Origin of the sequence: Phaeovulum sp. W22_SRMD_FR3 (assembly GCF_052113705.1) — a bacterium.
GTDB lineage: Bacteria > Pseudomonadota > Alphaproteobacteria > Rhodobacterales > Rhodobacteraceae > JBGQOG01.
On sequence record NZ_JBGQOG010000008.1, the window covers coordinates 1 to 197,606 of the forward strand.

Annotated in this window: 180 protein-coding genes and 8 pseudogenes; 87 read left to right on the forward strand and 101 right to left on the reverse strand. The window is 64.5% G+C overall.

The genetic code is table 11. The features are described from left to right. Nucleotides 1–656, reverse strand: a 656-nt coding sequence (locus ACEN2S_RS11930; protein ID WP_441866381.1) for an IS110 family transposase, incomplete at its 3' end; no start/stop codon positions are given. A gap of 346 nt (nucleotides 657–1,002) precedes the next feature. Between ACEN2S_RS11930 and ACEN2S_RS11935 the strand changes: the two are divergent. Further along, nucleotides 1,003–1,920: pseudogene (locus ACEN2S_RS11935) on the forward strand (IS3 family transposase); the annotation flags it as partial. A 58-nt stretch (nucleotides 1,921–1,978) separates the two neighbouring features. On the opposite strand, the pseudogene ACEN2S_RS11940 reads toward ACEN2S_RS11935, so the two are convergent. The 5 genes and pseudogenes from ACEN2S_RS11940 to ACEN2S_RS11960 all read right to left on the reverse strand — a co-directional run. Then, nucleotides 1,979–2,095: pseudogene (locus ACEN2S_RS11940) on the reverse strand (IS3 family transposase); the annotation flags it as partial. A gap of 235 nt (nucleotides 2,096–2,330) precedes the next feature. Then, a complete protein-coding gene (locus ACEN2S_RS11945; RefSeq protein ID WP_441866382.1) occupies nucleotides 2,331–2,906 on the reverse strand; it encodes a nucleotidyltransferase family protein in 576 nt (191 codons plus the stop codon). Further along, nucleotides 2,903–3,742, reverse strand: a complete 840-nt coding sequence (locus ACEN2S_RS11950; protein WP_441866383.1) for an XdhC family protein — start codon at nucleotides 3,740–3,742, stop codon at nucleotides 2,903–2,905. The genes ACEN2S_RS11945 and ACEN2S_RS11950 overlap by 4 nt, the downstream gene beginning before the upstream one ends. A gap of 57 nt (nucleotides 3,743–3,799) precedes the next feature. After that, a complete protein-coding gene (locus ACEN2S_RS11955) occupies nucleotides 3,800–5,977 on the reverse strand; it encodes a molybdopterin cofactor-binding domain-containing protein (RefSeq protein WP_441866384.1) in 2,178 nt (725 codons plus the stop codon). Between the two features lie 3 nt (nucleotides 5,978–5,980). Next, on the reverse strand, nucleotides 5,981–6,451 hold the full coding sequence (locus tag ACEN2S_RS11960) for a (2Fe-2S)-binding protein (protein WP_441866385.1): 471 nt from the start codon (nucleotides 6,449–6,451) through the stop codon (nucleotides 5,981–5,983). A 219-nt stretch (nucleotides 6,452–6,670) separates the two neighbouring features. Between ACEN2S_RS11960 and ACEN2S_RS11965 the strand changes: the two genes are divergently transcribed. Beyond that, a complete protein-coding gene (locus ACEN2S_RS11965; protein ID WP_441866386.1) occupies nucleotides 6,671–7,669 on the forward strand; it encodes a helix-turn-helix domain-containing protein in 999 nt (332 codons plus the stop codon). Nucleotides 7,670–8,356: 687 nt separating this feature from the next. Here the strand turns inward: ACEN2S_RS11965 and ACEN2S_RS11970 are convergent. From ACEN2S_RS11970 to ACEN2S_RS11995, 6 genes are all read right to left on the reverse strand, one after another. Then, a complete protein-coding gene (locus tag ACEN2S_RS11970) occupies nucleotides 8,357–8,986 on the reverse strand; it encodes an isochorismatase family protein (protein ID WP_441866387.1) in 630 nt (209 codons plus the stop codon). A 47-nt stretch (nucleotides 8,987–9,033) separates the two neighbouring features. Then, on the reverse strand, nucleotides 9,034–10,065 hold the full coding sequence (locus ACEN2S_RS11975; RefSeq protein ID WP_441866388.1) for a leucyl aminopeptidase: 1,032 nt from the start codon (nucleotides 10,063–10,065) through the stop codon (nucleotides 9,034–9,036). Nucleotides 10,066–10,117: 52 nt separating this feature from the next. Beyond that, on the reverse strand, nucleotides 10,118–10,900 hold the full coding sequence (locus ACEN2S_RS11980; RefSeq protein ID WP_441866389.1) for an alpha/beta fold hydrolase: 783 nt from the start codon (nucleotides 10,898–10,900) through the stop codon (nucleotides 10,118–10,120). An 11-nt stretch (nucleotides 10,901–10,911) separates the two neighbouring features. Beyond that, on the reverse strand, nucleotides 10,912–11,613 hold the full coding sequence (locus ACEN2S_RS11985) for a maleate cis-trans isomerase family protein (RefSeq protein ID WP_441866559.1): 702 nt from the start codon (nucleotides 11,611–11,613) through the stop codon (nucleotides 10,912–10,914). Nucleotides 11,614–11,789: 176 nt separating this feature from the next. Continuing rightward, the gene (locus ACEN2S_RS11990; protein ID WP_441866390.1) at nucleotides 11,790–12,488 is read right to left on the reverse strand and encodes a TetR/AcrR family transcriptional regulator; all 699 of its coding nucleotides are present in this window, start codon (nucleotides 12,486–12,488) and stop codon (nucleotides 11,790–11,792) included. A gap of 102 nt (nucleotides 12,489–12,590) precedes the next feature. Next, the gene (locus tag ACEN2S_RS11995; RefSeq protein WP_441866391.1) at nucleotides 12,591–13,025 is read right to left on the reverse strand and encodes a MarR family winged helix-turn-helix transcriptional regulator; all 435 of its coding nucleotides are present in this window, start codon (nucleotides 13,023–13,025) and stop codon (nucleotides 12,591–12,593) included. A 292-nt stretch (nucleotides 13,026–13,317) separates the two neighbouring features. Between ACEN2S_RS11995 and ACEN2S_RS12000 the strand changes: the two genes are divergently transcribed. The 5 genes from ACEN2S_RS12000 to ACEN2S_RS12020 all read left to right on the forward strand — a co-directional run bounded on the left by ACEN2S_RS12000 (nucleotide 13,318) and on the right by ACEN2S_RS12020 (nucleotide 20,391). Next, nucleotides 13,318–13,818 carry a (2Fe-2S)-binding protein gene (locus ACEN2S_RS12000; protein WP_441866392.1) on the forward strand — a complete coding sequence of 167 codons (501 nt, stop codon included), beginning with the start codon at nucleotides 13,318–13,320 and terminating at the stop codon, nucleotides 13,816–13,818. Then, nucleotides 13,815–17,282, forward strand: a complete 3,468-nt coding sequence (locus ACEN2S_RS12005; protein WP_441866393.1) for a molybdopterin cofactor-binding domain-containing protein — start codon at nucleotides 13,815–13,817, stop codon at nucleotides 17,280–17,282. Before ACEN2S_RS12000 ends, ACEN2S_RS12005 begins: the two co-directional genes overlap by 4 nt. Before the next feature lie 174 nt (nucleotides 17,283–17,456). Then, a complete protein-coding gene (locus tag ACEN2S_RS12010) occupies nucleotides 17,457–18,599 on the forward strand; it encodes an FAD-dependent monooxygenase (protein ID WP_441866394.1) in 1,143 nt (380 codons plus the stop codon). 125 nt (nucleotides 18,600–18,724) lie between these two features. Next, nucleotides 18,725–18,910 (forward strand): hypothetical protein, encoded by a 186-nt coding sequence (locus tag ACEN2S_RS12015; RefSeq protein WP_441866395.1) that lies wholly within the window; start codon nucleotides 18,725–18,727, stop codon nucleotides 18,908–18,910. Beyond that, nucleotides 18,907–20,391 carry a sodium:solute symporter family protein gene (locus ACEN2S_RS12020; protein ID WP_441866396.1) on the forward strand — a complete coding sequence of 495 codons (1,485 nt, stop codon included), beginning with the start codon at nucleotides 18,907–18,909 and terminating at the stop codon, nucleotides 20,389–20,391. The genes ACEN2S_RS12015 and ACEN2S_RS12020 overlap by 4 nt, the downstream gene beginning before the upstream one ends. Nucleotides 20,392–20,458: 67 nt before the next feature. Here ACEN2S_RS12020 and ACEN2S_RS12025 read toward each other — a convergent pair whose 3' ends face one another. Genes ACEN2S_RS12025 through ACEN2S_RS12045 form a run of 5 tightly spaced genes read right to left on the reverse strand, consistent with a single transcriptional unit; the run spans nucleotide 20,459 to nucleotide 25,222 of the window. Then, complete coding sequence (locus ACEN2S_RS12025) at nucleotides 20,459–21,373, reverse strand: phosphorylase family protein (protein WP_441866397.1); 915 nt, start codon at nucleotides 21,371–21,373, stop codon at nucleotides 20,459–20,461. Nucleotides 21,374–21,389: 16 nt separating this feature from the next. Next, on the reverse strand, nucleotides 21,390–22,178 hold the full coding sequence (locus tag ACEN2S_RS12030) for an ABC transporter permease (protein WP_441866398.1): 789 nt from the start codon (nucleotides 22,176–22,178) through the stop codon (nucleotides 21,390–21,392). A 1-nt stretch (nucleotide 22,179) separates the two neighbouring features. Beyond that, nucleotides 22,180–23,091 (reverse strand): ABC transporter permease, encoded by a 912-nt coding sequence (locus tag ACEN2S_RS12035; RefSeq protein WP_441866399.1) that lies wholly within the window; start codon nucleotides 23,089–23,091, stop codon nucleotides 22,180–22,182. After that, the gene (locus tag ACEN2S_RS12040; RefSeq protein WP_441866400.1) at nucleotides 23,088–24,140 is read right to left on the reverse strand and encodes an ABC transporter ATP-binding protein; all 1,053 of its coding nucleotides are present in this window, start codon (nucleotides 24,138–24,140) and stop codon (nucleotides 23,088–23,090) included. Before ACEN2S_RS12040 ends, ACEN2S_RS12035 begins: the two co-directional genes overlap by 4 nt. A gap of 32 nt (nucleotides 24,141–24,172) precedes the next feature. After that, nucleotides 24,173–25,222, reverse strand: a complete 1,050-nt coding sequence (locus ACEN2S_RS12045; RefSeq protein ID WP_441866401.1) for an ABC transporter substrate-binding protein — start codon at nucleotides 25,220–25,222, stop codon at nucleotides 24,173–24,175. A 250-nt stretch (nucleotides 25,223–25,472) separates the two neighbouring features. Between ACEN2S_RS12045 and ACEN2S_RS12050 the strand changes: the two genes are divergently transcribed. Further along, nucleotides 25,473–26,483, forward strand: coding sequence for a LacI family DNA-binding transcriptional regulator (locus ACEN2S_RS12050; RefSeq protein ID WP_441866402.1), 1,011 nt, complete (start codon nucleotides 25,473–25,475; stop codon nucleotides 26,481–26,483). Between the two features lie 61 nt (nucleotides 26,484–26,544). Here the strand turns inward: ACEN2S_RS12050 and ACEN2S_RS12055 are convergent. After that, nucleotides 26,545–26,760, reverse strand: a pseudogene (locus ACEN2S_RS12055) (ATP-binding protein); the annotation flags it as partial. A 63-nt stretch (nucleotides 26,761–26,823) separates the two neighbouring features. On the opposite strand from ACEN2S_RS12055, the pseudogene ACEN2S_RS12060 reads away from it, so the two are divergent. The 3 genes and pseudogenes from ACEN2S_RS12060 to ACEN2S_RS12070 form a co-directional block, all read left to right on the forward strand. Next, nucleotides 26,824–27,196, forward strand: a pseudogene (locus ACEN2S_RS12060) (transposase); the annotation flags it as partial. Between the two features lie 85 nt (nucleotides 27,197–27,281). Then, nucleotides 27,282–27,441, forward strand: a pseudogene (locus ACEN2S_RS12065) (aldehyde dehydrogenase family protein); the annotation flags it as partial. 225 nt (nucleotides 27,442–27,666) lie between these two features. Next, nucleotides 27,667–28,353, forward strand: coding sequence for a GntR family transcriptional regulator (locus tag ACEN2S_RS12070; protein ID WP_441866403.1), 687 nt, complete (start codon nucleotides 27,667–27,669; stop codon nucleotides 28,351–28,353). 15 nt (nucleotides 28,354–28,368) lie between these two features. Here the strand turns inward: ACEN2S_RS12070 and ACEN2S_RS12075 are convergent, their stop codons facing one another. The 5 genes from ACEN2S_RS12075 to ACEN2S_RS12095 form a co-directional block, all read right to left on the reverse strand. Further along, nucleotides 28,369–28,815: a type II 3-dehydroquinate dehydratase gene (locus ACEN2S_RS12075; protein ID WP_441866404.1), complete on the reverse strand. Its 447-nt coding sequence runs from the start codon at nucleotides 28,813–28,815 to the stop codon at nucleotides 28,369–28,371. Nucleotides 28,816–28,821: 6 nt separating this feature from the next. Then, nucleotides 28,822–30,117 carry a TRAP transporter large permease gene (locus ACEN2S_RS12080; RefSeq protein ID WP_441866405.1) on the reverse strand — a complete coding sequence of 432 codons (1,296 nt, stop codon included), beginning with the start codon at nucleotides 30,115–30,117 and terminating at the stop codon, nucleotides 28,822–28,824. Next, complete coding sequence (locus ACEN2S_RS12085; protein ID WP_441866406.1) at nucleotides 30,114–30,638, reverse strand: TRAP transporter small permease; 525 nt, start codon at nucleotides 30,636–30,638, stop codon at nucleotides 30,114–30,116. The genes ACEN2S_RS12080 and ACEN2S_RS12085 overlap by 4 nt, the downstream gene beginning before the upstream one ends. Before the next feature lie 50 nt (nucleotides 30,639–30,688). After that, the gene (gene dctP / locus ACEN2S_RS12090; protein ID WP_441866407.1) at nucleotides 30,689–31,672 is read right to left on the reverse strand and encodes a TRAP transporter substrate-binding protein DctP; all 984 of its coding nucleotides are present in this window, start codon (nucleotides 31,670–31,672) and stop codon (nucleotides 30,689–30,691) included. A 277-nt stretch (nucleotides 31,673–31,949) separates the two neighbouring features. Further along, nucleotides 31,950–32,570 (reverse strand): hypothetical protein, encoded by a 621-nt coding sequence (locus ACEN2S_RS12095; protein ID WP_441866408.1) that lies wholly within the window; start codon nucleotides 32,568–32,570, stop codon nucleotides 31,950–31,952. Nucleotides 32,571–32,938: 368 nt separating this feature from the next. Here ACEN2S_RS12095 and ACEN2S_RS12100 point away from each other — a divergent pair, with 368 nt between their 5' ends. The 16 genes from ACEN2S_RS12100 (at nucleotide 32,939) to ACEN2S_RS12175 (ending at nucleotide 50,531) form a co-directional block, all read left to right on the forward strand. Beyond that, nucleotides 32,939–33,859 carry an isocitrate lyase/PEP mutase family protein gene (locus tag ACEN2S_RS12100; protein ID WP_441866409.1) on the forward strand — a complete coding sequence of 307 codons (921 nt, stop codon included), beginning with the start codon at nucleotides 32,939–32,941 and terminating at the stop codon, nucleotides 33,857–33,859. After that, complete coding sequence (locus ACEN2S_RS12105) at nucleotides 33,856–34,578, forward strand: SDR family NAD(P)-dependent oxidoreductase (protein WP_441866410.1); 723 nt, start codon at nucleotides 33,856–33,858, stop codon at nucleotides 34,576–34,578. The genes ACEN2S_RS12100 and ACEN2S_RS12105 overlap by 4 nt, the downstream gene beginning before the upstream one ends. Next, a complete protein-coding gene (locus ACEN2S_RS12110) occupies nucleotides 34,575–35,078 on the forward strand; it encodes a TRAP transporter small permease (protein WP_441866411.1) in 504 nt (167 codons plus the stop codon). The genes ACEN2S_RS12105 and ACEN2S_RS12110 overlap by 4 nt, the downstream gene beginning before the upstream one ends. After that, nucleotides 35,075–36,352: a TRAP transporter large permease gene (locus ACEN2S_RS12115; RefSeq protein WP_441866412.1), complete on the forward strand. Its 1,278-nt coding sequence runs from the start codon at nucleotides 35,075–35,077 to the stop codon at nucleotides 36,350–36,352. The genes ACEN2S_RS12110 and ACEN2S_RS12115 overlap by 4 nt, the downstream gene beginning before the upstream one ends. Nucleotides 36,353–36,395: 43 nt before the next feature. After that, nucleotides 36,396–37,409 carry a TRAP transporter substrate-binding protein DctP gene (gene dctP, locus ACEN2S_RS12120; protein ID WP_441866413.1) on the forward strand — a complete coding sequence of 338 codons (1,014 nt, stop codon included), beginning with the start codon at nucleotides 36,396–36,398 and terminating at the stop codon, nucleotides 37,407–37,409. A 69-nt stretch (nucleotides 37,410–37,478) separates the two neighbouring features. Then, complete coding sequence (locus tag ACEN2S_RS12125) at nucleotides 37,479–38,930, forward strand: FAD-binding oxidoreductase (protein WP_441866414.1); 1,452 nt, start codon at nucleotides 37,479–37,481, stop codon at nucleotides 38,928–38,930. Beyond that, complete coding sequence (locus ACEN2S_RS12130) at nucleotides 38,927–39,715, forward strand: HpcH/HpaI aldolase family protein (protein ID WP_441866415.1); 789 nt, start codon at nucleotides 38,927–38,929, stop codon at nucleotides 39,713–39,715. Before ACEN2S_RS12125 ends, ACEN2S_RS12130 begins: the two co-directional genes overlap by 4 nt. A 204-nt stretch (nucleotides 39,716–39,919) precedes the next feature. Next, the gene (locus ACEN2S_RS12135; RefSeq protein ID WP_441866416.1) at nucleotides 39,920–40,606 is read left to right on the forward strand and encodes a GntR family transcriptional regulator; all 687 of its coding nucleotides are present in this window, start codon (nucleotides 39,920–39,922) and stop codon (nucleotides 40,604–40,606) included. Nucleotides 40,607–41,247: 641 nt separating this feature from the next. Continuing rightward, nucleotides 41,248–42,897, forward strand: a complete 1,650-nt coding sequence (locus tag ACEN2S_RS12140; protein WP_441866417.1) for a glycerol-3-phosphate dehydrogenase/oxidase — start codon at nucleotides 41,248–41,250, stop codon at nucleotides 42,895–42,897. Continuing rightward, complete coding sequence (locus ACEN2S_RS12145; protein WP_441866418.1) at nucleotides 42,890–44,371, forward strand: FGGY-family carbohydrate kinase; 1,482 nt, start codon at nucleotides 42,890–42,892, stop codon at nucleotides 44,369–44,371. Before ACEN2S_RS12140 ends, ACEN2S_RS12145 begins: the two co-directional genes overlap by 8 nt. Nucleotides 44,372–44,430: 59 nt before the next feature. Continuing rightward, nucleotides 44,431–45,723: an ABC transporter substrate-binding protein gene (locus ACEN2S_RS12150; protein WP_441866419.1), complete on the forward strand. Its 1,293-nt coding sequence runs from the start codon at nucleotides 44,431–44,433 to the stop codon at nucleotides 45,721–45,723. Nucleotides 45,724–45,778: 55 nt separating this feature from the next. Beyond that, nucleotides 45,779–46,651 carry a carbohydrate ABC transporter permease gene (locus ACEN2S_RS12155; RefSeq protein WP_441866420.1) on the forward strand — a complete coding sequence of 291 codons (873 nt, stop codon included), beginning with the start codon at nucleotides 45,779–45,781 and terminating at the stop codon, nucleotides 46,649–46,651. Next, nucleotides 46,639–47,454: a carbohydrate ABC transporter permease gene (locus ACEN2S_RS12160; RefSeq protein ID WP_441866421.1), complete on the forward strand. Its 816-nt coding sequence runs from the start codon at nucleotides 46,639–46,641 to the stop codon at nucleotides 47,452–47,454. Before ACEN2S_RS12155 ends, ACEN2S_RS12160 begins: the two co-directional genes overlap by 13 nt. Before the next feature lie 9 nt (nucleotides 47,455–47,463). Further along, nucleotides 47,464–48,561, forward strand: coding sequence for an ABC transporter ATP-binding protein (locus tag ACEN2S_RS12165; protein WP_441866422.1), 1,098 nt, complete (start codon nucleotides 47,464–47,466; stop codon nucleotides 48,559–48,561). Then, nucleotides 48,558–49,562, forward strand: a complete 1,005-nt coding sequence (locus ACEN2S_RS12170) for a hypothetical protein (RefSeq protein ID WP_441866423.1) — start codon at nucleotides 48,558–48,560, stop codon at nucleotides 49,560–49,562. The genes ACEN2S_RS12165 and ACEN2S_RS12170 overlap by 4 nt, the downstream gene beginning before the upstream one ends. An 18-nt stretch (nucleotides 49,563–49,580) precedes the next feature. After that, nucleotides 49,581–50,531, forward strand: coding sequence for a sugar-binding transcriptional regulator (locus ACEN2S_RS12175; RefSeq protein ID WP_441866424.1), 951 nt, complete (start codon nucleotides 49,581–49,583; stop codon nucleotides 50,529–50,531). A 126-nt stretch (nucleotides 50,532–50,657) separates the two neighbouring features. On the opposite strand, the gene ACEN2S_RS12180 is transcribed toward ACEN2S_RS12175, so the two are convergent. From ACEN2S_RS12180 to ACEN2S_RS12225, 10 genes are all read right to left on the reverse strand, one after another. Next, on the reverse strand, nucleotides 50,658–52,430 hold the full coding sequence (locus tag ACEN2S_RS12180) for a thiamine pyrophosphate-binding protein (RefSeq protein ID WP_441866425.1): 1,773 nt from the start codon (nucleotides 52,428–52,430) through the stop codon (nucleotides 50,658–50,660). An 87-nt stretch (nucleotides 52,431–52,517) separates the two neighbouring features. Further along, complete coding sequence (locus ACEN2S_RS12185) at nucleotides 52,518–54,056, reverse strand: FGGY-family carbohydrate kinase (protein ID WP_441866426.1); 1,539 nt, start codon at nucleotides 54,054–54,056, stop codon at nucleotides 52,518–52,520. A gap of 1 nt (nucleotide 54,057) precedes the next feature. Beyond that, a complete protein-coding gene (locus ACEN2S_RS12190) occupies nucleotides 54,058–55,065 on the reverse strand; it encodes an ABC transporter permease (protein ID WP_441866427.1) in 1,008 nt (335 codons plus the stop codon). Beyond that, nucleotides 55,062–56,072 (reverse strand): ABC transporter permease, encoded by a 1,011-nt coding sequence (locus ACEN2S_RS12195; protein ID WP_441866428.1) that lies wholly within the window; start codon nucleotides 56,070–56,072, stop codon nucleotides 55,062–55,064. Before ACEN2S_RS12195 ends, ACEN2S_RS12190 begins: the two co-directional genes overlap by 4 nt. Continuing rightward, on the reverse strand, nucleotides 56,069–57,586 hold the full coding sequence (locus ACEN2S_RS12200; RefSeq protein WP_441866429.1) for a sugar ABC transporter ATP-binding protein: 1,518 nt from the start codon (nucleotides 57,584–57,586) through the stop codon (nucleotides 56,069–56,071). The genes ACEN2S_RS12195 and ACEN2S_RS12200 overlap by 4 nt, the downstream gene beginning before the upstream one ends. A gap of 83 nt (nucleotides 57,587–57,669) precedes the next feature. Beyond that, complete coding sequence (locus ACEN2S_RS12205; RefSeq protein ID WP_441866430.1) at nucleotides 57,670–58,680, reverse strand: sugar ABC transporter substrate-binding protein; 1,011 nt, start codon at nucleotides 58,678–58,680, stop codon at nucleotides 57,670–57,672. A gap of 85 nt (nucleotides 58,681–58,765) precedes the next feature. Continuing rightward, nucleotides 58,766–60,211: a xylulokinase gene (xylB, locus tag ACEN2S_RS12210; RefSeq protein WP_441866431.1), complete on the reverse strand. Its 1,446-nt coding sequence runs from the start codon at nucleotides 60,209–60,211 to the stop codon at nucleotides 58,766–58,768. A 95-nt stretch (nucleotides 60,212–60,306) separates the two neighbouring features. Continuing rightward, entirely contained in the window at nucleotides 60,307–61,842 is a 1,536-nt protein-coding gene (gene glpD / locus ACEN2S_RS12215; RefSeq protein WP_441866432.1) for a glycerol-3-phosphate dehydrogenase, read from the reverse strand. Beyond that, entirely contained in the window at nucleotides 61,835–62,659 is an 825-nt protein-coding gene (locus tag ACEN2S_RS12220; protein WP_441866433.1) for an HAD-IIB family hydrolase, read from the reverse strand. Before ACEN2S_RS12220 ends, glpD begins: the two co-directional genes overlap by 8 nt. Further along, a complete protein-coding gene (locus ACEN2S_RS12225; protein ID WP_441866434.1) occupies nucleotides 62,659–63,999 on the reverse strand; it encodes a sn-glycerol-1-phosphate dehydrogenase in 1,341 nt (446 codons plus the stop codon). Before ACEN2S_RS12225 ends, ACEN2S_RS12220 begins: the two co-directional genes overlap by 1 nt. Before the next feature lie 174 nt (nucleotides 64,000–64,173). Here ACEN2S_RS12225 and ACEN2S_RS12230 point away from each other — a divergent pair, with 174 nt between their 5' ends. Then, nucleotides 64,174–65,187 carry a sugar-binding transcriptional regulator gene (locus ACEN2S_RS12230; protein WP_441866435.1) on the forward strand — a complete coding sequence of 338 codons (1,014 nt, stop codon included), beginning with the start codon at nucleotides 64,174–64,176 and terminating at the stop codon, nucleotides 65,185–65,187. 42 nt (nucleotides 65,188–65,229) lie between these two features. Here ACEN2S_RS12230 and ACEN2S_RS12235 read toward each other — a convergent pair whose 3' ends face one another. Beyond that, a complete protein-coding gene (locus tag ACEN2S_RS12235; protein ID WP_441866436.1) occupies nucleotides 65,230–66,252 on the reverse strand; it encodes a LacI family DNA-binding transcriptional regulator in 1,023 nt (340 codons plus the stop codon). Between the two features lie 180 nt (nucleotides 66,253–66,432). Between ACEN2S_RS12235 and ACEN2S_RS12240 the strand changes: the two genes are divergently transcribed. The 5 genes from ACEN2S_RS12240 to ACEN2S_RS12260 all read left to right on the forward strand — a co-directional run bounded on the left by ACEN2S_RS12240 (nucleotide 66,433) and on the right by ACEN2S_RS12260 (nucleotide 70,994). Next, nucleotides 66,433–67,110, forward strand: a complete 678-nt coding sequence (locus tag ACEN2S_RS12240; RefSeq protein ID WP_441866437.1) for a DUF1028 domain-containing protein — start codon at nucleotides 66,433–66,435, stop codon at nucleotides 67,108–67,110. Between the two features lie 114 nt (nucleotides 67,111–67,224). Next, nucleotides 67,225–68,247, forward strand: a complete 1,023-nt coding sequence (locus ACEN2S_RS12245) for an ABC transporter substrate-binding protein (protein WP_441866438.1) — start codon at nucleotides 67,225–67,227, stop codon at nucleotides 68,245–68,247. 76 nt (nucleotides 68,248–68,323) lie between these two features. Then, nucleotides 68,324–69,145: an ABC transporter permease gene (locus tag ACEN2S_RS12250; protein WP_441866439.1), complete on the forward strand. Its 822-nt coding sequence runs from the start codon at nucleotides 68,324–68,326 to the stop codon at nucleotides 69,143–69,145. Further along, nucleotides 69,138–69,938: an ABC transporter permease gene (locus tag ACEN2S_RS12255; RefSeq protein WP_441866440.1), complete on the forward strand. Its 801-nt coding sequence runs from the start codon at nucleotides 69,138–69,140 to the stop codon at nucleotides 69,936–69,938. Before ACEN2S_RS12250 ends, ACEN2S_RS12255 begins: the two co-directional genes overlap by 8 nt. Before the next feature lie 3 nt (nucleotides 69,939–69,941). Then, a complete protein-coding gene (locus ACEN2S_RS12260; protein ID WP_441866441.1) occupies nucleotides 69,942–70,994 on the forward strand; it encodes an ABC transporter ATP-binding protein in 1,053 nt (350 codons plus the stop codon). 94 nt (nucleotides 70,995–71,088) lie between these two features. Here the strand turns inward: ACEN2S_RS12260 and ACEN2S_RS12265 are convergent, their stop codons facing one another. The 10 genes from ACEN2S_RS12265 to ACEN2S_RS12310 form a co-directional block, all read right to left on the reverse strand. Continuing rightward, complete coding sequence (locus ACEN2S_RS12265) at nucleotides 71,089–71,844, reverse strand: SDR family NAD(P)-dependent oxidoreductase (protein ID WP_441866442.1); 756 nt, start codon at nucleotides 71,842–71,844, stop codon at nucleotides 71,089–71,091. 12 nt (nucleotides 71,845–71,856) lie between these two features. Beyond that, nucleotides 71,857–72,606: an SDR family NAD(P)-dependent oxidoreductase gene (locus ACEN2S_RS12270; RefSeq protein WP_441866443.1), complete on the reverse strand. Its 750-nt coding sequence runs from the start codon at nucleotides 72,604–72,606 to the stop codon at nucleotides 71,857–71,859. Then, complete coding sequence (locus ACEN2S_RS12275) at nucleotides 72,603–74,093, reverse strand: FGGY-family carbohydrate kinase (protein ID WP_441866444.1); 1,491 nt, start codon at nucleotides 74,091–74,093, stop codon at nucleotides 72,603–72,605. Before ACEN2S_RS12275 ends, ACEN2S_RS12270 begins: the two co-directional genes overlap by 4 nt. A 27-nt stretch (nucleotides 74,094–74,120) precedes the next feature. After that, nucleotides 74,121–74,456, reverse strand: coding sequence for a carboxymuconolactone decarboxylase family protein (locus ACEN2S_RS12280; RefSeq protein WP_441866445.1), 336 nt, complete (start codon nucleotides 74,454–74,456; stop codon nucleotides 74,121–74,123). Further along, nucleotides 74,449–75,975, reverse strand: a complete 1,527-nt coding sequence (locus tag ACEN2S_RS12285) for an alpha/beta fold hydrolase (protein WP_441866446.1) — start codon at nucleotides 75,973–75,975, stop codon at nucleotides 74,449–74,451. The genes ACEN2S_RS12280 and ACEN2S_RS12285 overlap by 8 nt, the downstream gene beginning before the upstream one ends. After that, on the reverse strand, nucleotides 75,975–76,970 hold the full coding sequence (locus ACEN2S_RS12290) for an alpha-ketoacid dehydrogenase subunit beta (protein WP_441866447.1): 996 nt from the start codon (nucleotides 76,968–76,970) through the stop codon (nucleotides 75,975–75,977). The genes ACEN2S_RS12285 and ACEN2S_RS12290 overlap by 1 nt, the downstream gene beginning before the upstream one ends. Before the next feature lie 10 nt (nucleotides 76,971–76,980). Beyond that, the gene (locus ACEN2S_RS12295; protein WP_441866448.1) at nucleotides 76,981–78,030 is read right to left on the reverse strand and encodes a thiamine pyrophosphate-dependent dehydrogenase E1 component subunit alpha; all 1,050 of its coding nucleotides are present in this window, start codon (nucleotides 78,028–78,030) and stop codon (nucleotides 76,981–76,983) included. A 15-nt stretch (nucleotides 78,031–78,045) separates the two neighbouring features. Further along, the gene (locus ACEN2S_RS12300; RefSeq protein ID WP_441866449.1) at nucleotides 78,046–79,041 is read right to left on the reverse strand and encodes an ABC transporter permease; all 996 of its coding nucleotides are present in this window, start codon (nucleotides 79,039–79,041) and stop codon (nucleotides 78,046–78,048) included. Beyond that, a complete protein-coding gene (locus ACEN2S_RS12305) occupies nucleotides 79,038–80,543 on the reverse strand; it encodes a sugar ABC transporter ATP-binding protein (RefSeq protein WP_441866450.1) in 1,506 nt (501 codons plus the stop codon). The genes ACEN2S_RS12300 and ACEN2S_RS12305 overlap by 4 nt, the downstream gene beginning before the upstream one ends. A 65-nt stretch (nucleotides 80,544–80,608) precedes the next feature. After that, on the reverse strand, nucleotides 80,609–81,550 hold the full coding sequence (locus ACEN2S_RS12310; protein ID WP_441866451.1) for a sugar ABC transporter substrate-binding protein: 942 nt from the start codon (nucleotides 81,548–81,550) through the stop codon (nucleotides 80,609–80,611). Between the two features lie 182 nt (nucleotides 81,551–81,732). Between ACEN2S_RS12310 and ACEN2S_RS12315 the strand changes: the two genes are divergently transcribed. Continuing rightward, nucleotides 81,733–82,683 (forward strand): sugar-binding transcriptional regulator, encoded by a 951-nt coding sequence (locus tag ACEN2S_RS12315; protein WP_441866452.1) that lies wholly within the window; start codon nucleotides 81,733–81,735, stop codon nucleotides 82,681–82,683. A gap of 132 nt (nucleotides 82,684–82,815) precedes the next feature. On the opposite strand, the gene ACEN2S_RS12320 is transcribed toward ACEN2S_RS12315, so the two are convergent. After that, on the reverse strand, nucleotides 82,816–84,267 hold the full coding sequence (locus ACEN2S_RS12320) for an NAD-dependent succinate-semialdehyde dehydrogenase (protein WP_441866453.1): 1,452 nt from the start codon (nucleotides 84,265–84,267) through the stop codon (nucleotides 82,816–82,818). A gap of 127 nt (nucleotides 84,268–84,394) precedes the next feature. Between ACEN2S_RS12320 and ACEN2S_RS12325 the strand changes: the two genes are divergently transcribed. After that, entirely contained in the window at nucleotides 84,395–85,216 is an 822-nt protein-coding gene (locus ACEN2S_RS12325; protein WP_441866454.1) for an IclR family transcriptional regulator, read from the forward strand. Between the two features lie 382 nt (nucleotides 85,217–85,598). Further along, on the forward strand, nucleotides 85,599–86,945 hold the full coding sequence (locus ACEN2S_RS12330) for a chloride channel protein (protein ID WP_441866455.1): 1,347 nt from the start codon (nucleotides 85,599–85,601) through the stop codon (nucleotides 86,943–86,945). 17 nt (nucleotides 86,946–86,962) lie between these two features. Here the strand turns inward: ACEN2S_RS12330 and ACEN2S_RS12335 are convergent, their stop codons facing one another. The 3 genes from ACEN2S_RS12335 to ACEN2S_RS12345 all read right to left on the reverse strand — a co-directional run bounded on the left by ACEN2S_RS12335 (nucleotide 86,963) and on the right by ACEN2S_RS12345 (nucleotide 90,398). Then, on the reverse strand, nucleotides 86,963–88,219 hold the full coding sequence (locus ACEN2S_RS12335; RefSeq protein ID WP_441866456.1) for an Hsp70 family protein: 1,257 nt from the start codon (nucleotides 88,217–88,219) through the stop codon (nucleotides 86,963–86,965). 74 nt (nucleotides 88,220–88,293) lie between these two features. After that, complete coding sequence (locus ACEN2S_RS12340) at nucleotides 88,294–89,331, reverse strand: DUF475 domain-containing protein (protein ID WP_441866457.1); 1,038 nt, start codon at nucleotides 89,329–89,331, stop codon at nucleotides 88,294–88,296. 185 nt (nucleotides 89,332–89,516) lie between these two features. After that, nucleotides 89,517–90,398: a helix-turn-helix domain-containing protein gene (locus ACEN2S_RS12345; RefSeq protein ID WP_441866458.1), complete on the reverse strand. Its 882-nt coding sequence runs from the start codon at nucleotides 90,396–90,398 to the stop codon at nucleotides 89,517–89,519. A gap of 123 nt (nucleotides 90,399–90,521) precedes the next feature. Between ACEN2S_RS12345 and ACEN2S_RS12350 the strand changes: the two genes are divergently transcribed. Together ACEN2S_RS12350 and ACEN2S_RS12355 are read left to right on the forward strand one after the other, a co-directional pair. Next, nucleotides 90,522–91,247 carry an aspartate/glutamate racemase family protein gene (locus tag ACEN2S_RS12350; protein ID WP_441866459.1) on the forward strand — a complete coding sequence of 242 codons (726 nt, stop codon included), beginning with the start codon at nucleotides 90,522–90,524 and terminating at the stop codon, nucleotides 91,245–91,247. Nucleotides 91,248–91,250: 3 nt separating this feature from the next. Further along, a complete protein-coding gene (locus tag ACEN2S_RS12355) occupies nucleotides 91,251–92,129 on the forward strand; it encodes an asparaginase domain-containing protein (RefSeq protein ID WP_441866460.1) in 879 nt (292 codons plus the stop codon). A 69-nt stretch (nucleotides 92,130–92,198) separates the two neighbouring features. Here the strand turns inward: ACEN2S_RS12355 and ACEN2S_RS12360 are convergent, their stop codons facing one another. Further along, nucleotides 92,199–93,623 (reverse strand): alanine/glycine:cation symporter family protein, encoded by a 1,425-nt coding sequence (locus ACEN2S_RS12360; RefSeq protein WP_441866461.1) that lies wholly within the window; start codon nucleotides 93,621–93,623, stop codon nucleotides 92,199–92,201. Nucleotides 93,624–94,006: 383 nt separating this feature from the next. Between ACEN2S_RS12360 and rfbC the strand changes: the two genes are divergently transcribed. The 4 genes from rfbC to rfbA are packed head-to-tail and all read left to right on the forward strand — an operon-like array spanning nucleotide 94,007 to nucleotide 97,345. Continuing rightward, nucleotides 94,007–94,567 (forward strand): dTDP-4-dehydrorhamnose 3,5-epimerase, encoded by a 561-nt coding sequence (gene rfbC, locus ACEN2S_RS12365; protein WP_441866462.1) that lies wholly within the window; start codon nucleotides 94,007–94,009, stop codon nucleotides 94,565–94,567. Then, on the forward strand, nucleotides 94,567–95,610 hold the full coding sequence (gene rfbB / locus ACEN2S_RS12370) for a dTDP-glucose 4,6-dehydratase (protein ID WP_441866463.1): 1,044 nt from the start codon (nucleotides 94,567–94,569) through the stop codon (nucleotides 95,608–95,610). Before rfbC ends, rfbB begins: the two co-directional genes overlap by 1 nt. An 11-nt stretch (nucleotides 95,611–95,621) precedes the next feature. Beyond that, on the forward strand, nucleotides 95,622–96,467 hold the full coding sequence (rfbD, locus tag ACEN2S_RS12375) for a dTDP-4-dehydrorhamnose reductase (protein ID WP_441866464.1): 846 nt from the start codon (nucleotides 95,622–95,624) through the stop codon (nucleotides 96,465–96,467). Further along, entirely contained in the window at nucleotides 96,464–97,345 is an 882-nt protein-coding gene (gene rfbA / locus ACEN2S_RS12380) for a glucose-1-phosphate thymidylyltransferase RfbA (RefSeq protein ID WP_441866465.1), read from the forward strand. Before rfbD ends, rfbA begins: the two co-directional genes overlap by 4 nt. A 19-nt stretch (nucleotides 97,346–97,364) precedes the next feature. On the opposite strand, the gene ACEN2S_RS12385 is transcribed toward rfbA, so the two are convergent. Beyond that, complete coding sequence (locus ACEN2S_RS12385) at nucleotides 97,365–98,600, reverse strand: urate hydroxylase PuuD (RefSeq protein WP_441866466.1); 1,236 nt, start codon at nucleotides 98,598–98,600, stop codon at nucleotides 97,365–97,367. Between the two features lie 103 nt (nucleotides 98,601–98,703). Between ACEN2S_RS12385 and ACEN2S_RS12390 the strand changes: the two genes are divergently transcribed. Beyond that, nucleotides 98,704–99,654 carry a LysR family transcriptional regulator gene (locus ACEN2S_RS12390; RefSeq protein WP_441866467.1) on the forward strand — a complete coding sequence of 317 codons (951 nt, stop codon included), beginning with the start codon at nucleotides 98,704–98,706 and terminating at the stop codon, nucleotides 99,652–99,654. Here ACEN2S_RS12390 and ACEN2S_RS12395 read toward each other — a convergent pair. Continuing rightward, nucleotides 99,638–100,465 (reverse strand): inositol monophosphatase family protein, encoded by an 828-nt coding sequence (locus ACEN2S_RS12395; protein ID WP_441866468.1) that lies wholly within the window; start codon nucleotides 100,463–100,465, stop codon nucleotides 99,638–99,640. The two genes, ACEN2S_RS12390 and ACEN2S_RS12395, sit on opposite strands and share 17 nt — an antisense overlap. Nucleotides 100,466–100,590: 125 nt before the next feature. Here ACEN2S_RS12395 and ACEN2S_RS12400 point away from each other — a divergent pair, with 125 nt between their 5' ends. Further along, nucleotides 100,591–101,283, forward strand: coding sequence for a GntR family transcriptional regulator (locus ACEN2S_RS12400; RefSeq protein ID WP_441866469.1), 693 nt, complete (start codon nucleotides 100,591–100,593; stop codon nucleotides 101,281–101,283). 17 nt (nucleotides 101,284–101,300) lie between these two features. On the opposite strand, the gene ACEN2S_RS12405 is transcribed toward ACEN2S_RS12400, so the two are convergent. The 3 genes from ACEN2S_RS12405 to ACEN2S_RS12415 are packed head-to-tail and all read right to left on the reverse strand — an operon-like array spanning nucleotide 101,301 to nucleotide 104,102. After that, nucleotides 101,301–102,596, reverse strand: a complete 1,296-nt coding sequence (locus tag ACEN2S_RS12405; RefSeq protein ID WP_441866470.1) for a TRAP transporter large permease — start codon at nucleotides 102,594–102,596, stop codon at nucleotides 101,301–101,303. Next, nucleotides 102,597–103,100 (reverse strand): TRAP transporter small permease, encoded by a 504-nt coding sequence (locus tag ACEN2S_RS12410; RefSeq protein WP_441866471.1) that lies wholly within the window; start codon nucleotides 103,098–103,100, stop codon nucleotides 102,597–102,599. It abuts the gene before it with no gap. A gap of 9 nt (nucleotides 103,101–103,109) precedes the next feature. After that, nucleotides 103,110–104,102, reverse strand: a complete 993-nt coding sequence (locus ACEN2S_RS12415; RefSeq protein ID WP_441866472.1) for a sialic acid TRAP transporter substrate-binding protein SiaP — start codon at nucleotides 104,100–104,102, stop codon at nucleotides 103,110–103,112. Nucleotides 104,103–104,317: 215 nt separating this feature from the next. Between ACEN2S_RS12415 and ACEN2S_RS12420 the strand changes: the two genes are divergently transcribed. The 4 genes from ACEN2S_RS12420 to ACEN2S_RS12435 all read left to right on the forward strand — a co-directional run bounded on the left by ACEN2S_RS12420 (nucleotide 104,318) and on the right by ACEN2S_RS12435 (nucleotide 107,615). Further along, entirely contained in the window at nucleotides 104,318–105,034 is a 717-nt protein-coding gene (locus tag ACEN2S_RS12420; protein WP_441866473.1) for a GntR family transcriptional regulator, read from the forward strand. Between the two features lie 13 nt (nucleotides 105,035–105,047). Continuing rightward, complete coding sequence (gene aroQ, locus ACEN2S_RS12425) at nucleotides 105,048–105,488, forward strand: type II 3-dehydroquinate dehydratase (protein ID WP_441866474.1); 441 nt, start codon at nucleotides 105,048–105,050, stop codon at nucleotides 105,486–105,488. Continuing rightward, a complete protein-coding gene (locus ACEN2S_RS12430) occupies nucleotides 105,485–106,519 on the forward strand; it encodes a Gfo/Idh/MocA family protein (RefSeq protein ID WP_441866475.1) in 1,035 nt (344 codons plus the stop codon). Before aroQ ends, ACEN2S_RS12430 begins: the two co-directional genes overlap by 4 nt. Nucleotides 106,520–106,685: 166 nt before the next feature. Continuing rightward, nucleotides 106,686–107,615 (forward strand): AEC family transporter, encoded by a 930-nt coding sequence (locus tag ACEN2S_RS12435; RefSeq protein ID WP_441866476.1) that lies wholly within the window; start codon nucleotides 106,686–106,688, stop codon nucleotides 107,613–107,615. A gap of 2 nt (nucleotides 107,616–107,617) precedes the next feature. Here the strand turns inward: ACEN2S_RS12435 and ACEN2S_RS12440 are convergent, their stop codons facing one another. Both ACEN2S_RS12440 and ACEN2S_RS12445 read right to left on the reverse strand, forming a co-directional pair. Next, nucleotides 107,618–107,929, reverse strand: coding sequence for a MocE family 2Fe-2S type ferredoxin (locus tag ACEN2S_RS12440; RefSeq protein WP_441866477.1), 312 nt, complete (start codon nucleotides 107,927–107,929; stop codon nucleotides 107,618–107,620). Between the two features lie 22 nt (nucleotides 107,930–107,951). Beyond that, nucleotides 107,952–109,076, reverse strand: coding sequence for a fatty acid desaturase family protein (locus ACEN2S_RS12445; protein WP_441866478.1), 1,125 nt, complete (start codon nucleotides 109,074–109,076; stop codon nucleotides 107,952–107,954). Nucleotides 109,077–109,232: 156 nt separating this feature from the next. Between ACEN2S_RS12445 and ACEN2S_RS12450 the strand changes: the two genes are divergently transcribed. Continuing rightward, nucleotides 109,233–110,279, forward strand: coding sequence for a LacI family DNA-binding transcriptional regulator (locus ACEN2S_RS12450; RefSeq protein WP_441866479.1), 1,047 nt, complete (start codon nucleotides 109,233–109,235; stop codon nucleotides 110,277–110,279). A 3-nt stretch (nucleotides 110,280–110,282) separates the two neighbouring features. On the opposite strand, the gene ACEN2S_RS12455 is transcribed toward ACEN2S_RS12450, so the two are convergent. Genes ACEN2S_RS12455 through ACEN2S_RS12470 form a run of 4 tightly spaced genes read right to left on the reverse strand, consistent with a single transcriptional unit; the run spans nucleotide 110,283 to nucleotide 115,173 of the window. Then, complete coding sequence (locus ACEN2S_RS12455) at nucleotides 110,283–111,872, reverse strand: fucose isomerase (protein ID WP_441866480.1); 1,590 nt, start codon at nucleotides 111,870–111,872, stop codon at nucleotides 110,283–110,285. Beyond that, on the reverse strand, nucleotides 111,873–113,498 hold the full coding sequence (locus ACEN2S_RS12460; protein ID WP_441866481.1) for an FGGY-family carbohydrate kinase: 1,626 nt from the start codon (nucleotides 113,496–113,498) through the stop codon (nucleotides 111,873–111,875). It lies immediately after the preceding gene. Nucleotides 113,499–113,556: 58 nt separating this feature from the next. Beyond that, the gene (locus ACEN2S_RS12465; RefSeq protein ID WP_441866482.1) at nucleotides 113,557–114,195 is read right to left on the reverse strand and encodes a GntR family transcriptional regulator; all 639 of its coding nucleotides are present in this window, start codon (nucleotides 114,193–114,195) and stop codon (nucleotides 113,557–113,559) included. A 30-nt stretch (nucleotides 114,196–114,225) separates the two neighbouring features. Beyond that, nucleotides 114,226–115,173: a dihydrodipicolinate synthase family protein gene (locus tag ACEN2S_RS12470; protein ID WP_441866483.1), complete on the reverse strand. Its 948-nt coding sequence runs from the start codon at nucleotides 115,171–115,173 to the stop codon at nucleotides 114,226–114,228. 168 nt (nucleotides 115,174–115,341) lie between these two features. Between ACEN2S_RS12470 and ACEN2S_RS12475 the strand changes: the two genes are divergently transcribed. The 5 genes from ACEN2S_RS12475 (at nucleotide 115,342) to ACEN2S_RS12495 (ending at nucleotide 119,187) form a co-directional block, all read left to right on the forward strand. Continuing rightward, nucleotides 115,342–116,586: an aminopeptidase gene (locus ACEN2S_RS12475; RefSeq protein WP_441866484.1), complete on the forward strand. Its 1,245-nt coding sequence runs from the start codon at nucleotides 115,342–115,344 to the stop codon at nucleotides 116,584–116,586. A 167-nt stretch (nucleotides 116,587–116,753) separates the two neighbouring features. After that, nucleotides 116,754–117,479 (forward strand): MotA/TolQ/ExbB proton channel family protein, encoded by a 726-nt coding sequence (locus ACEN2S_RS12480; RefSeq protein WP_441866485.1) that lies wholly within the window; start codon nucleotides 116,754–116,756, stop codon nucleotides 117,477–117,479. Continuing rightward, nucleotides 117,479–117,859 carry an ExbD/TolR family protein gene (locus tag ACEN2S_RS12485; protein WP_441866486.1) on the forward strand — a complete coding sequence of 127 codons (381 nt, stop codon included), beginning with the start codon at nucleotides 117,479–117,481 and terminating at the stop codon, nucleotides 117,857–117,859. Before ACEN2S_RS12480 ends, ACEN2S_RS12485 begins: the two co-directional genes overlap by 1 nt. A gap of 3 nt (nucleotides 117,860–117,862) precedes the next feature. Continuing rightward, nucleotides 117,863–118,276, forward strand: a complete 414-nt coding sequence (locus ACEN2S_RS12490) for an ExbD/TolR family protein (RefSeq protein WP_441866487.1) — start codon at nucleotides 117,863–117,865, stop codon at nucleotides 118,274–118,276. Next, entirely contained in the window at nucleotides 118,273–119,187 is a 915-nt protein-coding gene (locus ACEN2S_RS12495; protein WP_441866488.1) for a TonB family protein, read from the forward strand. The genes ACEN2S_RS12490 and ACEN2S_RS12495 overlap by 4 nt, the downstream gene beginning before the upstream one ends. 4 nt (nucleotides 119,188–119,191) lie before the next feature. Here ACEN2S_RS12495 and ACEN2S_RS12500 read toward each other — a convergent pair whose 3' ends face one another. The 4 genes from ACEN2S_RS12500 to ACEN2S_RS12515 all read right to left on the reverse strand — a co-directional run bounded on the left by ACEN2S_RS12500 (nucleotide 119,192) and on the right by ACEN2S_RS12515 (nucleotide 122,934). Further along, a complete protein-coding gene (locus ACEN2S_RS12500; protein WP_441866489.1) occupies nucleotides 119,192–120,064 on the reverse strand; it encodes an amidohydrolase family protein in 873 nt (290 codons plus the stop codon). Further along, the gene (locus tag ACEN2S_RS12505) at nucleotides 120,064–121,212 is read right to left on the reverse strand and encodes a mandelate racemase/muconate lactonizing enzyme family protein (RefSeq protein WP_441866490.1); all 1,149 of its coding nucleotides are present in this window, start codon (nucleotides 121,210–121,212) and stop codon (nucleotides 120,064–120,066) included. Before ACEN2S_RS12505 ends, ACEN2S_RS12500 begins: the two co-directional genes overlap by 1 nt. A 5-nt stretch (nucleotides 121,213–121,217) precedes the next feature. Then, a complete protein-coding gene (gene kdgD / locus ACEN2S_RS12510; RefSeq protein ID WP_441866491.1) occupies nucleotides 121,218–122,123 on the reverse strand; it encodes a 5-dehydro-4-deoxyglucarate dehydratase in 906 nt (301 codons plus the stop codon). 76 nt (nucleotides 122,124–122,199) lie between these two features. Next, nucleotides 122,200–122,934 carry a FadR/GntR family transcriptional regulator gene (locus ACEN2S_RS12515; protein WP_441866492.1) on the reverse strand — a complete coding sequence of 245 codons (735 nt, stop codon included), beginning with the start codon at nucleotides 122,932–122,934 and terminating at the stop codon, nucleotides 122,200–122,202. A 155-nt stretch (nucleotides 122,935–123,089) separates the two neighbouring features. On the opposite strand from ACEN2S_RS12515, the gene ACEN2S_RS12520 reads away from it, so the two are divergent. The 5 genes from ACEN2S_RS12520 (at nucleotide 123,090) to ACEN2S_RS12540 (ending at nucleotide 128,273) form a co-directional block, all read left to right on the forward strand. Then, nucleotides 123,090–124,076 (forward strand): TRAP transporter substrate-binding protein, encoded by a 987-nt coding sequence (locus tag ACEN2S_RS12520; protein ID WP_441866493.1) that lies wholly within the window; start codon nucleotides 123,090–123,092, stop codon nucleotides 124,074–124,076. A gap of 63 nt (nucleotides 124,077–124,139) precedes the next feature. Next, nucleotides 124,140–124,667, forward strand: coding sequence for a TRAP transporter small permease (locus tag ACEN2S_RS12525; RefSeq protein WP_441866494.1), 528 nt, complete (start codon nucleotides 124,140–124,142; stop codon nucleotides 124,665–124,667). Nucleotides 124,668–124,670: 3 nt separating this feature from the next. Further along, a complete protein-coding gene (locus ACEN2S_RS12530; RefSeq protein ID WP_441866495.1) occupies nucleotides 124,671–125,948 on the forward strand; it encodes a TRAP transporter large permease in 1,278 nt (425 codons plus the stop codon). Between the two features lie 9 nt (nucleotides 125,949–125,957). After that, nucleotides 125,958–126,752 carry an NAD-dependent epimerase/dehydratase family protein gene (locus ACEN2S_RS12535; protein WP_441866496.1) on the forward strand — a complete coding sequence of 265 codons (795 nt, stop codon included), beginning with the start codon at nucleotides 125,958–125,960 and terminating at the stop codon, nucleotides 126,750–126,752. A gap of 3 nt (nucleotides 126,753–126,755) precedes the next feature. Further along, on the forward strand, nucleotides 126,756–128,273 hold the full coding sequence (locus ACEN2S_RS12540; protein WP_441866497.1) for an aldehyde dehydrogenase (NADP(+)): 1,518 nt from the start codon (nucleotides 126,756–126,758) through the stop codon (nucleotides 128,271–128,273). Nucleotides 128,274–128,322: 49 nt separating this feature from the next. Here the strand turns inward: ACEN2S_RS12540 and ACEN2S_RS12545 are convergent, their stop codons facing one another. The 3 genes from ACEN2S_RS12545 to ACEN2S_RS12555 form a co-directional block, all read right to left on the reverse strand. After that, complete coding sequence (locus tag ACEN2S_RS12545; RefSeq protein WP_441866498.1) at nucleotides 128,323–129,069, reverse strand: sulfite exporter TauE/SafE family protein; 747 nt, start codon at nucleotides 129,067–129,069, stop codon at nucleotides 128,323–128,325. Between the two features lie 227 nt (nucleotides 129,070–129,296). After that, the gene (locus tag ACEN2S_RS12550) at nucleotides 129,297–130,424 is read right to left on the reverse strand and encodes a ParB/RepB/Spo0J family partition protein (RefSeq protein ID WP_441866499.1); all 1,128 of its coding nucleotides are present in this window, start codon (nucleotides 130,422–130,424) and stop codon (nucleotides 129,297–129,299) included. Then, complete coding sequence (locus ACEN2S_RS12555) at nucleotides 130,421–131,725, reverse strand: AAA family ATPase (protein ID WP_441866500.1); 1,305 nt, start codon at nucleotides 131,723–131,725, stop codon at nucleotides 130,421–130,423. The genes ACEN2S_RS12550 and ACEN2S_RS12555 overlap by 4 nt, the downstream gene beginning before the upstream one ends. A 551-nt stretch (nucleotides 131,726–132,276) precedes the next feature. Between ACEN2S_RS12555 and ACEN2S_RS12560 the strand changes: the two genes are divergently transcribed. From ACEN2S_RS12560 to ACEN2S_RS12570, 3 genes are all read left to right on the forward strand, one after another. Next, a complete protein-coding gene (locus tag ACEN2S_RS12560) occupies nucleotides 132,277–133,011 on the forward strand; it encodes a DnaA N-terminal domain-containing protein (protein WP_441866501.1) in 735 nt (244 codons plus the stop codon). A 112-nt stretch (nucleotides 133,012–133,123) separates the two neighbouring features. Further along, complete coding sequence (locus ACEN2S_RS12565; RefSeq protein ID WP_441866502.1) at nucleotides 133,124–133,807, forward strand: GntR family transcriptional regulator; 684 nt, start codon at nucleotides 133,124–133,126, stop codon at nucleotides 133,805–133,807. 27 nt (nucleotides 133,808–133,834) lie between these two features. Then, nucleotides 133,835–134,764, forward strand: coding sequence for a homocysteine S-methyltransferase family protein (locus tag ACEN2S_RS12570; RefSeq protein ID WP_441866503.1), 930 nt, complete (start codon nucleotides 133,835–133,837; stop codon nucleotides 134,762–134,764). A 34-nt stretch (nucleotides 134,765–134,798) separates the two neighbouring features. Here the strand turns inward: ACEN2S_RS12570 and ACEN2S_RS12575 are convergent, their stop codons facing one another. From ACEN2S_RS12575 to ACEN2S_RS12590, 4 genes are all read right to left on the reverse strand, one after another. Then, a complete protein-coding gene (locus ACEN2S_RS12575) occupies nucleotides 134,799–135,605 on the reverse strand; it encodes an ABC transporter permease (protein ID WP_441866504.1) in 807 nt (268 codons plus the stop codon). 1 nt (nucleotide 135,606) lies between these two features. After that, nucleotides 135,607–136,326, reverse strand: coding sequence for an ABC transporter permease (locus ACEN2S_RS12580; RefSeq protein ID WP_441866505.1), 720 nt, complete (start codon nucleotides 136,324–136,326; stop codon nucleotides 135,607–135,609). A gap of 67 nt (nucleotides 136,327–136,393) precedes the next feature. Beyond that, nucleotides 136,394–137,170, reverse strand: a complete 777-nt coding sequence (locus tag ACEN2S_RS12585) for a transporter substrate-binding domain-containing protein (protein WP_441866506.1) — start codon at nucleotides 137,168–137,170, stop codon at nucleotides 136,394–136,396. Between the two features lie 299 nt (nucleotides 137,171–137,469). After that, the gene (locus ACEN2S_RS12590; RefSeq protein WP_441866507.1) at nucleotides 137,470–138,237 is read right to left on the reverse strand and encodes an IclR family transcriptional regulator domain-containing protein; all 768 of its coding nucleotides are present in this window, start codon (nucleotides 138,235–138,237) and stop codon (nucleotides 137,470–137,472) included. Nucleotides 138,238–138,365: 128 nt separating this feature from the next. Between ACEN2S_RS12590 and ACEN2S_RS12595 the strand changes: the two genes are divergently transcribed. Genes ACEN2S_RS12595 through pcaF form a run of 3 tightly spaced genes read left to right on the forward strand, consistent with a single transcriptional unit; the run spans nucleotide 138,366 to nucleotide 140,963 of the window. Beyond that, entirely contained in the window at nucleotides 138,366–139,088 is a 723-nt protein-coding gene (locus ACEN2S_RS12595) for a 3-oxoacid CoA-transferase subunit A (protein WP_441866508.1), read from the forward strand. Further along, nucleotides 139,085–139,759, forward strand: a complete 675-nt coding sequence (locus ACEN2S_RS12600) for a CoA transferase subunit B (protein WP_441866509.1) — start codon at nucleotides 139,085–139,087, stop codon at nucleotides 139,757–139,759. The genes ACEN2S_RS12595 and ACEN2S_RS12600 overlap by 4 nt, the downstream gene beginning before the upstream one ends. A gap of 1 nt (nucleotide 139,760) precedes the next feature. Next, a complete protein-coding gene (pcaF, locus tag ACEN2S_RS12605; protein WP_441866510.1) occupies nucleotides 139,761–140,963 on the forward strand; it encodes a 3-oxoadipyl-CoA thiolase in 1,203 nt (400 codons plus the stop codon). A gap of 55 nt (nucleotides 140,964–141,018) precedes the next feature. Here the strand turns inward: pcaF and ACEN2S_RS12610 are convergent, their stop codons facing one another. From ACEN2S_RS12610 to ACEN2S_RS12670, 13 genes are all read right to left on the reverse strand, one after another. After that, the gene (locus ACEN2S_RS12610) at nucleotides 141,019–141,771 is read right to left on the reverse strand and encodes a 2,3-dihydro-2,3-dihydroxybenzoate dehydrogenase (protein ID WP_441866511.1); all 753 of its coding nucleotides are present in this window, start codon (nucleotides 141,769–141,771) and stop codon (nucleotides 141,019–141,021) included. Further along, nucleotides 141,768–142,415 (reverse strand): isochorismatase family protein, encoded by a 648-nt coding sequence (locus tag ACEN2S_RS12615; RefSeq protein WP_441866512.1) that lies wholly within the window; start codon nucleotides 142,413–142,415, stop codon nucleotides 141,768–141,770. The genes ACEN2S_RS12610 and ACEN2S_RS12615 overlap by 4 nt, the downstream gene beginning before the upstream one ends. Nucleotides 142,416–142,431: 16 nt before the next feature. After that, nucleotides 142,432–143,601 carry an isochorismate synthase gene (locus ACEN2S_RS12620; RefSeq protein WP_441866513.1) on the reverse strand — a complete coding sequence of 390 codons (1,170 nt, stop codon included), beginning with the start codon at nucleotides 143,599–143,601 and terminating at the stop codon, nucleotides 142,432–142,434. Between the two features lie 127 nt (nucleotides 143,602–143,728). Further along, the gene (locus ACEN2S_RS12625; protein WP_441866514.1) at nucleotides 143,729–144,577 is read right to left on the reverse strand and encodes an alpha/beta hydrolase; all 849 of its coding nucleotides are present in this window, start codon (nucleotides 144,575–144,577) and stop codon (nucleotides 143,729–143,731) included. Between the two features lie 77 nt (nucleotides 144,578–144,654). Continuing rightward, nucleotides 144,655–145,740, reverse strand: coding sequence for a bifunctional DNA-binding transcriptional regulator/O6-methylguanine-DNA methyltransferase Ada (ada, locus tag ACEN2S_RS12630; protein ID WP_441866515.1), 1,086 nt, complete (start codon nucleotides 145,738–145,740; stop codon nucleotides 144,655–144,657). A gap of 85 nt (nucleotides 145,741–145,825) precedes the next feature. Continuing rightward, on the reverse strand, nucleotides 145,826–147,127 hold the full coding sequence (gene glnT / locus ACEN2S_RS12635) for a type III glutamate--ammonia ligase (protein WP_441866516.1): 1,302 nt from the start codon (nucleotides 147,125–147,127) through the stop codon (nucleotides 145,826–145,828). A gap of 102 nt (nucleotides 147,128–147,229) precedes the next feature. Then, nucleotides 147,230–148,561 (reverse strand): FMN-binding glutamate synthase family protein, encoded by a 1,332-nt coding sequence (locus ACEN2S_RS12640; protein WP_441866517.1) that lies wholly within the window; start codon nucleotides 148,559–148,561, stop codon nucleotides 147,230–147,232. 10 nt (nucleotides 148,562–148,571) lie between these two features. Beyond that, entirely contained in the window at nucleotides 148,572–149,255 is a 684-nt protein-coding gene (locus ACEN2S_RS12645; RefSeq protein ID WP_441866518.1) for a protein GlxC, read from the reverse strand. Between the two features lies 1 nt (nucleotide 149,256). Continuing rightward, complete coding sequence (locus tag ACEN2S_RS12650) at nucleotides 149,257–150,144, reverse strand: class II glutamine amidotransferase (protein ID WP_441866519.1); 888 nt, start codon at nucleotides 150,142–150,144, stop codon at nucleotides 149,257–149,259. 171 nt (nucleotides 150,145–150,315) lie between these two features. After that, a complete protein-coding gene (locus ACEN2S_RS12655; RefSeq protein ID WP_441866520.1) occupies nucleotides 150,316–151,011 on the reverse strand; it encodes a helix-turn-helix domain-containing protein in 696 nt (231 codons plus the stop codon). A 135-nt stretch (nucleotides 151,012–151,146) separates the two neighbouring features. Further along, entirely contained in the window at nucleotides 151,147–152,520 is a 1,374-nt protein-coding gene (locus ACEN2S_RS12660) for an efflux transporter outer membrane subunit (protein WP_441866521.1), read from the reverse strand. After that, on the reverse strand, nucleotides 152,517–155,627 hold the full coding sequence (locus ACEN2S_RS12665) for an efflux RND transporter permease subunit (RefSeq protein WP_441866522.1): 3,111 nt from the start codon (nucleotides 155,625–155,627) through the stop codon (nucleotides 152,517–152,519). Before ACEN2S_RS12665 ends, ACEN2S_RS12660 begins: the two co-directional genes overlap by 4 nt. A 6-nt stretch (nucleotides 155,628–155,633) precedes the next feature. After that, nucleotides 155,634–156,929 (reverse strand): efflux RND transporter periplasmic adaptor subunit, encoded by a 1,296-nt coding sequence (locus tag ACEN2S_RS12670; RefSeq protein WP_441866523.1) that lies wholly within the window; start codon nucleotides 156,927–156,929, stop codon nucleotides 155,634–155,636. A gap of 137 nt (nucleotides 156,930–157,066) precedes the next feature. Between ACEN2S_RS12670 and ACEN2S_RS12675 the strand changes: the two genes are divergently transcribed. From ACEN2S_RS12675 to ACEN2S_RS12720, 10 genes and pseudogenes are all read left to right on the forward strand, one after another. After that, complete coding sequence (locus tag ACEN2S_RS12675) at nucleotides 157,067–157,705, forward strand: TetR/AcrR family transcriptional regulator (protein WP_441866524.1); 639 nt, start codon at nucleotides 157,067–157,069, stop codon at nucleotides 157,703–157,705. 178 nt (nucleotides 157,706–157,883) lie between these two features. Further along, nucleotides 157,884–158,267 carry a Rid family detoxifying hydrolase gene (locus ACEN2S_RS12680; RefSeq protein WP_441866525.1) on the forward strand — a complete coding sequence of 128 codons (384 nt, stop codon included), beginning with the start codon at nucleotides 157,884–157,886 and terminating at the stop codon, nucleotides 158,265–158,267. Between the two features lie 255 nt (nucleotides 158,268–158,522). Further along, complete coding sequence (locus ACEN2S_RS12685) at nucleotides 158,523–159,536, forward strand: LacI family DNA-binding transcriptional regulator (protein ID WP_441866526.1); 1,014 nt, start codon at nucleotides 158,523–158,525, stop codon at nucleotides 159,534–159,536. 68 nt (nucleotides 159,537–159,604) lie between these two features. Next, nucleotides 159,605–160,273, forward strand: a complete 669-nt coding sequence (locus ACEN2S_RS12690) for an amino acid ABC transporter permease (protein ID WP_441866527.1) — start codon at nucleotides 159,605–159,607, stop codon at nucleotides 160,271–160,273. A gap of 1 nt (nucleotide 160,274) precedes the next feature. Continuing rightward, entirely contained in the window at nucleotides 160,275–160,931 is a 657-nt protein-coding gene (locus ACEN2S_RS12695) for an amino acid ABC transporter permease (protein WP_441866528.1), read from the forward strand. A gap of 21 nt (nucleotides 160,932–160,952) precedes the next feature. After that, complete coding sequence (locus ACEN2S_RS12700; protein WP_441866529.1) at nucleotides 160,953–161,750, forward strand: transporter substrate-binding domain-containing protein; 798 nt, start codon at nucleotides 160,953–160,955, stop codon at nucleotides 161,748–161,750. Nucleotides 161,751–161,804: 54 nt separating this feature from the next. Next, entirely contained in the window at nucleotides 161,805–162,539 is a 735-nt protein-coding gene (locus ACEN2S_RS12705) for an amino acid ABC transporter ATP-binding protein (protein ID WP_441866530.1), read from the forward strand. Then, nucleotides 162,536–163,456, forward strand: a complete 921-nt coding sequence (locus ACEN2S_RS12710; RefSeq protein ID WP_441866531.1) for an NAD(P)-dependent oxidoreductase — start codon at nucleotides 162,536–162,538, stop codon at nucleotides 163,454–163,456. Before ACEN2S_RS12705 ends, ACEN2S_RS12710 begins: the two co-directional genes overlap by 4 nt. Nucleotide 163,457: 1 nt before the next feature. Next, nucleotides 163,458–164,381, forward strand: a complete 924-nt coding sequence (locus tag ACEN2S_RS12715; RefSeq protein ID WP_441866532.1) for a sugar kinase — start codon at nucleotides 163,458–163,460, stop codon at nucleotides 164,379–164,381. Between the two features lie 311 nt (nucleotides 164,382–164,692). Next, nucleotides 164,693–165,009: pseudogene (locus ACEN2S_RS12720) on the forward strand (integrase core domain-containing protein); the annotation flags it as partial. Between the two features lie 79 nt (nucleotides 165,010–165,088). Here ACEN2S_RS12720 and ACEN2S_RS12725 read toward each other — a convergent pair. From ACEN2S_RS12725 to ACEN2S_RS12740, 4 genes are all read right to left on the reverse strand, one after another. Then, nucleotides 165,089–166,237 (reverse strand): Fic family protein, encoded by a 1,149-nt coding sequence (locus ACEN2S_RS12725; protein WP_441866533.1) that lies wholly within the window; start codon nucleotides 166,235–166,237, stop codon nucleotides 165,089–165,091. Between the two features lie 372 nt (nucleotides 166,238–166,609). Beyond that, nucleotides 166,610–167,425 carry an oxidoreductase gene (locus ACEN2S_RS12730; protein WP_441866534.1) on the reverse strand — a complete coding sequence of 272 codons (816 nt, stop codon included), beginning with the start codon at nucleotides 167,423–167,425 and terminating at the stop codon, nucleotides 166,610–166,612. Nucleotides 167,426–167,573: 148 nt separating this feature from the next. Beyond that, complete coding sequence (locus tag ACEN2S_RS12735) at nucleotides 167,574–168,065, reverse strand: PaaI family thioesterase (RefSeq protein WP_441866535.1); 492 nt, start codon at nucleotides 168,063–168,065, stop codon at nucleotides 167,574–167,576. Nucleotides 168,066–168,452: 387 nt separating this feature from the next. Next, entirely contained in the window at nucleotides 168,453–169,466 is a 1,014-nt protein-coding gene (locus ACEN2S_RS12740; protein WP_441866536.1) for a LacI family DNA-binding transcriptional regulator, read from the reverse strand. A 146-nt stretch (nucleotides 169,467–169,612) separates the two neighbouring features. On the opposite strand from ACEN2S_RS12740, the gene iolG reads away from it, so the two are divergent. From iolG to fabF, 7 genes are all read left to right on the forward strand, one after another. After that, the gene (iolG, locus tag ACEN2S_RS12745) at nucleotides 169,613–170,626 is read left to right on the forward strand and encodes an inositol 2-dehydrogenase (RefSeq protein WP_441866537.1); all 1,014 of its coding nucleotides are present in this window, start codon (nucleotides 169,613–169,615) and stop codon (nucleotides 170,624–170,626) included. Further along, the gene (locus ACEN2S_RS12750) at nucleotides 170,623–171,450 is read left to right on the forward strand and encodes a sugar phosphate isomerase/epimerase family protein (protein ID WP_441866538.1); all 828 of its coding nucleotides are present in this window, start codon (nucleotides 170,623–170,625) and stop codon (nucleotides 171,448–171,450) included. The genes iolG and ACEN2S_RS12750 overlap by 4 nt, the downstream gene beginning before the upstream one ends. A 77-nt stretch (nucleotides 171,451–171,527) precedes the next feature. Further along, a complete protein-coding gene (locus tag ACEN2S_RS12755; protein WP_441866539.1) occupies nucleotides 171,528–172,451 on the forward strand; it encodes a sugar ABC transporter substrate-binding protein in 924 nt (307 codons plus the stop codon). A 65-nt stretch (nucleotides 172,452–172,516) separates the two neighbouring features. After that, nucleotides 172,517–173,623 (forward strand): ABC transporter permease, encoded by a 1,107-nt coding sequence (locus tag ACEN2S_RS12760; RefSeq protein WP_441866540.1) that lies wholly within the window; start codon nucleotides 172,517–172,519, stop codon nucleotides 173,621–173,623. Nucleotide 173,624: 1 nt separating this feature from the next. Next, entirely contained in the window at nucleotides 173,625–174,404 is a 780-nt protein-coding gene (locus tag ACEN2S_RS12765) for an ATP-binding cassette domain-containing protein (protein WP_441866541.1), read from the forward strand. A gap of 305 nt (nucleotides 174,405–174,709) precedes the next feature. Further along, nucleotides 174,710–175,288: a TetR/AcrR family transcriptional regulator gene (locus ACEN2S_RS12770; protein ID WP_441866542.1), complete on the forward strand. Its 579-nt coding sequence runs from the start codon at nucleotides 174,710–174,712 to the stop codon at nucleotides 175,286–175,288. An 89-nt stretch (nucleotides 175,289–175,377) separates the two neighbouring features. After that, nucleotides 175,378–176,646, forward strand: a complete 1,269-nt coding sequence (gene fabF / locus ACEN2S_RS12775) for a beta-ketoacyl-ACP synthase II (RefSeq protein WP_441866543.1) — start codon at nucleotides 175,378–175,380, stop codon at nucleotides 176,644–176,646. Between the two features lie 223 nt (nucleotides 176,647–176,869). Here the strand turns inward: fabF and ACEN2S_RS12780 are convergent, their stop codons facing one another. Genes ACEN2S_RS12780 through ACEN2S_RS12790 form a run of 3 tightly spaced genes read right to left on the reverse strand, consistent with a single transcriptional unit; the run spans nucleotide 176,870 to nucleotide 181,361 of the window. Then, on the reverse strand, nucleotides 176,870–177,127 hold the full coding sequence (locus tag ACEN2S_RS12780) for a hypothetical protein (protein WP_441866544.1): 258 nt from the start codon (nucleotides 177,125–177,127) through the stop codon (nucleotides 176,870–176,872). Further along, nucleotides 177,124–180,243, reverse strand: coding sequence for an efflux RND transporter permease subunit (locus ACEN2S_RS12785; protein WP_441866545.1), 3,120 nt, complete (start codon nucleotides 180,241–180,243; stop codon nucleotides 177,124–177,126). The genes ACEN2S_RS12780 and ACEN2S_RS12785 overlap by 4 nt, the downstream gene beginning before the upstream one ends. Beyond that, a complete protein-coding gene (locus ACEN2S_RS12790; protein ID WP_441866546.1) occupies nucleotides 180,243–181,361 on the reverse strand; it encodes an efflux RND transporter periplasmic adaptor subunit in 1,119 nt (372 codons plus the stop codon). Before ACEN2S_RS12790 ends, ACEN2S_RS12785 begins: the two co-directional genes overlap by 1 nt. 202 nt (nucleotides 181,362–181,563) lie before the next feature. Between ACEN2S_RS12790 and ACEN2S_RS12795 the strand changes: the two are divergent. Further along, nucleotides 181,564–181,707, forward strand: a pseudogene (locus ACEN2S_RS12795) (PQQ-dependent sugar dehydrogenase); the annotation flags it as partial. A 165-nt stretch (nucleotides 181,708–181,872) separates the two neighbouring features. Here ACEN2S_RS12795 and ACEN2S_RS12800 read toward each other — a convergent pair. From ACEN2S_RS12800 to ACEN2S_RS12840, 9 genes and pseudogenes are all read right to left on the reverse strand, one after another. Then, nucleotides 181,873–183,288, reverse strand: coding sequence for a YncE family protein (locus tag ACEN2S_RS12800; RefSeq protein ID WP_441866547.1), 1,416 nt, complete (start codon nucleotides 183,286–183,288; stop codon nucleotides 181,873–181,875). A 39-nt stretch (nucleotides 183,289–183,327) separates the two neighbouring features. Beyond that, nucleotides 183,328–184,632: a flavodoxin domain-containing protein gene (locus tag ACEN2S_RS12805; RefSeq protein ID WP_441866548.1), complete on the reverse strand. Its 1,305-nt coding sequence runs from the start codon at nucleotides 184,630–184,632 to the stop codon at nucleotides 183,328–183,330. Beyond that, nucleotides 184,617–185,636 carry an FAD:protein FMN transferase gene (locus ACEN2S_RS12810; protein WP_441866549.1) on the reverse strand — a complete coding sequence of 340 codons (1,020 nt, stop codon included), beginning with the start codon at nucleotides 185,634–185,636 and terminating at the stop codon, nucleotides 184,617–184,619. The genes ACEN2S_RS12805 and ACEN2S_RS12810 overlap by 16 nt, the downstream gene beginning before the upstream one ends. Beyond that, entirely contained in the window at nucleotides 185,629–186,273 is a 645-nt protein-coding gene (locus ACEN2S_RS12815; RefSeq protein ID WP_441866550.1) for a PepSY-associated TM helix domain-containing protein, read from the reverse strand. The genes ACEN2S_RS12810 and ACEN2S_RS12815 overlap by 8 nt, the downstream gene beginning before the upstream one ends. 1 nt (nucleotide 186,274) lies before the next feature. Continuing rightward, nucleotides 186,275–186,796, reverse strand: coding sequence for a DUF2271 domain-containing protein (locus ACEN2S_RS12820; protein ID WP_441866551.1), 522 nt, complete (start codon nucleotides 186,794–186,796; stop codon nucleotides 186,275–186,277). Between the two features lie 10 nt (nucleotides 186,797–186,806). Beyond that, the gene (locus tag ACEN2S_RS12825; protein WP_441866552.1) at nucleotides 186,807–187,376 is read right to left on the reverse strand and encodes a hypothetical protein; all 570 of its coding nucleotides are present in this window, start codon (nucleotides 187,374–187,376) and stop codon (nucleotides 186,807–186,809) included. A gap of 86 nt (nucleotides 187,377–187,462) precedes the next feature. Then, entirely contained in the window at nucleotides 187,463–189,400 is a 1,938-nt protein-coding gene (locus ACEN2S_RS12830) for a TonB-dependent receptor plug domain-containing protein (RefSeq protein ID WP_441866553.1), read from the reverse strand. Between the two features lie 257 nt (nucleotides 189,401–189,657). After that, nucleotides 189,658–190,161 (reverse strand): annotated as a pseudogene (locus tag ACEN2S_RS12835) (IS5/IS1182 family transposase); the annotation flags it as partial. A 621-nt stretch (nucleotides 190,162–190,782) separates the two neighbouring features. Then, the gene (locus ACEN2S_RS12840; RefSeq protein ID WP_441866554.1) at nucleotides 190,783–191,805 is read right to left on the reverse strand and encodes a LacI family DNA-binding transcriptional regulator; all 1,023 of its coding nucleotides are present in this window, start codon (nucleotides 191,803–191,805) and stop codon (nucleotides 190,783–190,785) included. Nucleotides 191,806–191,959: 154 nt separating this feature from the next. On the opposite strand from ACEN2S_RS12840, the gene ACEN2S_RS12845 reads away from it, so the two are divergent. The 4 genes from ACEN2S_RS12845 (at nucleotide 191,960) to ACEN2S_RS12860 (ending at nucleotide 197,076) form a co-directional block, all read left to right on the forward strand. After that, a complete protein-coding gene (locus tag ACEN2S_RS12845) occupies nucleotides 191,960–192,901 on the forward strand; it encodes a dihydrodipicolinate synthase family protein (protein WP_441866555.1) in 942 nt (313 codons plus the stop codon). A 77-nt stretch (nucleotides 192,902–192,978) separates the two neighbouring features. Further along, on the forward strand, nucleotides 192,979–193,980 hold the full coding sequence (locus ACEN2S_RS12850) for a TAXI family TRAP transporter solute-binding subunit (protein ID WP_441866556.1): 1,002 nt from the start codon (nucleotides 192,979–192,981) through the stop codon (nucleotides 193,978–193,980). 76 nt (nucleotides 193,981–194,056) lie between these two features. Further along, a complete protein-coding gene (locus tag ACEN2S_RS12855; protein ID WP_441866557.1) occupies nucleotides 194,057–195,997 on the forward strand; it encodes a TRAP transporter permease in 1,941 nt (646 codons plus the stop codon). Between the two features lie 2 nt (nucleotides 195,998–195,999). Further along, on the forward strand, nucleotides 196,000–197,076 hold the full coding sequence (locus tag ACEN2S_RS12860; RefSeq protein WP_441866558.1) for a TolB family protein: 1,077 nt from the start codon (nucleotides 196,000–196,002) through the stop codon (nucleotides 197,074–197,076). An 81-nt stretch (nucleotides 197,077–197,157) separates the two neighbouring features. On the opposite strand, the gene ACEN2S_RS12865 is transcribed toward ACEN2S_RS12860, so the two are convergent. Further along, entirely contained in the window at nucleotides 197,158–197,532 is a 375-nt protein-coding gene (locus tag ACEN2S_RS12865) for a transposase (RefSeq protein WP_441866560.1), read from the reverse strand. Nucleotides 197,533–197,606 lie beyond the last annotated feature (74 nt).

Sequence of the window (197,606 nt, forward strand, 5' to 3'; positions counted from 1 at the left end):
TCCGTCTCGTCATATCCACACTCCAGTTCCTTGGTCACGATCTTATCTTCGTGTCCACGAAACCGGCAGCAGCTCATCTCGGCGATTAGCATACTGCTGGTGACGGGGCCGATCCCGGGAACGGAACGCAGGATCTTGACCGTCGTAGCCAATTGCTCTTCAGAGGCCATGGCCTGCTCAATCCGCACCTCCAACTCTGCAATCTGGCGATCGAGAAGGTCTTTCAACTCGGCGTTCATGGCATCGAACATATCCGCCGATCCCAGCTTCCCATGCGCCTTAATCTGCGCCAGTAGCCGTTTGCGTGTCTCGATCAGATGCCCAGGCTTTGACGTCAAGGCCCTGACAAGGCGCAGCTTTTCATGTGGCAATACGCGTCCGGCATCCGGTCGAAACATCATGAACCGCGCGATGAGCTCCGCGTCGATCCGATCCGTCTTGCCTCGTGTGCCCCGGCTCACGGCGAATGCCTTGATCTGGGCAGGTGGCAATTGCCGGGTCGCGATCCCGGCAACGTCGAGGGTGGACCACAACCGCCATTCCTGCCCGCCAGTGGCCTCGAAGCAAACGAGTGCGTCCCGTTTAAGAGCGCGTTGAGCGACTTGCTCGTGACCTTCAACCTTGTTCGGCAGCCGCGCGCGCTTGCCTTCTGGCAAACAGTAAATATCCAACCAATCGCGGCTGACATCTGTACCGATGATCCTTGCCTGTGATAATTTGCTCGTGCTCTCTTCCTTCTGCGCCGCGGTCCAGACCGGCCGCTTTCAACTGTTCGAGACTATGAAGAGAGACGGTGCTGGCTCGCTAGAAAACGTGGTCAACGCCACAAGGCTCAGACGCCAAACACCGTCCCGTCACCAACCTTGGCCAAGGTCGGTGACGGGGCCAGAATAGCAAATCAGAAATACAGAAGGGTCAGGATTGGTTCTGGATCAAAGTCAGGACAAGACCGTTGCGGCGAGCATGAACGCGGAGCAGGAGGTTTCCGGGCACGGGTCGTATCGGTTGCAGAAGATCGTGGCCATACTGATGCTGGACCGCGCGATGCTCCAAGACGTGATCCGGCGAAAGCTCTGAAGCACCGCCGCATGCACGCACTGGATAGGGGGATGTGCCGCGATGGGGCGGTGGGGCGGTGTCGATCCGGCAGGCTCGTGGGGCCATCGGGTCTGACCGTTCGACGCTCCACTGCCAATCCCGCCGCACCGATCAGGCTGCCGTGGCGAAGCGGATCCGGGAGATCTGCGAGACGCCTGTGCGGTATGGTTACCGACGGGCTCACATTCTGCTGGATCGCGAAGGCTTGGGCATCAATGTCAAGAAAGTCTACCGCATTTACAGGGAGTTGGGGATGCAGCTCAGGCATAAGACGCCCAAGCGACGTGTAAAGGCGAAGCTGCCGGATGATCGTGCTGAGGCCGTCGGCCCGAACGAGGTCTGGGCGATGGACTTCGTGCATGACCGACTGGCGACGGGCCAGAAGGTGCAGGTTCTGACGGTAGTCGACACGTTCTCGCGCTATGTCCCGGTGCTTGACCTGCGCTCGGCTACCGCGGCGAGGACGTTGTTGCGACGCTCGACCGGGTGTGCCGAACGGCTGGCTATCCCAAGACGATCCGCGTCGGTCTGGGCAGCGAGTTCGTCTCGCGCGACATGGACCTCCGGGCTTGCCAGCGCGGGGTGGTCCTTGACTTCTCCCGGCCCGGCAAACCGACGGACAATGCCTTCATCGAAGCCTTTAATGGCCGGTTCCGGGCGGCATGTCTGAGCCCGCACTGGTTCCTCACCCTTGCGGACGCGGCCGAAAAGCTGGAGGCTTGGCGCAGATAGGTCAACGCGGAACGGCCACACGGCGCAATCGGCGCCAAAGTGCCGATCGTGCTGACGAAATCAGGGGGCGTCACCAGTCCGTCACCCTGAGCGCCGCCGGAAAACTCTGCCTTCCGGCGGTCCAACGTTGGAGGAGCGGATCAATCTGCTGCGTCACCCCAATCTGTCGGACAGCATCTGCAATCGACTTGCCGTGACCTTGCAGCACTTCAACCTGCCGTAGATTCAGCACGATTTCTTCGGGTTTGTCTCTCCTTCCAGCCATCTCTGGTCTTTCTGAAATGGGATCATACGGTCCCAGTTGATGGACCACCTCAGTGGGGGCACTTCACAACGCCATCGGAGCTGGCACTGCAAACTCGAAAGCCGCTCTTGGCAAGATCAATCGCCAATACGCCAATCTCAGACATGGGTGCCTCCCTCATTTTGGGTCCAACGAAATCACGTTGGCACATTCGGTGCCGTGGGGGGCATCCGCCGCATCAGTTCACTTCGCGCCGTCAGCGGTTGTCCGGGGTAGGTTGCGCCGTTGAATACACCTGCTTGCGGAGATCGATATCTTGCAACTCCGCCGCGACGGCGGCCACAATCCGCACACCGGGATCTTGATGCAACAGCGTCCCCGCCCCCCGATCCCCCTGCAGCAGGTTGAGCGCGTCAAACCAGCGGGCCGGAAAGCAGGCAGGTGCCTGTGGGCCCGATGCACCCGCAGCGCAGGCCGCATGGTCCGGACCGCAAGCCGCCACCACTTTGCGCAACAGGTCCGGCGTCACAAAGGGCATGTCAGCGAGCGCGATCAACAGCCGTGTCGCCCCGGCCGCGCGTGCCGCATCAAGCCCCGTCCGCAGACTGTCGGATTGCTGCCCCTGACAGAACACGGGCGTGACGCTTTCGGGCAAGAGGGCTGCCTGCGCCTGGTCCCGCAGAACGGCAAAGCAATGATCGGCACCCGAGGCGGTGAGGGTCTGCGCGCTGCGGCTGAGCATCGGCATGCCATCGATCAGCGCCTGCAGCTTGTCCTCTGCTCCGAACCGCGTCGACCGGCCCCCCGCCAACAGCACCGCGATCAGGCTCATTCTGCAGCAGCCACGATATCGGCCAGCACCGAGATCGCCAATACGCGCGGATCCCGGGCCGCCGGGATCAGCCCGATCGGGCCACGGATCCGGCTCAGTGACGGCGCGGGCACGCCCAGTGCGCGCAACGCCTCCAGCCGCCGCGCCTGTGCCCGGCGGCTGCCCTGCGCCCCGATCCAGAAGGCCGGGCTTTGCAATGCTACCTGCAACAGCCCCATTTCACGATCGTGGTCGTGGAAAAACAGCGCCACCGCGCTGCGGGCATCCAGCTGCGCCGGATCGATCTGCGACACCTGCTCTACGCCAAAACCACCCGCGCGCGTCAGATCGGCAAAGGCCTGCGCCTCTGCTCCTGTGCCCACCACAAACACCTGCAGATCCGGGCGCAGATCCACGACCGGCAGGCCGGCACAGGCAAAGACCACCTCTTCGCGCGCCGCAATCCCGGCCAGCGCCTGCCGCAGGACCGTTGTGTTCCGCAGCGGCATCAGCGCCACTTCGATGCCGCTGCCACAGGGCAGTCGAATATCGAAGAACGGCGAGTTCTTCCCATAGAGCAGCCGCCTGGGGCGCCCGCTCTGCCAGACCTGTGCCGCATGTGCCCTGAGATCGCCCTCAATGCAGCCCGATGACAGATTGCCCACCATCGCACCGTCCGGCGTGAAGGCCATCATCGCACCATGTGGGCGGTAGAAGTTGCCATCAATCCCCACGAGCATCGCCAGAACGCCCCCGGCCGGGACCAGCGCCGCAAGCACCGGCGCCGCTTCACGGGCCGGAATCTGCCAGCGCAGCGCACGGGCGGTCTCAGAGTGCAAAACGTCCAGCTTGCTCATCACAGGCTCCTGCAATCTGCCCCGCCCGGCCTGAACGCCGTGCGGGGCAGGCTATAATCAGACGAAATCGACGTCATTTACCATAGGCAAAGCGGTGATCCGCTTGCCCGTGGCCGCAAAGATTGCATTGGCGAGGGCAGGCGCCGCGGGGGGTACGCCGGGTTCCCCTACCCCGGAGGGTGGGGCGTTTGAGGGCACGATATGCACCTCGATCGCGCCGATATCCGCCATCCGCAGCGGCTCATAATCGGGAAAGTTCGACTGATCGACGGCACCTTCCGTCAGGGTGATCGCATCGCGCATCGCGTGACCGACGCCATAACCGATGCCGCCCTCCATCTGCGCCCGGATCATGTCAGGATTGACCGCGATCCCGCAATCCACCGCGCAGGTGACTTTTTCGATTTTGACACCCGCCTCAGCCGAACCCGAAACCTCAACCACTTCAGCGACATAGGTCCCAAAGGATTTATGCACGGCGATGCCCTGCCTGCGCCCCTCGGCCACGGCACCCCAGCCCGCCTTTTCAGCTGCCAGTTTCAGGACGCCGGCAAAGCGCGCCTGTTCCGCGCTCTGCGTCAGATAATTGAGACGGTAGTCGACCGGATCGCGCCCCGCGGCCGCCGCGGCCATATCCATCATGCTTTCCATCACATAGCCGGTATGGGTGTTGCCGACCGAGCGCCACCACAGAACACTGGTCGCCGGGGCGATGTCGGTCAGACCGATGGCCAGCCCCGGCAGGCTGTAGGGGGTTTCATGCACCCCCTCGACCGAGGTTGAATCGACGCCATCCTTGACCGCGAACCCCTCCATGAAGGTGCCCTTCATGATGGATTGCGTGGCGATGCGGTGATCCCAGCCGACAATCTTGCCCGCAGCATCGAGGCCCACCCGCACGCGATGCGCGGCAATGGGGCGGTAATAGCCGCCTTGAATGTCATCCTCGCGCGACCAGACCAGTTTGACCGGACGGCTGCGGTCGGTGATCGCAAAGGCCAGCGCCGCCTCCACCTGATAATCGGCATCGGCATTCGCGCGCCGCCCGAAAGAGCCACCGGCAAACATCGTGACGATCTCGATCTTTTCCATCGGCAGATCAAAGATCTTGGCCATCGCCCCATGCGGCACGGTTGGCATCTGACAGCCGTCATGCAGCCGGATGCCCCCTTCAGCCGTGGCCTCGATGGTGCAGGTCATCGGCTCCATCGGCGCATGTGCCAGAAGCGGGAAGTAGAAGGTCTGATCCAGCACCTGCGCTGCGCCAGCGATCAGGGCGTCCACTGCGGCCTGATCGGCGCCGTTGACATTATAGGTTGGCGCCGCCGAAACCGCGGCCTCAGCCTCGGCGCGGATATCTTCCGAACTGCGACTTTCGGCGGCGGTATTGTCCCACTCGATCGTCAGCGCATCGCGGGCCTGCAAGGCGGCCCAGGTGTTTTCGGCATAGACCGCCACCGCCACCTTGTTCGGCAGGGCAGCCGCCCGGATAAAGCCCTTGATCGCTTTCGCGCCGCTGTCATCAAAGCTGGCGACCAGTCCGCCACGACGCGGCGTGCGGGCCAGCACCACGACCATCTGATTGTCGAGCTGCATGTCCATTGCGAATTTTGCCCGGCCATCGATCTTGACGGCGGAATCCTTGCGCTTCGTCCCGGGATTGCCGATCAGGCGGAATTCGCCCGGTTCTTTCAGTTTCGGCTCGGCAGGCGCCGCCAGCGTCGCGGCCAGCGCCACGAAATCGCCCAGCGGCGCGGTTTTGCCCGCCCCGGTCACCTGACCCTCGACGATATCCAGCCCTGCCGCATCCACGCCCCAGGTCTGCGCCGCCGCCGCAATCAGCACGGCCCGCGCCGCCGCCCCCGCAGAGCGGTACTGCATGAAGGAATTGGCCATGGCGGTAGAGCCGCCGGTGCCCTGCAGCGGCCCGAAGAACAGGTTGTTGTAGACCGCCGGGTCCGAGGGCGCGAAATCATAGTCGATGGCTTCCATGCGCACGCCCAGCTCTTCGGCGATCAGCGTGGTCAGCCCGGTGGACGGGCCTTGGCCCATTTCGAAATGTTTGATGATCGCGGTCACCTGACCATCGGCCCCAATTTTGACAAAGGGGTTCAGCTGAGCGCCTTCTGCGGCCCCCGCTGCCAGGCTGCCATCGGGGCGCAACCCGACAACAAGAACCGCGGCGCCTGCCAAGGCACCTTGCAAAAATCCGCGACGTGTTGAGGAAAGGGTCATGGCTCAGGCCTCCAGAATTTCAGACGCCCGCACCACGGCGGAACGAATACGCTGATAGGTGGCACAACGGCAGGCATTGCCGTTCATCGCCTCTTCGATCTCCGCGATGCTGGGCTTGGGCGTCTGCGCCAGCAAGGAGGTGGCCTGCATGATCTGACCCGACTGACAATAGCCGCATTGCACGACATCCAGCTCCAGCCAGGCCTGTTGCACCGCCTTGCCGACCTTGCCAAGGCGATCCGCAGCGCCCTCGATCGTGGTAACCTCGGCATCCGCCACATCTTCGATATAGGTCTGGCAGGAGCGGACCGCCTCGCCGTTGACATGCACGGTGCAGGCGCCACAGGCGGCAACACCACAGCCGAATTTGGTACCGGTCAGCTTCAGCTCATCCCGGATGACCCACAAAAGCGGCGTCCCGGCTTCGGCGTTCACCTCGTGGGTCTGCCCGTTCAGTTTGATGACATATCCCATTGGCGCTTGCTCCCTGTGGCTGGCTTCCCCGTGCTGACACTGATCTCACCCCGGGTTGGATAGAATTCCTCTCCAATATGTGGTGACTTCGCACTTGTGCCACTCGCGAAATGCGCCAATTCTATAACTGATCGCGCCACGGCCCAGAGGGCGCTTGCACGGGACCTCGCCGACCGGGCAGACCAGCCCGCCAACGCACCTGAACTGGATGCCTCTCCGATGACGAAAAACGGCCATCGCTACTCGATTGCGCGCCCGCTCCGCGCCTTTTGCGCCCGCCTTGGCGTGTCCGAAGCGCGGATTCTGGCCCGTATGGGGCTCAGCGCGGATTTTTTGAACGGTGACAAGAACGGTGTCGATGCTGCGACGTTCTTTGATATGTGGTCTGCGCTGGACGCGGAACGACCGGCCGGGGAATGGTTGCTGGATCTGGGCCGCAGTGCGGCGCATGGCAGCTTTACCTCCGAGCTTCTGGCATTTTCCTGCAGCCCGACCATCGCGCTCGGCCTGCAGCGCCTGGCGCAGTTCAAACCGCTGGTCGTGCCCTTGCGGCTGGACACCTGCCTGACCGATGATGGCTTTGCCATTCGCTTTCGGGCGCCGGAGAATGGCCCCGACATTCCGGCGGCCATGGCAACCTTTGACGTGATTTTCTTTCTGGAATGCTGCCGGGTGTTTTCCGGCGTTGAGATTGTCCCGCTGCGGGTTGAGCTGCCCGATACGCGCTTTGTCACCCCCGAGATCGGCGCGTTTTTGACCGCCCCCGTCGTGCAGGCCCCCGAGGCCCGGCTGATCATTTCCCATGCGGCCGCCGAGTTGCCGCTGATCTCCGAGAACACCGCGTTCTACGCGCTGATCGAGCAGGAACTGCTCAGCCGTCTGCATGCGCTTGAGACGCCGACCGTCTCGGTTCAAGTGCGCAATATCGTGATCGATCTGCTGCCCTCCGGCGAAGTCTCGGTGGAAGCGGTCTGCAAAATGCTGCGTCAAAGCCGGCGGAGCTTGCAACGCTATCTGAAACGGGAAGGCAAAAGCTTTCAGGCCATCCTGAATGAAACCCGGGCCGAACTGGCGATGGCCTATCTGTCCAACCGCGACCTCAACACCGAGGAAATCAGCTTTCTGCTGGCCTTCCGGGATCCGAATTCATTCTACCGCGCGTTTCAGGACTGGACGGGCATGACCCCGCTGCAGGCACGGGCGCAGTTGCGCGGCTGATCCGGCGTGCTCCTTGGGTGCCGGGCGCCGCAGCAAGAGGTGGAACATTGGTCGCCCACGGTGTCGATCTGCTGCGGGCAGTACAAAGCCTTCCGGCTTGATCCTTTCTCGCTATGTGGCGTTCGAGACTGCGCTATCTGAGGTACGACATTTCAGGTATGTCACGAGAAAGAAATAAGAATTTGAGCGTGTCTGGCTTCACCATGCCCGCATTCCGGCCGGGCTGTTTCCATCGCAGGCATCCATTTCGACCCGCCACCATCCTGATTTGGTGCCCCGCGCGGCACTGGCTGGATCTTTCTGGGGCATGGCCCCTAAGCTGATCAGGTCACAGGACCGGATCGCCCAGATTGAGGCGATTGGCGCTGCGGGCGATTGCTGCGTCAATCAATCGACACGCTTATGTCGCCGCGTCGGAGCCGATTGTGTTGCGCCACACGGCCGAACCGTTGTGCCAGCGCGTCGGTTTTGTCACGTCAACGGGTTTTGGGTTCATTTGTCTGGGCGCAGACGGCTCCGTCGGTCAGTGCCAGCGCATCCTTGGGTTCCCACAAGTCCGGCGGAAGGTCTGCGGGCGACAAGGCGACTGAAGGCGGGCGGATCGCCCAACACTCCAGATTTCCATCAATGCTGAATACGCCCATCGCAGTCCTTATGCGCTGCTGCATGTGCATAAGCTATCGCTTCCTAATGGGCTGCGACGCTTTGAAGCCAGGCCAGAATATCCGCCGCATCGGTGACATCGGCATATTTCTGGTTCATGTCGTAGAGGTTGGCCTCATGCGGTGCCTCGGCCCGGTCGGCGCAGCAGTCGCGGGGCACCAGAACATTGAAGCCCGACTGCACCGCATCGACAACCGAAGCGCGCACGCAGCCCGAGGTGGTGGCGCCGGTGATCACCACAGTATCGGTGCCGGTACCCGCCAGCAGCGCGGCGAGGGTGGTGCCGAAAAACGCCGAAGCGCCCTTTTTGCTGATGATGGCGTCTTGCGGCTGAATGCCAGTGCTGGCGTCGATCTCGACCAGTCGCGAGCCTTCTAGCAGCGCGGCCATGCCGCTGGCCTTTTTCAGCCATGGCAATTTGTCAATTTCGCCCGGATGATAGGCGATGGTTGTGTAGATCACCGGGAAACCGGCGGCGCGGGCAAAATCGGTCAGCTGCCGGGTGGCGGCGATCGCCGGGCGCATGTCGGCGGCGGTGGGGTATTGCGTGTCGGTGAAGCCATAGGTGAAATCCACCACCACGATGGCGGGGCGGGTGCCGCGCGGCACGGGCTGGCCAAAGCCAGCGGCGGCATAGGTCTGGGCTTGCGACATGGGATGCTCCTTGCGAAATGGGCGGCCCCTGGGGCCGCCCGGGTGCCTTAGTGGCGGTCCATCTGCAGCTCTTTCACGACGATATCGCCGTCGATCACCACCGGTTCATCATCGAGGAACAGCGAGCAGCCGCGCATCGGGATATCGAGGTGACAGGGGGTATCGTTCGGCCCGCCCAGCTCGTTGTTCGGCCCGGTCGAGAACATGACGTTGCCGTAATAGCTGCGCGGCTCCATGCCCATGCCGCCGGGGAATTCGCCCGGCACGAAATTGTGCCAGCGCGCCTTGGGGTTCATCCCCCAGCCGACGTGGCTCATGCCAAAGCCGCGTTTGTCGCCAAAAGCTTCCATGTAGGATTTGACCAGCTCTGCCTCCAGCCCGCCGCGGATGTCGGTGACCCAGCCCTTTTCGATCGTATAGGTGATCGGCTCGCGCACATACATGTTCTGCGGCAACAGGATATCGCCCGGCGCCACCACGATCTGCCCGTCAACCCCGTCATCATCGCCGCCGGTAAAGACAAAGCCCGAGGGCCAGTGGTCCCAGCGGCCCGGCTCGTCGGTGCAGGCATATTCGGTGACGGTGGGATAGGTGTTCAGCTTGTAGGTGACATCGGTGCCATGCGGCGAGGTGATGCGCATCACCTTGGCGCGGGCCAGCAGTTCGCCGCCCATCTCGACCTTTTCGCGCAGCTCCTTCGTCGGCAACAGCCGCGCCAGCAGCTCCGGCGGCTCAACCGCGGTCAGGATGCGGGTGCCCGCGGCCTGAATCGCGAATTGCTCGGGCGAGAACAGCAGGAACACGCAGTCGATCAGCATGTCACAGGCCTTGAGCGCCTCGACCGCATCGGGCATCGCGGCAAGGCCGGTCTGGCCGACGGCCCAGCCATCGGTCGGCAGCGGCTGCGGCAGGCGCATGTGATACATCTTTGCCCCCAGCCGCTGACCCGCCGCCATGAAGGCATCGGCATAGTCCAGCCGGTCATGGCCCTGGGTCAGCACGATCAGCTTTTCGCCCTCATGCACGCCCGACATTTTCAGCTGATGCAGACAGATTTCGGTGAAACTTGTGTGGTCCATCGTCTCATTCCCTGATGTTGGGCGCTTTCGGCCCGGGTTTTGGGGGGTGGCGTCAGATCTGGAAATCCATGACCGCGCCGAGGAAACCATCGAGGTCATCCCAGGGGATCATGTGACCGGCACCGGCGACGGTGCGCAGCTCGATATGCGGGGCAAGGCTTTGAAGTTCGGCGATATCCCCGGCTTGAATCACCGGTGCGCCCCCGGCCACGACCAAGCGCATCGGCAGCGTGATCTGCGGCAGATCGGCATGGATATCGTCGGTGTGAAAGCCGTCATAGGCGGTTTTGATCGCGGTATATTGGCAGGTGTGCAGCCATTCGGCGCGCAGGGCGACCTGCTCATCGGTCCATGTCGGGCAAAAGGCCCGCATCTCGGCCGCCGAACAGCCCTTTTGCGCCAGACGGATTGAATCGCCGTACCAGGCCCAGCCCGGCGGATAGGCCCGCCGCCCCGGCCCGCTGACCGGCGGGTCGAGCAGGATCAGCCCGGCAAAGGGCTCGGGGTTCTTGCGCGCGGCCCGGATCGCGGTGCGCGCGCCCATCGAATGGCCCATCACAAAGGGTTTCGTCAGCCCGGCGGCCGCCACCAGCGCAATCGCATCCTCGGCCATCGCATCCAGCGAATAATCGAGATCCCCCGCCTCGCTGAGGCCGCGCCCGCGGACATCCAGCACATGCACGTCAAACCGCTCGGCCAGCCGTTCGGCAACAAAGCCCCAGGTGATGGCCGGAGAGGTGATCCCCGGGATCAGCAACAGCTGCGGCCCCGGTCCGGGATAATGCAGCAGGTGCTGGCGGATGCCGTTGGCATGGACGTGGTAACCGCGGGTCATGGCAAATCCCTTCAATAAGCGCCGGACAGCAAGGTGCCGCCGCCCGGAACGCGGGTGTCGAGATCAAGTGCCTTCAACATCGACCAGGTGGTGGCGATGGCGGCGGTCAGCACCGGCTTGCCCGATTGCGCCTCAACCACCGACACGGCGGGCAGCGAGGGCATCTGCACGCAGGCCGAGAGCACGATCACATCCGCCTCGGCCGTGTTCATCCCGGCGACAATCGCGGGCAGGTTCATCGGGTCATGCGCGGCAACCGCCAGATTGTCCTGAATTTCCAGCGCGCGGTAATCCACTACCTCGAAACCCTCATTGCGGATGTAATCCACCACCATCTCGGTCAGCGGCTTCATATAGGGGGCGACGATGGCGATCTTCTTCGCGCCCATCGCCTTCAGCCCTTCCACCAGCGCGCCCGCCGAGGTCACCACCGGGGCTGCGGCATCATTGTCCCGCGTGACGCCCTGCAACCGCTCGGCCGAGACCGCGTGATAGCCATGCCCCATCGACATGATGGCGACGAGGCAGGCATAGCCCAGCACATCCACCTTGGCGTCGGAGAGTTCCAGCGCGCAGCGGTCCGAGGCGGCATCCATCGCGGCCAGCTCTTCCTTGGTCACATGTTTCATCCGCATCCGCGAGGAATGGAAGGTGAAGCGCTCGGGCGCCACCATCTCGCGGGCTCTCAACAGCGCCGGGATTTCGGTTTCCATGGTGACATTCGAGCTGGGGACGATTTGGCCGATGCGGAAGTTTTTCATTTGGCGACTCTTCGTTGCATGTTTTCCAAGGCTAATTTCATCATCTGAATAATTACAAGAAAAATGTGTGTATGCATACGAATTTTCCGCTGGCCTGCTACGGCCTGCCAAAAATTCGGGCATCGTGATTATGCGATGGGAGCTTGCATGCCAGCGGCCAGAAACCGCACCAGATGATCCAGCATCAGCGTCTCGCCCAGATCCGCGACATGGCCGTCGGTCAGATCTCCGAGGCGGCCGAGGTCATTGAGCATGAACAGATAGGTCCCCACCAAAAACGCCATGCGGATGGAGATGATGTCGCGCGGAATCTGTGGCAGGGCCGCATGCAGGGCGTCGATATAGCGGCGGACCTGCGGGTCATAGACTTCACGGCGCAGGCGCAGGGCATGTTCCTCGGGTTCCGCATGCAGGCGCGCCTGCAGCTGCACAAAGGCCGCGCCACCCGCACTGCTGTATTTCATATCCCATTGCGGCTTGAGATAGGCCTGCAGGATCGCCTCGACTTTCGGCGCGGGATCCACTGCCAGCAGCTCTTGCAGCAGGGTCTGGCGATGCTGCGCCAGGATGGTGCCGCGCCGCCGGAAGACTTCGTCGAACAGATCTTGTTTGGCGCCGAAATAATAGCGGATCAGCGCCTGATTGACCCCGGCGCGGGCGGCGATGTCGCGCATGCGCGCACCATTATAGCCCGCCCCGGCAAAGGCCCGCTCGGCATGATCCAGAATGCTGTCGCGCAGGTCACCGCCGTCTTTGGGGCGGCCGGGGCCGCGGCGTCCGGCTTGGGCCTCCTGCGGGCGGATCGCGTCGGGGTCTGGCTGGGACATGTCCGGGGTGACTTTCGGGGCCTGGCGTTTGAGTGGCACGGGCAGCCTGTGCGGGGGGCGTCCTCACTGCACGGCATCAACATGCGGGCAGGGGGCCAACATTCAGCAGAGTTTTTGCAGCAGCCCGATCAGCGTCTCGCGTTCATCAGCGCTCAGCGGCGCCAGAGTCTCTTCGGTGATCTTCTTCACCTGCGGCAAGGCCTCCGCCAGGAGGGCGCGCCCGGCTTCGGTGGTGGACAGCATATAGCGGCGGCGGTCGACCTGATCGGGCGCGCTGTGGATCAGCCCGCGCGCCAGCAGCCGCGAAATGACGCCTTTGGTTGTTGCCGCATCCATCGCCACCATCCGCCCCAGTGCATTCTGCGACACCGGCCCCGGCTCGGTCGCCAGCCGGTAGAGGGTGGAAAACTGCATCGAGGTCAGCCCGCCGACGATATGTTCACTGAAGATCGTCATGTGGCGCTGATAGGCCTTGCGCAGGATGAAGCCGACTTGCTCATCCAGCAGATAGTCTGCATCTTCGGTCAACGGCGTCATGGTTCTGCTCCTGCTCGGCACCAAAAAAGCACCATCGCGCGGCAAAAGCGATGTTCCCGTCGCGCAAGTTGCGCCGAAATCGCGCATCCGGGCCGCGTGGTCAATGCATCGGGGCCGAAAAGTCGTTTGTATGCCTATTTTTTTGGCAAGCAGCCGCGCAAAGCCGCGATGGCCGGTGGCTCGGCGCGGATTGGTGACAGAAAAATGCTGCATTCAAGACAAATCATTTGTGTGCATCCAAGTTTGACGCTCTCCTGAGCGCGACCGCGTAACAAAAGCAGGCAGCCTTCTGATGAGTCACCGTTTCACGCTCAACGATCATCCCGTCGATCTGACGCCCGATCCGCACCGGACGCTGCTGGATGTGCTGCGGCATGATCTGGGCATGAACGGGCCGAAATACGGCTGCGGGTTGGCGCAATGCGGAGCCTGTACCGTGCTGGTGGACGGGGTTCCGGCGCGCGCATGCGTGCTGCGCGCGGCGCGGGTTGCCGATCGGCGGGTGACGACGCTGGAGGGGCTGGCGGATCCCGAAACCGGGGCGCTGCATCCGGTGCAACAGGGATTTGTTGAGGCACAGGGCGCGCAATGCGGCTATTGCCTGAATGGGATGGTGATGACCGCCGTGGCATTGCTTGAGCGCAATCCGGCACCTTCCGAGGCCGAGATCCGGGCGGGTTTGCGCGACAACCTCTGCCGCTGTGGCACGCATCAGGAAATCATCGCCTCGGTCCGGCGTGCGGCCGAGATTATGGCCTGCAAACCTGCCTCTGACGCGGGGGCCCGGCCATGACGGACCTCCGCGATGGCATTCTCTCGATCTATGAAGAGCCGCAGGGCGAACGGCGGGTCTATCTGCAGATCCGCGCCGGGGCAGGGGTCACCGTTTTTAACGGCCATGTGGATCTGGGGACCGGGATCGAGACCGCGCTGGCGCAGATTGTCGCGGAAGAGCTGGATCTGCCGCTGGATCTGGTGCGCGTGGTGCTGGGCGATACCGCCCGCACCCCGGATCAGGGGCCGACCATCGCCTCAGAAACCATCCAGATCACCGCGATTCCCCTCCGGCTTGCAGCGGCCCAGGCGCGGCATTTCTTGTTGGGGCGCGCCGCGCGGCGGCTGAATGCACCCGAGGAAGGAGTGCAGCTGGTTGAGGGGCGGGTGCTGTGGAAAGATACCTCCGTTGGCCTGCTGGAGATGGTCGAAGGGCTGGATCTGGCCATGCGGCTTGACCGTGAGGTGCCGCTGAAACCGCCAAGCGCCTATCGGATTGTCGGCACCCCGGTGGGGCGGCGCGATCTGCCGCAAAAGGTGACCGCCAATTTCAGCTATATCCACGATCTGCACATTGACGGCATGCTGCATGGCCATGTGATCCGCCCGCCCTATGCCGGGCGCGACAGCGGCGATTTCATCGGTTGCTCGCTGATCGGCTATGATGAGGCTGCGGTGGCGGGCATGGCGGGCCTGGTTGCCATCGTGCGCGCGGGGGATTTTCTGGGCGTGGTGGCCGAAGCGCCGCATCAGGCACAACAGATTGCTGAGGCGCTGCCGGTGCATTGGCGGATGCCGCCGCCGCTGCCGGATATGGCCGATCTGCGGCACAGTCTGAAACAGCAGCCCTCAACGCCCCGCGTTCTGGATGTCGGCGGCGATTTTCAGGCGGGTCTTGCTGCCTGTTCGGTGAAGCTGCAGCGGACCTATCTCTGGCCCTATCACGAGCATGGCTCGATCGGCCCCTCCTGTGCGGTGGCCGACTGGAACAACGGCCAGCCGGTCATCTGGAGCGGCACGCAGAACCCGCATATGCTGCGCGGTGATCTGGCGCAGCTGGTGGATCTGCCCGCCGAACGGCTGGAGGTGCGGCGGTTGCAGGCAGCGGGCTGCTATGGCCGCAACTGCGCCGATGATGTCTGTGGTGATGCTTTGCTGATGTCGCGGGTGGTCGGGCGGCCGGTGCGGGTGCAACTCACTCGGGCGCAGGAACATCTGTGGGAGCCGAAAGGGGCGGCGCAGCTGATGGAGGTCGAGGGCGGCCTTTCCGCCTCGGGCGATATCGGGGCCTATAGCATCGACAGCTGGTATCCGTCGAACCGCGGCCCCAATCTGGCGTTGCTGCTGACCGGGCGGATCTCGCCCGAGCCGCGGCCCTCGGATATGGGCGACCGCACGATCATTCCGCCCTACCGGATCCCGCATAAGCGCATCACCGTGCATGATATGGCCCCCATGGTGCGGGCGGCCTGGATGCGGGGGGTGTCGGCGCTGCCCAACACCTTCGCGCATGAGAGTTTCGTGGATGAGCTGGCGGATGCGGCGGGCGAAGATCCGGTGGCCTTCCGTCTGCGGCATATGGATGATCCGCGCATGGCCGATCTGATGCAGCGCACCGCGGATGAGGCGGGCTGGGAGGCGCGCAGCGGTCCCCGGCTTCGGCGCGAGGGGCGGATGGCTTACGGGCAGGGCTTTGCCTTCGCCACCTATGTGCATGGCAGCTTTCCCGGCACCGCCGCCGCCTCTGCCGCCTGGGTGTGCGATGTGGCGGTGGATACCGAAACCGGTGAGGTGACCCTGAGCCGGGTGTTTGTCGGCCAGGATCAGGGGTTGGTGATCAACCCCGAAGGCGTGCGCGCGCAGATCCATGGCAATGTGATCCAGACCGCCAGCCGCACCCTGCTGGAAGAGGTCAGCTTCGATCAGATCACCCCCACCGCGAAAAGCTGGGCCAGCTATCCGATCCAGAGTTTTGAAGCCGTGCCCGCCATTCGCAGCATGCTGATCGAGCGGCCCGACGCCCCGGCCCTCGGGGTGGGCGAAAGCGCGGCGGTTCCGGCTGCCGCCGCGATTGCCAATGCGATTTTTGATGCAACGGGGGTGCGGCTGCGCGAGGCCCCGTTCACCCCGGAAAAACTGCGCCGCGCCCTGCTGGAGCGGGAAGAAACCTCGGCGCCGCGGTCCCTCGCGGCGCCGGAGCGCAGCGCAGCGGGCTGGCGCGCACGGCTTAGCCTCGGGCCCCGCTGCGCGCGGGCGGCCACGGCCTTGGGCGGCGTGCTGACCCTCGGCGCGGTGGCGCTGCCGTTTCATGCGGCAATCCCGCCCAGTCCGGCTCCGGCAGCGGCCAGCTTTTCGGCCGAGATCCTTGCGCGCGGCCGCAGCGTCTTCGCGGCGGGCGATTGCGCGGTCTGCCACACGGCCGAGGGCGGCATTCCGAATGCGGGCGGGCGGGCGATGGAAACCCCGTTTGGCGTGGTTTATTCGACCAATCTGACGCCTGATGCGGAAACCGGGCTGGGGCAATGGTCGTTCGCGGCCTTTGAGCGCGCCATGCGGCAGGGCGTCAGCCGCGACGGCAAGAACCTCTATCCGGTCTTTCCCTATACCGCCTTTGCCAAGATCGACGCCGAGGACATGTTCGCGCTTTATGCCTATCTGCAAACCCTGCCGCCGGTGAAGGCCGAGACGCCGCGCGCGACGATGCTGGCGCCGGTAAATCTGCGGCCGGTGAATGCGGTCTGGAACGCGATGTTCCACGATCCGGCCCCCTTTGCACCCACACCGACGCAATCGGCAGAGTGGAACCGCGGCAAATATCTGGTCGAAGCGGCGGGGCATTGCAGCGCCTGCCACAGTCCGCGCAATCTGATGGGGGCCGAGAAAACCGGCGCTTCTGCCTACGCGGGGGCGATGGTCGATGGCTGGTGGGCGCCCGCTTTGGCCGGGCCGGATGTGGCGGGGCGCGGCTGGGACGCAGAGGGGCTTTTTGCCTATCTGCGTCAGGGTCATGCGCCGGGCATCGCCAGCGCTTCGGGTCCGATGGGCGAAGTGATCGACAGCCTGACCGCGCTGCCCGATGCCGATATCCGCGCGATGTCGGTCTATCTGGCGGATCTCGCTGCCGCGAAACCTGCCCCCGTCGCAGAGGCGCCAACGCCGGTTACCACCGTGCCCTTGCCGGGGCCGGGGTCACGCCTCTTCCGCGCCGCCTGCGCAAGCTGCCATGAGCCGGGACTGCCCGGCGCGCTGACCGCCGCCCAGCTGCCGCTGGAGCGTTCGGTGGCACTGCGGGCCCCCACGCCCGAGGCACTGCGCACAGTGATCCGCGAGGGGATCGAAGCTCCGCTCACGCTGCCCCTGCGTGACATGCCGGGCTTTGCCAACGAGCTGAGCGAATCACAAATCGACCAGCTGGCGCAATATCTGCGCGCCCGCTACGCCGCCGATCTGCCGCAATGGAGCGGGCTTGGCACTGCGCCATAAATTGTTTGTACAGATATGAGTAATTTTTGTGCAAATCTCTCCAGCTTCGCCGCAAACCAGAGTCTCAGATGTGTTTTTCAGGCCCGGAGCCATGGCAGAGCGCAAAAAAACATCGCCGGAATTTTTTGTTCGTATACAAATGAAATATCCAGATAACAGACGAGGAAGACTCCCATGACTTCTGTCGAACAGATCGACATTGCCGTGATCGGTGCCGGGCTTGGCGGCGCGGCGGCGGCGGCGCTGCTGCTCAACGCAGGCTTTTCGGTGCATGTGTTCGAACAGGCCCCGGTGTTCAGCCGCCTGGGGGCAGGGATCCACATCGGTCCCAATGTGATGAAGATTTTCCGTGCGATCGGGCTTGAGGACCGGCTGAGCCGGATCGGCTCGCATCCCGATCATTGGTTCTCGCGCGATGGGCTGAGCGGCGATTACCTGTCGAAAATCGAGCTCGGTGATTACGCCAAGCGCGAATACGGCGCGCCCTATATCACCATCCACCGGGGCGATCTGCATGCCGAGCAAATCGCGGCCTTGCCGGAGGAGCGTCTGCATTTCGACCATCGGCTGACCGATATCGTCGAGCGCGACTCGGATGTATTGCTGAGCTTTGCCAATGGCAAAGAGGTCTCGGCCAAGCTGGTGATCGGGGCCGACGGCATCAATTCGATGATCCGCGAAAAGCTGCTCGGGCCGGAGAAACCGCGGTTTTCCGGATGGGTCGGCCACCGGGCGCTGGTCAATATGGACAAGCTGCGCGCCACCGGGCTGGAGTATGAGCGCTGCGTGAAATGGTGGTGGGAGCAGTCGCGCCATATCATGGCCTATGCGACCAAGAATGACGGCTCGGAATATTACTATGTCACCGGCGTGCCGGTGGATGGCTGGACCCACGAGGCCAGCTTTGTCGACAGCTCACGCGAGGAAATGGAGGCGATCTTCGGCGGCTCGCATCCGATGGTGCAGGGGCTGATTGATGCCACGGAAGAGGTCACCAAATGGCCGTTCTGGAACCGCGATCCGATGAGCCTGTGGAGCCGGGGCCGGTTGTGCCTTCTGGGGGATGCTTGCCACCCGATGCGCCCGCATATGGCGCAAGGGGCCTGTATGGCGATTGAGGATGCGGCGGTGTTGACCCGCTGTCTGGTGGCCACGGGGACCACCGATTACCGCACGGCCTTTGCCATCTATGAAAATACCCGGCGGGACCGTGCAACCAAAGTGCAGACAATCTCCAACGCGAATACCTGGCTCAAAGAGCCCGAGGATCCGGCATGGGTCTATGCCTATGATCCGATCAATGCGGCGTTGGCCTGATCCGGTGGCGGCCGGGAAACCGGCCGCGGCCTGAAAACGTGCTGCGCGCCACCCAACGGCAGGTCTATAGCTGATCTGCCGACGGCGCCCGCATATCCATAACTTACTTAACTGACGGGGAAAAAATGTTGCGAAAAATCGCGCTGACACTGACAGCCGTGCTGATCGTGTCCTGTTACGCCGTACCCTATCTCTGGCTGGGCCAGAACGCGACCTGGCAGGGCAGCTTTCTGTTCTGGTGCCTTGCGGGTGTGGGGGTCATCATCCTGAATTTCCTGGCCATGGTCGGGATCGAGGAGGCCGAGCTATGAACACGTCACTGGTTCTCTGGGGCATTGTCATCTACATCGTCCTGTCGCTGATCGTGGCCTATATCTCGCGCAGCGGCAAATCCTCGAGCATGTCGGATTACTTCCTCGGCGATCGCTCGATGGGCGGGTTGATCTCGGCGCTCAGCTACAGTGCCACCACCTATTCCGCCTTCATGATGGTGGGGCTGGCGGGGCTGACCTACAAGGGCGGCGTCGGCGCGCTGGGATTTGAAATCGTCTATTTCGCCGGGGTGTCGCTGGTGGCGATCTTTGGGCCGCGTTTCTGGGCGGTGGGTAAGAGGATCGGCTGCGTGACCCCCTCCGAGATGCTGGGTCAACGCTATGGCAGCCCGTGGGTGGCGCTGGCCGCCGGGGTGACCGGGCTGATCTTTCTCATTCCCTATTCGGCGGTGCAACTCTCGGGCGTTGGCTATCTGCTTTCGGGGATGACGGGGGGCGAGCTGTCCTTTGGCACCGGCATTGTGGTGGCGACGGTGCTGGCGATTTTCTTTGCCTATATCGCCGGGATCCGCTCGGTCATGTGGACCGACAGCCTGCAGGCGCTGGTGATGATCGTCGCTTCGGTGCTGGTCGGCATCTATGTCGTGTCTGAACTCGGTGGTTTCACCGGCATGTTCGCGACCATCAGCGAAACGCGTCCGGAAATGCTGCAAGTGCCGGGGCCGGGGCTGTTCAGCTTCAAGACCTTCCTCGGTCTGACGCTGCCGTGGTTTTTCTTCGCCATCTCGAACCCGCAGGTCAGCCAGCGTCTTTACATGCCGGCCTCGCTGGGGGCTCTGCGCCGGATGCTGATGATCTTCCTCTGCTTTGGGCTGATTTACACCATTGTGTCGGTGATCTGGGGCTTTTCGGCGCTGGTGGCTTTCCCCGATCTGGCCAGCCCGGATCTGGCAACCTCAACGCTGTTGTCTTCGGATTATGTGCCGCCGGTCCTGGGTGTGATCGTGATGGTGGGTATCCTTGCCGCCGCGGTCTCGACCATCGACTCGATCCTGTTGACGCTGTCGTCGATCTTTGCCCGCGATGTCTGGGGCAATCTGACCGGCGACCGTGATGATGCCCGGCAATTGCTGATCGGCAAATTCGTGATCCCGGTGATCTCGCTCTTGGCGATGGGCTTTGCCGCGATGGAGTTCAGCATGATTGCGGTGCTGTCGGTTGCGGCCTCCGCCGGTCTTGTTGTGGTGGTGCCTGCAACCATCGGGGCGTTTTTCTGGCGCGGTGGCACGGCCGCCGGGGCATTGGCCTCAATCATCGGCGGCGTGGTCTTTGTGATCGGCATGTATCTGACCGGCAATTCGCTGTTCGGGCTGAACGCGGGGATTTTGGGCTTCCCGGTGGCCTCGGTGCTGTTTGTCGCGGTCAGCCTGGTGACCCGGCCCGCCCGTGATGAGCGTGCGGATGATTTCATGGCGCCGGTATCCGGGGCTGTGGCGAAAGAGGCAGCTCTGAGAGCCTGACCGCTGGACCCTCAGGTGCAGAGCAGGCGGCGTCCTCCGGCAGGAGGGCGCCGCTTTGCCTTGGGCGTCAGAATCTTTCGTAGCGTTCGGCAGGCTGCGGCGCCTTGAGGGTCTGACAGTTGCACTCCCCCGCTTTTGGCAAAAGCGCCGCGGCCCGCAACGCCAGTTCCGAGGTCAGACGCCCCAGCCGCGGCAGCACGTCATCTTGCAGCAGCGACCCGCGCGAGCGGTCCATGTAGTCGTTGAACCCGGCGGTAACAAAGGCGCAGGGCACGAAACAGGCACCGATCTCCCGGCTGAGCGTGGCTTCAGGTGCAATCGAATGGTTCATCACATCTGCCCCCATCGACCGAAACGCAATCGCTTCGGCCGGGGTGGTCAGGCGCGGGCCATAGGCATGCGCCGCCACCAGCCCCAACTCGATCCCATGCACCCGGCGGCCCTCGGGCCAGATCTGCCGCGCGGTGCTGGCCAGAACTTCGGCGCAAGAGGCGCAGACGATGGCCTTGCCCGAAGCGTCAAAGCGTTGGCGGCCCGGCAGCAGCGAATAGGGGGTTTGGGTCAGTTCAAGGATATCGGCATTGATCACCAGATCGCCGGGCTGGATGGCCTTGTTCAGCGCGCCGATGGTCGAGCAGGCCAGCACTTGCCGCACTCCGGCCTCTTGCAGCACCCAAAAGGCGCGGCGGTGGCAGCTGTGGTCAATCTCATCGCGCGGGTTGCCGTGGGAGTACATGCACAGGGCGCGTTTCGGCGCGCCATCCCCGGTCAGGCTGCCGTCAAATTCCAGCAGTTTCCAGTTGTCAGAGGCCCCCCAGGGCGTCTCGAACGTGAGATCGCGCGCCAGCACGCGAACCCCGTCGAGGGCGATGTCCTCGGGGAAGGCCAGCCCCCAATTGGCCGAGCCGGTGATGAGCGCGAGCCCCACCTGCGGAATGGCACTGGCCCTGATGTCGGGCGATACGGCGGGTTCATGGGTCATGGGAGGGGTCCTTGGATCAGCCCTTCTGGCGGGCATTGAGGATCAGCACGATGCTGATGACAAGCAGCGTCCAGAGGGTGGAAATGGCGGCAATGGTGGGGTCAATCTGATCGCGCAGCGACAGGAACATCAGCTTTGGCAGGGTCGAATTCTCGCCCGATGACACGAAGATCGAAATCACCGCTTCGTCGAGCGAGGCGAGAAAGGCCATCAGGGCCGCGGTCATCAGCGTGAAGCGCAGCTGCGGCAACATGATCTGGCAGAGTGCGCGCGCCCAGCCCGCCCCGAGACTGCGGGCGGCGCTGATCTGCGTCCAGTCAAAGCGCGCCACGGCCGGCAGCAGCACGATGATGGTGACCGGAATCGCCAGCACGACATGGCCGACGATCACCCCGCTCAGGGTGCCGATCAGCCGGAGTTTGGCCAGCACGAAGAAAAGGCCGATGGCGAGCAAAATCCCCGGCACGACGGAGGGCGAGAGCACATAGGTATAAACCGCGCGCGAGGCAAAGCCGCCGACCCGGTTCATCGCCAGACAGGCCAAGAGGCTGACCGGCACCGCGATCAGCGCGGTCATCACCCCGAGGATCAGCGAAGTGCGCAGCGCCGCCATCCAGGCGACCGAGCCGAAAAAGCTCTCGTACCAGCGCAGGGAGAGGGCGCGGGGCGGAAACTCCAGCAGATCAGAGGCCGAGAAAGACAGCGGCACCACGATCAGCGTGGGCAGGATCAGAAAGACCAGCACGAGCGCGGCAAAGATCCACAGGCAGAGCTTCAGGCCCCGGTTTTCAAAGGCGTCCAGCATGTCAGGCTCCTTTGCGCGACAACAGGTGGCGGCTGGCCAGCAGCATGGCGGCGAGCAGCGCGACCAGCAGCAACAGCAAGATCCCCAGCGCCGAGGCGGCGCCCCAGTTCTGGAAGGTGGACATGGTGCGCTCGATCCGGATGGCGATCGGGTTGACCTGTCCGCCGCCGAGCACCGCCGGGGTGATAAAGAAGCCCAATGTGTAGATGAAGACGATCATCGCGCCCGAACGGATGCCACCGGCGGCCAGCGGCAGGACGATACCCAGAAGGGTGCGGGGCAGGCTCGCCCCCATGCTGGCGGCGGCGCGGATCGTGTTGGGGTCAATGTCGCGCAAGGCGGCGTAGGTGGGCAGCACGAAGAGCGGCAGCATGAAATGCACCATGCCGATGAGCGTGCCGGTGAAATTATACACCAGCGCCAGCGGCTGATCGGTGATCCCGCTGCCCATCAGCGCCTGATTGACCAGACCGTCGCGCCGCAGCAGCACCAGCCAGCCATAGGTGCGCACGAGGATCGAGGTCCAGAGCGGCAACATCAGCAGGATCAAGAGCCGATTGGCGATCTTGGTGGGGGCGGAGGCCAGCGCAATCGCCAGCGGCAGCCCCAGAATGATGCAGAGCGCGAGGGTGCCCGCCGAGAGTTCCACCGTGGTCCAGACCGATTTCCAAGTGAGATCACTGGTCAGCAACGTGTTCCAGTTGTTCCAGGTGAAGCTGCCGCGCAGGGTCAGAAAGCTTTGCCGCACGATCCACAGGATCGGCAGCATCGCGCAAAGCCCGACCAGCACCAGCGCGGGCAGCGACATTGACAGAAAGAACAGCTTCTCGCGCCGGGCATCGCGGCGCAGTGCCGCGCGCGACGGATCGGGCGTGGCCGCGCCGGGCAGCGGCATGGTCGTGGCTCTGCTCATGCCGCCACTCCTGCGGCGGCGGCACCCAGCGGGTGCACATGCGCGCCCGGGACATAGGCGCTGAGCGGCTGACCCGGCATCAGACTCTCGCAGCCCGTCGCCCGGCTGGACGGGATCGAGAGCATCACCTCCTGACCCGAGGCCAGCGCCAGATGCACGAGCCAGTTCTCGCCGCGGAACGCCTTGCCGCTCACCGTCCCGTCGAGGCGCAATCCGTCCGGCCCACAGGCGGTAGGGTCGAGGTGGAAACTCTCGGCGCGCACCATCAGGGAGGCGCCGGGTGCGATGACCTGTCCGCCAAGGCCGCTGCAATCCCGGCCGGTCAGGATGTTGGCTTCGCCCATGAAGGCCGCGACGAAACCGGAATCAGGACGGTGATAAATCGTTTGCGGCGCATCGATCTGCTGGATCCGGCCCGCATTCATCACCGCGATCCGGTCGGACATGGTCAGCGCCTCGCGCTGGTCATGGGTGACATAGATGGTGGTGATGCCCAGATCATCATGCAGACGGCGGATTTCAAACTGCATATGCTCGCGCAGGTTCTTGTCCAGCGCCGAGAGCGGCTCGTCCATCAGCATCACCCGCGGCTCATAGACGATGGCGCGGGCGAGGGCGACGCGCTGGCGCTGCCCGCCCGAGAGCGCGGCAATGTCGCGGGCGGCGAAGGCGTCGAGTTTCACCCGCGCCAGCGCCGCCATCGCGCGCTCGCGCACCTCGGCGCGGGGCAGTTTGCGCAGACGCAGGGGGTATTCAACGTTTTCCAGCACGCTCATATGCGGAAACAACGCGTAATTCTGAAAAACGATGCCGATGTCGCGCAGGTTGGGGGCCAGCCGTGTGACATCGCGGTCGCCAATGCGGATCGTGCCTGCCTCGGGGCGGGTGAACCCCGCAAGCGCCATCAGCAAAGTGGTCTTGCCGGAGCCCGAAGGCCCCAGCAAGGTCAGGAATTCGCCCGGCCGGATCGCCAAGGATACATCGTCCAGCGCGACAAAATCGCCGTAGGTCTTGCGCAGGCCGTCGATCTGGATCGGAAGCGGTGCCATGGGTGTCTCCTGTCAGAGGATCCGGTGCCGGATCAGCGGTTGATCATTTCGTCAAAGGCGATTTGGGCGGCTTCGCCATGCGCAACCCACCAATCGGCGTTGGAATAGACCGAGCTGCCGACGTTTTGCGGCGCGGTGGCCAGATCTTTAATCCGGTCATCCGGGATCAGCCCGGTGCCATAGGCCGACTGATTCATCGGGCCGTAGAGGATGTAATCGGTGAGTTTGGCCTCGCGTTCAGGTGTCGTCATCGCGGCGATCAGTTTCATCGCTTCCTCGCGGTGCGGGGCACCTGCGGGCACGGCCAGGCAATCGGTGCCAATCACCGAACCGTCGAACGTATAATCCGCGGCACCACCATCGGCAGCGGCATTGGCAGCACGCCCGTTCCAGGTGATGACCATATCCACTTCGCCATCTTTGAGGATCTGCGTCGATTGCGCGCCCGAGGTCCACCAGATCGCCACATCCGGCTTCAGCATTTCCAGCCGCCCGATGGCGCGCTTCATGCCCTCCTCGGTGGAAAGCACATCATAGACATCGCCCGGCGCAACGCCGTCAGACAAGAGCGCGATTTCCAGCTGATCCTGCGCATTCGCCCGCAGCGCGCGGCGGCCGGGGAATTTGTGGGTATCCCAGAAATCCGCCCAGGTCTTCGGGCCGTTTTCGCCATAGGTTTTGGTGTTCCAGGCCATCACGGTGCCGTAGCTGTCAAACGGATAGCAATAGCCGTTCCTTGCGCCTTCGGGCAGCGCATCCATATCGATGACCGAGGTATCCAGCGGCTCGAGCAGATCCAATGCAGCCGCCTGCGCCGCCTCATTCGAGCCGATATGGATGACATCGGTGCTCACCGAGCCCGACATCACCTGCATGCGCAGCGCGGCCAGACTGTCGCTTTGGGATTCTTCCCGGATTTCATAGCCGAGATCTTGTGCGGCGGGGGCCCACATGGCCTCGCGCAGGGCGGTGCCATAATCACCGCCGGCTGCGGTGATGGTCAGGGTGGGGGACTGCGCCTGCAACGGGGCCGACAAGGCCAGCAGGGCGAGCGCGGAGGACGAGCGAAGGGACAGATTCATACGGACCTCTGTTGGAAGAGCGTTGCGGTGAATGCCGATGATTTCAGCTTTTTGTTCTTTCGTAACGTTACGATTTTCAGATATTGCCGATTCAGGGAAGTAATTTGTTTGTTTGCGTATGATTTTGTCGGAACACCCCTTTCCAATGCCCAAAAATTCATCACATGCTTTGGCGCAGAGGGCTGTGCCTTTCCATTGCCGCCTGCAGGGGTCATGCTGACGCCTGCATTTCTTCCGACCGGAACGTATCATGACCGCCAGCCGCCCCAACCTTCGCCAAATTGCCGACAGCCTTGGCCTGTCGGTAACGACCGTCTCGCGGGCGCTGAAGGACGGGCCGGAGGTGCATCCGCGCACGATCGAACGGGTGAAGGCCATGGCCGAGGCGGCGGGCTATGTGCCCAATATGCATGGATTGGCTCTGCGCACCGGGCGTACCTACGCGATTTCGGCGGTGTTGCCGCTGGAGGCCAAGGCCTATTTGTCTGACATCGCCCGGCTGCCGCTGATCGAGGGGATGACCGTTGCCGCACAAGAGCGGGGATATACGCTCTCGATCACCTCAACACTGCCGGAGGAAGACCCGCTGATTGCCGTGAAACGGGTGGTGCAGCTGCGTGCCTCCGATGGCGTGATCATCACCCGGATGACGGAAGGTGACAGACGCATTCCCTGGCTGCAGCAAAACCGGGTGCCCTTCGTGACCTTCGGGCGCTCGGCCGATGGCGGGCGCCATGCCTATGTCGATGTGGACAATGCGCATATTGCGCGCGAAGCGACGGCCTATCTTTTGGGGCTGGGCCACCGGCGGATTGCGCTGCAGACGCTGTCGCGCCACGACGTGAGCAGCCAGGACCGCCGCGCGGGATATATGGCGGCCTTGCAGGCCGCGGGCATTCCCTATGACGAGGATCTGGTCGGATATGAGGATTTCAGCATGGCCACCAGCCAGCATTCCTTTGTCCGCATGCTAGACCTTCCGGCGCCGCCAACCGCCTTGATCAGCGCGAATGAAATTGGTCTGCTGGGCGCGCTTTCGGCGCTGCGCAACCGGGGGCTTGTCCCGGGACGCGAGGTGGTCATCGTGGCCCGCGATAACACGGGCATGTGCGATTTCCTGTCATTGCCGGTGGTCACCCATTCTGTCGACATGCAGGTTGTCGGCCAAAAGCTGGTGAAGGCGCTGATCTCCGGTATCGAAAATCAGGATGCCGCGCCGGTGCAGAGCGTCCTGCTTCCCAGTGCATTGAGGGGCACCTGAATTTTCATTTCGAAAGGGTGTCGATCGGCAGCCAATATTGCCCCCCCCTGAGGTGTGGCCATCAGGCGCGGTTCTTGAAGCGCCAGAACGCGTTGCCGGATTCGACGATCTCGCGGTGATGCGTTAGGCGGTTGAGCAGCCCCGCTGTAATCTTGGCATCGCCGACGACAGTCGGTCATTCGCCGACGGCAAGGTTCGTCGTGACGATGATGGACGTGCGCCCGCAGAGCTTACTGATCAGGTGGAACAGCAACTGGCCGCCGGCCTGGGCAAGAGGTGGTCTCGTCGCGGTTTGGTGCCGCTCCTTTGATTGCTTAACGCGCAGCAGAGGATATGAGCCATGGGCACAGTCGGGACGGATGACTTTCGCAAGGACGCGGTGCGGATCGCGTTGACCAGCGGGCCGCCAGGGCGTCAGATTGCGGATGATCTTGGGGTCGGCATGTCGACCTTGAACAAGGGGGCAGCGGCGCATCGCGAGACGGATGTCGTGTCGCCCGATGATCGCGACCTTGCACGGGCGAGTGAACGGTTTCGGCGCAAGAACCGTATTCTCAAGGAGGAGAGGGATACCCTAAAAAAGCCACCCAGTTCTGCGCGAGCCAAAAGCCGTGAGGTTCAGCTTCATTGGCGAACAGCGTGGTACTTTCCCGGTCAACCGACTTTGCCAAGTGGTTCGGAGCTGGCGAGCCGGTCCGGCGTGCATGCGACGATGATCACTCAATGGAAACGCGCACTGCTGGACTGAACCGCGCCGGTTTTGCCGGGGGCTCCAGCTGCGGGCCAGGCCAGGCGGGGCTGGACGATAGCATCGTCGGCCACGACACCGGCCTGATCTCGAATGAGGTGGCACCCTGTGGCGGGGTCAAGCAATCCGGCCCGGGGGCGCGAAGGTTCGCATCACGGGATCGATGAATATCTCGCGATGAAATATCCGTGCAGCGCCATCACGCTGTAAAAACCGAGTGCTGCGACACGGCGGCAGCGGTCGCCATGCCAAGTGCGGCCTCCGCCTCCGGACGGGGCTCTGCTCTGGATGAGAGCAACCGTATGATGATTGGGCAGTATTGGGCGACTTTGTATTTTCATATGATTTGATGCTGGAAATCCTATAATCTGCCCGCTATCGCCAGACAGCGGGTCCGTCCATTCGGTGGCGGAAAAGGACAGACAGGAGCAGAGCGTGCGCGGCAAAAGCTTTTTCATCGACGCAGAGGGCGACAGCCTTGCCGACAAAGTTCTGCGCCGGATCCGCTTTGACATCATCACCAACACCCTGAAACCGGGCGACCGGCTGCGGCTGGAACGCTTGCGCGAGACCTATGGGGCCAGCGTCAGCACGCTGCGCGAAATTCTCAACCGGCTGGCGGCGGAACATTTCGTGGTGGCCGAGGGCAATCGCGGGTTTGGCGTCGCGCCAATCAGCCAGCGGGACCTGCGCGACATTTGCGAGATGCGCCTGCTGCTTGAATGTCATGCCCTGCGCCGCTCGATCGAGGTTGGCTCGGTCGATTGGGAGGCGCAGGTGGTCTCATGCCACCACAAACTGCAAACCGCCGAGACGCAACTGATTGGCGGCGACGGGAGTCAGGTGATGAAATGGGTGCAATATGACTGGGATTTCCACCATGCCACCGTCATGGCCTGCGACCGTCCGGTGCTGAGTGCGACCCATTCCAACATCTTCGACCGCTTCATGCGCTATCATCTCTATGTGCTGGATTTCCGCGGCCGCCCCGCCGCGGACGAACATGCCCGCCTGCGTGATCTGGTCGTGGGGCGCGATGTCGAGGCCGCGGTCAGCCTGCTCACCTCGCATGTCATGGCCGGGATGGAGCATATCATCGCCAGCGGCAAGATCCCGGCCTGAGCGGCGGGGCGGGGATCAGGCCGCCGCCTTCTCGGCGACCATGTCGAGCAGCATCTGCACCGCATAGCCATAGCCGCGCGTGCCCGTGCCCGCCATCACCGCCGTCGCCACACCCGACACCAGCGAATGGTGATACATCTCCTCGCGCTTGTGGACATTGGTGATGTGGAACTCAATCAGCGGGTGCGGGTACATCTTCAGCGCATCCATGATTGCCATCGAATAAAAGGTGAAGGCCGCCGGGTTGATGAGCAGCGCACAGGAAAGATCAATCGCCTCATGGATCCAGTTGATCATCTGCTCTTCGGAGTTGGTCTGCCGGAAGACGAGACCGGCAGTCCCGGCGGCCCGGTGGCAGATCTGCTCCACCTCGGCCAAGGTGACATGTCCGTAGATATGCGGCTCGCGCTGGCCAAGGCGGTTCAGGTTGGGGCCGTTCAGGACATAGACGGGTTTGGTCATGTGCATTTATCCGTTGTAACCAAAGAGGCGCGGCAGCCAGAGCGACAGATCCGGCACCAGCGTGATGAGAAACAGCGCCACCAGCAGCGCGGTGAGGAAGGGCAGAATTTCGCGGACGATCTGGCCCAGTGAACAGCCCGAGATCGTGGTCATCACGAAGAGCAACAGCCCATAGGGCGGTGTGATCAGCCCCAGCATGATGTTCACAACACAGACGATGCCGAAATGCACGAGGTCGATGCCCAAAGCCTGCGCCGTCGGGATGAAGACCGGTACGATGACCAGGAGGATCGTCGTGCCCTCCAGCAGGCAGCCCAGCACCAGCAGGATCACATTGACCATCAAGAGGAAGGCGAGCGGCGACAGATCGAACCCAGCCAGCCAGATGCTGAGGCTGGCCGGAATATTCTCGACCGTGACGACATAGTTGAAGACCAGCGCCCCGGCGATCAGCATGCCGATGGAGGCCGTGGTCCGCGCGCTCGACAGCACCGAGTCATAGGCCGATTTCAGCGTCACGCTGCGGTAGAGGATGGCAGATACCAAGAGGGCATAAAGGGCGGCGACAGCGGCGGCCTCGGTCGGCGTTGTCACGCCGCCATAGATGCCCCCCAGCAACACCACCGGCATCATCAGCGCCGGGATGGCGTCAAAGGTGATCTTGGGCAGTTCCCGCAGCGGCACGGGCTTTTCGACCGGGAATTTGCGGCGGCGGGCGGTCGAGAGGATGATGATCACCTGCACGAGGCCCATCAGCAGCCCGGGCACGACCCCGGCCAGAAAGAGATAGCCGATCGAGGCATCTGAGACGAGGGCATAGATCACCATCGGGATCGAGGGCGGGATGATCGGCCCGATGACAGCGGTCGAGGCGGTCAGTGCGGCGGCGAAGGCCGGGGGGTATTTCCCCCCTTCGGTCATCATCCGCTGCATCATCTTGCCGGAGCCCGCGGCATCGGCGATGGCCGAGCCGGACATGCCCGCGAAAATGATCGATTGCGCCACGTTCACAAGAGCAAGCCCGCCGGGAAAGCGCCCGATGAAGGCATTGCAAAAGGCCAGCAGCCGCAGGGTCATGTTCCCCGCATTCATCAGCTCGGCCGCGAGGATGAACAGCGGCACCGCCAGCAGGATATAGCTGGAGAACATGCCGTTGAGCAGCTGTTCGGCGGCCGTGCCCATGTCCGAGCCGCTCATCAGCAGATAGAGGATCGACGAGGCGATCATCGCATGGCCCACCGGCAGACCCAGTAGCGCCAGCAGCACGATGGAGAGAATGGAGGCGGTAAACGGCTCGATCATGCCTCGCCCTCCGCGCCGGCGGAGCGGCTGCCGTCCAAATCACGGCCCCGGATCGCCTGCCAGAGCAGCCACGCATAGCGTACCAGGATCGCCAGGACGAAGAAGATATAGATCGAATAGACCCAATCGTAGCGCAGATCGAGATACGAGGTCTCCTGGATCTTCATGAAGGTCACGAAATCCCAGACGGCGGGCAGGGAATAGCCGTAGAGGAACAGCAGTGCCACGCAGGCGATGATGGTCATGATCCGGCGGATGCGCGGGCTCACCATCGAGATCAGGAAATCAAACCGGATCTCTTCGCGCTCGCGCAGCACGAAGCCCGCCCCCCAGAGCACCAGCCAGAGCCACATGATCGTGGTCAGCTCGGAGGCGCTGCCGCTGGGCAGGTTCAGCAGATAGCGAAACACCACCTGCACGATGAAGGCGGTGAACATCACCGCGAGCATCAGTGCGGCAATATTCTCGGCCCGGCGCCGCAGCCAGAGCCCGATTGTGGCCAGACGTTCCAAATGTGTCACCTTTCAGCCGCCGCACCCACGGGGGGTGCGGCCCGCATGAGAACCGCAGATCAGAGGCTGTTGATACGCTGGAGCATGCCCTCGGGCCAATCCTGCGAGGCATCGGACTCAAGGTACATCTTCTGCGCATGGCTGCGGAACGCTTCGATATCCGGCGTGTTGATGGCGAGGCCCTGTTCCTTGAAGAAACTGACCAGCTCTGCCTCACGCGCGAGGTGCTGTTCTGCGCTCCAGGCCATGGCCTCATTGGCCGCCGTCTGGAAGGCGGTGCGCTGCTCTTCGGTGAAGTCGTTCCAGACCTTGCTGGAGATGACCAGCAGGTCATAGCCGACAAGATGCGAGGTCATCACGATCTGCTTCATCACCTCATAGAACTTCATGTTCTGCACGTTCGGCAGCGGGTTGTCCTGCCCGTCAATCGCGCCGGTCTGCAGTCCGGTATAGACCTCAGCATAGGCCATCGGCGTGGGATTCGCGCCGAGCGAGGCACCGAGGAACTGCCAGGCGTCGCCCCCCGGCATCCGCAGCTTCACGCCTGCCATGTCTTCGGGGGTCTTGATCTCTTTATCGATCCGCAGCCCCAGCTGACGCGTGCCGAAATAGGTCGGCCCGAGAATGTGGATGCCCAGTTTCTCCTGTGCCATGGCGACCATCTCGGCCCCGGCCTCGCTGTTGAAAAAGGCGTTCAGGTGATCGACGTCCCGGAACAGATAGGCCGACGTCAGGATCGAGAATTCCTTGATCTGCGTGGCAATGTCCTGTGGCGCAACATTGCCAATTTCAAGGTTTCCCCGCTGAATCGCAATGATTTCAGTGGTTTGCTTGAACAGATTGCCGCCGTAATAGAGGTCGAGCTGGGCGAAGTCAGCGACGGATGCCGCCAGCTTTTTCATCATCTCCGCGCGAATGTCCTGTTCGGAAAACACCGCCGAGAAGCGTAGTTTTTTCGCATCCTGCGCAAAGGCCGGCAAGCCCGCACCAACGGCGAGGCCTGCAGCGGCCATGCCCCCCAGAAATACCCTGCGGTTCGTCATGAATCCCTCCCTGGATTTCCATATGATTCATAAATCATATGATGATTTAAGCATTCTAAGGTGAATCTTCGCGGCAGGTAAAGCAAAAATCGCGCGGCCTGCGCCACCCTTGGGGGTGCGACAGGGGGTCTTGCACAGGTTTTGCGGAACCTGCGTGGATCTGTGGGGCCGTCGCACCCGGGGCAGGGGGAACGCGCCAAAAGCCAAAGGCATGCGCCACAACCCGGCACATGCCTTTGACGTGATGCGCGCTTTGCGGCGCGCCGCGTGGGTTGGCTCAGACCGTGGCCGGGGTTTTCGTCACGCCCTCGCCACCGGATTTCCGAAAGCGCCGGGAGATCCGTATCGCATCATTCACGCCCTTCAGCTGCCGGGTGCTGCTTTCGGTTCGGGCGAGACTGCCAGGGCCGACGCGGCCCCAGTTGGTCGCGATGACGGCGTTCTGAATGCCCGTCGCCGATCCGGCCCTCATGATGGCCTGGCCGCCGATCAGGGTTGTTCCCCCGTCGAAAATTCTGCCCACAAGGGCTTGCTGCCGCTGACGGCCGCGCTGTTCCACCTCGATCTCTGCATAGCGCGCGTAAGGATTGGAAATGCGGGTGTTCACTGCGCCGCCAGACAGAGCGCAGTCCTCCCACGAGGGCGGCTCCTGGGCTTGGATCAGGCCACGCATACTGCTGGTCGCCGTGACCATATTCGTTGCAGCGCCGCCGCCGCTCACGCAGCCAGAAAGAGAAAGGGCGGCGAAAGACGCCGCAGCAAAGACTTGAAATTTCAACGACGAAATCACCCGGTAATCATCATTATGTAAATTATGTAGGCGAAAGCTCCGCCTCTGCGGCACCGAAGCCTCTGCCGAGGCCACCGCGTGACGCAACACTGAAGTGCCGGGGTTCATAGACCTAGGCCCCAGCCATAGGGCCCGAGGCTCGAGGGCGATTCAGATGGGTGACATGTGTGGAACCCGGATTGGTTGCAGTGCGGGCGTGCACGCCTCTCCGCGTCTCCCGGCGGCCGCCATCGGGAAACGGGCCCGGCAGCGGCGCCGCCTGTGAGTGACAGCTAACTATTGATATAAAAAGGAAATATTTGGTACGAAGCCCCGAATGATCAGCCTGCCCGCGCGGGGCTGGGTAGCAACCGCCTGTCATGGTCAGGTTGAACGGCGCCAGACAATTCCGGCGGTGCCCGTGAAACGGGCATTGACGACCCCGCATTGATATGTGTTATGTGTTATGTATATCAAGTCACGTTGGGGGGAGAACGATGCCAGCGGACCATTTCACCGGCACGCAGGCCACTGCGGTGCCGACTGCCGGCACCAAGACGGCAGAGCTGCGCAGACGCCTTCGCCATGGTGGTATCATCGCGGCCCCCGGTGCGCCGGATGCGCTGAGCGCGCGGCTCATTGCGGCGGCGGGTTTCGAGGCGGTCTACATGACCGGCCTCGGGGCCACGGCCAGCCGCCTTGGAATGCCCGATCTCGGCCTGATGACGCAGACAGAGATGGCCGAGCATGCCCGTGCCATGTGCCGTGCAGTCGCGGTGCCGGTGATTGCCGATGCCGACACCGGCTATGGCGGCCCGCTGAACATTCGCCGCGCCGTGGCCGATTATGTGCAGGCGGACGTGGCGGCGCTGCATCTGGAAGATCAGGTCGCGCCCAAACGCTGCGGTCAGTTGGCCGGGGTGAAAGTGGTGCCCGTCGCAGAAGCCGAAGCACGGCTGCGCGCGGCGCTGGCCGCCCGCGCTGAGTTTGGCGATGTGGTGATCATCGCGCGCACCGACGCCCTGCCCGGCTCGGGCATCGACATCGCGGTCGAGCGTGCCAAGCGCTATGCGGGGCTGGGTGTCGATCTGGTCTTTGTCGATGGCGTGAAAACCGTGGCCGAGGTCGAGGCGATTGCCGCCCGCGTTGAGGGGCCGAAAGTGGTGAGCATTGTCGATGGCACCGATGCCGCGCAGCTCTCGCTGGCCGAGCTGGACCAGATGGGCTTTTCCATGTGCCTCTATGCGGTGACCGGGCTTTTCGCCAGCATGGCCGCGCAAACCGCTGCCTTTGCCGCGCTGCGGGAGACCGGCAGCCTGCCCGCGACGGGCTATGATTACGCCCGTTTCTGCGGCGTGATCGGCCTCGCGCCGCATCAGGATTTCGCGCATCGCTTTGAAACGGAGCCGGAGGCATGAGCGCCCCGGCTGTTGTCCTGATCACCGGCGGCGCGCGCGGCATCGGCTATGCAGTGGCCGAACGCTGTGTCGCGCGCGGCGCGCGGGTGATCCTGTGGGATGTCGATGCCGAGGCCCTGCGCAGCGCCGCCCGTTCACTCGGGCCTCTGGCCTTCGCGCAGCGGGTGGATATTGCCGATGCCCACGCCGTTGAAGCCGCCGAGGCCGCCCTGCCGCATGCGCCGACGCATCTGGTGAACAATGCGGGCATCTTGGGCCGCGCGATGGCCTTTGACGCGATGCAGGCCGAGGAGATCGACCGCGCCCTGGCGATCAACCTGCGCGGCACGCTCCTCGTCACCGCCGCCTTTTTGCGCGCCAAAGCGCCCTGTGACGGGGCCAGCATTCTCAACATGTCCTCGATCGCCGGGATGAACGGCGGGGCCAAGGGCCATGCGGTTTACGGCGCCACCAAGGGCGCGATGCTGGCACTGACCGCCGCCATGGCGCGCGATCTGGCACCGGAATTGCGGGTGAATGCCCTCGCGCCGGGCATCATCGACACCGAGATTCAGACCCAGCTTTTCGCCGACCGCGCGGCGCTGGAGGCCACGACGGCGGGCATTCCGCAGGCGCGTCTGGGCACTGCAGATGAAGTGGCCGAGGCCGCCGAATGGCTGCTTTTTGGCGCGGGGTATGTCAGCGGAGAAACCCTCCGCGTGGCGGGAGGACGCAAATGAAACGCATCGAAGCGGCCTTGTTCCGGCTGATCGACGTGGCGCTGGTCGCCCTGCTCGCCGCGATGACCATGATGGTCTTTTTCAACGTGGTGCTGCGCTATGGCTTTGGCTCTGGCATTGATATCTCAGAAGAAATGTCGCGGTTCTGCTTTGTCTGGCTGATTTTCCTCGGCGCCATGTCCGCCACGCGGCTGAACATGCACATGGGGTTTGACCTTGTGGTTACCTCGGTCGGGCCGGGCATGCGGCGCCTGTTGCTGACCATCGCCAATGCGCTGGTTCTGGGGGTCTGCCTGCTCATTCTCGCGGGGACGCTGATGCAATGGGGGGTGAATGCCACCAATGCCGCCCCCGTCACCGGCATGCCGATGATCTGGGTCTTTGGCATCGCACTGCCCTTCAGCGTGGTGATCGGGATTTTCGCGGCCCTGCGGATGATCGGCTATGCCACCGGGCGCCTCACCGACCTGCCCCGCGCCGTGGGAGAGCTGCACCAATGAGCCTGATCATTTTCCTCGTGACCCTCGGGGCGACGCTCGCCACCGGTGTGCCGGTCGCCTTCGCACTGATCATCTGCGCGGTGACCATGGGCTTTGCGCTCGACATGTTCGACCCGCAGATCATCACCCAACGGCTGATCGTGGGTGCCAACAACTTCTCGCTGCTGGCGATCCCCTTCTTCCTGCTCGCGGGCGAGCTGATGAACGCGGGCGGCATGTCCAAACGCATCATCGCCTTTGCGATGGCCTTCGTCGGCCACCTGCGCGGCGGGCTGGGCGTGGTGGCGATTTTCGCGGCCATCATCCTCGCCTCGCTCTCGGGCTCCGCCGCCGCCGATACCGCGGCGCTGATCTCGATCCTCTTGCCGATGATGCGGCAATCGGGCCATGACGAGGCGCGCTCGGTCGGGCTGATGGCCTCGGGCGGGATCATCGCGCCGATCATTCCGCCCTCGATCGCCTATATCATCTTTGGCGTCGCCACCAATCTCTCGATCAGCCAGCTGTTCATGGCCGGGATCGTGCCCGGTGCGATGATGGGCCTCAGCGCGCTGGCGGTCTGGATCTTCCTTGCCCGGCGCGAGGATGTAGCGCCGATGCCGCGCATTGCCTGGCCCGAGCGCCGCGCAGCCGTGCGCGCTGCTTTGTGGTCGCTGGGTCTGCCCGCGATCATTCTGGGCGGCATCCGTTTCGGCGTCGTCACCCCGACCGAGGCCGCCGTGATCGCCGCCGTCTATGCGCTCTTTGTCGGGATTTTCATCCACCGCGAGCTGAAGCTGAGCGATCTTTTCACCGTCTTCCGCAATGCCGCGCTGACCACTTCGGTGGTGATGCTTCTGGCGGCGGCGGCGCTGGCAACCTCGTGGTTCATCTCGATTGCCGACCTCTCGGGCATCGTGCTCGATCTGGTGGCGCCGCTGGTCGATCACCCGAAAATCCTGCTGCTGGCGATCATGGCACTCGTGCTGGTGATCGGCACCATGCTCGACATGGGCCCGACCATCCTGATCCTCGCGCCTGTGCTGTTGCCGGTGGTGGAACAGGCCGGGATCAACCCGATCTACTTTGGCGTGATCTTTGTGATCAACACCGCCATCGGTCTGGTGACGCCGCCCGTCGGCATCGTGCTCTCGGTCGCCTCCGGGGTCTCGGGCGTGCCGATGCACAAGGTGGCCAAGGGTTCGCTGCCCTTCCTGGCCGCGCAGGTGGGCGTGCTGATCCTGCTCGTCCTCGTGCCGCAACTCGTTCTTTGGCCGCTGGAGTGGCTGAAGTAACCCGCAATCCAACTGATTTTGTATTCCATGGGAGGAAACACGAATGACCAAGACCATCCTGAAGGCCAGCATCCTGGCCCTGATCACCGCCGGTGCCCTCAGCGCGCCCGCACAGGCCGAGATCGGCAAACACACGTTCAAAGTGTCGAACGGCGCGGCACAGGACCATCCGGTTTCCGCCGGGGTTGACGCGATGTCGGCCTGCCTTGAGGCGGGCTCGGACGGCAAGATGAAGCTGCGCGGCTTTTACAACGGCCAGCTCGGCGATGATGCCGAGGCGACGCAATCGGTCCGCTCGGGTTCGATCGACATGGTGGTGACGGGCGCCGCCGCAATTGGCGGGATCGAGCCGGGGATGAGCGCCTTTGAATTGCCCTTCATGTTCGCCTCGGATGCGGAAGTGGATGCGGTGATGACCGGTCCCTATTTCGACCGTCTGGCGGCCAAGATGCCGGAACATGATCTGATCATGCTCTCGATCTGGGAAAACGGCTTTCGCAACGCGACCAATGCCAAGCGCGCGATCAACACGGTTGAGGATTTCAAGGGCCTCAACTTCCGCGTGATGCAGAACCCGATCTTCCTCGACACCTTCCGCCGTCTGGGTGCGAACCCGGTGCCGATGGCCTTTGGCGAGGTGTTCACCGCGCTGGAAACCGGGGCCGTGGACGGGCAGGAAAACCCGCTGCCGCTGATCCAGGCGACCAAGTTCTATGAGGTGCAGAAATACCTGACCCTCACCCGCCACGCCTATTCGCCGACCCCGGTCTTGATGTCGAAGAAGGTCTGGGACGGGCTGAACGCTGAGGAACAGGCGCTTGTACAAAGCTGCGCCACCGAGGCGCGCGGCGCGCAGGTCGCGAAATCGCGCGCGGTGACCACCGAGGCGCTGGAGGAGCTGCAAACCGAAGGCATGGAGGTCAGCGAGCTGTCTCCCGCCGAGATGGACAAGCTGCGCGCCCTGGTGGCGCCGGTCTATGAAGCCAGCATGGAAACCGTCGGCAAAGACAATTTCGACGCGCTCATGGCTGAGCTGAAGAAGGTGCGCGGGAACTGATCCCGCCATCCCCGGCGCGCGGTTTCGCTCTCACCCGCGCGCCGGGACCCCTGTTTCAAGGAACCCCAGATGTCGCTGTCTCCCCTCGCCTCCCCCACCGATACCATCATGGGCGCCGATGCCTGCCTCGCCGCTTTGGCCGCTGAATTTTCGCCTGCCGCGCTGTTGACCGGCGCCGATGTGCCCGCGCGCAATCTGCAGGACACCAGCTATCTGCCCGCCGTGCGCCCGCTGGCCGTAGTCCGTCCGGACAGCGCCGAAGGTGTGGCCACCGCGATGCGGATCTGTGGCGCGCATGGGGTCGCGGTCGTGCCGCAGGGCGGTCTGACCGGTCTCACCGGCGGCGCGCACCCGATTGCGGGCGCGGTGATGATTTCGCTGGAACGCTTCAGCGGCATCGAAGAGCTCGACCCGGCCTCCGCCACGATGACCGTGCGCGCCGGCACGCCGCTGGAGGTGATCCAGAAGGCGGCGGATGAGGCGGGGTTCTTCATCGCGCTCGATCTGGGGGCACGGGGGTCGTGCCAGATCGGCGGCAACCTCTCGACCAATGCGGGCGGCAACCGGGTGATCCGCTACGGCATGGCCAAAGAGATGGTCCTCGGGCTGCAATATGTGCTGCCCGATGGCACGCTGATCACCGGCCTGAACAAGATGCTGAAAAACAACGCGGGCTATGACCTCAAGCAGCTGTTCCTCGGCTCGGAAGGCACCTTGGGCATCATCACCCGCGCCGTGCTGCGGCTGCATCCGAAACCCGGCTGCACCCATGCCGCCCTGTGTGGTGTCGACAGCTACGAGGATGTGGTGAAGCTTTTGGGCGCGGCGCGCCGGGGTCTGGGCCCGATGCTCTCGGCCTTTGAGGTGATGTGGCCCGATTACTGGCAGGTGGCCACGGTCCGGGTCAAAGGCGTGCGCGCGCCGGTGGACGGCGCGCATGCGTTCTACGTGCTGATCGAGATGCAGGGTCTGGATGAGGCCATCGACGGCGCGCGGTTCCAAAGCTGGATCGAAAGTGTGTTTGAGGCGGGGATCATTGCCGATGCCGCCGTGTCGCAAAGCATGGGCGATGTCGGGGCGTTTTGGCGCACCCGCGATGCCTGCGCCGAATTTGGCACCGTGCTTGGGCCGCATTCTGCCTTTGACATCGGCCTGCCGGTAACGGCGATGGATGATTTCGCCAATGCTTGCCGCGCGCGTCTGGCCGCCGAACTGCCCAATATGCTCTCGGTTTACTATGGCCATATCGGCGACGGCAATCTGCATATCGTGGCGCTGTCCGAAGGGGCCGCCGTGCAGCCGATGGCCGAGATCTGCGCCATTGTCTACGATACGGTGCGGGCTTTTGGTGGCACGATTTCGGCCGAACACGGGATTGGCTTGCTGAAAAAACCCTATCTCGGCTACACCCGATCAGCGGAAGAGCTTGCATTAATGGCCCGCCTCAAGGCCGCGCTCGATCCCGCCCATCTACTCAACCCCGGCAAGGTCTTTGACCCTGCAACAGGAGACCGCGCATGACTTCTCTCAAGGCCCGCATTGCGTCGGGCGGTATGATCCCCGCCGCCTGGGCCGAGCTGGGCAATGCCGATGTGGCCGAGATCATGGTCCGCCACGGCTGGAAAACCATCGTCATCGACGGTGAGCATGGCATTGGCGAGGTGGAAACCTGGGTCCATATGGCGCGCGCCATCGAATCCTCGGGCGGTGAGGTGATCCTGCGTCTGCCCGATGGCAATGACACCACGATCAAACGCGCGATCGACCGCGGGTTCCGCGCCTTCATCGTGCCGATGGTCAACAGCGCCGATCAGGCGCGGGCCGTGGTCTCCTCCTTCCTTTATCCCACGCGGGGCCGCCGGGGCTATGCCGCCCCGATCCTGCGCTGCTCGGACTGGGGCGCACGGCCCGGCTATGCCCGCGACGAGGCGCATGGCGAGGTGGTCATCATGCTGCAATGCGAGCATGTGCTGGCCGTTGAGGCTCTGGCCGAGATTGCCGCCGTGCCGGGGATTGACGCGATCTTCCTCGGACCGAACGATCTTGCCGCCTCGGCCGGGCATCTGGAGCGGATGGAGCATCCCGAGGTGCAGGCGCTGCTGGGCCGGATCGAGACGACCTGCGCCGCCGCCAACATGCCGCTGGCCACCGTGCGTGGCGCGGGCCGCGACTGGGCCGATCTGGAGCGGCTGGGCTACCGCCTTGTTATCGGCATCAATGATGTCTCGCTGCTGATCGAGGGCGCGCAGCGTGCCCGGGCTGAGCTGGAAGACCGCGCACCGCAGGCAAAAGCGCCGGGTTACTAAGCGTCCGAACCGGCAATTGGGGCTTCTGCAAACCGGGCCAAGCCAGTATCACGGGTTCAGGGCATTGAGGCGAATGACAGAAACGGGGCGCCCGGCACGGCGCCCCTTGGGATTGAAAATGATCGTTGTTGTGTTGCGCTATCCGACAAAGGCGCCTGATTTGTGCGCCGCTCCGCCCGCCCCCCGGGGCCGGGAGGGCCGGGCATGACCCTCAAGCGGATTTCGCCGCCCCCTTCGCTGGCGCATCTGGTGGCCGGACAGGTCCGCGAGGCGATCATCACCGGCGTGTTGCCTTTGGGCGAGAACATCTCGGAGGATCGGCTGGTGGCGCAATTTGGCGTCTCGCGCACGCCGATCCGCGACGCGATGGCGATCCTGTCGAATGAGGGGCTGGTGGTTGTGCGCCCCAAACGCGGCAGCTTTGTCTTTGAGACCTCACTCGAGGATATCCTGCAGATCTGCGACTATCGCATCGTGCTGGAAACCCAGGCGGTGCGCCGCGCCGTTCAGGTTGCGCGCGCTGATTTCCTCGCCGCCATGCAGGAGGTGCTGGGCTTGATGGACCGCGCCTTTGCGGCCGAAGACCACACCCGCTATGACCTCCTCGACACCGATTTTCACCGTCTGGCCTTTGACCATTGCGCCAACAGCTATTTGCGCGATGCCTATACCCTTGTGGCCGGGCGCATTGCGGCGCTGCGCGCCAATCTGACCGCCGCCCATCACGAACGCCGGGTGCTGTCGCGGCAAGAGCATCACCAGATGCACGGCCATCTCAGCACCGGAGATTTCACGGCCTTTGACGAGATGATCGGCGCGCATGTGCGGCGCACGGGCGATGCCTATATCCTGGCCCTGGCCGAAGGAAAACTGGGCGCATCCGCGCCCTGAGCAGATGCACAGCCAGCAACCTCAGCCTCGGTCCTGATGGCAGATTCTGACCGGAGGCACCTGCGTTCCATGACACTACATGCCGGGGGTCTCGGCAAATGGCCGCGCGTCAAGCGGCAATGCCGGCGCAGGACGTTGGCCGGGCACTGGGAAGACATCACCAGACCCTGAGCCAAAGCAGAGCTGTGCCAGGCCACCCCGCAAATGACCCAGAGCGTCGTAGTCCACACCCACCATCAGACCGCGCTCGCTCATGCAGGAGGCAGTGACAGGGTCTCGGGCGCTCAAGAGCCTCCGGTGGGATAGTGCGCTACAAGATCGCTTTCCGGACCATCTCCCGTTTTTCCTGACTTTGCAGAAAGACAGGCGATCTCTCGCTGTCCAGTTTTGAGTTTGCCCGCGTACAGGACGCCGCCGGATCGCCATCTTCTGTAAATCATACAGGCACTGCAGCAGCCCTCCCCGACGGAACAATCTGAGCGGGAAGTCCCGTTCTCAGCCGTTGCACTGCGGATGGTCGCAGGCCAATGCCGTATCTGCCGCAAGATTCATTTAGTTGATCTTTGTAAATCAATATTGACAAAAGAAAAGAAAAGGCGAGATTGAAGCGCAGAAGAACGGCCCCAAGCAAAAGTGAGTCGATGCCCGACATGCCCGAACATTTCAGCCCCCCTTTCCGCGATTCTGCCTTTGCGCGGCTGGCCGGACTGACAGCGCCCGAGGTGTTGATTCTGGGTGGCGGTGTGAATGGCGTGGCGGCGCTGCGCGACCTTGCGCTGAATGGCGTTTCGGCAGTTCTGCTGGAGCGCGGCGATTTTTGCGCCGGTGCGAGCAGCGCCTCGACCCGGATGGCCCATGGCGGGCTGCGCTATCTGGAGGGCCGTGAGTTCGGTCTGGTCGCTGAATCCGCGCGGGAGCGGAACCTGCTGCTGCGCCATGCGCCGCATCTGGTGCGGCCGCTTGAAATTGTGGTGCCGCTGAATGCCATCCTGCGCGGGATACTGGGTGCGGCGCTGCGGTTCAGTGGCCTCTCGCAGACCTCGGGGACGATGTCCTTGCTCGCGCTGAAGGTGGGCCTCGTGGCCTATGAGCGCTTCGGCGCGGTGGGCCGCGTCTTGCCCGGGCATTCCGTGACCCTGCAGCGCGCGCATTTTCCCGCCGCCCTGCGCCGGGGTACGCGGGCGGTGGTGCGCTACTTTGACGGGCAGATCGACAATCCCGAAGGCCTGATCTTTGAGATGCTGACCGAAGCGGTGGCGGCACATCCTGCCGTGGTGGCGGTGAACCACACAAACTGGTCCTTGCGCCCGGATGGCGCGGTGGAAGTGGCGGCCCCTGACGGGCCATTGCTGCTGCGGCCCAAGGTCATCGTCAATGCCACGGGCGCTTGGATCGATGTGGTCAACGCCCGGCTTGGCCTGCAAACCCGGCATGTGCGCGGTGTCAAAGGCGCACATCTGGTGTTGGACCATCCCGAGTTGCATGCGCGGATGGCGGGCCGTGCGTTCTACTTTGAAGATGCGCGCGGTCGCATGGTCATCTGCCTGCCACTGGCCGAGACCATCCTGATGGGCACCACCGAGATCGAAACCCCTTCGCCCGATGACAGCGCGGTGACCGAGACTGAAATCTGCTATTTGTTGGCCGCCCTCTCAGGTCTGTTCGATGATATCAGCGTCAGCCGGGCGCATCTGGTGTCGGTAACGACCGGCATTCGCCCGCTGCAAAACCGTGGCGGCTCGGCCAACCGCGCGGCGCGCGATCACGCTCTTGCCGAGGATCATTTGCCCGATGGCCGGACCGTTCTGTCGCTGGTTGGCGGTAAATGGACGACGTTCCGGTCCTTTGCCGAACTGAGCACGGACCGCGTGCTGGGCCTGTTGGGCCGCACGCGCCAGATCTCGACACGCGCGCGCGACTATCCCGGCGCGGGGGCACGGGGGACAGATCTGCTGACCCGCCGGTACGGGCGCTTTGCCGCTGAAATTGCGGAGTTTTGTGCCGGTTTTGCGGATCGCCCGCTGATCGGTGCGCCCACCTACACGGCCGGTGAAATCCGTTGGCTGATCCGCCACCGTGCCGCGCGTCATCTGGAGGATCTGGTGCTGCGGCGGACGCAACTGGCCTTGGCCGCGCGGTTGCACCGCAGCACACTCGAGGACATGGCGGGTCTTTTGGCCGATGAATTGGGCAAGGATGCCGCATGGCAGGCGGCTGAACTGGCCCGCGCTCTGGCCGATCCTCGCATTTATGCGCTGCGGCAACCGCCGGAGGAGAGCATCCATGCGTGATCTGGTGCTGGCCATTGATGCGGGCGGCACCGCGGTCAAGGTCTTGCTGCTTGATGCAGCCGGGCAGACGCTGGGTCTGCGGATGGCGGCCGTGGTGACAACCCATCACCCGGACGGCCGGGTGGAGCGCGATGCAGAGGCGTTCTGGCAAGCGACTGCGGCCGCGATCACGGCAGTCCTGGCCGAAGATCCTGCCCGGGCCGGGCGGGTCGCGGCCATCGGTTGCACCGGTTTTGGCAATGGCGGGTTTTTCGTCGATGCCTCGGGGCGCGCCACCCGGCCGGGGATCGTTTCGGTCGATCACCGTGCGCAGCCCCTGGTGACCCGACTGCAGGCCGAGGGGCATGCCGTGGGCATCTCGGCGGTCAGCGGCCAAAAACTCTGGGGCGGGCAAACCCTGATGCAACTCGCCCATCTTGCGGCGGCGGAACCCGAGGTGATGGCACAGACCAGCTGGGTACTGTCGTGCAAGGACTACATCCGGATGTGTCTGACCGGCACCGCCTGCGCCGATGCCACCGATGTCAGCGGCAGCGGGTTGATGGACATGGACAGCGGCGGCTATGCGGCACAGGCTTTTGCGGCCCTGAACATGCCCGAAATAGCCGGGAAAATGCCCCCGATGGTGGAGAATTCGGCGGTTGGCGGCATGGTCAGCGCGGCGGCGGCGGCACAGACCGGCCTGCGGGCGGGCACGCCGGTTGCGGGGTCGATGATGGATGTTGCGGCTTGCGCGCTCGGCGCAGGATCGGTGGGCACCGACCATCTGGTGATGATCGCGGGCACCTGGGCGATCAATTGTCTGGAGATTGCGCGGGGAAGCGCGCTGGGAACCGCCCTGCCTTTGATGAACATGCTGCACCGGGACGGCCAGTGCCAGTTGCTCTGCGAGGGAAGCCCCTCCTCTGCCGCCAATCTGGGCTGGTATCTCACGCGTGGGTTGGGGGGGCGTGTCTCGTTGGCGGAGGCGAACGAGATGGTCGCCACCAGTCCGGTTCAGACCAGACGCTGCCATTTCCTGCCCTATGTCTACGGCGCCGCACCGCGCATGGGCAGCTTTCTGGGGCTGGTGGCCTCGGATGACACCGCGACCATGTTGCAGGCGATTTACGAAGGCGTCGCCTTTCAGCACCGCCGCCATGCCGAAGAGCTGATGGCGCATTTGGCCGGGACAGGACCAAAGGCCATCCGGCTGGCGGGCGGGGCAGCGCGCAGCGGGCCTTGGGCGCAGATCTTCGCGGATATCTGCCAAATGCCGGTCGAGGTTTGCGAAGCCGAAGAGGTTGGCGCGTTGGGGGCGGCGATCTGTGCGGCCGTGGCGGGGGGGCTGCATCCCGATCTGACACAGGCCGTGGCGGCGATGGCCCGTGTGGGGCGCAGATATGCACCCAACCTGGCGCATGCCAGGTTTTATGACGAACGATTTCAGGAATTTCAAAAGCTTGACCAAGGACTACTGGCACTGCCTGCGTGACCTGGAGGCGTCACAGGCTGGGTTGGCATCACAAAAAACGGCAACAAGGGAGAGAGAAAATGACACTGAAGGGGATATTCCTGGGCACAGCCTGCCCGCTGATCATCGGGCTGCTGCCCGGCGGCGTCGCCGCACAGGACGCGGCGGCCTGCATGGGCAAAGTGCCCAGCCTGAACGTGATTGCACAGGGCATGCCCGCCGTGACCGCGCTTGACGCGCATCTGGCGGCGTTCAACGCCAAATGGGGCACCGAAGTCAAAATCACCCTGCTGGGGGAGAACGAACGCCGCTCCAAAGCCCGTCTGGACGCCTCGACCGGCGCCGGTGCCTATCAGGTGCTGTATATCGACGAGGCCAACCTGGCGGAATATGCGACCGCAGGCTGGGTCTATCCCTTGGCCGATGTGGTGCCCGCGGACTATGACCTCGCGGATTTCCGCGTCGATCTGGCCAATGTGGCCACCTATAATGGCGTGCAATATTTCGCACCCTTTGTTGGCGGTGGCGATGTGATGATGTATCGCACAGACATCCTGGAGGCCAAGGGCATTGCCGTGCCCAAAACGCTCGATGAGCTGGTCGCGGCGATCAAGGCCACCAATGACCCGGACAACAAGGTTTACGGCTGGGCGGCGCGCGGTCAGCGCGGCTCGGGTATGAATGTCTGGCGCTGGACGCCGTTTTTCCGCGCGATGGGCGGTGAATGGCTGAATGACGATGGCACCCCGGCTTTCGCCTCGGACGCGGCGGTGAAGGCCACGGAACTTTACATGGATCTGATGCAATATGCCCCGCCGGGCGTGGGCACTTTCAACTGGTCGGATTCAGTTGAGGCCTTCCGGGGTGGTCAGCTGGCCTTCTTGATTGAATCCGATGTGTTCGGCCCCTGGATGGAAGACCCGACCAAATCCTCGGTGGTGGGCAAAGTCGGCTATGCGCCGCCGCCCGAGCCGCTGCGCTCCGCAGGCTGGGGTCATGGCTGGGCGGTGTCGACGGTCGGCGCCAAGGATGATTGCACCAAACAGGTGGCGGGTGATTTCGTTGGCTGGGCCACCTCCAAAGAGATGGAAGCTTCGCGTCTGGCCGAAGGTATCTCGTCGGACATCGGCCGGGTCTCAAGCCTGCAAAGCGATGCGTACAAACAGGCAGTGCCTGCAGCCTATATTCAGGCGCTTTTGGACACGGGCCCGAAAACCAGCCTGCTGATCATGGCGAACCCCGCCTGGCCGGAGATTGGCGACAATCTGGGCCTTGCGCTGGAAGAGCTGTTCACCGGCACCAAAACCGACATCAAAGCGACGCTGGATCAGGTTGCCTTTGACGCCGAAGACAGCCTGGCTGCGGTGAAGTGACCCCAATGCCCGCCGGAAGCACCCTCCGGCGGGACCCTCATAGCCGGAAATGACCATGACCCGAAATCGCTTTGTTTTCTGGACTCTGGCGCCTGCGACACTGGTGCTGGCCTGCCTTGCCCTCGTCTCGACCGCGGGCGCGGTCTGGCTGGCGCTGATGAACCGCACGTTGCGCCACACGGATGCTGATTTTGTCGGGCTCTATAACTTCGCCCGGCTGCTGCGCGATCAGCGCTTTCTCAACGCGCTGCAGATCTCGGCGCTGTGGGAAGTGATCACGGTGACCGGCGCACTCGTCCTTGCGATGGGCATGGCGGTGGTGGTGCATGAGACAGTGCACAGGCCCTTGTGGCGAAATCTGATCTGCTTTGCCTTTCTGGCGCCGGTGCTGTTGCCGCGCGTTGCCGCCGCCTTTATCTGGCGTTTTCTCTATTCGCCGTCGTTGGGTCTGGTGAATTATCTGGCCGGGCTGTTGGGCTTTGGCCCGATCGAATTCCTCGCCGATCCCTCGATCGCCCTTGTGGCGGTGGCAGTCGTCGACATCTGGCAATGGGGATTGTTCTTCACCGTGATCTTGGTGAAGCTGCTCGAAACCCTGCCCCGCGCGCCGGTCGAGGCCGCCATGCTCGATAATGCACGGACCTGGGAGATCCATGCCTACATCACCCTGCCGATGCTGAAGGCACCGATCATCAGCCTCGCGCTTGTCAAGGCGGTGGAATCGCTCCGATCCTTTGATCTGATCTTTGTGATGACAGGGGGAGGCCCCGGCACAGCCACCGAAACCCTGGATCTTTATGCCTATCAGGTGGGCATCAACATGGGCGGCAAGATCTCATATGCCTCGGCCATGTCCATCCTTTTGCTGATCATCACAACGGTCGCCTTCACCATCATCTGGCGCGCGGGGAAAAAATGGGCTCGGTAATCTCAAAATCTCTAGGCCGCATCCTGTTGGCTCTGCTGGTCTTTCTCGCACTGTCACCGATTTTATGGACACTTCTCGGCGCCTTCAAACAGCTGCGTGACATCGTCACCCCGGTGCCCAAGCTGATCTTTGTGCCGACGCTGGAGAATTTCGCCACCATCCTGGGAAATCCTATCATCCGCGATGGCCTGCTCAATTCGGTCACCGTTGTCGGGGTGGCGGTTCTGGTGGGCGCGGCGCTCGGGATTCCGGCGGCGCATACTTTGGCGCGCTATGCCCGCAAATGGGGCGACGACATGCAGTTCTTCGTGCTCTCCATGCGGTTCATGCCGCCGGTGGCCATCGCGATCCCCTTCATCGTCATCTATCTCGACCTTGGCATCTACGACAGTCTGTTCGGCCTGATCCTCGTCTATCTGGTCACCACCATCTCGACGGTGATCTGGCTCTCGGTCCCTGCCTTTGAGCGTGTCCCGCGCGAGATCGAGGAGGCCGCCGCGATGGAGGGCTGCTCGGAATGGGAGATTTTCCGGCGGTTCTCGCTGCCGATTGCCGCCCCCTCGCTGTTTGGAGCGCTGGTCTTCACCTTCGTGCTGGTCTGGAACGAACTTCTGCTCGCGCTGACGCTGGCGGCCAAGAACGCAACGCTTCCCGTGGTGGCCGCCTCCATCACCTCGCTTGGCAAAGAGGTGCCATGGGGCGTCATCAATGCGGCAACCGTGGTTCTGGTGCTGCCGCCCCTCGTCTTTATCGGCCTTCTGATGGGCATGATCAATTCCATGGTCCGCAGCGGATCGAACTAGGAAAATCCTATGGCAAATATCAACTGCACCGGCATCACCAAAAGCTACGGTGGCCATCTCGTGATCGAAGGGCTGAACCTCGAGATCCCTGACCATGAGTTCGTTGTTTTTCTGGGGCCCTCCGGCTGCGGAAAATCCACCATGCTGCGGATGATCGCCGGGCTGGAGGAGCTGACCGCCGGGCAAGTAACCATTGGCGGCACTGATGTCACCCATCTGCCGCCCGGTCAGCGCGGGGTCGCGATGGTGTTTCAAAGCTACGCGCTCTATCCGCATATGTCGGTGGCCGACAATATCACGTTCGGGCTGCGCCGGCTCGGCGTCGACAAGGCCGATATCGCGCAGCGCATGGCGCATGTGGCGCAGCTTCTGGGGCTGGAGGCGCTGCTGGAGCGCAAGCCCAAGAACCTGTCGGGCGGGCAGCAGCAGCGCGTCGCGATGGCCCGCGCGATGATCAAGACACCAAAGGTGTTCTTGTTTGATGAGCCGCTGTCTAACCTCGACGCCAAGCTGCGGGAAAAACTGCGCACCGAGATCCGCAAGATCCACCTTGCGCTGAAAACCACCACGATCTTTGTCACGCATGACCAGCTGGAGGCGATGACCATTGCCGACCGGATTGTGCTGATGCGCGCGGGCAAGGTGGAGCAGCAAGGCCGCCCGGATGAGATTTTTGACCGCCCCGCCAGCCGGTTTGTCGCGGATTTCATTGGCTCACCCGGGATGAATTTCCGCATGGGCAAGGTGTCGCGCCAAGGCGGGCTGTGGGCCGAAGCGGGCTCGGTCCGGCTGGCACTCGACGCCGTGCTTTTTGGCCATCTGGCCGAGGGACAAGCGCTTGAGCTGGGGCTGCGTCCGGCCCGGATGGAACTGGCCAGTGCCGGTACGCTGAATGCGATCAGGGGCCGCGTGGTGCTGGTTGAGAATATGGGCGCCGAGGGGCAGGTGATCGTTGAGGTCGACGGCACGGATATGTCCTTTGTGACCAAGGAGTTCCGTGGCATCGCGCCGGGGGATGAGGTGCATTTCGCCATCCGGCCCGAACATATCCACGCCTTCGATCCCACCACCGGCATCTCACTGCGGCAAGAAGGAGCCGAGGCATGATCCATTTTGAAAACACCCGCTATGCCGCCAAAATGGCCCGGATCCGTGCGGGAAGTTATGCCAGAGGCGACTTTATTCTGGCCGATGCCAAAGACGCCAATCTGTCGGGCGGCATCCATGCCGCCGGGCTGACGCGAAATCCGCAGGGCGTGCCGGGCAGGCCCCGCAGCCGCACGGAATTCCTGGCGCAGATGCGCGGTCTGATCGTGCAGGACAAGATCGACATCATGCTCGGTTCTGCCGCCAACATCGAGGCCCTCGCCGAAGCCGGTGCTTTTGACACCAGCCCGGTCGCCGCCGCCTTTCGCGGGAATGAGGCCACGGACATGTGGGGCGGCATTCGGGGTGGCAGGTACCGCGCAACGGCTTCGCTCCCCCATCGCGGTGCCGATCTTGCGCGCGCACCGGCGGCGCTCTGTCTCTATTCCATCACCTTCAACAATGATGCCGCCGCCGATGCACGCACGCTGGAGGCCTATGCCGCCTTTCGCGCCGATGCCGAAAAGGCGGATGTCACGCATTTTCTGGAGGTGTTCAATCCCAACCTCGACACTGGCTTTTCCACTACCGAAACCGGCGCTTACGTCACCGATTGCATCTGCCGCGCCTTGGGGAGTCTGACCCGCGCCGAGCGGCCGGCGTTTCTGAAAGTCGCCTATAACGGGCCCGGGGCGCTGGAGGAACTCGCCGCGCATGACCCGTCGGTCATTGTCGGCATCCTCGGCGGCGGCGGCGGCACCCACCGCGACACATTCGAATTGGTGGTGCAGGCCGAGCGCCATGGGGCACGGCTGGCGCTTTTTGGCCGCAAAATCAACATGGCCGAAGATCAGCCAACCTTCATCACCTGGCTGCGCCGGGTGGCGGATGGTGAGGTTGACGCCGCAGAGGCGGTGCGCGGCTATCACGCCGATCTCGGCACGCTCGGCCTGCGCCCGGATCGTGGGTTGGACATTGACGCGACAATCACCGAAGATGTGCTCCGCCATGCGGCCCACTAACCTTGCACCGGAAGCCATATGACCCGCGTCAACCATCCGTCGAACCGAAACGTGGCCGAGGTTGCCTGGCTTTATTACATCAAAGAGATGACGCAGGGCGAGATTGCCAAGGCTTTGGGTTTGTCGCGGCCCACGGTGATCAGCTATCTGCGTCTGGCCCGCGAACGCCAGATCGTCTGCGTCAAGATCGCGGGCGAGCATTTCCGCCTGAATGCGGCCGCCGATGCGCTGAAGGAAAAATACGCCCTGCAAAGCGTGCAGGTTGTGCCGAATGACGGGCTGACAGGAACCGCGCTGGCGCGGGTGGTCTGCGAGGCTGCGGCGCAATTTCTGCCGGATTTCGTCGAGCCGGGCGATCAGCTGGGGGTTTCCTGGGGGCAGACGGTGTGGTTCGTTTCCGAGAGTGTGCCCTATTGGCCCGTGGCGGATCTGACGGTGCGTCAGCTGATCGGATCCATGGCCAACCCATTGCTGCCGACATCGGAAAGCTGCTCAACCGAGATTGCGCGACGGCTCTCGGCGGCCTGTGTCAATCTCAACGCACCTGCGGTCTGCACCACGGCCAGCCTGGCGGGCGTATTGCGTGCCGAACCGATCATTGCCGAACAATTGGCCAATCTGGTGCTGTGCAATAAAGCGATCTATTCACTGAGCCCCTGCACCCCCGACACGCATGTGGTGCAGTTCAAGATCGCAACCGAAGCCGAAATCAGCGATTACGTCAAACGCGGTGCCATCGGCATCATCGCCGGACGCTTCATCGACCCCGAAGGCGCTCCGGTTCTGGGACCGTTGGATGATCGGCTGATCGGCGCGGATCACGCCACATTGGCGGCGATGAATGGGCTTTTGGTGGTCAGCGGCCTGCACAAAGCCGAAGCGACAATTGCGGGTCTGCGGGGCGGCTATGCCAATCACCTGATCGTTGATCTGGAACTGGCAGAGGTCTTGCTCGCCGCACCGGTCTGAACGGGAGCGGTTTCGGGTTCTCGCTACGGCCACGGGAATAGCCGCGCAATTCCGCGATGCGGGTCCCGTGGTGCAGCCGGACGGATCATCCGCGCCCGGCTGCACCAAAGAGCCTGCCTCCCGGGATCAAAGACCCGGCGACACTTTCCAGTCGCGCAGCTTGTAGACCGTGCCCGGACGCGCGAAGGGCGTGTCTGATTTCTCGCGCAAGCGCCGCTTGAACGAATGGATCGGGGTCGCGCGGTCATCGATGCGCACCTCGACGACCGAGGGTCCGTCATGGGCAAAGGCGCGGTCCAGGGCCGGACCGATCTCATCGGGCTTTTCGACGTAGATCCCCAGCAACCCCAGCGCCGACGCCGCCCCGGCATAGCCCGGCACCACGCTTTGGCTTTCCAGATCTACCGATTGGACGTTGTTGAAATACAGCTCCTGCCACAGCTGAATCCAGCCCAGTTTGCCGTTGTTGATCACGACATTCACCACCTTCTGGCCGTATTGCGCCTGCGTGGCCAATTCACCAATCGTATAGGAAAAAGCGCCATCGCCCGCCACGGTGACAATGCGCGCCGCGGGCCGTACCGCCGCCGCACCAATCGCCCCCGGCACCGCATAGCCCAGCCCCCCCTGCCCGCGGGCAAACAGAAACTGGCGGCCGGTCTTTCTGGCGGGAATATATCCCGAAATCCACCCCGCCGAGAAGGAGGCATCCGAAACCACGATGTCATCCTCGCCCAGACGCTTGGCAATCTCGGCCATAACCCGGGGTGGCTGGATCGGCATCCGGTCCGAGGCAATCTCGGCGGCTTTCTCCGCCTCGCATTGGCCCTTCACCTCGGCAATCCGGGCGCGCCAGTCCGCATGCGCAGGGATCGTCGCCAGCGCGGCATCCAGCGCCGCAATCGTCTCGCGCACGTCGCCCATCAGCGCCGCGGTCGGGCGGAAGGTGCGTCCATGCTCCAACGGATCGAAGTCGATGGTGATCGTCGCCTGTTCCGCCAAGGGAAGGGACCAGTTCATGCCGGTGTTCTGGCTGACCTTGGAGCCGCACCAGATCACCAGATCCGCCTCTTTGATCAGGTCAATCGCCGCCTTGGACCCCAGCGGATTCAGCACGCCCGCGGCATAGTCGCGGGTCTCGGGCACCGAGCCCTTGCCCGAGAGGCTAGTCACCACCAGCCCGTCCAGCCGGTCCGCAAAAGCGGTGACCTGATCGGCCGCGTCAGAGCCATGCACGCCGCCGCCACAGACCAGCGCCGGGCGCCTGGCCTGTTTGATCAGCGCCGCCGCTGCGGCAATTTCCCCGGCAGGTGCGCAGCTGCGCATATAGGGGATCTGTACCGACCGGTCATCCACCCGGATCTTGAGCAGTTCCTCATCCCATTCGGCATCGAAAATGTCATGCGGGATGATCAGCGCCACCGGGCCGGGCCGGGGGGCCGTCGCCACACGAAAGGCGGTGCGGATCAGCTCGGGCAGCGCCGCGACCGAGGGCACGAGATAGGCCTCCTTCGAGCAGGCCTTGAAGAAGCTTAGCTGGTCAAACCCCTGACTGGCGATGCCTTTCTCCTTCAGCGACAACCAGTCAAGCGGCAGCTCGCCGATGATCCCGATCATCGGAATCGAGGCATTCAGCGCCTCAAGGAACCCCGCCGGCAGCAGGTTTGCCCCCGGCCCCACGGTCACATCACAAATCCCCGGCTTGCCGGTCAGCCGCGCATAGGCATCGGCGGCATAGGCGGCATTGCGTTCGTCACGCATGAGAATATGGCGAATGCGATCATTGCGGCGCGAGATGCCGTCATGCAGCGCCGTGGTCTGACCACCAGGCATCCCGTAGACATATTCAACGCCGTATTGCGCCAACATTTCGGCAATGAGGTCTCCGATATGAGCCATGATATTTCCTTTCATTGGCATAAGGGATCCGCGCCACGGCAAGGCACCGTGACCGGAAATCGCGAAAAAGAGTGAACGTTGAAGGGCCTAGCGCATGGCAGGGCTGGCCCGGCTTCGGAGGGCCTGCTGATGCATCAGCGGGCGCAACGCGGCATGGGTTTCAAGATAGATCTCCATTTGCGCGCGGAACCGCGCGTGGCGGATGGGGTCGGGTTGTATCTCGGACCGGATCCGCACCATCGCATCAGCGGCCGCCTTGAGCGAAGGATGCAGCCCCGCCCCGACGGCGGCGGTGATCGCCGCGCCAAAGGCCGTCGCTTCGCCGATTTCGGGAATGCGCAGTGACACGCCCGTCGCATCTGCATGCATCTGCGCCCAGAAGGGCGACCGCAGCACCCCCCCGGCCAGCGTCATCGCCCGCACCTTTTGCCCGGACGCCTGCAACCGCCCCAGTATGTTCGCGGTGCCAAGCGCCACGGATTCCATCAGCGCCCGCGTGACATCGGCGCGCGCATGTTTCAGCGTCAGACCCCAGATCGCGCCCTGCAGGTCGTAATCGGTGAAAGGGTTGCGGTTGCCCTGCCAGAAATCCAGCACCACCAGACCATTGGCACCGGGCGGCGCCGCTTCGGCCTCGGCGAGCATCGCGTCATAGCCATTCGCCCCCCCGTGCAACAGATCATGCCACCAGCGCAAGATCGCCCCGGAGGACACCTGCCCGCCCTCCATCACAAAGCTGCCTTGGGTGACGCAATCGGGATGCGGGCCAAACAGCCCCTCGATCTCGATGTCCTCGGCCACCACCGGCAGCACCAGATGCGAGGTGCCGGTGATCAACGCCGTCTCGCCCGGGCGCAGGGTGTTCAGCCCGACCATCGCCACATAGGCATCGGTGCCCCCCGCCACGACCAGCGTCTGCGGGCTGAGCCCCATCGCTTCGGCCGCCTGCGCAGTGATCGCGCCGATCGGATCGCCAAGGGCGGGCATCCAGACCGGAAAGCGCTCACAAATCCCCTCCAGCCCGATGCCGTCGAGAAAGTCCACCGGCCAACCGCCGTCGCGCGGGTTGCAGAACCAGCGGTTGATCGTATGATTTTGGCCCAGCGTCAGCTGACCCGACAGGCGCAGCGCGATGAAATCGGTCATCTCCACAAACCAGCGGGTGTCGGCATAGGCTTCGGGCGCATTGTCCTTGAGCCAGAGGATCTTGGGCAGCGCGGTTTCCGCCGAGACCCCCGCGCGCGAGCGGCGCAGGACAGGGTGGCCGCTCGCCTCGATCCGGTGCGCCTGTGGCGAGGCGCGGTTGTCCATCCACAAGATCGCCGGCCCGACCGGATCCTGTGCCGCGTCCAGCGCCACGAGGGTGCTGGAGGTACCGCCCGCGCAGATCGCGGCAATCCGGGCGGGATCGACCCCCGCCGCGGCAATGGCACCGCCCACGGCCGCGCAGGCCGCCTGCCACCATTCGGCGGGGTTTTGCGTGGCCCAGCCCGGGTGCGGGTACTCGGTGGGATAGGTGCTGTCGGCCATGCCCAGCACCTGCCCCCGCGCGTCGCAGATCAGCGCCCGCGCACCGCCGGTGCCGCAATCAAGTCCGATGCTCAGATCTTTGCGTTGTCCGGCCATGTCAGTGCTCCGTCCTGCGTGTGCCGGGGTGGCGCGCGGCAAATGTGGCCACGATCAGCCCCGTCAGCAGCAGCCCACCCTGAATAATCTGACGTTGAAAGTCCGGCAGGCCCAGCAAGGTGGTGCCACTGAACAGAACGCCGATGAACAGGGTCGCGGTCAGCGTACCCAGGATGTTGGGCTTGCCCACCCGCACCATCATGCCGCCCAGCAACACCACGGTCAGCCCATTGATCAGATAGGGTCCGCCGATCATCGGCTGCCCCGACGACAGGCTGGAGGCGAGCAAGATTCCGGCGAAGGCCGCGCTCAGCCCCGAGAGGGCAAACAGAATGACCGTCAGCCGCACCACCGGCACCCCGACCGACCGCACCGCGGCTTCGTTCTGCGCCATCGCATAGATATAGCGCCCGAAGGTCAGCCGCTCCTGCACAAACCAGGCCAGGGCTGCGATCACCAGCACCGGCAGCACAATCAGCGGCACCGCGCCCCCCAAGGCGGGCTGCAGCAGGGCGGAAAAGGGGCCCGGATCCGCGATACGGACCACGGTGCCCTTGCCCAAGGCCGCCGCCACCGAAGCGCAGATCCCCGCCGTTGAGATGGTGACGATCAGCGCGGGCAGCCGCATGGCGGCCACCAGCCAGCCATTGATCAGCCCGACCACGACCCCCGCCGCAAGCGACAGGGCAATCGCCCCCGGCCAGCTCCAGCCCTGCGCCAAGGCCGAGGCACAGAGCATGTTTGCCAATGCCGCCACCTGCATGAAGCTCACGTCAATCTTGCCCGAGGCAATGACCCAGGTCAGGCCCAGCACCATCACTACCATGATCGAAAATGATTTGAGCACGGTGGCGATATTGGTCGGCTCGAGCAGTTGCGGGCGCTGACTGGCAATGGCCAGCGTCACCACGATCACCGCCACAACCAGCCACAGATCGGTTGTCAGCCGGGCCAGCCTGCCCCGCCCGCGCGATGGCGGCATCGATTTCTCTTCATAGGTCATGGTCATGCCCTGCCTCCTTTGATGCTGCGCGGGGATTTACGAGGCCACAGGATGCGAAGCCCGCCCAAAAAGCCACGTGCGCTGTCCGAAAAGGCGAGAACGCCGATCAGCAGGATCAGGCTGACCACGCCATCGCTGTAGTAATAAGGCACACCCATCAGCGCGAAGCCGTCCAGCAGCATGGTGATCAGCAAGATCCCCCCGAAGCTGGCCACCACCGAGGTGCCCCCCATGATTGCCGCCCCAAGGAACACCCCCGCATAGGCGGGCATCATCAGATTGGCACCCTTGTTGGTCTCGGCCGTGCCGGATTCCGCCAGGATCAGCAGCACCGCCAGCACGGTGCACATTGCGCACAGAACATAGGCCAGAGCGACAAACCGACGGGTCGCGATGCCCGAGAAATGCGCCGCTCGGGGATTTTCGCCGGTGGCGTAAAACGCGAGACCGGTACGGGTCCGGTCGAGCACGAACCAGGCCAGTGCGTAAATCGCCACCAAAAGCCAGAGCGACACCCCAAGTCCCAAAAGCCGCGCGTCATTCAGATCGGTGATGCCACTGGTGAAGAAGTTCTGAAAGATCGAGCGCCCGCCGGTGTAGACAAAGGCAAGCCCTGCCCCCACCGACCCCAGGGCGATGGTTGTCACGATATCGGGCAGGCCAAAGCGGCTGATGGCAATGCCCGATATGGCACCGATCACCGCCCCCAGCGCCAGCCCCGCCACCACCACCAGCCACAGCGGCAGCCCGGCGGCAATCATCGCCCCCATCGACATCGCCGCAAAGGCCGCGACACCGGCGATCGAGAGATCGAATTTGCGCACGATCACCACGAAGGTCAGCCCCAGCGCTGCCAGACCATTGGCCGCCATGTGCCGGGCGATCCCATTCAGGCTGGCCGCGCTGAGAAAGCGCGGCTCGATCAGGCCAAACACCGCGCCGACGAGCAGCACAAGGACCACAAATCCAACTCCCCGCGCCGAATGACGCGTCCATTCCCGCCAGCCGCTCATCGCGCGCCCTCCCCCATGATACCCGCCATCAACAGCGCATCGCGCGTGAAAGCGCCCGATGCCGGCGCGACCTGCCGCCCTTTGTGCAGCGCGATGGTGCGGTCGGCGACGCCATGCACCTCGTCGCAATCGCTGGAGATGACGATCACCGCCGCCTCGCGCGACAGGGCGCGCATCAGGGCGTAAATCTTTGCCCGCGCGCCAATGTCGACGCCCACGGTCGGCTCGACGAAAATGTAGATATCCGCCTCGCTATAGAGCCCTTTGGCCAGCACGATCTTTTGCTGATTGCCGCCTGAAAAGCTGGCGGCGGGCGTGTTCAGATGCGGCGGATGCAGCGCAACCTGTTCGGCCAGTCGCTGCGTCTCTTGCCGCAGCCGCCGCCCGCGCAGGCTCCAGCGGCCCCCGGCTGCGCGGCGCAAATTGGCCATCGGCACGTTGAACAGCGCGTGCCGGGACAGTGCCAGCCCCTCGGTCCGCCGATCGCCCGGTACGAGGAAAATGCCCGCATCCAGCGCCGCGCGCGGTGTGCGCAGGCGGACCACCTTGCCCTGCACGCGGATCTCGCCCCGCTCGGGTGGGTCGACGCCAAAGATTGATTTGGCCAGCTCATCACAGCCCGACCCCACCAGACCAAAGATGCCCAGAATTTCCCCGCGATGGGCGCTGAAGGACACGTCTTCAAACCCCTGCGCCAGGCTCAGACCGCGCAGATCCAGCAAGGCCTCGCCCCGCGATGCCGGATCGGCCTTGGGCGGAAAGATATCGCCCATCGCCTCCCCCAGCATCAGATCCGCCAGCGACACGCCCGAGTGGCGCGCGTCGGGCACGGTCATCCGCGCCACACAGGTGCCCCCGCGAAACACCGAGAAACTGTCTGCAATTGCAAAGACTTCCTCAAGCTGATGCGTGATGTAGATGATGGCGATGCCACGGCTGCGCAGCTGGTTCATCAGCGCAAAGAGATCCTCGCGCTCGACATCGGTCAAGGTTGAGGTCGGCTCGTCCAGGATCAGCACGCGGATGCCATCGACGGCAATCGCCTGCAAGATCGCCACCGATTCCCGTTCGACCGCCGACATCTGGCCCACCTCCTGAGCGAGGTCGATGGGCACGGCAAAGCGCGCGAGCAGCGCCGAGGCGCGGGCCTCAAGCGCCGCGCGGTCGATCCGGCCGAGCAGGCCGCGCGCCATGGTCTCGCGCCCCAGAAAGATGTTCTCCAGCCCACTCATATCCGGCACCAGTTCGGGATGCTGCTGTACGGTGGCAATGCCCGCGCCAATCGCATCCTCGGGGGATCGAAAATGCACGGCGTCCCCGCCGATGGTGATCGTGCCGCTGTCCTTTTGGATCACCCCCGACAAGATCTTGATAAAGGTTGACTTTCCCGCACCATTGATCCCCAGCAGGGCATGCACCTCTCCCGGTTCAAGGTGAAAATCGACGTCGCGCAGGGCCTGAACCGGGCCAAAGCGCTTGCAGACCCCGGAGGCGGTCAGAACGGGCGTCACCATGCTTTCATCTCCTGAATTGGTTGCGGCATGAGAGGGATGCGGAGGGTGGACTGCCCCACCCCCCACCGATCAGTTACCCTGCTTCAGAGGGCGCGGACCCAGCCCAGTTTCTCGGCCTCGCCGGGGACGTCGAAATTATCCGGAATGCCGTTTTGCAGCATGTCCGGCGTGACGGCATAGGTCGGGGTGATGACCAGACGCGGCGTCTTGCGGCCGGCCAAGAGTTCATGCGCGTAGAAGACATCGAGATAGGCCATCTCATAAAAGCTCTGCGCCATCGACAGTTTCAGCGGCGTCTCGGAGGCGATGTAGTTGAAGGCCTGCGAGCCGCCGTCGATCCCGGTCAGGATCAGGTTGTTGCGCCCTGCGGCGCGTGCCGCCAGCGTGCCCTCGACCGCCGCCCCGTCCCAGGCGCACCAGACCGCATCCACATCGGGGTTCGAGGTCAGGATATTGTCCACCGCTTGCCGGGGCGACACATTGCCCGCCAGCGCAAAGGCCCATTCCGTCACCACCTCAATATCGGGGTAGCGGCGCAGCGCCCATTCCATGCCCAGCGTCCGCTGATCCCAACTTTCATTTTGCGGCAGCATCACGCGGGCGATTTTACCTTTGCCGTTCAGCGCTTTGCAGATGTATTCGCAGGAATACTGGCCCATGCCGAAATTGTTCGACATGGCGGTGGTGGAGACGTCTGCGCCCGGCACGGCGCTGTCGGCACAAAAGACCGGGATGCCTGCCGCGATCGCGCGTTGCACCGCCGGGGCAATCGCCACCGCATCGGCCGGGGTGATGAACAAAGCCTCGGGTTTTGATGCCACGAGCGAGTCGATCTGATCCGATTGCACCCGGGCGTCAAAGCCCGCGTCGGTCATCGTCAGCTCACCGCCCAGTTCTTTTACGGCGGCGTTGAAGCCGTCTTGCAGATGGCGGCCGGAATCATAGGTGGTCCACCCCAGCGCGGCGGCGAATTTACGCCCCGCAGCCTGTGCGCGCATCTCCTGAGGCCAGAGCGCGGCGCTCGCGGCCAAGGCAGCCGTGCCTGCCATGAACATGCGGCGGTTCAGCCCGTTCTGGGTCATGTCGTTGGTCATTGTCTTTCCTCCACTGTTGAACCGCCCTTTCCGGGTCGGTCTTTGTCGCCCGCCTCCCCCTCCTCCGGGGCGGTGGGCAAAGCGTTCAGCAGCGCGCAACCGCGCCTTGCCAGCGGTCGAAGGCCGCGGCGTAGCTGTCGGCATGGGCTGCCGAAGGACCGATCGCCCCGCGCAATTCGGGGCGGCGGAGCACACTGGCGAGCGGCGTATTGGTCGCCGCGATCATGCCCAGCCGCGCCGCGCCAAAGGCGGCACCCAGGGCGCTGCCGCGCGGGACATCCAGCTCGATCCCCAAAGTGGTCGCCAGCATCGAAAGCCACAGATCCGACTGCGACCCGCCGCCAATCGCCAGCAGGCGGCGCAACTCGGTGCCACTTGCGCGAAAGGCATCGGCGCATTCGCGCATCGCAAAGGCGACGCCTTCCATCACCGCCTGCGTCATCGCCGCATCATCGTGCTGATGCGCCAGGCCGACAAAGCCACCCCGCATCCGCGCATCCGAACGCGGTGACCAGCAGCCATCCAGAAAAGGCACAAAGGTCAGATCACCGGCGGCGCGCGGCGCGGTGCCCAGCTCTTGCACCAGATCCGCCGGGCTGCGTTTGAGCCGGGCCGCAAGCCATGTCAGACACGAGGTCGCCGAGAGGATGACCGACATCTGGTGCCAGCGCCCGGGCACCGCATGACAGAGGGTCTCAATCGCATGGCCGGTGGCGCGGCGTGGGCTGTCATTGGCCACAAACAACACGCCCGAGGTGCCGAGCGATACTGTGCCTTCGCCCTCCTCCGTCACCCCAGTGCCGCAGGCACCGCAGGCATTGTCGCCGCCGCCACCCGCCACCACCGGATGCCGCCGCATGCCCCAACGCGCCGCCAGCTCAGGCTGAAGCCGACCGGAGACCGCCGTGCCCTCGATCAGCTGCGGCATCTGGCGGCGGTCAAGCCCACAGGCGCCCAGCATCGGGTCGGACCAGTCGCGGGCGGCCAGATCGAGCCACATCGTGCCGCTGGCATCCGCCATATCGCTGACCTTTTCGCCGGTCAGCAGCAGGCGGATGTAATCCTTGGGCAGCAACACGCTGTGGATCGCGTCGTAGATCTGCCGCTCATGTCGCCGCAGCCACAGGATTTTGGCCGCGGTGACGCCTGGTGTCGGTTTGCGCCCGACATGGCGGATCAGATCGGGCACGCCGTCCAACAGTTCGGCGCATTCCGGCGTGCTGCGGGTGTCGTTCCACAGGATCGCCGGACGCAGAGGACGGTCGGCCGCATCAAGCACCGTCGCACCGTACATTTGACCCGAGAGCCCGATCCCCTCCACCGCCGCCAGCGCGGCGGGATGGCTGGCCGCCAAAGCGTCGAGCGTTTCGGTCACCGCCTCCCACCACAGGGCGGGGTCTTGTTCAGACCAGCCGGGATGCGCCCGCGTCACGACCAGCGGCCGCGAGGACACCTCGGCGATCAGCGCCTGCCCGGCGTCAATCAGGACAGACTTCACCCCTGAAGTTCCGAGATCTATGCCCAGAAACATCCTTCCTCCTCCCTCTGTCTCCGCCGCCTCAAGCGGATGAAATCGACACAGCGCCACGGGGCTCCTCTTCCCCGTTTGTCACCGCAGAGATGCGGTCAGGCGCTTTGTCGTGTGGCGATCGGCGCCTCCATGTGGCGTTCAACGGCGGCGATTTGCGCCGGGCTGAGCCGCAGCCCCAGCTTTGAGCGGTGGAACAGGACATCCTGCGCCGTCGCGGCCCATTCCTGCGCCCGCATGTAATCCAGCTCGCGCGCGCTCAGCCCGGCCCCGAAATCTTGTCCCAGATCTGCCCGTTGCTGCGCATCACCCAGCACCTGCCGGGCGCGGGTGCCGTAAAAGCGCACGAACCGCCGCGCCTCGGCATCCGACAGGAAGTCATAGGCACGCTTCAGCGCCGCCACCTCGGGGCCAAACTCCTGCGGCGCGAAATCGCCCCCCGGCAAGACCTTGGTGCCGGTCCATCCCGCGGGCAGTTTCAGCCCGCCCTGCGGGTCGCCCAGACAGGCCCCGATCCGCTCCAGCGCGGATTCCGCCAGCCGACGGTAGGTGGTGATCTTGCCGCCAAACACCGACAGGATCGGCGCTTGGGCGCGGCTGTCCACCTCGAGCACATAATCGCGGGTGGCGGCCTGCGCCTTTGAGCTGCCATCGTCATAGAGCGGGCGCACGCCGCTGTAGGTCCAGACCACATCGGCGGGGGTGACGGGGCGTTTGAAATTGGCCGAGGCCAGCGCGCACAGATAGGCGATCTCTTCCGCCGAGGCCGCCACCTCTGCCGGGTCGCCCGGATAGTCGCGGTCGGTGGTGCCGATCAGGGTGAAGCGGTCCTCATAGGGAATGGTGAAGACAATCCGCCCGTCGGTGTTTTGAAAGATGAAGCAGCGGTCGTGGTCATAGAGTTTCGGCACCACGATATGCGAGCCCTGCACCTGCCGCACCCGCCCCTTTGGCGGGCGTTTGGCAATGTCGCGGGCGACGTCATTGGCCCAAGGGCCCGCCGCATTAATCAACATCCGGGCCCGGATGATCTGCCTGCGCCCGGTTTCCCGGTGCTGCATGGTCACGCGCCAGCCACCCTCCGGATGTGGCTCGGCCCGGGTGCAGCGGGTGCGGGCATGGATAACCGCGCCGCGTTCCTGCGCATCCATCGCGTTCAGGATCACCAGCCGGTTATCCTCGACCCAACAGTCGGAATATTCATAGCCCCGGTGCAGATCCGCCCGCAGCCCTGCCCCCAGCGGTCCGCTTTTCAGATTGACCCGCGCGGTGCCGGGCAGCAATTTGCGGCCCCCCAGATGGTCATAGATGAACAGCCCCAACCGCAAAAGCCAGGCCGGGCGCATCCCCTTGGAATGCGGCAGCACGAAGCGCAGCGGGCGCACGATATGCGGCGCGATGTTCCACAACACCTCGCGCTCGATCAGCGCCTCGCGCACCAGCCGGAATTCGCAATGTTCCAGATAGCGCAGCCCGCCATGCAGGAGTTTGGTCGAGGCCGAGGAGGTCGCGCCCCCCATATCGCCTTGTTCGCACAGACAAACGGAATAGCCGCGCCCCACGGCGTCACGGGCAATGCCGCAGCCATTGATCCCCCCGCCGATGATCGCGAGGTCAAAGATCTGCTCAGACATGGGCGTGCTCCCGCAGCGGCACATGCCGCGCGCTCAGGATCCGCTCGGCGATTTCGACAAAGCCCGCACCGCCTTCGGAAGGGGCGACAAAGGCGGGCGGCGTGAAACTGCCCGGTGCAAAGTCGCGCACATTGGCAACGCCGCAGGAATTCGGAAAAAAGCCGAACATCGGCCCGTCATTCGGGCTGTCGCCGGCAAAGACCACCTGCGCGCGGTCGGCGTCGAGATCCAGCCCCAGAATATCGGCGGCAAAGACGCGGGTCATCGACAGCTTGTCATAGCTGCCAAACCAGCCGTTCACATGGATCGACGAGAGTTTCGCCACCGCCCCGGCATCCGTAAAAATGTCCAGAATCCGCTGCACCTGATCGTCGGGCAAGGCCGGCACGTCTTCGCAGAAATCGATCGCCAGATCGGCCTCACGGTAGAGCTGATCCGAGGCGATGCCCGCCCCCGGCACGTCATGCAGGATCTTTTCACGCAAGGCATCCAACCGGGCGCGGTTCGTGCGCCGCTCTTCCGGGCTGGCAAAGAACTTTTGCCGCATCACCCGGGCGCTGCGATCATAGGAGAAATAAAAGGCCCCGTTCTCGCCGACGATCCCGGCCACCGGCCAGAGTCGGGCAATCATATCGCACCAGCCCGCAGGCCGCCCGGTGATCGGCACCACCGCCAAGCCCGCCTCGGCCAGCCGCTCCAGCGCGGCATAGGCGGCGGCGGGCAATTGCCCGTCGGTGGTCAGCGTGTCGTCAATATCGGTCAGCACTGCAACGCAGCGGGCCAGTTGGCCGTCATCCAGCTCACTCAGCGGGCGCATCAGACGCACTCCTCGATGAAATCATTCAAAACGCCCATGTCATCCGCCAGATCGAGCAGCGAATAGCGGTCGCGCATCTCGCGGCAATGGCGCAGGGCATCGACATAGAGATCACGCTCCAGCCCGATCTCGTCATGGGTGGCGCCACCGCCCGCCGCGCGCAGATGGGCCGCCATCTCCTCGGGCGGCAACATCATCGCGCGCAGGGTCTGGCGCAGCTCAGGCCAGATGTCGGCCAGGTGCTGGTTGAAGGCGGCGGCTTTGTCGGTATCCATCGCCTTGGCGCGCGAGGCCCTGAGGCAATCGTCCACCGCCGCCGCCGGATAGCGCGCCCGGATTGCCGCCTCATCGGGCTTCCAACCGCGGATGCGCGGTGCCTCCTCGCGCGACAACAGCCAGTCTTGCAACCGGGCCATGGTGATGGAGGCCACCCCCACCTGTTGACCATGCACCGTGCCCGGATGCCGCGCGCCCGCGAAACTGTCGATCCAATGCGAGATCTGATGCTCGCCCATCGAGCCCGGATGGCTCATGCCCACCACGGCGATGCCCAGCCCGCCCAGTGTCAGCAACCGCTGCAGATAGCCGATGGAACCATGCTCACCCCGGCCCAGGTCGCCTGTGCGGCGCAGCACCTCTGCCTCATCCGCCTCTTGCAGCAGATAGGGGGCGGTCGCATAGCGCGTGCCGAGCAATATATGCGAGAAATACCAGTCCACCTGCGCCGTCGGGCGGCAGAGTGAATCGCCCAGACCCGCACCGATCAGATATTGCGGGGCTTTGGACGACACGTCGATGTCGATGAAAACGCCCTTGGCCGCATGGGCATTCTGGGTGGTCTTCAACCCGGAATCAAGGGTGATCGAAGCGGTGGACGAGGTGTAGCCATTCATCGAAGGCGCCGTGCCAAATACGCTGTAGCTGCGCCCGTCAAGATAGGTGGCATATTTGCACAGATCATTGATGCTGCCCGAGCCGACGGCGATCAGCGCTTCCTGATCGCGGGTCAGTTCCTGCAGCTGCCGCACCTGGGCTGCATCCGCATGCGGATGGTCGAGGACAAAAAGCCGCCCCTTGCCGGCCAGCTTATGCGCAATATCGGCGCCCATCACCGCCGCCGTATCGGCATCACAGACCACCGCATAGCTTTGCGCAGTCATCACCGCCTCGACCATGTCGCGCGCCGCCGCGGCAAAGCCGTCGCCGATCTCAATATGTTTGAACGGAACTTCGACCGCATGCCCGGTGTCGGGATCGCGCCAGCGGCCCTGTGTGACCTCCTCAATGAGGGTGTTCCAGCCCGCCGTGCCGCGCGCCTGTGCCGAAAGCGACATGCTCATTTGCTCCTCCCTCGCAAAATCCCCCGCCTGAATTGAAAGTTGCCAGAGAGTCGTGACATCTGTCAATAGCATTATTCACGCAGTACCGGCATTTGCCACGAGGCTTGCGTTGCGCTGGTTTCTGATTGAATGTCGGACATCACTTCGCAATAAGGCGGCATTTGAGGAGCGGGCATGGCCGACAAGCGCGACAAGAATTCCGCCGCAGATGCGCGCGTCAGCGGACGCCGCAACGTCCCCTCACGCTTTGCGATGGATGAGGTGCTCTGGGCGGCCTGGCTCTATTATGAAGAGGGCCAGAAACAGGAGCTGATCGCCGATCAGCTGGGCATCTCGCGGGCATCGGTTTTTAACCTGCTGCAAAAGGCGCGCGACGAAGGCATTGTGAACATTTCGATTGATCCCTCGCGCATTGCCCGCGCCGATCTGTCGCTGGAACTGTGCGAGTTGAGTGGCCTGACGGAATGCTACGTCCTGCCAAACCCGCGCAATCCCGCAGAATTGCACCAAGAGATCGGCCATCTGGGCGCACGGGTGCTGGAGGCACGGCTCCTGGCAGACGATACGATCGGCGTTGCATGGGGGCGCACGGTGTTGGCGCTGTCGCAGCACCTCAGCTCCGTCAGCTATCCCAATATCACGGTGACCCAGGTCACTGGCAGTGCCGCGGCAACCTTTGATTTCTCGCCGGTGCTGTGCACCTCGAACATCGCCGAACGGTTGTCGGCGCGCTGCGTCAACCTGCATGCGCCGGGGGTGGTTTCCTCGGCCCATGTCAAAGATATTTTGATGAACGAGCCCGAGATCCGCAATCACTTTGACCTGCTCCGCCATTGCAGCAAGTCGATCTTCGGGGTGACGCAGCTGACCGGCGAGACGTTGCTGGTACAGGGTGGGTTCATGTCCGAGACCGAACTGGCGGCCTATCGCGCCTTGGGGGCTGCCGGGTTTGCCGCAGGCTATTTCTTTGATGTTGAAGGAAATATCGTGCGCAGCGAGTTTGATGAGCGCCACATTACCATGGAGCTTGACGACCTGCTGAAGGTTCCCGAGCGGATCTGTGTTGGCGGCGGGCCGGAAAAGGTTGATGCGATGTGCGGCATGTTGAAGGCGCGTCTGGCCAATGTGCTGGTCACCGATGAGGTGACGGCCCGCAATCTGGTACATGCCTGCAAGGCCACCCGGTAACCGGCGGCGCAACCTTCCCCGCGGGAGGTGCCGATGCGCTGCTCAGACCGAGTGACGGCAGATGAGCTGATAGGGTACCTGCTGATGGCGCGCGGCGGTGGCCCTGCCCTGCAGCCGGTCCAGCAACAGCCCCGCCGCCGCATCGCCGATGGCACTGCCGGGCGTTTGCACCGTGCTCAGTCCCGGGGGCACTTCGGCGGCAATATCGTAATTGCCATAGCCCATCACCGCCAGCTGCCCCGGCACCGCGCGGCCGGTGCGGTGGCATTCAAACAGAGCCCCGACGGCCAGAATGTCGGTCATGCAAAAGATGCCATCCATGTCGGGCCAATGCGTCAGCAAGCGGCGCAGACCTTCGCTGCCCGCCTGATAGCCGTTGCTGTCAGCGGGCAGGAGCACCAGCCGCTCTCCCGCATCGCCGACCTCGGCCATCGCCGTGCGGTAGCCCTTGATCCGCTCGCTCAGCCGCCGATGTCCCGCAGGCTCAAGCCCGATCATCCCGATCCGGCGACGGCCCGATGCGAGGAGGTGACGCACGGCATCGCGGCTGGCGTCATGCTCTGAAAAACCCACCGCCAGATCGACCAGCCCCGGATGCAGATGCCAGGTTTCAACCAGCGGCGTGGCCTGTTGCCGGATCAGATCGCGCGCCGCAGGGTCCTGCAGCTCGCCCGCAATGATGATGCCATCGACCCGCCGCCCGATCATCGCCCGCAGCGTCTCGACCTCGCGCGCCGCCCCTTCCAGTAAAGTCATGATCACGTGGTACCCCTCGGCCGCCAGCCGATTGCCTAGGGTTTCGATCATGTCAGCGAAACTTGAATAGCGGATCGAAGGGGTCAGCAGCGCCACGACTTTGCTCTGGCCCGAGGCCAGATTGCCCGCCATCGCATTGGGCACATAGCCCAGCATCGTCGCCGTCTCCAGCACCTTGCGCCGGGTCTCGGGGTTGACCAGATGCGGATTGCGAAAGCTGTTGGACACGGTCATCGGCGACACCTGCGCCACGCGGGCCACATCGGCCATGCGAATCGTGCCCTTGGCCATCTTCTGCGTGTCTTCCACCTGATCCGTCCCCGCTCACGTTTCACATTCTGCCCGAAGTTCAGGCACATGGCCTTTGGCCGCGCCTGAATGGCTCCCTATAACATGTAGCGCTAAAATAAATCTATTGCACGGTGAAATTTTAGCGCTACAGTTCAATATGTAGCGCTACAATAACCGAAATATGTGAAAGGAATCGACGTGACCTTCTCAATTCTGGCCCGGGACCCGGACACTGGCATGTTTGGCATGGCCATGGGATCTTCCGGCGTGGCGGCGGGCAATCGGTGCCCTTGGGTTCAGGCTGGCGTGGGCGGTATTGCCACGCAGCACCGGACCGACACCCGTGCGGGACCGCTGGGGATCGACCTTCTGGCCAAAGGCTGTTCGGCGGCGGAAACCGTGCGCATTCTGGCCGAAAGCAATGACTTCCCAGGCGAGCGGCAGTTCGCGGCGGTGGACCGTCTGGGCCGCGTGGCCTTTTACAGCGGCCCCGAGATCACCAACATTAACGGCGGCTATGTCGGCGAACAATGCGTGGCCACCGGCAATTTCATCGCGCAAGAGGGTGTGCCCCGCGCCATGGTCGAGGCCTATGAGGCCGCCCGCGGTCAGGGCTTTGCCGAGCGGCTGCTGGCGGCAGTGGATGCGGGACTTGCGGCGGGCGGCGAGACCAAGGAAATTGGCGCAGCCTCGCTGACAATTGCCGATAAAGAGACATGGCCGCTGGTCGATCTGCGGGTAGATTGGCAAGACAAGCCGCTGACCGAACTGCGCCGTCTTTGGGATTTCTACAAGCCTTTTCAACAGGTTTTCGTCGATCAGGTTATTCATCCCGAAACGATGGAAAAGCCGGTCGATGCGCCGATGAACATCTGACGATCCTTTCCGCCCGGGGCGGCAGCCGCACCGGGCGGGCAGAGCCAAAAGCGACAAAAAGTCGATGAAAACAATCAGGCCTACTTTCAGCGCCACTCCAACACCGAGGATACCATGAAAACACTCACCCTCACGGCCGTCGTGATGGCAGCCTCCCTGCATGCCGCATCGGCCGAACAGGCCACGCTGGTCATCAATTCCTATGGCGGCCCCTATGAGGCCGTGCAACGCCAGGTGATCTTTGAGCCTTTCGAGAAGGCGCATGACGTCAAGATCCAGGTGGTCACCGTCTATTCCGCCGACATGTTGGCGCAGTTGCGCGCGCAAAAGGACGCGCCGCAGTTCGATCTGGTGCAATTCTCCGGCGGTCAGGAAATCCTCGCCGCGCGCGAAGGGCTTTTGGCACCGGTTGCCCCCGAAGCGCTCTCACATGCCAAAGACCTCTATCCCTTCGCGCTTGAGGGGCTGGCCGAGGGTCGGGGTCCGGTGACGATGGTGACGGCGATGGGCCTGATCTATAACGAAGAAACCGCGCCGAAAGTGCCAAGCTCGTGGAAAGACCTCTGGGATCCGGCCTTTGCCGATCATGTCGTGCTGACCGATCTCTCAAACACCTATGGCCTGCAAAGCTTCATGATGATGAACCGCGTCTGGGGCGGCGACATGGACCACTGGCAGCCCGGCCTCGACAAGGTCAGCGAGATCATTGATGGCTCGGTGGTCATCACCTCCTCGCCGGAAATCCAGCAGAATTTCGCGCAAAATGACGCCTGGATCGCGCCTTTCGCGCAGGATTACGCGCATGTCATCCGCCAAAGTGGTCTGCCGGTGAAATTCGTGGTGCCGAGCGAGGGTTCATCCGCGCTCTACATCACGATGAACGCGGTGGCGGGGCGCCCGCAGCAGGACCTGGCCGATCAGCTGATCGATTTCAGCCTCTCGCCAGAAGTGCAGGCCGCGATGGCGCGCGAGATGCGCTATTCGCCGACCAACCGCACCACCGAACTGCCCGATGATATTGCCGCGGAAGTGGCGCATGGCGAGGGGCTGGAAAAGCTGGTTCGCTTTGACCCCACCAAGCTGGTCGAGATCGCCCCCAAGATGATCGCCGACTGGAAACAGATGATCGCCCGCTAAGGCGCATCACACAGGCAATCGGCGCGGCGGCCCTGCGGTCGCCAAGCTTCCCCGAACGGCAGCAGATGAGGCCCTGATGAACCGCATCCCGCAAACCCTGTTCCTTATCCTTCCCGGTCTGGCGATCATGCTCGCGGCCTTTGTCGTGCCGGTCGCGGGCATGCTGGTCCTCGGCATTCAGGATGAGAACGGCTTTACCACTGCCCATCTGTGGCGGTTTCTGGCAGATCCCTATTCGCTGAAGATCGGGCTGCGCACCATCCGTCTCTCGCTGATCATCAGTCTGGTCTGCACGGCAATCGGTGTGCCCATGGCCTATGTCATGGCGCGCGGCAGCCGGCGGCTGCGGATGATCCTTCTGATCGCGGTGATCTTGCCACTGATGACCAGCGTCGTCGTGCGCACCTTTGGCTGGATGGTCGTTCTTGGCCGCAATGGCGTTATTCCCGACATGCTTTACGCATTGGGGCTGGTGAAGCGCAATTTCTCGCTGATGCAAACCGAGACCGCAATCGTGGTCGGCATGGTGCAGATCGTGCTGCCGTTCATGGTGCTCAGCGTGCTCGGAGTCCTTCAGCGGCTGGACCCCCGGCTGGAGGAGGCGGCGCGTGTGATGGGCTGCAGCTTTGTCGCGGCCCTGCGCCGGGTGGTGTTGCCGGGCGCGCTGCCGGGAATTGTCGCCGGATTTTTGCTGACCTTCTCGCTCTCGGCCAGCTATTTCGTCACCCCCACCCTGCTCGGTGGCGCGCGTCTGCCAACACTGGCGGGCTCGATCTATGAGGCGGCAACCAAGACGCTCGACTGGCCGTTTGCCGCCGCACAATCCATTATTTTGCTGCTGGGGCTGCTGGGGCTGATGCTGCCCTGGTCGCTGGCCGGGAGGGTCCGTCATGGTTGAAGCAACCCCCCGCTGGATCGCCGTCGCCACCGCAATATTGCTGGTGCTGGCCGTTGTCTTCCTGATCGCGCCGCTGTTGGTGGTCATCGGCGTTTCTTTCACCGCCGGAGATTATATTTCATTTCCGCCACAAGGGCTTAGCCTGCGCTGGTATATCAGGGTTCTGGCCGAAGGGCGCTATACCGCCGCCGCGCTGACCAGCCTTGCCATCGCCGTGCCCGTAACCTTGGCGGCAGCGGTTCTGGGGGCGGGCACGGCCATTGCCCTGCACCGGCGCCTGCTGCCCGGCTCTGGCCTGATTTCGGGACTGTTTCTGGCCCCGATCGTGCTGCCCTCAATCATTCTGGGCCTTGGCCTGCTGATGCTCTGGAGCCGCAGCATCGGGCCGACGTCCCTGCTGACCATCTTCATCGGACATCTGGTACTGGCACTGCCCTATGTCATACGCACCACGCTGGCCGTGCTGACCACCTCCGACACGTTTCTGGAGGAAGCGGCACGGACCATGGGGGCCGGACCCTGGCGCAGCCTGTGGCGGGTGACCGTCCCGCAATGCCTGCCCGGAATCGCGGCAGGGGCGTTCTTCGCCTTCAACATCTCGTTTGACGAAGCCGTGGTCTCACTGTTTCTGCGCTCGCCCGAGGTGGTGACGCTGCCGATCCAGATCTACACCCAACTAGAATTCAGTCCCGACCCCTCCATCGCCGCAGTATCGAGCCTGATGATCGGGCTGACCATTGTCCTGATCGTGCTGATCGAGCGCGCGATCGGTCTTCAGAATGTCACGGAGTAAGCCATGCGAGCCGTTGAAATCACCAATCTGCACAAGTCCTACGGCACGGTCGAAGTCATCAAGGGCATTGATCTGGCCATTGAGGCGGGGGAATTCGTCAGCCTGCTCGGCCCCTCGGGCTGCGGCAAGACCACATTGTTGCGGATGATTGCCGGGTTGGAAACCGCCAGCACCGGCGTGATCGTCATCGGCGGGCGCAGCTGCACGCATCTGCCGCCGGAAAAGCGCAACATCAGCATGGTGTTTCAGTCCTATGCGCTGATCCCGCATCTGACGGTGCTGGGCAATGTGCTGTTCCCGCTGGAAATGCGGGTGATCGGCGCCGCCGCCGAGCGCCGAGCGCAGGCGATGGCCGCCCTTGAAATGGTGGGGCTGGCGCATCTGGCCAACCGCCTGCCCCGGCAACTGTCGGGCGGGCAGCAACAACGGGTGGCGGTGGCCCGTGCCGTGGTCTCGCGTCCCGATGTGCTGCTTCTGGACGAGCCGCTTTCCAACCTTGATGCCGCGATGCGCGAGCGGATGCAGGAAGAGCTGATCACTCTGCACCGCGCGACCGGCCTGACCACGATTTTCGTGACGCATGATCAGGAGGAGGCGCTGAGCATGTCGGACCGGGTCATCTTGCTCAATGGCGGCTCTATCGAGCAGCAGGGCCAGCCTGCAGAGCTTTATAACGCGCCCCGCACCCGTTTTGCCGCGAGTTTCATCGGGGCGACCAATCTGATCGAGGCAGAGATACGCAGCGATCCCTCTGGCAGTTTTGCCTGCATCAAGGGCGGTCAGCACCTGCGGCTGGCCGAAACCGGAGCCCGCCAGGGGGCGGGTTATCTCAGCCTGCGGCAGGAGGATATCGTGCTCTCCGCCGATGCAGATGGTGTGGGGGGCATTCCGGGGGTGGTTGAAAACCGCATCTATCTGGGGGCGCGGGTGCGCTATGTGATCCGCACCGAGGCCGGGGAAATGCGCTGCCTCGCGGTCCCGGACCGCAGCTATGCGGTGGGCGACCGGGTGCGGCTGGCCATCGCGCCCGACAGGGTGCGGCTGCTCGCCGCCTGAGCTGAAGCTCTGGCCGGGGGTGTCCGTCACACGCCCCGGCCCCGGTTTCCACGATGGCGGCGGGCGGTGGCGGGGCTCTCTCCCCGGGCCACCCTCAGCTCAGCACGATTCCACCATCCACATTGAGGCTTTGGCCGGTCACAAAGGCACTGTCATTCGAGCAGAAGAAAGCGACCGGCCCCGCCACATCCTCCGGATCACCGATGCGCGCCATGGCGGTTTTGGCTTTCCAGGCGTTGCTGATCGCCGGATCGTCCAGATTGACCCGGCCCATATCGGTCAGGATGATGCCCGGGCAGATACAGTTGGCGGTGATACCGTAAGGGCCGACTTCCTGCGCCAGCACGCGGGTAAAGCCCATGACAGCGGCCTTTGAGGCCGAGTAATGCGCCTGTTCCGGCGCGCCATGCTTGCCGCCGATGGAGGCGATGTTGCAGATGCGCCCGTAGTTCTGTGCCTTCATCAGGGGCAAGACCGCCTGCACCACCAGAAAGGTGCCCTTTGCGTTGATGTCCATCACCCTGTCCCAATACTCTTCCGGGCAGTGCTCCACATCCGAGGCGCGCAGGATGCCCGCGTTGTTCACCACGGCATGCAGCGTGCCCATCTGCGCCACGGACGCCGCGACCATCGCCTGCACCTGCGCCTTGTCCGAGACATCGGCATGCAGCGCGATGACCCGGCCGCCATGGGCGCGGGCCTCGGCGGCGGTCTCGTCGAGGGGTGTGGCCTGCGCCGCGATATCGTTCAGCACAAGGTCAAAACCGCGCGCGGCCAGACCGAGGGCGATGGCTTTGCCGATCCCGCGGCTTGCGCCGGTGACGAGTGCGATACGTGCGTTCTGTGTCATTCTGTTCACCTGTCAGATTGCTGTATAACCGCCGTCCACCGTCAGCACGGTGCCGGTCACATAAGAGGCTGCATCCGAGGCCAGATAGGCCACCGCCAAGGCAATTTCGCGCGGATCGGCAAGGCGGCCCATGGGGATACCCGCCAGCCAGGTGTTGAACCATTCCGGCTTGGACCGGCCAAGCAGCGTCAGTTCGGTGGCGGTATAGCCCGGCGCCACTGCATTCACCCGCACCTGCCCCGCCCATTCCACGGCAAGCGATTTGGTCAGCAGGTTCACCCCCGCCTTCGCGGCATTATAGGCCGCCTGCGGTTGCGGATGCACCGTCACCGCCCCACAGATCGAGCTGATGTTGATGACACTGCCGCGCCCGGCCGCCACCATATGCCGTCCGAATGCGCGGCTGGTGTGAAAGACGCCGTGCAGGTTGACATCAATCACCCGCCGCCACTCTGCGAGATCGACATCAAGCGAGGGTGCGTTCATCACGATGCCCGCATTGTTCACGAGGATCGCGGCAGGGCCATGTTCGGCCGCCAGCGCCGCCGCTTGCTCTTCACATGCCGCAGCGTCAGTGACATCCAGCATCAGGGCGATGCCGCCCAATTCCTGCGCCAGCGCTGCAGCCGCTCCGGCGTCGCGGTCGGCCACCACCACCCGCGCGCCGCCTTCGGCCAGAACCGTGGAAATCGCGCGGCCAATGCCGGCGGCCCCGCCGGTCACCACAGCCAGACGCCCGCTCAAGTCAAACTCGCGGATCATACCAAGGCCCCTTTCAGCGCCGGATACAGCGCTTTGTAGCGTTGATAAATCTCGTCATAGATCGCGGTTTCGCGCGCGCGCGGCTCGATACTGGTCCCCGGCCGCACCAAGGCCGCGATGCCGTCATCGATGCTGTCAAAACGCCCCGCCCCAAAGGCTGCGAGCACCGCGGACCCGGTTGAGGGCGCATCGGCCGAGGCCGGGATCCGCACCGGCAGGCCGGAGGTGTCGGCGTGGATCTGCATCCACAGGCGCGAGGCCGTCGCCCCGCCCCCCACCGTGATCTCGGTCGAGGTGTAGCCCCCTGCCCGAAAGGCATCCAGAATGGCGCGGGTGCCAAAGCCAATGCCCTCCATGATCGCCCGGAAGATGTGCTGCGGCTCATGCGCCAGCGTCAGCCCGACCAGCGCCCCCCGGCTGAGCGGATCGGTGAAGGGCGTGCGGTTGCCCTGAAAGTGGTCCTGCACGATCAGCCCCTCGCAGCCCGGCTCAAGCGCCTCGGCCAGACGGTTCATCTCATCCAGATCCAGCGTGCCACCGGTCAGGCGGCGCAGCCAGTTGATGATCGACCCGGTCGAGGTCTGCCCGCCCTCGACAATCCACCGGCCCGGATAGACGATGTCAGGATAGGCGCCCCAAACGCCCGGCGCGTACAACGGCGCCTCGGTCACGCCAAAGAGCAGATGCGACGACCCGGTGATCAGCGCCAATTGCCCGGGCTGGGCCACCCCCAACCCGATGATGCCGATCAGCGCATCCGCGCCGCCCTGCACCACCTTGACGCTTTGCCGCAACCCGAGGGCATGCGCGGCATGGGGCGTCAGCGTGCCCACCACCTCGCCCGGGGGCACCACGCGGTCGGGCCATTTCGCCTCAAGATCCTCCAGCCCCAGCTTGGACAGGATGCCCCGGGCCCAGCCGCCATTCCGGCTGGAATAGTGCCAGCGCAACCCCGCATTATCGAGGCTGGCACAGCGTTCTCCGGTCAGCCGCAGGGTCAGAAAGTCCTGATATTCGCAGATCGTATGGGCGGCATGATAGGTCTCGGGCTCATGGCGTTTCAGCCAGAGGGCCTTGGGGATCATCCATTCCGCCGAGACCGGACCCCGTCCCGCGCCATTGATCGCCAGCGCCGCATCCCCGGTGGCGAGCACCGCATCCGCCTCGGCATGGGCGCGCACGTCCATCCACATCAGCGCAGGCCGCAGCGCGCGCCCCTGTGCGTCCAGCGCGACCACGGTGCAACTGGTCGTGGCAAAGCACATCGCCTCGATCTCGGCCGCATCAATGCCCGCCGCGGCCACCGCACCCGCAGTGGCATTGACCAGTGCCTGCCACCAATCCTCGGGGTTCTGTTCGGCCCGCGCACCGGGGGCAAACCGGGTTTCATAGCCCACCGCTTTTTGCCCCAGACAGGTGCCTGTCAGATCATAAATCCGCGCGCGCAGGCTTTCGGTGCCCCCGTCAGCGGTCAGGTAATACGCCATTCTCTTCTCCCCCCTTACCCCGCCCGTTCAGGCAAGGCTGCGCCAGGCCTCCAACGCCTTGGCACCATACATCACCGCCGGACCACCGCCCATCTCGACGGCAACCTCAATCGCTTCGATCAGCGCGGCCTCCTCCGCCCCATGCCTGCGCGCCGCATCCAGATGATAGAGGATGCAATCTTCGCAGCCTTTGGCGATGGCGATCGCCACGGCCACCAGTTCTTTCTGCGCGGCTGAGAACTGGCCGGGCGTGGTGGCGGCTTTGCTGATCCCCGCGAAGGACTGCATCAGACCGGGTGCCGCCTTGGCCAGGCCGCCAAGCCGGGTTTTGGCCGCGGCAAGGCCTGCTTTTGCGTCACGCATTCTCGTGTCCTTTCAAGATCAGATCGACCACCTCGCGCGGGGCGTCCCATTGCGGCATGTGGCCGGTGGCCATGAAATGTACGGCAACGCGGGCGGGCAGGTTCAGCGCGTCAGTGGCGGAAACGATGCGGTCTTCGGTGCCAAACACCGCGCGCAGTGGCAGGGTTTCGGGCAGGGCCTGCAGGGCGCGGATCAGATCGATCCGCTGGCGCCCCTCGGGGGCGGCCAAAACGCCCGCCAACTGTGTCAGTCTGCCACGTGCCAGCTCTGTGGCCATCTGCGCCAAGACAGCGTCAGAGAGCGCACCGCCCTTCGGGCCGAGGAGGCGCAGCAGATGCGCAACCTCGCCCGCCGTGGTTGCCCCGGCCATGCCATGCACGAAATCCGCGCCAATCTGCGGGCCACAGCCTGCGGGCGTCAGCAGCACAAGGCCGGTGACCTTGCTGCCCAGCCGCGCGGCCAGCGCCACCGCCACCGCCGCCCCCAGCGAATGCCCGACCAGCACCAGCGGCCCGGGCAGCAAGGCCGCCATTGCCGCCGCCGCATCGGTCAGCGCCGCGAGATCAGCCGCCTCAACCCCGGTTTCACCGTGGCCCGGCAGGTCGAAAATGGCGGTGCGATGGCCCGCGCGGCACAGGGCGGCAGCCGTCACGGACCAGGCACTGCGGTCCCCGGCAAATCCGTGGATCAGCAGATGCATGCGCCCGCCCGTGCCATCAATCTCATAGGCGATGCGGCCTGCGGGGGTTTGCAGCCAGCCCGGGCCCGCAACCGTCCCGCCCGCATCCTCAACATCCCTGCGCTCAATGCGGCCCCGGCGTCCGCTGCCGGTCAGGCTGCTGAGCGCGACGCCTCGGTCCCGCGCCATACGGCGGGCCAGAGGTGTGGCGCGCAGACGGCCATCACCGCGTGCAGGGGGTTCGGGGGCCACGGGGCCGTCGGCCCCGGCCAGCACAGATGCGGGCGGCGTCGCCTCCGGGGCGTCAACCTCACCCTCAATTTCAGCGATGGGCTGACCAACGGCGACGCGGGTGCCGGGCCGCGCGAGAATGCGCAGCAGGCGCCCGTCAGAGAGTGCCGGGACCTCGGCGACGGTCTTGTCCGTCTCGATTTCCACATTGGCATCGCCCCGCGCATAGGTGGCGCCTTCGGCCACCAGCCATTGCCCGATCACCCCCTCTTCCATCGTCTCCCCCAGACGCGGCATGGTGAGGATGGCAGTGGGGGCAGCGTCCGGGGCGCCATCGGCGGGCGCGCTGGCATCCACCCAATCGGCAGCCGTTTCCACCGAGACCCGGGCAATCGGCGCACCAACGGCGATCCGGTCTCCCGGCCCCACCATCACCTCATCGAGCACACCATCCCCGAGGGCAGGATATTCCACCACCGTCTTGTCGGTCTCTACTTCAAGAATGGCATCGCCGCGCTTGAAGGCGGTGCCCGTGGGCACCAGCCAACCCAAAATGGTGCCCTCCTCCATCGTCTCGCCCAGACGTGGCATGCTCAGCATCAGCTGCATCACGCCGCCTCCCGCGCACAGAGGAGTTTCATCGCGCTCTCAAAGATCAGTTGCGGGCCGGGCACCGAGCCGGTTTCCAAAGCCGTTGACACCGAAATGGGAATGTCCTCGCCCGCCACGCGGATCACCGGGTCCTCGAGGAAATCAAAGCATTCCTCGGTGATCCGCGCCGCCAGCTCCGCGGCAACCCCGGCGGTCATCACGCCTTCGCTGACCACCATGGCGCGCCCGGTTTTCTCAACCTCGGTGCGGATGGTGTCAAAATCGAGCGGGCTGAGGGTGCGCAGGTCGATCACCGTCGCCTCGATGCCGTGGTCAGCCAGCTTCTGCGCCGCCTCCATCGCGTAATGCACCTGGCGCGAATAGGTAACAATTACCAGATCATCGCCTTGGCGGCGCACAGCGGCCTTGCCCCAATCGGGCACCGGCGCGTCAAGATCCACCGTTTCTTTCAGCGTGTAGAGGGCCTTATGTTCGATGAACACCACCGGATCGGGTTTGGTCAGCGCCTGACGCAGCAGGTGATAGGCATCGGCCACGGTGGCGGGCATCGCCAGCCGCAGGCCCGGCGTGTGCATCACATAGGCCTCAAGGCTTTGGCTGTGCTGCGCGCCCGCCGAGCGGCCCGTGCCACCCTGTGTGCGCAACACCATCGGCACACCGATCTGACCGCCGAACATATAGCGGATCTTGGCGGCCTGATTGGCCAGCTGGTCCATCGTCATACCGATGAAATCGACATACATCAGCTCGGCCACAGGCCGCAGCCCCGCCATTGCCGCCCCGACAGCGGCGCCGACAATCGCGGGCTCCGAGATGGGCGTGTCGATCACCCGTTCGGGGCCAAACTCCTTGATCAGGTCCTTGGTGACGGCATAGGCGCCGCCATAACGGCCAACCTCTTCGCCCAGAATGATCACATCCGGATTTTCGGTCATCGAATCCGCCAGCGCCTTGCGCAGCGCGTCGCGGTAAGTGAGTTCTTGCAGTGCCATGTTTGTCCCCTCAGCCGCGTGCCAGAATTCGGTCGATCCGGGTGCGCACCGGCTCTGGTTCCGGCTCGCCCACGGCGTAGACATCGCGGAACATCGACGACAGCGGCGGCTCGTGCTGCGCCACAGTGAAATCAATGGTGGCGTCCATCTCAGAAGCCACCTCGGCATCGAGCGCATCCAGCGCGCTTTCCGACAGCATCTGGCGTTCGATCAGCGCCGCGCGGGCGAAGGCCACCGGGTCCTTGGCGCGGCCGATTTCCTCTTCGGCCGGGTCACGGTAGGGCGATTTGTCTTTGCGGGCGTGGCCGTAGAAGCGGTAGCAATCGATGACCAAAAACGCGGGTTTGCCCGCCCTCACGCCGTCCACCAAACGGCGGCCCGCCTCGGCCACGGCCTCAACATCCAGCCCATCGACGGTTTCCGCCGCCAGCCCGAAGGCTTGCGCGCGTTCATGCAAACGCGGGTTGGCGGTGGCCTGATCAATCCGCGTGCCCATGCCATATTGGTTGTTGATGCAGACAAAGAGGCAGGGCAGCGACCAGAGCGCGGCCATATTCATGCTTTCGTACAAGATACCCTGCCCCGTCGCGCCATCGCCGAAGAACGCGGCGCTGATCGCCCCCGTCTTGTGATGCCGCGCGGCAAGCCCTGCGCCAACCACCGCCGGAATACCGCCGCCAACGATGGCATTTGCGCCCAGATGCCCCAGCCCCATATCGGCGATATGCATCGAGCCGCCCTTGCCGTGGCAATAGCCCGCCTCTTTGCCGCCGATCTCGGCCATCATCCGGGCGGGATCGGCGCCGCGCGCCAGAAAGATGCCGTGACCGCGGTGATGGGTGGTGAATTTGTCGCCGTCGCGCATCGCGGCACAGACACCCGCAGCGGCGCTTTCCTCGCCAATCGAGAGGTGCAGCATCGAGCCCGCCGATTGCCCGCGCACGAACAATTCGCCGACGCGTTCTTCAAAGGTGCGGATGCGGCGCATCATGCGGTAGAGCTGCGGCAGATCCGTGTTGGAACTGGCCTCGCCCCGCTGAACAGCCTGTGGCTGGTTCATGTCAGTCTCCGATCTTTACAGAAGGTTCAGTTTGGTGCTGCGCGACACCACCGCCACCGCCACAAGGATGATCACACCCTTCACGATGGACTGAATGTAAGTGTCCATGCCCATCAGATTGAGGCCGTTGTTGATGACCCCGATGAAGAGCGCACCGTAAAAAGTGCCCAGAACAGTTGCCGTGCCCGGGCGCAACATGGTCATGCCGATGAAGACCGTCGCGAGGCCGTCCAGCAGATAGCGCTCGCCCGCATTGGGTTGGCCCGAGCCAAGACGGGCGGAAAGAAGCGTGCCCGCCACCACCGCGAACAGGGCGCAGACGATGAGGGCTGCGGCACGGTAGCGGCGCACTTTCACGCCCGAGAGTTCCGCCGCTTTCTGATTGCCGCCGACGGCGTAGATGTAGCGGCCAAAGATCGTGCGCTCCATCACGAACCAGGCCAGCGCGACAGCGCTGAGCATAAAAAAGGCCAGCACCGGCACCCCCATCACGCGGCCCTGCCCCAGCCACAGAAAGCTGTCGGGCAGACCGCCATAGATGGCGCGGCCGCCGGTGAGCAGGAAATTGACGCCAAAGAGGATCGAGCCCGTGGCCAGCGTCGCAATCAGCGAGGGGATGCCGACCAGCGTCACCAGAAAGGCGTTGAGCGCGCCCACCAGAAAGCCCGCCGCGAGGCCTGCCAGCAAGGCCACCGGCAATGACCATCCGGCGACCAGCATCAGCGGCACGAGCACACCCGCCAGCCCGACGGTAAAGCCGACTGACAGATCCATTTCACGGGCGGCAAAGCCAAAGGTCAGGCCCGCGCCGACGATCGTCAGCATGGAGATCTGTTGCGCGATGTTCAGCAGGTTTTGCGGCGTCAGAAACCGGTCCACCATCACCGAAAACACCACGAACATCAGCGCCAGCACGACCAATGTGCTGTAGCGTTGCAGGTAATCCTTGGGGATGACGCCCAAAACCGTGTCGCGGCGGTCGGCGGCGCTGGAATGTGTCAGATCGCTCATGCTGCGGTTCCTGAAATGGCGGCGATAAAGGTGCTCTCGGAAAAGTCGCTTTGTGCAATTTCCGGGCCGGATCGCTGATTGGTGAACGGGATGACGCGATGCGCCACGGAGTCGATTTCCAAGAGGTCGGAGGAGGCGATGATGATGCCGACGCCCGAAGCGGCGAGGCGGCGCATCTCGGCATAGATTTCGGCCTTCGCGCCAATATCCACACCCTCGGTCGGCTCGATGAAGATCATCACGCGGTAGCGGTTGTCGGCGCCATAGAGCCATTTTCCGATGGAGATCTTTTGCTTGTTGCCACCCGATAGGGTTTTCAGCAGCTGGCCCGAACCATGCGCCTTGACGTTGAGCAAGTTCATCACCCGGCGGCTCTCGGCCTCTTCACGGCGCAGCGACAGGACGCCTGCGCCAACCGCGGCATGTTGCGGATGCACCATGGCAAGATTTTCGCGCAGCGTCCATTCGCCGATCAGCGCGTATTCCATGCGGTGATCGGGCACCAAAGCGATGCCAGCTGCCTGCATCTGCGCCACCGTACCGGGCTTCAGCGGACTGCCCGCGACAGTGAGGCTGCCGCAACGCGCGCCCGCCGGATTGTGCAGGGACCGGGCAAAGCCCACATGGCCCGCGCCGGTCAGCCCGATCAGGCCGACAATTTCGCCCGCATGCAGCCGGAATTGCGGCACTTTTACATGCGCCACCTGCCAATCCGACAGCTCCAGCACCACCGTGCCCCGGCTCCCGGTATCAGCGGCGCCGCGCAGATTGGCGCCGCCGGTGCGGCGCAGCATCAGATCGACCAGATCATGTTCCGACAGCTCTGAGGCCAGGGCGGTGCGCACATGGCACCCGTCGCGCAAAACGGTGATGCGATCCGACAGCGCCTTGATTTCAGACAGGAAGTGACTGATCAACACCACCCCCACCCCCTGCTGCGGCAGGCTGCGGATGATGCCCCAAAGCTGCTCTTTCTCCCGCGCGGGCAGGGTTGCCGTCGGCTCATCCAGAATGACCAGCCGCGCGGCCCCGCGCAGGGCACGCACAATCTCGATCACCTTGCGGTCGGCCATCGGCAAATCGCCCACCGGGCGGTGCAGATCAATCTGCACCTGCGGGAACCAGCGCGCGAGCAGGGCCTGCGCCTCTGCGTTCAGCGCGGATTTGCGGATGACCGCGCCCAGACGCCGTGGCTCTGCCCCCAGCAGGATATTCTCGGCGCCGGTCAGGCCCTGCACCAGACTGCCCTCTTGGCTGACATGGGCAATGCCCTGCATCAAGGCATCATGCGGCGAGGTCAGACGCCGTGCGCGGCCGTCAATCCTCACCTGCCCCGAGGAGGGCACGAGGCTGCCGCCCAGCACATTGACCAGCGTCGATTTGCCGGCGCCGTTCTCGCCGATCAGCCCATGCACCTCGTCCGTGCGAAAGCTTGCGCTCACCCCGTCCAGCGCGCGGGTGCCGGGGAATTGCATGGTGATGTCGGAAAGCACGATTTCCATGCGCCCTCCCTCCCCTGTTGAAAAGCCGGTGTCGGGGCAGGCCAATGCCTGCCCCAAGGGTTGGATCACATGAAGTCTTTGCAGTTCTTCTTGGTGACCAGCGGCGCGTCCATATAAACGGTTTTGGCTGGCAGGACGTCATCGGCTGCCTGCTTGTCGATGACGATCTCCTGGATCCATTCCCCGACCTGTGCGCCCATCTTCTCGAAGGGCTGGCTGACGGTGGCGATCATCTGGCTGTCCGGCTTGCAGACTTCGGCGATGGCCTGCGGGTGCCCGTCAATGCCGATGACCTTGACGTCCTTCAGGCCATTGGCGTTCAGCACATTGACGGCCGCTTGCGCCGGTTCATCCCAGGGCGCCCAGACGGCGTTGATTTCGTTGCCAAAGCGGGCAACGTAATCTTCCATCGTCTTGTTGGTGTCTTCAAAGAAGGCAGTGTAGTCGATGTTGTGCTCGGCCAGCACCTTCACATCGGGGTATTCCTTCAGCACCGTCGCCATCACATCGCCGCGTTTGCGGGTGCCGTGGTGCTCTGCCATGCGCAGGAAGATGATGTTGCCGGTGCCCCCCAGCTGGTCGAGCAGATAGACCGACACGTCCGAGGACATCGCCCAGTTGTTGGTGGTGACGTCGACCAGCACGCCATCGGTATAGCCCGAATCCACAGCAAAGACCGGGATATTGGCGGCCTTGGCGGCATCCAGCGCGGCACGGCTGGCGCGCAGATCGGCCATGGTGATCACGATCGCATCGACGCCGCGGCTGGCCGCGTCCTGAATGTTGGAGGCCGTGGCTTCGCCCGAACCGCCGCTGTCGAGCAGGCTGACGTTCCAGTCCGTCTTGCCCGTCTCTGCCAGCCAGGCGTCAAAGCCTGCCTTGACGCGCTGCTCAGACTGCGCCGCCGCATTGGCGTGAACCCACGCGAGGTCAAAGGCTTGTGCGGCGCCCGACATCAGTGCCAACGCCGAGCAAGCCGCTACTATTCCGGCAAACCGGTTTTTCATCTGCTAATTCCTCCCTGAGCCAGTTATCTGGCGATATCCCGTGTCGGCCTCTCCCGACGCATAAGTGATGCGACGATGAATTACATTTGTCAATGGTGGTGACATTTGTAATAGTGACCCCAGAACAAGGAGCCGAACAGATGCGACCACAGGCCGGAGAAACACAGGAAGATCAAATTCTTATGGCCCGCGCGGCGTGGCTTTATTACGTCGGCGGGCTCAACCAGGAGGCGACCGCCAAGCGTTTGGGCATCACCCGGGCGCGGGTGAACAAGCTGCTGTCAGATGCGCGGGACAGCGGATTGGTGTCGATCACCATCAATCCGGCCAATGTCGGATTGCTCCCGGTGGAAGAAGCGATTCGCGAGCGCTATGGCCTTGATTTCTGCATCTGCACCCCGGCGCTTGGCCAAGACTCCGGGGGCGCCGAAAGCGATGCCATCCTGGCGCCCTTTGCCTTCCGCGCGGTCGGGGCCGCCGCCGCGGCACATTTGCGCCGCCATCTGTCGGAAACGCCGCGCGCCATTGTCGGGACGGGCTGGGGGCGTACCCTTGAGCAGATGACACTGCAGCTGGCCGGGATCAGCGCGCCGCAGGCCAAGTTCATCAGCCTGATGGGGTCGCTGCAATCAAACCTGGCCTATAACCCGTTCGAGGTGGTGCATGCTTTTGCCCGCGCCACCGGCGCCGAGGGGTTTTTCCTCCCCGTGCCCTTCATCGCCGACACGCTGGCCGCGCGCGACATTCTTCTCTCGCAGCAATCGGTGCAGCAGGCTCTGGCGCTCGCCAATGCAACGACCGTGGCCTATATTTCGATCGGGGAATTGCGCGATGGTTCGTTGCTGCGCTCGCAAGGCATGATCAGTGCCAGCGACCTGGCGGAACTGCGGGCTCTCGGGGCGGTCGGGGACACCAACGGGTTGTTTTTTGACCGTCAGGGCGTCGCGGTTGACCATCCGCTGAACCAACGCACCATCGCCTTGGGATTCGAGGATCTGCGGCGCACCTGCACGGTGGCGCTGGTGGCGGGCCGCTCGAAACTGGAGGCCGCCAAGGGCTTTTTGGCCAGTGGCGTTGCCCGTGGTCTGATCATTGATGGCGACACGGCGATTGAGCTGTCGCAGACGCCCTGAGCAATCCGCCGCCCCGCGCCGGAGGCCAGGTGGCGCGGGACAGGCCTCCTGTTGCGATGCCCCTGCGCCGTCGCAAGAACGGCGCAACTGGAAGGCGTGGCGACCGCTGCCGCCACGCGTTTGCGCGATCCCTTACAGGGTGATGGCGCTGCAAAGATATTTCATCTCAAGATATTCATCGATCCCGTGATGTGATCCTTCACGGCCGAGCCCCGATTGCTTCACGCCCCCGAAAGGCGCCACCTCGTTGGAAATCAGCCCGGTGTTATGGCCGACAATGCCATATTCCAGCCCCTCCGAAACCCGCACCATCCGGCTGTGATCCTTGGTGAAGAAATAGGCGGCCAGACCGAAGATCGTGTCATTGGCCATTTGCAGCGCCTCTTCTTCCGTCTCAAAGCGGAAGATCGGGGCCAGAGGGCCAAAGGTTTCCTCCTGCGCGACATCCATCGCGGTGGTGACCCCGGTCACCACCGCGGGCGCGAAGAACAGCCCGCCCAGACGCGTGCCGCCGGTGACCAGCTCGGCCCCTTTCGACAGCGCATCGGCAATGTGCTGCTCGACCTTGGCAATCGCCTTTTCCTCGATCATCGGGCCGATCATCACATCCGCCTCGGTGCCGTTCCCGACTTTCAGCGCCGCGACCCGCTCTTTCAGGCGGGCGACAACCGCGTCATGAATGCCGCTTTGCACCAGGATCCGGTTGGCGCAAACGCAGGTCTGCCCCGCATTGCGGAATTTCGAGGCCATCACCCCGTCCACCACCGTTTCAAGATCCGCATCGTCAAAGATGATCAGCGGCGCATTGCCGCCAAGCTCGAGCGACAGCTTCTTGATGGTGGGGGCGCATTGCGCCATCAACAGGCGGCCCACTTCGGTCGAGCCGGTGAACGAGAGTTTGCGCACCACCGGGCTGTCGGTCAGCACCTTGCCGATCTGCGTGGCACTGCCGGTGACGATTTGCAGCACGCCTGCGGGCAGCCCCGCACGCTCGGCCAGCACCCCGAGCGCCAGCGCGGTCAGCGGTGTCAGATCCGCCGGGCGCACGATCATCGAGCAGCCCGCCGCCAGCGCCGGGGCCGCCTTGCGGGTGATCATTGCCGCCGGAAAGTTCCAGGGCGTGATCGCCGCCGTCACCCCAACCGGTTGTTTCAACACGGTGATCCGCTTGTCGGCCTGCGGGGCGGGGATCGTCTCGCCGTAAATCCGCTTGGCCTCCTCGGCGAACCATTCGACGAATGAGGCAGCATAGCGGATTTCGCCGCGCGCCTCGGCCAAGGGTTTGCCCTGTTCCGAGGTCATGATCAGCGCCAGATCCTCGACATTCTCCAGCATCAGGTCGAACCAGCGGCGCAGAACCGCCGCGCGCGCCATCGCAGGCTCTGCCGCCCAGCGTTTTTGCGCCCGTGTCGACACCTCGATGCTCTGCGCCACTTCCTCTGACGACAACCGCGGCACGGTGCCGATGGTGGCGCCGGTGGCCGGGTTGGTCACCGCCAGCGTGTCGCCCGAGGCGGCAGGAACCCAGGCGCCGTCGATCAGACAGGTATCTTTCAAAAGGGACATGTCAGAGAGCTGAAGCATTGCGAAATTCCACATTCATGCGTTGACTTGTTCAACAGGTTGAACGATTGATTGTTATATTGAACGCTAGCCGCTGGGGTGCAGCTCTGTCAACCTTTGTGCGGCATGCCCAGCAGCGGAGCCCCTGATGACCGATCCCGACGCCGCGCCCGATATGACCCGCCTTGCGGCCGCAGATGCTGACGCTATGCGCCTCGTGCCCGCGGTGGCGCGGGCGGTGATGATCCTCAACCATCTGGCAAATGGGCCGAAAAGTGCGACGCTGGCGGAGATCGCCCGCGCGCTCGGCCTGCCGAAAAGCTCGGCGCATGGTTTGTGCCAGACGCTCTGCGCGCTGAAAGTGCTGCGCGAAGAGCGCGGGCAATTTGCCATCGGCAGCGCGGTTCTGCCCTGGGCGGGGGCGGTGATCGGCCGCGAAGATCTGTCGGGCACGTTCCGGATGCTGCTTGAGGAAGTCCCTGCTCTGGCCCCCTTCACGGTGACCCTGTCGGTGCTCGACAGCGGCGGATCGGTGCTCTACCTCGCCTGCCGGAATGCGGATGTGCCGCTGGGGATCACCTTTCGCATCGGCATGCGGTTGCCTTGGGTTTTTACCGCGACCGGCAAGGCGATTGCCGCGCGGATGCCTGCGGCGGAACTGGCGCCGATGCTGCGCGCCGCCTGGCCCGCCGCCCTGACCCCCAACAGTGTGGCCAATGCGGCGGCGCTGCAGGGCCAGCTGCCCGGGATCCGCGACCGCGGCTATTCGATTGACCGCGAGGAGGTGCGCGAAGGAATGGTCTGCCTTGGCGCCGCCATTCTGGGGCCGGACGGGCGCCCGGTTGCGGGCGCGGCGCTGTCGATGACCGCGACCGAGGCCCGGCCCGAGACGATCGCCCATGCGGGCGCGGCAATCGGCGCTTTCGCGCATAAATTCTCTGCAATGTCAGGGCTTTTCGTCGGGCTGTAACAAGGGGCAGCAAAGGCATGTCGCACCGCCGCCCTTCAATGCCTTGCCCGTGGTGCCGACGGCCCGGGCCCGGATGACGCTGGGTCGGAACAGGCCCGATGCGGGCCCCCAAACACTCGAAATGACACAGATCGCGCGCGCCAGACCGGGGCGCGCGCGATTGTTTTTCAGCGCGTTTTCTGCGCGCCGCGCCGCGATTGTGCGGAGATGGACGGACAATCCTGTGCTGACCACGCAATCGAGTTGAATCCCGATCCCATCGGTGAAACACAGGGGATGACGCGAATGTCTGTGTGACGGGCCGTATTTTCAGATGAAATGCCCGCCTTTCACCGGCAAAGCCGCCGTTGACCGAAACTGAGCATCAACTCCGGGGGCTGCGATGCAGCACAATGACCATCGACAAACGCCGCTGTTTCGCCGGTCCCGCGCTTTGGTGATCAGCCGCAAGCAATGGCGCGCACGATTGGTTTTCTGGATTGGGGCGGTGCTGGTCGGGCTGACCAGCACGTTTTTTGCACGGGCCTCGGATTATGCCCATGAACTCTTCGCCCGGTTTTCAAATGGCGGCACAACGCCCTGGCTGCTGATCATCTTGCCGCTGGCGATGATTGCCTCCAGCTGGGTCGCGGGGCGGTATTTCCCCGGTTCGCAGGGCAGCGGCATTCCGCAGGCGATTGCCGCGCGCCACCTCGAGGGCGCTGATCGCAACATCTATCTGACGCTGAAACTGGCGGTGGGCAAGGTCTTGCTGACCCTGTGGGGGCTGGCCTTTGGCGCCTCGATCGGGCGCGAAGGGCCGACGGTGCAGGTGGGGGCCGCGATCATGCTGGCCGCGGCACGCATCGGCAAGATGCCCTATGCGCGCGGTCTGATCCTGGCGGGCTCTGCCGCGGGGATTGCGGCGGCTTTCAACACGCCGCTGGCCGGGATTGTTTTTGCGATCGAGGAAATGGGGCGCAGCTATCAGGCGCGCACCAATGGGCTGGTGCTGTCGACGGTGGTGCTGGCAGGGGTCTCGGCGCTCGCGATTTCGGGCAGCTACACCTATTACGGCATCGCCATGGCCGAGTCTGATTTCCCGGCGGATGCCGGGATCGTGCTGGCCTGCGGCCTCTGTGGCGGATTGCTGGGGGCCGGTTTCTCAACGGCGGTACTGCGCACGACCCGCGCGCTGCGGCGCTGGCGTCCGGCGCGGCCGATCCTGAAAATCGTTGCCATTGCGGGCGGTGCGGGCTTTCTGGTCGCCGCCGTCGGCCTGCTGAGCGACGGATCGACCTTTGGCACCAGCTACGCGGAAGCGCGGGGCGCGGTTGAGGGCGACGGACTGCCTCTGTGGTTCTTTGGGGCAAAATTTGTGGCAACGCTTGCCTCGACCCTGTCGGGAATTCCCGGCGGCCTCTTTGCCCCTTCGCTTGCGGTGGGGGCCGGGCTTGGCAGCACGCTTGGCATCCTGCTCGGCACCTCGGTCAGTTTTGCCGCCGTTCTCGGCATGGCGGGCTATTTTGCCGGTGTGGTGCAGGCGCCGATGACCGCCTTTGTCATCGTGATGGAAATGACCGGCACCCAACGCCATGTGATCCCGGTGATGGCCGCCGCCATGCTGGGCTACGGCATCTCGCGGCTTTTGGCGCCAGAACCGCTCTATCACGGTCTCTCGCGGCTCTGGCTGGCCGATGCGCTGCGCGCGCGCCGCGCACAGGATGCCAAATCCAGCGAGGCGGGCTGAGGCCCACCCGCCCGCTGTCAGCGGAACTTGCGCCGCGCGTCCAGCGCAAGGCCGGTGCCGACGCTGCCCAAGAGATCGCCGGTGACCCGCGGCACGCCCGGCAGCACCTCGGCCACCCCCGCATGCAGCACCGGCAGTGAGCTGGAGCCGCCGGTCAGAAAGACGGTGCCGATCTGGTCGGCCTGCAGCCCCACCGCTGCCAGAAGGCCGCGAATGGTCTGCCCGATCCGCGCCATCGGCATGTCCACCGCCGCCTCAAAGACCTCGCGCCGCACATCGGCATCCGGGCCCCCGGTCAGCGGTGCCAGCCGGATCCGCGCCTCTGCCTCGGCCGAGAGGGCGATTTTCGCCTTTTCAGTGGCCAGCGCCAGCGAATGCCCGGCGCGGGTATGGATCACCCGGATCATCCGATCCAGCAGATCCTTGCGCGCCGCCAGCGCCCGCAGCGCCTTCAGATCATTCTCAACCCGCTGGGTATAGAGCGTGTTGATCCGGTGCCATGTCGCCAGGTCGTTGAAGTAATGCCGCGGCATCAGCCCGTTGCCCTGCGCCATGCCCGAATTCAGGCCCAGATGCGGCATCACCTGTGACAGGCTGAGCAGCCGGTCAAAATCGGTGCCACCGACGCGGATGCCGTCATTGGCCAGAATATCGGCCTGCCGGTCGGCCTGCTGCGCCCGCTCGGGCGAGACGCGGACGATGGAAAAATCCGAGGTGCCGCCGCCGATATCGACGATCAGCACCAGCTCTTCCGCCGTCAGGCTTTGCTCATAATGCAGCGCCGCGGCGATCGGCTCGTATTGAAAATCGATGTTGCGAAAGCCCTGCGCGCGGGCGATCTCTTCCAGCACATCCTGTGCGGCGCGGTCGCCTGCGGCGTCATCATCGACGAAATGCACCGGACGGCCCAGCACCACCGTCTCCGCCGGGGCATCGGCCTGCGCGTCCAGCCGGGCCTTCAGATGGCCGAAAAACGCACCAATGATCTCGGTGAAGGCCAGATTGCGCTTGCCGACCCGCGTACGCTCCTGAATGAGCGAGGAGCCGAGCGTGCTTTTCAGCCCGCGCATCAGCCGCCCGTCAAAGCCTTCGACATAGGCCGCAATCGCGGTGCGGCCAAAGAGCGGCGCGCCGCCGTCCTCCTCCCAGAACACCGCCGAGGGCAGGGTTTCATGCGACCCTTCCAGCGGCAGGAGCATGGCACCCCCGGCATCCGCCCGGGCAATCGTTGAGTTCGACGTGCCGAAATCGATTCCGTAATAGGCGGCGGACATGGGGGTTCCTTCAACGGCGAGAGGCCGGGGGGATACTGCCCGGCCTCTCGGTTGTAAAGCGGGATCGGGCAGGATCAGGCGCGGCTTTCCTGCCGGTTGTGGCGGATCGAAGACACCAGCGACAGGCCGATCAGCCCGGCCCCCAGAAGGCCGGTGACGACTTCGGGAATGTGCCACAGCACCTGCCCGAACATGATGAAGGACAGGATCAGGATCGACCAGAAAGCGCCATGCTCAAGATAGCGGAACTCCGACAGCGTCTTGCGTTCGACCAGCATCACCGTCATCGCACGCACATACATCGCGCCGATGCCAAGGCCGATAGCGATCAGAAACAGGTTCTGCGTCAGCGCGAACGCCCCGATCACCCCGTCAAAGCTGAACGAGGCATCCAGCACCTCAAGGTAGAGAAACGCCCCCAGACCGCCGCGCGCCACCATCTGCGTCGCATTGCCGGAATCCAGCAGATGTCCCAACAGTTCGACCATCAGGAAGGTCAGCAGACCAAAGACCGCCGAGAGGAGAAAGGTGGCCCGCGCAGCACCCGGCAAGGCCAGCGCCACCGAGGCCGTGACGCCCAGCACCAGCGCAATTTCCAGACCCCGGACGCTGGCGCAGCTGCGCATCCGGCATTCCAGCATCTTGAACCAGTCCACATCCTTGCCGTCATCGACAAAGTAGCTGAGCCCCACCATCATCAGGAATGCGCCGCCAAAGGCCGCGATGGACAGATGTGCCTCGCCGATGATCCGGGCGTAATCCGCCGGATGCAGCGCGGCCAGCCGCACCGCCTCGATCGGGCCCAGCTTGGCCGCCACCACCACGATCAGCAGCGGAAACACGATCCGCATGCCAAACACCGCGATCAGGATGCCCCAGGTCAGGAACCGCTTCTGCCAGATCGGCGTCATGTCTTTGAGTTTGTTGGCATTCACGATGGCATTGTCAAAGCTGAGCGAGATTTCGAGCACCGCCAGCACCGCGCCCACCATCAGAAAGGAAAAGCCGCCCCCCCAGCTGTCCGTCAACTGAATGCCCAGCCAGAACGCCAGCACGAGGCCCAGAAAGGTGACGATCAGCGGCCAGCGGAAATAGCGGAAGGCAGGCGTCATGATCATCTCCGGGGGGGGTCGCAGGCGACCCGTGGCTCAGGTTGCGGGGTGTCAGGCTTCAGGGCATTGGCGCAGTCTGCATTGCGAGATAGGCACTCGCCCCCGCAGCGACAAGCGGCGGCGCGTCATTGCGCGCCGCAATTGTGGCACGGTTGCCATACCGTGCCAGATCCGCCCGTCAGGATTTACCTCGACGGGCCGGGCGGGCTTGCGTGGCGGCGGCCTGCCTGCCCTACGGTTGCCGCCCCGGGATCGCCATGCGCCATAAAGGCAAACTCGCCGGAATCCCGGTTCGAGATCAGCGGGAGCACATAATCCGGGATCTCGGGACTGTCGGCGGCAAACAGGCCACAGCGGCGCAGATTGCTGACCATCCGCGTGCGCGGCGGCGTGCGCTCCATATAGACCCGCACGCAGCAGGGCGCATGTTCGCGGTTGGCCGAAACGCCGATCTTCACCCCATGCAGCGCCGTCCAGCGGTAGGAGTAATCCGGGAAAAGCACCGTTTGCGTGATCTCGATCCCGGCGCTGTATTCATAATCGTTCATGAAGATCCGGTCGCCGGTCAGGAGCACCATCCCCTGATAGCGGTAATGCCGCTGGCAGGGCTGATCATGCGGCCCCATCCGCTCCAGCCGGCGGTAGAACATATGCTCGCCCTCGGCCTCAAACGCGACGAGGGAGCGCAGCACCGTACCAGGCTGTGCCATCGAATAGTAATATTCAAAAAAGGTGCCCGAGAGCTGACGGGCGCGCGGGTCAGCATGTTGCATGATCCGGTCGAAATGGCTGCGCAACTGCCGCGAGAGCGTGTCACCCGACAGCCCGCCGCTGTCCAGCTGCCGCGGCCGCAGGATGCGCGCGAAATCCTCGGCGGGCAAAATGATCTCATGCGGCTCAACGCCGAAATAGTCGCAGATCCGCTGCATCAAGGCAGGCCGCGGTGCCGATGCACCCGAGAGATAGCGGTTCAGCTGCGACCGGTTGATCCCCAGATCGCGGCCGACGGTGGAAATCGACGGGCGATAGCTGCACAAAAGCCGCAAATTCTGGGAGAAATCCGTCATCGGGGTCAGGCCTGTCGCGCTTCGGCGCGGTTTCCGCGCAAGATCGCACCAAATTGGCCTCAGGAACGGAATTGTCAAGCGGCGGGCCTGCCGGATAGGCAGGAAGGAACCAAGGGGGGAACCATGTCCGGCACGTCTGAACGCAAATCCATCGGCATCATCGCGGGGTCCGGCCCGGAAGCGGGCGTGGACCTGTGGTCCAAAGTCATCCGCGCCAATCAGGCGGCCTTTGGCCCGGCCTATCGCGGCGATCTCGACGCGCCGCGGGTGGTGGTGGTGTCCGAGCCGCGGCTTGGCCTGTCGATGGACCTTGCCGCGCATGAAGAGGCGGTCTGGGAAACCTTGCGGACCACGATCCTTGCCCTCGCGCCGCAGGTGGATTGCTACGCCATCGCCTGCAACACGCTGAACTGGTACGCGCCGCGCATCGAAGCGCTGGGGCTGGCGGCCGAGTTCGTCTCGTTCCCCAAGGTGATCCGTGCGGCGCTGCGCGCGCGCGGGCTGACCCGGGTGGCGCTGCTGGGGGCGGCGCCGGTGCAATCGCTGGGGCCTTGGTCGGTCTACCGCGACCTGACCGCCGATTTCACCGTGGAAACCCCCGCCGGGACCGGCCCTGTCCACAGCCTGATCGAAGACATCAAACGTCTGGGATCCGAGGCCACCGAATTGCGCCCGCGTCTGGCGCATATTTTGTCAGAATTGCAGGAGCCTACCGTATTGCTCGCCTGTACAGAACTGCCGCTGATTGCCACTATGGCAACCGACAAACAGCTTTTGGATGTCACCGATCTGGTGGCCGAGGCGCTGGTGAACCGGGCCTTGCCCCAAGACATGCAGAAACAGGATTAAGACATGTGCAAGATCCTTGTCATCCATACCGGCGGCACCATCGGCATGGCGCCGGGGCCGGACGGCCTCGCCCCTGCCCCGGGTTTGCTGGAGGCGGCCCTGCACCGTATCGCCCCGGAGGGGGTGACGCTGGAGGTGATCAGCTTTGATCCTTTGCTCGACAGTGCCGATATTGGCCCGGCGCATTGGAACCAGATGATCGACCCGATCGCGGCGGCCCTGCGCGGCGCCGAGGGCGGACTCTGCGGCGCGATCATCACCCATGGCACCGACACCATGTCCTACACGGGCGCCGCGCTGGAGGCCGCGCTGGCGGGCTGTCCGGTGCCGGTGGTGCTCTGCGGGGCGATGGTGCCGCTGGAGATGGGCGGCGATGCCGAGGCCAATCTGGCGCTGGCGCTGGAGCTGGCACAATCCGCCGCGCCCGGTGTCTGGCTGGCCTTTGCGGGCCAGCAGATGCGGGCAGGCGCGGTGGTCAAGGCGCAGTCCTCCGAGGCGGATGCGTTTCGCGAAGTGCCGGATCTGCCCTGCATTGACAGCGTTTTTGGCCCCAGGCGCTTTGCCCCCCGCGAGCTGGCCATCCTGACGCTGACGCCGGGTCTGAGCGCCACGGCGCTGGCGGCGATGCTGGCCCCCCTCGACGGGGCGGTGCTGCGGGTGTTCGGCAGTGGCACGATGCGCAATGATCCGGCCCTGGCCTGCGTTCTGGCCACGGCCATCGCCCAGGGCTGCAAGCTGGTGGCGGTCAGCCAATGCGAGGCGGGCGGGCTGGAACCCGGCACCTATGCGGCGGGCGCGGCGCTCTGGCATGCGCGGGTGATCAACGGTGGCACCCTGACCCCCGAGGCCGCCCTGGCCCGGCTTTGGCTCGATCTGATCTGATCGCAGGCTGACGGAATTGCAAAAGGGGCCCGGCGGGGCCCCTTTTCTTTTCAGGCAACGGGTGCCGGATCAGCCCCGCGGCTTCCACGCGGTCAGGTCCAGATCCAGATCGGCAAATTTCGCCGGATCGAGGACCGGCTGCACCACGCCCGCCTTCAGCTGCTGGCGGTAGTCGCGCAGCACGCGCATCGCCACCGGGAAGAGCATCATCAGCGCAATCAGGTTGACCAGCGCCAGAACGCCCATCATCGGATCCGAGAAGAAGAACACCGCTGTCGCGCCCGGCGCCGTCGCCCCGAGGAAGACAATCGCCACCACGGCAATCCGCAGCACATGCCGCGCCGCCGGATGTTTGCTCAGCACCGCCAGTGCATTCTCGCCCAGATAGTAGTTGTAGATGATGGAGGAGAAGGCAAAGAGCAGGATCGCGAAGGTCAGCAGGTATTTCGACCAATCCCCGAAATGCGAGGCCAGCGATTGCTGGGTCAGCGCCACGCCGTCCACGCCCTCGGCACCCGGCACATATACGTCCGAGAGCAGGATGATGAAGGCGGTGCAGGAGCAGATCACGATGGTGTCGATAAAGACCGAGAAGCTCTGCGTGATGCCCTGGCTCATCGGGTGACGCACATCTGCCGTGGCCGCCACGTTCGGGGCCGAGCCGAGCCCGGCCTCGTTCGAGAAGAGGCCCCGCTTGAGGCCCTGCGCGATGGCCGCCCCCATGCCGCCCGCTACGGCTTCGTTCAGACCGAAAGCGTTGGTGACAATATCATAAAGCACGCGCGGCAATTCGGTGATGTTCATCGCAATGATCACCAGCGCCATCGCCAGATAGGTGACCGCCATGATCGGCACGATCAGATCGGCCGCCTTGGCAATCCGGTGAATCCCGCCATAAACGATAAAGCCCGAGATGATCGCCAGCAAAATGCCGGTCCACAGACGGTCAATCCCCAGGCTGTCATGCACCGCGCCCGCAAAGGTGTTGCCTTGGAACGCATTGAACCCCAAAGCAAAAGCCGCGATCAGGCAGATCGCATAGATCACCGCCAGCCAGCGGTATTCCTTGCCCAGGCCCTTGAGGATGTAATCGGCCGGACCGCCCCGAAAGGTGCCGTCGCCGTTCGAGCTTTTGAACAGCTGCGCCAGCGTACACTCGATCAGACTGGTCGCCATCCCGACAAGGGCAATGGCCCACATCCAGAACACAGCCCCCGGCCCGCCCAGCGAAATCGCCACTGCAACGCCCGCGATATTGCCGCCACCCACGCGGCCGCCCACCGAGACCAGCAGCGCCTCCCGCGCGCTGATCGAGTTCGGATCGCTGCTTTCGCTGTCCTTGCGCAGCACGCCGAACATGCGGCCGAAATATTCCAGCTGCACAAAACCGGTCATGATGGTGATGAACACACCAAACACCACGAGGATCGGGATCAAGGCCCATCCCCAGGTGAGGCTGTCGATCACCCCAAAGAAATCTCTGATTGTTTCCATTCGTCCCTCCCGCCACTTTGAGCGTTGTTTTCGTGCTGCCGGCCAAGGCCGATCGGGTCCTGTCGCCCCCCCGAGGATCAGCAATGCGCCATCATCGTGCAACAATTCCCTGAGGCAATTTCGCTGATCTGACGCGAATGGCGCGCCTTTGCGCCCTTTTGGCGCAAGTTCGCGCAAATTATGACGACGCGGCCCGGCCCTCGGCGCGGCCGACAGCGGCGAGGGTGCCTCGGAGGAGGGCCCAACCGCCCCGCGCCGCCCGTCTTTGCCCCGAGTCATCCGCAGCCATCGGCGGTTGCCCACCTGCACGCGCGCCAAGTGCGCTTGTGCCGCAGAACGCATTCCCGTAGCACTTGAACAACCGACAACAAGGGCCGGAACGCATGATTGAACGCTTTGAACTGGGCGGACTCTACCTGGTTACGCCAAGACGATTTGGCGATGACCGGGGCTTTTTCGCTGAAACCTGGAACCGAAAAGTGTTTGAAGCCGCCGGTATCGAGATTGATTTCGTTCAGGACAACCATTCCGTCTCGGCAAAATCCGGGACCGTGCGCGGCTTGCATTTCCAGGCGCCGCCGCATGCACAGGCCAAGCTGGTGCGCTGCGGGCGCGGAAGTTTGCTGGATGTCACGGTCGACATCCGCAAGGGCTCGCCGAGCTACGGTAAATGGGCGGCGGTTGAACTGTCGGCGGAGAACGGCAAGCAACTGCTGATCCCGGCAGGCTTTGCGCATGGCTTTGTGACGCGCGCCCCAGATACCGAAATCGTCTACAAATGCTCGGCTTACTACAATCAGGGTGCCGAAGGCGCCTTGCGTTGGAACTGCCCCGACATCGGCATCGACTGGGGCATTGAAGAGGCGGCAGGGATCTCGCCCAAGGATGCCGCAGCGCCCTGCCTCGCTGATTTTGAGAGCCCCTTTACCTACGGAGACTGTTGATGAAACTCCTCGTTACCGGCGGCGCCGGTTTCATTGGCTCGGCGGTTGTCCGTCTGGCCATTGCGCGCGGTCATCAGGTGGTCAATCTCGACGCGCTGACCTATGCCGCCTGTCTGGAGAATGTTGCCGAAGCCGCCCAGAGCCCGCTCTATGCCTTTGAACAGGCTGACATCCGCGACCGCGCGGCGCTCGACCGGATCTTTGCCGCGCATCAGCCCGATGTGGTGATGCATCTGGCGGCCGAAAGCCATGTCGACCGCTCGATCGACGGCCCGGGTGATTTCATCTCGACCAATGTCACCGGCACCTACACCATGCTCGAGGCCGCGCGCGCCTATTGGCTGGCGCGGGACAAGCCGGAGGCTTTCCGCTTTCACCACATCTCGACCGATGAGGTTTTCGGCTCGCTCGGTGCCACCGGGCAGTTCACCGAAGAAACGCCCTATGATCCGCGCTCGCCCTATTCCGCGTCAAAGGCGGCCTCGGACCATCTGGTGCGCGCCTGGGCCGAGACCTATGGCCTGCCGGTCGTGCTGACCAATTGCTCGAACAATTACGGCCCCTTCCACTTCCCGGAAAAGCTGATCCCGGTGGTCATCCTGAACGCGCTGGCCGGAAAACCGCTGCCGATTTACGGCGATGGCTCGAATGTGCGCGACTGGCTTTATGTCGAGGACCACGCCGATGCGTTGCTGTTGGTGGTGGAAAAGGGCGCGCTGGGGCGCAGCTATAACATCGGCGGCGAGAACGAACGCTCAAACCTCGAACTGGTGAAAACCCTCTGCGCCATTCTGGATGAGAAGCGCCCGAAGGCCAGCGGCTCCTATGCCGATCAGATCACCTTTGTGACCGACCGGCCGGGGCATGATGCGCGCTATGCCATTGATCCCAAACGCATCCGCGAAGAGCTTGGCTGGCGGCCCTCGGTCACCGTCGAGGAAGGTCTGGCCAGAACCGTGCAATGGTATCTCGACAATGAAGCCTGGTGGCGGCCCCTGCAGGCGCGTGCCGGGGTGGGGCAACGGCTGGGCACCAAGGCATGAATGCAGGTGGCATGATCCTGGTTTTCGGCCAAACCGGACAGGTGGCGCGGGCGCTGGCGCGTGACCCCGCCACCCGCTGCCTTGGGCGTGAGGCGGCGGATCTGTCGGACCCCACCGCCTGCGCTGCCGCCATCCTCGCCGCCAAGCCCGCGGCTGTGATCAATGCCGCCGCCTGGACCGCCGTGGACAAGGCCGAGACCGAGGAGGCCACCGCGACGGTCATCAACGGCGAGGCACCCGGCGCGATGGCGCGCGCCTGTGCCAGCTTGCAGATTCCCTTCGTGCAGATCTCGACCGATTACGTCTTTGACGGCTCGGGTGATGCGCCCTGGCAGCCCGGCGATCCCACCGGCCCGCTCAGCGCTTATGGCCGCAGCAAACTGGCGGGCGAGATTGCGGTGCAGGCGGCGGGGGGCATCTATGCAATCCTGCGCACCTCTTGGGTGTTTTCGGCGCAGGGCGCGAATTTCGTGAAAACCATGCTGCGCCTTGGGGCGGAGCGGCCAAATCTCTCGGTGGTTGCCGATCAGATCGGCGGGCCGACCCCGGCGGCGGACATCGCGGCAGCCTGCCTCGCGATGGCGCGCGGGCTGGTTGCCGAGCCGGAAAAATCCGGCATCTACCACCTCTCGGGCGCGCCCGATGTCTCTTGGGCCGATTTCGCCCGCGCCATCTTTGACCGCGCCGGACTGACAGCCGAGGTCGCGGAGATTCCCACCAGCGCCTATCCGACCCCGGCGCGGAGGCCCGGCAATTCACGGCTGGACTGCGCCACGCTCGCGACGTTTGGCCTCGCCCGCCCCGACTGGCGCGACGGCCTCGACCATGTACTTTCTGACCTTGGAGCCTCAAAATGACCCAACGCAAAGGCATTATTCTGGCGGGCGGCTCGGGCACGCGGCTCTATCCGCTGACCATGGCCGTCTCCAAGCAGCTGATGCCGATCTATGACAAGCCGATGATCTATTATCCGCTCTCGGTGCTGATGCTGACCGGCATCCGCGAGATTGCGATCATCACCACGCCGGAAGATCAGGCGCAGTTCATCCGCCTGATGGGCGACGGCAGCCAATGGGGCCTCAGCCTGACCTACATCGTGCAGCCGAGCCCCGACGGCTTGGCGCAGGCCTATATCCTCGCCGAGGAGTTTCTGGCGGGGGCGCCCTCGGCGATGGTGCTGGGCGACAACATCTTCTTTGGCCATGGTCTGGTGGAAACGCTGACCGCCGCCGATGCCAAGACCGATGGCGGTACGGTGTTCGGCTATCATGTGGCCGATCCCGAGCGCTATGGTGTGGTCGACTTTGACGCCGATGGCACCGTGCGCGAGATCATCGAAAAGCCTGCCGTTCCCCCGTCAAACTACGCCGTGACCGGTCTCTATTTCCTCGATGGCGATGCGCCGCGCCGCGCCCGCGCCGTCACCCCCTCGGCACGGGGCGAGCTGGAAATCGTCTCGCTGCTCGAGATGTATCTGCACGACGGCAAGCTGAGCGTTGAGCGGATGGGCCGTGGCTTTGCCTGGCTGGACACCGGCACGCATGGCAGCCTGCTGGATGCGGGGAATTTCGTGCGGACCCTCTCGGTGCGGCAGGGGATGCAATCGGGCTGCCCGGAAGAGATCGCCTTTCATGCGGGCTGGATCAGCGCCGATCAGATGCGCGAACACGCCAAGAAGTTTGGCAAGAGCGATTATGGCCGCTATCTGACCGCCGTCCTGCGCGAAGCAAACTGACGCGCGCCGGTGGCGGGGGTCAGAGCCCCGCCGCCCGCCCCCAGCGGATCAACTGCACCCGCTCTTCGGGGCTGATGTCGGTCAGATTGGCGGGGGGCATGGCATGGGTCAGCCCCGCCTGCAGATAAATCTCGGGGGCATGGTGCAGAATATCCGCCCGGGTTTCCAGCACCACGCCCTTGGGCGGGAAATGCACCCCCTCCCAGACCGGCTCGCGCGCGTGGCACATCGAGCAGCGGCCGAGCACGATGCTCTCGGCATCCTCAAACCCCGGTGCCATCGCGAATTTCTCTTCCAAAGCGGTCAGCGGGCGGGCTTCGGCTTCGTCATAGGTGCCGAGATCGCGCAGGGGTGCGGTGGAAAGCCAGGCGATGGTCAGGAACAGGATCACCGTCACCGCCCAGGTCCAATGCGGCCCGCTGCCGGTGGCATGTTTGGTGTTGAAATAATGCCGGATCGTGACGCCCATCAAAAAGACCAGCGCCGGGATGGCCCAAGAATATTCCGTCGCAAACGCCAGCGGGTAATGCGTGGAGAGCATCAGGAACACCACCGGCAGCGTCAGGTAGTTGTTATGGGTCGAGCGCAGCTTGGCGATCTTGCCGTATTTTGCATCGGGTTTGCGGCCCGCTTTCAGATCGGCCACCACGATCCGCTGATTGGGCATGATGATCAGGAACACATTCGCGGTCATGATCGTCGCGGTAAAGGCCCCCAGATGCAGCAGCGCCGCGCGGCCGGTGAAGATCTGATGATAGCCCCAGGACATCGCCACCAGAAGCAGGAACAGGAGCACCATCAGCAGCGTTGGCCGCCGCCCGAGCGGTGATTTGCACAGAAAATCATAGACCAGCCAGCCGATCGACAGCGAGGCCGCCGAAATCGCAATCGCCTGCCAAACCTCCAGATCCGCCTTGGACGGATCAATCAGATAGAGCCGCGCGCCGACCCAATAGACGATCATCAGCAGGCCCGCGCCCGAGAGCCAGGTGGTGTAGCTTTCCCATTTGAACCAGGTCAGATGTTCGGGCATCGCCTCGGGCGCCACGAGATATTTGCGGATGTGGTAAAAGCCGCCGCCATGCACCTGCCATTCCTCGCCAAAGGCGCCGGGCGGCAGGTCGGGGGATTTCCGCAACCCGAGATCAAGGGCGATGAAGTAAAAGGATGACCCGATCCAGGCCATGGCCGTCACCACATGCAGCCAGCGGACGGCAAAGCCCAGCCATTCCCACAATACCGTCAGATCGTACATCCCGCCCCCATTCGCGTCTCTTCTTGTTCGCCCAATCCTAGCGCCTCCGGCATCCTTCGGCTATTCTTGACAATGACAAAGCTGTTTCAAAAAAAGCAAGCCAATGCCCTCGCTTGATGCCCTGCGTACCTTCATCCGTGTCTATGAATTGGGCAGCATGTCCGCGGCCGGCCGCGATTTGCGCATTTCCTCGGCAGTGACCTCGGCGCGGATCGCGCAGCTTGAAGAGCATCTGGGCGTGCGCCTCTTTCAGCGCACCACCCGCCGTCTGTCGCCCACCGAACAGGGACGGGTGTTTTATGACGGCACCACTGCCGCCCTTGCCGCGTTGACCGAAGCCGAAGCGGCGGTCTCGGCGCTGACCGAAACCCCGCGCGGCCTGCTGCATCTCTCGGCACCTCTCGGGCTGGGGCGTCGGCTGATCGCGCCGGAAATCCCTGACTTCGCCGATCTCTATCCGCAGATCGACCTGCGGCTGCGGCTGAGCGACCGGCGGGTGGATCTGACCGCGGAGGGGATTGATGTCGCCTTCATCCTCGGCCGCCCCGCCGACAGCAGCCTGCGGCTGCGCGCCTTTGCCGAATGCCCGCGCCTGCTCTGCGCCGCGCCCGCCTATATTGCCGCGCGCGGCATGCCCGTGGGTGGTGCCGATCTGGAGGGCGGGCGGCATGATTGTCTGAACCTGCGGTTCCCCGGCGCCACCGAGTTTCACTGGACGCTGCAAACCGCCACCGGCCCGCGCAAATTCCGCGTCTCCGGGCGTTTTGAATGCGACGACGGCGATGTGCTGACCGATTGGGCGCTGGCCGGGCGGGGCATCGTGCTGAAACCCGTCTTTGAGGTTGCCGAACATCTGGCGCAGGGCCGTCTGGTGCCGGTGGCGCGCGCCACGCCACCACTGCCGGTGACACTGGCCTGCCTGATCACCGACACCCGGCGGCGCGATCCAAAGATCGGGCTTCTGATCGATTTCATGGCCGCGCGGCTGACCCGGCGTTTGCGGGCGGAAGAGGGGAAATTTCCCCCCGCCCGCGCTCTCAGCGCAGAAAGCTGAACATATCCGCCAGTTCCGCCCAGGTCGCGGCGGAATTGGCCGAGAGGAGCGCGCCCTGCCGCAACTCGGGGCGGTAGGGGCTGCCATCCAGCATCGCCACCTTGCCCCCCGCCTCCGTCACGATCAGCGCGCCCGCCGCATGGTCCCAGACGTTGAGGTTGCCCGAGAGGCAGAAATCCACGCCCCCTTCGGCCAGCATCCGGTATTCATGCGCCGCACAGCGCAGCGAGAGCACGCGCGAAAACTCGGGCATGAGCGCCGCCAGCCTGTGCTGATCCGACTTCGGAAAGAGGCCCAGCGGCAGAAACCCCACCCGCTCGGACAAAGGCCGGTCCGGGCCACAGGCCAGCGGCCGCGTGCCACCGTCGCGCGCCCAATGCGCCCCCTCGCCCGGCGCCGCCCAGATCCAGTCATCCATCACCGGATCGAGATGCAGGCCAAAGACCACCTCGCCCGCCTCGATCACCGACAGAATCATGCCAAAGCCGCATTGCCCCCGCGCGAAGGGCCAGGTCCCGTCGATCGGGTCGATGACAATCGCCCGTGCCTGCCCCGGCAGCGCGTCAAGCGAGACCGCCCCCGCCGAAACCGCCTCTTCGCCGATCACAAAGGCGGTGGGAAAGGCCAGGGCAAAGGCGCTAGTGAGGGCCGCTTCGCAGGCCAGATCCGCCTCGGTCACCAGATCCTGCGGCCCGCTTTTGGTGCTGATCTGCGCCGGGGCCAATTGCCGGAACCGCGGCATTACTTCGGTGCGGGCAACATGGCGGGCAATGCGGATGAATTCGGCGCGCTCAGCAAGATCAAAGGCCAAAGGCTTACTCCTCAGGGGTCAGACCGCAGGCTGCGACGCGGGGCGGCGGATTGCAAGAGCGCGCGGACTTGCCAGCCGCGCCCCCTGCATGCGACAACCTTTTTCAGAGTGAGGAGCCCTTCGTCATGACCGTCCACGGCCCGTCCGTGGCGCAATCAACCTATCGGAAATTGCGCCACAACATCATATTCGGCCTGCTGCCCCCCGACACCCGGCTGCGGCTGGAAGATCTGCGCGAACCTTACGGGGCCAGCATCCCGACCCTGCGCGAAGTGCTGAACCGACTGGCCTCGGAAGGGCTGGTCGTGGCCGAAGATCAACGCGGCTTCGCGGTGGCCCCCATATCTGTTTCCAATCTTCTGGAACTTGCAAATTTACGAAAACTGCTGGAACTTCATGCGCTTGAGCTGTCATTCGCGGCGGGTGATACCGAATGGGAAAGCCGTGTGGTCGCGGCGCATCACAAGCTCAGCCGTATCGAAAAGCGGATGATGGCGGGCGAGGCCTGCGACCGCACCGAATGGAAGCGCTATGATTTCGAGTTTCACAAGGTGATGATCGAGGGCTGCGGCTCGGGCGAGTTGATGGCGGCGCATGGGGCGGCATTTGACAAATACCTGCGCTATCAGATGCTGTTCCTGACCTTTCGCGGCGCGGTTGCCGCTGACGAGCATCAGGCCTTGCTGGAAGCTGCCGTCACCCGCGACATTTCCCGCGCGCGGGACGTGTTGACCCGGCATATCGACGGCGGGGTCGAGCATGCCCTTGCCGCCTACCGGGCACAGCAAAAGGCCCCCGAGACGATCCCGGGGGCCTGAGGCAATTTACGTCTTTCTCAGCCGAGATAGCCGAAATAACGCGGCAGGAAGAGCGAGAGATCCGGCACGAAAATCAGGATCCCCAGCGCAACCAGCAGGGCAAAGAGGAAGGGCAGCACGCCGGTGATGATCTCGCGCAGGCTGATGCCGGTGACCGCGTTCAGCACGAACAAAAGGATGCCATAGGGCGGCGTCACCAGCCCCAACATGCAGTTGACCACCGCGACCACGCCAAAGTGGATAAGATCGATCCCCAGCGCCTTGCAGGTCGGGATGAACAGCGGCAGTACCACCAGAATGATCGTGGTGGCATCCAGCAGACAGCCCAGCACCAGGAGCATGACGTTGATGGCCAGCAGGAAGACAATCGGGCTGACATCCATCCCCGACAGCCAGTTTTGCAACAGGACGGGGATCCGCTCGGAGGCGACGATATAGTTGAAGATCAGCGCGCAGCCGATGACGATGCCGACCGTGGCCGCCTGTTTCGCACTGTCGACAAAGACGCGGTAGAGCTCCTTGGCCTTCAGCGCGCGGTAGACCAGCCCCGCCAGGATCAGCGCATAAAGCGCGGCGATCGAGGCGGCTTCGGTCGGGGTGGTGGCCCCGCCATAGATGCCGCCCAGCAGGATCACCGGCATCAGCAGCACCGGAATCGCCCGGAAGGTCAGCCGCGGCAGTTCGCGCAGCGGCACCGGCGCCTCTTGCACGATGTGATGCCGCGCGGCCATGAAATAGTTCATCACCATCAGCATCAGCGCCATCAGAAAGCCCGGCACGATCCCCGCCAGAAACAGATAGCCGATGCTCTGATCCGAGATCAGCGCATACATCACCATCGGGATCGAGGGCGGGATGATCGGCCCGATGGTGGCCGAGGCGGCGGTGATCCCCGCCGCATAAGACCGGCTGTAGCGCCCGTCCTTGGTCATCATGCCGATGATGATCTTGCCCGGACCCGCCGCATCGGCCACGGCCGAGCCGGACATGCCCGCAAAGATCAGCGAAGTGACAATGTTCACATGCCCCAGCCCGCCCCGGAACCGGCCCACGAGCGCCACACAGAACGCCAGCAGCCTGTCACTGACAGTGCCCGCATTCATGATGTTGGCGGCGATGATGAACAAGGGCACCGCGAGCAGGATATAGCCGTCATAGATCGACTGGATCAGCTGCTCGGCGGCCAGCGACAGATCGGCCCCCATCATCGCCAGATAGACGATGGCCGAGATCAGCAGCGAATAGCCGATGGGCGCCCCCAGCCCCGCCAGCACGAAGAGCGCGACGAGGCAGATGAGAAATGCGATGCTCATTCAGATCTCCTCGCCCGGAACCAAAGGTGCCTCGGGCGGAAACTCGCCGCGCAAAAGCCGGTAGAGGCCGTAGCCATAACGGGCAATCAGGGCGACGCAAAAAACGATGTAGATGATGAAAATGCGGTCCAGCGGGATGCGCAGGGTCGCACTTTTCTTGATGTGGTAAAAGCTGACATAGCCCCAGCTGTCGGGCAGGGCCACCAGCAAACCGATGACGATCGAGGCCGCGGCAATCATCGCAAAGATCCGGCGCCGCGCGGGTCGGGCGGCGCTGTAGATCAGGTCGAATTTCACATGGTCGGTCTCTTTCAGGCAGAACGCACAGGTCCACAGCACCAGCCACAACCAGAGCGTCAGGCACAGTTCCACCGTCCAGCCGACAGGGAAATTGAAAAGATAGCGGGCGGCGATCTGCGCGATGAAGGTGGCGAACATGGCGGCAAGCATTGCTGCCGCCACGCCCTCGGCTCCTCGGCGCAGCCCCGTGATCAGGTGCTGCATGGGACCCCCTTATTTTGCTGCGTTGATCTTATCAACGATGCCTTCCGGCCAGGCCGCGGCATATTCCGATTTCAGATATTCCGCCTGCACATGCGTGCGGAATGCGTCAACATCGGGCGTGTAGACCTTCAGCCCCTGATCCTTGAAGAACTGCTCCAGCTCGGTTTCCAGCGCCAATTGCTTGGTGCGGCCCGATTCAGCCGCATCGTCGGCGGCCTTTTGCATCTGTGCCTGCTGTTCCGGGGTCAGGCTGTCCCAGACCTTTTTCGAAATCGCCAGATAGTTGAGGTCGACCAGATGCGAGGTCAGCACGATCTGCTTAGTGACCTCGTAGAATTTCGAGTCGCGGTCGGTCGGCAGCGGGTTGTCCTGCCCGTCGATCGCGCCGGTTTGCAGGCCGGTATAGACCTCACCAAAGGCCATCGGCGTCGGGTTGGCGCCAAGCGCGGTGCCCAGGAACTGCCAGGCGTCGGTGCCCGGCATCCGCAGCTTGATGCCTTTCAGATCGGCCGGGGTCTTGATCTCGCCTTCGGTGCGCAGGTTCAGCTGACGGCGGCCCAGATACATGACGGTGAGCAGCTTCACGCCCAGCTCATCCTCGGCCTTTTGCTTGAACGGGTCCATCAGCGGATCGTTGAACACCGCCACCTGATGCGCCGCGTCGCGGTGCAGATAACCCGCGGTGAAGACCGAGAATTCCGGCAGGAAGGTGGCGAGTTCCTGTGCCGAGGTGATCGCCATGTCGAGGTTGCCGCGCGAGATCGCCTCAAGCTCGGTCGCCTGCTTGAACAGGGTGCCGTTGTAATAGGGTTCATAGGTCGCGAAACTGGCGACGGCAGGGCCAAAGACCTCGGCCAGCGCGACGCAGCGCTGATCGGTCTCGGAGGCGGCGGTGGCCATCCGCAGCGTGATGTTCGCGGCCAGCGCCACACGGGTGCTCGCGGCGAAAGCAGCGGCGGCGGTCGCGCCCAGCATCGCGCGACGCGTCATGGAAAATGTCATGGTATTCCTCCCTCACCATTGGGGCACCTCCCTCCCCGGAGATGCGCTCGGTCAATCGTTGCCAAGATTCGACCGGGCTGTCTAGCAAAAGCGACAGGTGAGCGCATATTAAAACGATTGACCGGAAAAAATCTTAGGTTGTCAAAAATAACGATTATTCATCTTTTCATCGACGACACACCGCGCCACACTACACGCAGGGAGAAGGAGTCGTCATGGCGATTGAGGCGAGGACGGGCCGTAAGGCGACGATTGCGTCGCGTTTGGCCGAAACATTGCGCGAGGAGGTTTTGGCCGGCCGGCTGGAACCCGGCGCCAAGATCAATCTGGACCGGCTGCGCGAAGCGATGGGCGTTTCGGCCAGCCCGCTGCGCGAGGCGATGGGCCGGCTGGTGGCTGAGGGGCTGGTCGAATCCGAGGATCAGCGTGGCTACCGGGTGGTTTCAGCCTCGCTGTCGCAACTGCGCGAGGTCATCGAACTGCGCATTGAGGTGACCATGCTCGCCCTGCGGCATTGCGTGAACGAGGGGACGCTGGATTGGGAAAGCGATCTGATGGGCGCGCTCTACCGGCTGACCCGCAGCGAGATCGACCCCGCCCGCCCCGACAGCCTGGCCGCCTGGGAAATTGCGCACCGCAACTTTCACCATGCGCTGATCGCCGATTGCCGCCGCCCGATGTTGCTGGCGCTCTGCACCCGCCTGCAGATGCTGCATGACCGCTATCGCCGGATGGCGCCGCCGGTGGCGGGCGATCCGACGCTGGCCGCCGATCACCGCGCCATTGCCGAAGCCGCCGTGGCACGCGATGCTGACACCGCCGTTTCCCTGCTGCGCGACCATTTCGCGCATAACGGGGCCCGGCTGACCGAGTGCCTCGCGGACCGGCTGCCCGAAACCGCCGTTGCTTTTCCCGAGACACGCCATTTCTGAACCGGAGCCTGAGATGACCAAGCCGATCTATATCCTGAACGGTCCCAACCTGAACCTGCTGGGCCAACGCCAACCCGAGATCTATGGCCGCGAGACGCTGGCCGATGTCGAGGCCGATTGCGCCCGCGTTGCCGCCGAAAAGAACATGAGCGTCAAGCTGTTCCAATCGAACCACGAAGGCGTGGTCATCGACACCATCCATGAGGCGCGGCAGGAGGCCTGCGGCATCATCATCAACCCCGGCGCTTTCACCCATACCTCTGTGGCCATTCTCGATGCGCTGAACACCTTTGAGGGGCCGGTGATCGAGGTGCATATCTCCAACGTGCACAAGCGCGAGAGCTTTCGTCACCATTCCTATGTCAGCCTGCGGGCGGACGGGGTGATCGCCGGTCTCGGAACCGAGGGCTATCAGGCCGCCGTGCGCCGCATCGGCACTCTGGTCAGCAAATGAGTGCGCCAGTCCGCCTTGCGGTTGCCGGTGCGGGCCTGATCGGCAAGCGCCACGTGGATGCGATCGCGCAATGCCCCGGCGCCACACTCGCCGCCATTGTCGACCCCATGCCCGCCGCCGCCGATTATGCGGCGGGCCTTGGCGTGCCCTATTTCGCCGATCTGACCGCGCTGTTCGATGCCGGATGTGCCGAGGGCGTCATCCTCGCCACGCCGAACAACATGCATGTCGAGGGCGGGCTGGCCTGCGTGGCGGCCGGTTTGCCTGCTTTGGTGGAAAAACCGCTGGCCACGGATCTGACAGAGGCGCGGCGGCTGGTCGAGGCGGGTGAAGCCGCTGGCGTGCCGCTGCTGACCGGCCATCACCGCCGCCACAACCCGCTGATTGCCGACGCTCATGCGCGGATCAAGGCAGGCGAGATCGGCCAGGTGGTCTCGGCGCATTCCATGTTCTGGCTGGTCAAGCCGGATGATTATTTCGACATTCCCTGGCGGCGCGAAAAGGGGGCCGGGCCGATCCTGACCAACCTCGCGCATGACATCGACCTGTTGCGGCATCTGGTGGGCGATGTCCGGGCGGTGCAGGCGGCGCAAAGCTCTGCCGCGCGCGGGCACGCCATCGAGGACAGCTGCGTGGTGACGCTGGAATTCGTCAATGGCGCGCTGGGAACGGCGAATATCTCGGACACCATCCCCGCCCCCTGGAGCTGGGAAATGACCACGGGCGAGAACCCCGCCTATCCGAAGACCGATCAGGCCTGCTATCTGATCGGCGGCACCGAAGGCGCGCTTGAGCTGCCCGCAGGGCGGATCTGGCAACATGCCGGAAAGCGCAGCTGGTGGTCGCCGCTGGCCTCCCGCACCGCGCCGCGTGTTTCGGGCGATCCACTGGTGCTGCAGATCGCACAATTCGCCCGCGTCATCCGCGAGGGCGAGGCGCCGCTGGTGTCGGCGCGCGAAGGGCTGAAAACGCTGGAGGTCATTGCGGCCATTCAGACCGCCGCTGCCGAGCATCGCCGCATCTTGCTGTGAAACGCGCGCGCCGTCCTGCTGACGCAATGGGCCGGCGCGCGCTGCGGCGGCCCTGCCCGGCGCCGTTACTGCCCCCTTCCCTGCGCCCTGCGCCCGGTTTCTTCCCGCGGAAAAACGGTGGCGCTGCGGCGGCCGCGCCGCCCGGCGCTTGCGCAAAGGACCGATCATGCTCGCGCTGCTGCTGTTGACCCTGCCCATCTATCTGCTGGTCGGGTTGGGCTATGTGATCGTGCGCTCGGATTATGTATCCGCCGCCGATCTCAAACCCATCGGTCAATTGGTGCTGCGCGTCTCGATGCCCGCACTGATCTTTCTGGCGATCAGCCGCCTGCCGATCCGCGAGGCGTTGCGCTGGGATTTCATCGGCGGCTATCTGGCCGGGTCGCTGCTGGTCTTTGCCTTTGGCTTTTTGGCCGCGCGGGTGATCTTCCGGCGGCCGATGGCCCCGGCGGCAATGATCGCGCTGGGGATGTCCTGCTCAAACTCTGCCTTCATGGCGTTTCCGATCGCCACCACGGTGGTCGGCGAGGGGCCTGCCATTCAGGTGCTGCCGCTGGCGATGCTGGTTGAGAATTTGATCATCATCCCGCTGGCGCTGACCTTGGCGGAACTGCAGGGCGGTCACAGCCCTGCGTTGGCTCTGCGCAAAACGCTGGCCAGCATGGGGCGCAATCCGCTGCTGCTGGCGGTGGCGGCGGGCCTTGCCTTTACCGCGCTTGGCCTGCATTTGCCGGATTTCCTGAGCCGGACGCTGGCACTGCTGGCGCCGATTGCGGCCCCGGTGGCGCTGTTGTCCATCGGCGGCACCGTCGCCACGCTGACCGCCCGTCTGGTCAATCCGCCCATCGTGATGGTGGTGGTGAGCAAGCTGATCCTGCATCCGTTGGCGGTTTGGGCCGGGCTGAGTCTGATCCCCGACCTTGATCCGGTGCTGAAAACCACCGGGATCATTTTTGCCGCTGCGCCGATGCTCTCCACCTTCGCGCTGCTCGGCCTGCGCTATAAGCTTGAAGCCGCGACCGCCACGGCGCTGATCTTTGCCACGGCGGCCTCGTTCTTCACCATTTCAGGGCTGATCGCCCTGCTGGCACCCTAAGCCTATGGCAGGTCCAAAAAGACCCGGCCCGCCTCCAGCCTGGCTGGATAGGTGCCCAGATGCTTGCAGACCGGGGCGCGTTTCGCCTCGCCCGTGCGGTAATCGAACTGCCCATTATGCTTGGGGCATTCGATGACGTAATCCATCACCAGCCCCTCGGCCAGATGTACCTCCTCATGGGTGCACAGTCCGTCGGTGCAGAAGAATTCGCCATCGGGGGAGTGGTAAATCGCATAGGTGCGGCCCGCATGGTCAAAGCGGATCAGGTCTTCTTGGTCGATATCCTCTGCCGCACAGGCGTCAATCCAGGGCATGTCTCATCTCCTCGCTGTTGGGTTATTCTGCCGCCATCGGCAGCGGATAGGCGGCAATGCCGGGGGTGGGCTGGCCGGGCTCAAGATCACCATGAAACTCGGGCCGGTAGGGTTTTGCAGTCGCAGGCAGCGTGCGTTTCACAAACCAGTCGGGGTTTTGAAACTGCTTGCGCACCGCCGGGATCATCTCGGCGAAAGCCGAAGCGATTGAGGGTTGCGCGGGCGGCAGATCATGTTGGATCAGCGCGTGCAGACGCGGCAGCGCGTGATAGGGCACCATCGGGAACATGTGATGCTCCACATGGAAATTCATGTTCCAGTAGATGAAGCGGCTGACCGGGTTCATCAGCACCGTGCGGCTGTTCAGCCGGTGGTCGAGCACATTCTCGGCCAGCCCCACATGCTGCATCAGCCCGGTCATCAGCATGTGCCAGCACCCATAGAGCCGCGGCCCGAGGATCAGCATGAAGGGCAAAACACTGTGCAGGGCCAGCGCCGCCGCCAGGGTTGCCGCATAGATCATGAGCCAGATCCGCGCGGTCCAGAAGACCTTGCTGCGCTCCTGCTCCGGCACAAAGGATTTCACCGTCTCGGGCATATATCCCGCCGCATTGGCCAGCATTTCGCGAAAGGCGGCGATAACATCCAGGATGCCGATGAAGTTCAGCGCCAGTTTCAACAGATCCGCCGGGCGCATCGCCACAATCTCGGGGTCATGGCCGACGATGATCGTATGGGTATGGTGCCGGGTATGGCTCCAGCGCCAGGTCACCGGATTGCGCATCATGCAAAAGCTGGCGATCTGATAGAGCGCGTCATTCATCCAGCGGGTCTTGAACGCGGTGCCATGCCCGCATTCATGCCAGCGGCTGTCCATCGCCGAACCATAAAGCGTGCCATAGATCAGCCAGAACGGCAGCGACCACAGGCTGGGCCAGAGCATCACCCCCGCCACCGCCGCCGCCAGCATCCCGCTGAACAGCACGATGGTATCGCGGATCGCCGGCTGATCCCTACGCGCCATCAGCGCCTTCATCTCCTTGCGCGGCACGTCGGTGTGATACCATGCCGCCGAGACCAGTCCGATCTCTTCGGCCCGTTTCGCATCCCGCCCCAGAAGCGCATAATCGCGGTTGGTCTGCGCCATTCTTCCCTCCGATCCCTGCCGGAGACTGTCCGGCTCTGACCTTCAGCTAGGCGGGCAGGCGGTGACGCGGCAATTTATTTGCCGGGATTTCGCCTGAAATCTTGCAAAAACCCTCAGACAATCCCATCATTCCTTGCAAGAATTTGAGGGGATTTCATGGCGCGCCGCCCACGCATTCACGATCTGGCCGAGGCGGCGGGGGTCTCGGTGGCCACGGTCGACCGGGTGCTCAACGGCCGCCATGCGGTGCGCGCGGAAACCGCCGACCGGGTCTATGCCGCGGCCAAGCGGATCGGCTATCACGCCGCGCCCCTCTTGGAGAAGCGCGTGGGCGCACCGAAACGCAGCCTGCATATCGGCCTGCTCCTGCACGCGCAGGAGGCGGATTTTTACCGCAGCTTCAAATCCTTGGCCGAGGCGGCCGCGCGTGCAGACCCCCGCGCCAAGATCCGCCTTTCCACCGCCTATCTGCCGAGCCAGAACCCGGCTGAAGTGGTGGCCGCGCTGGAGGCGATGGCGGCGCGGGTGCAGATGGTGGCGATGGTGGCCATTGACCATCCCCTGATCAGTGAGGCGGTGGCGGGGCTGAAGGCGCGCGGGGTGCCGGTTTTCGCGCTCTTGTCGGATTTCGCGCAGGGCGCGCGGGCCGCCTATATCGGCACCAACAACCTGCGGGTGGGGCGCACCGCCGCCTGGATGCTGGCGCGCGGCATGGCACGCCCCGCCAAAGTGGCGCTGTTTGTCGGCGGCCACCGCTGGCACGGGCATGAGCTGCGCGAGACCGGCTTTCGCAGCTATTTCCGGCAAGAGCATCCCGAGGTCACGCTGATCGACACCCAGGTCAACCTCGACACGCCGCAGCTGGCCTATGAGGCGGTGCTGTCACTGTTGGCACGGCATGCCGATCTGGCCGGGATCTTTTGCGCGGGCGGCGGGATGGAGGGGATCATCCAGGCCATCCGCGATGAGCGGCGGGCCGGCAATCCGCGGGCGGCACGGGTGGATATTGTGGTGAATGAGCTGACCGAAGTCAGCCGGCACGCATTGGCCGATGGCCTCGTCTCACTGGTGATCGACACGCCGGTGACGGCGATCTGTCAGGCTTTGTTCACCGCCAGCCTCGCGGCACTGGCCGAAGGGCCAGGCGAGGCACCGGGGCAGATTTTCCTCCCCCCGGTGCTGATTTTACCCGAAAGCCTGTGAAGCTCAGACGCCGCAGAGGCTGACCTCAATCCCCAGCTCTGCCGCCAAAGCCGCGCGGGCCAGCATCGCGCGGTCAGCGCTCGCCGCATCCGTGGCATAGACCACCTGAATATGGTTGGCCTTGTGCCGCGCCATCATCGCATCGCGGCTGACCCCGGTCAGCACGCCATGCATGATCGGCCATTGCGGCGTGGTGCCCATCGCCCGCCGCCGGGTTTCCTCTTCCGGCAGATCCACGGCCTGACCGCGGCCCATATCCATCTTGAGCCGCCCGTCCTCGACGAAGATCCGGCTCCAGATGATCTCGCCCGCCTTGGCGATCCCGCGCAGCGAGCCGCCACCCGCCGGGAAGAACATCGCCGGTTGCCGCAGGCTTTCCGATCCGGCCCAGCCGCCCGGGTGATGCGCGGGGGGTGCTGCGCCCGAAATCTCGAACACCCAGATGAAATCGTCGCGGCTGCCTGAGGCATCCCTGTCGCCCCAGCGCAGATCATGCAGCGTGGTTTCCACCGGCTGCCCCAGCGCCCTGTGCAGACGGTTGATCAGCACGCCATCGAGGCCCGCGCATTCATCCACCTCGTTGAAATGCACGATCGCCTCACCCTCGCGGATCACCGAGCCATCGGCGCGGGTCACAGGCGGACGCTCGGCATTGTTCAGCATCCCCTCGACCAGATCCGAGGCGGGCAGCAGATCCTTCAGCCCCTGCTGATACTGAATGCCGATCGCCTCACAGCCAAAGGTATCGGCCAGCCGCACCGCCGCCACATACATCCGGCATTGCAGGATCACCTGAGCCTCGGTCAGCTCGCTGGCGGGATCGCTGCCCAGATGAAATGTCATGCCGCGCGCGACCATCCAGTCATAGGCGGCGCGGCCCTCGGCCTCGGGCACCTGCAACGTGGCGTGGTAGAGCGCCGATTGCGACAGCCGTTCCTTGAACACGCCCATCGGCATCAGGAGTTCATCGGGGATGATGGCATTGTACATGCCCATGCAGCCCTCATCAAAGACCCCCAGAATGATTTTGTCGCGGCGCAGCGCCGTGGCCATGTCGCGGGCCAGCGCACGGTCTTCGGCGGGCACGGCGGCGGGATCAAAGGGCCGCACATGGCCGATGTCATGGCGAATCGTGCCTTGGCTCAGCCAGTCACCCAGCTTGTCGCGGAAGAAGGCATCGCTGAAATCCTCGCTCCAGAGCGTCGCATAGGGCACCCCGGCCTTGGTGAGCGAGCCGTTGAGGTTCAGCATCCCCACCAGCCCCGGCCATTGACCGGACCAGTTGGCCAGCGTCAGGATTGGTCCCTTATGGCTGGTCAGCCCCGGCAGCACATGATGCGAATATTGCCAGACCGCTTCGGCGACGATCAGCGGCGCCTCTGGTGGAATACCGGCGAAAATATCCATCCCCTCGCGCTGGCTGGCAATAAAGCCATGCCCCTCCGGTTTCACCGGATGCCCGCGGCGCAAGGAATGGCCCATTTCGGCCAGCACCGCGCCCAGTTGCGCCTCCATCGCCGCCTGCGCGGGCCAGCATTGCACATTCGCGCTTTCGCGCAGGTCGCCACTTGCGACCAGCCAGATCTCGGCCATTCAGTCCCCTCCCATGATCGCGGCATAATCCGCGAAATCCGCCTGCATGCGGCGGAACACCTGATATTTGCGGTCGTGATAGGCGGCGAGATCGGCGCGCGGCGCGATCTCGGCCCCCGGTCCGCCCATCGCCCGCATCGCCTGTGGCAGATCGGGCTGCGCCTCTGCCGCGACGGCGGCCATCATCGCCGCCCCGAGCAGCACCGGCTCGGCCTGATCGGGCACGACGATGCGGCAGCCGGTGGCATCGGCCATTTCGCGCAGGTAAAGCGGATTGCGCGCCAGACCACCGCTGACCACCAGCACATCCACCACCAGCCCCGCGCCGGTCATTTCCTGCAGGATGTGCCGCGTGCCATAGGCCAGAGCCTGCACCACGGCGAGATAGTCCAGCGCCAGATCTGCCAGCCCATGCTCCAGCGTCAGCCCCGAGATCGCCCCGTGCCGCGTCGGATCGGCCAGGGGCGAGCGGTTACCGTGGAAATCGGGTTGGATATGGCGGCCCGCGCTCAGCGGGGCGGTGTCGCCTCCGGCTGCCAAGCGCGTCAGTTCCGCCTGCAAAAACGCATGAACAGAGACGTTTTGGCGCGCCGCCTCGGCCCGGGCGCCCGCCGCCGCGCCGTGCCGGTCGATGACAGTGTCGATCAGCGCCCCGGCGGCGGATTGCCCGCCCTCATTCGCCCATAGTCCCGGCACCAGCACCGAGAAATACGGCCCCCAGACGCCCGGCACAAAGACAGCGGCATCCGTCAGGGCAATGTGACAGGCCGAAGTGCCCGCAATCACCGCGAGGCGTCCGGCCAGATCGGCCCCTCCTGCCCCCACGCCCAAAGTGCCCAGGGCACCCGCATAGGCGTCGATCATCCCGGCGGCGACCGGCGTGCCGGGCGCAAGGCCCAACTCTGCCGCCGCCTCAGCGCTCAGCCCGCCCACCCGCGCACCGGGGGCGGCAAAATCCTCGCCGATCATCGCATGACCAGTGCCCGTCAGGTCCGAAAGGCCGATCTCATGCAAAAAGGCATCATCCCATCCCTCGCCCGCAGCGCCCCGGTGACCAAGATAGGTCCATTTGCACACGGCAGAGCAGAGCGATCGCGCCGGCGCCCCCGTGGCACGGTGGACCAGCCAGTCGGGCAGATCCCAAAACGCCGCCGCCCGCGCCCAGGATTGCGGCAGATGCCGCTTGAGCCAGAGGAGTTTCGGCATTTCCATCTCGGGCGAGATCACCCCGCCCACATGCGCCAATACCTCGGCCCCGGTGGCGTTGATCGCCGCCGCTTCGGCAATCGCCCGGTGGTCCATCCAGAGGATCACATCCTGATCCACCCCGCCCTGCGGGCAGACTGAAACCGGGCCGCCCGTGGCATCTGCCACCACCAGCGAACAGGTCGCATCAAAGCCCAAGCCCGCGACAGAGTCCGCCGGAATCGCCGCCTGCGTCATGGCCTCGCGCAGCGCGCGCGCGACGGCCGCCCAGATCCCGCGGCTGCTTTGCTGCGCATAGCCGGGCTGCGGCCGCGTCGTGTCAATTGCGGCCTGCGCGGTGCCGATCAGCCGCCCCGTGGCGTCAAAGACCCCGGCCCGCGCGCTGCCCGTGCCGACGTCCACACCGATAAAATGCTGCATGAGCCCCCCTGCCCCATCGTCTCTGTTGCGGCGCAAAACGCCGCATTCTGTCACCCTATCACAGCCGCAAGGCGCGCCGCCGCGCACTTTCGATATGCGCGTCCATCGCCTCCATTGCGGCCTTGGCATCCCCCTCGGCCAGCGCGGCGAGGATGGCCAGATGTTCATCCATCACCCGCACCACCAGCTCCGGCAGCATCCGGGTGTCTTCCTGCCGGATCAGCCGGATCTTGATCGAATTGACCCGGTAGATGTCCGAGATCAGGGCATTGCCCAGAGCGTCCACCATGACATCATGCATTTGCCAGTCCAGATGCTGCGCGCGCGCCAGCAGGTCCGCGGTGACCCCCGCCTCCGCCTCGGCCCGCACCGCCAGATGCTCGGCCCGCATTGCCAGAACCCCCTCGGCGGGGGCAACGCGCGCGTAATGCGCCACGGCCTCCCGCTCGAGGAGCAGCCGCAGCTGGAACGCATTGCGGATCAGATCAAGGTCCACATGCGCGATCTGCAGGCCACGGTGCGGCACGGTGCGGATCAGGCCATCGGCCTCCAGCCGGGGGATCATCTCGCGGATGGCCCCCAACGGCATGCCGGTGATCTCGACCAGTTCGCGCTGCGAGACAAACTGCCCCGGCTGGATCTCGCGCGCGAGAAGCCGGGCGGTAAAGCTCTCATAAGCGCGGGCGCGCAGGGTCATTGTCGGCTCTTCCATCCCGCGTGCCCCGGCTCAGCGTGCCGGGACGGCATCGGGCATTTCAGCCATCAATGCCGCCACCCCGGCGACGACGGCCCGGTCGGACGCGGTCAGCGGCGGACGGACACGCGCCCAGGCCGGATCCCCCTTGGCCACCCCCACCAGCGCCTTGACCAGCGGCGTCACAGGCGCGGTCACCACCGCATCCACCAGCCTGCTCATCTCGGGATCGGCGACGCCGGTGCGGATCAGCGCCCCCAGCCGCGCCGGGAACAGGTTCGCCATGCCGCTGATGGCCCCCGCGCCGCCCAGAGGGGCCGCCCGCGCCAAAAGACGCTCATCCCCGATCAAAATCGCCAGATCTTTGTATTTCAGCAGCGCTTCGGCATTCGTCCAGTCGCCCGAGCTGTCCTTGACCCCGAAGATCGCCGCGCCAAAGGTATCCTTCAGCCGCCGGATCAGCGCCTCCGACAGGCCGACACCCGTCACCTGCGGAATGTGATACAGAATGAATTCCGGCTGAAAGTCGGTCAGCTTGCCCAACAGCGCCGCGTACCAGTCATAGAGCGCATCGTCGGCCACTCCCTTGAAGTAGAAGGGCGGCGTGGCGAGCAGCCGTCTGACCCCCTGCGACAGCGCCACCCGCGCCTGATATTCCGCCTCTTCCAGCGAAGTGGCGCAGAGACAGACCGTCACCTTCTCCGCCGGCACGCCATTGCCCAGCACCGCCGCCAGCAGCGCGCCGCGATCGGCCCGGCCCAGTGCCGCCCCCTCGCCCGTGGTGCCAAACAGGGTCACCCCATTGGCCCCACCCGCAATCAGCGCCGCCGCATGATCGCCCGCGCGCAGCATGTCGACCTGACCATTGGCCAGAAAAGGCGTGACCATTGCCGCCGAAATGCCAAACAACCCGGCGCGCGGTGCCGCCGGGGAAGGTGCCGCCGAGGCCGCAGCCGGATCTAGGGAATCAATGAGGGACATCGCGCGCTCCAGGTAATTACTCGGTAACATGTTGCTGACATGACGGCCGGTAATCAAGTCGTATTCAGCACCCTCCCGGATTATTTACAGCCACGCCCCGGCGCATGGATTGACGCTGCCCCCCTGCCCCCTAGGATCACCGCATCTGGATTGAAAAGAGGCCACCGCATGTCCGATACCCCTGCCCCGATGTCGCCCGAGCGTTTGCAGCGCATGGCCGAAGTGATCGTGAAGATCGGCCTGAACCTGCAGGCCGGTCAGGATCTGGTGATGACCGCGCCGGTGGCGGCACTGCCCCTCGTGCGGCAGATCGCAGCCGAAGCCTACAAAGCGGGCGCGGGCGTGGTGACGCCGCTTCTGGGCGACGAGGAAATCACCCTCGCCCGCTATCGCCACGCGCAGGACGCCAGCTTTGACCGCGCCGCCGACTGGCTCTATCAGGGCATGGCGCAGGCTTTCGCGGGCAATGCGGCCCGGCTGGCGATTGTCGGCGACAACCCGATGCTCCTGGCTGAACAAGACCCCGACAAGGTGTCGCGCGCCAACCGCGCCAATTCCATCGCTTATAAGCCCGCGCTCGAGAAGATCTCGAATTTCGTGGTGAACTGGAACATTGCCGCCTATCCCGGCACCGCCTGGGCGCGGCAGGTCTTTCCCGATCTGCCCGAAGCCGAGGCCGTCGCAGCCCTGGCCGAGGCGATCTACAAAGCCTCGCGCCTCGATGGCGCGGATCCGGTGGCGGACTGGACCGCGCATAACGCGGCGTTGCGTCAGCGCTCGGCCTGGCTGAACGGCCAGCGGTTTGCCGCGCTGCAGTTCACCGGGCCCGGCACCGATCTGCGTGTGGGCCTGGCGGATGGCCATGAATGGCACGGCGGCGCCTCGCAGGCGCAGAACGGCGTGATCTGCAACCCGAACATCCCGACCGAAGAGGTCTTTACGACCCCCCATGCGCTGAAGGTCGAGGGGCATGTCAGCGCCACGAAACCGCTCTCGCATCAGGGCACGCTGATCGAGAACATTCAGGTCCGCTTTGAGGGCGGGCAGATCGTCGAGGCCAAGGCGACGCGCGGCGAGAATGTGCTGCAAAAGGTGCTCGATTCCGATGCGGGCGCGCGGCGGCTGGGCGAAGTGGCCCTCGTGCCGCATTCCTCGCCCATTTCGGCCTCGGGGCTCTTGTTCTACAACACGCTCTTTGACGAAAATGCCGCCTGCCATATCGCCTTAGGGCAATGCTATTCGAAATGCTTCCTCGGCGGCGACAAGCTGACGCCGGAACAACTGGCGGCGCAGGGCGGCAATTCCAGCGTGATCCACATCGACTGGATGATCGGCTCGGACCAGATCGACATCGACGGGATCGGTGCCGATGGCAGCGTGACCCCGGTGTTCCGCAAGGGCGAGTGGGCCTGATACCCCTTTCCTGAGCCAAGTTAGCGGCCCCCGTCGTGGCATTGGCCCCGGCGGGGGTTTCTTTTTGCCGCGCCTGGATTCCTGACTATAAAAATCAGGTATAATCTTGACTAAATTACTCTGCCAAGTTACGGCTCGGGGAAAATGTCCCGTCTGAAAGTCTTGCCATGCCCCCCGTCACCGATCTCGCCAGCGATCTGCCGACCGCGCCGCAACCCCTGTTTGCGTCTCTGCACCGGCTGATTGAGTTCATTCTGATGGGCGGCCCGGCCATGATGGCGATTGCGGCGCTCTCGGTGTTGACGCTGGCACTGATCCTCTGGCGGATCTGGGCGCTGGCCCGGTTTGGCGCCTGGACGGGCGGCCAGCGCACCGAAGCGGCGCTGACCCTTTGGGCGCAGGGCAAACAGACTGAGGCCATCGCAGGCCTGGCAGGGCGCCGCTCGCTGCGCGCGCAGCTCGTTCGCGCCGCGATGACGGCCGCGCGCAATCCCGCCTTTGACCGCGAGGCCGCCGAGGCCGAGACAGGCCGCGTCGCCCGCGACCTTCTGCGGCAGGCCCGCACCGGGCTGCGACCGCTAGAACTCGCCTCCACCATCGGGCCGCTTTTGGGTTTGCTCGGCACGGTCACCGGGATGATCGCGGCGTTTCAGGCCCTGCAAGAGGCGGGCAGCCGCGCCGATCCCGCAGCCCTTGCCGGCGGCATCTGGGAGGCGCTGCTGACCACCGCCGCCGGGATGGCCGTGGCGATTCCCGCGCAAATCGCCCTCACCTGGTTTGAGAGCATCTGCGACCGTCAGCGTCACGATATGGAGGATGCCGCGACGCGGGTCTTTCAGGTGAAACGGCCCGCCGCCCCCGCGAAACCCGCGCTCTATGCGGCGGCCGAGTGATGATGCGTTTTGGTACGGAACGCGCACGGCGGCGGCCCAATCTGACGCCGATGATCGATGTGGTCTTCCTGCTTCTGGTGTTTTTCATGCTCGCCTCGCGCTTTGGTGCCGAGACGGTGCTGCCGCTGGCCCTCGCCGGTCAGGGGGGCGCCGCCTATGAGGGGCCGCCGCGTCTCGTGCAGGTCTCGACCGACGCGGTGACGCTGAACGGCATCGCCGTGCCGCCTGAGGGGCTGGCCGCCGCCCTGCAACCGCTGGTGCAAACGCCGGGCGACGCGATCATCCTGCGCGCGGATGCCACCGCACCGCTGCAACAGGTGGTGGGGGTGATGGATCGGTTGACCGCCGCCGGGTTCACCCGTCTGGTGCTGGTGGAGTGAGAGATGGACTTTTCTGAACCGCCCCGGCGTCAACCCGCCGAAAATCTGCTGCCGATGATCAATGTGGTGTTTCTGCTGCTGATCTTTTTCCTGATTTCCGCCGAACTGGTGCCGCCAGAGCCCTTTACCGTCGCCCCGCCCGCCGCCGATTCAGAGGCCGAGCGCGCCGGGGAATGGCTGCTGCATCTGAACGCTGAAGGCGATTTGGGCTATCGCGACGCGCTCGGGCCCGAGGCGCTGACCGCGCTCGCCGCCGCGCGCGATGAGGCCTGCGCGGTCACCGATTGTGAGACTGTTCCGCCTGTTTTGACCCTGCGCGCCGATGCCGCCGTGCCCGCCACCCGCCTCGCCGCGCTGCTCCCCCAGATCCGCAGCGCAGGTTTTGCGCAGATCGAACTGATCACGGCCCGGCCATGAGCGCGCGGGTGGAACTGACGCTGGCGCTTGGCGTGGCGGCCTTCTTGCATGTCGCATTGTTTTCGCTGACGCCGGACAGCGCGGGGGCAGAAGCCTCGGGCGATGGCGGCAGCGATTCCGTCTCTATCATGGCCGGAAGCGATGAAATCGCTGCCATGGTCGCCGATTGGGAAACGGTGCCGGAAACCGCTGATGCACCGGAAATTCACATGCCGGACGTGCCCGATATGAACGCAGCGCCCCCTGTGATCACAGCGCCGACGCCGATGGAAACGCCGCAACCAGCCACCCTGGCCCCCGTGATGCCCGCGCTCATGCCCGAGGCACCTGCCCTGCCGGACCCTTCCGTAACCGAGTTGCCGGCCGCGCCGCCGCCACCGGCTGAGCCGGATAAAACAGAGCCTGTTCCTGCCCAAAGGCCACAGCCAAAGCCCGAAGTCGTACCGGAACCCAAACCCAAAGCCGCCCCAAAGGCGCCCCCAAAAGAGGCCAAGCCCGCCAGAGAGCCGAAACCCCGTGCAGCCCCGCCGCCCGGTGGTGCAGGCACGCGGGCCGCGGGTGCGGGCGGCGGCACCGCGGCCGGGGTAAACGGTGCGGCAGAGGCCAGCATTGCCGGGGGAAAGGCGCTCGACGCCAAGGCCAACTGGGGGGCGAATATCCGCGCGCGGATCGAGCGGCGCAAATCCTATCCGCGCGCCGCAGGCGGCGCGCAGGGCGTGGTCACCGTGCGGCTTACGGTGGCGCGCGGCGGTGCGCTGAGCAGCCTCGCTTTGGTCAAAAGTTCTGGCAATCCGGTGCTGGATGAGGCGGCGCTGAAAGCAGTACGGGCGGCCGGGAAGTTTCCCGCCGCCCCCAAATCCCTGCCCGGCGAGAGTTTCACCTTTACCCTGCCGATGAGCTTTACCCGCTAACGGTTCAGCCAGTGAATTTCGGCAGGCCGAAAAAGGCCTCCGGATTGTCCACCAGCGCCAGATGCCGCGCCGCATCCGAGGGCAGCCAGCCCAGGGTGGTGTCCAGCAGCGCCGCATCATCGGGATATTCCGCGGTTTCCTTCGCCAGATTATGCGGCCAGTTGGTGCCCCAGAGGATCCGCTCCGGCGCGTATTCCGCGATCACCCGGGTGACATCGGCCACATCCGCATAGTCCGGCCCGCCGGTCTTCGAGCTCTCATAGCAGCCCGCGATCTTGTACCAGACGCGGCCGGTATCCAGCAGGCGCTTCATCATCTCCACCTCGGCGCTGAGCGGGGTGATGCCTTTGAAGAACTTGCCGTGGTGGTCCAGCACCCAGCGGCTTTTCAACGCCTTCAGCCGCGGCATGTGGTCGGCCAGATGGCTGCCGTCGAATTGCACCGCCATGCCCCAGCCCGCCGCATGGGCGCGGGCATCCACCGCCTCCAGATGCGCGAGCCCGAGCGCGCCGCCCGGCAGATCCATGATCCGCGCGCCGACACAGCCGCCGTCCACCAGCGCGGTCATCTCGGCCTCGGTCGTCTCCGCGCTGATCACCGCCATCCCGCGGGCGCAATCGCCCATCTCGGCCAGACAGGCGAGCAGGCTGGCATTGTCGCGCTGATGCGCATTGCCCTGGGTCACGATCACCCGGTCCAGCCCCAGCCAGGCCATGACCTCGCGGTATTGCGCGGGCGTCGGCAGATCACCCAAGGGCAGGCCCGGCCCGCCCGGCAGCGCCGGGAATCCCGGCAAATACATGTGCATCTGGCTGTCCACCGCGCCGCGCGGCATCGGGGTTCGGGGCGCGGCCCCGGTCAGTTGACGGATCAGCATCAGCCCTCCTTCGGCGCAAATTCACGCAGCGCATCGCGGTTGATTTCAATCCCAAGCCCGGGCGCGTCGGGGATGGCCACCACCCCGGCCTGATGTTCAATCGGCGCGGTCAGCACCGCCTGCCGGAACGGGTTGTCGGTGCGGTCAAATTCAAGGATCGGCTCAATCGGATTGACCCGCATCGGGTTCGGCACCATCGCCGCCATGAACTGCAAGGCCGCCGCGATCTGCACCCCGGTGCCCCAGACATGCGGCACCAGGCGCACACCGTGCAGCGCCGCGAGGTCCATGATCTTCTTGCCCTCGCTGAAGCCGCCGCAGCCGGCGAGATCGGGCTGCAGAATATCGACCGCCCGGGTCTCCAGCGGCTCTTTCATCCCCCAGCGGGCGTGCCAGGTCTCGCCCCCCGCCACCGGGATCGGCTGGCGGGCGCGCACATCGCGGTAGGCGCCCAACAACTCGGGCAGCACCGGCTCTTCGAACCAGTCGATGCCGAGTTCCGCCGCGGCATTGCCGACAGTGACCGCCTCGATCACGTCATAGCCGTGGTTGGCGTCAATCATCAGCCGCATCTCGGGGCCGATGGCCTCGCGCACGGCGCGGATCACCCGCAGATCTTCCTCGACGCCGAAACCGATCTTGATCTTGCAGGCATGGAACCCCGCCGCCCGGTGCCGCGCCATCTCTTCGGCATTGTCAGAGACGCGGTCCACCCCGTCGCGCTTGAAACTGCCGGTGGCATAGGCGCGCACAGACTCGCGGAAGCGCCCGCCGAGCAGGGTTGAGACCGGCACGCCAAAATGCCGCCCCTTGATGTCCCAAAGCGCGATGTCGATGCCCGACAGCGCCGTGACCGCCAGCCCCCTCTGCCCCTGATCGCGCAGCGCATTATAGAGGGTAATCCAGATCTTTTCCGTCTCCAGCGCATCCATGCCCACCAGCCAATTGGCATAGGCGGCGACCACGGCGGCATTCGGCCGCGCCGGGCCAAGGCATTCCCCCCAGCCGGTGGTGCCATCGGCGCAGACCACCTCGACCAGCACATGGCTGCGCCGGTCAAAGCGCATTGAGGCGCTTTCAAACGGCACCTCCAGCCGGTGTTCGAGAAGATGGGTGTGAACGGCGACGATCGTGGTCGGGCGCGGCATCAGACTTACCTTTTATAGGGGGCGATCAGGGCTTCCATCATGCCCATCTCTTCCGAGGTCAGATCGTCGAGCGGCGCACGCACCGGGCCGACCGCAAAACCTTGCAAGCGAACGCCCGCCTTGACCGCCGCCACCGCATAGCCCTTGCGACGGCTGCGGATCGCCATGAACGGGTAGAAGAAATCGTTCAGGATCTGTTCGCAGCGGGCACGGTTGCCACCGCGCAGCGCATCATAGAATTCGATGGCCAGCCCCGGCACAAAGTTGAACACCGCCGAGGAATAGGTGGAAAAGCCCGCGCCCAGATAGGCCTCGGCAAACAGTTCCGCCGTCGGCATACCGCCGAGATAGGTCAGGCGGTCCCCCATTTTCGCGGTGATCTGCCGCACGAGGCCAATGTCGCCCGAGCCGTCCTTGAACCCGACGAGGTTGGGGCATTCATCGCAAAGCCGCGCCAGAGTGTCGGCCTGCAGGATCGCATTGTCGCGGTTGTAGACCATGACGCCGATGCCCACCGACTGGCAGACCGCTTTCACATGGCGATAGAGCCCCTCTTGCGGCGCATCGATCAGGTAATGCGGCAACAGCAGGATACCATCGGCCCCGGCCGCCTCGGCGTCGCGGGCAATGCGGGTGGCCATTTCGGTGCCATAGCCGCAACCCGAAATGATCGGGGTATTGCCCGCCGCCTCTTTCGCGGCCCGCACGATGGTCGGAATTTCATCCGGTGCCAGCGAGAAGAACTCGCCGGTGCCGCCCGCCGCAAAGAGCGCGCTGGCCGGATAGCCCGCCAGCCAGCTGACGTGATCAGCGTAGACATCGGGCTTGAAGCGGCCGTTCGCGTCGAACGGCGTCACCGGGAAAGACAAAAGGCCAGCGCCAAGCGCGATTTTCAGATTTTCGGGGGTCATCGGATTCGTCCAGTTGCGGTCAGTTCGGTTAAACCTGCCAACTTGTCAGACAAGTGTCAATCAGTTGTGACACAAATTATGAGATCGGGCCGCGGATCATGTCACGGTAGCGTTTCTGGCTGTCCTTCAGATGCACCCGCATGGCGATCCGGGCAGCGGATTCGTCGCCATGTGAAATGGCGCGGGCGATTTGCGCGTGTTCCTCAACGATCTGGCCCATGTAGTCGGCGGCCAGCGCGCGCCGGTCCCCTGCGGGCAGCGCTGTCCGCGGGATGACCTTCTGCCCCATCAGCGTCAGAAACTCCGGGAAACGCGGGTTGTTCGTCGCCTCCGCGATCGCGATGTGGAAAGCGAAATCCGCATCCACCGTCGATTCGCCCGCCTGCACCCGCCCTGCCACCAGCCGGTGCGCCTCAAGGATCGCCTCCTCCTGCGCTGGCGAACGGCGCTGAGCCGCCAGGCCCGCTGCCTCTATCTCAACGGCGGCGCGGAGTTCCAGCATCTCCAATATTGAAGAAATACGTTGAAAATCAATGTCCTGAAACGGATTCCCGTCCCGCATCCGCTGATCCACCACGAAAACCCCGGCGCCCTGGCGCGGCTCGACCAAGCCATCGGCGCGCAGGCTGGATACCGCTTCCCGAATCACCGTGCGCGACACGTCATAGAGCGCCGTCAGCTGCGCCTCCGAAGGCAGCTTATCCCCCAAGGCATAGCGCCCCGAGGTGATCGCCAGCCGCAAATCCTCGGACACCCGCCGCACCAGATTGCGGCGGTTTCCACGGTCCAAACCGGTGGCATCCTGGTTCATGGCGGTAATCCTTCACTTTTCTCCAGCGATACAAGGATCATCGGGCATGTCAAGATGACCTCACGCCAAGTTATAATATGTGTTGACTAACTTGTCGCCCAATATATCCTTTCGCCATCACCAAAAGACAAAAGTCACCATGGGAGGAGACTGACATGACGATCACCACCAAAATCCGGGGCCTGATGATTTCAGGGGTTGCCTTGGCCACGCTGGCGCTGCCCGCTGCGGCTGACAGCTGGCGTGGCTGGGGAATTCACCCCGAAGATTACCCGAACTCGATCGCGATGAATCAGTTCGCCGCCGATGTGACCAAGGCGACCGAAGGCCGCGTCGAGGCACAGATGTTCAACAACGGCATCCTCGGCGATCAACCGGACGCCATTGAGCAAACCCGTGCGGGCGCACTGCAATTCGCCAATTTCAACATGGGGCCGATGGGCGAGATCGTGCCCGCCACCAATGTGATGTCGCTGCCCTTCATCTTCAACAACCTCGACCATATGCACCATGTGATGGACGGTCCGGTGGGCCAGGCCTTCTCGGATGCGCTGGCGGCGCAGGGGCTGGTGGCCCTGTCGTGGTTCGACAGCGGCGCGCGCAGCTTTTACAACACCAAACATGCGATCATGACGCCTGAGGACATGAAGGGCCTGAAGTTCCGCGTGATGAACAACGATCTCTTCGTGCAGATGGTCGATGATCTGGGCGGCAATGCGACGCCGATGGCTTACGGCGAAGTCTATCAATCGCTGAAAACCGGGGTGATCGACGGCGCCGAGAACAACTATCCGTCGTTTGAATCCTCGAACCATTACGAGGTGGCGAAATACTACTCGATCACCGATCACCTGATCATTCCGGAATGCGTCTGCGTCAACACGGCCGCCTGGGAAGCGCTGTCGGATGCCGACAAGGCTGCGGTGAAGAAGGCCGCTGTCGATGCCGCCACCACGCAGCGTTCGCTCTGGGCCGAGCGGGAGAAAGCCAGCCGCGCCAAGGTGGAATCCGCCGGTGTGACGGTGAACGAAGTCACCGACAAAACCGCCTTCCAGGAAGCCATGGCGCCGATCTATGAGGCCTTCCTGGCCAATAACCCCGATCTGGCCCCGATGGTCAAAGAAATCCGCGAAACCAAGTAACGCAGGGTTTGGCGAGGTCCGGCACGCCGCCGGACCTCCCTCCCCCCATCAAAAAGGCATGAGATGGTGCATATCATCGCGGGAACCGAGGGCCGGAGCTTTGACGGCCCCCTCTATCGGGCCATCGACCGGGTGGCGCAGATCTGTCTCGGCATAGCCGGGGTGCAACTGGTCACCCTGATTGTGATTTTTGGCTGGCTGGTCTTTGGCCGCTATGTCCTCAACGACACCCCGACCTGGGTTGAGCAGCTGTCGCTGATCCTCGTGGTCTGGATCGCCTTTCTCGGGGCGGCGGCGGGTGTCTGGTACAATACCCATCTCTCGGTGGATTTCATCCGCGCGCTGTTTCCGCGCCCGCTGCGCTCGGTCCTGTGCTGGGTCGCGCTGATCGCGCTGGTCGGCTTTGGCCTGATCATGGCGAAATACGGCTGGGAACTGGCCTCCAAAACCTGGCCGCGCCGCATCCCGATGCTGGGCTTTTCCGAAGGCTGGCGCGCGGTGCCGATGGCGATCTGTGGCGTGCTGACCGTTATTTTCACCGCGGCGCATATGGTGATGCGCACGCAGGGCTACCGCCCGGAAGAGGACTGAAACATGGGCTTGATCATTCTCTTCGGGCTGTTCTTCGGCGGCCTGATCGCAGGGATTCCTGTGGCCTTTGCGCTCGGCATCGCCTCTGTGGGTGGGTTCATCTATGAGGGGCTGCCGCTGTTCATCGCCTTTCAGCGGATCATTTCCGGGATTTCGGTGTTTTCCCTGCTGGCGATCCCGTTTTTCATCTTTGCGGGCGACCTGATGCTGCAAGGCGGGATTGCGGTGCGGCTCGTGCGCCTCGCCTCCGCCGCTGTCGGCTCGGTGCGCGGCGGCTTGGGCGTGGTCAACGTCGCCTCCTCGATGCTGTTTGGCGGCATTTCCGGCTCGGCCGTTGCCGATACCTCGGCATTGGGCTCGATCCTGATGCCGGTGATGCGCGAAAAGGGCTATGACGCGGATTATGCGGTGAATGTCACGGTCACCTCCTCCATCGCCGGGGTGGTGATCCCGCCCAGCCACAACATGATCCTGTTTGCGGTGGCGGCTGGGGGTGTCTCGGTGTCCAAACTGTTCATCGCGGGGATCGTCCCGGGGGTGCTGATGTGCCTCTGCCTTGGCATTGTCGCCTATTGGGTGGCGGTGCGGCGCGGCTATCCGGCCGAAAAATTCCCCGGCTGGGGCTTTTTGATCCGCAGCTTCATCGTGGCCATTCCCGGCCTGATGACCGCGATCATCATCGTCGGCGGCGTGCTGTCGGGCGTGATGACGGTGACGGAATCCGGGGCATTCGGCGCGATCTACGCGATCCTCGTGACCGCGCTCGTCTACCGCGAACTGACCTGGGACGGGTTCAAGAAAGCCGTGCTGAATTCGGTGAAAACCACCGCAATGGTGATGCTGCTGGTGGCCACCGCCAATGCCTTTGCCTATCTTTTGGCGATGTACCGCGTGCCCGAGGCGCTGGCGAATTCGGTCACCATGATCAGCGACAATCCCTATGTCATTCTGCTGATGCTGAACCTGATCCTGCTGGTGCTGGGGATGATCATGGATATGGCGGCGCTGATCCTGATCTGCACGCCGATCTTTCTGCCCGTCGTCGTGGGGTTGGGGATGGACCCGCTGCAATTCGGCGTCATCTTGATGATGAACCTCGGCCTTGGCCTCTGCACGCCGCCGGTGGGTGCCTGCCTTTTTGTCGGCTGCGCCGTCGGCGGCATCCGGATTGAAAAAGCGCTGAAATCGATCTGGCCCTTCTATGCGGCGATTTTCGTGGCATTGATGCTGGTGACCTATGTGCCCATCTTCTCGATGTACCTGCCGGGCCTATTGGACTAGGAGACTGACATGAAACGACTTCTTATCACAGGTGCCGCTGGTGGCGTCGGCCGCGAGATGCGCAAACGGCTGGCGGGCATGGCCGACATTCTGCGCCTGTCCGACATTGCCGATCTGGGCGACGCCGCCCCGAATGAAGAGCTGGTGACCTGCGATCTGGGCGATGAGGCGGCGGTGTTGGACCTCGTGGCGGGCTGCGACGGGATCCTGCATCTGGGCGGCGTCTCGGTCGAGCGGTCCTTCTCGCAGATCCTCAACGGCAATATCCAGGGGGTCTACAACCTCTATGAGGCGGCCCGGGCGCATGGCATGCCGCGGATCATCTTTGCCTCCTCGAACCATGTCGTCGGTTTTCAGCCGCAGGATGCGCATCTGGGCGCCGATTGCGCAATGAAACCCGATGGGCTCTATGGCGTATCGAAATGCTTCGGCGAGGCGATGGCCTCGATGTATCATTCGAAATTCGGGCAAGAGACGGCGATTGTCCGCATCGGTTCCTGCTTTGAAAAACCGCTGAATCATCGCATGCTCGCCACCTGGTTCTCGGTGGATGATTTCGTCGGGCTGATTGAGGCGGTGTTTCGCGCGCCGCGTCTGGGCTGCCCGGTGATCTGGGGCGTCTCGGACAATGATCATGCCTGGTGGGACAATTCCGCCGGGCGCTATCTGGGATGGGTGGCCAAAGACAACAGCGCCGCTTATCTTGCACACATAGAGTCGACTCAAAGCCGCCCCGCCGCCGATGATCCGGTGTCGATCTGGCAAGGCGGCGCCTTCACGCAAGACCCGATATTCAAGGACTGACCCATGACCTACACGCCCAGCGGCAAACATCTGATCGCCGGCACTTGGGTGGCGGATGCCGCCACCTTTACCTCGACCCCGGCGCATGGCCCCGCGCATGATTTCTCGATGGGCACCGTCGCGCATGTGGATGAAGCCTGCCGCGCCGCCGCCGAAGCGTTCCTGACCTATGGCCAGACCAGCCGCGCCGACCGCGCCGCTTTTCTCAACGCCATCGCCGATGAGATCGAGGCGCGTGGGCCCCAGATCACCGAGATCGGCACGCAGGAAACCGGCCTGCCCGTCGGGCGGCTGGAGGGCGAGCGGGGCCGCACCACCGGCCAGCTGCGCCTCTTCGCGACGCATATCCTGGAGGGCGCCTATCTCGACCGCCGTTTTGATGCCGCCCTGCCCGACCGTCAGCCCGCCCCGCGTCCCGAGTTGCGGATGATTCAGCGCCCGATCGGACCGGTCGCGGTGTTTGGTGCCTCCAACTTCCCGCTGGCCTTCTCGACCGCCGGGGGCGACACCGCCGCCGCACTGGCTGCAGGCTGCCCGGTGGTGGTGAAGGGCCATTCCGCGCATCCCGGCACCGGCGAGATCGTGGCCGAGGCCGTGCTGGCCGCCGCCGAGAAATGTGGCATGCCGAAGGGCGTGTTCAGCCTGATCCAGGGCGGCAAACGCGATGTCGGCACCAGCCTTGTGCAGCATCCGGCGATCAAAGCCGTGGGCTTCACCGGCTCGCTCGGCGGCGGGCGCGCGCTGTTCGACCTGTGTGCCGCACGGCCCGAGCCGATCCCGTTCTTCGGTGAACTGGGCTCGGTCAACCCGATGTTCCTCTTGCCTGCGGCGCTTGCGGCTCGCGGCACGGCACTGGCCAGCGGCTGGGCCGGGTCTCTGACCATGGGCGCGGGGCAGTTCTGCACCAATCCGGGCGTGGCATTGGTGATTGCCGGTGCCGATGCCGATGCCTTCATCACGGCGGCAACCGAGGCTTTGGCCCCGATGGGCGGCCAGACCATGCTGACCGACGGCATCGCCGCCGCGCTGCAATCGGGCAGCGCCCGGATGCGCGGGACGGCGGGCGTGCAGGAGCTTCTGACTTCGGTCTGTGATCTGCGCGAGGCCAAGCCCTATCTCTACGCCACCACGGGCGCGGAATGGCTGGCCAATCATGAGCTGGGCGAGGAGGTCTTTGGCCCGCTTGGCCTGATCGTGACGGTCAAGGACAGCGCCGAAATGCTGGCGGTGGCCGAAAGCCTGCAAGGCCAGCTGACCTGCACGCTGCATCTGGATGCGGGCGACACCGATCTGGGCCGTGCCCTGATGCCGATTTTGGAGCGCAAGGCGGGCCGGGTTCTGGCCAATGGCTTCCCCACCGGCGTTGAGGTCTGCGACAGCATGGTGCATGGCGGCCCCTACCCCGCCTCGACCAACTTCGGCGCCACCTCGGTCGGCACCCTGTCGATCCGCCGTTTCCTGCGGCCGGTCTGCTACCAGAACATCCCCGAGGCGCTGTTGCCGCAGGATTTCGCGGTCTGATAAATCTAATGGAAAAGCCCGGGCCGCACCGCCCGGGCTTTTTGCTGTCTCAGCGCAGGAAGAAGACCACCGTCATCACACAGCCGATGGCGACGATCCCCAGCCGCAACAGATCGGTCCGGGTGATCTTGCGCGCGTAATGCGCCCCGAGATAGCCGCCGACCATCGTGCCAACCGCCAGCACCAATGCCGCATCCCAGGCGATCAGCCCGGCACTGGCATAGGTGACCGCCGAGACCAGCGACAACAGCGAGGACAGCAGGTTCTTCAGCCCGTTCATCGCGTTCAGATTGCTAAAGCCGATCAGCCCAAAAACCGCGAGCAGCATGATCCCCAGCCCGCCGTTGAAATAGCCGCCGTAGACCGAGACCGCGAAGACCAGCAAGGCAGAGACCACCGTGCCCGCCGTCGCCCCGCGTTGCCGCAACTGCCCGAGCAGCCAGGGACCCGCGGCGAACAACACGGTTGCAAGGGCCAGCAGCCAGGGCACGATCCCGGTAAACACGCTGCCCGGCGTCACCAGCAGCAGGAGCGACCCCAGCAAACCGCCGAGCATCGACACCGCGATAATCGCCTTCAGCCCCAGCGGCCCCTCGGCCTTGAAATCGTGGCGAAACGCCCAGGTCGAGCCGAAATAGCCCGGCAGCGCACAAAGCGTGGCCGTGGCATTGGCCATGACGGGCGGCACCCCCATCCAGACCAGCGCGGGGAAGGTCAGGAATGTCCCGCCCCCCGCGACGGCATTCAGGGCACCCCCGGCCAGTCCGGCCAGAAAGACGACGAAAAATTCAAGCACGGTGGGGCTCCTCTCCTCAGCGCCCCACCCTCTTACAACACGCGGACGAATGGGCAATGCCGAACTGGGCCGTTGCGGCTTGCAAAACCCTGTCCCCGCGGGGACATCGGGGGTTCCCAGAATGAGAATGCCGCCGAAGCGAAGCTCCGACGGCAGATGGCTGTATAAAGTTCAATGGCTTACTTGGTTCAAGCGGGCCGTGGGCGGCTGTCCCCACAGGGACAGCATCACCCGTCCAAGGCGGTCAGAAAGGCCTCGACAGCCAATTCGAGGCGATGCCGATCAATGGCGGAAAAGTCACGCTCCATCCGCAATTCAACCCTGCCATCCGTTGCGATACAGCGCGCCACCCCTTCGCTGCGCGCCACCCGCAGCGTTGTTTTCGCCCCCGGATTGGCCCCACCCCGCGGGGACGCCGCAGCCGCGCCCGCGTCTTTCGGCGCAGTGCTGCTCGCCTCGACAAAGCCACGCAGGATCGCGGTTTCCTCGTCTTCGCTCCGGTCCGGCTGCGCCATCAACAGGCGCTGCAGCATCGCCGCCGCCCCCGGCTCCCGCTCGATCTTTTTAAGAAGCGACAGCCCCAGCGCCCGCGACATCGCATAGGGATGCGCCAGATGACCGCCGATCCGCTCAAGCAAGGCCGCAAAATTGCGGATGTAGATCCGCTTTTGCCGCCCCGCCGAGCCAAAGAGCGTGGCAATCGCCTGGTCAATATCCCCTGCCCCGGTCTGCGCATCCTGCAGATAGGCTTTGGCCAATGCCGCCATCTCGGCAAAGGAAATATCGCGCCGCACAAGGTTCTCGTCGACCATGCGCCGATAGAGATGCTCCAGTGTTTCGCCCCGCGCGATCAGCCCCGCCGGAATCCGGCCATAGCGCTCAGCATCCCCGGTCTCGGCCAGCAATTCGCGGAAAGCGGCGAGACGGCGATACCCCTGCACGAGTTCATAGCCGGTCTCGGATTGCTCGATCCGCACCGGGTTGGACAGGCCGATGGCACGGATGCTTTCCTTCAACTCATCAAGCTCGGGATCGCGCCCCGCGGCCCGGTCACGGGTCAACTTTTCGGCGCGGATCTCGTCCAGCGGGATCATATCGACGATCAGGCCCAGCTTTTTCAACCGCACCAATTCATGCGCCAGCCGGTCATTCTCGGCACGGATCGCCGCCTCCGCCGCCTGCCGGTCCCGCAAGGCCTCGGCATTCTCATGAATGGCGGTGGCCATCGGCCCGCGGCGCTCCTTCGGGGTCTCAGTCCCCGTGGGGACAGAGACGGATTTGCGCTCGGGTGCCGCGGCGGGCACCTCCGGCGTCACCTCGGGAAAGTCGATATCAAAGATACGCCGCTTGCTCATGCCTCACCCTCCAGCTTGTCCCAGGCCGTGACGAGATGGCCGCGGAATTCTTCATAGGCCTTATCGAAAGAGCCCCGCGCCCGGCGCCAGGTCTCACGCGTCATTTCGCGGTAATCGGTCTCATAGATGGACGACAGGAATCGGCCCGACTGCTCCACCGCCCGTGTCATCTCGATCGGGTTTTCCGTCACGCGCCCCTCAAAGACCTTGCAGAAGGCCGCATACATGGCGCGGTGCAAATCGTTGTTCGGCTCATAGCGGGTGATCAGGAACCGCAGATCGAGGAAAGCCTTCGGCAGCCCCATTGTCCCCGCGGGGACAATGCCGTTGAACTGCGAGAGATCCGACAACGCCTCGGCCAACTGGCCAATGAAAGAGGTGGTGCTGTCATATTCCCAGTAGCCGGGGCCAGAGGGGATATAGAGCACATCGGCCGCGAAAACCGCATTCATCGATTGATAGCCGATGGCGGGCGGGCAGTCGAAAATCACCAGATCATAGGCATCGGCGGGCAGCGTATCGAGATAGCGCGAAACGGCGGCGAAGAACGACCACTCCGGGTTCAGATGCCGGTATTGCGCGCTGGCAAATTCGACGAAGGCAGCATTGGCACAGCTGGGGATGATGTCGATGGTCGGCCAGCTGGTCGGCTTGATGAAATCATTGGTGCGCAGATCGGCCAGACCCATATCCGTCACCGAAGCGGGCAGACGGCGCTGGGGCAGGGCGGTGCCGCTTTCGGCCCCGCGCGCCGAGGCGTTCATCCGTTCGGTCTCGCGGATCAGGTCGCGCGCCATGATGCCCCAGACGGTGAATTCTTCGGCCACATCCGACAGGCCCATGGAATGCGACAGCGTCGCCTGCGGATCGAAATCCACCGCCAGCACCCGGTAGCCATCAAGCGCCGCCGCATGGGCGAAATGCAGCGCCACGGTGGATTTACCGGCGCCGCCTTTGAAATTGGCAATGGCAGCACGGATCGCCCGCTTGCCCGCCGGGCGCGGCGGCAACAGGGACCGGCGGTTGATCTTCAACCGGCGCCGGATCTCGTTGATCTCTTCCAGCGTGTACCAGCGCTGACGGCCATCCTCCTCCACGAGGCCCTGCGGCAGACTGGGGTCCAGCGCCATCCGGCCGCGCAGGGTGGATTGGTTGACCTTGAAAATCAGCTCGCTCAGCTCCCAGCTGGAAAAGCGGCGCAGGGTCTTTTCCATCTCCGGTGAATAGGTCTGCTGCCGGATCCACCCCTGCATTTTCAACGACTGGGCCTGCAATTGGGCCAGATCCTCGTGCGTGAACATGCGAACTCCTTCAAGATGCAAACGCTATTTCGATATGTTCCTCGGTTTACGCTGAATTTGCAAAAAAGGCAAAAGCGAATATGCTCCGTATCAGACCCTATGCGACTTCGCCCAAAAGCCTGTCCCCGCAGGGACAAAGCCAGCGCAACGCCGCAAATGCCCGGGCAATCCCCCGTTCCGGTCGGCGCGGCACCGATTCGAGGGCGCGCAGAGACGCACGCCACGGAATGGGGGACAGAATACTGGTGCCCGCTACATATAGGCGGACATAACCAGGGCGAATAGAGGACGTACATGATGTCCGCCCATACCTATTAGAACCATTTTTCTGATCGAAAAAGGATTTGGGCGGCAAGGTTCAATCCGCCGGTCAGCGCGGGGCCTTGACAGAATCGGAGAACCCAGCGCAAATTCCTGAAATCTGCTGAAGAGCGTTGATTTACCCCGCCGCTCAGCGCAGACTGGACCAAGGCACCACAGAGTGCATCGAGCAACAACCGGATCTACCGGATAAGCACAGCCGATTCTTTCGGTGGCGGAGCAGGACGACCATGGCACTCTCTCGGCCCGTTGGGCAGGGCGCAAGCGCGCGCAAATATGATCTTTTGACGGCGATCGGCGCTCATGGCATGGCCGGGGGCAAGGTCGATCAGCGTTTGGCGCTGCGGCTGATCACCCTGATCACGGCGCGCTACAACTGGACCTTGGATCTGTTGACCACGGGTCAGCGAGAGATTGCCCGCCTTTGGCAAGTCGATGACCGGACCGTTCGCCGCGAGATGGCGCGGCTGCGCGATCTGGGGTGGCTGGAACTGCGTCAACAGGGCGCGCGGGGCCGGGTCAGTGAATACCGTCTGGGGGTGAGGGCGATCCTTGCCGGGACACAGCATGCCTGGGATGCGGTGGGATCCGATTTTGTCGCCCGAATGGGGGGCTCTGTCCCCGCGGGGACAGAGGTGGCGCCGCAGGACCAGAATGTGATCGCCTTTCCGCTGGGGGGCGCACCGCAGGCACCTGCCGCCGAAAGTCCCGCAAATGCCGTGCCGGGCACCTCGTTCTGGGACAGCGCGAGTGCGGCCTTCCACCGCGAGAACCCGCAGCTGCACAGCGCCTGGGTGCGGAGCTTGCGGGTCAAGAACCTCGATGCGGATGAGGTGGTCTTGCTCGCGCCGAGCCGCTTTCACGCAAGCTATGTGCACACGCATTTGGCGGATCGGCTGCTGGCATTGTGTCGGCTGAGCACGCCCGGGCTGCGCAATCTGCGGATCGAAGCCGCCCCGAAGTGACAATGCCATCCCGCGGCGGCGCGGATCGGGCATGGTGTCGATTGTCGATCCTCGACTCCCCTCAGGTCCTGTGCCACACAGGCGGAAGAGAACGACTCTGCAGGGAAGGCTGATGCGCTCATTGAAAATCGCCCGCAAAAGCCTTCAAGATGAGGCGACGGATCTGTTGCGCGCCGAGATCGTGCACGGACGCCTTGCCCCCGGATCGACGCTTACCGAAATCGCGCTTGCGGCGCAGATGGGCATCGGGCGCGGCACGGTCCGCTCGGCGTTGTTCACGCTGGAAGCGGATGAGCTGGTCGCGCGTCTGCCCTATTCCAGCTGGCATGTGGCGCCGCTCGACGCCGCGGTGATCTGGGAGCTGTACTCGCTCCGCGAAGCGTTGGAGCAGCTGGCGGCGCGCATCGTGGTGACGCGCCGCGCCGAGGCGGCACCGCTTCTGGCGGCGGCCTTCACCGATCTCGTGGCGGCGCAGGGTGGCCCCCTTGAGGCCCGTGTCGCGGCCGATCTTGGCTATCACCGCGCGCTGGTTGAAGCGACGGCACATGGCCATCTGATCCGCCGCTACCGCGCCCTCTCGCATAAGCTGGAATGGCTCTATCGCTGGTCAGAGGGGCATTGGCCGCAGCGCGAACCCCTGGTCGGCGGGCATGATGCGCTGCACCGGGCGCTGATGCAGGGCAATGCGGCCGAAGCGATGGCCGCCGTCGCCGCACATCTGGCCGACGGGTTGCAGCAGGATCTGGACGGATTTCACGCCCTTGCGGCGCAGGTTGAAGCGACGCCGGTCCGCTGAGGCGGCGGCGACAGGAAAGGCACTACAATGCACGACGAAATTATCATCCTCGATGGCGGCATGGGCCGCGAGCTGGAGCGGGTGGGGGCGCCGTTTCGGCAACCCGAATGGTCGGCGCTGGCGCTGATGGAGGGGCCGCAGTTCGTCTATCAGGTGCATCAGGGCTATATCGCGGCGGGCGCGCGGGTGATCACCACCAACAGCTATGCCGTGGTGCCGTTTCACATCGGCGCCGAGCGGTTTGCCGCGCAGGGGCGTGAGTTGGCCGCCTTGGCCGGAACGCTCGCGCGTGGGGCGGCCGATGCGCAACCCGCGCTGGGGGTGAAGGTGGCGGGCTCGCTGCCGCCGGTTTTCGGCTCGTATCAGCCTGAGCTCTTCAATCCGGATCTGGCGGGGGAATATCTGGAGGTGCTGGTCTCCGGCTTGGCGCCTTCGGTCGATCTTTGGCTGGCGGAAACCCAGAGCAGCCTGATCGAGGTGCGTGCGGCCCATGCAGCGACCAAGGCCACCGGCAAACCGCTCTGGGTGTCCTACACGCTGCGCGATGATGTGGCGCCCGAGAAGATGCCGGAGCCGCAGTTGCGCTCGGGCGAGTCGGTGGCGGCGGGGGCCGCGCTGGCGCTCGAGATCGGCGCGGAGGCGATCTTGTTCAACTGCGCGATGCCCGAGGTGATGGAGGCGGCGATCCGCGCGGCCAAGGCGGAATTTGCCCGCGCCGGGCGGGAATTGCCGATCGGCGTCTATGCCAATGCCTTCCCCTCGCAACAGGATGATTCCGAGGCGAATGCGGTGCTGACCGAGATTCGCGCCGATCTGGACCCGGTGAATTATGGCCAGTGGGCGCGGCGTTGGGTCGATGCAGGGGCCAGCATCATCGGCGGCTGCTGCGGCATCGGCACCGAGCATATCGGTGCCTTGTCCGGACAATTTGCCTGTGGCTGCGGCCACCACCACTAAGCTCGGACCCGCCGGGGATTGCCCCGGCGGGTATTCAATGCCCGGCGGTGGGGATGCGGTTTTCCAGCCAACGAAAGCCCAGCACCAGAATTCCGGTCAGGCAAAGATAGGCCAGCACCAGAAACAGCAACGGCTCATAGGTCAGATAGGTCGCCTGCCGGATCTTGAGCACCACGGCATAGAGGTCGACCACGGTGATCGTGGCGACCAGCGGCGTCGATTTCAGCTGCAGGATCACCTCGCCCGCCAGCGTCGGCAGCGCCCGGTGCAGGGCGCGCGGAAACCAGATCCGGCGGAACAGTTGTCGGCGGTTCATGCCAAAGGCGCGCGCGGCCTCCAACTCGCCCTCGGGCACCCCGGCAAAGGCCCCGCGCATCACCTCACCCTCATAGGCGGCGAAGGAGAGGGCGAGGGCGGTGAACCCATAGGGCCAGGCCTGCCGCAGATAGGGCCAGGCCCAGGAGGCGCGGATCTCGGGGAATTGCGCGAAAAGCGAGCCGAGGCCGTAGTAGAGCAGCCAAAGCTGCAGCAAAAGCGGCGTGCCGCGGATCAGCGTGCAAAATCCCTGCGCCAGGGCCTTGAGGGGCCGCGGCCCGGTGACCTGCGCCAGCCCGAGCGGCACGGCCAGCGCAAAGCCTGCAATGACGCTGGCGGCCAGCATCAGCAGCGTCTGGCCGAGCCCCGCCAGCAGTTTCGGCGCATATTGTGGGAGCCAGTCCCAGCGCATGAACACCGCCGCACTCAGCACCAGCGCCGCCAGAACGGCCATCATCACCAGCCGGTGCGGCGCAAAGAGGCCGATCTGATCCGGATTTGCGGCGGGGGAGGGGGCCTTGGCCATCTTACGCCTCCCGCTTCTGACCACGGCGGGCATGGCGCTCCAACCGGCGGATGCCCGCGTTGGAGAGGAGGGTCAGCCCGAGATAGAGCGCGCCTGCGGCGAGAAAGAACAGGAGATAAGCCTTGGTCGCCCCCGCCGCCTGCCGGGTGACCAGGGTCAGCTCGGAAAAGCCCACCACGGCCAGAAGCGCCGTGTCCTTGGTGGCGATCATCCACAGATTGGCCATGCCGGGCAGCGCATGCGGCAGCATCGCGGGCAAGGTGACCCGCCGCAGCACCTGCGTGGGGGCCATGCCATAGGCGCGTGCCGCCTCGATCTCGCCAAAGGGCACCGCCTTGATCGCGCCGCGCAGCACCTCGGTCGCATAGGCGCCCTGCACCAGCCCGATGACGATGATCCCCGCCGCCAGCCCGTTGATGTCGATCGTGTCATGGCCGAGCGCGCCCAAGAGACGGTTCAACAGATCGGTGCCCGCGTAATAGATCAGCAGCATCAGCACCAGTTCCGGCACCGCCCGGATCAGCGTGGTGTAGACCTCCCACAGATCCCGGGCGACCTTGCCGCCATAGAGCTTGCCCACCGCGCCGCAGATGCCAATGGCCAGCCCGAGGAAATAGCCCCCCAGCGCCAGCTCGATCGAGCGCAGAAACCCCGCGAGCAGCACGCCCCCCCAACCGGGCGGTGTCAGGCCAAGCAGGCCAAGATCAAAGGTGGCGGGCATGTCGGTTCCCTTTCAGCCGATCCCCGGACGGCCGTGCCAACCGTCGCCCGGGGAAGAGGCCGCCGCTTTAGCCGCCGTAGACGTCAAAGTCGAAGTATTTCGCACTGAACGCCTGATAGCTGCCGTCTTCGCGCATGGCGAGGATGGCCGCATTGATCTTCTCGCGCAGCGGATCGCCCTGACGCAGGCCCACACCCACCCCGGTGCCAAGGATCGCCGGATCATCCGCCGCCACGCCCTTGGCCTCGCAGCAGGCCATGCCGGCGTCGGTTTTCAGGAAATCATAGAGCGGCATCGAATCCGCGAAAATCGCATCCAGCCGGCCTGCGCTCAGATCCTGCAGCGCTTCGTCCAGCGTCTGGTATTCCTTCATCTCGGCAGCGCTGCCGCCAAAATAGGCCTCGGCATAATCCTTTTGCGGGGTCGCCCCCTGCACGCCGATGTATTTCCCCGCCAAAGACTCGGCGGTCGGGGTCATCTCCATGCCTTTCGCGCCGATCAGCGCCGAGGGCGTGTTGTAATATTTCTCCGAGAAATCAATCATCTTCGCCCGTTCCGGCGTGATGTTCATCGAGCCGATGATCATGTCGATCTTGCCGGTCGTCAGCGCCGGAATGATGCCTTCCCAGGCCACCGGGGTGATCTCGCACTCCAGGCTCAGACGGGTGCAGAGCTCCTTGGTGAAGTCGATCTCCCAGCCCGACCAGGCGCCGCTGGCGTCGGGGGCATAGAACGGCGGATAGGGTTCTGCCGAAATGCCGACCTTGACGGTTTCTGCGGCGGCGCCCGTGGCGGCCCCCAGCGCGGTGCCCAAAGCCAGGGCGGCGACAAGCGTTTTGATCATCGGAAAGTCCTTGTTGAAGGGGAAAGGCCGCCCGGGCGGGCCGGGCTGGGGCGCGACGGGGCGGTGCGCGACAGGGCTGTGTATGAAAGGGTGGAGCGCGACAAATCACGGTGCGGGCGGCGCGAAACCGACCCGCTGTCCTTGGCCTGATCCCCGGTCATCTGCCTGCCCTGTGCTGCATCCTCTGAGACATATTCCTTGCCCTCAGTCGCGCGCGTATTCAACTCCCTATCGCGGCGGCAGCGGCACGGTCTTGCCGATTTCGCCCCGTTCGGGCGGTCTGCGCAAGCAACCGGACCTCAGGCGGTTTTCAGCACCCGGCTCAGACCCTTTTGCACCCGCAGCAACTCCGGCAGATAGGCGGTCACCAATGCCTCGGCCGTGCCATGGATCGTGCCCAATCCGATGTTCAGTGCCGCCACCACCTGCCCGGTCATGCTGCGCAAGGGGACGGCGATGGAGCGCACCCCCAGTTCAACCTCCTGATCAATCACCGCATACCCCTGCGCGGCCACCGTGGCCAGTTCGGCCAGAATGCTCTCGGGATCGGTGCGTGAAAATTGCGTGCGCGGCGAGAGGTCTGAGGCCTCGATCCGCAGCAGACGCTCGGGCAGGGGCAGGGCGGCCAGCAAGACTCGGCCCATCGAGGTGCAATGCGCGGGCAGGCGTGAGCCGGGCATCAGCCCGATCGACATCACCCGCTTTTGCGCCGCCCGCGCGACATAGACGATCTCGGTCTCATCCAGGATCGAGACGCTGGCGCTTTGCCCCACCGTCTCGCTCAGCTGGTCGAGCCAGGGTTGAACGATCTGCGGCAAAGGCATCGCCGCCAGCGCCCCGGTGCCCAACCGCAGCACCCGCGGTGTCAGGCTGAAATATTTCCCGTCGGAATTGGCATAGCCCAGCTCCTGCAGCGTCAGCAGGCAGCGCCGGGTCGCCGCGCGGTCCAGGCCCGTCTCGCGCGCCACATCGGTGATCGACAGCCGGGGCTGGTCCGCCCCGAAAGCTTCGAGAACCTGCAGGCCCTTGGCGAGAGAGGCGATGAAATCTGTGGATTTGTTCAGCATGTGATCATGTTTTTACATCATCTGAACAAATGTCAATATGTGAACAAATTTCTTGCGGGCGGCCCCGGCCCGCTCCTAGTGTCCGCCCCACAGCAGCCGGGGGTCTTCCGGCGCGAGAGGAGACAGGAATGGACAAGCAACTCGCCACTTTGGCCGAGGCGGTCGCCGGGATCGCGGATGGGGCCGTTGTGATGATCGGTGGCTTTGGCGGCTCTGGCGCGCCGATTGAACTGATCCACGCCTTGATCGACCGCTATGTTGCCACCGGCAGCCCGCGCGATCTGACGGTGATCAACAACAACGCGGGCAATGGCCGCATCGGCATTGCGGCGATGATTGATGCAGGCATGGTCAAGAAGATGATCTGCTCCTTCCCGCGCTCCTCGGATCCGCGCGCCTTCACCGATAAATATCTGGCGGGCGAGATCGAACTGGAACTGGTGCCGCAGGGCACCCTGGCCGAGCGTATCCGCGCGGGCGGGGCGGGCATTCCGGCGTTCTACACCCCCACCTCCTATGGCACTGAACTTGCCAATGGCAAACCGGTCGAGGAATTCGAGGGGCGGCACTATGTGCGCGAGCGTTGGCTCAAGGCCGATGTCGCGCTGGTCAAGGGGCAACTCGGCGACCGCCACGGAAACCTGACCTACCGGCTGGCGGCGCGGAACTTCAACCCGCTGATGTGCATGGCGGCGGAGCATACGATTGCGCAGGTCAGCCAGCTGGTTGAGCTCGGCGGGATCGACCCCGAACAGGTGATCACCCCGGGCATCTTTGTCGATGCGGTGGTGGAAGTGCAAAATCCGGCTCAGGAAGAGCTGTTGATCCGTGAAGGGGCGGTTTACGCATGAGCGATCTCAAACTTTCCAATGCGCAAATCGCCTGGCGCGCGGCGCAAGATATCGAAGACGGTGCCTATGTGAACCTCGGCATCGGTTTTCCCGAGATGGTCGCCCGTTATCAGCCCGAGGGGCGGCAAGCGATTTTCCACACCGAGAACGGCGTGCTGGATTTCGGCGAATCTCCCGCGGCTGGTGAGGAAGACTGGGATCTGATCAATGCCGGGAAAAAAGCGGTGACGCTGAAGCCGGGCGCCGCCTTCTTCCACCATGCCGACAGCTTTGCCATGGTGCGGGGCGGTCACCTCGACGTGGCGATCCTTGGGGCCTATCAGGTCTCGCAGAACGGCGATCTGGCGAATTGGCGCGTGGGCTCCAAAGGGGTTCCGGCGGTGGGCGGCGCGATGGACCTTGTCCATGGGGCCAAACGTGTCGCGGTGATCACCGAACATGTGACCAAGACCGGCGAGCCGAAACTGGTGGAGGCCTGCGCCTTTCCGCTGACCGGCGTCGCCTGCGTCACCCGGGTCTACACCAGCCTTGCGGTGATCGACATCGAGGGCGGGCGTTTCGTGCTGCGCGAGAAGCTGCCGGGCCTCAGCCTTGAGGATCTGCAGGCGCAGACCGGCGCCACCCTGCATCTTGACGGCCCGGTGGCCGATCTCATCGTTCCGGAGCTGTGACATGACCGAGGTTTACATCTGCGACTATATCCGCACGCCGATTGGCCGTTTCGGCGGCGCTCTGGCCTCGGTCCGGGCCGATGATCTGGGGGCGATCCCGCTGCGCGCGCTGATGGCGCGCAACCCGAATCTCGATTGGGCCGCGGTGGATGAGGTGATCTTTGGCTGCGCCAATCAGGCGGGCGAAGACAACCGCAACGTCGCGCGGATGTCGTCGCTCTTGGCCGGGCTGCCGGTCGAGGTGCCGGGCACCACGATGAACCGGCTCTGTGGTTCGGGGATGGATGCGCTGATCACTGCGGCCCGCGCGATCAAAGCGGGCGAGGCCGAGCTGATCATCGCGGGCGGCGTCGAAAGCATGAGCCGCGCGCCGTTTGTGATGCCGAAAGCCGAAAGCGCCTATTCCCGCGCCGCCGAGATCCATGACACCACCATCGGTTGGCGTTTCGTCAACCCGGTGATGCAGGCGCAATATGGCGTCGATTCCATGCCCGAAACCGCCGAGAATGTGGCCGAGGATTTCGCCATCAGCCGCGCAGATCAGGACGCTTTCGCGCTGCGCTCGCAAGACAAGGCCGCGGCGGCGCAGGCCAATGGCCGTTTGGCGCTGGAAATCACCCCGGTCAGCATTCCGCAGCGCAAGGGCGATCCGAAGATCGTCGACCGCGACGAGCATCCGCGCGCGACGACGCTCGAGGCTCTGGCGGGGCTGAAAGCGCCCTTCCGCAAGGGCGGCTCGGTCACGGCGGGCAATGCGAGCGGCGTGAACGATGGGGCGGCGGCGCTGATCGTGGCCTCGGCGGAGGCCGCGCGGAAATACGGGCTGACGCCGATCGTGCGGGTGCTCGGCGGGGCGACCGCCGGGGTGGCGCCGCGGATCATGGGCTTTGGCCCGGCGCCCGCCTCGAAAAAGCTGATGGCGCGGCTGGGGCTGACGGCGGCCGATTTCGACGTGATCGAGCTGAATGAGGCCTTTGCGAGCCAGGGCCTGGCGACGCTCCGCGATCTGGGCATCGCCGATGATGATGCGCGGGTGAACCCGAACGGCGGCGCGATTGCCTTGGGGCATCCCCTGGGCATGTCCGGCGCGCGGATCGCGGGCTCGGCGGCGCTGGAGCTGCGCAACACCGGCGGCCGCCGGGCGCTGGCCACCATGTGCATTGGCGTGGGGCAGGGGATTGCCGTGGCGCTGGAGCGCGTCTGAAGTTTCGGTCGTGCGAAAATGAAAAGCGCCGGGGGGGAAACCTCCGGCGCTGTTTTTATCCGCGCAGGGTAGCGCCGCCGTCGATGTAGAGATCGGCCATGGTGATATGCCCCGCCTGATCCGAGAGCATGAACATCGCCGCCGCCGCCACATCCTCGGGCGTTGCCAGCTTTTGCAGCGGAATCCCCGTGCGATAGGTCTCGAGCGTGCCCGCGATGATCCGTTCAGCGCCGTGCGCATCGGCCCACATCCCCGTCTGCATCGGCGTCAGCGTCGAGCCGGGGGCGAGGATGTTGCAGCGGATGCCAAGCGGGGCCAGTTCCAGCCCGAGGCTGCGGACGTACATCGTCGCGGCGGCTTTTGAGGCGGCATAGGCCGCCATCCCGTGACGGGGAATGCCTGCGGCATTGGAGCTGACCACGACCATCGCCCCGCGGCGTCGCCGCCCCATCACCCGGGCCAGCGCCCGCGTGATGTGAAAAACCCCGTCGGCATTCACCGAAAACACCTGCCGCCAAGCCTCATCCGAGGTTTCGGTGACCAGCCCGGTCGCCAGAACCCCCGCCAGCGACAGGCCGAGGTCGATCGGGCCCGTCTCGGCTTCAATCCGCGCCACGAAGGCGTCAACGGCTGCCGAATCCCGCACGTCCAGCGCCGCGCAATAAACGCCGGGGATTTCCGGCAGCAGATGGTCGGTGGCCACCACCTGCGCGCCCGCCTCTTGCAGCATTTTCACCGCTGCAAGGCCGATGCCGCCCGCCGCCCCGGTGACCAGCGCGATCTTGCCCTCAAATCCGGTCAGCTTCATTGCGCGGCCCCCAGCGTGGCCAGCACATCCGCCGTCACCATCGGCACGCCACAGCGCCCTGCCACCCAATTGATTGCCATGTCATGCTCGGCCCGGCTGAAATCGGCCAGCGCATCGGCGACAAAGAACGGCTCAATATCGCGCTGAAAGGCTTCGGCGGCGGTCATCATGCAGCCGATATGCGCGTAAATGCCGGTGATGATCAGCTGATCGCGCCCGCGCACCCGCATCAGATCGGCAAGGTTCGCGCGCTGAAAGGCGCTGTAGCGGTGTTTCACCAGTACGAAATCGGCGGGGGAGGGGGCGAGTTCGGGGATGATCGCCTGATGTGCCGGATCGGCGGACATGCCCGGCCCCCAGAGATCGGCCTGCAAGCCCCGGTCGCGCCGGTCCTGATTGCCGTTCTGCGCGGTGTAAAACACCGGCACATCCGCCGCCCGCGCCGCCGCGATCAGCGCGGCAATATGGGCGATGGCGGGGGTCAGGGGGCTCGCCTCCGGGGTGAAAGCGCCAGTGAAATAGGCCTGCATGTCATGCACGAGGAGGGCTGCGCGCGGCGCGCGGAGCGTCCAGGGCGCGCGGGGTTCCGGCAAATCCTCGGCGCGGGGCAGATCATAGGGCGGGATTTTGGGCAAACCGGCCATCGGCGGGACCTTTCGTTCAGGAGGCAGCGGGGGCGAGGGGTTGCCCCGCTTCGTTCAGCCCGAAGGCATTGAGGACAGTGCGAAATTTGGCAGAGGTTTCCGCCAGCTCATCTTCGGCGCGCGAGCCATCGACCACCCCCACCCCGGCATAGAGCCGGGCGGCATTGCCGTCGATTTCCGCGCAGCGGAGCGCCACATGCCAGGTACCATCGCCCGCAGCATCGGTCCAGCCAACGGCCCCGGCGTAAAAATCGCGGTCATAGCCCTCGATCTCGGCAATCGCCTGTGCGGCGGCGGCGCGCGGCTGGCCGCAGACGGCGGGGGTGGGGTGCAGAACCGCCAGAAGCTCGGCCACCGGGGTGTCGGGGTCCCTGAGGTCCCCCTCGATCCGCGTGCCCAGATGCCACATCGTCGCCGTGCCGTGCAGCGCCATGCCCTCGGGTGCCGCGAGGCGCGCGCAGAAGGGGGCAAGGCTGTCGAGCACGGCCTCGGCTGCGATCTTGTGCTCATAGGCGTCTTTGGCCGATTGCATCAGCCGCGCGCTCACCGCGCGGTCGGCCAGCGGGTCGGCCTGCCGTGGTGCCGATCCCGCCAGCGGATGCGAGCGGACCTGACGCCCGCGCCGCTCCACCAGCAGTTCGGGTGTCGCCCCCACCAGGCGCCGCGGTTGCCCCGCCACCCGGTCCGGCAGCGAGACGGAAAACACCATCGCCATCGGGTCACGGCGCAGCGCCAGCAGCAAGGCGGTGGGGTCAATCTGCTCGGCGGCCATCAGGTCCAGCCGCCGGGACAGCACGATCTTGTCGAGCGTGCCTGCGGCGATCCGGGTCAGCCCCGCGTCCACAGCGCTGCAAAAGCCCGAGGGCACCGGGTTGGGCGCCATCCGGCAGGCACCGATGGTCAGCGGCCCCGCCGCGTTGACGCCCACGGCCGCATCCGTCAGATCCTGCCACTGGGCGGGCTGAAACAGGCTGTCCTCGGCGTGCCGGTCAAAAGGAATCGCCCCGACCAGACGCCCGCCGCCCGCCCCCTCGCCCGCGTAAAACCGGGCGACGCGTTCGGCCAGCGTGGCCAGAGGCCCCCGGGGCAATCCCGCCCGCAATCCGGTGCCGTGCAAATGCCCCGAGGGGTCGTCAAACAGCGCCTCGGGCTGGGTGATCGGCGGGAAAGGGGCGTGCAAGGACATGGGGCCTCCGGCGTGCAGGCCCCCTTTGGCAGGGGCCGATGCGGACCCCTACCAAAGCTTAGTAAAACAGTCAATTTTATACCTGACTGTTTCTATCAAATTCCTGTAACATGCCAAGTCGCTGACCTCAGGGGCCTTTTTGCAAACCCTCTGCGCCGTTCCCGCCCACAAGGCTTTCTGTGAGCAGGCTGTCCGGATCGGTCAACCCGTCGCAGATGTCATAGTGATGGCGACCGGGAATCGTCTGCAGCGCCGTCTCGGCCCCCAGACCGTACCAGATGTTGGCGAGAAGCGCGGATTGCCGCAGGAATTCGGGCCGCTCATCGGCCCCCACGGCAAGCTGCAGCCGTGCACCCGGTTTGGGCAGGAGGAGTGCCGGGCTTTCGGCTGCCGCGTCGGGGCCGTCGAGTTGCAGTGCCGCGCACATGCTGGTGTGTTGCAAGGGTCGCAGATCATGCAGCCCGCTGATGGAGAGCACGCGGCGCAGGCGGTCTGCCACGGCCGGGGGCAGGGGGCTGTCGGCGCAGAGCATCCGGCTGACCAGGTGCCCGCCCGCGGAATGCCCGGCCAGACAGATCGGGCCTGCGACAAGACCGGCGCCAAAGGCGATGGCCCCGGCAACGTCACGGGTGATCTCGGGGATCCGCACCTGCGGGGCCAGCCGATAGCTGGGGAGCAGCACGCTCCAGCCGCGGGCCAGCGCCCCTGCCGCCAGATGCGACCAAATGGATTTGTCGGTTTCGAGCCAGTACCCGCCATGGACAAACACCGCGAGGCCAAGCGAGGGCCCGGCGGGCAAAAACAGATCGGCACGGTGGCGCGGGTCGGGGCCATAGGGCAGATCCAGCCGCGCCCGGCCCTGCGCAAGCGTTGCCGCGCGAAAAGCGGCCGCCGCCGCGGCCCATCGCGCGGGATAGAGATCACCGTCGGCGATATAGGCTCCGTTTTTGTAGGCTTCGTCCCAGTCGGTGATCATCGCGGCTCCTCAGGCTGATCCGGGGCCAACCTGCCAGCAATCAGGCGGGGCTGCAAATGCCGCCCGAAGGGTCCGGACTATGCCCCGGCCTCGCGCTGCAACAGCGTGGACTTGCGCGCGATGCCCCAGCGATAGCCCGACAGGGTGCCGTCCTGGCGCACAACCCGGTGGCAGGGCACCGCCAGCGCGATCTTGTTGGCCGCGCAGGCCCCCGCCACCGCCCGCACCGCCTTGGGTGCGCCGATCCGCGCGGCAATCTCGGCGTAGCTGGTGGTCTCGCCCACGGGAATCTCCCGCAGTGCTTGCCAGACGCGCTGCTGAAACACCGTGCCTTGCAGATCAAGCGGCAGATCCAGCCCGCGTTGTGGCGCCTCGATAAAGCCGAGAACGCGGGCGATCAGATCGGCAAAGCCTGCGTCATCGCCGATCAGCTCGGCGGCGGGAAACCGGTCCTGCAGATCGCGCAGCAGAAAGTCAGGGTCATCATCGAGCAGGATCGCGCAGACCCCGCGCGGGCTGCGCGCCACCAGAATCGCCCCGAGGGAAGAGGCGCCAATGGCAAAATGGATCCGGGTTCCCGCGCCGCCCTTGCGGTAGCGGGTCGCGGTCATGCCGAGCACGGCATCGGCGCTTTCGTAATAGCGGCTGCTGGCATTGTAGCCCGCTTCGTAGATGGCCTCGGTGACGCTGGCCGCCGGATCGCTGAGTTCACTGCGCAGGCGCTTGGCGCGGTGGGCAAGCCCGTAGCCGCGCGGCGTCAGCCCGGTGATCGCCTTGAATTGCCGGTGAAAATGCGCGGGGCTGACCCCCGCCGCCGCCGCCAGATCCGCCAGCTGGGGCAGGCTTTCCGCCGCCTCGATCCGGCGGCAGGCTTCGGTTACGCGGGTGGTCAGCCGTTCTTGCGGGCCGGGGCCATCCGGCGTGCAGCGCAGGCAGGCGCGAAAACCCGCTGCCGTCGCCGCCGCACTGGTGTCAAAAAACCGCAGGTTCTCGGGCCGGGCGGGGCGCGAGGGGCAGGAGGGGCGGCAATAGACGCCGGTCGAGAGCACCGCATAGACGAACTGCCCATCGGCACGGGCATCGCGCGCGGCAACAGCCTGCCAGCGCGGATCGCGGGACAGGGGGTTTTCGGCAGGGGCGGCAAGGGCGGCGGGATCAGTCATGGCGGGCTCCGGTCTCTTTGCCCCAGTCTGCCCGGATTTCACCGCTGCCGCACCCCGTTCTTTGCGGTCGAATTCTCGACCCGGCTCAGATGTCGAGCGTGGTCTCGCGCTCCCATGACGACAGATGCGAGGTATAGGCGACCCATTCCTGCTGTTTCAGCTTGATATAGGCCGAGGAGAACTCGGCCCCCATCGCTGTTTTCAGCCCTTCATCCGCATCATAGGCGCGGATGGCATCCAGCAGGTTCAGCGGCAGTTTCGGCGCATCGGTGATCAGATGGCCCTGCTGATACATGTCGATGTCATGGCGCGGGCCGGGATCGGCCTTCGCCTTCAGCCCTGAGAGCCCGGCGGCAATGATCACCGCCTGCAGAAGATAGGGGTTCACCGCCCCGTCCGGCAGGCGCAGTTCAAACCGGCCCGGGCCCGGAACGCGCACCATATGCGTACGGTTGTTGCCGGTCCAGGTGACGGTATTCGGTGCCCAGGTCGCCCCCGAGACCGTGCGCGGTGCGTTGATCCGCTTGTAGCTGTTGACCGTGGGATTGGTGACCAGCGCCAAAGCCGAGGCGTGCTTCATGATGCCGCCGAGGAAATGCCGCCCCTCGGTCGAGAGGCTCAGCTCTTGCGTGGGGTCGGAAAAGGCGTTCTTGCCCGCCGCATCCCAGACCGAGATATGCGCGTGGCAGCCGTTGCCGGTCAGGCCCATGAAGGGTTTCGGCATGAAGGTGGCGCGCAGGCCATGCTTTTCCGCGACCGATTTCACCATGAATTTGAAGAAGGAATGCTTGTCCGCCGTCGCCATCGCGGTGTCGTATTTCCAGTTCATCTCGAACTGGCCCACGGCGTCCTCGTGGTCGTTCTGATAGGGCTCCCAGCCCATGTCGAGCATGTAATCGCAGATCTCCGCGATCACATCATAGCGGCGCATCACCGCCTGCTGGTCATAGCAGGGCTTCACGGCGGTATCGTAGGGATCGGAGATTTCGCTGCCATCGGCGCTGAGCAGAAAGAACTCCGGCTCCACCCCGGTTTTCACCGTCAGCCCCATCTCGGCGGCCTCGGCCACCAGCCGCCCCAGCACATTGCGCGGCGCCTGCGCCAGCTCGGCCCCTTCCATCACGCAGTTTGAGGCGACCCAGGCCACGTCTTTCTTCCACGGCAGCTGAATGGCGGCGCTGGCATCGGGCATCGCCAGCATGTCGGGATGCGCGGGCGTCAGATCCAGCCAGGTGGCGAAACCGGCAAAGCCCGCGCCGTCCTGCTGCATGTCGGCAATCGCTTGCGCGGGCACCAGCTTGGCCCGCTGACCGCCGAAGAGGTCGGTATAGGAGACCATGAAATATTTGATGCCCTTTTCGCGGGCAAAGGCGGTCAGATCAGTCATCGGTTCGGTCCCTGTTGCAGGAGGTCGCGGGGGGAGTACGTGCCCCCTCCCGTCGCTGTGGGATGGAAAATGCCGCGCGGGGAGGGCGCGGCATCGGGGGGATCAGAAGCTGCCCTGTCCGGGGATCCAGCTGGTGCCCGCGAGGGGAACACCGGCCATCGCCGAGGCTTCGAGGGTCAGCGCGCAGAGGTCTTCCGGTTCCAGGTTATGCACATGGCTTTTGCCGCAGGCGCGGGCGATGGTTTGCGCCTCCAGCGTCATCACCGCGAGGTAGTTGCGCAAACGGCGGCCCGCCTCGATCGGGTCGAGCCGTTTCATCAGCTCGGGGTCCTGCGTGGTGATGCCCGCCGGGTCACGGCCTTCGTGCCAGTCGTCATAGGCGCCGGCGGTGGTGCCGAGCTTGTTATACTCCGCCTCCCACCGCGGGTCGTTGTCGCCCAGGGCGACCAGTGCGGCGGTGCCGATCGAGACCGCATCCGCCCCCAGTGCCAGCGCCTTGGCCACATCGGCGCCGGTGCGGATGCCGCCCGAGACGATCAGCTGCACCTTGCGGTGCATGCCCAGATCCTGCAGCGCCTGCACGGCGGGGCGGATACAGGCCAGCGTCGGCAGGCCGACATTCTCGATGAACACATCCTGCGTGGCGGCAGTGCCGCCCTGCATCCCGTCGAGCACCACGACATCGGCCCCCGCCTTCACCGCCAGCGCGGTGTCGTAATAGGGACGCGCGCCGCCGACTTTGACAAAGATCGGCTTCTCCCATCCGGTGATCTCGCGCAGCTCGAGGATCTTGATCTCCAGATCATCCGGCCCCGTCCAATCTGGGTGACGGCAGGCCGAGCGCTGGTCGATCCCGACGGGAAGATTGCGCATATTGGCAACCCGCTGGGTGATCTTCTGGCCCAAGAGCATGCCGCCGCCACCGGGTTTCGCACCCTGGCCGACCACGATTTCAATCGCATCGGCGCGGCGCAGGTCGTTGGGGTTCATCCCGTAGCGCGAGGGGAGATACTGATAGATCAGGGTCTTGGAATGTCCGCGCTCTTCCTCGGTCATGCCGCCGTCGCCGGTGGTGGTTGAGGTGCCCGCCAGCGTAGCGCCGCGCCCCAATGCCTCTTTCGCCGGGCCCGAGAGGGCGCCAAAGCTCATCCCGGCGATGGTGATCGGAATCGCCAGCTCAATCGGCTTTTTGGCAAAACGCGTGCCAAGAGTGACATTGGTCGCACATTTCTCGCGGTAACCTTCCAGCGGATAGCGGCTGATTGAGGCGCCGAGGAACAACAGGTCATCGAAATGCGGCACCCGGCGTTTGGCGCCCCCGCCACGGATATCATAGATGCCGGTGGCCGCTGCGCGGCGGATCTCGGCGTTGACATCCTGCGAGAAGGTCGCGGATTGGCGCGGCAGGGTTTGCGGAATTTTGGCTTCGGTCATCACGCGCTCCTCAATAGGCGGCAGCATTGTCGACGTGGAAATTGTAGAGCGTGCGGGCCGATCCATAGCGGCGGAACTCTTCGGGTCTGGCATCGGCACCGGCGCGCGCCAGTAGGTCGCGCAGGATCTCCAGATGTTCGGGGCGCATCTCTTTTTCGATGCAATCGGCACCTAGCGACTTCACGCCGCCCCGCACGAAAAGGCGCGCCTCATAGAGGCTGTCGCCCAAAGCATCGCCCGCATCGCCCAGCACCACCAGATTGCCCGATTGCGCCATAAAGGCCGACATATGGCCGATGTTGCCATGCACGACGATGTTGATCCCCTTCATCGAGATCCCGCAGCGCGAGGCGGCATTGCCCTTGATGACGAGAAGGCCGCCTTGCCCGGTGGCACCCGCATATTGGCTGGCGTCGCCCTCGATGATGACGGTGCCCGACATCATGTTCTCGGCCACGCCCGGCCCGGCCGAGCCGGTCACGGTGACCGTCGCCTGCTGGTTCATCCCGGCACAATAATAGCCGGTCGAGCCGCGCACGGTCACCTCGATCGGCGCATCAAGGCCGACGGCCAGCGCATGCGCGCCTTTTGGGTTCAGGATTTCCCAGGCGGTCTGGTTGGTGCTGCCCGCCTGTGCCTGCAAGGCGGCGTTCAACTCGCGCAGGGCGGTGTCTGCCATGTCGATGGTTTGCATCTCAACGCTCCCAGAAATAGACGGTGGCGGGTTCGGGTTCCCAGATGCGGGCGGTCTCAATCCCCGGCAGATTGGCCAAGGCGCGGTATTCCGAGCCGAAGGCCACATAATCATCGGTTTCGGCCATGACGGCGGGTTTGCAGGCGATGGGGTCGCGCACGACGCCAAAGCCGTTTTTCGTGCCGACCACGAAGGTGAAGAACCCGTCGAGATCCTCCAGCGTGCCTTCCAGCGCGGTGCCCAGATTGGCCCCCTCGGCCAGACGCGAGGAGATGTAGCAGGCGGCCACTTCGGTATCGTTCTGGGTTTTCGGCGCAAAGCCCTTTTGGGTCAGGACCCGGCGCATCGCATTATGGTTCGAGAGCGAGCCGTTGTGCACGAGGCATTGATCCGCCCCGGTCGAGAACGGATGCGCCCCGAGGGTGGTGACCGCCGATTCCGTGGCCATGCGGGTGTGGCCGATGCCGTGGCTGCCGCCCATCGCCCGGATGCCGAAACGCTCGGCCACCTCTTTCGGCAGGCCAACCTCTTTAAAGATCTCCATCGCTTCGCCAGCGCCCATGACGCGAATGCCTTTCTCGCTCAGATAGGCGCGGGCCAGCGCTTCGCTGCCCGCGGGCAGGTGCAGAACCGCATGGGTGTCGATCCGCTTCAGCGTCACCGGCCCGCCAATCGCGGCGGACAGCGCGCTCTCCAGACCGGCAAAGGTCGCGTCCGGCGTGTCCGATTGCAGGGTCATTTTCAGCCCCCCGGTTTCGGTGCCGTAGATCGCGATGCCCGCGCTGTCAGGGCCGCGGTCGGTCATGGTGATCAACATATCGGTAAGCAGGTCGCCCAGCCGGGGGCGCAGGTCTTCCTTTTTCAGGAACAGGCCAACGATGCCGCACATCTTCGTTCTCCGTATCGGAGGGGCGCCGGTGAGTCGCCCCGCTGATCTCAGCGTAACAGGCGGTGCGTTTGCCTGATAAGTAAAAAATATTCCTTAGAAGAAAATTGTTGCGGATATGCGGAAACGCCCGCCAAACGGGCGCCACTGCTGATTTTCTAAGCGGGATGCGGGCTATTTACCCTGCGGATAGGAAATCACCGAGAGATAGCGGGCGGGCAACTGGATCAGCCCCTCCGGCCCATGCGGCGCATCGGCGTCAAAAAACAGGCTGTCGCCCGGCTCCAGCCGGTAGATCTCATCGCCGTGGCGGTAATCGACGACACCGTCGAGCATATAGAGAAGCTCGATCCCCGCATGCTGAAAGGTGGGGAAGACATCCGCGGCGCTGGAAAGGGTGATCAGATAGGGTTCGACCACCACCCCGGAATTGTTGGAGCCGATATGCCCCAGCAGATTGTATTGATGACCCGAGCGGGTGCCGGCGCGCTCGATCTCCACCCCATGCCCGGCTTTGACATGCATCGCGCCGCGCGGTTCCTCATAACTGCCAAACAGCGTCACCAGCGGCACGCGCAGCGCATGGGCCAGGGTCTGGATGGTGGCGAGCGACGGCGAGATCACCCCATTCTCGATTTTCGACAGCATCCCCACCGACAGCCCGGTCTGCACCGCAAATTCCGCCACGGTCATCCGCTGGCGTTTGCGCAACTCGCGCACTTCGCGGCCAATCGCCAGCTCAAGGTTCTTCTCGCGGCGGCCCTTGGGCAGATGCGGGTCCTGAGTCAGGGTCGGCTCCGGCTTCGCCCGCGGCTCGGGGGCCGGGCGGGGCAGGGGGGCGGGCGTGTCTTTGGGGGTGTTCGCGCTCATCGGGGCTCGCTCTGGGGGATGTCCCGCATTGGAGCCCGTTGCGCGGGCCTTGTCCAGCGGCTGCCGGTGCTGCGGCGCGGGACAGACAGGGAAGGGCGGGGGCGCGCAGATGATCCGCGCGCCCCTTGGTGTGGCTTACTTCGGCGCAGCGCCGACGGTGGCACCGGCACCCGTCGCGATTTGCAGGCTGGCCCATTGCAGCGCCAGATCGCGGCGGCCCGCCGCGACGCTGAGCTGTGCCGAGGAGGCCGAGCGGTCGGCGTCGAGCAGATCGAGCAGCGAGGTGGCACCGGCTTCATAGCTGGTGCGCGCCAGACCGACCGAACGGTTATAGGCATCTGCGGCCTTTTGCAGCGAATAGACGTTGCGGCGATAGCGCGTCACATAGGTCTGCGCCGTCTGCACATCCTCAACCGCCGAAGACACAGCGGCGCGCCACGAAATCTCGGCCAGTTTCGCCGCCGAGATCTTGGCATCGCGGTTGGCCGACAGGGCACCCTGGTTCAGCAGCGGCAAGGAGATCTGTGGGCCAAAGCTCCAGCCCTGGGCGCTGTTGTTGTCGGAAATGCTGCCCGAAATGGTCAGCGAGGGGTACATGGCAGCCTCGGCCACCCCGACATTGGCCACGGCGGCCTTATAGCTTTGCTCGGCGCTGCGGATGTCAGGACGGTTGCGCAGCAGATCGGCCGGGATCCCGGTGCGCGACCCTGCGGGCGGCGAAGGCTGACGGGCCCCGCGCTGCATCTGCGACAAGAGCGGGCCTGCAGGCTCGTTCAGAAGCGTTGCCATCGCATAGACCTGCGCGTTGAACCCGGCTTCCAGCAGCGGCAGGCTGGCCTGCGCGGTGGCGAGCAGCGCTTCGGCTTGCGCGCTGTCCAGCTCGGTGCTGTCGCCCAGTTGCAGCTTGGCCTGACTGATCTCGGTGGTCTTGGCGCGGGCGGTGATGGTCGCGCGGGTCAGCGCGATTGCTTCCTGATAATAGCGCGCCTGCGTATAGGCCGAGACGATCTCGGCCAGCCAGGCGAGACGGGTGGCTTCGGCATTGTCCTGCGCGCCGACATAGCCGGCCGTGGCCGCTTCTTGTCCCCGGCGCACACCGCCGAAGAGGTCGAAGACATAATTGGCGCTGAGAGAGGCCGCGCCATTGTTCGACACGATCCGCGCGTCATTGCTGGACCGGGTGCGCTCGGCGCTTGCGCCGCCCGACAGCTGGGCGTTCAGCCCGGTTTGACGCAATGCCGCCTCGGCTGCGTTGATCCGCTCATTCGCGGCCATCACGTCAAGGTTTTGCGCCAGCCCGCGTGCCACCAGCGTGTTCAGCATCGGGTCGCGGAAGTCCTGCCACCAGGCGCGGTTTGCCACGACACCAAGGCTGCTGCCGTCGCCTTCCACGAAGGTCGCGGGCACGGCGGTCGTTGGCGCGGTGTAATTCGGCCCGACCGCGCAGCCAGCTGCCACGCTGCACAGGAGAAGCGCCGCGACGCGGGGCAGGGAAGAAGTGAGGTTCATTGCGTCACCTTGTTTTTACTGCTCGAGGAACGGGTGACCAGGTTGATCACCACCACATAAAAAGCGGGCACCATGAAGATGCCGATAGCTGTCGCGGCCATCATGCCGCCGAGTACACCAATCCCAATAGCCTTTTGTGCCGCAGCACCCGCCCCTGATGCAAGGGCCAGAGGCAAAACACCCAGCATGAACGCTAGGGAAGTCATCAGAATTGGCCGCAACCGTTGCCGTGCTGCCATATTCGTGGCCTCCAGCAGCGGCATTCCCTGTGCTTGCAGGCCTTTTGCGAATTCCACGATCAGGATGGCGTTCTTGGCCGCAAGCCCGATTGTGGTCAAAAGACCCACCTTGAAATAGACGTCATTCGACTGGCCAAAGAGCTTGGCCGCCGCCAGCGCGCCCAGCACGCCCACCGGCACGGCCAGCATCACCGAGAAGGGCACCGACCAGCTTTCGTAGAGCGCGGCGAGGCAGAGGAAGACCACCAGCGCCGAGAGGGCATAGAGCAGCGGCGCCTGATTGCCCGAGAGACGTTCCTGATAGGACAGCCCGGTCCAGGCCGTGCTGTAGCCGCCGGGCAATTCCGCCGTCAGCTGATCCATCGCATCCATCGCATCCCCCGAGCTGATGCCCGCCGCCGCCGCGCCCGAAATTTGCAGCGCCTGTGTGCCGCCGTAGCGGGCCAGTTTTGACGGCACCTCATCCCAGACCTGGCTCATAAAGCTGGTAAAGGGCACCATCTCGCCGCCCCCATTGCGCGCGTACCAGCGGTTCACGTCATCGGGCTGCATCCGGTAATTCGCATCCCCCTGCACGATCACCGGGCGCAACTCGGCCCCCAGGGTGAAATCATTCACGCTCCGGCCCGAGAAGATCACCGAGAGCATGGAGTTCACCTCCGACAGGCTCAGCCCGAAGGCGCCGGCCTTTTGCTGGTCGATGTCGAGGCGGAGCGAGCTTTTGAACGCCGCATCATTGCCGCGCAGCTGGGTGACGCGGCCATCGGCGGTGGCATTGGCCACCAGCGTGTCGGCGGCGGCGCTCAGCGCTTCCTGTCCATTGCCGCCCTGATCCACCAGATACATGGTGAAGCCCTGCGAATTGCCCAGCCCCTGAATCGCGGGCGGCTGCATGAAGATGATGCGCCCGGCGCGGTTGGCCCCGAATTTCGCATTGGCGCGCCCCAGCAGCGCGGCGGCCGTCAGCCCTTCGCGCTCCTCAAACGGCTTGAGCTTGATGAACAGCATGGCGGTGTTCTGCCCCGAGGCGCCAAAGCTGAAGCCCATCGCGCCAAAGACCGATGAGACCGTCGCCTTTTCGTCGTTCAGCAGATAGGCCTCCATCTCTTTCACCACGGCTTCGGTCTGCGCGGTGGTGGCACCTTCATCCAGCTGCACCATCGACATCAGCACGCCCTGATCTTCCTGCGGCAGGAATGAGGTGGGCAGCTGTTGATAGAGCCAGCCCGCGCCAAAGCTGAGCGCGACCAGCAGCACGATCATCCGGAACGGACGCCGCAAGAGGCGGCCCACCACGCTGCCATAGCCATGGGTGGCGCGGTCAAAGTTGCGGTTGAACCAGCGGGCGGGCGCGATGCCGCCGCCATGGCTCGGCTTTTTCAGAAGGCTCGCGCACATGGCGGGCGTCAGGATCAGCGCCACCAGCATCGACAGCATCATCGCCGAGATGATGGTGACCGAGAATTGCCGGTAGATCACCCCGGTCGAGCCGCCAAAAAACGCCATCGGCAGAAACACCGCCGAGAGCACCAGGGCAATCCCGACCAGCGCGCCGGTGATCTGATGCATCGACTTTTCGGTCGCCTCGCGCGGGCCGAGGCCCTCTTCCTCCATCACCCGCTCGACGTTTTCCACCACGACGATGGCATCATCCACGAGCAAGCCAATGGCCAGAACCATCGCGAACATCGTCAGCGTGTTGATCGAATAGCCGGTCACCGCCAGCACCCCAAAGGTGCCCAGAAGCACCACCGGCACCGCAATCGTCGGGATCAGCGTCGCGCGCCAGCTTTGCAGGAACACCAGGATCACCAGAAAGACGAGCGCCACCGCCTCGGCCAGCGTGTGATAGACCTGATTGATGGATTCCTCGACAAAGGGCGAGGTGTCATAGGGATAGGCAATCTCAACGCCCGTGGGCAGCGAGGGGGCGATGCGGTCCAGCACCGCGCGCACGGCGGCGGCCGTGTCCACCGCATTGGCGCCCGTGGCAAGGTTGATGCCAAAGCCCGCCGCGGGCATGCCGTTGTAGCGCGAGTTTGAGCCGTAGCTTTCCTGCCCGATCTCGATCCGCGCCACATCGCCCAGAAAAACGGTGGCGCCGTTGCTGTCGGTGGTGAGCAGGATCCGCTCAAACTCCTCCACCGTCGACAGCTGCGATTGCGCGGTCAGCGTCACGTTCAGCTGCTGCCCCTCGACCACCGGCTGGTTGCCAAGGCTGCCCACCGTCACCGTGGTGTTCTGCGCGGCGACAGCGGTGGTCACATCGGCGGGCGTGAGGTTGTATTGATAGAGCTTCATCGGATCCAGCCAGATCCGCATCGCATAACCCGAGCCGAAAGCGTTGATCGAGCCGACGCCGGTGGTCCGCTGCACCGGATCCTCGATGCTTTGCGCCATCAGATCGCCGAGCTGCAGCGACGTGTAGCTGCCGTCTTTCGAGACCAGCGCCCCCACCATCAGGATCGACGAGGTCGAGCGCGAGACATTCACCCCCTGATCCTGAACGGTATCGGGAAGCTGCGAGGTGATCAGCTGCAGTTTGTTCTGCACCTGCACCTGCGCCATGTCCGGATCGGTCGCATCGTCAAAGGTCAGCGAGACCGAGGCAGAGCCGGTGCTGGAACTTGATTCCATATAGATCATGCCATCAAGGCCGGTCAGCCCGTCCTCGATCACCGTGGTCACCGAGTTTTCGACCGCTTCCGCCGAAGCGCCGGGATATTTGGCGCTGATCCGCACCGTTGTCGGTGCGATTTCCGGGTATTGCGAGATCGCCAGCGTGTTTAGGCCCATGGCCCCGCCCAGCATGACGATGATGGCCAGCACCCAGGCAAAGACCGGGCGACGAATGAAGAAATGTGCCATCCGCGGTTACTCCGAGGCCGCGGGCGCAGCGGCACCCGGCGTCGCAGCGCCATCGGGGGCCGCATCGGTGGCGGGCGTGTCCACCACGACACCCAGTGCATTGATCGTCACCGCGACCGGGGCCACCTCAGCGCCTTCGGTCAGCGACGAGATCCCGTCGACGATCAGCCTGTCGCCCGCCGAGACCCCCTCGGTGACGATCCAGGCATTGCTGTTGGTGCCCGAGGTGATCAGCGTATGTTTTGCGGCCTTGTTGTCGGCCCCGGCAAACCAGGCGGTCAGCGAGCCGTCACGCGCGCGGGTGGTGGCGCGTTGCGGCACCAGATAGGCGTCGATGGTGCCCAGCACCACCTCGCCGCGCACGAAAGTGCCCGGCAGGATGCGCAAATCCGGATTGTCGAACTGAAAGCGCAGCCCGACGGTGCCGGTGGTGGTCGAGACGGTGAACCCGGGGGCGATCAGCTTGCCCGCGCTTTTCAGCGTCTCGCCGTTCTCCAGCACCAGCGTGGCCTCCAGCTCGGCCGAGCGGGTCAGCGCGCCACTCTCGATCTGGTCGCGCACGGCCAGAATATGCGCGCTGGGTTCGATCATGTCGACGTAGATCGGGTCCAGCCGCGTCACCGTGGTCAGCGCATCGGTCTGCGCTGCGGTGACGAGATCACCGACCGAAACTGCGGCCACATCGGCCACCCCGTCGATGGGCGAGGTGATGGTGGTCCAGGAGAGCTGCGTCTGCGCCAGTTTCAACGCGGCCTGTGCGCTTTGCACCGAGGCCTGCGCCTGCGCCAGCGTCACCTGCGCCGATTCCACATCGGCGGCGGTGATGCCCGAGCCACGCAACTGCTCGGCCCGGGCCAGCGCGGCCTCGGCGGCGGGCAGGGCGGCTTCGGCCTGCGCCAGCGCCGCCTGATCGGCGGCCACCGTCGCCTCGTAGCTGTCGGCATCCAGGCGGAACATCGGCGTGCCCTTCGGCAGGGGCTGGCCGGGGGTGTAGAGAATTTCCGACACCATGCCGCTCACACGCGGGCGAATGGCGGCCTGTTCATAGGCCACCGCGCGGCCCGGCAGCGTCTGCTTCAGCGGCACGCTTTGCGGCTGCATCTCGATGACACCGACCTGCGCCGGCCCTCTGGCGCCCTTGCCCATGGGAGCGCCCTGTGTCCAGCCGGCGTTGGCGGCCCAGATGCCCGTCAGGAGAATCACGGCCCCGATCCCGGCCCGGCGCGCCCGGCCGCGGGTGGCGGGCGCGCCGGGCACCGGCTGCTTTGCGGACCGCTTTTCGTTGATTGTCGAGGCCATCATGCTGTGTTTCCTAAATCCTTTGGTCCCGGGTCGGTCCGCGCAGGCAAGGGGGAGGGCGCGAATCTTGACAGGAGGTTGTCTACGCTTTACGCAAATATTGCACATGCTGCAATTATTTTTGAAGTTGGGGGGAGCCAATGACACTGTCACCTGCTGCAGCTTCGTCGTCACCTGCTGCGCCTTCGTCGTCGCTGCGCGAACGGCGGCGGCGCGAGACGGCGCGGGTCATTCAGCTGGCCACCGTACGGCTGGGCTGCGCGCATGGGCTTGATCATGTGACGATTGAAATGATCAGCGCCGAGGCGGGGATCAGTCCGCGCACCTTTTTCAACTATTACGCCTATAAAGAGCAGGCGGTCTGGTGCGATCCGCCGGAGTTCGATCCGGCGGCGGTCAGGGTGTTCGCCCAGGGGACCGGGCCGCTGATGGAGGATCTGGAGGTGCTGCTGGTGGACCATCTGGCGCAGCTGGAGGCAGACCGGGATCTTTTTGCCGGGATTCGGATTCTGGCCGAGCAGAACCCCAAGTTGCTGGTTTTGAAGGAAACGTCGTTGCTGGCGCTGCGGGTGAAACTTACCGATATCCTGCAGCAGCGTCTGACCGCCGAAGATCCGGCCACGCTGCAGCTTTGTGCGCTGATGCTGCTGGACACGGTCCGCCTGTCGATTGAGCGCTGGTCCTGTGGCGAGGCTGCCAGCATTGCGGTCTCGGTGCGGGACATGTTGCAGCGGTTGCGTCACGGGGCGGCCTTGTTCGGGGAGGGCATGGGGTCCTAACGTCAGGGGCGGGGGCTTCCGTCGCGATGGTTCGGAAATTCTTGCACCGGCGGTAGGTAAAACGCACAGCGGCGGTGCGCCTTCCCCGGTCCGGCGGCTTGACCTTTGGGGGCAAGATGGGGCCAATGGGCGGCCTGTGCGGCCCGCGCAGGCCGATCTCTGCCACAAAGGACATCCGATGAAAGTCATCAGCACCGATACCGCCCCCGCCGCCATCGGCCCCTATTCGCAGGCCATCATCCATGGTGGCCTCTTGTTCGTCTCGGGACAGATCCCGATTGACCCGGCAACCGGCGCCTTCAATTCGGATGATGTGGTCGAGCAGACCAAGCAATGCCTGGCCAATATTGCCGCCATCGCCACCGCGGCGGGCACCGACATTTCGCGGACGATCAAAACCACGGTGCTCGTGCGCGACCTGTCAAAATTTGCCGATATCAACGCCGCCTACGGCGCTGCCTTCCGTGCGCCTTTCCCCGCGCGCGCGACCTTTGAGGTCTCGGCTTTGCCGAAGGATGCGCAGATCGAGATTGATGCGGTCATCGCGTTGTCGGACGACTGATCGCAGCGGCGGCGGTCGGCAGCTTCGCCGCCCGTCGCCCACTGGCAAACCTCGCCAGAGCCCCTCTGGGCTGAGGCCCCTTCTCCCTCCGGCGGCCCTGCGCGCGGAGCGTTGTCGTTTGGGCTGTTCGCGGCGGCGTTGCGCAGCGGTCAAAACCTGCCGTGGCAGGGCATTTCCCGGTTTTCGATGTGACTTTGTTCTGTAGGCTCCGTATCAGCCCTGAATCGGGGGCAGATCACGGGGGAGGGCGAGCCTATGAAGCGCAGCAAGGTTACACTGGGAGAGGTGGCGCGGGTTGCGGGAGTGTCCCGCGCGACGGTGTCGCTCGTTGTGCGCAAATCGCCTCTGGTTGCGAGTCATACCCGGGAGAAGGTCGAGCAGGTGATGGCCGATCTGGACTATGTCCGCGACATCGGGGCCGCGCGTTTGCGCAACAATAGCAGCCAGACCATCGGTGTCATCGTGCCCAACCTCGTGAACTCCTTCTTCACCGAATTCCTTTCGGGTGCAGAGCGGGTGATGGGCGAAGATGACCGCGTGGTGCTGATGGCCAACAGCCACGACGATCTGGCGCGGCAGGATGTGATCTTGCAACGGTTTCGCGGCCATGGCGTCGACGGGGTGATCTTGTGCCCCGCCGAGGGCACAGATCCCGGCCTTCTGACGCGCTTGCGCCAATGGGGCCTGCCGGTGGTGCAGTCCTTGCGCGAGGTTGGCCGCGACGTGACCGATTATGCCGGGGCCGATTATATCGAGGGCGTGCGGATGGCCGTGCAGCATCTGGTTGCTGCCGGTCATCGCCGGATCGCCTTTTTGTCGGTGGCGGCCCTGACCTCGGCGCGCGAAGAGCGGCTGCAGGGCTTTGCGCGCGCGCTGGATTTGACCGGTGCGGAGGACGCCGGGATCATCGAGGCCGAACTGACCTGGGAGGGGGCCGAGCTTTCGGCGGCCAAGGTCCTGGCGCTCAAGAGCAAACCGACGGCGGTTTTGTGCTTTAACGACATATTGGCGGCCGGTCTGATGCTGGGCCTGCGCCGCGCGGGCTATGAGCCGGGGCGTGACATTGCCGTGGTCGGGCTGGATGACCTGCCGCTGGCGCAGCTGACCTATCCGCCGTTGTCGAGCGTGGCGATGGCACCCGAACGGATTGGCGCTGCTGCCGCGCGCCTTTTGGTGCGGCGGCTGTCCTGTGCCGATGCGGGGGTGGAGCGGTCTATTGAGGCGCCGCGGCTGGTGGTCCGCGAAAGCAGCTCGCGGGTGATCTGTTGACTCTTTTGCGGTTCTCGTTTTAGATCGTTCTAAATTAGAGGAATCGACACATCCGCAGGGGAGGGCAGATGTATAGTTTCAGCTTTCAGCCGGTATTTGAGAATCTTGATCTGCTGGTCTACGGCGCCTGGCTGACCGTTCGTCTGTCGCTGATGGCGATGGCGATGGGGCTGGTGGTCTCGGTTCTTGGTGCGGTCGCGAAAACGTCGGGCATCCGGCCGCTGCGCTGGCTGGTGGATGCCTATGTCGAGATCATCCGCAACACGCCCTTTCTGGTGCAGATCTTCTTTATCTTCTTCGGGCTGCCGGCGGTGGGCATCGTGATGTCGCCCAACACCGCGGCGCTGGTGGCGCTGGTGGTGAATGTCGGCGCCTATGGGACCGAGATCATCCGGGCGGGCATCGAATCCATCCCGCGCGGGCAGATCGAAGCGGGCCGCGCGCTGGCCCTCAATCCGGTGCAGATTTTCCTTTATGTCATCATCAAACCGGCGCTGCGCAACATCTACCCCTCGCTCACCAGCCAGTTCATCTATCTCATGCTGACCTCCAGCGTGGTCTCGGTGATTTCGGCCAATGATCTGGCCTCGGCGGGCGCGGATCTGAACGCGCGCACCTTCGCCAGCTTTGAGATCTATCTGGTGCTGACGGTGATGTATTTCGTGCTGGCCTTCGGCTTTTCGATGATGTTCGCCGCGATCCGTCGCGCCTTCTTCACCTATCCTGCGAGCCGCTGACATGATCCGTGAATTTTCCGCCACAGACGTAATGTTCATCGCCATGGCCGTGCGCTGGACGCTGATCCTGTCGGTCATCGCCTTTGCCGGGGGTGCCCTTGGCGGGCTGGTGATCGCGCTGTCACGCACCTCGGGCTCGGCGGGGCTGCGGCGCGCGGCGGCCGGGTTCATTCAGGTTTTTCAGGGCACACCGCTTCTGATGCAGCTGTTTCTGGTCTATTTCGGTCTCGCCGTCGTGGGCCTGCCGATCAACCCTCTTTTGGCGGCAGCCGTTGCGCTGACGCTGCACGCCAGCGCCTATCTGGGCGAGATCTGGCGCGGCGCGATTGAGGCGGTTCCCTCTGGCCAGTCCGAGGCGGCGACGGCGCTCGCCCTCTCGTACAACAGCCGGATGCGCTATGTGGTGCTGCCGCAGGCGCTGCGGCTGGCCATCGCGCCGACGGTTGGTTTTCTGGTACAGCTGATCAAGGGCACCTCGCTTGCCTCGATCATCGGCTTTACCGAGCTGACCCGCGCCGGGCAGATCATCAACAACGCGACCTTCAAGCCGTTCCTGGTCTTTGGAACCGTCGCCGCTCTCTATTTCATCGTCTGTTGGCCGCTGTCTTTGCTGGCCCGCTACATGGAAGCCCGCATGCGCCGCGCCATCACGCGCTGAAATTTCAAGGAGGAGGAAACCATGAAACTGAACCGCCGTTTGTTCACCACCCTGGCCGCCAGTGCGCTGGCTTTGGGCTTTGCCGGGCCGTCGCTTGCCGCCGATCTGGCCGCCATCGAAAAGGCGGGCACCGTCAAGATCGGCATGCTGGTCGATTTTCCGCCCTTCGGCATTCAGGACACCGCGGGCAACCCCGACGGCTATGACGCCGATGTCGCCAAGGCGCTGGCCGCCTATCTGGGGGTCACGCCGGAAATCGTGCCGGTGACCGGCCCGAACCGCATTCCCTATCTGCTGTCGGGGCAGGTTGATGTGCTGGTCGCCTCGCTGGGGATCACTGCAGAGCGTGCCGAAAAGGTCAATTTCTCGCATCCCTATGCCGGGATCAGCATCGCGGTTTACGGCGCCAGCGGGTCGGATGTGACGGATGCCGCCGGGCTGGCGGGCCAGTCGGTCGCCGTTGCCCGCGCCTCGACGCAGGATACCGGCGTGACGAAAGTGGCGCCCGAGGGCACCGACATTCGCCGTTTTGACGATGACGCCAGCGCCGTGCAGGCGCTGATGTCGGGGCAGGTGCAGATGATCGGCCTCTCCAACGTGGTCTTCTCGCAAATCTCCGGCATGGCGGGCGACCGTTTCAACAAGAAATTCGACCTCTCCAGCCAGGTGCAGGGCATCGCAGTGGCGCCGGGCTCGGATCCTTTGCTCGAAAAGATCAACGCCTTTGTGGATCAGGCCAAGACCGATGGCACGCTCGACACCATCCACCAGAAATGGCTGGCTGAGCCGCTGCCCGATTTCGTCAAAAACGCCAAGTAAGACCTGCGCCGCCCGGCCGGCTGCGGCCGGGCGCCACCTTCAGGGAAACGGATCATGACCGAACACGCTATTCTCATGCGCAACGTCAACAAGTTTTACGGGGCGTTCCACGCGCTGGTGGACATTGATCTTACCGTCGCGCGCGGCGAACGGATCGTGATCTGCGGGCCGTCGGGCTCGGGGAAATCCACGTTGATCCGCACGATCAACCAGCTCGAGTCGATCAAATCCGGCACCATCACGGTGGACGGCATTGAACTGACCGCTGGCGGCGACAACGTTGGCAAGGTGCGGCAGGATGTGGGGATGGTGTTTCAGTCCTTCAACCTTTTCCCGCATATGACGGTGCTCGAGAATTGTGTGCTGGCGCCGATGAAATCCCGCAAAATTCCGCGCGCCGAGGCCGAGGCCACCGCGCGCCACTACCTTGAGCGGGTGAAGATCCCCGAGCAGGCCGACAAATACCCCGCGCAGCTCTCGGGCGGCCAGCAACAGCGCGTCGCCATCGCGCGGGCGCTGTGCATGAAGCCGCGGATCATGCTGTTTGACGAGCCGACCTCGGCGCTGGATCCGGAGATGGTGAAAGAGGTGCTCGACACGATGATCGACCTCGCGCGCGAGGGGATGACCATGCTCTGCGTCACGCATGAGATGGAATTTGCCCGTGCGGTGGCCGACCGGGTGATCTTTATGGATAAGGGCGTGATCGTTGAGGAAAACGCCCCGGAGGCCTTCTTCAACAATCCGCAGAATGAACGGCTGAAGAACTTCCTGGGGCAGATCGCATGAGCCTGCCGCGTCTTTTGGCGCTGGCCGAGCTGAAGCCGCAGGACATGGCCGATGAACTGCAGGCGCGCTATGAGGTGGTGCGTGAAATCGGCCTGGCCGCGGATGTTGAAGTGGTGCTGACGGCGGGCAATGTCGGCCTTTCGGGGGCGCAGATGGCGCAACTCCCGGGGTTGCGGCTGATCGCGGTCAATGGTGTCGGCGTGGATGCGGTGGATCTGGCCGAGGCCCGGCGGCGCGGCATTGCGGTGACCACCACCCCGGATGTGCTGTCGCTGGCGGTGGCGGAACTGGCGCTTGGTCTTGCGTTGGCCACGGGCCGCAAGATTGCCGAGGGCGACCGTTTCGTGCGCGCGGGCCATTGGGCGGCCAAGGGCAAGCTGGCACTTGGCAGCTCCGTCTTGGCGCGGCGGGCGGGGATCCTTGGTTATGGCCGGATTGGCCGCAAGCTCGCCGATCTCTTGCGTGGGATGGGGATGCAGGTGCTCTACACCGCGCGCCGCGAGGTGCCGGGCGCGCTCGATGGTTATCGCGCCGATGCCCGGGCACTGGCGCGCGATTGCGATTTGCTGTTCGTCACCGTGGCCGGAGGCGCGGAAACGCGCGGGCTGGTTGATGCCGATGTGCTGGCCGCCCTTGGCCCCGCAGGGATTTTGGTGAATGTCGCGCGGGGGCCGGTGGTTGATGCCGAAGCGCTGGCACAGGCCTTGCAGGCGGGCAGTATTGCCGGGGCGGGTCTTGATGTGTTCGACGATGAGCCACAGGTGCCGCAATCTTTGATGCAGGCCCCCGGCTGCGTGCTGACCCCGCATATCGGCTCGGCCACAACAGATGCCCGGCGCGCGATGGCGCAGCAGGTGCTCGACAATATTGCGGCGCATTTTGCGGGCCGCCCTTTGCTCACCCCTTACGAGGTTTGACATGCGATACCTGTCCATCGGCGAGCCGCTGGCCGAATTCACCGCGCAGCGCGAGACGCCCTCGCGGTTTGACCGCCGGGCGGGGGGCGATACGCTGAACACCGCGATCTATCTCGCGCGGCTCTCCGGGGCGGGGCAGGTGGGCTATCTTTCCTGTCTCGGCGATGATCCGCAAAGCCAGTGGCTGCGCGAGGCCATCGCCGAGGAGGGCATCGACACCGCGGCGCTGGCAGAGCGCAAGGGCGGGCGTCCCGGCCTCAGTTTCATCTCGACAGACGCGCAGGGCGAGCGCAGTTTTACCTATTGGCGCGATCAGGCACCGTTCCGGCAGCATTTCGACGATCCGGCGGCGCTCGGGGCGTTGGAGCGGGCCGACTGTCTGATCTTGTCAGCGGTGACGCTGGCCGTGCTGCACCCGACCGGGCGTGAGAACCTGCTCGGGGCGCTGGAACGGCGGCGGGCGCAGGGGGCGCAGGTGGCTTTTGACACGAATTACCGGCCGGTTCTGTGGCCCGATGCCGCGGCGGCGCGGGATGTCATGGACCGGATGGCTGCGATCGCCACCATGATCCTGCCGTCACTCGACGATCTTGCGGCCTGCTATGGCACGACATCGCCGCAAGCGGCGCTGGAGCGGCTGATGGCCGTTAGCACTGCCGAGATCGTGCTGACCACCGGGGGTGGTGATGTGCTGCACCGGGCCGCCGGAAGCGCTCAGGGCGAGCGTTACAAGCTTCCGCCCGCCGTGGCCGCGCATGACACGACCGGCGCGGGGGACAGCTTCAACGCGGGTTGGTTGGTGGCGCGCGCGCGCGGTCTTTCGGTTGCCGAGAGCATTACCGCCGCCGCCCGCTTGGCCACGGTTGTTGTCTGCCACCCGGGGGCCATCATCCCGCAAGATGCGATGCCTGTGTTGTTCGCGTAAAGCACCCGGCCTCAAACACCGGCAGCAGCCGACGCAGAGCCCCCGCATCTTGCCGTGGACCGCTTTGCGCGGCCGGGTGTGGCGCTCCTTGGTCCTGGACGGGGCATTGAGCGCGGGATAATTAAGAAGTCCCCCCGAGCCCGTCCGTCCGAGCGCAATGCCGCCTGCTGCCGATCTCTTGGTCGTCGTTCTGTTGCGAACTGATGGGTGAGACGGACATGAACCTCGACCTTATGCCGCGGACCGACACGCAGTTCTTCGGGACACCGTCCTGCGCTGTGCAGCTGAAATGCATCCAGCGGCTGATGCGCTTTGACACGATATGTGAGGCAAACGGGATTGAGCACCGGCTGCCCAAACCCAACCCTCCCCGGACCAACGGGCCGGTCGAACGGATGACCGCAGGATCAAGGAGGCCACTGTAAAACGCTTGCACGACGACCGCCATGATCAGCTGCGAAGGCATCTCTCGGACTTCATGGCAGCGTACAACATGGCAGCACAGGACTTCGCGCGTCGGCTCAAGACCTTCAACGGGCTCACACCATAAGAATACATCGGCAAGATCAGAACATCAGAGCCAGACAGATCCATCCTGAACCCGATCCAGCAGATGCCGGGCCCGAACAGGCCTGAGCGGTCCCGGCTTCCCGCTTGCCGTCAGCCCTCAGTGAACATACCAGATCGAGAGATCTGTGGGATGCGTGTCACCCGCCGGATTTCTCTTCCAGGCGCCGCTCGTCTGTGTCTGCCGTCTGCAGGCGTAGCCAGTACCGCGTATGCCGCCGCTCGCCCGTTCGGTGCAGCGCGCCCATCTCGACCAAGTTCTGCAGATCCCGGGTCGTGGTCGCGCGCGACGTGCCGGTCATGGCGATGTAATTCTCGGCGCTGAGACCGCCTTTGAACCCGTCCGGGCCCTCGCGAAACATGCGCTCGATCACCTTTGCCTGCCGGTCGTTCAGCAGGTCACGGAACTGGTCGTAGAATTTCGCCTTGCCGATAAAAAAGGCGACCCGTGTCAACGTCACCTGTTGCGCCGCGAGGACAGTCTCGGCGAACCAGAGCAGCCAGCCGGTGACATCCAGTGTCTTCTGGTGGGTCTCGAGCTGGTCGTAGTAGCCTTTCCGATGCCGCTCGATCGTGTAGGCCAGCGCGATCAGGCTCGGCTGCCCGATGTTTTGGGCAAGCGACTTTTCGGCAAGGGCGCGCCCGAGGCGGCCATTGCCGTCCTCGAAAGGGTGGATGCTCTCGAACCAGAGATGCCCAAGCGCCGCGCGTGTCAGGGCGGGCAATGGCGCTGGCCCGTCTGGTGCCGTGCGGTTGAACCAGTCGACGAACGCGTCCATCTCGCGCCGGACCTGCGCCGAGGGCGGGGCTTCGAAATGCACCGTCGGCCGGTCGATGCGACCAGAGACGATCTGCATCGCGTCATCATGCCGACGATAGGCACCAATGGACTCAAGGCCGCGGTCGTGAGACAGGAGCATCCTGTGCCAGCGACACAGGGTGTCATGGGTCAATGGTGCGGCACAGGTCGAATAGACGTCGACCATCATCTCGGCGACGCCCTGCTCGCGCGGCCTTGACGGCGCGCCGTCAGCGGTCAAGCCGAACTGACGCCGCAGCGAGGATTGCACACTGGCCCTGTCCAGCACCTCGCCTTCGATTGCGCTGGTGCGCATCGCTTCTTCACCCAGCAATTCGATGCGCAAACGGTCGCGCTCTGTGCTGGTCACGTGGCGGACGGCTCCCAAAATCTCTCCGGATGACAGCAGGAACCGCCGCTCGAGAGGTTCGGCGGCGGAGCTGTCAAAGCGGAAATTCGGCCAGTCGGGTTGCGTCCAATTCCAGAGCATGAGCGATAGAGTCCTTTTCTATAACTCATATTGGGACAAAATCATGAGTTATGGAAGATCATTCTATGCATCATGCACGCGCGCGCCCTCGGGCGCGCCATGAACCAGACAGGCCATTGTGCCAGATCCAGCCCGGTGATGCGACCATCTTCGATGGATATTTCTTCAGTCCGGTGACGTTACTCAACATCACCTATGCACATCGCGATGCCGTCGGAAGCCGGTATCCACCCCATCCGTTCCGGCGGGAAATACGCAATCCCATGCGCGGGAGAGGCGGCCGCAGGCATTTTGTACCGGATGGGGTGGTCACCTGCATCGGAGGGTACCGACGCGGCCATCTCCGGCGCCGATACCAAAGCCGCGGTGGCGTCAGACCGGCATCCGCAGCATCTTGCGCAGGCTTTTGTCAAACGCGGCGGCGGGGACAAAGCGGCGCAACAGGCTGACCCGGCGCGCAAGCTTGCCTGCCGGGTAGCGCATCTGCGGGCGGGCGTCTGTTGCGGCCTTCAGGACAGTTTCGGCCACAATCTCAGGCGTATCGCCCGCTTTGATCGCTTCCCCGATCGTGACCATCATGTCCGCGCGTGCTGCCCTGTAGGTATCCAGCATTTGATCCGGCTGAACGAGGTTCTCGTCAAAGGCGGTGCGGGTATAGGTCGGCTCAACCAGCGTGACGCGGATCCCGAGCGTGCGCACTTCATGATCAAGCGATTGGGAATAGCCTTCGATGGCATGTTTGGTCGCCGCATAGAGGGCAAAATAGGGGGCCGGAATAAACCCATGTGCCGAGCTGAGATTGACAATCCTGCCCTGGCCTTGGCTGCGCATGATCGGCAGCACTGCATTGGTCATACGCATAAGGCCAAAGACATTGACGTCGAACAGAGCCTGCGCCTGCGCGACCGAGGATTCCTCGGCACCGCCGAAGAGGCCCACACCGGCATTGTTGACGAGCAGGTCGATGCGGCCCGCGCGGGCGATGACGTCTGCAACCACATGTGCCACGGAGGCATCATCGGTCACGTCACAGGCGAGCATGGTCACGCCATTGCCGCCGTCGGCCATGGCGCGGCGGCTGGTGCCAAACACGCGGTACCCCGCCTTTTGCAACGCTTTGGCGGTCTCGCGCCCGATGCCGGAAGATGCGCCCGTCACCAGAGCGACGCCAGGATTGGATTTGGTCATGGAAGGGATCTCTTTCATTCGTGCTGGAGAAGGTCATGTGCATTGGGTTGGGGTTTGCGCAGTTCTGTTCGCGCTTTGCAGGCGGGTTCCCAAATAGCCCGGGCCGGAAGTTCGCGCCGATCCGGCGGAAGGGTCGGAACCACGGCGATCACGTCTGTGGCGGCCGGATCAGGCATGTCGATGTGCCATGGGCAAAAAGCCTGCCCTCTGCATCCTCGACCTTGCCGTCGAGCGTGATGACCGTGCGTCCGCGTGAGACTACGCGGCCGGTGATGGTCAATGCGCCGGAACCGGCGGTGATCGGGCGCAGGAATTTGGCGCTGGTTTCGTGTGACGGGCAGGTTTCGCCCGGCTGCAACGTGGTCTGCGCGGCAAGCGACATGGCGGTATCGAGCATCGTCAGGCTCCAGCCGCCATGCACCGTCATTGTCAGATTGTAAAAGCGCGCCTCCGGCGTTGCCATCAGCCTGACCAGCCCTGCCTCGGGCGGCAGCAGGGTGAAGGGCAGGGTTTCTGCCATTGGGGGGCGGGCTATGCGGCCCTCGGCCAGCCCCGCGACCCATTCGAGCCCGGAGAGCCCGATCAGCTGTGAAAATCCATCGGGTGTCGTGCCTGACGGGACCTGTGGCTCCTGCGTCATTGAACCAACTCCCCTGCCGCAGCGCCTGCGCCAAGCGGGCGCCCGGGGAGAGCTTTGGCCGCCACCATGGCCGGACGGTTTTCTGCGGTCTGATGGCGTCTCATCCGCATTTCAAGGCTCCATTTAGATTGCGATGAAGATCAATACTGCTTTTGGATTTCGATAGCAATCTAAATTGATGGGGTGATGGAAGGGAGCGGATACCTGACCCAAAGGCCCGGATAGTCTGTCAGTGGGGGAGGGGGCGCTTTCTTGCGGCATGGCGCTCAGCGCGGGCAAACACCCGCAGCGTTTTCCGGTGTGCCTCAGAAAGATCTGGTGGGATGCCGGGGGCAGAGGCCGGGCCGGCGCGGCACCCGACGGTGCCCGACCGGCCCGAACGCAGGTTCAGGTCGTTTGCCGCGGCATGAATTGTCCGGGCAGAATGACCTCTGTCTTGTCGTTCCCCTCGAGCACGCCCACCAACGCCTCGGCCATTTTGGTGATCGGCTGGCGATAGGTGGTCAGCGCGTGGCTGGCCAGACTGGCCAGCGGGATATCGTCAAATCCGGTGACCGCGATGTCCTCCGGCACGCGAAGGCCCAGCGAAAACCGCAGCGCTTCCAGCGCGCCGATGGCGACAATATCATTCTCGCAGACCAGCACATCGGGCAGATCGGCGCGCGCGCGGTCGGAGAGTTCCGCCACCACCGCCTCCCGCGCGAGGAACACATCATATTGTGCCACATGCATCACCGGCGGCACACATCCGGTCAGCTCCTGCCAACGCGCGGCAAAGCTGTCTTTGCGCTTGAGGACCGCAGATTGCCCGCCGGGGCCCGCCACGAACAATGGGCGGCGGCGGCCTCGTTCATAAAGATGATCGGCGATCTCGCGCATGGCCACCGCATCATCGCAGCAGATGGTGATGGTGTTGGGATTGGTGCTGGTGCGCGCAAAAACGATCAGCTTTTTGACCCGGCGCGCACCCAGGGCCGTGCTCAGAATACTGTCATCAAAGCGGGTGCCGATCACCACCGCCGCATCCACCCGCCGCTGACTGGCGGCGAGAAAGGCAGAAGAAGCATCCGCCTCGCTCAGCATATTGACCAGAAGTACGCCCCAGCCTTCCTGCCGCAGGATGCGTGAGAGGCGCTCCAACTGAACCAGTTTATGCGGGTTGGAAAAGTCGTCCAGCATCAGCGCGACCAGACCGGAGCGGTCCGAGGCGAGGCCTGCGGCGTGCAGGTCGGGCACATAGCCGAGGGCCTCGGCCGCCGTCATCACCTTGGCGCGGGTTTTCTTGGAAATCGACGCATCTTTCTTGAAAGCACGCGCCACCGTCCAGCGCGATACCCCGGCCGCCTCGGCAACGTCATCTGCCGTCACCGATGTCGTCTCGAAAAATTCAGGCTCGTCCATGCGGTCTCCTTCGGGCTGACTTTACACTCTGCGATGCGGCATGAAAAGATTTTTGCTCGCGCGTGCAGATTATAATTGCTCGCGCGAGCATTTTGCGGGAATGTGACCCGACAAGTTGCTCTGCAGAGATTCGGGAGGAGTGCAGAATGCTCAGGGTTGCCCTGCTGGGGGCCGGCCGTATTGGTCAGGTCCATGCGCGCAGTATTGCCGCAAATGCTCACAGCGCATTGGTCGCCGTGGCGGATGTTCACGCGGAGGCTGCCGCGAAACTCGCGGAGGCATACGGCGCCGCGGCGATGACGGTCGAGGCCGTTCTGGCCGATGCCTCGATTGATGCGGTGCTGATTGCCACCTCGACCGACACGCATTCGGACCTGATCGAGGCTGCCACGGCGGCCGGCAAAGCGGTCTTGTGCGAAAAGCCGGTGGATCTGTCGCTCGCCCGGGCGCAGGCCTGTCTGGCGGCGACGCAGCATCATAAAGCGCCGGTGATGATCGGTTTCAACCGCCGCTTTGACCCCAATTTCGCCGCGTTGAAGGCGGCCTATGACCGGGGCGAGATCGGCAAGGGCGAATTGCTCTCGGTCACTTCGTTCGACCCGGCGCCGCCGCCGGTTTCCTATGTCAAAGTCTCGGGCGGATTGTTCCGCGATATGATGATCCATGATTTCGACATGGCCTGCTGGATCTATGGCGGCGCGCCGGACCGGGTGACGGCGGTGGGGTCTTCGATCGTGGATCCGGCGATTGGCGCGGCGGGCGATGTTGATACGGCGGTGGTGACGCTGATCTGGAATGACGGGCGCATCGCGGTCATCAAAAACTCGCGCCGCGCGGTCTATGGCTATGATCAGCGGGTGGAGCTGCTGGGCTCTGAGGGGCTTTTGGGCGCAAAGAACGTGCTGGAAAACACCGTTGAGAAGATCACGGTGGCAGGCGCGGTCTCGGCCAAGCCGGAGTATTTCTTTCTTGAGCGGTACATGCGGGCCTATGCGGCGGAATGGTCGGCCTTTGTGGCCGCCGTTGCGGCGGGCACGGCGGTGCCGGTCAGCCTGCAGGATGGGGTGGCGGCATTGGCCGTTGCCGAAGCGGCGACCCGTTCGGCGCAGACCGGCCAAACCGTCGCGTTGAGTGCGGCGATGCTGGAGGCTGCGGCATGACGCGCGATTACGGCTGCTGCACCTGGATTTTCGGCGGTGAGGATCTGGCCGCCATTGCCGACCGCGTGGCGCGGGCGGGGTTGCAGGGGGTGGAGCTGCATGGCGACATCGAGGGGATCGATCCGGCGGAGGCGGGCAGGATTTTTGCCGCCAAGGGCCTGAAGATTTTCTCGATCACCCCCGGCGACGCCGATATTTCCCACCCCGATGCCGGGGTCCGCGCGGCGGCGGTGGAATATTACCGCCGCCTGATGGACTGGGCGGTGTTGCTGGGGCAGGGGCCCGGCCTGCCGCGGATTTCCTGTCATGGACAGGTGACCCGCATCCGCCCCATGGGCACGCAGGCCGAAGAGGATGCGCTGCTGATCGAGAGCGTGAAGCAGATCACCGGCTTTGCGGCTGCCAAGGGCCTGCCGGTGGTGTTCGAGATCCTGAACCGCTACGAAAGCCATCAGGTGCGCACGGTTGCCGAGGGGCTGGCGCTGCTGGACAAGGTCGGCGCGGCCAACCTCAGCCTGCTGCCCGATGCCTATCACATGAACATCGAAGAGGCCGATCCCGCTGCCGCCTTGCGGCAGGGCGGTGCGGCCATCGGGCTCTATCATGCAGCAGACAGCAACCGCTGCGCGGTGGGCGAGGGGCATACCGACTTTGCCGCCCAGATCGCCGCACTGGATGCGATTGGCTATGCGGGCCCGATCATCATCGAACCGGCGGCCCCCGGCCCCGATCCGTTCAACACGGATAAGGGCCCGGGCTTCCGCGACATTCTCGAGGCGCAACTTGCCGCCTCGGCCCGCGCGCTCGCCGCGCTGGCACGCTGAATTCGGCTCTGCCGGATCCCACGGGCGGCAGGAGGGCCGCCCGGGTCTAAGAACGTAACATTTCCAGGGAGGGAAACATGAAGAAGACTTTTGCCGCGCTGCTGGGCGCGACGGCACTCTGCCTTGCGGCACCGGTTCTGGCTGCCGATATCGTGGTGGTGGCGCATGGCCAGGCCAATGACCCGTTCTGGTCGGTGGTGAAAAACGGTGTGGAGCAGGCCGCCAAGGACACCGGCGTGAATGTGGAATACCGCTCGCCCGAAACCTTTGACATGGTGGCGATGAGCCAGCTGATCGACGCGGCGGTCAACCAGCAGCCCGATGGTCTGGTGGTGTCGATCCCGGATGCGGATGCGCTGGGGCCGTCGATTCAACGTGCGGTGGCGGCGGGGATTCCGGTCATCTCGATCAACTCCGGTTCGGATGTCTCGAAATCTCTCGGGGCGCTGCTGCACATCGGGCAGGATGAGAAAGACGCGGGCATGAAGGCTGGCGCCAAGCTGGCCGAAATGGGCGGCAAGAAAGGTATCTGCGTCAACCAGGAGGTGGGCAATGTCTCGCTCGACCTGCGCTGCGCGGGCTTTGCCGAGGGGTTTGGCGGTCCGGTGACCGTGCTGCCGACCGGCAATGATCCGACCGAGATCGAATCCAAACTGCGCGCGGCCCTTGAGGCCGATCCCGAAGTGGACACGGTAATGGCGTTGGGGGCCTCGACCGCGGGTGAGCCCTCGGTGGCTGCCGTCAAAGCACTGGGCCGCAGCGATGTCAAAGTGGCCAGCTTCGATCTTTCCGCAGGCTTTCTTGAGGCGATCATCGCGGGCGATGCCGCCTTTGCCATCGACCAGCAGCAGTTCCTGCAGGGGTATCTGGCGGTCGATTTCCTCGCGCTCAACGCCCAGTACGGCCTGATGCCGGGTGGCAACGTGCCGTCCGGGCCGAACCTGATCACCGCCGATAAAGCGGCCCAGGTGGTTGAACTGTCGGCAAAAGGGATCCGCTGATCCGAAGAGTTTACGGCGCGGGGCGATGCCGCCCCGCGCCGGTTACAGCGTCCAGGGAGGACAGAATGCCTGTGGAAATCACAACCCAGGCCGACGAACGTCTCCGCAAGGAAACGTTCTTCGCCACACTCGTCAAACGGCCGGAACTTGGCTCTATCGCCGGTTTGGTGCTGGTGACGGTCTTTTTCCTTTTCACCGCAGATAGCGCGATGTTCACCCTGTCGGGGATCATGAACTTTCTCAGCCCGGCGGCGCAGCTTGGCCTGTTGGCCATTGGCGCGGCGCTGCTGATGATCGGGGGCGAGTTCGACCTGTCGATCGGCTCGATGGTCGCTTTTGCCGGGATGATTTTCGGCGCGCTGACGGTGAATGCGGGCCTGCCGCTGCTGGTCGCGATTCCCGCCACATTGCTGGCGGCGGCCCTGGTGGGCCTGATGAACGGCCAGCTGACCATCCGGACCGGCCTGCCATCCTTCATCGTCACGCTGGCTTCGCTGTTTATCCTGCGCGGGCTGACGCTGGTGGGGCTGAAATGGCTGACCGGCGGCTCGACCCAATTGCGCGGCGTGCGCGATGCGGTGGCGGGCGATCTGCTGACCCCGCTGTTTTCGGGCGATGCCTTCACCGGCCTCTTCGCCAAACTGGCGGAAATGGGTCTGATCGAGACCTTCAACAATGGCGCGGCGAAAGTGCCGGGCATTCCTGTCGAAATTCTGTGGTTCCTGGCGATGGCAGGGGCGGCCACCTGGGTCTTGCTGCGCACCCCCGCCGGCAACTGGATCTTTGCCTCGGGCGGTGATGCCAATGCGGCGGCCAATTCCGGGGTGCCGGTCCGCAATGTGAAAGTGGCGCTGTTCATGTTCACCGCCTGCTGCGCCGCTTTGCTGGCGATCATGCAGGTCCTGGATGCCGGTTCGACCGACGCCCGCCGCGGCTTCCAAAAGGAATTCGAAGGCATCATTGCGGCGGTGATCGGCGGCTGCCTGCTGACGGGGGGCTACGGCTCGGCCATCGGCGCCTTCTTCGGCTCGATCATCTTCGGCATGGTGGTGATTGGCCTGACCTATACCAAGATCGATCAGGATTGGTTTCAGGTGTTTCTGGGCGGCATGCTGCTCCTCGCGGTGGTCTTCAACAACATCATCCGCAAACGCGTGACGGGAGAGCGGTGATATGGCAGATCCCATCATCCATATGGACGGCATCAAAAAGCACTTTGGCAATGTGATCGCGCTGAACGGGGTCACGTTCGATGTGCGGCCGGGCGAATGCCACTGCCTGCTGGGGGACAATGGCGCCGGAAAGTCCACCTTTATCAAAACCATGTCCGGCGTGTTCAAACCGACCGAAGGCTCGATCACCTTCGAGGGCAAACCGCTCAGCTTCTCCAGCCCGCGCGACGCGATGGAGGCGGGGATCGCCACGGTGTTTCAGGATCTGGCGATGATCCCGCTGATGTCAGTGGCGCGTAACTTCTTCATGGGGCGTGAGCCGACCAAGGGGCGCGGCCTGTTCAAGCGGTTCGACACCCAGTTGGCCAATCAGATCACCGTGGAGGAGATGCGCAAGATGGGCATCAACCTGCGCGGCCCCGATCAGGCGGTGGGCACCCTTTCGGGCGGCGAGCGGCAGACGGTGGCGATTGCCCGCGCGGTGTTTTTCGGCGCGAAAGTGCTGATCCTGGACGAGCCGACCTCGGCGCTTGGCGTGCGGCAAACCGCCAATGTGCTGGCCACGATTGACCGGGTACGGGCGCAGGGCGTGGGGGTGGTGTTCATTTCGCACAACGTCCGCCATGCGATGGCGGTGGGCGACCGCTTTACCGTGCTGAACCGCGGCAAGACGCTGGGCACCGCCGCGCGCGGCGAGATCAAGGCCGATGAATTGCAGGAGCTGATGGCTGGTGGCCAGGAACTGGCCGAGCTGGAAGGTTCGCTCGGCGGCACCATCTGAGTTCCCCGGCACCACAGAATGACGGGCCCCTCCGCGCCCGTCCGCCGGGCCTCCCCAGCCTGGCCAGCAAGGGCCGAAGAGCATTGGCTTTTCGGCCCTTGATCATATGTGGCGCATGCTCTGCGCTGAGCGGCCAAGTGATCCTGTTCGTTCTGGTGTCATCCTTGGACAGCTATTTGTTTCTTGCGTCATCCGGTGGCTGTCCAACATTCGGGTGAACGCCGGGGGCTTTCGGCATTTTAGATTGCAATCGGTCTCTAATTTCACTATATCTCGTTCACGCAAACTGGAAACGGGAGTGCTCCATGCGGGTCAGTCGCGCGCAGGCGGAAGAAAACCATCAGGCCATCATCAATGTGGCGAGCCGTCTGTTCCGCGAACATGGCTTTGACGGGATTGGCCTCAAGGATCTGATGAAGGGCGCGGGCTTGACGCAGGGCGGGTTTTACAAGCAGTTCGCCTCGAAGGAAGATCTGATGGCGCAGGCCTCGCAACGCGCCTTTGAAATGGCAACGCGCCGTTGGTCTGACGCGATTGCGGCCCACCCGGATGCGGCGCTTGAAACGATCATCGGGTTTTATCTGTCGCCGGAACACAGTGGCGAAAAGGGCGATGGCTGTCCGCTGGCGGCGCTGGCGGGCGATGCGGCACGGCAGGGGCCAGAGGTGAAGGAGCGTTTCGAAGCCGGGCTGAAATCGCATTTGCAGGTTCTCGACGAAGTGCTGCCTTCCGCTGAGGGCACGCGGCCGCTGGGCGCGGCCATGTCGATGCTGTCGCTGATGGTCGGCGCGGTGCTCTTGTCACGCGCGGTGAACGATGAGGCGCTGTCGCAGGGCTTTCTTGCCGCAGCGGCGGATCAGGCGCGGGACATCGCGGCGTCATAAGAATTCAGACGGGCGCAATCTGTGACCGGCTCCCGCTGCGGCGGGGGGCCTGTTGCGGTGCGTGCCAGGCAACCGGGAGGTGAGAGATCATGCGACGGATCGTGGTAACAGGCATGGGCGCGGTCAGCCCCCTTGCCGCAGGTGTTGAGGCGTCCTGGAGCCGGTTGTTGGCCGGGCGTTCCGGCATCCGCAGGCTGCCGGAGGAGATGGTCGGAGAGCTTTCGACGAAGGTCGGCGGCATTGTGCCCTCCATCGGGGAAGATGCCGGGGCGGGGTTCGACCCCGACCGCGTGCTCGACCCGAAAGACCAGCGGCGGGTGGACCGCTTCATCCTTTTCGCGCTGGCCGCGGCGGATGAGGCGCTGGCGCAGGCCGGGTGGCGCGCGGTGACGGAGGAGGAGCGGCGGCGTACCGCCACCATCATCGCCTCGGGCATCGGCGGCTTTCCGGCGATCACCGAGGCGGTGCGCACCGTCGATCAGCGCGGCGTGCGGCGGTTGTCGCCTTTCACCATCCCCTCCTTTCTGGTGAACCTTGCGGCGGGTCAGATTTCGATCCGTCATGGTCTGAAAGGGCCGCTCGGTGCGCCGGTGACCGCCTGCGCAGCGGGGGTGCAGGCGATTGGCGATGCCGCCCGGCTGATCCGCAACCATGAGGCCGATATCGCCGTCTGCGGTGGCACAGAGGCCTGCATCAGTGATGTCAGCCTTGGCGGCTTCGCGGCGGCGCGTTCGCTCTCGACCCATTTCAATGAAACCCCCACCGAGGCCTCGCGCCCCTTCGACACTGCGCGCGATGGCTTTGTCATGGGCGAAGGAGCGGGCGTTTTGGTGATTGAAGCGCTGAGCCATGCGCTCGCCCGTGGTGCGACGCCGATTGCCGAGCTGGTGGGGTATGGCACAACCGCCGATGCCCATCACATCACCTCCGGTCCCGAAGACGGCAGCGGCGCCCGGCGGGCGATGGAAATCGCCATCGCGCAGGCGGGCATTTCCCCGCAGGAGATCCAGCATCTGAATGCCCATGCGACCTCGACGCCGGTCGGCGACAAGGGCGAAATGGCCGCCATCAAGAGTGTCTTCGGCACCAATCATTCCATCGCGGTCAGCGGGACAAAGTCAGCCACGGGGCATTTGCTGGGTGCCGCAGGCGGGCTTGAGGCGATCTTTGCCATCCTCGCCCTCCGCGATCAGATCGCCCCGCCGACACTCAATTTGAACGCGCCCGATCCCGCCGGTGACGGAATTGATTTCGTGGCCCATCAGGCCCGCCCGATGGCGATGGGCCATGTGATCTCCAACGGTTTTGGCTTTGGGGGCGTCAATGCGAGCGTGATTTTCAAGCGCTGGATGGGGTGACGCCGCGTGACGGTCTGTCCGTAGTGTGGAAGCGGGCATATCGCGGCTGTTTTGCGCTTGCGACCGCCGTTGCAGAACCACTGTCCGGATTCTGCGCGGGGCGGAGCAGCGCCCCGACATATCCGTCAGGGCGTTGCCAAGGTGTCGGGGCCCGGTCCGTCCCGAATGGCGCGGTTGCCGCCGCGCCATCACGCGTTTTGGTCAACCTGTTGGTCGCATCAGATCAGCGCGTGACGGGTGTTTTCGCCGCGTCATGACCCCGGGGCGCCGCATGGGGGCCGTCGGGGTCGGGTTCTGATGGCCGCTGCGTGCTTGGTGCGCTCAGCTCTTCTTCAAGACGCCGAACCCGCTGCTCGAGCCTGAGCAGATGTTCGCCTTGCAGATCATCAAAGCCCGCAAGGTTTTTCGCCCAAAGATCCCATGTTGCGGCCCATTGTTTAAGCATCCTGGCCTCCCCCTTCATCATCGCTGGCAGCTTCATTTTGCTGATGCATTGGCAATACTCGGAAGCAAGGCGGCGAGGCCTCCGGTGAACGCCTCTGCGTCATGCACCGGCGGTTTGATCCGAAACCAGGCCGCGTAGAGCGCGGGCAGGAAGAGCAGGATCATCACCGTGCCGACGGCGGTGCCGCCGATGAGCGTATAGGCCATCGACCCCCAGAACACCGAATGGGTGAGCGGAATAAAGGCGAGCACGGCCGCAAGCGCGGTCAGGATCACCGGACGGGTCCGCTGTACGGTCGCCTCGATCACCGCGTCATAATCATCTAGGCCCGCGGCCCGATTGTCCTTGATCTGCTCGGTCAGGATCAGCGTGTTGCGCATCAAAATCCCGGCCAGTCCGATCAGGCCCAGAATGGCGTTGAAGCCAAAGGGCTGTTGGAAGATCAGCAGGGTCGGCACCACCCCGGCCAGACCGAGCGGCGCTGTCATCATCACCATGGTCATCGTCGCAAGGCTGCGAACCTGCAGGATGATGACAATCAGCGTCGCGGCAATCATCACCGGGAAGATCTTGGCCAATGCGGTATTGGCCTTGAGCGACTCCTCGATATTACCACCCATTTCAATGCGATAGCCCGCGGGAAGCGTAGCGATCAGCGGCTGCAGCGCCGTCATCACCTGCTGCGAGACCTCGGGCGGCTGCGTCGCTTCATTGATATCGGCGCGGACCGTAATCACGGGGGTGCGGTCCCGGCGTTTGAGGATCGGCTCCTCCATGCGGATTTCCGAATGCCCGATCTGATCGAGCGGCACCTGCCGGCCATCGCGGCTCATCAGCGAGAAATCCGTCAGTTTCGCCGGATCGAGGCGGCTGTCGCCCGCGCTGCGCGCCACGACCGGCACGTTGCGGATGTCTTCGCGCACCTGGGTGACGGGAATGCCGCTCAGCAGAAATTGCAGCTGTTGCCCGGCCTCGGCCGGAGAGAGATCCAGCAGGCTCAGCCGGTCCTGATCGGGGATAAAGCGCACCACCGGCGCCCGATTGCCCCAATCCCGGTTGGCCTGCCGGACGTCGGGCACGGTTTTCATCAGATCGAGCGCCTTGTCCGAGATGTCATAGAGCGTGTCAGGATCCGGCCCCAGAATGCGGAACTCGACCGGGAAGGGGGTGAAAGGGCCGAACACCAGTTGCGTGACCCGCACCGAAGCCTCGGGCGCCAACCCTTGCGAGATCGCGTCGCGCAGCCGGTGTTTCAGTTCTTCGCGTGCCTCGGCATCGGGGGTGAGCACCACCAGCTTGGCAAAGGCGGGATCCGGCAGTTCCGGCGACATGGCGAAGAAGAACCGCGGTGCGCCCTGACCGATATAGCTGGTGACGATCTTCGCCTCCGGCTGATCCTGCAGCCAGGCTTCTACCTTTTCCACGGCGGCTGTCGTCGTCTCGATGCTGGTGCCTTCCGGCATGCGCACCTCAACCAGCACTTCGGGGCGGTCCGAGGTCGGGAAGAACTGCTGTTTCACCGCGCCCATGCCGATGCCGGAGAGCACCATGGCGATCAGAACGACGGCACAGGTCATGAATTTGTGGCGCACGGTGAATTTGATCACATTGCGCAGGCGGCGGTAATTCGGCGTATCATAAATCGCGTGATGGCCGCCCGCGACCGGCTGGATCTCGGGCAGCATCTTCACGCCGAGATAGGGGGTAAAGACGACCGCAACGATCCAGGAGACGATCAGCGCGAAGCCGACCACCCAGAAGATATTGCCCGCATATTCCCCGGCGCTCGATTTGGCAAAGCCGACCGGCATTAACCCGATGATCGTCACCAGCGTGCCCGACAGCATCGGTGCCGCCGTATGGCTCCACGCATAGGCCGCTGCCGTGATGCGGTCCATGCCCTCTTCCATTTTCACCACCATCACCTCAATCGCGATGATCGCATCATCGACGAGGAGGCCGAGCGCCAGAATGAGCGCCCCGAGCGTGATCCGGTCGAAGAACCGTCCGGTTTCCAGCATGATGAGGAAAACCACCGCGAGGGTCAGCGGCACCGCGAGCGCCACGACGATGCCGACGCGCCAGCCGAGGCTGACCAGGCTGACGAAGAGCACAACGCCCAGTGCCATGGCGAATTTCAGCATGAATTCGCCAACCGCTTCGTTGATGTTGACCGCCTGATCGCTGACCTTGGTCAGCGACATGCCCAGCGGCAATCTCTGCGCGATGGCGTCTGAGCGCGCCTCAAGCGCCTTGCCAAGTTCCAGCCCGTTCCAGCCCTGCTGCATCACCGCCGCAAGCATGACGGCGGGTTCGCCTTCGTGGCGGATGATATAGGTGGGCGGATCCTGATAGCCGCGCCGAACCTCCGCGATATCCGAGAGTTTCAGCGTCCGGCCGCCGGCCATGATCGGCGTGTCGGCAATGGCCTGAAGCGTGTTATAGGCGCCGTCAAAGCGGATGAAGACCTGCGGGCCGCGGGTATCGATCGAGCCGGAAGGGGTGACGGTATTTTGCCGTTGCAGCGCGCTGGCTATATCTTGTGCCGAGACACCCAGCGTTGCCAGTTTGTCGTAGGAAAACTCGACAAAAATCTGCTCGGGCCGCTCGCCGAGAATGTTGATTTTCTTGACGCCGGGCACATGCAAAAGGTCCTGACGGATCACCTCGGCCTGCCGTGCCAGGTCGCGCATGGGCAGACCTTTGGCTTTCAGCGCATAGAGCGCGAAGCTGACATCGGAATATTCATCGTTGATGAAGGGACCAAACACCCCCTGCGGCAGGGTGCGCGCCTCATCCCCCAGCTTTTTGCGCGCCTGATAGAACTCTTCCTCCACCGCATCCGGCGGCGTGCTGTCCTTCAGCGTGACCGTCAGATAGGCAAAGCCCGGCCGCGTGGTGGTTTCAACGCGGTCGTAATATTTCAGCTCCTGAATGCGCTTCTCCAGGGGCTCGGCCACCAGATCCTGCATCTCGCGCGCCGTCGCCCCCGGCCAGGCTGCGGTGACCGTCATCGTCTTGATGGTGAAGCTCGGATCCTCGGCGCGTCCGAGCTTGGCGAACGCATAGACGCCCGCCGCTGCGAGGAGCACGAGGAAGAACAGGGTGACGGCGCGTTCGCGCACCGCCAGCGCGGAAAGATTGAACCCCATCAATAGGTCACCTCTGCCTGAACTTCTGTGCGGACTGCGGCGCCGTCCTGCAGGAGATGCGCTCCGAGGGCGACAATCTCCTGCCCCAGCGCAAGGCCGGTGACAGCGGCGGTCTCTTCCCCGAGTGCCTTGATCTGGACCGGGGCGAAATGCACCGTCGACGCGGCGCCATCCAGGGTCCAGACCCCGGTGCGGCTGCCGTCATCCAGCAGGGCCGCAATCGGGACCAGAACCTCGGACTGGCGTTCCGCATTGGTAATCGTGATCGTCACCGTCGCGCCGAGCGGCGCAGAGGCGGCATCCCCCTCAAGCACATAGCGGGCCTCATAGGTGCGGGTCTGGACATCGGCGGCGGCCGAAATCTGCCGCAGGCGGGCCGCGCCGCCCAAGCCATCGCTGCCATAGACCCGCGCCTCTGCGGTTGAGCCGAGCGCGGGCCGAATGGTTTCCGGCAGCGCGACGACCGCTTCACGCGGGCCGGACTGTGCGAGCTGAATAACCGTCTGCCCGGCAGCAACCACCTGCTCGGGCTCCCCGAGCGCCGCGACAATGGTGCCGTCTGCGCTGGCGACCAGCGTGGAATAGGTCGCCGCATTCTCCGCCACTTCCGCCTCTGCCTGCGCGGCGGAGAGCTGCGCTTGGGCAGAATCCAGCGCGGCTTTTGCTTGCTCGTAGCGTTGCGGCGATGCCGCCAGGCCGTTCTTGACCAGAATGGCGTAACGTTTTTCATCCGCGCTGGCCTGAACGACAATCGCCTGCGCGGCGGCAACCGCATTGCGCCGGGCGATCAGGGCCAGCCGCAGATCGGTGTCGTCAATGCGCATCAAAGGCTGGCCTTTGGTAACCTCTTGCCCGGCATCGACCAGCCGCTCGATGATCTTGCCCGGAACGCGAAAGCCGACATCGCTTTGAATGCGCGCCGCAATCGTTCCGGTGAAGGACCGCTCGGTTCCGGGCACGGCGGCGGTTTTTGCAACCTGGATCAGTGGAGGCACCATGCGCGAATCGGCGATGGATGCGGTGCCTTGTTCATGGCCCTGCGACATCAGCGCAAAAGCCGCGAAGCCGGAGGCAGAAAGAGCAACTGCACCAATGAGTAGAAGCCGTTTGTGCTTCATGCCCGATGATCCTCGTGAATGGGTGTGAAATCAGGTTATAGAGTTTGTGTGAAATCTATATGACTTATGGATGCCATTCGCAATCTAAAATGATGTTGCGACACCGTTCCTGCCTTCCGACCATTGGCCGTGGCGAAATTTCCCGGGCTCTGGCTGTCAATCGGCGCCGAATATTGACCCACCGACACCGCCCGCATCGACCGTGTGCGCGCAATCTTTGCTGCGCGTCGGCCTTGGGGGAAACGCACCGGCGGATGCGGCAGAGCGTCGGGATATGGGTGCGCGGATCCGCGATGTCGCCGTGGCACCCGATGGCGCGGTTTGGGTGATTGAGGTTTCCGATCCCGGCGCGCTGCGGCGTCTGGCCCCGGTGGAATGCTCCGCAACCCTGGCACCGCCTGATGCTTCGCGAAAGCTGGGGTGGGATAGCCCGGTGCCCGCAGAGAGCGCAGACCCGGGCTATCCTGTTTCGTGGTGCGGGTCCGCCCAACTGGCAACCCCGACGCGACGGTTATTTGAGCGTCACTTTGGTAATCAGATCGCCCTGCGGATCTTCTGCGCTCAGGGATTTATTGACCACAAAGACAGTACCGGCGCCGTCGGTGGTCAGGTCATTGGGAAAGGAGCCAATCCGCAGATTGGCGCGGATCTGCCCCCCGGCATCCACCCCGGTCAATGTGCCCGCACCGCGGTTGACCACCCAGACCATGCCCGCCGCCGCCTTGACGCTCAGCGCCCCGGCGCCGGTGTCGACATCGTGCAAAACCGTGTCGGTATCCGGGTCCAGGATCATGAGGTTGTCGGAATCCTGCCCGGTGACCAGCAGATGGCCGCTGGTGCTGTCAAAGGCGATCCCCGTCGCATGGATTGTGCCCGGCAGCGCGAAAACCCGGACGACCTTGCGGGTTTCGGCGTCGATCACCGCCACTTCGCTGGTTGCACGGCTGGAGACAAAAATCCGCCCGCCCGCCGTATCCTGCGCAAGGTTCATCACATAGAAGTCGCTGCCGCGAATGGTTGAGGGGATCTCGATCACCTCCTGCGGTTCCAGCGTCACCGCATCAAACACATGCACCTTCGCCGTGGCCGATGAGGTGACATAGGCCAGGCCGCGCGCCGCGTCGATCAGAACCTCGCGGGCATGGTAGACTTGGCCTTCGGGGAATTGCTTCACCAGCGACAGATCGCTCTGGCGATAAACCGCGACGGAGTTCTGCGCGGTATTCGTCACCCAGATCTGGCCGCGTGTTTCATCAAGGCCGATGCCGAAAACCGCCACCGGATCATCCGCTGTGGCAGCGCCCGCCGCCTCTGCGGCGCCGGGGGCGGGGTTGCGCAGGGCCTCGGGGAAGGCCGGCGGCGTGGTTTGCCCGATCACCTTCAGGGTCGCCGGATCCAGCTTCAGGAGCGCCGAGGCGGCGGGGCGAAAGCTGGCGGTGGTCACGAACAGCGCCGCACTGCGGGCACTATAGGCAATCTGATAGAGGCCGGGTGCCGGGGATTTGACCTGAGTGACGGTGACCATCTCCTCTCCGGTCAGCGGCACGTCGGGCGATACTTTCAGATCCACGAGGGCGGTCACCGAGGGGGCGGCGCCAAGGGCCACCACCGGATGCACCCCCAGCGCCGCATCGGCGGGCAGGGTAAAGCGGTAAGAAAGGTTGCCGTCCGCATCCGCCACCAAAGCCTCGGCGCCGGGCAGGATGCTGGTGCCGCGTTGCAATGTCAGCTGTTGGCCGGGGGCAAAGCCGGTGCCCTCCATCAACACCTCGGTGCCCGGAAAGATCGGGGTGCCGGGCGTCGCCGAAGATACGCGAAAACGCCCTGCCATGTCAGTGGGTTCGGCAAAAACCCCCTGCGCGGTTGCAGGAAGATGGGAGAGCAGCAGGGTCAGGGCGGCAAGGGCCAGCGGGGGGATACGGGTCATCGGGAATCCTTCAGGTCAGGGGTCAGCAACAATCGGTGGTCAGTAGAAATCGGTGCGCAGGCGCCCGGCGGTGCGCAATTGCGCGAGCGATCCGGGGCCAAGGCATTCCTCCAGTGCGGCCAGCGCCGCCGCGCCGGGACCCTGTCCGCCACAGGCGAGAACCGCGGCCCCCGCCGCCACAAAGCGGCGCAGCGCCTCGGCCTGCAGCGGCAGCCAGTCCGGCAGCCGCCGGGGCGGTGTGCCCCGCGAGAGCGGCAGGTCGATCCGCAGGCCGGGGCGGGGGGAAGCGGTGAGCTCGGTCAGCAAGGGCAGGGCGGCGTGGCGTTCGCCGTGGATCAGCCAGACCGGCGCGTGACCGGGCACCGCCAGATGGGCGCGCAGATGTGCCAGCACCCCGGCAAGGCCGGTGCCGGTCGCCAGCAGCAGTTTGGGCACCTCGGCGGGCAGGGGGGCAACGCCGGGATTGTCGCGCAGGGTCATCCGCAGCTGGCCGTTCAATGCCAGCCCCGTGCTCAGCCAGCCCGACGCCAGTCCGGCGTTTCCGGCAGCGTCACGGCGGTGGCGCAAGAGCAGCTCGACCGTGCCCGTTTCCGCCAGCGAGGCCACCGAATAGCTGCGCCGCTGCGGGCTGCCATCGGGGGCGGTCAGCGTCACATCGGCAATCGCGCCGGGGCGCCAGCGGGGCGCGGGCCCGAGCGGTGCCAGCAGGAGACGGCAGACGGGGGCCGTCTCTGTGGCGGGCGAGAGTGTTTCGCGCTCTATGAGCCGCCAGAGCCCCTCCGGTTCAGGATCGGTCCGGAGATCGGTCGCGGCGGCCCAACGGGCCAGATCAGCGGGAGCGCCACGGTCAACCTCGATCCGGGGGAAGATTGGCGCCGCACCGCATTCCTGGAGCCAGTCATCCACCGCGCGTCCAAAGCCGCAAAACGCCGGGTAATGGCGGTCGCCAAGCGCCAGGAGGCCATAGCGGAGGCCCTGCAAACCGGGCCGCGCGGCGGCAATGGCCCCGGCAAAGCGGCGTGCCGTGTCGGGGGCATTGCCGTCTCCGGTGGTGGCGACCAGAAACCAGGCCTGACCAACACCGGCCAGCGCGGCAGGGTCGATGCTGTCCAGAGGCTGCGCGGTGGTCCCCTTGGCGCGGGCCAGCTGTTGGGCCAGCTCAGCGGCCAGCCCCGATTGCGAGGCATAGGCGACGAGCGTGCGGGAAGCCACTGCCGGTGCGCCGTGCCGCCGGGGCCGCCAGCGGGGCAGGATCAGCCCGGCCCAGCACAGTCCGGCCCAGCTCAGGCCGGTGCCCGCCGCCAATGCCAGTCGCAGGGGGTCCACCGTCAGCGCATAGGGCATGCGGAAGTCTCCTCCTCGGGCCATCCCCAATCGGCCAATCCCCGGCTCGCACACCGCCGCATCTGCCCCGCAGCAGACACCGTCAGCAGCGCCGGAATTCCGGCACGATCGGCAAGGGCAAGCCCTTGATCGGGCGGCAGAACCATCAGCGCGCTGGCCCAGGCATCGGCCAGAGCGGCGCGCGGCAAAAACACATGCACCCCGCGCACCGGGCCGCGCACGGGCGTGCCCAGAACCGGGTCCAGACTGTGCGACCAGCTGAGCGCGGCCGTGCCGCAGCGCCGCTGCCAATCGCCCGAACCCGCCACCGCGCCGCCGTGCAGTGCCGCGAGACAGCGCGGCCCCGGCAGCCCCGGCGCGGCCTCCAGCCCGATCCACCAGGGGCGGGCATCGGGCGTCAGGCCCTGCGCCTTCACCTCGCCGCCGATCTCGACCATATGGACCGCCAGCCCGGCCCGGGTCAGCAGGTCCGAGGCGCGGTCCACCGCCCAACCCTTGGCGATGCCCCCGAAATCGAGCCAGAGCCCCCCCGGTTGCCACAGCCTGCCCTCACCGTCGAAACGCAGATGCGTGAGGCCGGAGCGGCTGCGCGCCACCGCGATCTCTGCCGCGGTCGGCGGCTGATCTGCCGGGCCAGAGGGGCCAAATCCCCACAGATCGGCCAGACGCCCCAGGGCGGGATCGAGCGCGCCTGCGCATTGCGCGGACAGGGCCATTACCTCGCGCAGCAAAGCGGCCAGCGGCGCGGGCACCGGGTGCCAGCCCGGCGCGGCATGGTTGTAGCGGCAAATGGCGCTGTCGGGTTGCCACAGGCTGAAGAGGGCAATCGTCTCGGCGCAGGCGCGCTGCACCAATGGCTCGGGGTCGGGCAGGCCCGGACAGGTCCAGAGCTGCACCTGCCAGCGCGTCCCCATCGACGCCCCTTCCGCCCGGCGCAGGACCCAGCCATCCCGGGCCCTGTGGCGCAGCGGTGCCGGATCAATCAGGACCAGATTCTCAGACATGGACGAACAGCAAAAACAGGATCAGCGGCAGTGCAAAGCCACCGGCGGTGACCGGCCATGTTGCGGGGCGCGCCTTGGCATGCAGCGCCAAAAGCGCCAGCCCGGTCAGTGCAAAGGCCACGGAGCCAAGCGCCAGAAGGTCGATCACCAGACCCCAGGCGGGGCCGGTCTCACGCCCTTTGTGCAGATCGGCGGCCAGAGCGAGCCAGCCCTGACGGGTGATTTCAAGGGTTGCGTCGCCCGTCGCCCGGTCGAGCAGCACGCTGCCGCCGCCACCGGGCCGGGGCAAATCGATCCAGATCTCGCTGTCAGAATAATCGGCCAGACGGGTCTGCATCGGCTCTCCGGCCACGCGGGTCAGCCAGCGGGCAAGATCGGCGGGCAAAACGCCGCTCCCCGTCGTTGGCGCGCCCGCCATCACCGGGAGGAGGGCGGCGGGCAGCGGCACGGACATCTGCTCTGTGCTGGCGTTTGCACGGATAACCCCCGGATGGTTCAGCAAAAACCCGGTGGCTGCAAAGAAGAGAAGGATGGAGAGGCTCGCCCCGCCGGTCAGCCAGTGCCAGAGGTGCAGCTGCTGCATCCACCAGCTGCGCGAGGCCAGCGGCCGCCCGGACAGGATCGGGTCCGCCGCCATCTCAGGGCGTCACGGTCAGACGAACGGCACCAAGCTCCGCCGTACCCGCGGCTTGCGCGCGTGCGGCCGCGCCGGTCCAGTCCAGCGGCAGATGCACCAGCTCATGCCCGCCCTTTTCGCGCGCAACTTCGAGGGCGAGCCGGTAGTTGCCGGGGGGCAGTTCGGCCAGACCGCCGGTTTCAGAGGTCAGCGTCAGGCGATGCGTGCCCGGCCCCCGGGTGGGGCCGCTGATGCCATCGGCGGGCAGGGTCATCGCCTTGCCCTCGGCCCGCCACCAACTGCGCAGGTCCTTCAGAAAGCCCGCGCCGATATTGTCGCGCAGCCGGGTGTCATACCAGACCGCCAGCGTGGTCAGGGGCGCGCCGCCCGCCGCCGGTTCAATCCAGGCGGCGAGGTAGGGACGGTAGTAGGGGGCGGTGTCGAGCTGCGGCAAGGTCAGCTCAAGCGTCAGCTCCGATGCCAGCGCGGGGGCAGCGGCCAGCCCCCCCGCCATGATCGGCAAGACCATGTGACCAAGGCGCATCCTCTGCGCCTCAGTTCGCCGGTTGCGCCGCAGCGCCGCCGGTGTCGCCGGTGTCGCCCGCCGTATCGTCACGGTCTTCGCGCTCGGGCTCCGGATCGGTGGCGTCGATCACACCGTCCTTGTTGCTGTCCAGCCGGTCAAAGGTGGAGGCGGCGACCAGTTGCTGCTCGTCCCAGGACAAGAGCCCATCGCGGTTGCGGTCGACGATGGCATGGCGGACAGACGCCTGTTTCATCGAATTCTCGTAACGCTCATCTGGTTGCTTGTTCTGGTCGGCATATTGCTGCTTCAAGCGGCCCTCGAACTCGGCCACATACTCGGCCTCATTCAAGGCGCCATCCTTGTCAGCATCCGCCTCGTCAAAGCGGGTTTTGCGAACCTGGGTATATTCCTCAAGCGTCAGGGTGCCGTCGCCATTGGCGTCATAGGCGGCGATCACGGCGGCCTTGCCATGCCCGCCCGCCACACCGGGAACGGCGGTGGCGGTGGTGTCATCACTGGCCGGGGCCGGGCTCTCTTGCGCCGTGGTCACCACCGGCAGGAGGAGAGCGAGTGTCAGGGAAATCAGGGCAGGTTTCATCGCAGGTTCCTTGTGGAGAGGGGCGTTCCCCCTCAGGTCAGATCGGAAAAAGGGGTGGCGGGGAGGGGCAGCCCCCCCCCGCCGGATCAGAACGTCTTGGCGAGGCTGAGGTTGATGCTGCGCCCGGCGGCGGCGCGGGTGGCCAGACGCGGGGTGTAGTCCTCGTCGAACAGGTTCTCGACGCGCAGGCGCATTTCGACCCCGTTCAGAGGTCCCTCGGCGGGGGTGTAGCTGACCGAGGCGCTGTGGATGAAGCTCGACGGGGTCACCGTGCTCGCCCGGTCCATCTCGAGGTTGTAGACGCCTTCCCATTTCAGGTTCAGGCCATTGTCGAACCGCTTGCCCAAGCCCAGACGCAGCTGGTCGGCGGGTTCCTGCGACCAGTAATCATTCGCGGCGCCTGCGGTCAGGTTGCTGCCCTTGACGAAATTCGCATTCAGATCGGCATAGACGCCCGAGGCCATCGAATAAGCGGCCTCGATCTCAACGCCCGAGATCTCGACATCGGTGACGCCGGAATAGGTGGTCATGTCCCAGACACGGGTCTGATAGGCGTTCAGTTTCACCGACAGCGCATCGCTTTCGGCCAGCACATCGCCCGCATTGTAGGAAAAGCCGAGCTCATGCGTGCGCGCCTTTTGCGACTGGGTCATATAGCCCACATTCGTCAGGTCATCGAGGATCGGCATGTTCTCGGAATAGGAGGCCGAAGCAAAGACCGCAAAGCCATTGTCAAAGGCATAGCGCAGCGAGGCGCCGCCCATCAGCGCATCGTTGTCATAGATGCCATAGCCATATTCGCTGCCATCAATATGCTGATCTTCATAGCGGATCGCCGGGCTGAACGTGTACCGCCCCGCCGTCATGTCATCCACGAGGAACAGCGCCTTGCGGGTGTCGAGCCCGCCGGGGGCGGAGCTGGCATCGAGGCGGTCTTTCTCGATATATTCCACGCCCGCCCGCAGTTTATGCTCGGTGCCGCCCAAGGCGAAGCGGGCGGTGTTCTTGGCCGTCAGCTTGGTCGTGACATAGGATTGATCGGCATCGAGCAGGGGATTGCCGCCGCCACTGGCCGTGGCGTTCTGGATGATCTCCTGATCGGCCTGGCTGAGCGAGACCTCGACATTCACCAGATCGCTGCCCGGCGCATAGCCATAGGTCAGGACGCTGGTTTTCGAATGGATGTCGCGGTCGACATTGCCGAAATTCGTCTCGCCGAACTGGTCATAGGGGACATCGCGTTCCGAACTTTGCGTGTCGCTGTAGCTGAAGGTCAGCGAATGCGCATTGTCCTGCCCAAAGCGGACCTTGCCCTTCAGGAGATAGGACGGCGTGTCAAAGCTGGTGTTGGCCACCGTATTGCCCGCGCCGTCGCTGTAATCGCCTTGCCGCCGGGTGGTGTAGTTGAAAAGCAGCTCAACCCGCTCGCTCGGCTGATAGGCCAGCGTGGTTGAGCTGGCAAAAGCATCGCCGTTTGAGCCATAGCTGAGCGACTGCCGCACCCGGAACCCGGGTTGGCCGCCGGTGAAATCCGAGGCATCCTTGGTGGTCATCCGCACCATGCCGCCAACCGCGCCCGAGCCATATTCAAAGGTGCCGACCGAGCCACGGATCACCTCGGCCTGTTTGTAGAGCGCGGGGTCGGTGTAAAGCTGCGTGCCGATCCGGTAGAGCTCTTCGGCCCCGGTTGCCGCGCCATCGATCTGGAACTGCACCATCTGATCGTTGCCATAGGTGCCCGACCAGGCACCAAAGCCGCGGATGTTCACAGCCGATCCACCCGGCGTCGCGCCATTCACCAGCGTCACGCCGGGCACTGAATCCAGCAGCTCGGCAACGGTAGAGGCCTGGCGTTCCTCGATTTCTTCGGAATCGACGATGGTCGACGGGGTGGCGGTCTGCGTCTGCACCGCCCGGTCGGATTGCACCGTGATCGCCTGAAGAACGATCGGCTGATCCGCGGTCTGGCCCCAAAGGGCCGTGGGTATAAGCAACGCGGCGCTGCCCAGAAGCAACGCGCGCATGGAGGCCACTCCAGCCATGCGAAAAGTCCTTGTATAGGATTGACGCGCCCGGAAAGAACCGCGCCGCAATCCGGAATGTGAAGGGGAGTGCTGGGGGCCAAAGCTGGTACCGGGCTGGCGGCTGTTTAGGGCGACCACGGTCGCGAGTCAATCCTGATTTAATTAGTAAGAATTAAATCTGACGCTTCTGCTGCAAAGCTCTTGGCTGAAGCCTGATGCAATTTTCGCTCAAAGTTACAAAGTCGCCAGCCGGGACCCTCGTGCGGGATGATCAGATGGGCATCCGCATCGGTAATGCTTTGAACGGTATAGCCAACATGCCCGCTGTGCTGCGCGCGGGTTGCCATGGCGCGGGCATCAGGGTCGGAGAGGGATATCTGGCCGTCTGGCGTATCGCCCAAGGCCTATCCCATCGTCAGAAGGCGTTCGATCTCGCGCCGGATGCGGTGATCGCGGCCCGTCAGGCGGGCGGCCCGTTCGGTTCGCGCTTCACCTGTTTCCTGACGGTCGATGCGTTCGGGATCCTCGATATAGCGCCCGACTTCCACCTCCGGATGTGCCGGGCGGCTCGCGGTTTTGCCCTTGCTGAAGGTAGGGTCCCGACTGTTGACCGCTTTGAACTTGCTGCCATCGACGGCGACCGTGTCCCCCTTAAGCTCGCCAATCCGGCGTCACAGCTCAACGGATTGCGCGCGGACCCGGCGGATGGCGCTGCCATTATCGCGCGGGAAGTCCGCGATGGTCCTGTGATCCGGAACCAGTCACTCAGGGAAGGTGTGGTCTGATCCCGGCTGGCAGCCGATCTTGCAGAACGACCGCTCCAAGCTTCGCCATCTCTCACCGCTCGCGGCCGACTGCTTTGGGCCGGTCAGGTCGATATGGCCGCGCTGGCCGCAAGAAAGCCCCGCCGCACGCCGCAAAGCAACGTCGGGCAAACTGCTGCTCTTGGCGACAGGTGCTGCGAACGGCAGTTGGCATAGAGGCGACGGCAGTACTGTTCTGGCCGGGTGGCATCGGTCAGAGTTTTCAGACGCTCTCGTCGTTCACCGTGCGGCCTGCCGGACGCGTTTCTTTGGGGCGCGCTTGGTCCCCGCGCCATCGCGGTTGGCCTTCGGCTTCACGCCGCGCATCATCTTCGCGGCCAGCCCTGGGACCCGCTCGGCCGCCTGGCCCATCACTGCGACATCGTCGAAACCGGCAATGAGAGCTGGCGCTTCAAGACCCGCGAATGACCAAGACCCCGCTGACCCGATATGGCTGCGCTGTGTGAGGGCGACATCGCATCGGGCCAGCTCCCCAAGCGCTCCAAAGGCCCGCCTGTTGTGAAATGCGCATGCGCAAAGCCGCTTGGCCGAGGCAGCCCCGTCGCGGAGGTTTGGAGCCTACGCCAGAGGTGCTGTCGATTTTCGCGGAATCAGGCTTGGCGTGATCCGGCGGATTTCCTGCGAGTGCTCGTCGTCAAACAACAGGTGCAGCGCCACCTCGGCGATCCGGTCGAACGGGACCCGGACGGTGGTCAGAGGTACCGGCAGGCGGCTGACGATCGGAATGTCGTTATACCCCACCAGAGAAATATCGCCCGGCACCGAGAGGCCCGCCTGCGCAATCGCTGACATGCTGCCAATTGCCGTATTGTCGTTGATCGCAAAGATGGCGGTCGGCGGCTGATCGAGTGCCAGCAATTCCCGCGCAGCGGTTTCGCCGGATTCGATGCTGAAGGTGGAAGCAACGATATAGCGGGGATCTTCGGCAATGCCGGCTTCGGTCAGGGCCTGGCGGTAGCCGTCCAACCGGCCCCGCGAGCTGCTGGCATAGACCGGCCCTGCGATGATGCCGATACGCCGGTGACCAAGGTCCAGCAGATGCCGCGTCGCGAGATAGCCGCCCAGCTGGTCATCCCCGACCGAGGCCGCGCTGCTGCCATTGTGCCGCAGCGCATGCACAATCGGCACGCCGCGTGCCCGCAGCTCTTCGGCGAACGGGTCATCCTCGCGCGCGGTCGTCATCACCAGCCCGTCCACGCCCCGGCGGATCAGCGCCTCTGCCGCCTTGCGGCTGGCCTCCGGGTTGTCATCGGTGGTGGCCACGATGGCAAAGCGCCCCTGTTGGGCCGCGGCCAGCGAGATGGCCTCATAGAACATCGCCATCACCGTATCGGTCAGTCGCGGCACGATGACGCCGATCATCCCTGTAGAGCCGCGCCGCAGATTGGCGGCGGAAAGATCCCGGATATAGCCCAGCCTGCGCGCGACCTCCTGCACCCGGCGCAGCTTGGGCGAATCTGCCTGCGGCAACCGCTCATCCAGCATCCGCGAGACGGTGGATTTCGAAACACCGGCTTCGCGGGCCACATCGTGGAGGGTCACCTTACCCCTTGATCTTGCCTCGATTTCGTCCTCGGCCATGTGTTCCTCTGCGGTGCAATTCCGGCTTTCTCTCAAACTAGCACTTGACAGAAGCAAGGTGCAATGTATTTTTGGGAACGATCTCGGGAACGTTCCCAAATAGACGGAAGCCGCCCGGGCCGACCACGTCAAAATCGAATCTGGAGGAAATTTTATGCAACCCATGGACCTTCGCGGCCTCAACCCGGCTCCCGTCACCGCGTTCAAGAAGGATGGCTCGCTGGACATCGACGCCAACGTCCGCATCGCGAAATGGCTGGCCAGTTTTCCCGATGTGAAATCGATGGTGATCCTTGGCCATGCGGGCGAGGGGACCTTCCTCACCGCGGATGAGCGTCTGGAACTGATCCGCGCCTATAAGGATGCGGTGGATCTGCCGATCATCGCGGGCATCACCGGCGAAGGTACCAAGGTTGCAGCCGAAGAAGCCAAACGGTCGCTGGATGCAGGCGCCACCGGCGCGCTCGTCTATCCTAACCATGGCTGGCTGCGTTTTGGCTTTCAGAAGGGCGCACCGCAGGACCGCTACAAGGCGATCTATGAAGAGGGCGGCCTGCAAACCATCCTGTTCCAATACCCGGATGCGACCAAGGCCTCCTATGACCTCGACACCCAGCTCGAGATTGCCGCCCAGCCGGGCTGTGTCGCCACCAAGAACGGCGTGCGCAACATGAAGCGTTGGTATGTCGAGATCCCCGAGCTGAAAAAGGCGCAGCCGGATCTGCAAATCCTGTCCTGCCACGACGAATGGCTGCTGCCGACCATGTTCGATGTCGACGGCCTGCTGGTCGGCTATGGCAATATCGCGCCGGAGCTGCTGATCGACCTGATCAAGGCCGGTAAGGCGCAGGATTATCCGACCGCCCGCAAGGTGTTTGAACAACTTCTGCCGGTGACCCGCGCGGTCTATCACCGCGGCTCGCATATGGAGGGCACCGTCGCGCTCAAGATCGGTCTGCGTCACCGTGGCCTGCTGGACAACGCCACCATCCGCGAGCCGCTGAAAGATCTGGGCACCGCTGCCGAGCGCGAGATCGAAGCGGCCTTTGATGCCGCCGGTATCGGCCGCGTCAGCCTGGCGATGGCCGCCGAATAAAAACCGCCGCAAAGGCGATGAAAAGGTGATTGCCCCCGGCGCAAACCCGGGGGCATCCTGAACTCAGGGAGGAAACCATGTTCAATTTCACGCTTACGCGTCTGCGTCTGGCCGCCACCGCGGGCCTCGCAGCCACGATCCTTGCAACCTCGGTTGCCGCTCAGGAGGTCCGCATCGGCGCCATGCGCGAGGGCTCGTCCTGGTATGTCTTTGCCGCGACGCTCGAACAGATGATCGAGCCGATCCTCGGTGCCAACAGCGTTGAAATCATCGCGCGGGGCGGCGGTATTGCAAACCCGATGGTGGTGCAGGGGGGCAAGGCGGAGGTCGCGCTTTCCAACGTTGCCTCTGCCGTCTGGGCGCAAAAGGGCGATGATGTGTACGAGGGTATGAAAGCCCCCGATATCCGTGCTCTGGTCGGCGGGCTGAACGACGTTTACGTCGGTGTCATGGCGCGCAAGGCCTTTACCGATCAGATGGGCACCACCGATCTCGCGGCGATCATGGCCTCGGGCAAGCCGGTGCGCGTGCTGATCAAGCCGGTTGGTTCCTCTGCCGTGCCGGTCGCGCAGATGATCTTTGAAGGGCTTGGCACGTCGATCGATCAGATCAAGGCCAATCGCGGCGAGATCATCCAAGTCGATACCGACCAGATCGCCGACCAGATGCGCAACGGCAATGCCGACATCTACATCGACACGATGATCAAGGGTCATCCCACCATCACCGAAGTGGCATTGACCGTCGATGTGGTGTTCCTCGACATTCCGCCCGCGGCCATGACCGTGCTGGAAGAGAACGGTCTGACCCCCGGATCCTACGGGCCCGAGTGGTTCAAGGGCCAGACGGCGGAAAACCTCGGTGCCAATCTTGGCACCGTGCTGATCGCCAACGCGTCGCTGGATGATGAAACCGCCTATCTGATCACCAAGACGATCATCGAGAATGCCGATGTGCTCAAGGTCTCGCATGGGGCCTGGTCGCAATTCGACCCGAAGAAAGCGATGCTGCCCACGAATGTCGGCATCGAGCTGCACCCCGGCGCGCTGCGCTACTACCGTGAAGCTGGCCTGATGTGACCCGATGGGCGCGGCTGACCGAGTGCAGCCGCGCCCTTTCCCGCCATCGCACCGCCGCGCCACAACGGAGTAGATCATGTCCGCCCTCGCATCCCCTCCCGCCGATCAGACGCCGACGCCCAAGGGGCGCGCGCTGACACATACCGCCGCCTTTCTCATCGGCATTGGCCTGATCGCCTTTCAGATCTGGCTGCTCTATGCCCCGCAACAGCCGCTGCTGGAGCGCCCCGTGCATCTGAGTGCCGCGCTGGTGCTGCTGTTCCTGTATAAACCGCTGACCACGCCGTCCCTGCCGCGCGCGCTGCGCATCGCCATTGACGCGGCGCTCATCCTCGGCGCCATTGCGGTGCTGGGCTATTACGTCACCGGCTTTGACCGGCTGACGACGCGCATGGAAAACGTCTCGCCCATTTTCAGCATCGACATCTTCTTTGCGGCGCTGCTGGTGTTCTTGCTGCTTGAGGGCGCGCGCCGGGCGGTGGGTTGGGTGCTGGTCTGGGTGCTCCTGGTCTTTATCGCCTATGCCTTCTGGGGAAATATTCTGCCGGGCTGGCTGCAGTTCCGCGGCTTTGGGGTTGAGGCCGCCACCGAGATTGCCGCAATGACCACCTCGGGCGTGCTGGGCATCACCACCGCCACCTCTGTCAGCTTCATTTTCTACTTTGTTCTCTTCGGCGCCTTTTATGCTGCTGTGGGCGGTGGTCAGCTGTTCATCGATCTTGCGATCCGCGCGGCGGGCCGTGCCACCGGCGGCACCGCCAAGGCGGCGATCATCGGCTCGTCGCTGATGGGCTCGATCTCCGGCTCTGCCGTGGCGAATGTCGTCTCCACCGGGGTCTTCACCATTCCTCTGATGAAGCGCACCGGCGTTCCCGCCCACCGCGCGGCGGGGATCGAGGCGATTGCCTCGACCGGAGGCCAGATCATGCCGCCGATCATGGGGGTTGCGGCCTTCATCATGGCCGAACTTCTGGGTGTGCCCTATTCGCAGATCGCGCTTGCGGGCCTGATCCCGGCCGTCGCCTTTTATCTGGCACTGCTCCTTGTCGTCGATCTGATGGCGCGGCGCGACGGGGTGCGGCCCTTGACCGCTGCCGAAGTCGCCGAAACGCCCGCCATCCTGCCGCGTCTGCATCTGATCCTGCCGCCGCTCTTGCTGATCGGCCTGCTGATCGGCGGCTATTCGGCCTCCTATGCGGCGGTTCTGGCCTCGGTCGCCTGCCTCGCGGTGCCGTTCCTGCGCCGCAATACCTGGATCGGGAAGAAAGAAGTGCTCGAAGCCCTGCGCGAAGCCCCCCGGCAGGTCTCAGAGGTCGCTGTGCCGATTGCCGCCATTGGCATCGTCATTGCCGTCGCGGTGCAGTCCAATCTGGCGCTGAAATTCGCGGGTTCACTGCTGTCGCTGTCCGAAGGCTCGATCTATCTCTCGCTGATGCTCGCGATGGTGGGCTGCATCGTCATGGGCATGGGTCTGCCGACGGTGGCGGCCTATATCATCGGCGCCGTGCTTTTCGTCCCGGCGATCCAAAAGCTGGGCATTGCGCCGCTGCCCGCGCATTTCTTCATCTTTTACTACTGCGTGCTGTCGATGGTGACACCGCCGGTGGCGCTGGCATCCTTTGCGGCGGCGGCGGTGGGGCAGGCCTCGACCGTGCGCACCAGCCTCTCCGCCTTTGGCCTCAGCCTGGTCGCCTTTTTCGTGCCCTTCGCCTTTGTCTTTGATCCGGGTGTTCTGGCGCAGGGCAGCCTGACGCAGATCGGGTTCAGCGCGATCTCGCTGCTGGTGTCGACAGCGCTCTGGGCGGTTGCCTTTGGCGGTTGGGCAGGCAGACCTCTCGGCTGGGGCACAAGGCTGCCCATCGGCGCGGCGGGGCTGGTGGCGGTGATCGCGCCCTCCGGAAGCCTGCCCTGGCTTGTGGCACTGGGCGCGGGCTGGGCCATGGTCCTCACCGTCGCGCTGCTGGCGCGGCGGGTGGCAGGGGACGCAGGCACCCTCGTCTCGAAACCGGCGGAATGACCATGACGGCACGGTTCCATCCTTCGCAATCGCGTCTGATCTCCCAGAGTGACGCGGTCAGCCTCCGGCAGGTGACGGATCATCCCTCGATCCACCATCATCCGTTCTTCTTCGTCGATGCCTGGGATGCGGCGATGCGTTTTTTGCTGCTGATCTCGCACCGCACCGGCGCGCCGCAGATCTACATCGAACCAGAGGCGGGGGCCGACCTCGTGCAGCTGACCGATGAGGCGGCCCTCGCGGAATGGTCGGTGATCCCGGCCAAGGACGGGCGCTGGATCTATTACGTCGCCGGGCAAGAGGGCAAGCGCGTCTCGCCGCAGACGGGAGAGGTCGAAACCCTCGTGCATTTCGACAGCGCGCAGATGCGCGAGGCGGGGATGGTCGGCGCGGCGATGGGCACCACCGCGCTCTCCTCCAACGGGCGCTATTGGGCGGTGCCGGTGAAATCGGGGGCGGTCAGCCGGTTCTGGCTGATCGACACCGAGGCGCAGACGGCCGGGGTGTTTCTGGAGGCGCCGACCATCGGCCATCCGCAATTCTGCCCGGATGACGATGATCTGATCCTCTATGCCGGTCCGATGACAGACCGGGTCTGGGTGACGGACCGGGCAGGGCAGGCGCGGCGTATCCACCAGCGCGCGCACAAGATGCAATGGATCACGCATGAGGTGTGGCGGCCGGGGCATCGCTCCGTTCTCTTTGTCGATTGGCCAAAGGGTCTGGGTGAGATCGTGGTGGAAACCGGTGAGGTTCGCCAGATCACCGACTTTCCCGTGTGGCACGGGGCGCCCGATGCCGGGGGACAGCGTCTGGTCTGTGACACCAATTTTCCTGACCGGGGCCTGCATCTCCTCGATCTGGAAGGAACGGCCCCCGCCCGTTTTCTGACCGAGCCCAAGGCCAGTTCGCAGGGGGCACATTGGGCGCATCCCTTTCCCTACAACGATGGTCCGGTGTCAGTTCACGCGCCCCAGCACACCCATCCACACCCACGGTTTTCGCCGGATGGGAGACAGGTGATTTTCACCTCGGACGCAGGGGGCTTTGCGCAGGTCTTTGTGATGACCTTCGCCTGACCGCAAGGGGTGGTGCCGCAAAAGAGCATCTAACACGCGACACGCGCCCTTGGCGACTGAACCAGCTCGTGCAACTTTGCCTCATTGCGCCGATCGTTCTATGTTGTTGAAGGAAATAGGTTTTGGTAGCAACTGTATTTCGCAGGCGGGCTGATTGGTCCATGTAAGACGAGATTTGCAAATTCCGTTTGCGATTGTGACGCGTTTTCGAGCAACTGCCGTGATGACACCCTTATGTGGTTTTCCGGTGGCGCGAAGGCGGTCAGCAAAGACCTTCAAGACTGGGTTGTGATGGCTGGCAACAAGGGCTGCCTGGAACATGACGTGTCGCAGCTGGCGCCGTCCTCCTCCAATGACGCGCGTGCCGCGCATGGCGCCGCTGTCATGTGCGATTGGGGCCAGACCCACGAGCGCGGCAGCCTGCTCACCCGAGAGTTGACCAAGTTCGGGCATCATGAGCTGCTGCCGGTTTCGTGGACAGCAGGTTAAGCTAGCATATCGCGGGCCTCGAACTCCATCGGGCTGAGGTA

Bases quoted from the DNA above. Each gene is read 5' to 3' on its own strand.
- ACEN2S_RS11945 (WP_441866382.1), bottom strand. From the start codon at position 2,906: ATGAGCCTGATCGCGGTGCTGTTGGCGGGGGGCCGGTCGACGCGGTTC.
- ACEN2S_RS11950 (WP_441866383.1), bottom strand. From the start codon at position 3,742: ATGAGCAAGCTGGACGTTTTGCACTCTGAGACCGCCCGTGCGCTGCGC.
- ACEN2S_RS11955 (WP_441866384.1), bottom strand. From the start codon at position 5,977: ATGACCCTTTCCTCAACACGTCGCGGATTTTTGCAAGGTGCCTTGGCA.
- ACEN2S_RS11960 (WP_441866385.1), bottom strand. From the start codon at position 6,451: ATGGGATATGTCATCAAACTGAACGGGCAGACCCACGAGGTGAACGCC.
- ACEN2S_RS11965 (WP_441866386.1), top strand. From the start codon at position 6,671: ATGACGAAAAACGGCCATCGCTACTCGATTGCGCGCCCGCTCCGCGCC.
- ACEN2S_RS11970 (WP_441866387.1), bottom strand. From the start codon at position 8,986: ATGTCGCAAGCCCAGACCTATGCCGCCGCTGGCTTTGGCCAGCCCGTG.
- ACEN2S_RS11975 (WP_441866388.1), bottom strand. From the start codon at position 10,065: ATGGACCACACAAGTTTCACCGAAATCTGTCTGCATCAGCTGAAAATG.
- ACEN2S_RS11980 (WP_441866389.1), bottom strand. From the start codon at position 10,900: ATGACCCGCGGTTACCACGTCCATGCCAACGGCATCCGCCAGCACCTG.
- ACEN2S_RS11985 (WP_441866559.1), bottom strand. From the start codon at position 11,613: ATGGAAACCGAAATCCCGGCGCTGTTGAGAGCCCGCGAGATGGTGGCG.
- ACEN2S_RS11990 (WP_441866390.1), bottom strand. From the start codon at position 12,488: ATGTCCCAGCCAGACCCCGACGCGATCCGCCCGCAGGAGGCCCAAGCC.
- ACEN2S_RS11995 (WP_441866391.1), bottom strand. From the start codon at position 13,025: ATGACGCCGTTGACCGAAGATGCAGACTATCTGCTGGATGAGCAAGTC.
- ACEN2S_RS12000 (WP_441866392.1), top strand. From the start codon at position 13,318: ATGAGTCACCGTTTCACGCTCAACGATCATCCCGTCGATCTGACGCCC.
- ACEN2S_RS12005 (WP_441866393.1), top strand. From the start codon at position 13,815: ATGACGGACCTCCGCGATGGCATTCTCTCGATCTATGAAGAGCCGCAG.
- ACEN2S_RS12010 (WP_441866394.1), top strand. From the start codon at position 17,457: ATGACTTCTGTCGAACAGATCGACATTGCCGTGATCGGTGCCGGGCTT.
- ACEN2S_RS12015 (WP_441866395.1), top strand. From the start codon at position 18,725: ATGTTGCGAAAAATCGCGCTGACACTGACAGCCGTGCTGATCGTGTCC.
- ACEN2S_RS12020 (WP_441866396.1), top strand. From the start codon at position 18,907: ATGAACACGTCACTGGTTCTCTGGGGCATTGTCATCTACATCGTCCTG.
- ACEN2S_RS12025 (WP_441866397.1), bottom strand. From the start codon at position 21,373: ATGACCCATGAACCCGCCGTATCGCCCGACATCAGGGCCAGTGCCATT.
- ACEN2S_RS12030 (WP_441866398.1), bottom strand. From the start codon at position 22,178: ATGCTGGACGCCTTTGAAAACCGGGGCCTGAAGCTCTGCCTGTGGATC.
- ACEN2S_RS12035 (WP_441866399.1), bottom strand. From the start codon at position 23,091: ATGAGCAGAGCCACGACCATGCCGCTGCCCGGCGCGGCCACGCCCGAT.
- ACEN2S_RS12040 (WP_441866400.1), bottom strand. From the start codon at position 24,140: ATGGCACCGCTTCCGATCCAGATCGACGGCCTGCGCAAGACCTACGGC.
- ACEN2S_RS12045 (WP_441866401.1), bottom strand. From the start codon at position 25,222: ATGAATCTGTCCCTTCGCTCGTCCTCCGCGCTCGCCCTGCTGGCCTTG.
- ACEN2S_RS12050 (WP_441866402.1), top strand. From the start codon at position 25,473: ATGACCGCCAGCCGCCCCAACCTTCGCCAAATTGCCGACAGCCTTGGC.
- ACEN2S_RS12075 (WP_441866404.1), bottom strand. From the start codon at position 28,815: ATGACCAAACCCGTCTATGTCCTGAACGGCCCCAACCTGAACCGCCTT.
- ACEN2S_RS12080 (WP_441866405.1), bottom strand. From the start codon at position 30,117: ATGATCGAGCCGTTTACCGCCTCCATTCTCTCCATCGTGCTGCTGGCG.
- dctP (WP_441866407.1), bottom strand. From the start codon at position 31,672: ATGACGAACCGCAGGGTATTTCTGGGGGGCATGGCCGCTGCAGGCCTC.
- ACEN2S_RS12095 (WP_441866408.1), bottom strand. From the start codon at position 32,570: ATGAACCCCGGCACTTCAGTGTTGCGTCACGCGGTGGCCTCGGCAGAG.
- ACEN2S_RS12100 (WP_441866409.1), top strand. From the start codon at position 32,939: ATGCCAGCGGACCATTTCACCGGCACGCAGGCCACTGCGGTGCCGACT.
- ACEN2S_RS12105 (WP_441866410.1), top strand. From the start codon at position 33,856: ATGAGCGCCCCGGCTGTTGTCCTGATCACCGGCGGCGCGCGCGGCATC.
- ACEN2S_RS12110 (WP_441866411.1), top strand. From the start codon at position 34,575: ATGAAACGCATCGAAGCGGCCTTGTTCCGGCTGATCGACGTGGCGCTG.
- ACEN2S_RS12115 (WP_441866412.1), top strand. From the start codon at position 35,075: ATGAGCCTGATCATTTTCCTCGTGACCCTCGGGGCGACGCTCGCCACC.
- dctP (WP_441866413.1), top strand. From the start codon at position 36,396: ATGACCAAGACCATCCTGAAGGCCAGCATCCTGGCCCTGATCACCGCC.
- ACEN2S_RS12125 (WP_441866414.1), top strand. From the start codon at position 37,479: ATGTCGCTGTCTCCCCTCGCCTCCCCCACCGATACCATCATGGGCGCC.
- ACEN2S_RS12130 (WP_441866415.1), top strand. From the start codon at position 38,927: ATGACTTCTCTCAAGGCCCGCATTGCGTCGGGCGGTATGATCCCCGCC.
- ACEN2S_RS12135 (WP_441866416.1), top strand. From the start codon at position 39,920: ATGACCCTCAAGCGGATTTCGCCGCCCCCTTCGCTGGCGCATCTGGTG.
- ACEN2S_RS12140 (WP_441866417.1), top strand. From the start codon at position 41,248: ATGCCCGACATGCCCGAACATTTCAGCCCCCCTTTCCGCGATTCTGCC.
- ACEN2S_RS12145 (WP_441866418.1), top strand. From the start codon at position 42,890: ATGCGTGATCTGGTGCTGGCCATTGATGCGGGCGGCACCGCGGTCAAG.
- ACEN2S_RS12150 (WP_441866419.1), top strand. From the start codon at position 44,431: ATGACACTGAAGGGGATATTCCTGGGCACAGCCTGCCCGCTGATCATC.
- ACEN2S_RS12155 (WP_441866420.1), top strand. From the start codon at position 45,779: ATGACCCGAAATCGCTTTGTTTTCTGGACTCTGGCGCCTGCGACACTG.
- ACEN2S_RS12160 (WP_441866421.1), top strand. From the start codon at position 46,639: ATGGGCTCGGTAATCTCAAAATCTCTAGGCCGCATCCTGTTGGCTCTG.
- ACEN2S_RS12165 (WP_441866422.1), top strand. From the start codon at position 47,464: ATGGCAAATATCAACTGCACCGGCATCACCAAAAGCTACGGTGGCCAT.
- ACEN2S_RS12170 (WP_441866423.1), top strand. From the start codon at position 48,558: ATGATCCATTTTGAAAACACCCGCTATGCCGCCAAAATGGCCCGGATC.
- ACEN2S_RS12175 (WP_441866424.1), top strand. From the start codon at position 49,581: ATGACCCGCGTCAACCATCCGTCGAACCGAAACGTGGCCGAGGTTGCC.
- ACEN2S_RS12180 (WP_441866425.1), bottom strand. From the start codon at position 52,430: ATGGCTCATATCGGAGACCTCATTGCCGAAATGTTGGCGCAATACGGC.
- ACEN2S_RS12185 (WP_441866426.1), bottom strand. From the start codon at position 54,056: ATGGCCGGACAACGCAAAGATCTGAGCATCGGACTTGATTGCGGCACC.
- ACEN2S_RS12190 (WP_441866427.1), bottom strand. From the start codon at position 55,065: ATGACCATGACCTATGAAGAGAAATCGATGCCGCCATCGCGCGGGCGG.
- ACEN2S_RS12195 (WP_441866428.1), bottom strand. From the start codon at position 56,072: ATGAGCGGCTGGCGGGAATGGACGCGTCATTCGGCGCGGGGAGTTGGA.
- ACEN2S_RS12200 (WP_441866429.1), bottom strand. From the start codon at position 57,586: ATGGTGACGCCCGTTCTGACCGCCTCCGGGGTCTGCAAGCGCTTTGGC.
- ACEN2S_RS12205 (WP_441866430.1), bottom strand. From the start codon at position 58,680: ATGACCAACGACATGACCCAGAACGGGCTGAACCGCCGCATGTTCATG.
- xylB (WP_441866431.1), bottom strand. From the start codon at position 60,211: ATGTTTCTGGGCATAGATCTCGGAACTTCAGGGGTGAAGTCTGTCCTG.
- glpD (WP_441866432.1), bottom strand. From the start codon at position 61,842: ATGTCTGAGCAGATCTTTGACCTCGCGATCATCGGCGGGGGGATCAAT.
- ACEN2S_RS12220 (WP_441866433.1), bottom strand. From the start codon at position 62,659: ATGCGCCCGCTGAGTGAGCTGGATGACGGCCAACTGGCCCGCTGCGTT.
- ACEN2S_RS12225 (WP_441866434.1), bottom strand. From the start codon at position 63,999: ATGAGCATGTCGCTTTCGGCACAGGCGCGCGGCACGGCGGGCTGGAAC.
- ACEN2S_RS12230 (WP_441866435.1), top strand. From the start codon at position 64,174: ATGGCCGACAAGCGCGACAAGAATTCCGCCGCAGATGCGCGCGTCAGC.
- ACEN2S_RS12245 (WP_441866438.1), top strand. From the start codon at position 67,225: ATGAAAACACTCACCCTCACGGCCGTCGTGATGGCAGCCTCCCTGCAT.
- ACEN2S_RS12250 (WP_441866439.1), top strand. From the start codon at position 68,324: ATGAACCGCATCCCGCAAACCCTGTTCCTTATCCTTCCCGGTCTGGCG.
- ACEN2S_RS12255 (WP_441866440.1), top strand. From the start codon at position 69,138: ATGGTTGAAGCAACCCCCCGCTGGATCGCCGTCGCCACCGCAATATTG.
- ACEN2S_RS12260 (WP_441866441.1), top strand. From the start codon at position 69,942: ATGCGAGCCGTTGAAATCACCAATCTGCACAAGTCCTACGGCACGGTC.
- ACEN2S_RS12265 (WP_441866442.1), bottom strand. From the start codon at position 71,844: ATGACACAGAACGCACGTATCGCACTCGTCACCGGCGCAAGCCGCGGG.
- ACEN2S_RS12270 (WP_441866443.1), bottom strand. From the start codon at position 72,606: ATGATCCGCGAGTTTGACTTGAGCGGGCGTCTGGCTGTGGTGACCGGC.
- ACEN2S_RS12275 (WP_441866444.1), bottom strand. From the start codon at position 74,093: ATGGCGTATTACCTGACCGCTGACGGGGGCACCGAAAGCCTGCGCGCG.
- ACEN2S_RS12280 (WP_441866445.1), bottom strand. From the start codon at position 74,456: ATGCGTGACGCAAAAGCAGGCCTTGCCGCGGCCAAAACCCGGCTTGGC.
- ACEN2S_RS12285 (WP_441866446.1), bottom strand. From the start codon at position 75,975: ATGCAGCTGATGCTGAGCATGCCACGTCTGGGCGAGACGATGGAGGAG.
- ACEN2S_RS12290 (WP_441866447.1), bottom strand. From the start codon at position 76,970: ATGGCACTGCAAGAACTCACTTACCGCGACGCGCTGCGCAAGGCGCTG.
- ACEN2S_RS12295 (WP_441866448.1), bottom strand. From the start codon at position 78,030: ATGAACCAGCCACAGGCTGTTCAGCGGGGCGAGGCCAGTTCCAACACG.
- ACEN2S_RS12300 (WP_441866449.1), bottom strand. From the start codon at position 79,041: ATGAGCGATCTGACACATTCCAGCGCCGCCGACCGCCGCGACACGGTT.
- ACEN2S_RS12305 (WP_441866450.1), bottom strand. From the start codon at position 80,543: ATGGAAATCGTGCTTTCCGACATCACCATGCAATTCCCCGGCACCCGC.
- ACEN2S_RS12310 (WP_441866451.1), bottom strand. From the start codon at position 81,550: ATGAAAAACCGGTTTGCCGGAATAGTAGCGGCTTGCTCGGCGTTGGCA.
- ACEN2S_RS12315 (WP_441866452.1), top strand. From the start codon at position 81,733: ATGGCCCGCGCGGCGTGGCTTTATTACGTCGGCGGGCTCAACCAGGAG.
- ACEN2S_RS12320 (WP_441866453.1), bottom strand. From the start codon at position 84,267: ATGCTTCAGCTCTCTGACATGTCCCTTTTGAAAGATACCTGTCTGATC.
- ACEN2S_RS12325 (WP_441866454.1), top strand. From the start codon at position 84,395: ATGACCGATCCCGACGCCGCGCCCGATATGACCCGCCTTGCGGCCGCA.
- ACEN2S_RS12330 (WP_441866455.1), top strand. From the start codon at position 85,599: ATGCAGCACAATGACCATCGACAAACGCCGCTGTTTCGCCGGTCCCGC.
- ACEN2S_RS12335 (WP_441866456.1), bottom strand. From the start codon at position 88,219: ATGTCCGCCGCCTATTACGGAATCGATTTCGGCACGTCGAACTCAACG.
- ACEN2S_RS12340 (WP_441866457.1), bottom strand. From the start codon at position 89,331: ATGACGCCTGCCTTCCGCTATTTCCGCTGGCCGCTGATCGTCACCTTT.
- ACEN2S_RS12345 (WP_441866458.1), bottom strand. From the start codon at position 90,398: ATGACGGATTTCTCCCAGAATTTGCGGCTTTTGTGCAGCTATCGCCCG.
- ACEN2S_RS12350 (WP_441866459.1), top strand. From the start codon at position 90,522: ATGTCCGGCACGTCTGAACGCAAATCCATCGGCATCATCGCGGGGTCC.
- ACEN2S_RS12355 (WP_441866460.1), top strand. From the start codon at position 91,251: ATGTGCAAGATCCTTGTCATCCATACCGGCGGCACCATCGGCATGGCG.
- ACEN2S_RS12360 (WP_441866461.1), bottom strand. From the start codon at position 93,623: ATGGAAACAATCAGAGATTTCTTTGGGGTGATCGACAGCCTCACCTGG.
- rfbC (WP_441866462.1), top strand. From the start codon at position 94,007: ATGATTGAACGCTTTGAACTGGGCGGACTCTACCTGGTTACGCCAAGA.
- rfbB (WP_441866463.1), top strand. From the start codon at position 94,567: ATGAAACTCCTCGTTACCGGCGGCGCCGGTTTCATTGGCTCGGCGGTT.
- rfbD (WP_441866464.1), top strand. From the start codon at position 95,622: ATGATCCTGGTTTTCGGCCAAACCGGACAGGTGGCGCGGGCGCTGGCG.
- rfbA (WP_441866465.1), top strand. From the start codon at position 96,464: ATGACCCAACGCAAAGGCATTATTCTGGCGGGCGGCTCGGGCACGCGG.
- ACEN2S_RS12385 (WP_441866466.1), bottom strand. From the start codon at position 98,600: ATGTACGATCTGACGGTATTGTGGGAATGGCTGGGCTTTGCCGTCCGC.
- ACEN2S_RS12390 (WP_441866467.1), top strand. From the start codon at position 98,704: ATGCCCTCGCTTGATGCCCTGCGTACCTTCATCCGTGTCTATGAATTG.
- ACEN2S_RS12400 (WP_441866469.1), top strand. From the start codon at position 100,591: ATGACCGTCCACGGCCCGTCCGTGGCGCAATCAACCTATCGGAAATTG.
- ACEN2S_RS12405 (WP_441866470.1), bottom strand. From the start codon at position 102,596: ATGAGCATCGCATTTCTCATCTGCCTCGTCGCGCTCTTCGTGCTGGCG.
- ACEN2S_RS12410 (WP_441866471.1), bottom strand. From the start codon at position 103,100: ATGCAGCACCTGATCACGGGGCTGCGCCGAGGAGCCGAGGGCGTGGCG.
- ACEN2S_RS12415 (WP_441866472.1), bottom strand. From the start codon at position 104,102: ATGACATTTTCCATGACGCGTCGCGCGATGCTGGGCGCGACCGCCGCC.
- ACEN2S_RS12420 (WP_441866473.1), top strand. From the start codon at position 104,318: ATGGCGATTGAGGCGAGGACGGGCCGTAAGGCGACGATTGCGTCGCGT.
- aroQ (WP_441866474.1), top strand. From the start codon at position 105,048: ATGACCAAGCCGATCTATATCCTGAACGGTCCCAACCTGAACCTGCTG.
- ACEN2S_RS12430 (WP_441866475.1), top strand. From the start codon at position 105,485: ATGAGTGCGCCAGTCCGCCTTGCGGTTGCCGGTGCGGGCCTGATCGGC.
- ACEN2S_RS12435 (WP_441866476.1), top strand. From the start codon at position 106,686: ATGCTCGCGCTGCTGCTGTTGACCCTGCCCATCTATCTGCTGGTCGGG.
- ACEN2S_RS12440 (WP_441866477.1), bottom strand. From the start codon at position 107,929: ATGCCCTGGATTGACGCCTGTGCGGCAGAGGATATCGACCAAGAAGAC.
- ACEN2S_RS12445 (WP_441866478.1), bottom strand. From the start codon at position 109,076: ATGGCGCAGACCAACCGCGATTATGCGCTTCTGGGGCGGGATGCGAAA.
- ACEN2S_RS12450 (WP_441866479.1), top strand. From the start codon at position 109,233: ATGGCGCGCCGCCCACGCATTCACGATCTGGCCGAGGCGGCGGGGGTC.
- ACEN2S_RS12455 (WP_441866480.1), bottom strand. From the start codon at position 111,872: ATGGCCGAGATCTGGCTGGTCGCAAGTGGCGACCTGCGCGAAAGCGCG.
- ACEN2S_RS12460 (WP_441866481.1), bottom strand. From the start codon at position 113,498: ATGCAGCATTTTATCGGTGTGGACGTCGGCACGGGCAGCGCGCGGGCC.
- ACEN2S_RS12465 (WP_441866482.1), bottom strand. From the start codon at position 114,195: ATGACCCTGCGCGCCCGCGCTTATGAGAGCTTTACCGCCCGGCTTCTC.
- ACEN2S_RS12470 (WP_441866483.1), bottom strand. From the start codon at position 115,173: ATGTCCCTCATTGATTCCCTAGATCCGGCTGCGGCCTCGGCGGCACCT.
- ACEN2S_RS12475 (WP_441866484.1), top strand. From the start codon at position 115,342: ATGTCCGATACCCCTGCCCCGATGTCGCCCGAGCGTTTGCAGCGCATG.
- ACEN2S_RS12480 (WP_441866485.1), top strand. From the start codon at position 116,754: ATGCCCCCCGTCACCGATCTCGCCAGCGATCTGCCGACCGCGCCGCAA.
- ACEN2S_RS12485 (WP_441866486.1), top strand. From the start codon at position 117,479: ATGATGCGTTTTGGTACGGAACGCGCACGGCGGCGGCCCAATCTGACG.
- ACEN2S_RS12490 (WP_441866487.1), top strand. From the start codon at position 117,863: ATGGACTTTTCTGAACCGCCCCGGCGTCAACCCGCCGAAAATCTGCTG.
- ACEN2S_RS12495 (WP_441866488.1), top strand. From the start codon at position 118,273: ATGAGCGCGCGGGTGGAACTGACGCTGGCGCTTGGCGTGGCGGCCTTC.
- ACEN2S_RS12500 (WP_441866489.1), bottom strand. From the start codon at position 120,064: ATGCTGATCCGTCAACTGACCGGGGCCGCGCCCCGAACCCCGATGCCG.
- ACEN2S_RS12505 (WP_441866490.1), bottom strand. From the start codon at position 121,212: ATGCCGCGCCCGACCACGATCGTCGCCGTTCACACCCATCTTCTCGAA.
- kdgD (WP_441866491.1), bottom strand. From the start codon at position 122,123: ATGACCCCCGAAAATCTGAAAATCGCGCTTGGCGCTGGCCTTTTGTCT.
- ACEN2S_RS12515 (WP_441866492.1), bottom strand. From the start codon at position 122,934: ATGAACCAGGATGCCACCGGTTTGGACCGTGGAAACCGCCGCAATCTG.
- ACEN2S_RS12520 (WP_441866493.1), top strand. From the start codon at position 123,090: ATGACGATCACCACCAAAATCCGGGGCCTGATGATTTCAGGGGTTGCC.
- ACEN2S_RS12525 (WP_441866494.1), top strand. From the start codon at position 124,140: ATGGTGCATATCATCGCGGGAACCGAGGGCCGGAGCTTTGACGGCCCC.
- ACEN2S_RS12530 (WP_441866495.1), top strand. From the start codon at position 124,671: ATGGGCTTGATCATTCTCTTCGGGCTGTTCTTCGGCGGCCTGATCGCA.
- ACEN2S_RS12535 (WP_441866496.1), top strand. From the start codon at position 125,958: ATGAAACGACTTCTTATCACAGGTGCCGCTGGTGGCGTCGGCCGCGAG.
- ACEN2S_RS12540 (WP_441866497.1), top strand. From the start codon at position 126,756: ATGACCTACACGCCCAGCGGCAAACATCTGATCGCCGGCACTTGGGTG.
- ACEN2S_RS12550 (WP_441866499.1), bottom strand. From the start codon at position 130,424: ATGAGCAAGCGGCGTATCTTTGATATCGACTTTCCCGAGGTGACGCCG.
- ACEN2S_RS12555 (WP_441866500.1), bottom strand. From the start codon at position 131,725: ATGTTCACGCACGAGGATCTGGCCCAATTGCAGGCCCAGTCGTTGAAA.
- ACEN2S_RS12560 (WP_441866501.1), top strand. From the start codon at position 132,277: ATGGCACTCTCTCGGCCCGTTGGGCAGGGCGCAAGCGCGCGCAAATAT.
- ACEN2S_RS12565 (WP_441866502.1), top strand. From the start codon at position 133,124: ATGCGCTCATTGAAAATCGCCCGCAAAAGCCTTCAAGATGAGGCGACG.
- ACEN2S_RS12570 (WP_441866503.1), top strand. From the start codon at position 133,835: ATGCACGACGAAATTATCATCCTCGATGGCGGCATGGGCCGCGAGCTG.
- ACEN2S_RS12575 (WP_441866504.1), bottom strand. From the start codon at position 135,605: ATGGCCAAGGCCCCCTCCCCCGCCGCAAATCCGGATCAGATCGGCCTC.
- ACEN2S_RS12580 (WP_441866505.1), bottom strand. From the start codon at position 136,326: ATGCCCGCCACCTTTGATCTTGGCCTGCTTGGCCTGACACCGCCCGGT.
- ACEN2S_RS12585 (WP_441866506.1), bottom strand. From the start codon at position 137,170: ATGATCAAAACGCTTGTCGCCGCCCTGGCTTTGGGCACCGCGCTGGGG.
- ACEN2S_RS12590 (WP_441866507.1), bottom strand. From the start codon at position 138,237: ATGCTGAACAAATCCACAGATTTCATCGCCTCTCTCGCCAAGGGCCTG.
- ACEN2S_RS12595 (WP_441866508.1), top strand. From the start codon at position 138,366: ATGGACAAGCAACTCGCCACTTTGGCCGAGGCGGTCGCCGGGATCGCG.
- ACEN2S_RS12600 (WP_441866509.1), top strand. From the start codon at position 139,085: ATGAGCGATCTCAAACTTTCCAATGCGCAAATCGCCTGGCGCGCGGCG.
- pcaF (WP_441866510.1), top strand. From the start codon at position 139,761: ATGACCGAGGTTTACATCTGCGACTATATCCGCACGCCGATTGGCCGT.
- ACEN2S_RS12610 (WP_441866511.1), bottom strand. From the start codon at position 141,771: ATGAAGCTGACCGGATTTGAGGGCAAGATCGCGCTGGTCACCGGGGCG.
- ACEN2S_RS12615 (WP_441866512.1), bottom strand. From the start codon at position 142,415: ATGGCCGGTTTGCCCAAAATCCCGCCCTATGATCTGCCCCGCGCCGAG.
- ACEN2S_RS12620 (WP_441866513.1), bottom strand. From the start codon at position 143,601: ATGTCCTTGCACGCCCCTTTCCCGCCGATCACCCAGCCCGAGGCGCTG.
- ACEN2S_RS12625 (WP_441866514.1), bottom strand. From the start codon at position 144,577: ATGATCACCGACTGGGACGAAGCCTACAAAAACGGAGCCTATATCGCC.
- ada (WP_441866515.1), bottom strand. From the start codon at position 145,740: ATGACTGATCCCGCCGCCCTTGCCGCCCCTGCCGAAAACCCCCTGTCC.
- glnT (WP_441866516.1), bottom strand. From the start codon at position 147,127: ATGACTGATCTGACCGCCTTTGCCCGCGAAAAGGGCATCAAATATTTC.
- ACEN2S_RS12640 (WP_441866517.1), bottom strand. From the start codon at position 148,561: ATGACCGAAGCCAAAATTCCGCAAACCCTGCCGCGCCAATCCGCGACC.
- ACEN2S_RS12645 (WP_441866518.1), bottom strand. From the start codon at position 149,255: ATGCAAACCATCGACATGGCAGACACCGCCCTGCGCGAGTTGAACGCC.
- ACEN2S_RS12650 (WP_441866519.1), bottom strand. From the start codon at position 150,144: ATGTGCGGCATCGTTGGCCTGTTCCTGAAAAAGGAAGACCTGCGCCCC.
- ACEN2S_RS12655 (WP_441866520.1), bottom strand. From the start codon at position 151,011: ATGAGCGCGAACACCCCCAAAGACACGCCCGCCCCCCTGCCCCGCCCG.
- ACEN2S_RS12660 (WP_441866521.1), bottom strand. From the start codon at position 152,520: ATGAACCTCACTTCTTCCCTGCCCCGCGTCGCGGCGCTTCTCCTGTGC.
- ACEN2S_RS12665 (WP_441866522.1), bottom strand. From the start codon at position 155,627: ATGGCACATTTCTTCATTCGTCGCCCGGTCTTTGCCTGGGTGCTGGCC.
- ACEN2S_RS12670 (WP_441866523.1), bottom strand. From the start codon at position 156,929: ATGATGGCCTCGACAATCAACGAAAAGCGGTCCGCAAAGCAGCCGGTG.
- ACEN2S_RS12675 (WP_441866524.1), top strand. From the start codon at position 157,067: ATGACACTGTCACCTGCTGCAGCTTCGTCGTCACCTGCTGCGCCTTCG.
- ACEN2S_RS12680 (WP_441866525.1), top strand. From the start codon at position 157,884: ATGAAAGTCATCAGCACCGATACCGCCCCCGCCGCCATCGGCCCCTAT.
- ACEN2S_RS12685 (WP_441866526.1), top strand. From the start codon at position 158,523: ATGAAGCGCAGCAAGGTTACACTGGGAGAGGTGGCGCGGGTTGCGGGA.
- ACEN2S_RS12690 (WP_441866527.1), top strand. From the start codon at position 159,605: ATGTATAGTTTCAGCTTTCAGCCGGTATTTGAGAATCTTGATCTGCTG.
- ACEN2S_RS12695 (WP_441866528.1), top strand. From the start codon at position 160,275: ATGATCCGTGAATTTTCCGCCACAGACGTAATGTTCATCGCCATGGCC.
- ACEN2S_RS12700 (WP_441866529.1), top strand. From the start codon at position 160,953: ATGAAACTGAACCGCCGTTTGTTCACCACCCTGGCCGCCAGTGCGCTG.
- ACEN2S_RS12705 (WP_441866530.1), top strand. From the start codon at position 161,805: ATGACCGAACACGCTATTCTCATGCGCAACGTCAACAAGTTTTACGGG.
- ACEN2S_RS12710 (WP_441866531.1), top strand. From the start codon at position 162,536: ATGAGCCTGCCGCGTCTTTTGGCGCTGGCCGAGCTGAAGCCGCAGGAC.
- ACEN2S_RS12715 (WP_441866532.1), top strand. From the start codon at position 163,458: ATGCGATACCTGTCCATCGGCGAGCCGCTGGCCGAATTCACCGCGCAG.
- ACEN2S_RS12725 (WP_441866533.1), bottom strand. From the start codon at position 166,237: ATGCTCTGGAATTGGACGCAACCCGACTGGCCGAATTTCCGCTTTGAC.
- ACEN2S_RS12730 (WP_441866534.1), bottom strand. From the start codon at position 167,425: ATGACCAAATCCAATCCTGGCGTCGCTCTGGTGACGGGCGCATCTTCC.
- ACEN2S_RS12735 (WP_441866535.1), bottom strand. From the start codon at position 168,065: ATGACGCAGGAGCCACAGGTCCCGTCAGGCACGACACCCGATGGATTT.
- ACEN2S_RS12740 (WP_441866536.1), bottom strand. From the start codon at position 169,466: ATGGACGAGCCTGAATTTTTCGAGACGACATCGGTGACGGCAGATGAC.
- iolG (WP_441866537.1), top strand. From the start codon at position 169,613: ATGCTCAGGGTTGCCCTGCTGGGGGCCGGCCGTATTGGTCAGGTCCAT.
- ACEN2S_RS12750 (WP_441866538.1), top strand. From the start codon at position 170,623: ATGACGCGCGATTACGGCTGCTGCACCTGGATTTTCGGCGGTGAGGAT.
- ACEN2S_RS12755 (WP_441866539.1), top strand. From the start codon at position 171,528: ATGAAGAAGACTTTTGCCGCGCTGCTGGGCGCGACGGCACTCTGCCTT.
- ACEN2S_RS12760 (WP_441866540.1), top strand. From the start codon at position 172,517: ATGCCTGTGGAAATCACAACCCAGGCCGACGAACGTCTCCGCAAGGAA.
- ACEN2S_RS12765 (WP_441866541.1), top strand. From the start codon at position 173,625: ATGGCAGATCCCATCATCCATATGGACGGCATCAAAAAGCACTTTGGC.
- ACEN2S_RS12770 (WP_441866542.1), top strand. From the start codon at position 174,710: ATGCGGGTCAGTCGCGCGCAGGCGGAAGAAAACCATCAGGCCATCATC.
- fabF (WP_441866543.1), top strand. From the start codon at position 175,378: ATGCGACGGATCGTGGTAACAGGCATGGGCGCGGTCAGCCCCCTTGCC.
- ACEN2S_RS12780 (WP_441866544.1), bottom strand. From the start codon at position 177,127: ATGAAGCTGCCAGCGATGATGAAGGGGGAGGCCAGGATGCTTAAACAA.
- ACEN2S_RS12785 (WP_441866545.1), bottom strand. From the start codon at position 180,243: ATGGGGTTCAATCTTTCCGCGCTGGCGGTGCGCGAACGCGCCGTCACC.
- ACEN2S_RS12790 (WP_441866546.1), bottom strand. From the start codon at position 181,361: ATGAAGCACAAACGGCTTCTACTCATTGGTGCAGTTGCTCTTTCTGCC.
- ACEN2S_RS12800 (WP_441866547.1), bottom strand. From the start codon at position 183,288: ATGACCCGTATCCCCCCGCTGGCCCTTGCCGCCCTGACCCTGCTGCTC.
- ACEN2S_RS12805 (WP_441866548.1), bottom strand. From the start codon at position 184,632: ATGCCCTATGCGCTGACGGTGGACCCCCTGCGACTGGCATTGGCGGCG.
- ACEN2S_RS12810 (WP_441866549.1), bottom strand. From the start codon at position 185,636: ATGTCTGAGAATCTGGTCCTGATTGATCCGGCACCGCTGCGCCACAGG.
- ACEN2S_RS12815 (WP_441866550.1), bottom strand. From the start codon at position 186,273: ATGGCGGCGGACCCGATCCTGTCCGGGCGGCCGCTGGCCTCGCGCAGC.
- ACEN2S_RS12820 (WP_441866551.1), bottom strand. From the start codon at position 186,796: ATGCGCCTTGGTCACATGGTCTTGCCGATCATGGCGGGGGGGCTGGCC.
- ACEN2S_RS12825 (WP_441866552.1), bottom strand. From the start codon at position 187,376: ATGAAACCTGCCCTGATTTCCCTGACACTCGCTCTCCTCCTGCCGGTG.
- ACEN2S_RS12830 (WP_441866553.1), bottom strand. From the start codon at position 189,400: ATGCGCGCGTTGCTTCTGGGCAGCGCCGCGTTGCTTATACCCACGGCC.
- ACEN2S_RS12840 (WP_441866554.1), bottom strand. From the start codon at position 191,805: ATGGCCGAGGACGAAATCGAGGCAAGATCAAGGGGTAAGGTGACCCTC.
- ACEN2S_RS12845 (WP_441866555.1), top strand. From the start codon at position 191,960: ATGCAACCCATGGACCTTCGCGGCCTCAACCCGGCTCCCGTCACCGCG.
- ACEN2S_RS12850 (WP_441866556.1), top strand. From the start codon at position 192,979: ATGTTCAATTTCACGCTTACGCGTCTGCGTCTGGCCGCCACCGCGGGC.
- ACEN2S_RS12855 (WP_441866557.1), top strand. From the start codon at position 194,057: ATGTCCGCCCTCGCATCCCCTCCCGCCGATCAGACGCCGACGCCCAAG.
- ACEN2S_RS12860 (WP_441866558.1), top strand. From the start codon at position 196,000: ATGACGGCACGGTTCCATCCTTCGCAATCGCGTCTGATCTCCCAGAGT.
- ACEN2S_RS12865 (WP_441866560.1), bottom strand. From the start codon at position 197,532: ATGATGCCCGAACTTGGTCAACTCTCGGGTGAGCAGGCTGCCGCGCTC.